157 protein-coding genes and 2 tRNA genes are annotated in these 180,996 nt (G+C 54.5%); 44 read left to right on the top strand and 115 right to left on the bottom strand.

Annotated features, from left to right (window positions below; all coding sequences use genetic code 11):
* Window positions 1-174 precede the first annotated feature (174 nt).
* The gene (locus Q3Y58_RS04760) at window positions 175-798 is read right to left on the bottom strand and encodes an invasion associated locus B family protein (protein ID WP_274216882.1); all 624 of its coding nucleotides are present in this window, start codon (window positions 796-798) and stop codon (window positions 175-177) included.
* A gap of 371 nt (window positions 799-1,169) precedes the next feature.
* On the opposite strand from Q3Y58_RS04760, the gene Q3Y58_RS04755 reads away from it, so the two are divergent.
* Genes Q3Y58_RS04755 through Q3Y58_RS04735 form a run of 5 tightly spaced genes read left to right on the top strand, consistent with a single transcriptional unit; the run spans window position 1,170 to window position 6,912 of the window.
* Window positions 1,170-2,999: an extracellular solute-binding protein gene (locus Q3Y58_RS04755; RefSeq protein WP_319621244.1), complete on the top strand. Its 1,830-nt coding sequence runs from the start codon at window positions 1,170-1,172 to the stop codon at window positions 2,997-2,999.
* 20 nt (window positions 3,000-3,019) lie between these two features.
* On the top strand, window positions 3,020-4,642 hold the full coding sequence (locus tag Q3Y58_RS04750; RefSeq protein WP_274216880.1) for an AMP-binding protein: 1,623 nt from the start codon (window positions 3,020-3,022) through the stop codon (window positions 4,640-4,642).
* Between the two features lie 8 nt (window positions 4,643-4,650).
* Window positions 4,651-5,889, top strand: a complete 1,239-nt coding sequence (locus Q3Y58_RS04745) for a DNA-binding response regulator (protein WP_319621243.1) — start codon at window positions 4,651-4,653, stop codon at window positions 5,887-5,889.
* A 37-nt stretch (window positions 5,890-5,926) separates the two neighbouring features.
* Window positions 5,927-6,583 (top strand): DsbA family oxidoreductase, encoded by a 657-nt coding sequence (locus tag Q3Y58_RS04740; protein ID WP_319621242.1) that lies wholly within the window; start codon window positions 5,927-5,929, stop codon window positions 6,581-6,583.
* 17 nt (window positions 6,584-6,600) lie between these two features.
* The gene (locus tag Q3Y58_RS04735) at window positions 6,601-6,912 is read left to right on the top strand and encodes a hypothetical protein (RefSeq protein WP_319621241.1); all 312 of its coding nucleotides are present in this window, start codon (window positions 6,601-6,603) and stop codon (window positions 6,910-6,912) included.
* Window positions 6,913-6,995: 83 nt separating this feature from the next.
* On the opposite strand, the gene eno is transcribed toward Q3Y58_RS04735, so the two are convergent.
* From eno to cysQ, 5 genes are all read right to left on the bottom strand, one after another.
* Window positions 6,996-8,270, bottom strand: coding sequence for a phosphopyruvate hydratase (eno, locus tag Q3Y58_RS04730; protein ID WP_274216874.1), 1,275 nt, complete (start codon window positions 8,268-8,270; stop codon window positions 6,996-6,998).
* 186 nt (window positions 8,271-8,456) lie between these two features.
* Complete coding sequence (kdsA, locus tag Q3Y58_RS04725) at window positions 8,457-9,305, bottom strand: 3-deoxy-8-phosphooctulonate synthase (protein WP_274216873.1); 849 nt, start codon at window positions 9,303-9,305, stop codon at window positions 8,457-8,459.
* 117 nt (window positions 9,306-9,422) lie between these two features.
* Entirely contained in the window at window positions 9,423-11,345 is a 1,923-nt protein-coding gene (cysN, locus tag Q3Y58_RS04720; RefSeq protein ID WP_319621239.1) for a sulfate adenylyltransferase subunit CysN, read from the bottom strand.
* Window positions 11,345-12,253 (bottom strand): sulfate adenylyltransferase subunit CysD, encoded by a 909-nt coding sequence (gene cysD, locus Q3Y58_RS04715; RefSeq protein WP_319621238.1) that lies wholly within the window; start codon window positions 12,251-12,253, stop codon window positions 11,345-11,347. Before cysD ends, cysN begins: the two co-directional genes overlap by 1 nt.
* Before the next feature lie 75 nt (window positions 12,254-12,328).
* Window positions 12,329-13,141: a 3'(2'),5'-bisphosphate nucleotidase CysQ gene (gene cysQ / locus Q3Y58_RS04710; RefSeq protein ID WP_319621236.1), complete on the bottom strand. Its 813-nt coding sequence runs from the start codon at window positions 13,139-13,141 to the stop codon at window positions 12,329-12,331.
* 197 nt (window positions 13,142-13,338) lie between these two features.
* On the opposite strand from cysQ, the gene galU reads away from it, so the two are divergent.
* The 4 genes from galU (at window position 13,339) to Q3Y58_RS04690 (ending at window position 17,092) form a co-directional block, all read left to right on the top strand.
* The gene (gene galU, locus Q3Y58_RS04705) at window positions 13,339-14,217 is read left to right on the top strand and encodes a UTP--glucose-1-phosphate uridylyltransferase GalU (RefSeq protein ID WP_274216867.1); all 879 of its coding nucleotides are present in this window, start codon (window positions 13,339-13,341) and stop codon (window positions 14,215-14,217) included.
* A gap of 29 nt (window positions 14,218-14,246) precedes the next feature.
* Window positions 14,247-15,257, top strand: coding sequence for an NAD-dependent epimerase (locus tag Q3Y58_RS04700; RefSeq protein ID WP_319621234.1), 1,011 nt, complete (start codon window positions 14,247-14,249; stop codon window positions 15,255-15,257).
* Window positions 15,258-15,276: 19 nt separating this feature from the next.
* Window positions 15,277-16,563, top strand: coding sequence for a nucleotide sugar dehydrogenase (locus tag Q3Y58_RS04695; protein WP_319621233.1), 1,287 nt, complete (start codon window positions 15,277-15,279; stop codon window positions 16,561-16,563).
* Between the two features lie 100 nt (window positions 16,564-16,663).
* Complete coding sequence (locus tag Q3Y58_RS04690; RefSeq protein WP_274216864.1) at window positions 16,664-17,092, top strand: DUF4864 domain-containing protein; 429 nt, start codon at window positions 16,664-16,666, stop codon at window positions 17,090-17,092.
* A 15-nt stretch (window positions 17,093-17,107) separates the two neighbouring features.
* Here the strand turns inward: Q3Y58_RS04690 and tgt are convergent, their stop codons facing one another.
* From tgt to coaD, 5 genes are all read right to left on the bottom strand, one after another.
* A complete protein-coding gene (gene tgt / locus Q3Y58_RS04685) occupies window positions 17,108-18,271 on the bottom strand; it encodes a tRNA guanosine(34) transglycosylase Tgt (RefSeq protein ID WP_319621232.1) in 1,164 nt (387 codons plus the stop codon).
* A complete protein-coding gene (gene queA, locus Q3Y58_RS04680; RefSeq protein ID WP_319621231.1) occupies window positions 18,271-19,353 on the bottom strand; it encodes a tRNA preQ1(34) S-adenosylmethionine ribosyltransferase-isomerase QueA in 1,083 nt (360 codons plus the stop codon). The genes tgt and queA overlap by 1 nt, the downstream gene beginning before the upstream one ends.
* Before the next feature lie 247 nt (window positions 19,354-19,600).
* Complete coding sequence (locus Q3Y58_RS04675; protein WP_319621249.1) at window positions 19,601-20,062, bottom strand: peptidylprolyl isomerase; 462 nt, start codon at window positions 20,060-20,062, stop codon at window positions 19,601-19,603.
* A 58-nt stretch (window positions 20,063-20,120) separates the two neighbouring features.
* Window positions 20,121-20,624, bottom strand: coding sequence for a peptidylprolyl isomerase (locus Q3Y58_RS04670; RefSeq protein WP_274217412.1), 504 nt, complete (start codon window positions 20,622-20,624; stop codon window positions 20,121-20,123).
* Between the two features lie 74 nt (window positions 20,625-20,698).
* On the bottom strand, window positions 20,699-21,196 hold the full coding sequence (gene coaD / locus Q3Y58_RS04665; RefSeq protein WP_319621230.1) for a pantetheine-phosphate adenylyltransferase: 498 nt from the start codon (window positions 21,194-21,196) through the stop codon (window positions 20,699-20,701).
* Between the two features lie 753 nt (window positions 21,197-21,949).
* On the opposite strand from coaD, the gene Q3Y58_RS04660 reads away from it, so the two are divergent.
* Window positions 21,950-22,249, top strand: coding sequence for a hypothetical protein (locus Q3Y58_RS04660; protein WP_319621229.1), 300 nt, complete (start codon window positions 21,950-21,952; stop codon window positions 22,247-22,249).
* 62 nt (window positions 22,250-22,311) lie between these two features.
* Here the strand turns inward: Q3Y58_RS04660 and gyrA are convergent, their stop codons facing one another.
* Window positions 22,312-25,026, bottom strand: a complete 2,715-nt coding sequence (gene gyrA, locus Q3Y58_RS04655; protein ID WP_413697783.1) for a DNA gyrase subunit A — start codon at window positions 25,024-25,026, stop codon at window positions 22,312-22,314.
* A gap of 342 nt (window positions 25,027-25,368) precedes the next feature.
* On the opposite strand from gyrA, the gene Q3Y58_RS04650 reads away from it, so the two are divergent.
* Both Q3Y58_RS04650 and galE read left to right on the top strand, forming a co-directional pair.
* Entirely contained in the window at window positions 25,369-26,001 is a 633-nt protein-coding gene (locus tag Q3Y58_RS04650) for a MarC family protein (RefSeq protein WP_274216858.1), read from the top strand.
* A gap of 80 nt (window positions 26,002-26,081) precedes the next feature.
* Window positions 26,082-27,074: a UDP-glucose 4-epimerase GalE gene (gene galE, locus Q3Y58_RS04645; RefSeq protein WP_319621228.1), complete on the top strand. Its 993-nt coding sequence runs from the start codon at window positions 26,082-26,084 to the stop codon at window positions 27,072-27,074.
* A 74-nt stretch (window positions 27,075-27,148) separates the two neighbouring features.
* Here the strand turns inward: galE and Q3Y58_RS04640 are convergent, their stop codons facing one another.
* Together Q3Y58_RS04640 and Q3Y58_RS04635 are read right to left on the bottom strand one after the other, a co-directional pair.
* Window positions 27,149-27,622 carry a DUF192 domain-containing protein gene (locus Q3Y58_RS04640; RefSeq protein ID WP_319621227.1) on the bottom strand — a complete coding sequence of 158 codons (474 nt, stop codon included), beginning with the start codon at window positions 27,620-27,622 and terminating at the stop codon, window positions 27,149-27,151.
* 123 nt (window positions 27,623-27,745) lie between these two features.
* A complete protein-coding gene (locus Q3Y58_RS04635; RefSeq protein ID WP_274216854.1) occupies window positions 27,746-28,327 on the bottom strand; it encodes a cold-shock protein in 582 nt (193 codons plus the stop codon).
* Between the two features lie 436 nt (window positions 28,328-28,763).
* Here Q3Y58_RS04635 and gloA point away from each other — a divergent pair, with 436 nt between their 5' ends.
* Both gloA and Q3Y58_RS04625 read left to right on the top strand, forming a co-directional pair.
* Window positions 28,764-29,204, top strand: coding sequence for a lactoylglutathione lyase (gene gloA / locus Q3Y58_RS04630; RefSeq protein WP_319621226.1), 441 nt, complete (start codon window positions 28,764-28,766; stop codon window positions 29,202-29,204).
* 218 nt (window positions 29,205-29,422) lie between these two features.
* A tRNA-Glu gene (locus tag Q3Y58_RS04625) sits at window positions 29,423-29,497 on the top strand.
* Between the two features lie 153 nt (window positions 29,498-29,650).
* Here the strand turns inward: Q3Y58_RS04625 and ssb are convergent.
* The gene (gene ssb, locus Q3Y58_RS04620; RefSeq protein WP_319621225.1) at window positions 29,651-30,214 is read right to left on the bottom strand and encodes a single-stranded DNA-binding protein; all 564 of its coding nucleotides are present in this window, start codon (window positions 30,212-30,214) and stop codon (window positions 29,651-29,653) included.
* 414 nt (window positions 30,215-30,628) lie between these two features.
* Between ssb and uvrA the strand changes: the two genes are divergently transcribed.
* Window positions 30,629-33,565, top strand: coding sequence for an excinuclease ABC subunit UvrA (gene uvrA, locus Q3Y58_RS04615; RefSeq protein WP_413697781.1), 2,937 nt, complete (start codon window positions 30,629-30,631; stop codon window positions 33,563-33,565).
* 544 nt (window positions 33,566-34,109) lie between these two features.
* Here uvrA and Q3Y58_RS04610 read toward each other — a convergent pair.
* Window positions 34,110-34,763 (bottom strand): hypothetical protein, encoded by a 654-nt coding sequence (locus Q3Y58_RS04610; RefSeq protein ID WP_274216851.1) that lies wholly within the window; start codon window positions 34,761-34,763, stop codon window positions 34,110-34,112.
* A 207-nt stretch (window positions 34,764-34,970) separates the two neighbouring features.
* On the opposite strand from Q3Y58_RS04610, the gene trmFO reads away from it, so the two are divergent.
* Window positions 34,971-36,374 carry a methylenetetrahydrofolate--tRNA-(uracil(54)-C(5))-methyltransferase (FADH(2)-oxidizing) TrmFO gene (gene trmFO / locus Q3Y58_RS04605; protein WP_319621224.1) on the top strand — a complete coding sequence of 468 codons (1,404 nt, stop codon included), beginning with the start codon at window positions 34,971-34,973 and terminating at the stop codon, window positions 36,372-36,374.
* 83 nt (window positions 36,375-36,457) lie between these two features.
* Here trmFO and Q3Y58_RS04600 read toward each other — a convergent pair whose 3' ends face one another.
* The 6 genes from Q3Y58_RS04600 to yajC form a co-directional block, all read right to left on the bottom strand.
* Window positions 36,458-37,402, bottom strand: coding sequence for a GNAT family N-acetyltransferase (locus Q3Y58_RS04600; protein WP_319621223.1), 945 nt, complete (start codon window positions 37,400-37,402; stop codon window positions 36,458-36,460).
* A 24-nt stretch (window positions 37,403-37,426) separates the two neighbouring features.
* Window positions 37,427-38,281, bottom strand: coding sequence for a phytoene/squalene synthase family protein (locus Q3Y58_RS04595; protein WP_319621222.1), 855 nt, complete (start codon window positions 38,279-38,281; stop codon window positions 37,427-37,429).
* 32 nt (window positions 38,282-38,313) lie between these two features.
* Complete coding sequence (locus Q3Y58_RS04590; protein ID WP_274216847.1) at window positions 38,314-38,712, bottom strand: Mth938-like domain-containing protein; 399 nt, start codon at window positions 38,710-38,712, stop codon at window positions 38,314-38,316.
* 12 nt (window positions 38,713-38,724) lie between these two features.
* Window positions 38,725-39,663, bottom strand: coding sequence for a protein translocase subunit SecF (gene secF, locus Q3Y58_RS04585; RefSeq protein WP_319621221.1), 939 nt, complete (start codon window positions 39,661-39,663; stop codon window positions 38,725-38,727).
* Window positions 39,664-39,677: 14 nt separating this feature from the next.
* The gene (gene secD, locus Q3Y58_RS04580; protein WP_319621220.1) at window positions 39,678-41,285 is read right to left on the bottom strand and encodes a protein translocase subunit SecD; all 1,608 of its coding nucleotides are present in this window, start codon (window positions 41,283-41,285) and stop codon (window positions 39,678-39,680) included.
* A 91-nt stretch (window positions 41,286-41,376) separates the two neighbouring features.
* On the bottom strand, window positions 41,377-41,706 hold the full coding sequence (gene yajC, locus Q3Y58_RS04575) for a preprotein translocase subunit YajC (RefSeq protein WP_274216844.1): 330 nt from the start codon (window positions 41,704-41,706) through the stop codon (window positions 41,377-41,379).
* Between the two features lie 284 nt (window positions 41,707-41,990).
* Here yajC and Q3Y58_RS04570 point away from each other — a divergent pair, with 284 nt between their 5' ends.
* Window positions 41,991-42,872: an ATP-binding protein gene (locus Q3Y58_RS04570; protein WP_319621219.1), complete on the top strand. Its 882-nt coding sequence runs from the start codon at window positions 41,991-41,993 to the stop codon at window positions 42,870-42,872.
* Window positions 42,873-42,966: 94 nt separating this feature from the next.
* Here the strand turns inward: Q3Y58_RS04570 and Q3Y58_RS04565 are convergent, their stop codons facing one another.
* From Q3Y58_RS04565 to Q3Y58_RS04500, 14 genes are all read right to left on the bottom strand, one after another.
* A complete protein-coding gene (locus Q3Y58_RS04565; protein WP_319621218.1) occupies window positions 42,967-44,718 on the bottom strand; it encodes a peptidoglycan DD-metalloendopeptidase family protein in 1,752 nt (583 codons plus the stop codon).
* Window positions 44,719-44,808: 90 nt separating this feature from the next.
* Window positions 44,809-45,507, bottom strand: a complete 699-nt coding sequence (locus Q3Y58_RS04560) for a protein-L-isoaspartate O-methyltransferase family protein (RefSeq protein WP_274216841.1) — start codon at window positions 45,505-45,507, stop codon at window positions 44,809-44,811.
* Window positions 45,508-45,547: 40 nt separating this feature from the next.
* Window positions 45,548-46,315: a 5'/3'-nucleotidase SurE gene (gene surE, locus Q3Y58_RS04555; RefSeq protein ID WP_319621217.1), complete on the bottom strand. Its 768-nt coding sequence runs from the start codon at window positions 46,313-46,315 to the stop codon at window positions 45,548-45,550.
* 18 nt (window positions 46,316-46,333) lie between these two features.
* On the bottom strand, window positions 46,334-47,608 hold the full coding sequence (serS, locus tag Q3Y58_RS04550; protein ID WP_319621216.1) for a serine--tRNA ligase: 1,275 nt from the start codon (window positions 47,606-47,608) through the stop codon (window positions 46,334-46,336).
* Between the two features lie 61 nt (window positions 47,609-47,669).
* Window positions 47,670-48,461 carry a twin-arginine translocase subunit TatC gene (gene tatC / locus Q3Y58_RS04545; protein WP_274216838.1) on the bottom strand — a complete coding sequence of 264 codons (792 nt, stop codon included), beginning with the start codon at window positions 48,459-48,461 and terminating at the stop codon, window positions 47,670-47,672.
* A complete protein-coding gene (gene tatB, locus Q3Y58_RS04540; RefSeq protein ID WP_319621215.1) occupies window positions 48,454-48,948 on the bottom strand; it encodes a Sec-independent protein translocase protein TatB in 495 nt (164 codons plus the stop codon). Before tatB ends, tatC begins: the two co-directional genes overlap by 8 nt.
* An 84-nt stretch (window positions 48,949-49,032) precedes the next feature.
* Complete coding sequence (locus tag Q3Y58_RS04535) at window positions 49,033-49,287, bottom strand: twin-arginine translocase TatA/TatE family subunit (RefSeq protein ID WP_274216836.1); 255 nt, start codon at window positions 49,285-49,287, stop codon at window positions 49,033-49,035.
* Between the two features lie 110 nt (window positions 49,288-49,397).
* On the bottom strand, window positions 49,398-50,438 hold the full coding sequence (locus tag Q3Y58_RS04530) for an ABC transporter ATP-binding protein (protein ID WP_319621214.1): 1,041 nt from the start codon (window positions 50,436-50,438) through the stop codon (window positions 49,398-49,400).
* Window positions 50,439-50,513: 75 nt separating this feature from the next.
* Window positions 50,514-51,272 carry an SMC-Scp complex subunit ScpB gene (gene scpB / locus Q3Y58_RS04525; protein ID WP_319621212.1) on the bottom strand — a complete coding sequence of 253 codons (759 nt, stop codon included), beginning with the start codon at window positions 51,270-51,272 and terminating at the stop codon, window positions 50,514-50,516.
* Complete coding sequence (locus Q3Y58_RS04520) at window positions 51,269-52,132, bottom strand: segregation and condensation protein A (protein ID WP_319621210.1); 864 nt, start codon at window positions 52,130-52,132, stop codon at window positions 51,269-51,271. Before Q3Y58_RS04520 ends, scpB begins: the two co-directional genes overlap by 4 nt.
* Before the next feature lie 3 nt (window positions 52,133-52,135).
* Entirely contained in the window at window positions 52,136-53,164 is a 1,029-nt protein-coding gene (gene nagZ / locus Q3Y58_RS04515) for a beta-N-acetylhexosaminidase (protein ID WP_319621209.1), read from the bottom strand.
* Window positions 53,165-53,215: 51 nt separating this feature from the next.
* Window positions 53,216-56,098, bottom strand: a complete 2,883-nt coding sequence (locus tag Q3Y58_RS04510) for an SPOR domain-containing protein (RefSeq protein ID WP_319621208.1) — start codon at window positions 56,096-56,098, stop codon at window positions 53,216-53,218.
* Between the two features lie 84 nt (window positions 56,099-56,182).
* Entirely contained in the window at window positions 56,183-57,937 is a 1,755-nt protein-coding gene (argS, locus tag Q3Y58_RS04505) for an arginine--tRNA ligase (protein ID WP_319621207.1), read from the bottom strand.
* 96 nt (window positions 57,938-58,033) lie between these two features.
* Entirely contained in the window at window positions 58,034-59,251 is a 1,218-nt protein-coding gene (locus Q3Y58_RS04500) for a deoxyguanosinetriphosphate triphosphohydrolase (RefSeq protein WP_319621206.1), read from the bottom strand.
* A 199-nt stretch (window positions 59,252-59,450) separates the two neighbouring features.
* Here Q3Y58_RS04500 and erpA point away from each other — a divergent pair, with 199 nt between their 5' ends.
* The 5 genes from erpA (at window position 59,451) to pflA (ending at window position 65,532) form a co-directional block, all read left to right on the top strand.
* On the top strand, window positions 59,451-59,783 hold the full coding sequence (gene erpA / locus Q3Y58_RS04495; RefSeq protein WP_319621205.1) for an iron-sulfur cluster insertion protein ErpA: 333 nt from the start codon (window positions 59,451-59,453) through the stop codon (window positions 59,781-59,783).
* Between the two features lie 119 nt (window positions 59,784-59,902).
* Window positions 59,903-60,685 carry an exodeoxyribonuclease III gene (xth, locus tag Q3Y58_RS04490; RefSeq protein ID WP_319621204.1) on the top strand — a complete coding sequence of 261 codons (783 nt, stop codon included), beginning with the start codon at window positions 59,903-59,905 and terminating at the stop codon, window positions 60,683-60,685.
* Between the two features lie 34 nt (window positions 60,686-60,719).
* Window positions 60,720-61,766 (top strand): L-glyceraldehyde 3-phosphate reductase, encoded by a 1,047-nt coding sequence (mgrA, locus tag Q3Y58_RS04485; protein WP_319621203.1) that lies wholly within the window; start codon window positions 60,720-60,722, stop codon window positions 61,764-61,766.
* A gap of 641 nt (window positions 61,767-62,407) precedes the next feature.
* The gene (gene pflB / locus Q3Y58_RS04480; RefSeq protein WP_319621201.1) at window positions 62,408-64,699 is read left to right on the top strand and encodes a formate C-acetyltransferase; all 2,292 of its coding nucleotides are present in this window, start codon (window positions 62,408-62,410) and stop codon (window positions 64,697-64,699) included.
* A gap of 98 nt (window positions 64,700-64,797) precedes the next feature.
* Window positions 64,798-65,532, top strand: coding sequence for a pyruvate formate-lyase-activating protein (gene pflA, locus Q3Y58_RS04475; RefSeq protein WP_319621199.1), 735 nt, complete (start codon window positions 64,798-64,800; stop codon window positions 65,530-65,532).
* A 73-nt stretch (window positions 65,533-65,605) separates the two neighbouring features.
* Here pflA and Q3Y58_RS04470 read toward each other — a convergent pair whose 3' ends face one another.
* From Q3Y58_RS04470 to Q3Y58_RS04460, 3 genes are all read right to left on the bottom strand, one after another.
* On the bottom strand, window positions 65,606-66,433 hold the full coding sequence (locus tag Q3Y58_RS04470; protein WP_319621198.1) for a beta-keto acid cleavage family enzyme: 828 nt from the start codon (window positions 66,431-66,433) through the stop codon (window positions 65,606-65,608).
* The gene (locus Q3Y58_RS04465) at window positions 66,430-67,767 is read right to left on the bottom strand and encodes an aspartate aminotransferase family protein (protein WP_319621197.1); all 1,338 of its coding nucleotides are present in this window, start codon (window positions 67,765-67,767) and stop codon (window positions 66,430-66,432) included. The genes Q3Y58_RS04470 and Q3Y58_RS04465 overlap by 4 nt, the downstream gene beginning before the upstream one ends.
* Before the next feature lie 168 nt (window positions 67,768-67,935).
* Window positions 67,936-69,294, bottom strand: a complete 1,359-nt coding sequence (locus tag Q3Y58_RS04460) for an MATE family efflux transporter (protein WP_319621196.1) — start codon at window positions 69,292-69,294, stop codon at window positions 67,936-67,938.
* 149 nt (window positions 69,295-69,443) lie between these two features.
* Between Q3Y58_RS04460 and Q3Y58_RS04455 the strand changes: the two genes are divergently transcribed.
* Together Q3Y58_RS04455 and aroQ are read left to right on the top strand one after the other, a co-directional pair.
* Window positions 69,444-70,037, top strand: a complete 594-nt coding sequence (locus Q3Y58_RS04455) for a TetR family transcriptional regulator (protein WP_319621194.1) — start codon at window positions 69,444-69,446, stop codon at window positions 70,035-70,037.
* 105 nt (window positions 70,038-70,142) lie between these two features.
* A complete protein-coding gene (gene aroQ, locus Q3Y58_RS04450; RefSeq protein WP_274216819.1) occupies window positions 70,143-70,583 on the top strand; it encodes a type II 3-dehydroquinate dehydratase in 441 nt (146 codons plus the stop codon).
* A 113-nt stretch (window positions 70,584-70,696) separates the two neighbouring features.
* Here the strand turns inward: aroQ and Q3Y58_RS04445 are convergent, their stop codons facing one another.
* The 3 genes from Q3Y58_RS04445 to Q3Y58_RS04435 form a co-directional block, all read right to left on the bottom strand.
* Entirely contained in the window at window positions 70,697-71,329 is a 633-nt protein-coding gene (locus Q3Y58_RS04445; RefSeq protein ID WP_319621193.1) for a hypothetical protein, read from the bottom strand.
* Window positions 71,330-71,450: 121 nt separating this feature from the next.
* The gene (gene arfB / locus Q3Y58_RS04440; RefSeq protein WP_274216817.1) at window positions 71,451-71,888 is read right to left on the bottom strand and encodes an alternative ribosome rescue aminoacyl-tRNA hydrolase ArfB; all 438 of its coding nucleotides are present in this window, start codon (window positions 71,886-71,888) and stop codon (window positions 71,451-71,453) included.
* On the bottom strand, window positions 71,885-72,517 hold the full coding sequence (locus tag Q3Y58_RS04435; protein WP_274216816.1) for a TetR family transcriptional regulator C-terminal domain-containing protein: 633 nt from the start codon (window positions 72,515-72,517) through the stop codon (window positions 71,885-71,887). The genes arfB and Q3Y58_RS04435 overlap by 4 nt, the downstream gene beginning before the upstream one ends.
* A gap of 395 nt (window positions 72,518-72,912) precedes the next feature.
* On the opposite strand from Q3Y58_RS04435, the gene mazG reads away from it, so the two are divergent.
* Window positions 72,913-73,734: a nucleoside triphosphate pyrophosphohydrolase gene (mazG, locus tag Q3Y58_RS04430; protein WP_274216815.1), complete on the top strand. Its 822-nt coding sequence runs from the start codon at window positions 72,913-72,915 to the stop codon at window positions 73,732-73,734.
* Between the two features lie 17 nt (window positions 73,735-73,751).
* Here mazG and hflX read toward each other — a convergent pair whose 3' ends face one another.
* The 9 genes from hflX to dusB form a co-directional block, all read right to left on the bottom strand.
* Window positions 73,752-75,212 (bottom strand): GTPase HflX, encoded by a 1,461-nt coding sequence (gene hflX / locus Q3Y58_RS04425; protein ID WP_319621192.1) that lies wholly within the window; start codon window positions 75,210-75,212, stop codon window positions 73,752-73,754.
* Complete coding sequence (gene hfq, locus Q3Y58_RS04420; RefSeq protein WP_274216814.1) at window positions 75,213-75,470, bottom strand: RNA chaperone Hfq; 258 nt, start codon at window positions 75,468-75,470, stop codon at window positions 75,213-75,215.
* 169 nt (window positions 75,471-75,639) lie between these two features.
* Complete coding sequence (locus Q3Y58_RS04415) at window positions 75,640-76,512, bottom strand: D-amino-acid transaminase (protein ID WP_274216813.1); 873 nt, start codon at window positions 76,510-76,512, stop codon at window positions 75,640-75,642.
* Window positions 76,513-76,664: 152 nt separating this feature from the next.
* Window positions 76,665-78,041: a Trk system potassium transporter TrkA gene (gene trkA, locus Q3Y58_RS04410; RefSeq protein ID WP_274216812.1), complete on the bottom strand. Its 1,377-nt coding sequence runs from the start codon at window positions 78,039-78,041 to the stop codon at window positions 76,665-76,667.
* Window positions 78,042-78,082: 41 nt separating this feature from the next.
* Window positions 78,083-79,450 carry a nitrogen assimilation response regulator NtrX gene (gene ntrX, locus Q3Y58_RS04405; RefSeq protein WP_274216811.1) on the bottom strand — a complete coding sequence of 456 codons (1,368 nt, stop codon included), beginning with the start codon at window positions 79,448-79,450 and terminating at the stop codon, window positions 78,083-78,085.
* Window positions 79,440-81,641: a sensor histidine kinase NtrY-like gene (locus Q3Y58_RS04400; protein WP_319621190.1), complete on the bottom strand. Its 2,202-nt coding sequence runs from the start codon at window positions 81,639-81,641 to the stop codon at window positions 79,440-79,442. Before Q3Y58_RS04400 ends, ntrX begins: the two co-directional genes overlap by 11 nt.
* Window positions 81,642-81,889: 248 nt before the next feature.
* A complete protein-coding gene (ntrC, locus tag Q3Y58_RS04395) occupies window positions 81,890-83,329 on the bottom strand; it encodes a nitrogen regulation protein NR(I) (protein WP_319621189.1) in 1,440 nt (479 codons plus the stop codon).
* Between the two features lie 12 nt (window positions 83,330-83,341).
* Entirely contained in the window at window positions 83,342-84,469 is a 1,128-nt protein-coding gene (locus tag Q3Y58_RS04390) for a two-component system sensor histidine kinase NtrB (RefSeq protein WP_319621188.1), read from the bottom strand.
* Complete coding sequence (dusB, locus tag Q3Y58_RS04385) at window positions 84,469-85,467, bottom strand: tRNA dihydrouridine synthase DusB (RefSeq protein ID WP_319621187.1); 999 nt, start codon at window positions 85,465-85,467, stop codon at window positions 84,469-84,471. Before dusB ends, Q3Y58_RS04390 begins: the two co-directional genes overlap by 1 nt.
* Window positions 85,468-85,694: 227 nt before the next feature.
* On the opposite strand from dusB, the gene Q3Y58_RS04380 reads away from it, so the two are divergent.
* The 3 genes from Q3Y58_RS04380 to Q3Y58_RS04370 all read left to right on the top strand — a co-directional run bounded on the left by Q3Y58_RS04380 (window position 85,695) and on the right by Q3Y58_RS04370 (window position 87,976).
* Window positions 85,695-86,915 carry a bifunctional 2-C-methyl-D-erythritol 4-phosphate cytidylyltransferase/2-C-methyl-D-erythritol 2,4-cyclodiphosphate synthase gene (locus Q3Y58_RS04380; protein WP_319621186.1) on the top strand — a complete coding sequence of 407 codons (1,221 nt, stop codon included), beginning with the start codon at window positions 85,695-85,697 and terminating at the stop codon, window positions 86,913-86,915.
* Between the two features lie 7 nt (window positions 86,916-86,922).
* Window positions 86,923-87,423 carry a CinA family protein gene (locus Q3Y58_RS04375; RefSeq protein ID WP_274216806.1) on the top strand — a complete coding sequence of 167 codons (501 nt, stop codon included), beginning with the start codon at window positions 86,923-86,925 and terminating at the stop codon, window positions 87,421-87,423.
* A gap of 70 nt (window positions 87,424-87,493) precedes the next feature.
* Window positions 87,494-87,976 (top strand): hypothetical protein, encoded by a 483-nt coding sequence (locus Q3Y58_RS04370; protein WP_274216805.1) that lies wholly within the window; start codon window positions 87,494-87,496, stop codon window positions 87,974-87,976.
* Between the two features lie 35 nt (window positions 87,977-88,011).
* Here the strand turns inward: Q3Y58_RS04370 and Q3Y58_RS04365 are convergent, their stop codons facing one another.
* The 11 genes from Q3Y58_RS04365 to Q3Y58_RS04315 all read right to left on the bottom strand — a co-directional run bounded on the left by Q3Y58_RS04365 (window position 88,012) and on the right by Q3Y58_RS04315 (window position 101,019).
* Window positions 88,012-88,470 carry a type II toxin-antitoxin system RatA family toxin gene (locus tag Q3Y58_RS04365; protein ID WP_274216804.1) on the bottom strand — a complete coding sequence of 153 codons (459 nt, stop codon included), beginning with the start codon at window positions 88,468-88,470 and terminating at the stop codon, window positions 88,012-88,014.
* A gap of 191 nt (window positions 88,471-88,661) precedes the next feature.
* A complete protein-coding gene (lipA, locus tag Q3Y58_RS04360) occupies window positions 88,662-89,678 on the bottom strand; it encodes a lipoyl synthase (RefSeq protein ID WP_274216803.1) in 1,017 nt (338 codons plus the stop codon).
* A 90-nt stretch (window positions 89,679-89,768) separates the two neighbouring features.
* Window positions 89,769-90,005, bottom strand: coding sequence for a GlsB/YeaQ/YmgE family stress response membrane protein (locus tag Q3Y58_RS04355; protein ID WP_319621185.1), 237 nt, complete (start codon window positions 90,003-90,005; stop codon window positions 89,769-89,771).
* Between the two features lie 246 nt (window positions 90,006-90,251).
* Entirely contained in the window at window positions 90,252-91,694 is a 1,443-nt protein-coding gene (lpdA, locus tag Q3Y58_RS04350) for a dihydrolipoyl dehydrogenase (protein WP_274216801.1), read from the bottom strand.
* The gene (locus Q3Y58_RS04345) at window positions 91,691-92,581 is read right to left on the bottom strand and encodes a glycosyltransferase family 17 protein (protein WP_319621184.1); all 891 of its coding nucleotides are present in this window, start codon (window positions 92,579-92,581) and stop codon (window positions 91,691-91,693) included. Before Q3Y58_RS04345 ends, lpdA begins: the two co-directional genes overlap by 4 nt.
* 111 nt (window positions 92,582-92,692) lie before the next feature.
* The gene (locus Q3Y58_RS04340) at window positions 92,693-94,036 is read right to left on the bottom strand and encodes a pyruvate dehydrogenase complex dihydrolipoamide acetyltransferase (RefSeq protein WP_319621183.1); all 1,344 of its coding nucleotides are present in this window, start codon (window positions 94,034-94,036) and stop codon (window positions 92,693-92,695) included.
* A gap of 16 nt (window positions 94,037-94,052) precedes the next feature.
* Complete coding sequence (locus Q3Y58_RS04335; RefSeq protein ID WP_319621182.1) at window positions 94,053-95,474, bottom strand: pyruvate dehydrogenase complex E1 component subunit beta; 1,422 nt, start codon at window positions 95,472-95,474, stop codon at window positions 94,053-94,055.
* An 18-nt stretch (window positions 95,475-95,492) separates the two neighbouring features.
* Window positions 95,493-96,542 (bottom strand): pyruvate dehydrogenase (acetyl-transferring) E1 component subunit alpha, encoded by a 1,050-nt coding sequence (pdhA, locus tag Q3Y58_RS04330; protein ID WP_413697780.1) that lies wholly within the window; start codon window positions 96,540-96,542, stop codon window positions 95,493-95,495.
* 192 nt (window positions 96,543-96,734) lie between these two features.
* Window positions 96,735-97,007: an FtsB family cell division protein gene (locus Q3Y58_RS04325; RefSeq protein ID WP_274216797.1), complete on the bottom strand. Its 273-nt coding sequence runs from the start codon at window positions 97,005-97,007 to the stop codon at window positions 96,735-96,737.
* Between the two features lie 186 nt (window positions 97,008-97,193).
* Window positions 97,194-100,679, bottom strand: coding sequence for a transcription-repair coupling factor (mfd, locus tag Q3Y58_RS04320; RefSeq protein WP_319621181.1), 3,486 nt, complete (start codon window positions 100,677-100,679; stop codon window positions 97,194-97,196).
* Between the two features lie 46 nt (window positions 100,680-100,725).
* Complete coding sequence (locus Q3Y58_RS04315) at window positions 100,726-101,019, bottom strand: FAD assembly factor SdhE (protein ID WP_274216795.1); 294 nt, start codon at window positions 101,017-101,019, stop codon at window positions 100,726-100,728.
* A gap of 171 nt (window positions 101,020-101,190) precedes the next feature.
* Here Q3Y58_RS04315 and recG point away from each other — a divergent pair, with 171 nt between their 5' ends.
* Window positions 101,191-103,293, top strand: coding sequence for an ATP-dependent DNA helicase RecG (gene recG / locus Q3Y58_RS04310; protein WP_319621180.1), 2,103 nt, complete (start codon window positions 101,191-101,193; stop codon window positions 103,291-103,293).
* Here the strand turns inward: recG and Q3Y58_RS04305 are convergent, their stop codons facing one another.
* Window positions 103,294-104,061: a DUF502 domain-containing protein gene (locus tag Q3Y58_RS04305; RefSeq protein ID WP_319621179.1), complete on the bottom strand. Its 768-nt coding sequence runs from the start codon at window positions 104,059-104,061 to the stop codon at window positions 103,294-103,296.
* Between the two features lie 152 nt (window positions 104,062-104,213).
* Between Q3Y58_RS04305 and Q3Y58_RS04300 the strand changes: the two genes are divergently transcribed.
* A complete protein-coding gene (locus tag Q3Y58_RS04300; protein WP_274216792.1) occupies window positions 104,214-104,594 on the top strand; it encodes a YbaN family protein in 381 nt (126 codons plus the stop codon).
* On the opposite strand, the gene Q3Y58_RS04295 is transcribed toward Q3Y58_RS04300, so the two are convergent.
* The 3 genes from Q3Y58_RS04295 to glmU all read right to left on the bottom strand — a co-directional run bounded on the left by Q3Y58_RS04295 (window position 104,572) and on the right by glmU (window position 108,328).
* On the bottom strand, window positions 104,572-104,910 hold the full coding sequence (locus Q3Y58_RS04295; protein WP_274216791.1) for a gamma-glutamylcyclotransferase family protein: 339 nt from the start codon (window positions 104,908-104,910) through the stop codon (window positions 104,572-104,574). The genes Q3Y58_RS04300 and Q3Y58_RS04295 overlap by 23 nt on opposite strands.
* Window positions 104,911-104,975: 65 nt before the next feature.
* On the bottom strand, window positions 104,976-106,802 hold the full coding sequence (gene glmS / locus Q3Y58_RS04290; protein ID WP_319621178.1) for a glutamine--fructose-6-phosphate transaminase (isomerizing): 1,827 nt from the start codon (window positions 106,800-106,802) through the stop codon (window positions 104,976-104,978).
* Between the two features lie 152 nt (window positions 106,803-106,954).
* On the bottom strand, window positions 106,955-108,328 hold the full coding sequence (glmU, locus tag Q3Y58_RS04285) for a bifunctional UDP-N-acetylglucosamine diphosphorylase/glucosamine-1-phosphate N-acetyltransferase GlmU (RefSeq protein ID WP_319621177.1): 1,374 nt from the start codon (window positions 108,326-108,328) through the stop codon (window positions 106,955-106,957).
* 228 nt (window positions 108,329-108,556) lie between these two features.
* On the opposite strand from glmU, the gene Q3Y58_RS04280 reads away from it, so the two are divergent.
* Together Q3Y58_RS04280 and Q3Y58_RS04275 are read left to right on the top strand one after the other, a co-directional pair.
* Complete coding sequence (locus tag Q3Y58_RS04280; RefSeq protein ID WP_319621176.1) at window positions 108,557-109,693, top strand: SPOR domain-containing protein; 1,137 nt, start codon at window positions 108,557-108,559, stop codon at window positions 109,691-109,693.
* 86 nt (window positions 109,694-109,779) lie between these two features.
* A complete protein-coding gene (locus Q3Y58_RS04275) occupies window positions 109,780-110,712 on the top strand; it encodes a DMT family transporter (RefSeq protein WP_319621175.1) in 933 nt (310 codons plus the stop codon).
* A gap of 12 nt (window positions 110,713-110,724) precedes the next feature.
* On the opposite strand, the gene Q3Y58_RS04270 is transcribed toward Q3Y58_RS04275, so the two are convergent.
* From Q3Y58_RS04270 to Q3Y58_RS04250, 5 genes are all read right to left on the bottom strand, one after another.
* Window positions 110,725-111,462, bottom strand: a complete 738-nt coding sequence (locus Q3Y58_RS04270) for a cytochrome c biogenesis CcdA family protein (protein ID WP_274216786.1) — start codon at window positions 111,460-111,462, stop codon at window positions 110,725-110,727.
* Between the two features lie 145 nt (window positions 111,463-111,607).
* Window positions 111,608-112,045 carry a universal stress protein gene (locus Q3Y58_RS04265; protein WP_274216785.1) on the bottom strand — a complete coding sequence of 146 codons (438 nt, stop codon included), beginning with the start codon at window positions 112,043-112,045 and terminating at the stop codon, window positions 111,608-111,610.
* A 22-nt stretch (window positions 112,046-112,067) separates the two neighbouring features.
* Complete coding sequence (locus Q3Y58_RS04260; protein WP_319621173.1) at window positions 112,068-114,689, bottom strand: TRAP transporter permease; 2,622 nt, start codon at window positions 114,687-114,689, stop codon at window positions 112,068-112,070.
* Between the two features lie 116 nt (window positions 114,690-114,805).
* Window positions 114,806-115,765 (bottom strand): TAXI family TRAP transporter solute-binding subunit, encoded by a 960-nt coding sequence (locus Q3Y58_RS04255; protein WP_319621172.1) that lies wholly within the window; start codon window positions 115,763-115,765, stop codon window positions 114,806-114,808.
* An 825-nt stretch (window positions 115,766-116,590) separates the two neighbouring features.
* Entirely contained in the window at window positions 116,591-117,283 is a 693-nt protein-coding gene (locus tag Q3Y58_RS04250; protein ID WP_319621171.1) for a putative metalloprotease CJM1_0395 family protein, read from the bottom strand.
* Between the two features lie 290 nt (window positions 117,284-117,573).
* Between Q3Y58_RS04250 and Q3Y58_RS04245 the strand changes: the two genes are divergently transcribed.
* Both Q3Y58_RS04245 and lhpI read left to right on the top strand, forming a co-directional pair.
* A tRNA-Lys gene (locus Q3Y58_RS04245) sits at window positions 117,574-117,649 on the top strand.
* Between the two features lie 148 nt (window positions 117,650-117,797).
* A complete protein-coding gene (gene lhpI, locus Q3Y58_RS04240) occupies window positions 117,798-118,748 on the top strand; it encodes a bifunctional Delta(1)-pyrroline-2-carboxylate/Delta(1)-piperideine-2-carboxylate reductase (protein WP_319621170.1) in 951 nt (316 codons plus the stop codon).
* Here lhpI and Q3Y58_RS04235 read toward each other — a convergent pair.
* Complete coding sequence (locus Q3Y58_RS04235) at window positions 118,745-120,061, bottom strand: HlyD family secretion protein (protein WP_319621169.1); 1,317 nt, start codon at window positions 120,059-120,061, stop codon at window positions 118,745-118,747. The genes lhpI and Q3Y58_RS04235 overlap by 4 nt on opposite strands.
* Window positions 120,062-120,191: 130 nt before the next feature.
* Here Q3Y58_RS04235 and Q3Y58_RS04230 point away from each other — a divergent pair, with 130 nt between their 5' ends.
* Window positions 120,192-122,363, top strand: a complete 2,172-nt coding sequence (locus Q3Y58_RS04230) for a peptidase domain-containing ABC transporter (protein WP_319621168.1) — start codon at window positions 120,192-120,194, stop codon at window positions 122,361-122,363.
* A gap of 35 nt (window positions 122,364-122,398) precedes the next feature.
* On the opposite strand, the gene Q3Y58_RS04225 is transcribed toward Q3Y58_RS04230, so the two are convergent.
* Both Q3Y58_RS04225 and Q3Y58_RS04220 read right to left on the bottom strand, forming a co-directional pair.
* Window positions 122,399-122,806: a hypothetical protein gene (locus Q3Y58_RS04225; RefSeq protein WP_319621167.1), complete on the bottom strand. Its 408-nt coding sequence runs from the start codon at window positions 122,804-122,806 to the stop codon at window positions 122,399-122,401.
* A 29-nt stretch (window positions 122,807-122,835) separates the two neighbouring features.
* The gene (locus tag Q3Y58_RS04220) at window positions 122,836-124,185 is read right to left on the bottom strand and encodes a TolC family outer membrane protein (RefSeq protein WP_319621166.1); all 1,350 of its coding nucleotides are present in this window, start codon (window positions 124,183-124,185) and stop codon (window positions 122,836-122,838) included.
* Window positions 124,186-124,503: 318 nt separating this feature from the next.
* Between Q3Y58_RS04220 and Q3Y58_RS04215 the strand changes: the two genes are divergently transcribed.
* Window positions 124,504-124,695, top strand: a complete 192-nt coding sequence (locus Q3Y58_RS04215; RefSeq protein ID WP_319621165.1) for a hypothetical protein — start codon at window positions 124,504-124,506, stop codon at window positions 124,693-124,695.
* 10 nt (window positions 124,696-124,705) lie between these two features.
* Here the strand turns inward: Q3Y58_RS04215 and Q3Y58_RS04210 are convergent, their stop codons facing one another.
* The 4 genes from Q3Y58_RS04210 to secG all read right to left on the bottom strand — a co-directional run bounded on the left by Q3Y58_RS04210 (window position 124,706) and on the right by secG (window position 128,189).
* Window positions 124,706-125,083, bottom strand: a complete 378-nt coding sequence (locus Q3Y58_RS04210; protein ID WP_319621164.1) for an SH3 domain-containing protein — start codon at window positions 125,081-125,083, stop codon at window positions 124,706-124,708.
* Between the two features lie 82 nt (window positions 125,084-125,165).
* Window positions 125,166-126,032 (bottom strand): VOC family protein, encoded by an 867-nt coding sequence (locus Q3Y58_RS04205; RefSeq protein WP_319621163.1) that lies wholly within the window; start codon window positions 126,030-126,032, stop codon window positions 125,166-125,168.
* Between the two features lie 22 nt (window positions 126,033-126,054).
* A complete protein-coding gene (locus Q3Y58_RS04200) occupies window positions 126,055-127,683 on the bottom strand; it encodes a CTP synthase (protein ID WP_319621162.1) in 1,629 nt (542 codons plus the stop codon).
* 134 nt (window positions 127,684-127,817) lie between these two features.
* Window positions 127,818-128,189, bottom strand: a complete 372-nt coding sequence (secG, locus tag Q3Y58_RS04195; RefSeq protein ID WP_274216701.1) for a preprotein translocase subunit SecG — start codon at window positions 128,187-128,189, stop codon at window positions 127,818-127,820.
* Between the two features lie 355 nt (window positions 128,190-128,544).
* Here secG and Q3Y58_RS04190 point away from each other — a divergent pair, with 355 nt between their 5' ends.
* The 6 genes from Q3Y58_RS04190 to lexA all read left to right on the top strand — a co-directional run bounded on the left by Q3Y58_RS04190 (window position 128,545) and on the right by lexA (window position 135,016).
* The gene (locus tag Q3Y58_RS04190; RefSeq protein ID WP_319621161.1) at window positions 128,545-130,431 is read left to right on the top strand and encodes a peptidylprolyl isomerase; all 1,887 of its coding nucleotides are present in this window, start codon (window positions 128,545-128,547) and stop codon (window positions 130,429-130,431) included.
* Between the two features lie 74 nt (window positions 130,432-130,505).
* A complete protein-coding gene (gene trpD / locus Q3Y58_RS04185) occupies window positions 130,506-131,522 on the top strand; it encodes an anthranilate phosphoribosyltransferase (protein ID WP_319621159.1) in 1,017 nt (338 codons plus the stop codon).
* A 23-nt stretch (window positions 131,523-131,545) separates the two neighbouring features.
* Window positions 131,546-132,337, top strand: a complete 792-nt coding sequence (trpC, locus tag Q3Y58_RS04180) for an indole-3-glycerol phosphate synthase TrpC (protein WP_319621157.1) — start codon at window positions 131,546-131,548, stop codon at window positions 132,335-132,337.
* A 54-nt stretch (window positions 132,338-132,391) separates the two neighbouring features.
* Window positions 132,392-132,898: a cyclic pyranopterin monophosphate synthase MoaC gene (gene moaC, locus Q3Y58_RS04175; protein ID WP_319621156.1), complete on the top strand. Its 507-nt coding sequence runs from the start codon at window positions 132,392-132,394 to the stop codon at window positions 132,896-132,898.
* The gene (locus Q3Y58_RS04170) at window positions 132,895-134,103 is read left to right on the top strand and encodes a molybdopterin molybdotransferase MoeA (RefSeq protein WP_319621155.1); all 1,209 of its coding nucleotides are present in this window, start codon (window positions 132,895-132,897) and stop codon (window positions 134,101-134,103) included. Before moaC ends, Q3Y58_RS04170 begins: the two co-directional genes overlap by 4 nt.
* Window positions 134,104-134,266: 163 nt before the next feature.
* Window positions 134,267-135,016, top strand: coding sequence for a transcriptional repressor LexA (gene lexA, locus Q3Y58_RS04165; protein ID WP_319621153.1), 750 nt, complete (start codon window positions 134,267-134,269; stop codon window positions 135,014-135,016).
* On the opposite strand, the gene Q3Y58_RS04160 is transcribed toward lexA, so the two are convergent.
* Window positions 134,999-137,347, bottom strand: coding sequence for a ComEC/Rec2 family competence protein (locus Q3Y58_RS04160; protein ID WP_319621152.1), 2,349 nt, complete (start codon window positions 137,345-137,347; stop codon window positions 134,999-135,001). The two genes, lexA and Q3Y58_RS04160, sit on opposite strands and share 18 nt — an antisense overlap.
* 125 nt (window positions 137,348-137,472) lie before the next feature.
* Here Q3Y58_RS04160 and gltX point away from each other — a divergent pair, with 125 nt between their 5' ends.
* Both gltX and gltA read left to right on the top strand, forming a co-directional pair.
* Complete coding sequence (gene gltX / locus Q3Y58_RS04155; RefSeq protein ID WP_319621151.1) at window positions 137,473-138,897, top strand: glutamate--tRNA ligase; 1,425 nt, start codon at window positions 137,473-137,475, stop codon at window positions 138,895-138,897.
* A 230-nt stretch (window positions 138,898-139,127) separates the two neighbouring features.
* Window positions 139,128-140,420 carry a citrate synthase gene (gene gltA / locus Q3Y58_RS04150; RefSeq protein ID WP_274216692.1) on the top strand — a complete coding sequence of 431 codons (1,293 nt, stop codon included), beginning with the start codon at window positions 139,128-139,130 and terminating at the stop codon, window positions 140,418-140,420.
* Between the two features lie 153 nt (window positions 140,421-140,573).
* On the opposite strand, the gene lpxB is transcribed toward gltA, so the two are convergent.
* The 36 genes from lpxB to Q3Y58_RS03970 form a co-directional block, all read right to left on the bottom strand.
* Complete coding sequence (gene lpxB, locus Q3Y58_RS04145) at window positions 140,574-141,767, bottom strand: lipid-A-disaccharide synthase (RefSeq protein WP_319621150.1); 1,194 nt, start codon at window positions 141,765-141,767, stop codon at window positions 140,574-140,576.
* Window positions 141,764-142,624, bottom strand: coding sequence for an LpxI family protein (locus Q3Y58_RS04140; protein WP_319621148.1), 861 nt, complete (start codon window positions 142,622-142,624; stop codon window positions 141,764-141,766). Before Q3Y58_RS04140 ends, lpxB begins: the two co-directional genes overlap by 4 nt.
* Window positions 142,625-142,633: 9 nt before the next feature.
* Window positions 142,634-143,437, bottom strand: a complete 804-nt coding sequence (gene lpxA, locus Q3Y58_RS04135; RefSeq protein WP_274216689.1) for an acyl-ACP--UDP-N-acetylglucosamine O-acyltransferase — start codon at window positions 143,435-143,437, stop codon at window positions 142,634-142,636.
* Window positions 143,438-143,444: 7 nt separating this feature from the next.
* Window positions 143,445-143,915: a 3-hydroxyacyl-ACP dehydratase FabZ gene (gene fabZ / locus Q3Y58_RS04130; RefSeq protein ID WP_319621147.1), complete on the bottom strand. Its 471-nt coding sequence runs from the start codon at window positions 143,913-143,915 to the stop codon at window positions 143,445-143,447.
* Between the two features lie 124 nt (window positions 143,916-144,039).
* Window positions 144,040-145,080, bottom strand: a complete 1,041-nt coding sequence (gene lpxD / locus Q3Y58_RS04125) for a UDP-3-O-(3-hydroxymyristoyl)glucosamine N-acyltransferase (RefSeq protein WP_319621146.1) — start codon at window positions 145,078-145,080, stop codon at window positions 144,040-144,042.
* 66 nt (window positions 145,081-145,146) lie between these two features.
* Window positions 145,147-147,513 carry an outer membrane protein assembly factor BamA gene (gene bamA, locus Q3Y58_RS04120; RefSeq protein WP_319621145.1) on the bottom strand — a complete coding sequence of 789 codons (2,367 nt, stop codon included), beginning with the start codon at window positions 147,511-147,513 and terminating at the stop codon, window positions 145,147-145,149.
* Between the two features lie 168 nt (window positions 147,514-147,681).
* On the bottom strand, window positions 147,682-148,818 hold the full coding sequence (gene rseP, locus Q3Y58_RS04115) for an RIP metalloprotease RseP (RefSeq protein ID WP_319621143.1): 1,137 nt from the start codon (window positions 148,816-148,818) through the stop codon (window positions 147,682-147,684).
* 59 nt (window positions 148,819-148,877) lie between these two features.
* Complete coding sequence (dxr, locus tag Q3Y58_RS04110; RefSeq protein WP_319621142.1) at window positions 148,878-150,047, bottom strand: 1-deoxy-D-xylulose-5-phosphate reductoisomerase; 1,170 nt, start codon at window positions 150,045-150,047, stop codon at window positions 148,878-148,880.
* Between the two features lie 34 nt (window positions 150,048-150,081).
* Window positions 150,082-150,915 carry a phosphatidate cytidylyltransferase gene (locus Q3Y58_RS04105; RefSeq protein WP_274216683.1) on the bottom strand — a complete coding sequence of 278 codons (834 nt, stop codon included), beginning with the start codon at window positions 150,913-150,915 and terminating at the stop codon, window positions 150,082-150,084.
* Between the two features lie 31 nt (window positions 150,916-150,946).
* Window positions 150,947-151,717 carry an isoprenyl transferase gene (locus Q3Y58_RS04100; protein ID WP_319621247.1) on the bottom strand — a complete coding sequence of 257 codons (771 nt, stop codon included), beginning with the start codon at window positions 151,715-151,717 and terminating at the stop codon, window positions 150,947-150,949.
* Between the two features lie 26 nt (window positions 151,718-151,743).
* Complete coding sequence (frr, locus tag Q3Y58_RS04095; RefSeq protein WP_274216682.1) at window positions 151,744-152,301, bottom strand: ribosome recycling factor; 558 nt, start codon at window positions 152,299-152,301, stop codon at window positions 151,744-151,746.
* A 101-nt stretch (window positions 152,302-152,402) separates the two neighbouring features.
* Window positions 152,403-153,122, bottom strand: coding sequence for a UMP kinase (pyrH, locus tag Q3Y58_RS04090; protein WP_274216681.1), 720 nt, complete (start codon window positions 153,120-153,122; stop codon window positions 152,403-152,405).
* Between the two features lie 67 nt (window positions 153,123-153,189).
* The gene (gene tsf, locus Q3Y58_RS04085) at window positions 153,190-154,113 is read right to left on the bottom strand and encodes a translation elongation factor Ts (RefSeq protein WP_319621141.1); all 924 of its coding nucleotides are present in this window, start codon (window positions 154,111-154,113) and stop codon (window positions 153,190-153,192) included.
* 165 nt (window positions 154,114-154,278) lie between these two features.
* Complete coding sequence (gene rpsB / locus Q3Y58_RS04080) at window positions 154,279-155,085, bottom strand: 30S ribosomal protein S2 (protein ID WP_274216679.1); 807 nt, start codon at window positions 155,083-155,085, stop codon at window positions 154,279-154,281.
* 417 nt (window positions 155,086-155,502) lie between these two features.
* Entirely contained in the window at window positions 155,503-158,934 is a 3,432-nt protein-coding gene (dnaE, locus tag Q3Y58_RS04075; protein WP_319621140.1) for a DNA polymerase III subunit alpha, read from the bottom strand.
* 452 nt (window positions 158,935-159,386) lie between these two features.
* Complete coding sequence (locus tag Q3Y58_RS04070) at window positions 159,387-160,118, bottom strand: ABC transporter ATP-binding protein (RefSeq protein ID WP_319621138.1); 732 nt, start codon at window positions 160,116-160,118, stop codon at window positions 159,387-159,389.
* 11 nt (window positions 160,119-160,129) lie between these two features.
* Complete coding sequence (locus Q3Y58_RS04065) at window positions 160,130-161,419, bottom strand: lipoprotein-releasing ABC transporter permease subunit (RefSeq protein WP_319621137.1); 1,290 nt, start codon at window positions 161,417-161,419, stop codon at window positions 160,130-160,132.
* Window positions 161,420-161,534: 115 nt separating this feature from the next.
* A complete protein-coding gene (gene proS / locus Q3Y58_RS04060) occupies window positions 161,535-162,866 on the bottom strand; it encodes a proline--tRNA ligase (RefSeq protein WP_274216628.1) in 1,332 nt (443 codons plus the stop codon).
* Window positions 162,867-163,315: 449 nt separating this feature from the next.
* Window positions 163,316-163,585: a DUF1467 family protein gene (locus tag Q3Y58_RS04055; RefSeq protein WP_274216627.1), complete on the bottom strand. Its 270-nt coding sequence runs from the start codon at window positions 163,583-163,585 to the stop codon at window positions 163,316-163,318.
* Window positions 163,586-163,613: 28 nt separating this feature from the next.
* Window positions 163,614-164,018: a methylmalonyl-CoA epimerase gene (mce, locus tag Q3Y58_RS04050; protein ID WP_319621136.1), complete on the bottom strand. Its 405-nt coding sequence runs from the start codon at window positions 164,016-164,018 to the stop codon at window positions 163,614-163,616.
* Window positions 164,019-164,115: 97 nt separating this feature from the next.
* On the bottom strand, window positions 164,116-165,783 hold the full coding sequence (locus tag Q3Y58_RS04045) for a ribonuclease J (RefSeq protein WP_319621135.1): 1,668 nt from the start codon (window positions 165,781-165,783) through the stop codon (window positions 164,116-164,118).
* Window positions 165,784-165,876: 93 nt separating this feature from the next.
* Window positions 165,877-166,656 (bottom strand): biotin--[acetyl-CoA-carboxylase] ligase, encoded by a 780-nt coding sequence (locus Q3Y58_RS04040; RefSeq protein ID WP_319621133.1) that lies wholly within the window; start codon window positions 166,654-166,656, stop codon window positions 165,877-165,879.
* Window positions 166,657-168,099 (bottom strand): NADH-quinone oxidoreductase subunit NuoN, encoded by a 1,443-nt coding sequence (gene nuoN / locus Q3Y58_RS04035; RefSeq protein WP_274216623.1) that lies wholly within the window; start codon window positions 168,097-168,099, stop codon window positions 166,657-166,659.
* Window positions 168,100-168,119: 20 nt separating this feature from the next.
* Window positions 168,120-169,643 (bottom strand): NADH-quinone oxidoreductase subunit M, encoded by a 1,524-nt coding sequence (locus Q3Y58_RS04030; RefSeq protein ID WP_274216622.1) that lies wholly within the window; start codon window positions 169,641-169,643, stop codon window positions 168,120-168,122.
* A complete protein-coding gene (nuoL, locus tag Q3Y58_RS04025) occupies window positions 169,643-171,619 on the bottom strand; it encodes an NADH-quinone oxidoreductase subunit L (RefSeq protein ID WP_319621132.1) in 1,977 nt (658 codons plus the stop codon). Before nuoL ends, Q3Y58_RS04030 begins: the two co-directional genes overlap by 1 nt.
* Window positions 171,620-171,626: 7 nt before the next feature.
* Entirely contained in the window at window positions 171,627-171,935 is a 309-nt protein-coding gene (gene nuoK, locus Q3Y58_RS04020; protein ID WP_028480897.1) for an NADH-quinone oxidoreductase subunit NuoK, read from the bottom strand.
* Between the two features lie 110 nt (window positions 171,936-172,045).
* Window positions 172,046-172,660, bottom strand: coding sequence for an NADH-quinone oxidoreductase subunit J (locus Q3Y58_RS04015; protein WP_319621131.1), 615 nt, complete (start codon window positions 172,658-172,660; stop codon window positions 172,046-172,048).
* Window positions 172,661-172,745: 85 nt separating this feature from the next.
* Window positions 172,746-173,234: an NADH-quinone oxidoreductase subunit NuoI gene (gene nuoI / locus Q3Y58_RS04010; protein ID WP_274216619.1), complete on the bottom strand. Its 489-nt coding sequence runs from the start codon at window positions 173,232-173,234 to the stop codon at window positions 172,746-172,748.
* Between the two features lie 30 nt (window positions 173,235-173,264).
* On the bottom strand, window positions 173,265-173,507 hold the full coding sequence (locus Q3Y58_RS04005) for a hypothetical protein (protein ID WP_319621130.1): 243 nt from the start codon (window positions 173,505-173,507) through the stop codon (window positions 173,265-173,267).
* An 11-nt stretch (window positions 173,508-173,518) separates the two neighbouring features.
* The gene (gene nuoH / locus Q3Y58_RS04000; protein WP_274216616.1) at window positions 173,519-174,568 is read right to left on the bottom strand and encodes an NADH-quinone oxidoreductase subunit NuoH; all 1,050 of its coding nucleotides are present in this window, start codon (window positions 174,566-174,568) and stop codon (window positions 173,519-173,521) included.
* An 11-nt stretch (window positions 174,569-174,579) separates the two neighbouring features.
* Window positions 174,580-176,676 carry an NADH-quinone oxidoreductase subunit NuoG gene (nuoG, locus tag Q3Y58_RS03995; protein ID WP_319621129.1) on the bottom strand — a complete coding sequence of 699 codons (2,097 nt, stop codon included), beginning with the start codon at window positions 176,674-176,676 and terminating at the stop codon, window positions 174,580-174,582.
* Window positions 176,673-177,023 (bottom strand): pentapeptide repeat-containing protein, encoded by a 351-nt coding sequence (locus Q3Y58_RS03990; protein WP_319621128.1) that lies wholly within the window; start codon window positions 177,021-177,023, stop codon window positions 176,673-176,675. Before Q3Y58_RS03990 ends, nuoG begins: the two co-directional genes overlap by 4 nt.
* Before the next feature lie 3 nt (window positions 177,024-177,026).
* On the bottom strand, window positions 177,027-178,325 hold the full coding sequence (nuoF, locus tag Q3Y58_RS03985; protein ID WP_274216613.1) for an NADH-quinone oxidoreductase subunit NuoF: 1,299 nt from the start codon (window positions 178,323-178,325) through the stop codon (window positions 177,027-177,029).
* 3 nt (window positions 178,326-178,328) lie between these two features.
* Entirely contained in the window at window positions 178,329-179,135 is an 807-nt protein-coding gene (gene nuoE, locus Q3Y58_RS03980; protein ID WP_319621127.1) for an NADH-quinone oxidoreductase subunit NuoE, read from the bottom strand.
* Window positions 179,135-180,325: an NADH-quinone oxidoreductase subunit D gene (locus Q3Y58_RS03975; protein WP_274216610.1), complete on the bottom strand. Its 1,191-nt coding sequence runs from the start codon at window positions 180,323-180,325 to the stop codon at window positions 179,135-179,137. The genes nuoE and Q3Y58_RS03975 overlap by 1 nt, the downstream gene beginning before the upstream one ends.
* 11 nt (window positions 180,326-180,336) lie before the next feature.
* The gene (locus tag Q3Y58_RS03970) at window positions 180,337-180,939 is read right to left on the bottom strand and encodes an NADH-quinone oxidoreductase subunit C (RefSeq protein ID WP_319621125.1); all 603 of its coding nucleotides are present in this window, start codon (window positions 180,937-180,939) and stop codon (window positions 180,337-180,339) included.
* Window positions 180,940-180,996 lie beyond the last annotated feature (57 nt).

Raw genomic sequence — 180,996 nt, 5'->3', positions numbered from 1 at the left:
CTCTCGAGACTGACCATCTCAAAAGCGGTCTGCTGGGGGGAGGGTTTCTTCAACATACCCCATTGAATCAAAAGTCCCCGCATAAAGCGAGGACTTTCAATCACTTTGTCAGCAGTCTGAAACGCCGCCCCAATCGGAGCGGCGTTTTTTGTTCAACGTTGTCTCAACAACAACTTAGTTGTTTGCTGCTTCGCTCGCCTTGCGCTGCTGTTCGATCAGGCGCTGACGTGCTTCTTCCGCGCGCTTTTGCAGTTCGGACTGAAGCTGCTCTTGCTTGCGCTGCAGTTCTTCCGGCTTGATTGCCTCACCGTCGTAAACGCGGGTGAAACCAGAAAGCGTCATGTCAAACGGACGTGGCTTGCCCTGCTGGTTCAGCGTCGTGATGACCAGCTTGTTGCCGCGCTTCATGGAACCGATGAAAGCGTCGTCAATCACGAGTTCAGCGATACACGCATTCGGGAAACAGATGGTGTATTTGGCTTCGGTCGGGTTTGCAGCATCGATCTGAACACGCAGGCCAGGCTGGATCAGCATTCCTGGAGGAACTGCCAGGTGCAGAAGCTTGCGGCTTTCGCCGGTCACTTCGCGCACAACTGCCTGAGCAAGGAACTGGCCAGTGTCGGTACGCAGTTCCTGAGTGATGAGGCAAAATTCCTTCTTAGAGTTCGGATCAGTGTTACACACCTTTACCCAAGCATCATCAGGCTGAGCCTGTGCGGACGCAGCAGTCGAAAAGCCGAGTGCCGCCACGACAGCCATTGCCCCACCAGCAACAATGCGCTTCAAATGATTGGCCATTCCAAATTCCCTCAATTGTTTGCGGCCGACCATAACTGAAGACAGTGCATGTCGGCGACCTGTAAATCTGTGAGACAAGCTCTCTTCCACCACATAAACACAGCGGCTGATTGCGCCAGTGCACCCGCTTGAAGGGTTCAGAGTAAACACCAAAGCACGAAGAGGAATGCCATTTAGCCCCTGTTTAAACATGTCCACGGCAAATTTCTAGGCATAGAATACCCGTGAATGGGGGCTTTTCCAAAGGTCGGTAGGCTGGCGTTGTGACAGAATCATATTAAACATAATTCCTAAACAGTTCCCTAGGAGAAATCTGAATGGTCTCTTTCTGCAGTTCCCCAAGCGCTGTCTCCACCAAAAGGCTGCGCTTTATGCTTACTGCATTTCTCGGCATGGCCTTGGCCGCCCCCTTGAGCGTGAGCGCCCCCGCCTTCGCCGATGAGACCGTTCCATGGGGTCACGGAATTTCCATGCACGGAAAACCCGCGCTCCCGGAAGGGTTTACACACTTTCCTTATGCCAATCCCGATGCGCCCAAGGGTGGCCGTATCCGGCTTGGTGTTCAGGGTACCTTCGACAGCTTGAACCAGTTCATCCTGAAAGGGGCCTGGACCTCTGCGCGCGGCATGAAAGAGCGCCAGATGGGGCAGAACATTTTTGAAAGCCTTCTCATAAGATCTAACGATGAAGCGTTCACGCTTTATGGCCATCTGGCAGAAGCCGTACGGATGCCAGACGAGAGAAATTGGATAGAATTTCGCCTGAATCCAGCCGCCAAATTCTCCAATGACAAGCCTGTGACTGTGGAAGATGTGGAGTTCTCACTGAAGATCATGAGTGAGAAAGGACGCCCGCCATTCAAAGGCTGGTACAGCCGCATCACGGAGTTTGAACGTACCGGAGAACGCTCCATCAAGTTGCACTTCGCCGACGGCAAGGATCGCGAACTGCCCCTCTTGATTGCTTTGGCTCCGATCTTCTCCAAAAGCGATACGAATCCAGACACCTTTGACCAAAGCACCTTGGTGCCTCCGGTCGGCTCGGGCCCCTATACCTTTAAAGAAGTCGATCCCGGCCGCCGCGTGGTTTATGAGCGTGATCCTGACTACTGGGCTAAAGACCTGCCTGTAAAAGTCGGCTTTGACAATTTCGATGTGATCTCCATCGACTACTTCCGCGACAGCAATGCCTTGTTGGAGGCATTCAAGAAAGGCGATGTGGAAGCTTTGCAGATTGGGAACCCAGCCACCTGGGAGACCGGTTTCGACTTTCCAGCATTCAACGAAGGGCGGGTCGTCAAAGACGTCTTTGAAAAAGGAACCCCAGCCCCAATGCTGGGCCTCGCCTTCAACACCCGTCGTCCGCAGTTTCAAGACAAGCGCGTCCGGCAGGCGCTGGGTATGCTCGTTGATTTCGACTTCATCAATCGCACGCTCTTCCGCGGTCTCTACCAGCGCACGGCGGGCTATTGGGACAATTCCGAGCTGTCTTCCATTGGCCAGCCGGCCAGTGCACAAGAACGCGATCTCCTTGCTGAGTTTGAGGGCGCGGTTGATAGCGATGTAATGGATGGAACTTGGCGTCCCTCTCAGGCGGATGGTTCTGGCCGCGATCGCGCGGTACTTAGAGGCGCGCTTTCTCTGCTGCAAGAAGCCGGATACAAGCTGCAGGACCGCAAACTGGTAAACGCCGAAACAGGAGAGCCTCTTTCCTTCGAAATTCTCGTTCGTACTCAAGATGAAGAACGTGTGGCGCTGACCCTGCAACGCACCATGAAACTGGTTGGTGTGGATATGCAGGTCCGCTCCGTTGACGCCTCTCAGTTCGAGGAGCGCCGCTTCAACTTTGATTTCGACATGCTGTTCAACAGTTGGTCCGCTTCTCTGTCACCCGGCGGTGAACAATATGCCCGGTGGTCGTCTGAAGCTGCAGACATCAAAGGTTCGCGCAATATTGTTGGGGCAAAAGAACCTGCACTGGATGCTTTGATTGACGCCATGGTCGCGGCCCGCAGCCGTGAAGACTTCGTTGCCGCTGTTCGCGCCATGGACCGTGTGCTCATTTCCGGTGCTTATGCTATACCTCTTTACCACGTTCCCAATGAATGGGTGGGCCGCTGGACCACGCTGGAACACCCGGAAAAGAGCCCGACCTATGGTCATCAATACGACAATTGGTGGTCAGCCACCGCTTCTCAATAAGGGTCACTGACGGGGGCAACATGATCCTTTGTAGCGAAGAGACGATCGCGCAATACACCACCAGCGGTGTCTGGGGCTCGGTAACCTTGGATGCGCTGGTGAAACGCGCCGCGCAGACAAACCCGCACCAATTGGCACTGGTGGACGCGCCGGACCGCGCCCAATGGACCGGCGGCAAGCCGCGCAAATTGACGTTCAAGCAGGCAGAAGAAGAGATCAATCGCATTGCGGCGTTTTTCTCTGCCGTGGGGCTGGAACCCGACAAGGTGATCGGCATTCAAGCGCCCAACACAGTTGACACGGTGCTGACCATGCTGGGCGCCTGGCGGGCCGGTTTGATTGTGTCCCCCTTCCCGCTGCACTGGCGTCACCGGGAAATCCTTCAGGCTTTGAGCACGGTGGGCGCTAAGGCTTTCATCACCGCTGACCGTATTGAAGCGCGTTTCCTGGGCGAAGATGCGCGAGATGCCGCTGCTGATTATTTCTCGCTGAAGTTTGTCTTTGGCCTTGGCAGTTCCGTGCCAGATGGGGTGCTGGAGTTGGCCCCGCTCGTGCAGCAGTACGCGGAGGCTGCGGAAACAGTTGGGCGCAGCGCGGACAAGAACGCGGCCAACCACATCGCCACACTTACCTGGATCCAGACCAAACACGGTCCGGCACCTGTACCTAGAAGCCACAACCACTGGATCTCGGCGGGGTTGATGCCATTTCTGGAGGCGCGGCTGAAGACCAAGGCCAATCTGGTCGTGCCCTTTGTGGCCTGTGGCATGACTGGCATCGGCGCAGGGCTGGTTCCCTGGCTTTTGAGCGAAGGAACCTTGCACCTTCATCACCCGATTGCCCTTCACAGCCTCACCGACCATGCCAGAACGGTGGACGCGGATTATGTTCTGGTGCCAGGGGCGCTGGCCCCGCACATCGATGAAGCCTTGCAAGGCTGGAACACGGCCGTAACCGCTGTCTGGTCGCCGACCTCAACGCGCCCTGCCCGCTACAAATCAAATGGCACCTTCATAGATCTTCATGTGCTGGAGGACTTTGGTTTTGTCGCCAAACTGCGCGGCACCAATGTTCTGCCAAACAAATTGGAACTTGGAAACGTGCATGCGCCTTCCGGCAACATCCATGGCCCGGTGCTTATGTCTTTGGATACGCTGGATAACGGGGATGAAACCCTAATCACTTTGCAGGGGGCAATGGTGCCGAGCGCCAACTGGCCGGACGCGGAAACCTGCCTTGAACTCACCGAAAGTGGTTGTACTCAAACCAATCTTCCCGTTCAGATCGCAAACGGTGCGATTTCCGATTTTGGCCGTACCGGGACGATTGCACCTGATTCCTCTGAATTGCCACACCTTGATATGATCTACAGTGCATTCCCGGGGGTAAGCGAAGCGGCTGCTTTTCTGGTAGAAGATGAGGTACTGGGTGCCCGTTTAATGGTCGCAGTCGTGCCCAGCGAGGGTGCAACGGTAGATGTGGACGCATTCTATGCGTATCTGGATGCAGAACGCGTCAGCTTGGCGATGCTGCCCCACCGCATCTTCTCATTGCGCTCGCTGCCACGCTCGGAAGCGGGTGAAGTCGATAGAACAAGATTGGCACGCCGCTCTCAGCCAAGAGAGAAAACCGCGGTGGCCTGAGAGGACATATGACCCATCTGAGCTCCGTAAATCTGCAAGTAGAAGAGACCAGCAGCTTCGGGAAGATCCTGCTCCTGTCTCCCGTCAAGACGCACGTTCTTGACATGCTGGCACCGCTTGCGGAGCTTTCAGACCGGCTCACCATCATCCGCAGTCTTTCAGCGCTTCAGGATGAACTTGATCATGCTGCGCCGTTGCCCGTCTGCGTCATCCTGCCGTGGTCGGTGGCAAACCCACCAGAGCTGACGGAAATGGCCGCGTATCTGAAGGGATACAGACGCAACCAGCATGTTGAAGTGCCGTTGGTCATCATAACCTCAGGCAACGCGCAGGTGCCGCTCAACATGAAGGCCAGTGCGTGCTTTAGTGATGCCATTCCCCCAAGCGTATTGATCCCCCGCCTTGCCATGGTTCGGCGAATGGCCTTGCGCTCGGAAGAAGCGCGTTTGCGCCGCCGCTTGCTGGGAACACAGATCGCCTCGGAAACCTTCAGTGACATTGATGACAAGCCCACGCTGCTGCTTGCCGGGATGGGCGGGCATTTTGCGCTGGTACAGAGCCTGACTGACCGCAAGGCAGAAGTGATTGCAACCTTTACCGCTGACATGACACTGGAGTTCCTCGGACAGCGGACCTTTGAGGCACTGATGCTGGATGGGCCTCTTTGGGAAAGCTGCGATACAATTTCGCGCCTGAGAGCTGACCCGCGCTTTTACAGCTTGCCCACCCTTGCCTATGCCTCGAACCGAGAGGATGCGGAAACTTTGTACGCAGCAGGCGCTACGGACGTGCTGGTGGGCAACATGGCCGATCCGGCTGTCTATGGGCATCTGATGTCAGCTCTGCGCGCAGGACGGCGCCAGCGCCTCTCCAACGGCATTTTGACGGCCTCCAGCAAGCTGCTCTCACGGGGGCAGTCCAATGGATTGTTGGATGAGCAGATCTATCTCGATTACCTGGAGATGCTTAAGGACTCCACTGGTCGACGCGGCGAGTCCGTATTTGAGCTGGACCTTCTCGATTTGATTGGCCGCTTTACGGCTCACGACGATTCACTGATGTCCCGTAATAGAGACGCTTGGACAGGGACAGTTCTTTCTATCGCAATGGCCGTGTGCCGGGATGAGGACTTTGTCGCCAATGTCGAAAACCGGGGGCCGATCGCGCTTTTGCGCACCAAAAAGGGCATGGACCAGCTTTCCAGTCGCATCATGATGATGGTACGCACAACAGGTCTTGGTACCTGACCATAGGCGTCCCCGGCCACTCAACGAGAGCATAAAGATGTTTGGACCTGTTCCCCTCAAAGTCAGCGTGATTTCAGACGTGATGTGCCCTTGGTGCTACATCGGAAAACGGCGCTTTGAAAAGGCGCTGGCATTGGTGCCGGACATCAAAGTTGAAACCACATGGCTTCCGTTTCAGCTCGACAGTACGCTGCCAGCCGAGGGCAAAGACCGTCAGCTTTACCTTTCAGAAAAATTCGGGGGGGCGGAGCAAGCCAAGGATGTCTATTCCCGGATCGAGGCCGCAGGCCAGCAGGAAGAGATTCCATTTGCCTTCGACAAGATCACCAAGTCCCCCAACACCTTGAACGCACATCGGCTCATCCTGTGGGCTCAAGAAAACGACCGGCAGGAAGAGATGGTGGAAGCTCTGTTTCAGGCCTTCTTCATCGACGGAAAAGATTTGAGCCGTATCGACACGTTATCTGAGATTGCTGGGGATGCAGGCCTTGAGAGTGAGGCGATCCGTCGAAGGCTGGAAAGCGATGAAGACCTTGCCAATGTCAGTGCCGCTGTTGAGCAAGCCTCAGTGATGGGTGTTACTGGGGTGCCGTTCTTCGTGGTTGACAACCGGTTTGGCATTTCCGGGGCCGAGCAACCCGAAACCATCGCTGCAGCGCTGATGCATGCAGACCAGACCCGGTCCTTGAGCTGAAGACGCGGGACAGAGCCATGCGACGCCTTTTTGCTGCTGTTCTGCGCCCAAAGATTCTCCTCATTCTCTATGTGGCATTTCCCTTTGCCATCTGGCTTGGCTGTGTGGCCATTATGATCTTGGTTGGAAATTTCACAGATTGCATGGTGCACGAGGGCTTTCCCAATCCATGCATGATCGCGGGGGTAGACGTGGGCGACACCCTCTACTCTATTGGCGTGATAGCCGCTTGGGGGCTGCTGATGGTGCCTTTGTTCTTTGGCTACACGGCCCTGCCCTTCGCTCTTGTTTGCGGGCTGGTATGGTGGGTTCGCAAAAGCTTTGACTAAGCGGCCATGAGGCTAAATCCAGACAACAAAAAAGCCGGGTCGAAACCCGGCTTTTCGTTTGGTCTGGATACGCTCCGAACCAATTACTTGCGCAGGATTGAACGGCCTGCGTAGATGCCCATTGTGCCGAGCTCTTCTTCGATGCGAATGAGCTGGTTGTACTTTGCCATACGGTCAGAACGGGACATGGAACCGGTCTTGATCTGGCCGCAGTTGAAAGCAACAGCGAGGTCAGCAATGGTGTTGTCTTCGGTTTCACCGGAACGGTGAGACATGACGGAGGTGTAGGATGCGCGGTGCGCCATTTCTACAGCTTCCATGGTCTCGGTCAGGGAACCGATCTGGTTCACTTTCACGAGGATGGAGTTTGCAGTGTCGTTTGCGATACCGCGAGCCAGGCGCTCAGAGTTGGTCACGAACAGATCGTCGCCAACCAGCTGGCACTTGTCGCCGATTGCTGCTGTGAGAGCCTTCCAGCCGTCCCAGTCTTCTTCAGCCATACCATCTTCGATGGAGAATACTGGGTACTTGCTGACGAGGTCTTCGAGGTAACGAACCATTTCGTCGGAACCCAGAACCTTGCCTTCACCCTTCAGGTTGTACTTGCCATCCTTGTAGAACTCGGTGGAAGCAGCGTCGAAAGCGAGCATTACGTCGTCGCCTGGGGTGTAACCAGCAGTTTCGATTGCCTTCAGAACAAAGCTGATGGCTTCGTCGGTGGAACCGATACCTGGAGCAAAGCCACCCTCGTCACCAACGTTGGTGTTGTGACCAGCAGCAGACAGGCCCTTCTTCAGGGTGTGGAAGATCTCTGCGCCCATGCGCACGCCTTCACGAAGGGAAGAAGCGCCAACAGGCATGATCATGAATTCTTGGAAATCGATTGGGTTGTCAGCGTGCTCACCGCCATTGATGATGTTCATCATTGGAACTGGCAGAGTGCGTGCGCCGAAACCACCGATGTAGCGGTATAGTGGCAGGCCGGAAGCTTCGGCCGCAGCCTTGGCAACAGCCAGAGAAACGCCGAGGATCGCGTTTGCGCCCAAGCGGCCTTTGTTGTCGGTGCCGTCGAGTTCGATCATAGCGCGGTCAACTTTGATCTGATCTTCAGCATCCATGCCGCCAACAGCGTCAAACAGTTCGCCGTTTACAGCTTCTACTGCGTCCTCAACACCCTTGCCGAGGTAACGCTCGCCGCCATCGCGGCGTTCTACAGCTTCAAAAGCACCGGTAGAGGCACCAGACGGAACAGCCGCCCGGCCAAAAGAGCCGTCTTCCAGAAGGACGTCGACTTCTACAGTCGGGTTACCACGACTGTCGAGGATTTCGCGGCCGATAATATCGATGATAGCAGTCATCTAAAACTCCAGTGTACTGGTCGAGTGAGGAATTTTGGCTCGCTGCGCTTGTACCCGAGGTCCGACTAAAGTTAAAGAGCCGAACCTCACAACCTGAGAGCAAATGGACATTCACCGCTGATTTTTTTGTTGCACGCGGTGGATATGTCCATGACGGTACGTAATTACCCCGAAACCCTTTCGAAATCAAAGAGTAAAACTACGTGCCTTTGTGATCTTGTCGTACTCCTGAAGCCAGGAAAGAAGCTCTTTCAATCGGTTCAAAGGAATCATGTTCGGTCCGTCAGAGGACTTGGTGTTGTCCGGATCATCATGGGTTTCAATGAAGAGACCACCAATGCCGACGGAGACAGCTGCACGAGCCAAGGTGGCGACAAATTCGCGCTGACCACCTGAGGAACCACCGAGGCCACCAGGCTGCTGCACGGAGTGCGTCGCATCAAAAACCACTGGAGAGCCCATAGCCGCCATGATTGGCAGGGCGCGCATGTCAGAAACCAGTGTGTTGTAGCCAAACGTAGCGCCGCGTTCACACAACAAGACGTTCGAGTTGCCACTCTCCACGAGCTTGGTCTGAACGTTTTTCATGTCCCAAGGGGCAAGAAACTGACCTTTTTTCACGTTGATGGCCCGACCGGTCTGAGCCGCTGCTACAAGCAGATCGGTCTGTCGGCATAGATAAGCTGGAATCTGGAGAATATCGCAGACTTCGGCAGCAGGCGCACAGTGGGTGGATTCATGAACATCGGTGATCACAGGAAGGCCAAAGGTCTCCTTGATTTCCGCAAAGACTTCCAGACCCTTTGCCATGCCAATACCACGAGACGCAGAGAGGCTGGTGCGGTTTGCCTTGTCATAGGAAGCCTTGAACACATACCCAATGCCCAGCTCGTCGGTGATCTCCTTTACCGCCTGAGCCATCTCCATGGCGTGATTACGGCTTTCCAGCTGGCAAGGACCAGCAATCAAGGCAAATGGGGCGGAGTTGGAGAATTTTGCATTTCCAACAATGACTTCAGAATTAGGCTGGGTCACGGCTTCAGGCTCCTAAGCGTAGAATCGTCTGTAGTTCTGGTAGAGGCAGAATATGGAAAAAACAAGGGGCAGCACATGCCGCCCCTTTTGATCCAAGGATAACCGAGTTTTCTGCAGTTAAATGTGCCACTCCAGTGCACGCTCCAGAACGCCATCTTCTTCCAGACGATCAATAATCTCATCAGCAATGTCTTCTGGTGTCCGTCCCACGGTGCTGACGCGAATTTCCGGGTTTTCCGGCGCTTCGTAAGGACTGTCGATTCCTGTAAAGTTCTGGATTTCTCCTGCCTTTGCCTTGGCGTAAAGGCCTTTGGGATCGCGTTTTGCGCAGTCTTCCAGCGGCGTATCTACATGGATCTCGTAGAACTCCCCTGCTTCCACCAAAGACCGCGCCAGCTGGCGTTCCGATCGGAACGGTGAGATAAAGGACACCAGCGTAATCAGCCCAGCATCCACGAAGAGTTTTGCCGTTTCGGCCACCCGGCGGATGTTTTCCACCCGATCAGCCTCTGTAAAGCCGAGGTCCTTGTTCAGCCCATGACGAATGTTGTCCCCGTCAAGAACATACGTGTGCTTCGCGCGCTCGCTCAGTTTCAGTTCAAGCGCATTCGCAATCGTGGATTTGCCAGACCCAGACAGGCCCGTAAACCACAGCAGGGCCGGACGCTGGTTCTTTAACGATGCCCGCTCCGCCTTGTTGATGTCGAGCGCTTGTCGGTGCACGTTGGTTGCGCGCCGAAGGCCGAACCACACCATTCCCGCTGCAACGGTTTCGTTGCTCATGCGGTCAATCAAGATGAAGCTGCCCGTCTCCTTGTTGGCCTCGTAGGGATCAAACGCCACCGGATGAGACAAAGCCACGTTACAAAACGCGATCTCATTGAGTTCCAGCTGCTTGCCAGCAAGGTGTTTGAAGGTGTTGACGTCAATCTTGTGTTTGATCTCGGTGACCTGGGCTGAAACCGTTCGCCCGGCAATCTTGAGCAGGTATGGTCGCCCTGGATACATGGGCTGTTCGGACATCCAGATCACATGGCTTGCAAACTGATCGGACACATCCGGCCGATTATTGACGGGTGCCAGCACATCACCACGTGAAATGTCGATCTCGTCCTTCAAGGTGACCGTTACTGCCTGCCCTGACGGCGCTTCGCTGAGCTCCCCATCCATGGTCACTAGCTTGTCGACGACCGTGGTCTTTCCGGAGTTTGCCACGACGATCTCGTCACCCACCCGCATAGGACCGCCAGTCACTGTTCCTGAAAAGCCTCGAAAATTGAGGTTCGGGCGATTGACCCACTGGACAGGAAGCCGGAAGGGCCCGCCCTCTACTGCCTTTTCAGCCTCAACGGTTTCCAGGTGCTCGAGAAGGGTCGGTCCGTTGAACCATGAAAGCTTGTCACTGCGCTGCGTGACATTGTCGCCAAAACGGGCAGAAAGAGGAATGGCCACCGCGCTGTCAAAGTCAAAGCTCTCCGCAAACTGGTCGAACTCCGCGCGGACTTCCTCAAAACGCTCTTGGCTGTAGTCAACAAGGTCAATCTTGTTGAGGGCCAGAACCACGTGTCGTACCCCGAGAAGAGAAGCAATAAACGCATGGCGTTTGGTCTGTGTGAGAATGCCCTTGCGCGCATCAACCAACAGCACGGCAAGATCGGCGGTAGAGGCGCCCGTTGCCATGTTCCGGGTGTATTGCTCGTGGCCCGGGGTGTCAGCAACGATGAACTTGCGCTTGTCCGTTGCAAAGAACCGATACGCAACATCAATGGTGATGCCCTGCTCTCGCTCTGCTTCCAGACCGTCAACCAGTAGCGCCAGATCCATCTCTTCGCCAACGGTGCCGTGGCGCTTGCTGTCGCGTTCAAGAGCAGAGAGCTGATCCTCAAAAATCAACTTCGTGTCATAAAGTAAGCGCCCGATGAGAGTGGACTTGCCATCATCCACACTGCCGCAGGTCAAAAAACGCAAGAGCCCCTTGTCTTCTTGAGAGGAAATGTACTCCGCAAAGTCTTCCGCTTTGATGTCCGGATTAATGTTCATCAGAAATACCCCTCCCGCTTCTTTTTTTCCATCGAGGCCGCATCGTCATGGTCAATAAGGCGCCCGTGACGCTCGGAGGTCCGAGCAATAAGCATCTCGCGAACCACTTCAGGAAGTGTGGTGGCTTCTGATTCAATTGCCGCGGTGAGCGGATAACAGCCAAGGGTTCTGAACCGAACCATCTTCTCTTCTATCTGTTCACCTGGCTCCAAGCGGAAGCGCTCGTCATCAACCATGATCAGCAATCCGCCTCGGTTCACCACCGGACGTCTTGCCGCCAGATAAAGGGGAACAATGTCGATTTCCTCGGCAAGAATGTACTGCCAGATATCAAGTTCGGTCCAATTGGAGAGCGGAAATGCACGAATGGACTCGCCCGGCTTTACCCGAGCGTTGTAATTGTTCCATAGCTCCGGACGCTGGTTTTTGGGGTCCCACGAATGGGAGGATGTGCGGAAAGAAAAAACGCGCTCCTTGGCGCGAGACTTTTCCTCATCACGCCGGGCCCCACCGAAGGCTGCATCGAACCCATGTTCAGTAAGAGCCGCCTTCAGCGTCTCGGTCTTCATCACATGAGTGTAGTTTGAGGAGCCATGATCAAACGGATTGATGCCCTGCCGCACACCTTCCTCATTGGTGTGCACGATAAGTTCCAAACCGTATTTTTCCGCAATCGTATCGCGGAAGCTTATCATTTCTCGAAACTTCCAGGTGGTGTCTACATGGAGCAAGGGAAACGGCGGTTTGGACGGATAAAACGCCTTGAGCGCCAAATGCAGCATGACGGCGGAATCCTTGCCGATGGAATACAGCATGACAGGATTCCGGCACTCCGCCGCTACCTCGCGAATGATTTGAATACTCTCATTCTCAAGACGCTTTAAATGCGAGGATGGATTAATCGGCATCAAATTCTCCGGATAAAACCGCATAGACCAATGTTTGATCTGAAAGCTATACGGATATTTCAGAGAAGCCTAAGTCTACCAACCTGTCTTCAGGCTGAACCGGGAAATAATTTGCTCATCACCAACAGCAATGAAAAATGGATTTTCGAAGGCTCGCTGATTTGTCTCATCGCGCTTGTTGTAAAGCAAAGGCTCGCCGCCGGAAACGATTGTCGCGCCACCGGCTGCCGTTAGAACCGCCTGCCCAGCAGCGGTATCCCATTCCATTGTGGGACTTAGGCGCGGATAAAAGTCAGCGGCTCCTTCAGCCAATCTGCAAAATTTGAGAGACGAGCCAGCAGCCATCACCTCGACATTGCCAAGGCGGTCGATCAGGGACTGGGTTTCTGGTGTGCGATGTGAACGGCTTGCCAGCACAACAACATTATTCTCATCAAGGCCGCGGGAGCGAATGGGTTTCGTTGAAACGATCTTGTTGTTCTCAACTGTCGCCTTGAATGCCCCGTTGTGGCAGTCGCCCCAATAGAGTTCTCCCAGCGCTGGCGCATATACGACCCCTGCGATGGCGACTCCGTCCTCAATCAAGCCGATGTTGACCGTGAACTCGCCATTCTTCTTGATGAACTCTTTCGTGCCATCAATTGGATCAACGATAACAAAGCGGTTGCAGGTTTCAGGAACCTTGCCCGCAGCGGTGCTTTCTTCGCCAATCACCGTCAGATCTGGAAAGGCCTCTCCAAGAATCTTGATGATGACATCTTCAGCAGCCTGGTCGGCTATGGTAACCGGTGAGCCATCCTCTTTGTCCTCCACCATAAAATCAGTCTCATAAATCTTCATGGCTTCTTGACCAGCGACCAAGGCGGCTTCTTTGAATTTCTCAATCATCTTCGAGATCCAACGGTATGGAAGAGTTATACTTAAGCCGGGCAACACTATTGAGCCCATATGACCTACGCGAGTCATTATTAGACAGGTTTCACAGCTTTCACCGGACGAAATGCCATGAAACAATTCAAAGCATTGACCAAGGGCAGCGGAAGCGCCTATCAAAACCGAGGTACATTAGTAACAATGAGGCCGATATGAGCAAAACAATTCGCAAAGCAGTTCTTCCCGTTGCAGGTCTTGGGACCCGCTTTTTGCCAGCCACCAAAGCTGTGCCGAAGGAGATGCTGACTGTCGTGGATCGGCCAATTGTTCAGTATGTTGTCGACGAAGCGCTTGCAGCGGGTATTGAGCACATCGTCTTCGTGACTGGCCGCAACAAGCACGTCATCGAAGACCACTTTGATATTGCATATGAGCTGGAAGAAACCCTGAGCAGCCGCGGCAAAAAGGCGGCTCTAGGCCTGCTGGAAGACATGCGGCCCGCAGCGGGCAGCACCAGCTTCACCCGTCAGCAGGAGCCTCTGGGTCTAGGACATGCGGTCTGGTGTGCCCGTGAAATCATTGGCAACGAGCCGTTTGCCGTGCTTCTTCCGGATATGGTCATGAAGTCGGAAAAAGGCTGCCTGGCTCAGATGGTCGAAGCCTACGAAAAGAATGGCGGCAACGTGATTTCTGTCGAAGAAGTGCCATGGGATCAAACGCAGAATTACGGCATTATCGAGCGATCAGAACCCATGGCAGACGGCACGTTCAAAGTAACGGGCATGGTTGAAAAGCCCGCGCCAGGAACTGCGCCAAGCAATCTTTACATAAATGGCCGCTACATCTTGCAACCCGAGATCTTTGGCCTTCTGGAAAATCAGGCCACCGGTGCAGGAGGCGAGATCCAGCTGACGGACGCAATGCTCACGTTGATGGGCAAACAGGATTTCTTCGGCGTTGAGTATACCGGTGAGACCTATGACTGCGGCTCGAAAGCGGGCTTCCTCGCGGCGAATATTGCCTATGCAATGGACAATGAGGAGTTGGCCGCTGAAGTGCGCCCTCTCCTGGAAAAGCTGCTGAAAAACTAGGCGAAGCGCCTTCTACGAGATTGAGTTAGATGGAAAAGATCCTTGTGACGGGCACGGCGGGTTTCATTGGCAACGCCGTGGCCCTGAGGTTGCTCGAATTGGGCTATCACGTCATTGGTCTTGACGCGGTAACCGACTACTACGATGTCAATCTGAAAGAGAACCGTCTCAAAAGGCTTCAAGGATCTAACCATTTCGAAGAAAGCCGCGTTTACCTGCAAGACCGCGACGCTGTAATGAAGGTCTTCGCCGAGGCCAAGCCAGACTACGTGATCCATCTGGCAGCTCAGGCGGGTGTAAGATATTCATTAGAAGAACCTCAAAGTTACGTGGACTCAAACGTAACCGGCTTCCTGAATATCCTTGAAGGCGTGCGCGCTCATCCCGTCAAGCATCTCGTTTACGCATCCACGTCGTCCGTGTTTGGACTCGACAAGGACATGCCGTTGTCACCTCACAAAGGTGGCAACCATCCAGTGTCATTTTACGCTGCCACGAAAAAGGCGAATGAAGCGATGGCGCATTCTTATGCGCATCTGTTTTCCATTCCGTGCACGGGCCTGCGCTTCTTCACCGTCTATGGGCCTTGGGGGCGGCCGGACATGGCGCTCTTCAAGTTCACCAAAGCCATCCTGGAAGACAAGCCAGTGCCGCTTTTCAATGGCGGCAACATGGTGCGAGACTTCACATACATCGACGATATCGTAGAGGGCATTGTTCGCGTCAGCTTCGTTCCACCGCAGGCGGATGCGGAGTGGGATGCAGTTGCAGCCGACCCAGCAACAAGCAGTGCGCCCTATCGCATCTGCAACATTGGCAACAACGAACCTGTTGAGCTCCTCACCTATCTTGCGGCCATTGAGAAGGCTCTGGGCAAAACGGCAAAACGCGAACTCTTGCCTTTCCAGCCGGGCGATGTAGCTGCTACTTGGGCAGACGTAACAGATCTTATTGACATCACTGGGTTTAAACCCCAGACCAGTGTTGAAGACGGCGTCGCCGCCTTTGTGAAGTGGTACCGCGAATACTACGGCGTTTAAAAGCCGTCAGAGGAATTCAATGTCTTTGACAGTCTCAGTTGTTGGGCTTGGCTATGTGGGCCTGCCTGTTGCATGCGCATTTGCAAACAAGGGTTTCTCGACCATCGGGTTTGACATCAATGAAGCACGCATAGCTTCCCTGAAAGCAGGTCATGATGTCACCGGATCTGTTGAACCATCCAGCCTTGCAAACAACCGTCTGCAACTGACAGCAAACCCTGAAGACCTGAAGCGCGCGAACATTCACATTGTCGCAGTGCCAACCCCCGTCGATCAGGCAAAGCGGCCAGATCTCAAACCATTGGAAAAAGCAGCTGAAACTGTCGGCAGCCAGATGAAGCGCGGCGACATTGTCGTATTTGAGTCGACCGTTTTTCCCGGCGCGACCGAAGAAATTGCAGTGCCCATTCTTGAGGCGCAAAGCGGGCTCAAGTTTAAAGTTGACTTTGAGGTTGGCTACTCCCCTGAGCGCATTAATCCGGGCGACACTGAGCATACTTTTGAAAGCATTCTCAAGATCGTTTCAGCCTCCTCTGAGGCAGCTCTGAACACCTTGAGTGAGCTGTACGGCACAGTTGTTACCGCTGGCATTCACAGGGCACCGAGCATTCGGGTTGCAGAGGCAGCCAAGGTCATCGAGAACACACAGCGCGACTTGAACATTGCGCTCATGAATGAACTTGCCATGCTTTTCAATAGTATGGGCATTGATACCCGCGATGTGCTCGAAGGCGCTGGGACAAAATGGAATTTCCTGCCTTTCAAGCCAGGCCTTGTGGGTGGCCACTGCATTGGCGTCGATCCCTACTATTTGACGCACAAAGCCTACGAGCTGGGTTTTTCACCCCAGGTGATATTGGCGGGCCGCGGCACCAATGAAGGCATGAGCCGGTTTGTGGCCGGTGAGATCATTCAAGGGTGTGTGCGCCTGGGCCGCCAGATGCCGCCGAGAATTACGGTTCTGGGAATCACCTACAAGGCGGACGTACCCGATACGCGCAACTCAAAGGTGGTCGATCTGGTGCGCGAGCTGCAAAAGTTTGGCGCAGACGTGCAGATCATCGATCCTCTCGCAGATCCAGCAGAAGTTCAGGAGGAGTACGGTTTGGCGCTAACACTGGCATCAGAAGCAGTTCCAGCTGATGCCGTCGTGCTTGCCGTACCGCACAGCCTTCTTCTGAACAAGGAAACCGCTTGGGCGTCTGTTTTGCCCTTCTCGGCAGAAGGGCGCGTGTTTGTTGCAGATCTGCACGACAAACTTTGCCGCAAAGAAAAGCCCGATCAAGTGGAGTTGTGGCGCTTGTGATGACGCACTGCGTTCTCTGACTGCATTCTTCTCTTGGGTCTCTAGCCTCACGCCCTATGTTACGTTAGGGTATATGGCATAAAAAACAGGGACCGAAGAGATGCGCCACACCGTACTTGCGCTTCTGCTTATCCTCGCAGGCATCACCGCGCACCCCATTAAGGCACAGGCCGACGAGTTAACCGCTGGCAAGCAAATCAAGTCAATCATACTTGAGCAGATCGAAGCGCTCAAACGCAGCGATGCAGCCAAGGCCTACAGCTACGCAGCAAGCGCCATCAAGGCACAGTTTCCATCACCCCGCGACTTCATCGAGATGGTACGCGCAGGATATCAGCCACTTTTGACCGCTCAAGATATTGGTTTCGGACGCACTGTCGAAACCGATGGAACTCTGTTTCAAGAGGTTTGGCTGAGCGACACCGACGGAGAGTCCTGGCTCGGCATTTACAAGCTGAACCAGCAGCAAGATGGCATTTGGAAGATCAACGGCGTGATGCTGCAAAAAAGGCAGTCAACCGCAAGCTGACTGCCTCCATGTGGCCTAGGACCAGACATAGGGCTCGATGTCTCCTCGGGCCCAATCTTCCTTGGTTTTCTGACGGAATTCTTCAAAGGTACCTGCATCAATTGCATCGCGAATGCCCTGCATGAGATACTGGTAGTAAGCCAGATTGTTCCAAGTCAGGAGCATTGCAGCAAGGCCCTCATTCACACGGACCAGATGGTGCAGGTAAGCGCGTGAATACTCACGCGTGGCCGGGCAACTTGAAGCCTCGTCCAGCGGGCGCGGATCCTCTGAATGGCGTGCGTTTTTCAGATTCACCTTGCCGAAGCGTGTGTACGCCAGGCCATGCCGACCAGCGCGCGTTGGCATCACACAGTCGAACTGATCAATCCCGCGGGCAACGCTTTCCAAAATGTCCTCTGGTGTGCCGACGCCCATCAGGTAGCGTGGCTTGTCAACCGGCATTACCGGAGTAGTGACCTCCAGCATTTTGAGCATGACTTCCTGAGGTTCACCAACGGCCAGACCACCAACCGAGTAGCCTTCGAACGGCATGTCACCCAGTGCTTTGGCAGACTGAACACGCAGTTCGGGATTGTCGCCGCCTTGAACGATGCCGTAGAGACCCTGCCCCTTTTCAGGTCCACCCATTTTTTCAAACTGAGTGCGAGAGCGCTCTGCCCAACGGAGGGAAAGCTGCATGGCTTCCTCAATCTCGCTGCGCTCGGCAGGCAATGCAATGCACTGGTCAAGCTGCATCTGAATGTCAGCGCCAAGCAGCCCCTGAATTTCGATGGACCTCTCAGGGCTCATCTCATGAACGGAGCCATCATGATGAGATCGGAAGGTAACCCCCTCCTCGCTCATCTTGCGGAGCTGTGCCAATGACATCACCTGAAAGCCACCGGAGTCCGTCAAGATCGTATGCGGCCAGTTCATGAACTTGTGCAGGCCGCCGAGCTTTGCAACACGCTCAGCCGTTGGTCGCAACATCAAGTGATAGGTGTTGCCCAAAATAACATCGGCGCCAAGATCTCGGACCTGTTCCGGGTACATGGCTTTAACCGTTGCTTGCGTTCCAACCGGCATGAAAGCCGGCGTGCGGACAACACCATGTGGCGTGTTGATTTCACCACGGCGGGCACCGCCATCTGTCTTTAGCAGCTTGAAGGAAAACCGCGCTTGGGTTTGTTCACTCATTAATCACCTTTGGGAAACAGGAGAGAGCTGTCGCCATAACTGTAGAACCGATAGCCGTTTTCGATGGCAAAGGTGTATGCGGCGCGCATCTCCTCCAAGCCGGAGAACGCGCTCACCAGCATGAACAGCGTAGACTTCGGCAAATGAAAGTTGGTCATCAGGCCATCAATCGCCTTAAACTTGTAGCCCGGTGTGATGAAGATATCTGTGCTGCCAGAAATCGGCTTGACGACTTTGTCATCGCCCGTTGCGCTCTCAAGAATGCGAAGCGATGTGGTGCCAACGGCAACCACTTTATTTCCGCGAGCACGAATTTCATTGAGCTTCTGGGCGGTCTCTTCAGAGATCTCACCCCATTCATGATGCATTTTGTGATCTTCAGTCTTGTCTACTTTGACAGGAAGAAACGTACCTGCCCCCACATGAAGGGTCACAAAGTGGCTTTCGATGCCGCGTTTTTTCAGAGCATCAAACAGGCGATCGGTGAAATGTAGCCCTGCCGTTGGTGCCGCCACAGCACCTTTGTGCTCAGCATAGACTGTCTGATAATCTTCCCGGTCCTGCGCATCCTCCGCTCGCTTTGAAGCGATGTAAGGTGGTAATGGGATATGGCCAACTTCCGCGATGGCCGCGTCCAACTCACCGGCGCTCTTGTCAAAGCGCAGCAAAAGATCTCCAGCCTCGGATTTCTCGCAGATGAGAGCGGAGAGCTTTAGCTCATCTTCACCATCATCATTGCCATAAAACTTGACCGTATCGTCCAGTCTGAGCTTCTTCGCAGGCTTCACAAAGGCACGCCATTCATTGGCACTCACCTTCTGGTGCAAAGTCACGCCTACCTTGGCCCGAACTCCGTCTCGGTCCCTGAAGCCCAATAGCTGAGCTGGGATTACCTTGGTGTTGTTGAAGACCAGTGCATCGCCAGGTTCCAAAAGGTCTGGCAGTGACAGCACGGCACTGTCCTCAATAAGCTGATCGGCTCCCGGACGCACCACAAGCATGCGGGAAGCATCCCGCGGTTTTACAGGCCGCAGTGCGATGTTTTCCGTGGGAAGGTCAAAATCAAAATCGTCTACGCGCATTAGTCGCCTTGTTCAGGGCTAAACGTCCGGCACACTTTGAAAGATCGCCAGACGCGTGTTGATTTGTTCTCTGTTGGAAATGTTTGAGGTGAGCCGCTGTCACCAGCCCAAACCCCAAGAACGGTGTGGGGTTTAGCGTGGAATAAGCCATATGGTCAACAGGAACCGGAGTGCACCTTCCAAAAACAAAGGCGGCAGCCTTTTGAAGGGCCACCGCCTCTGAAGAAACTAGCTGCAATCCGCCAAATTAGGCGTCAGCAGCAACCTTTACAGAAACCATCTTGTCAGGATTCTGGACTGGTTCGCCGCGCTTGATCTTGTCGACGTTTTCCATGCCTTCGATGACCTGACCCCAAACGGTATACTGGCCATCAAGCCAAGAGGCATCTTCAAAGCAGATGAAGAACTGGCTGTCAGCAGAGTTTGGATCCATTGCGCGTGCCATGGAGCAAGTTCCGCGAACGTGCTTTTCGCTGGAGAATTCAGCAGCCAGCTTCTTGCCGGAACCGCCCGTGCCGGTGCCGTTTGGATCGCCAGTCTGAGCCATGAAGCCATCGATCACACGGTGGAAGACGATGCCGTCGTAAAAGCCGTCACGCACCAGTTCCTTGATGCGAGCCACGTGTGTTGGTGCCAAGTCTGGGCGCATCTCGATGACAACATTACCCTGTGTTGTTTCCATCAGCAGGGTGTTTTCTGGATCTTTAATGTCAGCCACGGGCTATTCCTTGAGTTCCTGTGAAAATTTACGGTGCACCACTTAGCCCTTATTGGGCATCAGCCGCAACCTGCATCTTGATGATTTTATCCGGGTTTTGGACAGGTTCCCCACGCTTGATCTTGTCAACGTGTTCCATGCCGGAGATGACCTCACCAAAAACGGTGTATTGGCCGTTAAGGAAGGCACCATCCGCGAACATGATGAAGAACTGAGAGTTTGCACTGTTCGGATTGGAGGCGCGCGCCATGCCGAGTGTCCCGCGCTTGAATGGCTCTTGAGAAAACTCTGCCTTCAGGTCTGGCAGATCGGAACCACCACGACCGGTGCCGGTCGGGTCGCCAGTCTGAGCCATGAAACCATCAATCACACGGTGAAAGACGATGCCGTCGTAAAAGCCATCGCGGGTCAGCTGCTTAATGCGTTCAACGTGCATTGGAGCAAGATCTGGCCGCAGCTGAATTTCAACGCGTCCGTCCTTCAGGTCCAGATAAAGAGTGTTTTCCAGATCCTGAGAAAATGCTGCCGAAGTTCCAAAGAGCGATGCGAACATCACGGCAATTACAGCAAATAAGCGAGCCACTGTTGGTTCCTTCTTTTGGGTAAAGCTGAATTGATACGCGGTTATTAGGAAAAGCGTGCCTGAAGACGACCAACCACGCATTTCGGGACGAAGGGCGCATAGTCGCCGCCCATTTTCGCGATTTGACGAACCAATGTGGCCGTTATGGGCCGCATTGGCGGTGAACTGGGCAAGAACACGGTTTTAACTTCAGGTGCTAATGTTCCGTTCATGCCTGCCATCTGCATTTCGTAATTGAGATCTGTGGAGTCTCTAAGGCCGCGAACCAGGATCTTGGAGCCGTACTCTTTGGCGGCCTCAATCACCAGGCCGGTGAATGAGATACAGCGGATGCGCTTGGCCTCGACATCGCCAAAGGCCTCATGGCAAGCTTCATCAATCATTGCCACGCGATCTTCAAAGCTGAAAAGCGGCTCTTTTCCGGGATGAATGCCAATTGCCACAATCACTTCATCGGCCAGACTAAGTGACTGCTCCAATATATCCAAATGGCCAAAGGTCATTGGGTCAAATGATCCCGGATAAAGTGCAATTCGCTTCATATCTACCAGCCCTGTTCTTGGATGGTTCGGCCCGAACCCTTGGGCTGGACCTTAACAATCAATGCCTACGGAAAACAACAGGGGAACCAACCGGAAATTGTGCGAAGAACCACTTTCTTAAAAGAAGGCTTTTTGTGACGGCTATCACAGCACTTGATCGGGATTTCAATATTATCACAGTCAAGCGAACTTTAGAGGTGCTGGACAAAAATAGCCCCCCAAAACAACAAGTGTCCGGCAACATCCCCCATCAAAGTGCTGCCAAGACTGCCCCTGTCTTTCAGCACTTCCTCTAAACGGAGCCCAGGAGTTTGCATGTGACCGGCGCCCCCCGGTTTTGCAGATTGCTCCGATCAAAAGACCAATATGTTGATGTCATTGAGCAAATCATTCCTGGCCCGATATCAACATAACGACAAAACCCCTGACACAACGGGGTTGGTAAAGAGATTTCTCTGCTCCCAAGCAGGGTCCTAATCCTCAAAAAACCTCTCTATTTGTCTTGCGGGGCCCTCACGGGCCCCGCTCCCCTTATGTGCATAGGATGTGTGTTGCAAATCGTTTGCGCACCACGGCTTGTGTTTTCTGCGCAACATTGTCCGACTCTCGTTTCCTGTAGAAATAGGTAGCAGAGCAATACTGCGCATAAACCCCTAGTATGAGCGCATGGCCATAAAAAAGGGCCAACAGCCAGCCCCAGTAGAGCTGGAAGACCGCACAGGGGCCGGCACCCGATAAACAACAGGGGGTGACATGGCATACGCGCACGTTCCACACCAAACGATCCCGTGCATCAGGGAGCGAACAACCGCTCTCTTAACTGCTTTGGTTCTTTCAACACTCGTGTTCAGCGCCCTGCCCGGCACAGCTGAAGAGCAGAGCAAGACGACACCGGTCAACAGTGACATAGTCCTTTGCGCAACCAGCAGCACGTTAAAACAGGACCGGTATGTTGAGGCGATAACACAGCCGATACCGGGAAGTTTTGTTGAGGAAACCCGCGTGGAAGCACAGCAGCTTTCCATTCTGGCACAAGCTCAACAGAACGGTTGATCCTACGAAAACGGGGCCCGATAGGCCCCGTAATCTGTCATAAATCAAAGCAGTTCAGGCGCTTACTCGTCAGAGCCGTCCTGTGGAGCTTCAGGTGCCTCGGGCGCATCAGGGCTCTCGGGCCCTTCGCCTTCGGCATCCAGATCAATGGCACTGTCGCCATTGCCTTCAACGTCGCTGATGCGTTCCACGGCGACCACCTTCTCGCCCTTTGAGGTCTTGAAGACGATGACACCCTGAGTAGAGCGGCCCGCGATACGAATGCCGTTGACCGGACAGCGGATCAACTGACCACCGTTGGTGACGAGCATGATTTCATCGCTTTCTTCGCAGTGGAAGGAGCTGACCAGCTGGCCATTGCGCTGGTTCACCGCCATTGCAACAATGCCTTTACCGCCGCGGCCTGTCGTCCGATATTCAAAGGAGGATGTACGTTTGCCATACCCCTCCTCGGAAATCGTAAGGATGATCTGCTCGGCAGCGCTCATCTCGATGTAGCGCTCCTGACTGATGCCAGCCCCATTCGCCACCGCGCCGTTTTCCTCACCCTCATCTGTTTCTCCGCGCATTTGACGGGACAGCTTGAGGAACGCGGCACGCTCATCTGAATCGCTCTCGAAATGACGCAGAATGGTCATGGAGATGACGCGGTCCTGATCAGCAAGCGCAATGCCGCGAACACCAACAGAGTTACGGCCGGTGAAGACACGCACATCTGTCGTTGGGAAGCGAATGCACTGACCGGCTGCAGTCGTGAGCAGAACGTCATCTTGCTCGGTGCAGGTCATGACGTTCACGATGCCATCGCCCTCTTCGAGCTTCATGGCGATCTTGCCGTTCTTGTTGATCTGAGCAAAGTCTGAGAGCTTGTTCCGACGCACTGTACCGCGTGTCGTCGCGAACATTACGTCCAGCTCTGCCCAAGTCTCCTCATCCTCAGGAAGTGGCAAGATGCTGGTGATGTTTTCACCTGGCTCCAGTGGCAGAAGGTTGATCAAGGCCTTGCCGCGCGCCTGCGGGCTGGACAACGGCAGACGCCATACCTTCATCTTGTAGGCGATTCCGCGCGAAGAGAAGAACAGGACCGGCGTGTGCGTATTGGCAACGAATAGACGGGTGACGAAATCCTCATCCTTGGTCTGCATGCCGGAACGACCCTTGCCACCACGACGCTGTGCCCGATAAGTGTCAAGAGGCACACGCTTGATGTAGCCCCCGTGGCTCACAGTCACGACCATGTCTTCACGTTGGATCAGATCTTCATCGTCCAGATCTCCGCCGCCCTCGGTGATTTCCGTACGGCGCGGGGTGGCAAATTCGTTTTTGACCTCTTCAAGCTCGTTGCGAACAATCTCGAAAACCCGCTCACGTGAGCGGAGAATATCCAGATAGTCCTTGATTTCATTACCAAGGCCATCAAGCTCGTCGCCGATCTCGTCCCGGCCAAGAGCAGTCAGGCGTTGCAGGCGCAACTCAAGGATCGCTCGGGCCTGTTCCTCGGAGAGCTTATAGGTTCCGTCCTCCTGAACGCGGTGGCGCGGATCATCAATCAGTTGAATGAGCGGCGTTACATCCTTTGCCGGCCAGTTACGCTCCATCAATTGGGCACGAGCTGTGGCAGGATCTGGCGCAGTACGGATGAGCTGAATGACTTCGTCAATGTTGGCAGTCGCAATAGCAAGACCAACGAGAACGTGGGCGCGGTCGCGCGCCTTGTTCAGAAGGAAACGCGTGCGGCGATTGACCACTTCCTCGCGGAAATGGACAAATGCCCGAAGCATGTCCTGAAGGTTCATCTGCTCTGGACGGCCACCATTCAGAGCCACCATGTTGGCGCCAAATGACTGCTGCAACTGCGAGAAGCGATAGAGCTGGTTCAGGATCACGTCAGCAACGGCGTCCTTCTTCAGCTCAATAACAACGCGCATGCCCTGACGGTCGGATTCGTCGCGAATGTCCGAAATACCCTCAATACGCTTTTCTCGAACAAGCTCAGCGATCTTCTCGATCATGGAAGCCTTGTTCACCTGATACGGAATCTCGGTGATGATAAGGCTTTCACGGCCGCTACGGGTCTCTTCAATGTCGACCTTGCCGCGCATGACAACGGAACCGCGGCCATTTTCATAGGCACTGCGAATGCCTGCGCGACCAAGGATCAAACCACCTGTCGGGAAATCCGGCCCTGGAATGATCTCCATGAGCTCTGGCAGCGTGATGTCGGGACGCTCAATCAGAGCAATCGCACCATCAATCACCTCTCCCAAATTGTGCGGCGGAATGTTGGTTGCCATACCAACCGCAATACCACCCGCACCATTTACAAGAAGGTTGGGATAGCGTGCAGGCAGCACTTCCGGTTCAGTCTCGGACTGATCATAGTTCTCATGAAAATCGACAGTGTCCTTGTCAATATCAGACAGCTGCGTATGCGCCACCTTCTCAAGGCGACATTCGGTGTAACGCATGGCTGCAGCCGGATCACCGTCAACAGAACCAAAGTTACCCTGACCGTCCACGAGTGGCAGACGCATTGAGAAATCCTGCGCCATGCGAACCAGCGCATCGTAAATGGCGCTGTCACCGTGCGGGTGGTATTTACCCATCACGTCACCGACAACACGGGCGGACTTGCGATAAGGCTTGTTCCACTCGTAGCCATTTTCATGCATGGAATACAAGATGCGCCGGTGCACGGGCTTAAGACCGTCTCGCACATCTGGCAGCGCACGACTCACGATAACACTCATGGCGTAATCGAGATAACTGCGCTTCATTTCCTCCGAAATGGAAATAGGCTTGATATCGCTGGGGAGACCACCCTCAGGGGTGCTATTGTCCTGATCTGCCAAGGAATATTCTCATTAATTTCGTTGAGTTAATTTGAGCTAGGTTATAGCCGATTCAATGGCGATCTCCAAATTCCCTAGCCCCCGTAACCTCAAGAGATCACAGGGCATTTTTAATAGGTTGCGTTATCCACCGCAAAGGCACCGCTTAGCCATCAAAGCACAAATGAAAATCACCGGTTTCCGGGGTTCGTGTTGCTAGTTTCATACGGATTTGTTAGCGACAAACCAATACCGATATTGGCTATACTACTGACTCAGGAGAGAGCCTTGCTCGACTTCCTCACCAACTCCTTCGCAATGCTGTTTGTGACCATCGATCCAATCGGCCTGGCCCCCATGTTCTTGGCTGTAACTGCAGGCGCAACCACAGCAGAACGCCGATCAATTGCTATCAAAACCATTATCATTTCTACCGCAACACTGATGGTCTTCTTTGTCGCCGGTCAATCAGTCCTGAGTGTGCTTGGCATTTCACAGCCCGCATTTCAGGTAGCTGGGGGCTTGCTGCTTTTCATCATTGCCGTCGAGATGGTGTTCGAACATCGCACCAAGCGCAAAGCAGAGAGCGCAGAGAAAGCGGTGGAAGAGGATAACGACCTTTCACACGTTGCTGTGTTCCCGCTGGCAATCCCCCTCATTGCCGGTCCAGCTTCCATTTCAGCATTGATCCTGCTGACAGCACAGGCGCCGGGCGCAGCTGGCATCATGGGCCTTCTGGCGGTCATGTTGGTTGTTCTCATCATCACCTTTTTCGTTTTCATTCTTGCAGACAAGATTGAGAAGGTGATGGGCTCCACGGTTCAGTTGATCATCACACGATTGTTCGGTGTACTTCTGGCTGCGCTCTCTGTGCAGTTTGTTGCAGATGGTCTGTTCAATTTGATCGAAGCCCATTTCTAATTCCGCTATCGTCAACCTTTGCGAAACAATTGCGCCAATAACCTGAATGCAAAATAGGTTTAAAACCAAAGGACGTTAAAATGGCCATTCTGGTGACAGGCGGTGCTGGATATATCGGTAGCCACATGACCTGGCTGCTTAAAGATGCAGGAGAAAAGGTTGTTGTCATCGACAACCTCTCGACCGGCTTTGAGTGGGCATTGCCAGGTGACGTTCCCCTGATACGGGGTGACATTGGTGATCGAACGCTGTTGGACAAGGTGTTAACCGAGCATTCCATTGAAGGAGTCATACACTTTGCTGGCTCGATCATCGTTCCAGAATCCGTGTCTGATCCGCTCAAGTACTACAAGAACAACACCGCCAACTCCCGCGAGTTGATCGAAGCATGTGTACATCACGGCGTCGGCAAGTTCATCTTCTCCTCGACTGCCGCTGTGTATGGCGACCCGGAAACGGTTCCAGTGGATGAGGACGCCCCACTGCGCCCTCTTTCCCCCTATGGTACGTCAAAGCTCATGACGGAACTCATGTTGAGCGACGTTGCTGCAGCGCACGACTTCCGCTACACAGCTCTGCGCTACTTCAACGTGGCTGGCGCCGATCCCGAGGGACGAACCGGCCAATCAACAAAGAATGCGACCCATTTGATAAAGGTGGCCTCAGAGGCTGCTCTCGGAAAGCGTAGCGAACTCGGCATCTTTGGAACGGATTTTGACACGCCGGATGGAACGGGCGTGCGCGACTACATCCACGTCAGCGATTTGGTTGGCGCCCACTACCTTGCACTGAACCGGCTGCGTGACGGCGGAAACAGCCTCGTAATGAACTGTGGCTACGGCGAAGGCTACTCCGTGCGACAGGTCATCGAAGCTGTGAAAGCCGTTTCTGGTGTTGACTTTAAGGTTGTTGAACAACCACGCCGTCCTGGTGACAGCCCCAAGGTGGTCGCCAAGAATGATCGCGTGCTTAAGGAACTGAGTTGGAAACCAAAGCACAACGACCTGCCTAAGATCGTGGAGCATGCTTTGAACTGGGAAAAGAAGCTCTCTCAGCGCAATGCTGAGGTCTAAGCCCGCCTGAACCGGATCTAGATACAAAAGGCCGCTCTCAAGCGGCCTTTTAAATTTCTACCCGTCGTTGACTACTATCGGGTTGGCACTTCAAAAACCTCAACGCCCAAGCGGAACTGATCACCACGGCTCAAGCCGGTGCGCGTAGCCATACCTGCCTCGAACTCCACAACGTAGCGAACGGGCCCGCGTGATGAGATTACAGACTCAGAAAAGGGCTCTGCATTCTCATGAACGTGGTGTACACGCCAATCATCCGTCAAAAAGATGATGTCCAAGGGCAGAGGCGTGTTCTTCATCCAAAAAAGCTGATCCCGGGTGCGCTCGAAAATGAAAAGCATGCCGTGGTTTTCAGGCAGGCTCTTGCGATACATGAGCCCCTTCCCGCGAGCCTCAGGTGTTTCCGCAAGTTCGACAGTGAACGCGTGGGTTCCCCGCGCAGTCACCAGATCGAGCTCGCGCACTTTCACCTCAGATGCCCATGAAGAGAACAGCGTCGCCCATAGAGCAACCAAAATCCCAAAGCTACCAAGGATAGAACGGATCAAACTCAACTCTTTTCACTTTACGCTGCCAATCAGTTTCGTGCCGCCAAGCTGAAACGGACTGGCCAGAACGACTGGAGTTCTCTTTCGGCCTCTGAAAGAAAAGTTTCCAGTCGCTACAAAGCATCAATGAGAGGCAGGAATATGAATCCCCAGTCCCATCGGACGTACCTCTGCTGCCATCTTGCCCTTTGGGCCATCGCCAAAACGAACCTGAACCTTTTGCCCAGGACGTAGCTCGGTGATGCCATAGCGCCGCAGTGTTTCCATGTGAATGAAAATGTCTTCAGTGCCTTCACCACGGGTCAGGAAGCCGAAGCCCTTTACCCGGTTAAACCACTTCACCTCAGCCTCTACAAAACCACCTTCCGGAACCACCTGCACGTGTGTACGCGATGGAGGAAGCTGTGACGGATGAACAGCTGTGCTTTCGTCCATGGACAAAATGCGCATTGCCTGCAAGCCGCGTGGTCGATTCAGAACTTCACAGACAACACGGGCCCCTTCGTATGCTGTCTGAAATCCATCCCGACGTAAGCAAGTCACATGCAACAGTACATCCGGCAAATCGTTATCTGGTTTTATGAATCCGAAGCCTTTGCCGACGTCGAACCACTTGATCGTTCCGCCAATCTGCAGAACGTCAACTGCTACGTCGTCGCTCACATCTTCAACGAAACCTGTTTCAGGCGTCGTTTTTATAGCCATTTTAATGCCCCGTAGTCGTTGCCGCATCAAGACCAATCAGTCCGTACAGGGAATGCGATCCTGATTGATTCCTCGCCTTCGAGGATATCATTCGCCAACGGCTGCTCCAGATGAAAAATTAAAAAAGCTTAAATGATCCCCTGCTGTTTTGTTCTTTTTCTCACAGTAGGCACAAGATCCAGTAGGTCTTATGGAGTACTGATTACAAGATTAGCACATCCTACACATCCTGAATTGGTGGATAGATCAGGGTAAGTTTGTGGATCACTTCGTATTAACCAGTTTATTCTGCGAAAGTGACTTTAGCGGAAGGTGCTTTCTCATGGTTTTACCCTAAAGGTCACCTGCTTCACTTTAGCATGCATTGATATCCAGCCGCGCTCTTTTATATTCCCAGAGCGTAACAGTATCTCACTCCAAATAAAGGGCTGACTTAATGCGTTACCTACATACGATGGTTCGGGTCAAAGATCTGGACGAGTCCCTCGATTTCTATTGCAACAAGCTCGGCCTTGAAGAAGTACGTCGATCCGAAAGCGAAAAGGGTCGTTTCACTCTTGTCTTCCTGGCTGCGCCCCAAGACAAGGAGACGGCAAGTGAGACCAAAGCACCCTTGCTCGAGCTGACCTACAACTGGGATCCGGAGGAATACACCGGAGGACGTAACTTTGGTCACCTCGCCTACATGGTGGACGATATTTACAAGACATGTGCTGAACTGCAGGGCAAAGGTGTAACCATCAACCGCCCGCCACGTGACGGCTATATGGCCTTTATCAAGTCACCAGATGGCATCTCCATCGAGTTGATCCAGAAGGGTGGGCCCATTGAGCCTCAAGAACCATGGGCATCCATGGCCAACACCGGCACTTGGTAACAGATCCTGATCTGAACGAGAGGGCGCGGCTGATCAGTCGCGCTTTTTCTATGCGAATTATCAACGCCCCTTCCCTAGCAATATCAATATGTTATCTTTTTTTATTTCAAACTGTGGATTTTTGATGGACTGACTATTGCCAGCCAACGGTAATCTGAATATAACCCGCCCCACACAAACGAACGGGGTGCTCCTAACACCCACGGTTCGAACAGAGTGCGCCCATCGTCTAGCGGTTAGGACGCCGCCCTTTCACGGCGGAAACAGGGGTTCGATTCCCCTTGGGCGTGCCACTCTCCTCCTCCAAATTCCCGATTTTTGCTTATCAGATGAATTTCGTGGCGTCGAGCGCGCAGCTCTTCACTTCGTGCTGTGTTCTGGCGAACGAAATAAAAAAGCCCTGCACCCGAAGGTGCAAGGCTTAAAAAGTACTGTTGTGCGAACCCTTAGAACGGAATCTCGTCGTCCATTCCGCCGCCGGGGCCGCCAAAGCCGCCGCCGCCTTGCTGGCCGCCACCCTGGTTTCCACCGCCAAAGCCGCCGCCCTGACTGCCACCCTGGCCTCCGCCAAAGTCACCGCCATAGCCGCTTCCACCACCGCCACCGAAGTCGCCGCCTTGACCGCCGCCAAAGCCACCACCTTGGCCGCCGCCTTCACCGCGACCGTCCAACATGGTCAGCGTGGAGTTGAAGCCCTGCAGCACGATCTCAGTAGAATAGCGGTCCTGACCGCCCTGATCCTGCCACTTGCGAGTTTGAATTTGGCCTTCGATGTAAACCTTGGAGCCCTTGCGCAAGTACTGCTCAGCCACTTTCGCAAGACCTTCATTAAAGACAACAACCCGGTGCCATTCCGTGCGCTCACGGCGTTCACCGGTGCCACGGTCGCGCCAGCTTTCAGAGGTGGCAATGCGTAGGTTCACCACTGGGCGACCATCCTGCATGCGGCGCACTTCTGGATCAGCTCCCAGATTACCTACGAGAATGACCTTGTTGACGCTTCCCGCCATTTAAAACTCCTGCAAGTCTTGGCGAGCGCAAATGCGCCATCGCCATATTCAAAAATCTTTTGCGCAACCTATCTATTCCGAACCAAGGTAGCAAACGGCGAGCTCTTCATAGCCTGTCTTGTCCACACGAGGGGAGGCTGAACACCTGTTGGAGCGCGCAGGGACCGGAGGTTGTTCACACATTGTTCTAAATATAGCCGGGATTGACGCGGCGCGGCAACACCCTTTTCTTTGGTGGCGGTCAATTATAAAGCCTCCAAGAAATCCCTTGAATGCTGTAGTGTGTTCCGTATATGTTCCAGTTAAATTTTTCACCAACGCATCCCTCTAGCCTGCCCCTCGACAAAAACAGACACAGATTGCTATCTGCATGAACCACCAAACCACGCAGGCCGCCATACCCGGGAAGGGCAAATGACTACGAAACCATCGCAAGATACGGCCCTTTCCAAGGCCGCCCACGGCGAAGCGAAGATGATCTCCGTTCGAGGAGCCCGTGAGCACAATCTGAAGAATGTGGATCTGGACCTTCCACGCGACAGTCTGATTGTGATGACGGGCTTGTCCGGGTCGGGCAAATCTTCCCTCGCCTTCGACACCATCTATGCCGAAGGCCAGCGCCGCTACGTGGAGAGCCTGAGCGCCTACGCGCGCCAGTTTCTTGAGATGATGCAAAAGCCCGATGTGGATCAAATTGATGGCCTATCGCCTGCCATCTCCATCGAGCAGAAAACCACCTCGAAGAACCCACGCTCAACAGTTGGTACAGTGACGGAGATCTACGACTATCTCCGTCTCTTGTTCGCCCGTGTTGGTGTTCCCTACTCGCCCGCGACCGGCCTTCCCATTGAAAGTCAGACCGTCAGCCAAATGGTTGATCGGATCATGGGCCTTGAGGAAGGCACGCGCCTCTACTTGCTGGCGCCCATCGTGCGCGGCAGAAAGGGTGAATACCGCAAGGAACTGGCGGAGTTGATGAAGAAGGGTTTTCAGCGTGTCAAGATCGACGGCACCTTCTATGAAATCAGCGAGGCCCCTGCCCTAGACAAGAAATACAAGCACGACATTGATGTGGTTGTAGACCGGATCGTTGTGCGTGAGGATATCGCCGGACGCTTGGCTGACTCACTGGAAACTGCCTTGCAGCTTGCCGAAGGATTGGCAACAGCCGAGTTCGCGGATCAGACCGATGAGAAAGGCGACCCAAAACAACTTGTCTTCTCAGAAAAGTTCGCCTGCCCGGTCTCCGGTTTCACCATTGCCGAAATCGAACCACGTCTTTTTTCGTTCAACAACCCCTTTGGGGCTTGTCCAAAGTGCGATGGCCTTGGAACTCAGCTTGCATTCGAAGCCGATCTTGTTGTTCCGGACCCCAACCTGAGCCTGCGCGGTGGCGCGGTTCTGCCTTGGGCCAAGACGGGGTCCACCTCTCCATACTACACCCAGACGCTGGAAGCACTGTGCCGGCACTATGGTCAGTCCATGACAACCGGCTGGTCCAAACTGCCAGAAGACTTCCGCGCCAAGGTTCTCCATGGAACGGGCAAAGAAAAGATTGAGTTCGTTTACGACGACGGCACGCGCTCGTACAAGACTGCCAAGCCGTTTGAAGGCGTGATTGGCAACATCGAGCGCCGTTGGCGTGAGACGGATTCCCAGTGGGTCCGCGAAGAACTTTCGCGCTTCCAATCTGACCATGCCTGCGACGCCTGCGGCGGCTATCGCCTGAAACCAGAAGCCCTTGCGGTCAAGATCGACGGCAAACACATTGGCGAAATCACTCAGCTCTCAATCAGGCAGGCCTACCATTGGTTTGATGAAATCGATCAAAGGCTCAGCACGAAACAGAACGAGATTGCCTATCGTATCTTGAAGGAGATTCGCGAGCGCCTGAAGTTCCTTAATGATGTGGGCCTGGAATACCTGTCCATGTCCCGATCTTCAGGCACCCTTTCCGGTGGTGAAAGTCAGCGCATCCGTCTGGCATCACAGATCGGCTCTGGCCTGACGGGCGTTCTCTATGTGTTGGATGAACCGTCTATCGGTCTCCACCAGCGCGATAACGCCCGATTGCTGGAAACGTTGAAGCACCTTCGGGACCTTGGCAATACGGTGGTCGTGGTCGAACACGACGAAGACGCCGTACTGACCGCAGACCATGTTGTTGACGTTGGGCCGGGCGCAGGGATTCATGGCGGCCAGGTTGTCTCTCAAGGCTCACCACAGCACATCATGTCCGATCCCGCATCGTTGACTGGACAGTACCTGAGCGGTGCCATGGAAATTCCAATGCCCGCGAAACCGCGCAAGGTGAACAAGAAACGTTCCTTGAAGGTGTTCGGAGCCCGCGGCAATAACTTGAAGAACGTTGACGCGACACTGCCACTTGGCACCTTTACCTGCGTTACGGGGGTATCAGGTGGCGGAAAGTCAACGTTCCTCATCGACACTGTCTACAAGGCTGCAGCGAGACATCTGAACGGTTCGCGCGAAAATCCCGCTCCTCATGACCGTATTGAAGGTTTTGAGCACCTCGATAAGGTTATCGACATCGATCAGTCCCCAATCGGTCGCACCCCGCGCTCCAACCCCGCCACCTACACGGGGGCGTTTACGCCGATCCGTGAGTGGTTTGCAGGGATGCCGGAAGCAAAAACCCGAGGATACGCCCCGGGTCGGTTTTCCTTTAACGTGAAGGGCGGCCGCTGCGAGGCCTGTCAAGGCGACGGTGTCATCAAGATCGAGATGCACTTCTTGCCAGACGTTTATGTGACCTGTGACGTTTGCAAGGGCAAACGGTACAATCGCGAGACCCTTGAAGTGCAGTTCAAAGGCAAGTCTATTGCCGATGTCTTGGACATGACCGTGGAAGAAGCAGCAGAGTTCTTTAGTGCGGTACCGGCTATTCGAGACAAGATGGAAACTCTGGCCCGTGTGGGGCTGGGCTACATCAAGGTTGGCCAGCAAGCGACCACCCTCTCCGGTGGTGAAGCTCAGCGTGTCAAGCTGGCCAAGGAACTCTCTAAACGCTCAACAGGCCGCACGCTGTACATTCTGGATGAACCGACAACCGGATTGCACTTTCATGACGTAGCAAAGCTTCTCGAAGTGCTTCACGAGCTTGTTGAGCAAGGCAATACTGTCCTTGTGATCGAGCACAATCTGGAGGTCATCAAAACTGCCGACTGGGTGGTCGACCTCGGCCCCGAGGGCGGCGATGGCGGCGGACAGATTGTGGCCAGCGGCCCACCACAGGAAATTGCAAAAACACCCGGCAGCTATACGGGCGTGTTCCTTGCAGAACTGTTTGAGCGCCGCACCAAGGCCAAGCGTAGGGACGCTGCCGAATAGCAACCCGTAGCTGCCCCCCCCTAAAAGTACTTGATTAACACCCCGGAGCGTTTCCGGGGTTTTTCGCATGTGCACAATATAGAGAAATATTCACACGCCGAAAATTCCTGCAAATCCTAGGGATTCATGAGATAAGGCATGCATTTTATTGGTCCGTATTTTGTTGTATTCCAAGAATAAATCCCGGAATTGCACCATTTGTCGCAGTTCATAAAAATACGTCTTTTGGATTGCCATGCTGCTAATGCATATCTGACATGCACAATGATGTGGTGCAATAATCCAAGAACTGTTCTATATCTTTTTTCAGACGCAACGGGGACCTCCTCCCAAACCCCAAGCGTCAAAACATAGCCTGCGGGTAACCTCCTCCCATACCCAAAGGCAAAAGCGTACGGCGATACCTCCTCCCAATTTCGTCGTACAAGAGTTACGCCCGCCGTTTCCTCCCACCGGCGGGCGTTCGCTTTTTCAGGACAAATTTTTGACGTGATTTGTTTGAGGCTTAGCACCCTTGGCACTGGCCAGCGCGCGCCTTTGCGGATCAACTCTCAGGTCGAGGAACCTCCAGCTCACTGGATCGAACACGGAACCATTTTTCCAGGAGCATTACATCCGGCGGCATTGCATTGGCGAGACGCCAGCTGTCCACTGCCCACTGTACCCCTTTCTCTTTTTCAGTGATAACCGCCGTCGCGTGCGGATAGCGTCCATCAAGGAAGAAACCACGCGCTACCGGGCGAGAGACCGTATGGTGTTTCAAGAAACCTTGTTCTTGAGCGTAGATGAGCAAACTGGTCGTGTTAGTTGCCTCATCAATGCAATCCATTTGGCCTCGTACGCCAGAATTGCGCATATCAAGACCACCTATGTCTTTTGAAGAACCAACAATGCGCCCAACGCGCCTCTCCTGCCAGATGATCGCCTTTGAGAGAGCTTCACGCTCTGCTGAGGGAGACGACGCCTTGCCTTTGCTAAAGATCCGCGCCAGCGCTTTTCGGTCCTTTTCAGAGAAAGCTACCACGGTCTTGTAGGTGCAACCAAAACCATGGCAGATATAGATCCGGTTTCCTGAGGGCTCCCGGCCATTCATGGAGCTATACCACGTGCTCGGATTGGTCCCGGCCAAGGTCATGCACCCGGCAAGAACAGCGCACGCGGACAGGGCCGAAATCAGGCCTAAGCGAATCTGCTTCAACTAAGAACTCCAAGACTTGACGAAGAAACCGAGGGACAGCATATCCCGGTTGGCTATTCAAATTATTGCATGCGACAGGTTTGCGCTGTAATCAAGGGCAACAAATCATGGCTGTGTGTAAGCCTTGGACGACTGAGGTCTGAAGTCAGGCCTGCAGAGAGAGCGCACACGCTGCGCCTCCATCTTAATGTACCAACTGGACTCGGAATGACAGAAAAACCAATTCACGTGGTCGGCGGCGGCCTTGCCGGATCAGAGGCCGCATGGCAAATCGCGCAAAAAGGCCATCCCGTCGTACTTCATGAAATGCGCCCACACCGCAAGACTGATGCGCACCAGACAGAAGGACTTGCAGAGCTTGTTTGCTCCAACTCCTTCCGCTCTGACGATGCCGCAAACAACGCCGTGGGCATGCTGCATGCGGAACTGCGCATGGCCAAATCTCTCATCATGAGCTGCGCTGACGCGCACCAGGTCCCGGCAGGTGGCGCACTCGCAGTGGACCGAGATGGTTTCTCTCAAGCGGTTCAGAAAGCGATTGAAGACCATCCCCTAATCGAGGTTCGACGTGAGGAAGTGCCCGGTGTACCACCGCAAGAATGGGGACAAGTCATTCTCGCAACAGGCCCGCTCACTTCGCCGTCGTTGAGCGAAAGCATTCTCAAGCACACCGATACAGATGCACTGGCTTTCTTCGATGCCATTGCACCGATCGTGCATAAAGATAGCATCAACATGGATGTTGCCTGGTTCCAGTCACGCTATGATAAGGTTGGCCCGGGTGGGACCGGCAAGGACTACATCAACTGCCCCATGACCAAGGAGCAATATGAAGCCTTCATTGATGCTTTGATCAGCGGTGAAAAGACCGATTTCAAGGAATGGGAAGCAAACACCCCATACTTTGATGGCTGCTTGCCAATCGAGGTTATGGCGGAACGCGGACGCGAAACACTCCGTCACGGTCCATTAAAACCAATGGGTCTGACAAATGCCCATAACCCGGAGGTGAAGCCCTATGCGGTCGTTCAGCTTCGCCAGGACAACGCGTTGGGCACGCTCTACAACATGGTCGGCTTCCAAACCAAGTTGAAATACGGCATTCAGACCGATGTCTTCCGCATGATTCCTGGTCTGGAGAACGCTCAGTTTGCCCGTCTTGGCGGTCTGCACCGCAACACCTTCCTGAACTCGCCAAAGCTGCTGACAGAGCAACTACAGCTCAAGGCCGCGCCGCATGTGCGCTTTGCAGGGCAGATCACTGGCTGTGAAGGCTATGTAGAGTCCACGGCAGTTGGGTGCCTTGCTGGCCTGTTCGCTGTTCACGAGCGCCTTGGTGAAACCATGGAGCTGCCGCCAGCGACTTCGGCCATGGGAGCGATCCTGAACCATATTACTGGCGGTCATATTTCGCGCACTGATAACGAAGGGCCCCGCTCCTTCCAGCCAATGAACATCAACTTCGGCTTGCTGCCACCATTGGAAGAGTTGCCAAAGACTGAAGATGGCAAGCGCTTGCGTGGCAAAGAAAAAAGCCGCGCCAAGAAGCAGGCCATGTCAAAACGCGGCCTTACTGCTTTTGAAGGGTGGATCGCAAAGACCGGCCACTAAGCTTTGTGTACATGAGAAACAAAAAAGCCTCTCTGCCATGCAGAGGGGCTTTTTTGCCATTTAAACCGGATAATCGAGTTCACCTAACCGGGGTACTCGAAGTAATCCATGGTCGATGTTTCCTTAAAGCCAACAGACCGATACAAATTTAGCGCGTTTTCATTATCAGGAGCCACCTGAAGCATCACATCTTGTATGCCCAACTCATGTAGCTTCTGGACCCCCTTGGTAAGAATTGCCCGGCCATATCCCTTGTTTCGGTGAGGCGGAAGAACGCCAAGGCCAAAAATGCCTGCAGGGTTGGAGCTGCGTTCAAGATTGATCTTCCCGACGACCTGACCGTTCACCTCCGCCAGAAAGATGCTCATGCCGCGCTTGGCCTCCTGCGCCGGATCCACTTTAAACCCAAGCGCCTCCTCAACACGCACCTCCGCAGTGGTTTGAGCAGACTTGGCGGCGCCAAAATAAATCGCATTTTGACGTGCGATCTCGTCAGCATCGTCTGCCGTGGCGATCTGCAAGGTTAGGTCCGAAGCCACCTCTTGCTCTTCAAAACCTGCAGTTCCCAAAAGTACCATTTCATACTCTGAGAAGGAGTAGGTCGCGCCAAACCCTTTCAGAAAGGCCTGACCGCTCTCTGAGTGACGGTCACTGAGCATCAAGAGTTTCGAAGACCCACGCCGACGCCATTCTTGGATGGAAAGGCGCACCAACCTTGAGAACACACCCTTCCTGCGATAGTCAGGATGCACCATGCCGTTCGCTTCAACGGGAGCTGCGGCGCCGCCAAATCCACAAAGGCCAAGGTAGCCGATCAGCTCGCCCTCAAACATATAGAAGAACTCGTTGATGCCAGTGACCATGTCCTCCTCGGGACGTGTGCTGGCAAGGCTTCGCTTGTAGTCCAGCTCCAGCTTTAGCGCAGCCCCATCATGAGCTTCGCAGGCGGCTTCCAAAGCGAGTATTCGATCAAGATCATCCGCATCAAAGAACTGCTTGAGCTCTATATCCCCATCCAAATCAGGCATTCAAAACTCCAGCGTATCGGCCACCTAGGCCATCAGTTTTTTCAAGGCACGCACGCCCTTCCAATAGGTCCAGTGCAGCTTGAGCGGTGACTCACTCTTTCCAGGCTTGAGATAATCCACATCATCTGCTGTCAGGATATTTAGCTGGGCAGGCACGCCCGTGAGCACAAGAAATGCAGGCGAAGCAACGCTGGGTGTTTCTTTCAAGGCAACCTGTGCTTTACCATAGTGAATCTGGGCAATGCCCAGAAACTCCTCCACCGCGCTTGTGAGTTCAGGTGTTGAATTGCCGCGAAACATCTCGGTTGAGGAGACCCCATGCTTTTCCAAAAGGTCTTTAGGGAGGAAACACTGCTGGCGCGCAGCATGCCAAGGCAGCGCACGAACAAGGCCCACCATGGCATAGGCAACACCGCCGTGGCCACAGGCATCAGCAAAGGCGCGGCCTGACAGATCGCGATTCAGAACGAGTGAAGCGAGTTGAAGAAGGACTGAGCTGGTCTCTCCAGCATACCCTTCAAGGTCCTGTTGGCTCGGCATCGGATCGTTATAAAGATCAAAAACCCGAGCATCGATGAGACGCAAAAGTGCCTCTACTGGCAGATCATGTGTATCGATCGCTTGCAGAAGCGCCGCAGCCACAGGATTGTCGCCGACAGATCCGTGCCCTTGTCCTGCCAAGGTGTCACGCCACCATTGCAAACGCATCTCGCCGGGCAATGCTTCACGCACCAGTTCGCGCACGCGCGCGATCTCTGATGAAAACGCATAAAGCGCCATCAGGGCGTCCCGCGCTTCACGCGGGGCATAAAGAACACTCAAGTATCGAGGATAATCGAATTTACGCACCACTTCGGCGCAATAGGTCGCGTGGTCCATGCGGGCTCCTCAAGCCAACAGGTCAGGCCGCCTCAATCGACGGCGAGGAATGCCGCTGCGATGGCCCGCTTTTCGGAAAAAAGAACGTTGAATGTGCGAACGGCAGCTCCGGTCGACATGCTGTCAACCATAATGCCTTGCTCGCGGAAAGGTGCTTTGAAAGCATCGGAAAACGGTACAAGGCTGTTCCCGGTTCCAATCAGGAGCACTTCCAATTGCTCGCTCTCATCCAGCACCCGCTGAAGAGATTTCAATGTAATATCTTCGAAGGTCGACGGCTCCCAGCCATAGGTACCTGAAGGCACACTTAACAGGGAGCCGCGATGAGACATATCGGCGAACCGGAAGCCGCCTTCCCCATAGGCCGACAGTTCGACCTGTTGCGGAAGGTGAGCATCTCGAATGATCAGGGGTTCGCCGCGTTTTGCCAATCTCTTGTCTCCTTAGGCCTGAATGGCCTTGTTGTCGTCCTCTTCCTTGCGGAAAGCCGATGGTCGCAGCTTCAGCATGATAAGGAATGGACATGCCAGGAAGACCGAGGAGTAAGTGCCGATAACGACACCGAAGATCATGGCAAGAACGAAGGATTGAATGACCTCCCCACCAAAGATGTAGAGCGCAAACAACGCCAACAAGGTGGTGAGAGACGTGTTCACCGTACGCGCCAGTGTCTCGTTTATGGAGCGGTCCAGCAGCTCATCAAGGGGCAGTTTCTTGTAGCGGCGCAAGTTCTCACGCACGCGGTCGTAGACAACCACGGTATCGTTCAAGGAGTAACCAAGGATCGTTAGGACGGCAGCAATACTGGACAATGTGAAGTCCAGCTGGAGCAGTGAGAACAAGCCGATGGTCACGATGATATCGTTCAAGGTCGTCAGAATAGCCCCAACCGCAAAGTGCCACTCAAAGCGGATCCAGATATAGAACAGGATCAATACCAAAGCACCGCCAACAGCCATGATGCCCGCCTGAGCCAGCTCGCCGGAAACACGAGGCCCCACAATTTCTGTACGGCGGAACTCTACATTTTCTCCAAGAGCTTGACGCACGTTGGTCAAGACTTCCTGTTGATCGGCATCTGCATCGCCCTGATGCTCAATACGAATGAGCACCTCCTCGGGGCTTCCGAACTCCTGCACCTGAATATCACCGAGATTCAAGTCGCCCAGCTTGCCGCGGATTTCGCCAATATTCGCAGGCCCATCGGTGGTCTTGATCTCAATCAGGGAGCCGCCCTTGAAGTCGATACCATAGTTGAGGCCGACCGTCAGAAACAGCGCGATAGAAGCAATCGCTACAAAAGCCGTAAACGGGTAGCTAATGCGCCGCCAGCTCATGAAACGAAGGTTGGTCTTATCTGGGACCAGTCGTAGCAATTTCATTTTTTGTCTCCAGATCAGATCGGCAATGTAGATGGGCGCTTGCGGCGATACCACGTGGACACCAGGAAGCGCGAGAACGTCACCGCGGAGAACACCGTCGTGAAGATACCAACCATCAAGGTAACGGCGAAGCCCTTCACTGGACCGGAACCGATGAAGAACAGGATCAGTGCGGCCACCAGGGTCGTGATGTTCGCATCAAGAATGGTTCCCATGGCACGCTGATAGCCCGCATCGATGGCACTCACGGCGGAGCGCCCTGCCCGCATTTCCTCGCGAATACGTTCATAGATCAACACGTTCGCATCCACAGCCATACCGACTGTGAGAACGATCCCTGCGATACCGGGTAGCGTAAGCGTGGCCTGAAGTGTTGTCAGAACGCCGAAGATCAATGTCACGTTTGCAATAAGCGCAACGTTCGACATGACCCCGAAGACGCCATAGGTCAGGATCATGAAGATCACGACTGCTGCTGCACCCACATAGGACGCGATTTTACCGCTCTCAATGGAGTCAGCACCAAGACCCGGACCGACGGAACGTTCTTCGATCACATTGAGCTTTGCCGGCAACGCACCAGCGCGCAGCAGTACGGCAAGGTTGTCAGCGCCTTCCACGGTAAAGCTGCCGGAAATCTGTCCAGAGCCGCCTGTGATTGGTTCACGAATTACCGGGGCAGAGATAACCTCGTTATCCAAAACGATTGCGAAAGGACGATTTACGTTCTGACGGGTCACATCCGCGAACTTGCGCGCACCAGCGGTGTTGAAGCGGAAGTTCACTACCGGCTCATTGGTTTGCTGGTCAAAAGCAACCGAGGCGTCCTGAAGCTCTTCGCCAGTCAACAGCGGTGTTTCGTCAAGAAGGTACGGAAGTTGATCCTCCACTCCATAGACGATCATTGTACCTGCCGGAGGCCGGGACTGGAGCGCCTGCGAGGGAGACATGGAATCGTCAACCAAATGGAACGTCAACTGAGCAGTCTGGCCGATGATATCCTTGAGACGCTGCGGATCGCTTTCACCCGGAGCCTCCACGAGAATACGGTCGGTGCCCTGACGCTGAATGCTTGGCTCGGTTGTACCAAGTTCGTCAACGCGGCGGCGAATAACCTCAATGGACTGTTCAACGACCTTCGCGAGGCGCTGCTGCAAACCATCATCAGTGAACGTAAACCGGAAAAGACCATCGCCTTGGTCATCGAGCTGGAACTCATTCACTGTCTGACCGCCAAAAACGCCGGTGTTCAGTGGGTTCAACTGCTCGTTCAGGCGGGCGCGCGCTTCATCGATCTTGGCGGCATCACGAATGCGCACCTGCACCGAATCTCCTTGAATACCCAGCCCGGTGTAGCCAATGCGGGGATTTTCACGAAGCGCTTGGCGAACATTGCCAACCAATTGGCGGAATTGCTGCTGCTTGTAGTCTTCACTATCGACTTCATAGAGCAGATACGCGCCCCCCTGAAGATCGAGACCCAAAACAATCTGCCGCTTTGGCATGAAATCGGGCCAACTCTCAAGCGTGGACTTCGAGAAGAAATTTGGCAGTGTTGCCAAAACGCCGGCTAGGACAACGAGGAGGATCAAGGTGATCTTCCAACGCGCGAAATAAAGCATGTTTCTCTGCCTGGTTTAGGAAACTCCCCGCAAGCGCATCGACAAAGTCCACACGCCTACGGAGAGTTTAAAGTTGCAATCAAGAAGCGGCTTATTCGCCTTCTTTTACCGGCTCAGACTTGGAGCGGACTTCTTGAACCATTGCACGCACAACGCGAATTCGGACGTTCTCAGCAATGTCGACCTGAATTTCGTTATCGTCGACTACTTTGGATACCTTACCAATCAGACCGCCAGAAGTAACGATGGTATCCCCACGGCGCAGATTGTTGACCAACTCCTGATGTGCCTTCATGCGCTGACGCTGTGGTCGGATGATCAAAAACCACATGATCACGAAGATCAGGATGAATGGAAGGATGGACATCAGCATGTCCGGTGCGCCACCAGCACTCTGCGCGTAGGCGGGGGTAATAAACATTCTCTTCTCCTTAGCCCGAAACTGCCAACTGCAGCGGGAGTTCAAACCACCGGTTTATGTAAAGGCTTTGTGGCCCCGTTCAACCGAAATCGGTTAGTTTGCGCCGGACTATACAAGCCATAACAATGTTTTCAAGATTTTGCGGCTCTCAAGAGGACTTTCCCCAGCCACAACCGACATGCTAGTGCTTGTGGCATCGAAATATTGCCGCGATGCTTGTTCTCTGAAAATTTATGTTGTCAGCAACCGCAGCCGGCCAACTCAAATCATAAGACTTCCAGAATATGCCAAATCAGAACGCCGACTTTACTGCTCTGACCGAGCGACTTGACCGACTTCTTTCACTCGTTGAACGCGCTGTCCCGCAAGAAGACAGGCCGCCAGATTTTGAGGCCGCAGATGCTTTCATCTGGCACCCCTTGCCAAAAGGGGTACAACCCGTAGCAAGAGTAAACAAGGTACCACTTGACCTGTTAAAGGCCGTAAATCATTCTAAAACAGCTCTTTTTGAAAATACACAGCGCTTTGCCAGAGACCTTCCTGCGAACAATGCGCTCCTGTGGGGCGCTCGTGGTATGGGAAAATCGTCGCTGGTCAAAGCGATACACGCGAGCATCAATGAAGATCGGCCAGAAAACACCCCTGCCCTTAAACTCATCGAAATTCACCGGGAAGACATAAGCACCCTACCCGACCTCTTGAGTCGGCTTCGCGATAGCGCGTTCCGTTTCATTGTCTTTTGCGATGACCTGTCTTTCGATGGTGATGACGCCACCTACAAAAGCTTGAAAGCTGCACTTGAGGGCGGCATTGAGGGACGGCCTGAAAATGTCTTGTTTTATGCGACGTCTAACAGGCGGCACCTGCTGCCGCGCGACATGATGGAAAACGAGCGCTCCACTGCCATTCACCCTGGGGAAGCCGTGGAAGAAAAGGTCTCCTTGTCAGATCGATTCGGCCTTTGGCTCGGCTTCCACAAGTGCTCGCAGGAGGACTATTTGGAGATGATCTCCGGTTATGTAGCCCAATATGGATTGAAGATCGACGAAAAGGAGTTGCGCACGCAGGCGCTTGAATGGTCCACAACACGGGGCGCACGATCAGGCCGAGTTGCATGGCAGTTCATCCAGGATCTGGCGGGCCGACTGGGCCAGAACTTATCGTAGGTCTCAGGCCTGCCATCAGACACTGTAATCTACCTGGAGATATGAAAAAGGCGGCTCCATAGGGGCCGCCTTTTTCAAATCAAACTTCTCGCAACTAGGAATTTGGCAGGTGCTGCAATGGATCAACGGGCTTGTTGTCCTTGCGCAGCTCAAAGTGAAGCTGAGGCTGAGATACCGATCCCGTCGCGCCTGCCTTGGCGATAACCTGACCACGCCGCACTGAATCTCCCCGGCGGACCAGAAGTTCGCTGTTGTGGGCGTAAGCTGACACCCAGCCATTGGAGTGACGGATCAAAACCAGATTACCGAAGCCTTTCAGCTCATTACCGGAATAGACAATAGTGCCATCTTCCGTCGCCTTGATCTCTGTTCCTTCCGGAACAGCAAGGTTGATCCCGTCATTATGTGCGCCGCCCGGCTTCGGGCCAAAGTCGGAAATGATCCGACCACTTACAGGCCAACGGAAGAAGCGTTTTGGTTCCGTACCTTCCTGCGGGTTCAAAGAGGCGGTTTTCACCTCCTCTGCCTGTTGAGGCTGTGCCTGTTGCACTGGCTCGACACGCTGAACAGCTGGAGCTACCTCCATCTGGGTCGCAGGTGCACTTACACGCTGTACCGGCTGAGAAACCGTTGAGGTGGATACCTGGCGCACACCAGACGAATTCACTGTCGAAGATGCCACAGCGGGCTGAGCGGTAACTGTCGGCTGTGTTTGACGCTGAACCGCTTCAGGTTGAGGTGCACGGGCGACCTGTACTGTCTGTGTAGGTGCTGCAACCGAACCGACACGCTTTGGCTCAGGGACCGCCGAAATGCCCGCCAAAGACACCGGTTGCGTAACGGTCTGTGCGACTTGCATTGCTCCTGGTTTGGACTTTGGCAACGCAGTAATCTTCACAGTCCGTTCTTGGTAGACCGGTTGCTGATTTTGAAACACTGGCGGATTAGCCGCCTGCTGACCACGTTGTGGTTGGTATGTTGGCTGCAATGGCTGCTGCTGAACCGGCTGCCGATAGACAGGCGCAGGCTGTTGGTATTGCGGCTGATAGGTTTGCTGACCCGCACTGGACGGCTGCCCAACATTACCAGGCGGTAAGCGCAACTGCGCCAACTGTGCTCCAAACTCTTGGCGTTCTGCCTGAATCAGGTCCGTATCAGTGGCAACCGCGAGACTGGCCGTCTCGGAGCTGGGTACAATCCCGCTACTAGATACGTTCGATGGACTAGTTGCCACCTGAGGTGAGTTGAAAGCTTGCAGGGTTTGCTCTCGCACCGGGATGATTACACTGTCTCCGGCCTTGAATGCCGAGGGAGAAGTCACCCTGTTTGCGTGCATGATGGCAGCAGCAGGAACGTTGTGTTTACGGGCTAGACTGTCGAGGGTCTCTCCGTGCTGAAGCACGACAATCGACCCGCCTTTCGCCTGCCAACCGAGGTTCTTGTCTGGAGCCTTGGCAAGGCTTGCAGGAACGCGTTGGCTCGCACTGCGCTGAAGCGATGCAGATGGAAACGAACCGCGCTGTGAACCTTCAGCAGCCGCATAGCTAGACGAGAAGTCCGGCTGCCACGCGGAGCTTTGAGGTGCACTTGCAATGGGCTGCAGTGAACTTGTTGTAATTGGTTCCGACGGCTCAGAGACCGGCGGTAAAGACGCCACTTGTGTTGGCGCAGAAGTCAACTCTTGCGCCTTGACCTGCGCTGCAGGTGGAAGCGACTGGTTCTCGTATTCAGAGACCTCGAAGCGATCAATGCGCGAGCTGCAGCCAGCAAGGCCAGTCGCCACGATCAACGCGCAAGCAGCTACGCCGCGCTTTAGCTTTTTAGAAGACTCAGATTTGGAAAGCATAACCGCCCCACACAAAACTAGAAAAGGCAAACTCTAGTTTTTTGTAGTCCAACTACGGTTGATATTTGCTTAATTTAAGAAATTGTTTAGCTAAAGCTTTGCCGCGATACCCGGTGTCAGAGGCAAAAAGCGAAAGGCTCCAAGAGGTTTCTGCTCTGTGGATCTTCCGGCCTTTTCAAATACCGTTAGAATCGGTAAGCGCCCCTCGCCCCGAATTGGGACATATATTTTGCCCCCGGGTAAGAGTTCATCGAGCAAGAAACCCGGCAATCGATCGACACATCCATTGAGAAGGATTCGATCGAACTGCCCACGCTCCTCTTCATCGCTGACCGCAGAAAGGCCATCCGCATGCAACACGGTTACGTTTGTGATCCGTGAGGAGCGAATTCGGTCTTCGGCTAGTTGAGCCAAAGTTCTGTAACGCTCCAACGTCACAACCTCACCTACCAACTTCGAGAGGATTGCGCTCTGATAGCCCGAGCCTGTGCCAATCTCCAAAACGCGGTGATCGCCTTTTAGCTCCATGAGGCCGCAAATTTTTCCGGTCATGGATGGCGGCGTGCTCATCTGGCCGCAATCGATCGGAAACGCCCTGTCTGCATAGGCGAGCGCCTGATGCTTGGCATAGAGGAACATGCGCCGATCAACCGCTTCCAAGGCACCAAGAACAGCATAATCGGAAACGCCGTTTGAACGCAGATCCATAACCCACGCTGCGCGCCGTTCCCGTTCCGCTTCATGAGCTTCTGCCGCCCCTGGAACCTCTGAAAGATCGGTTTGGTCCATTGCCATCCTGTCCAAGACCGCTCCCCGTGCGGGAGAGCGCCTAGAGAGCGCCCCTCAATGTTTCATCGAGGGAGGCCATCAATTCACGAGCCGTTAGATTGAGGTGCAAAGGTGTCACCGAAATGTAGCCCTGTTGAATAGCTTCAATATCGGTGCCCGCGTCGCCTGCAAACCAGCGATTGTTGAATGCAAGCCAATGGTATGGATTGCCGCGCCCGTCTTTGCGGCTCTCAATGTACATGGAGTCAGCTGGACGCTTGCCTTGCGGCACCACACGAACGCCTTCCACCTCTTCCGGACTGCGTTTCGGGAAGTTGATGTTGAGCAGCGTGTCTCTCGGCAAGTCAAATGAAAGCAGCCGCTTTAGCAGGCCTGGGCCGTGCGCTTCAGCTGGATCATAGTTTGGCCCTGCATCTTCCCCGAACCGATAGTGTTGGGAAAGCGCAATAGAAGGAATACCCAGAAGCGTGCCTTCTATCGCACCGGCGACGGTACCGGAATAGGTAATGTCATCGGCAATGTTCACACCGCGATTGATGCCGGAAAGCACCAGATCCGGAGGCGTATCCAGAACCTTCTTTACACCCATGATCACGCAGTCCGTCGGCGTGCCCCGCAGTGCGAACTTCTTGTCTTCAATCTCGCGCAAGCGCAGTGGGTCGTTTAGTGAAAGCGAGTGAGAAACGCCACTTTGGTCCGTTTCCGGTGCTACAACCCAAACATCATCGGATAGCTGATGCGCAATGCGCTCAAGTGCCGCCAAACCATCGGCATGAATTCCATCATCGTTCGTAAGCAAAATCCGCATTGCGCATCAGTCCTCAAATTATCCGATTTTCTCAAGGCCATTCATGTATGGCCGCAGCACTTCCGGCACCACAATAGAGCCGTCAGCCTGTTGATAGTTCTCTAGAACGGCGATCAAGCAGCGCCCTACAGCAACACCAGACCCGTTGAGGGTGTGTGCAAACTGAAGCGCCTTGTCACCGTCAACACGGTAGCGGGCATTCATGCGGCGTGCCTGGAAGTCCCCACAGACAGAGCAAGATGAAATCTCACGATAAGCATCCTGCCCCGGTAGCCAAACTTCAATGTCATAGGTCTTGCGCGCACTGAAGCCCATATCACCCGTACATAGGGTCATGACACGATAATGAAGACCGAGCTTCTGAAGAACTTTCTCCGCGCATTCCCGCATGCGTTCCAGTTCATCCAAAGAACTGTTCGCATCTGTGATGGAAACAAGCTCGCACTTTTCAAACTGGTGTTGACGAAGCATGCCGCGTACATCGCGGCCCGCAGAACCCGCTTCAGAACGGAAACAATAGGTCAGGCCCGTAACGCGGATCGGCAGTGCGGTGGAATCGAGGATCTCACCGGCAACCATATTGGTAAGCGGTACTTCCGCAGTCGGAATCAGCCAACGGCCTTCGGTAGCCCGGAAAAGATCGTCCGCAAACTTCGGCAGCTGACCCGTACCAAACAACGCTTCATCACGAACCAGCAGCGGCGGAGAAACCTCCAAGTAACCGTGCTCTTCCGTATGCAGGTCGATCATGAACTGGCCCAGAGCACGCTCCAGACGTGCAATCTGGCCTTTCAGCACGGTGAACCTTGAGCCGGAGAGTTTCGCGGCGGTCTCAAAGTCCATTCCGCCCTGCGCTTCGCCCAGCTCGTAATGTTCCTTCGGGGTGAAATCGAAAGACGGCTTTTCGCCCCACATGTGAAGCTCAACGTTGTCGTTCTCATCCGCACCCACTGGCACGTCAGAAAGACCGATATTCGGGATTCTGCTGAGAGCTTCCTGAAGCGCTGCGTCGAGCTTGCGTTCTTCTTCTTCACCAGCCTGGATGAACGCCTTGATCTCGGCGACCTCCTTCATGAGCGCCTGCGCACCGTCCTCATCACCAGAAGCCTTGGCCTTGCCAATCTCCTTTGATGCGGAGTTGCGGCGCTGCTGCGCTTCTTGAAGTTTGGTGACATGAGATCGGCGCGCATCATCCAGTTCAAGGAGTTGTGCAGCACGTGGCTCGTGATCGCGAGCCTTCAGACCGGCATCAAAAGCCTCTGGGTTCTCGCGTATCCATCTGATGTCAAACATGGCTATCTTAGTCCCGGCAGGGTTGGTAGTTGTGCCCGCCGGAGCTTAGAAACCAAAATGATCAGGCGTCTTGTTCGTCCTGGTCATCCTGCCGTTCCCGCTTTCGCTCGACGAGCCGAACACAATAGATTGAGACTTCGTAGAGAAGCAAAGTGGGAAGCGCAAGACCGATCTGCGAAATCGGATCAGGAGGTGTTAAAATTGCAGCAGCTGCAAACGCAATCACAATGGCATATTTGCGCTTGGACTTGAGCGTATCAGCACTAACCATTCCTGCCCGCCCCAGAAGTGTCAGCACAACAGGAAGCTGAAAGACCAAACCAAAGGCAAAAATCAGCACCATGATCAGGCTGAGATATTCACTCACGCGCGGCAGCAACTGAATGGCTGCCTTCCCTTCTCCGCCAGCTTGTTCCATGGACAGGAAGAACTGCATGGCCATTGGCATGATCAGGAAGTAAACCAGAGCCGCACCGATGCCGAAAAGGATTGGGGTCGCGAACAGATATGGCAGGAATGCGCGCTTTTCGTGCTTGTAAAGCCCGGGTGCCATGAACATGTAAATCTGCGTTGCAACAACCGGGAATGACACGAACAGCGCTCCGAACAAAGCCAGCTTCATTTGAGTGAAGAAGTACTCCTGTGGCGCTGTATAGATCAGCTCAATGGACCGTGATGCACCTGCAGCCCGCTCGTAAGGCCAGATCAGAATATTGAACACATCCGTTGCAAAGATGAAGCAGATGATGAACGCAATGGATAGTGCAATCACCGACTTCACTAGACGTGAACGCAGCTCAATCAAGTGCTCAATCAAAGGAGCGCGCGAGGCTTCGATCTCGTTTTCACTCATGCGCTTCCCCTCCAGCAGATTTATGAGTTTTCTTGGAAGAGTTTGATCCCTCTACAGAATCAGTCGAGAGCACGGGCTCTGGAGCCTCTTGAACTGTTGGCGCAGCGACCGAAACACTGCTGGCTCCATTCACGCTATCATCAGACGCTTCGCTCTTGGGGGCGTCGGATTTTGTTGATGTGTCAGGCTTGGCTTCAATGCTCTTTTTGAGTTCACGCTCTTCTTCAGAAAGAGACTTCTTCAAATCCCCCAGCGGATCAAAGTTTTGGGCGGCATCCGCTTTGCGGCGCATCTCATCGATACCGGCCTGCTTTTCTGCTTCTTTGATCGCATCATTGAACGTGGACTGAAAATCACCCGCCATGCGTCGCATAGTACCAATTGTCTTGCCGAGTGTTCTCAGCATACCGGGCAATTCCTTGGGCCCCACAACGATGATTGCTACCACACCAACGAGCAGCAATTCTGTCCAGGAGATATCGAACATGTACTCAAGCCGCTTTCAAAATACACGACGCCAGCCGACCCCACATCTGCGGCCGCGATGGCCGCAGACCGACGGAGTACGGTCTTAGCTCGCCTTGGTCTGGTCGCCGGTCTTTTCAGCGCTGGACTGAGGAGAAACGGTCTCTGAGGCCTTGTGGTCCAGAACCTTCGGTTCTTTCTCCTCGGAAGCCGCCTCTTGAGCGTCATCCTTCAGGCCTTTTTTGAAACTATTGATTCCCTTAGCGACGTCACCCATCAGCTCGGAAATCTTACCGCGACCGAACAACAGCACCACAACCACTGCGATGATGACGATCTGCCAAATACCAATAGAGCCCATAGACCAAACTCCTGTTTCTTGGACTATTCATTTCCATGAGTCAGATTAACATACCGCCTCTTGCAAGGGGTAGAGCTAGCCCAAACTCCTAAACACAAGATCTGTCAGGATCACCTTGAAAAAACAAGCACATCCCTCTGATCCACGGCGAAATTTACCAGTTCACCAGCAGAAAACTGCAAAACATCGCTGGTTCGAACCCGAATTGGCTTGTCCAAGCCCTCTACCTTGACTTCTAACAGGTCAACCTCTCCTGCCATATTGCGCTTTAGTACCGTTCCACGCTGCGTCAGAGGCCCTGCTTCTCGCTGGGTGCGAACATGATGAGGCCTTACACAGATAAGAACTGAATCACCCTCTTCAAATTCTGAGGCTTCAAAAGAACCTAATGGTGTGTTCACCGTTTTGTTCTTGACCACCGCTTCAACCTCGTTGAGATCTGAGAAGAATCGAGCACAGAAAAGGTTGACTGGTCGGAAGTAGATTTCTTCAGGTGTTCCCACTTGCACCACTTTACCAGCGCTCATAAGAGCTATGCGGTCCGCAACACGCAAAGCCTCCTCGGGATCGTGGGTGACCACCACAGCGGTCGCTCCCTGCTTGCGGATCATATCGAGCGTGTGCTGACGCACATCATCGCGCAACCGGCTATCAAGACCTGAAAAGGGTTCATCCATAAGCAACGTATGAGGTTTAGGTGCCATGGCACGGGCAAGCGCTGCGCGCTGTTGTTCCCCACCGGACAGACCATGCGGATACTCATTTGCATAGCGGGCCAGGCCGACCATGTTGAGTGCGTCCATTGCCCTGCTCCGCGCTTCATCCGCGGGCAAGCTCTTCAAGCCAAATAGCACGTTATCAAGGATCGTAAGATGTGGGAACAAGGCGTAGTCTTGGAACATGAGCCCCACACCGCGCTGTTCTGGCGGTAGATACCGTGCATCGTCAGCAACGACCTCGCCGTTCAGCAGAACCCGTCCGCCTTCTTGGCGAACGACGCCTGCCGCGATGCGCAGCAAGGTTGTCTTACCGCAGCCCGAATGGCCCAGAAGACAGAGAACTTCGCCAGAAGAAAGACTTAAGGACACATCGTTGACGGCAGGAAGAGTGCCATAGGAGTGGCTTATGTGCTCAAACGCTAACCGCGCCATGGGGTCTCCAAGTTTACCTTAGTTTACGCCCCTCATGCCCCAGCTGGCCGTTTAGGTCAACCGGCCTGACCTGGTTCACTTCAAAGCATCACCCTTGTTCGCCTTGCTTTCCGTAGCGCCGCCTTCCTCTTCGCCCTCTGACAGGGCAAAAAGATCGTCCTCATCCAACGGATCTTCATCCTCGGAGAGTTCCGAATTGTCGTCTGGCACCGGCACCTTGAAGCTGGCCGGAATCGCGCTGTCCAGAAGCCCGGACCCTTTCAGTTCATCCAGTCCCGGCAGGTCACGGATACTTTCAAGGCCAAAGTGATCAAGGAATTCAGTTGTTGTTCCGTAAGTAACTGGCCGCCCTGGTGTCCGCCGGCGTCCGCGCATTCGCACCCACCCCGTTTCCATCAGAACATCCAGCGTACCCTTTGATGTAGAAACGCCCCGAATTTCTTCAATCTCTGCTCGGGTCACAGGCTGGTGAAATGCAATGATAGCAAGTGTCTCCAGCGCTGCACGGGAAAGTCGTTTTTGCTCGACAGCTTCCCTGTGGAGCACGTGCTTAAGATCATCAGCCGTTCTGAAGGCCCAACGTTCCGCAATCTTTCGCAGTACAACGCCGCGCTTGGCGTAGTGCTCAACCAAAACATCCATGGCAGCTTCCACGTCGCGCTTGGCAGCCCGCAGACGCTCAGAAAGCTCGCTTGTGCCTATTGGTTCGGCAGAGGCAAACAGGATCGCTTCGATCTTGCGCTGCAGATCTACTGCCTCAAAAAAAGCTTCATCATTGAGTGGCAATTCGAAAGGATTAGCCGTCTCGCTAACACTACCTGAAGTCTTGCTCATTCAAGTGCCCCCTGCTCTTGTGCTTGCTCGTCGGCCTCGGGTAATTTCGGCCTGGAGCGCATATAGAGCCGTTCAAATGGTCCCGATTGCTGAAGCTCGATTTGCCCCTCCCGAACCAACTCCAGACTGGCAGAAAAGGTGGACGCCAAAATTGTCGAGCGCTCTCGCGGGTCGTCCATATATTGCAGCAGAAAGCGATCAATGGGTGTCCAGTCGGCCGCAGCGCCAATCAGCCGCTGTAACAGTGCCCGCGCTTCTTGAAGCGACCAGACTTGGCGCTTCTCATAGTGCACTGATGTTACCGAGCTCCGTTGGCGCTGCGAAGCATACGCCGTGAGCAAATCATAAAGGCTTGCAGACCAGACGCTGGTTTTTTCGATTGAAACTGTTTCCGGCGTCCCGCGAGGAAAGACGTCACGACGAAGCCGGTCCAGGTTCATTAATTTGGCAGCAGCGTCACGCATTGCCTCAAGACGTTGCAATCTGAAGGCCAGAGCCGCGGCCAGTTCCTCGCCACTCGGTTCGTCGTCAGAGCTTTCGACCGGTAGAAGCAAACGCGATTTCAGATAGGCAAGCCAAGCTGCCATAACCAGATAATCCGCTGCGAGTTCAAGGCGTAAGCGCCGCGCTTCGCGAACAAACGAAAGATACTGCTCAGTCAGCTGCAAAATGGAAACTTTGGTAATGTCCACCTTTTGGGAACGTGCAAGTGTAAGGAGCAGGTCCAACGGCCCCTCAAAGCCCTCCACATCCACGCGAAGGCTCGGCTCGGACAACCCGGCGCTTTCCGGCGCTGAAGGGGTCAGAAAATCATCCTGAACCTCCGCCGCCCCACCTTCTGCGATGGACGTATCAGACATATATTAGGTCAGCTCCCCAGCCTGACGGACCAATTCCTCAAATTCATCTCTAAGCCCTGAAGCATTCGCCGCAGGCTGTGGTGCCAGAGCAGATTGCATTGCTTCATTAGCCCGCAGGAAGCAGCCATCCTTCGTCCATGGCACAGCCCGTGCCACTGCCACCATTTCTTGCATATCGCCGTTGCAATGCAAGACCATGTCACACCCGGCCTCAATGATGAGCTTTACCCGTTGCTCAACATCACCACCAAGTGCCTTCATAGAGATATCATCGCTCAACAGGCATCCCTGAAACCCCAGTTTCCCGCGCAACACTTCAGAAATGGCGCAGGGTGACTGCGTTACCGGATTGTCAGGATCGATCGCCTCAAAAACAATGTGAGCAGTCATGGCCATTGGACAATCCGCGAGCGCCTTGAAGGGAACGAAATCCTTTGTTTCGAGTTCCGCCAAAGCCGCTTTCACTCTCGGGAGTTCAAGGTGGCTGTCAACAAGCGCCCGGCCATGACCCGGCATGTGCTTCATGACCGGAACAACGCCAGCTGCAAGTGTTCCATCGATAGCGGCACGACCCAGCGCGATGACAACATCCGGGCTGGTCCCATAGGACCTGTCACCGACGATATCGCTCGCCCCTTCAGTGCGCACATCAAGAACCGGGAGGCAATTGACTGTAATCCCAAGGGAAATCAGATCAATACCCATCAGATAGCTCTGGAGGTATACGGCTCGCTTGGCCTTCTCCGGGTCTACGCCCCAAAGGCGAGCGAGCTTTCCCATGGCCGGATACTCCGGCCAATGCGGCGGCCGAAGGCGGCGAACACGCCCGCCTTCCTGATCTATGAAAACAGGTGCGTCTTCTCGTTCCACAGCCATGCGAAACTGAGAAGTAAGGTGTAAAATCTGTTCTGGGGTGTCTATGTTGCGCGCAAAAACGATCAAACCCCAAGGCTTTTCAGTCTTGAAGAAATCGATCTCATCCTCGGAAAGTGAGGTGCCCGCGCATCCACTGATAAAGGTTTTGTAGCTCATTACCCATTCGGGGTAGCTTGACGCGTCCGCCGCGTCAAGCAAGAGAGCAGCTTAGTTCCGGCGAACGAAGCAATCCCCACCAGCATTTTTCAGATCTGTGCAGAACTGGTTGGCGCTGCCCTGCCCGTCAAACGGAATTCTCACCCGGTAGAAAATCCCTTTGTCACCAAGATCAGCACGCACCACGACAGGGTTTACGCCCGACATCAGGCTTGGGAAACGGTTCCTAAGGCTACGAATTTCGCCATTGGCCTCTTGCTGCGTGCGCACAGAGGAAACCTGAACGATGTACGCCCCAGCCGGTATTGAGCCTCCAACAGATGGAGCAGCGGCAGCTGGCGCAGGAGGTGCGGCGGTTGGGCTCAGCACAAGTGGTCCTGAGGTGTTACCGCTGAACGAGGCGGAGGCAACCTGAGTTGCCGGAACCTCTGGCTTGATGCGAGGCGTTGCCTCTACAATTGCTTCAGGTGCAACTTCAGTCACCTCTTCGTCGCCATTTTGCGCAGAAACGTCAAACGGATTCGAAGGCGCAGGTGCCGCAGGCTCTTGTGAGGTACTGCGAATACCAAGAGAGGAAGATGGTGCCTGCGTCGTTCCAGAGAAAGCCCCAACGGTTGGCTGGTTGCCAGAACCGGAGGCATCGCTGCCAATGGTACCGAGCGAAGCTGTCTGCTGCTGTGACAACAAGCGCGTGCTGTCCTGCTGGGCGTTTTCCGACAGGCTGTCTGCAGAAACGATTGTCCCGTCCGGGCGCACAACAACGGTGCGAACACGCTTTGGTGTATTGACGATCAGAGCGTTATTTTCTTCCGCCTCTGCATCAGGTGCAGGTGGCAGAGGATCAACCCTCGCGGTGTCCCGAGGCAACATCCGTTCGCCCTCTGGAGCTTCCTGACTGCTGTTTGGAAGAAGGATCTGAGCCTGATTTTTGTCCGAGGGTTGCTCAGCCGGATCCGGGAACTCTTTCATCGGAGTGTTTTCGGCCAGAATGATGCGCGGAGGAGTGCTGTCTGCAACCTCACCGCCGAGGCCGAGCACAAAGTACCCTGCACCGCCGAGGATGAGTACACCGCCAATGGATGCCGCCGCCAACAGGCCGCGTTTCAAACCACCGCTCTTGCGAAGAGCTTCCTCTTCCTCATCATAGGCGCTCTGCGTGGCAGCAGCGGGTGCGACAGCCGGCAAAATGCCTTCTCCATTCAAGGATGGATCCTCGGCGCGCATGGCCTGCGCAACCGCATCCAGATCATATCCTTGCGGAGGTGGTGTTTGATCTTCGTTGTCGTCGTACTCACTGTTTGAAATGTGCTCGGCAGCAGCTGGCCAAGTCATTTCATCAATATCTTCTTCGTCCTTCTTCATTTGCGCGGCGGAGTAACCCGGAGGGGCAAACAGCTCGTCGTCCTGCGCATCTGCAAGAGGTCGTTCAATGGCACTGCGATCCATTGAGGCAATCAACTCATCTTCAAAACTTGCCAGCGGATCAGGTGCACTCTGTTCCTCTGGCGCGCTTTGCTCTACCGAAACCTCAGGTACGTTGTTACCAGTATCGTACCCGTGCCGCGCATTCAGCTCTGCAAGAAGATCGGCTTCAAACTCCGGCACTTCTGGAGCGGCGCGCATTGACTCTGGCTCCAGAGGTATCGGAGAAACGGCAGTCTCATCTTCGCCCTTCGTGTCCAACTCAAACTGACCGAAGTCAGGAGTGAAACCGCTAGAGGGGGCTGGAGTGTCCAACTCGGCTGGATGCTGGTGCGTTTCGTCAAGGGAGGCACGCAGGTCGGCTGCTTGAGGTCTTGTTGGCTCAACGCCCGATCCCAACTCATAAGCACCGGTCACCTCATGAGAACTGGCCGCAACACCAGCACCCGGCGCAGTCGTAACAGGTACGTGTGCCGCGACGGTTGGAGCAGCCGCGCTAGGCGCGCTCACACTTGGATGTTCAGGCAGAGGCGGTTCTACAACCGGCTCGGCAACGTCAGAAGCCTTTTCTCCGCCAAGGCTTGCAGCCAAGCTGCTTTCCAGGTCACGAGAAAGTTCGGCTTCAAAGTCAAAGTTCGGCTCGTTAGGACGAGCCGCTGCATCCCCAACCAAGGCTGGCGCTACAGGCTCTTCCGGCTCGCCAAAATTTGGCTCAGCAGGCATTTCAGGAGAGACTTCAGGCTCTGGAAAGACTTCAGGCTCAAAAGCTGCGTAAGTTGTTGACGAAGCACTAGCCGCCACTGAAACAGGCACCTCTACTTCAGCAGGCTTGGCTGGGGACGGCGGCGAACTGGCAGAACTCGCCGAAAAGTCTTGTGTGGACGGCGGCGACTGAGGCTGCTCGTCTACGCCATACTCATAAAACGTATCACCGGAGCGCGGATCAGCAGACGAAGCTTCGTCCACTTCCAGTTGCGCTTCACGATGGGTTGGGAGCTCAACAGATGGCGCTGGTGATGCGTAAACTTCAGGTGCGCTGTCATTCGGAGCAGGCGGCGCGACGAATGGTTCATTCGCTACAAAACGCTCGGGATCAAACGGTTCACCAGTTTCAACGGGCGGCACGTACGGAGAAGTAGCTCGCGGCGATTCCGAAACGCGCAACGGTGATGGCGCATCAACCCGCTCATCTGAGCTCTGAGCTGCCTGCTCTTCAGGCGTTGCTGCCTGTTCTACTGGAGTCCCCAGATTGCGAAACGCGGCATCCAAAGCGGCGAATGGATCGGAATTTGGAGTCTCGGCCGGTGTACTTGTTGGCGGCGGCGGTAAAATGCTGTCAGGGGTACCATCATCCAAACGAGAGCTTGGGCGGTAACGTGTGGCGCTCTCGCCTACGATGCGGGCCAATTCCACCAACGGATCTTCGTCAGGCACCCAGCCTTGCTGTCCTGTGTTCTTTTCAGGTGCTGGTTGCGCGCCACCCGGAATATCGTAGTCGGTGCGTTTGGACATAGCAGCGAAGTCTTCCCCTAAAGCAGAGGCTCGCGACCAATACCGCGAACCTCTGTACTCTGATACACTAAGTCATTGACTGCACTATCGCATTTCCTCAGGAGCATCCACACCCAGTACATTCAGGCCGGAAGCGATCACTTGGGAAACCGCATATACCAATGCGAGTCGAGCCAAGGTTAATTCTGGCTTTTTATCATTAATAAAGCGTAATTGCGGCTTTTCCTTGCCTTTTGACCAGTGTCCGTGAAGTGCACTTGCCAGCTCGTAAAGATAAAACGCCACCCTGTGAGGTTCGTGAGCTTCAGCTGCGCCGTCAACTATCCGAGGCCATTGAGCAAGTTTAGCAATGATATTTTGCTCACCCTCATCCTCCAGCAAAGCAAAGTCAGCAGCGCTAAGAGATTCACCAGAAACAGAAATCCCGCCTAACTCTTCGGCAGCCTGGCGTAGAACGGACTTACAGCGGGCGTGACCATACTGCACGTAAAAGACGGGATTGTCTTTTGACTGCTCCGTAACTTTCTGGAAGTCAAAGTCCAGATGTGCGTCATTTTTTCTATAAAGCATCATGAAACGCACAGGATCTCTTCCAACTTCTTCCACAACATCGCGAAGAGTTACGAAGTTACCCGAGCGTTTGGACATCTTGACTGGCTCACCAGCACGGAAGAGCTTTACCAACTGGCACAGACGACAAATCACCTCTGCAGAACCACCGGAAACGGCACGGCCCACAGCTTCAAGACGCTTAACATAGCCCGCATGGTCTGCACCAAGGATGAAGATCATTTCCTTGAAACCACGATCGAGTTTGTCCTTGAAGTAGGCAACATCGGCGGCAAAGTAAGTGTAGCTGCCATCAGACTTTACCAGCGGACGGTCGATATCATCGCCATAATTGGAAGAGCGGAACAGCGTCTGTTCGCGATCTTCCCAGTCATCTGGCAACTCGCCTTTAGGGGGCGGCAAGGTGCCTTGATAAACCAGATCACGCGCACGCAAGGAGTCGAGCGTCAGGTCGATGGCCTTCCCCTCACCATGCATCGACTTTTCAGAGTAGAACACATCGTGATGCACATTGAGAAGATCGAGGTCGGCCTTGATCATCTCCATCATCTTGGAGACAGTAAAATCCTTCAAAAAGGCATGGCGCTCTGCTTCAGGCTTGTCTTTAAAAGACGCGCCGAACTCTTCCTTCAAGGATTGCCCAACCGGGATCAGATACTCACCAGGGTACAAGCCCTCTGGTATCTCGCCAATATCTTCGCCAAGGGCTTCCAGATACCTGAGGTATGCAGATTGTGCCAGAACGTCGATCTGAGAGCCCGCATCGTTGATGAGGTATTCACGCGTTACATCGTAACCGGCAAATGAAAGGAGGTTGGCGAGCGCATCACCGACCACGGCCCCACGGGTGTGCCCCACATGCATGGGCCCTGTCGGGTTGGCTGAGACATACTCAACGTTCACCTTGGTGTTTTGCCCGCGAGCTGAGCGGCCAAAATCCTGTCCAGCAGCGACAACAGCGCCCAGCACACGGGACCAGACGCCCGGATTGACGCGGATGTTGATGAAGCCTGGCCCGGCAACATCAACAGCAGCTACGTCGCTGTCAGAGCGCAGACCTTCAGCGATCTTCTCAGCAAGATCGCGCGGCTTCATCTTCAACTGCTTGGAGAGCACCATGGCAGCGTTCGTCGCCAAATCACCATGTGCAGCATCTCGCGGCGGTTCAACCGTTACTCGGGAGAGGTCAAGCGCTCCCGCTTCCGGTTCCAACCCAAGCGCAGCAACAACCGCACTTATCCGCTCAGCAAAATCTGCGAAGATGTTCATTGTTTCTAGCCTAAATGTGTGTCTGCCACCCTGCCCGCGCTGAAGGCTCCCCAGCAGCCACTAAGGCAGGATAGATTTTTTGTTTGCTTGGCGGCACTAGCGCAAATCTGGCGTATCGTCAAATAATCTGCGGTGCTCGTCGATTGCGTAACGGTCTGTCATTCCAGCAATAAAATCGCAAACACGTCGCGCAATGTAGGTGGAATCCATGCCAGCCAACCCTTCAGACCACGGCTCTGGCATTTTTATCGGCTCTTTCATGTAGAGATCAAAAAGATCACGCGTTACCTGCGCAACTTTCTTTCGCACCTCAAGAACATCTGGATGACGATACAAATTCTGGAAAAGGAAAGCCTTTAAAGCCTTTTCCTTCTTGGCCATATCGCTTGAAAACGAGACCACCGCATGATCTGCAAAGCGAATTTCATCAACGCGACTTGGCGCAAGCAGCTCCAATCGGCGGATGCTCTCAGAGATGACATCTTCGACCATACGTGTAATGCAGCGGCGCACCATCTCATGGATCCGGCGTCCATCCTCAAGCCCTGGATGAAGCGTATCTACTTCCGTCAGGATTTCATCGAGCAATGGAACCTCATGCATCGCATCAAAGCTCAAAAGGCCCGCGCGCAGACCATCGTCAAGATCATGCGCATCATAGGCAATGTCATCGGCAATTGCCGCCACCTGTGCTTCCGCACTCGGCCAGGACCACAACATCAAATCCTGACGCTTCGCATATTCTTGAATCGCGAATGGAATTCCGTTTTTTGCCAGCTTGCCAACGGCATTCCCTGCCCTGTCCGTAATAGGCCCGTTGTGCTTCACAAGACCCTCTAACGTCTCCCACGAGAGGTTCAGGCCATCAAACTGCGCATAACGACGCTCAAGATCCGTCACAATCCGCAATGACTGAGCATTGTGATCAAATCCACCATGGCCTTGCATGCACTCGTGCATCACATCCTCACCCTCATGACCAAACGGCGTATGGCCGAGGTCGTGGGCAAGCGCCAGGCATTCTGCCAAGTCCTCATCAAGACGCAGCGCTCTTGCGAGCGAACGAGCGATCTGCGAAACCTCAATGGTATGCGTCAGCCTCGTACGGAAGTGATCCCCCTCATGATAAACAAAGACCTGGGTCTTGTGCTTGAGGCGGCGGAATGCAGTGGAATGGATGATCCGATCACGATCGCGCTGGAATGGAGTACGCGTCGGGCTTGAAGCCTCGGGAAAAAGCCGATCGCGTGTGAGGTTGGGGTCGACAGCATAGGCAGCACGGGGCTGCGCGCCATATCCAAGTGTAACGGTCATTTGTTCATTTCCCCCAATGCAACACCTTTTAAGGGCATTGACGCTTTGCTCTGAGACACATACCTATTGAGGTAGTTCATCAATGAAACCGACAGGTGACAGCCTCCCCAGAATCCTGAGGTGATTTGCCTCAGGTAAAACAGATACAGGCTGAAACTACAAGAGATTGGGCACTATAGCCTCGACGGGAACTAAGAGAATGAGCGAAACACCAGTGGCTATCACAGATGCAGCGATCAAACGCGTAGCCAAGATTCTCTCTAATGAGCCGGATGGCACCGTCCTGCGTGTAAGCGTTGAAGGTGGCGGCTGTTCCGGCTTCCAATACAAATACGACCTCGTGACTTCTCGCGAGGAGGATGACCTTGTCTTGCAGCAAGACGGCGCAACGGTATTGATCGACCCGATCTCCGTGCAGTACATGGACGGCTCCACCATCGACTTCGTAAATGACATCATGGGACAGTCTTTCCAGATCAAAAACCCTCAGGCAACTGCGGGCTGTGGCTGCGGAACAAGCTTTTCCATCTGACAATTCGGCTGCCCGACCAAATTGGTTGGGCAGTGCCCTCTCACTCCACTTCCACCCTCTTTCGTTTACGTGGTAGAAACCCTGTACAAATCACAGGTTCGAAAACGACGAGGGCTCCCATGAAAATTGCAAGCTGGAACATCAACGGCGTCAAAGCGCGCCTTGAGACTGTTCTGACGTGGCTAAAAGAAGAAAGCCCGGACATTGCATGTTTTCAGGAAATCAAATCAGTGGACGAGAACTTTCCACGACAGCCCTTTGAAGAGCTTGGCTATAATCTTGAGACCCATGGCCAGAAAGGCTTCAATGGCGTCGCCCTGCTCTCCAAACGCCCGTTTGAGGAAGTCAATCGACGCTTGCCGGGTGACGACAGCGACGAACAGGCCCGGTACATAGAGGGTGTGGTCGCTGGCGACACGCAGCCGGTCCGTTTTGGTTGCCTTTACCTGCCAAACGGCAATCCGATTGAGACCGAAAAGTTCCCATACAAATTGAACTGGATGGATCGCCTTCACGCCCATGCCATGGAGACACTGAAGAAGGAAGAGGCTTTCATATTGTTGGGTGACTACAATGTGATCCCTCAGCCTGAAGACGCCGCCAAACCGGAAGCTTGGGTCGGCGACGCCCTCTTCCAACCGGAAAGCCGCGCAAAGTTCCGCGCGCTCCTAAATTTGGGCTTCACCGAGGCAATCCGCGCAACCAACAAGGATGCAGGTGTCTACACCTTCTGGGACTACCAGGCTGGTGCTTGGCAAAAAAATAACGGCATCCGAATTGATCATCTCCTTCTGTCGCCCGAGGCCGCAAGTATTATGACGGGTACCGGCATCGACAAACATGTTCGAGACTGGGAAAAGCCATCCGACCACGTACCGGTCTGGGTGAACCTCGCCGCGTAATCATTTTCTAGCAAGCATTCAGGGAGCAACTGCTATGGGGTATATCCCATCTGACCAGCGCTACGACACCATGAAATACAACCGATGCGGGAAAAGCGGCTTAAAGCTCCCGGCGATCTCGCTTGGTTTCTGGCACAACTTTGGGGAAGACTTCCCACATGCAAACAAGCGCGCGATCTGCCAAACCGCATTTGACGCCGGCATCACTCATTTTGATCTTGCAAACAACTACGGCCCACCGAAAGGATCAGCTGAAGAAGCATTCGGGCAGATCCTGCGCGAGGACTTCCGTGGCTACCGAGATGAGATGATCATTTCCTCAAAGGCCGGATATGACATGTGGCCCGGCCCATATGGTGAGTGGGGCAGCCGCAAGTATCTTGTCTCCAGTCTGGACCAATCACTAAAACGCATGGGGCTGGACTACGTCGACATTTTCTACTCCCACCGCTTTGATCCTGAAACTCCACTTGAAGAAACAATGGGCGCACTGGACCAGATCGTGCGCCAGGGCAAGGCCCTCTATATTGGTATCTCTTCCTACAACGCCCAGCGAACGAAAGAGGCAATTGCCATATTGAAGCAGCTTGGCACCCCGCTTCTTATTCATCAGCCAAGCTATTCCATGTTGAACCGCTGGGTTGAGGAAGATGGGCTGCTTGACACGCTTGATGAGGAAGGTGTCGGTAGCATTGTGTTCTCGCCGCTGGCGCAGGGTATGCTGACCACCAAATACCTTGGCGGTATTCCGGAAGAAAGTCGCGTCGCTCAAGGCAAGTCCCTGCCTCAAGGTTTCTTGAAAGAAGAAACTCTGGCGAGCATTCGGGCACTTAATAACATTGCCGCAAGCCGTGGCCAGACATTGGCTCAGATGGCACTGGCATGGGTTCTTCGCGGTGGCCGTGTCACATCAGCCCTCATTGGTGCCAGCCGACCAGAGCAGGTATCCGATTGCGTCGGTGCAATCCAGAAGCTTGAGTTCTCTGAAGAGGAGCTAACCCTGATTGATAAGTATGCAAAAGATGCGGACATAAACATCTGGGCCCAATCTGCAGAGCGTGAAGGACCATCAAGGAAGTAGGTTCCCGTCTGATCGCCTTTACAAACAAGCCTTCTTTAAAGCTGGCCCGAACGCGGGCTGGCTTTTTTTTGGGTCTCTGAAAGGCTTAGAGATAAGGCATCTGAATCGCGCTGTTTAGGCAAATCCTACGTAGTCATACCTCTTATTTTCCACCCCTGGCGTCCATTTACGGCCCGATTCAAGATATTTCAGTTTTTGCATGGCAGATACGACTCATTTGCATATCTTCCATTTACGCATATTCCCCTAAGCTAAAACCGTTTAAATGTGGCATCGTATACATTAGAATTGGCCAAATTTTAATATATGACAGTTTCAAATCATTCTAACTCCAGTAATTACACTTAGAAAAATCCAAACAACAAAAATAAATTCGGCTGAATTCTGCCATTTTTATTGATTACATACTTTAGAATAAGATTAAACAGCACAGCGTTGGTATACTTTTGCATGAACATGGTCTGCATTTCGCGCATCCCTGCTACCCGGCTTACTGTTGACCTAGATCAAGTTACAGCCCCCGCAGAAGCGTAAATTGGGGTCACCAAGCATTGGAACGCAGCTAAGGCGTTGCACTACAGATCCGAGGATGGGTGTTTTGTGGTCGATCGCGCCGAACTGCAAGAATGAGGGAAAATAAGATGGGCGTCCATCAAGACATCAACAAGGTTACAGACAGCAGCCTTCCATTCCTCGACGACGACACCCCTGCAGCATACAAGGGTTTCGTAAAAGGCGATTGGAACAAGGAAGTTGATGTTCGTAACTTCATCCAGTTGAACTACACCCCTTACGAAGGCGGCAAGGACTTCCTTGCTGGTCCAACCAAGGCAACAACAAAGCTTTGGGACCAGGTTCTCGAACTGATGAAGGAAGAGAACAAAAAGGGCGTTCTCGACGCAGACACCGAAGTAGTGTCCTCGATCACTTCTCACGGCCCTGGCTACCTGAACAAAGACCTTGAAAAGGTAGTTGGCTTCCAGACCGACGCGCCTCTGAAGCGCTCTCTGCAGCCATACGGCGGCTTGAAGATGGCGGTAGCTGCGCTGGAAAGCAACGGCTACAAGATCTCTGAGAAAACTGCTGAGATTTTCGAGAAGCACCGCAAGACACACAACGACGGCGTATTCGACGTTTACACCCCAGAGATCCGCGCAGCTCGCTCTGCAGGTATCGTAACAGGTCTTCCTGATGCATATGGCCGTGGCCGTATCATCGGTGACTACCGCCGCGTTGCGCTTTACGGCATTACACGTCTGCTCGAAGACAAGAAAGCACAGAAGGCTTCTCTGGATGGCAACGTTCTGACCGAAGACGTCATGCGCCTGCGTGAAGAGCTGTCTGAACAGACCCGTGCTCTTCAGGAACTCCTGGAAATGGGCAAGGCATACGGCTTTGACATTTCTCGCCCTGCTGAAAACGCACAGGAAGCTTTCCAGTGGCTGTATCTTGGCTATCTGGCAGCAATCAAGGAACAGAACGGCGCAGCCATGTCTCTCGGCCGCACCTCTACCTTCCTTGACATCTACATCCAGCGCGACCTGGACGCAGGCCTGATCAACGAAGAACAGGCACAGGAGCTGATGGACCACTTCGTCATGAAGCTCCGTATGGTTCGCTTCATGCGTACCCCAGAGTACAACGAACTGTTCTCTGGCGACCCTGTTTGGGTAACCGAAGCTATCGGCGGTATGGGCATCGACGGTCGTACTCTTGTAACCAAGAGCTCCTTCCGCGTTCTGCAGACCCTGGTTAACCTAGGCCCTGCACCAGAGCCAAACCTGACTGTTCTGTGGTCTGAGTTCATGCCGAAGGGCTTCAAGGATTTCTGTTCCGAGATCTCCATTGAAACTTCTTCTGTCCAGTACGAAAACGACGATCTGATGCGTCGCTACTGGGGTGACGACTACGGCATCGCATGTTGTGTATCCGCTATGGCCATCGGCAAGCAGATGCAGTTCTTCGGTGCGCGCGCTAACCTTGCAAAGGCACTTCTCTACGCCATCAACGGTGGTGTTGACGAAAAGACCGGCAAGCAGATCGGTCCTCGCCTGAGAGCCTACACCGGTGACGTTCTCGTATGGGACGAGCTGGAACCACTTTACGACCAGATGATGGACTGGATCGCAAAGGTATACGTGGACGCGCTGAACTGCATCCACTACAGCCACGACAAGTACAACTATGAGCGCATCGAAATGGCGCTTCATGACCGCGACATCCTGCGCACAATGGCGTGCGGTATTGCTGGTCTGTCTGTTGTTGCTGACAGTATCTCTGCGATCAAGAACGCAAAGGTCAAGGTGATCCGCAACGAAGCTGGTCTGGCAGTCGACTACGAAATCGAAGGTGATTTCCCAACCTTTGGTAACAACGACGACAGCGTAGACAGCATTGCAGAAAACCTCGTGAAGAAGTTCATGGGCAAGATCCGCAACCAGACCTTCTATCGCGATGCAATGCCAACTCAGTCTATCCTGACCATCACCTCTAACGTGGTGTACGGCAAGAAGACTGGCTCTACTCCAGACGGTCGTAAGGCTGGCGAGCCATTTGCACCGGGCGCAAACCCAATGCATGGCCGCGACAAGAAGGGCGCAGTAGCTTCCATGAAGTCTCTCTGCAAGCTTCCTTACGAAGACAGCCAGGACGGTATCTCTTACACCTTCTCCATCGTACCGAACGCACTCGGAAACGATGAAGCAGAGCGCATTGAGAACATGTCCAACCTGCTGGACGGCTACATGCACGACATGGGTCACCACATCAACGTAAACGTCTTCAACCGTGAAACTCTTGAAGACGCAATGGAACACCCAGAGCTGTACCCACAGCTGACGGTTCGTGTATCCGGTTACGCTGTAAACTTCATCAAGCTGACCCGTGAACAGCAGCTTGACGTGATCAACCGTACTTTCCACGGTCAGCGTTAATCAAAATAAAGCACCAAGTGCTCTAAAGCGGGGAGCGCGGTGAATTTCATCGCGCTCCCCGTTCTTATTCGGCCCCATTTGTTCTAAGGTGCATCCCCATGGAAGACATCGAAGGCTATGTACACTCAGTAGAAACTGGCGGTAGCGTCGATGGACCGGGTCTCCGGTACATCGTGTTCGTCTCTGGCTGCCCACTTCGCTGCCTGTACTGTCACAACCCCGACACCATGAAAATGAAACGGGGCGAAAAGACCTCTGCCTATAAGCTTCTGAAGGATGTAGCCAGCTATCGCACCTACTTCCAAACCGGCGGCGGCGGATTGACAGTGAGTGGTGGAGAGCCCCTCGCCCAACCTCAGTTCTTGAAGACGTTGTTGTGGGGCGCCAAGCAAATGGGCGTGCACACTGCGGTCGACACCTCTGGCTATCTTGGCAAGAAGGTGGACGAGGAGCTGATGGATCTGATCGATCTGTTCCTTCTGGACATCAAGTCATGGGTACCAGCGACCTATAAACACGTAACAGGTGTCGAGGTCGAGCCGACGCTTGAATTCGCAAAGCGCCTTGCCGCTGAGAAAAAAGAGGTTTGGGTCCGCTTTGTTCTGGTTCCAGGTCTTACAGACGCCCAAGAGAACATTGAGGGCATCGCGAAATTCGTCTCAGAACTTGGTAACGTCACCCGCGTGGACGTACTGCCGTTCCACAAGATGGGTGAAAACAAGTGGGATGAACTCGGCATGAAGTACCAGCTCAATGAGACGGAAGCACCCTCCCATGAGCAAACTGAAGCTGCCCGCGACACCTTCCGCAAATATGGTTTGAACGTTCACTAAGAACGCTCCCACATAGAGTTTCAAGAAGGCCGGACCCAAGATAGACCGGCCTTTTTTTTTTAATTTTAGGTCACTAGTCCTTGCCCAGCATGGACAGCACTTGCTCTCTGTCTTTGGGGTCCGAAAACCCCAGCTTTTGACGGATGTCGGCAACAGCGGCAACGCGCTCCGCATTGTTTTTTGCAATGCGCCCATCCGCATGCCACAAGCTGTTTTCAAACCCCACACGAGCATTTCCGCCCATAGTGAAAGACGCCGCTAAACAAGCTGTTTCCGCTTGACCAAAGGCACAGAGCATAAAGGGTTTTGCCCCCTCAGTCAGACCACCCTCTTTTTTCGCATGAAAGAAAGAAAGCAAGTCTTGAGGCCTGCTTTGCTGCCCGGTTGAATAGCGTCCCAACACGAATAGGCAGGTTCCAAAGCCACTTGGAACGATGTTTTCTTGTTGAAGCCGCAACAAGGACTGAAGATCCGCCGGGCTATAAAGGATGTGTTGAAGCGCGATACCGGCCTCTCGCGCGAAGCCGTAAAACCTCACAGCCACTGCAAGATCTCTGGCCATTTCCGATAGGGCCACCGAAACAGCTTCCGGCATCGCCTGTTCTACGGCCGCAGCTTGTTGCTGCGGCGAAAACACACCAGCCGCTTCCGTTGTGATCTGACAGACGGTGTCTGGCAGTTGCAGTTTGAACTCCTGAAGCAGCTCTGCATAGCGCGCGCCATCAAGGGTGTGCCGCCCTTCCTCATCACGCACGTGCAGATGAATTGCCTGCGCCCCGGCTGCGACGGCTTCTTGAGAAGCAGCAATACTCTCGGCAATATTCATCGGGATTGCAGGATGGTCCTCTTTGGTTCGCTGCGCTCCGTTCGGCGCACACATGATCAGCCGAACATTGCTCATGGCATGCCTGCTTCTTCAAGACTGACCTTCAAAGCAACATCAAGCCGGTTCACGATCTCTTCAATCTGCTGATCTTCAATGATGAACGGAGGCGCTAACAGAATGTGGTCACCGTGCTTGCCATCGATGGTCCCTCCCATGGGATAGCAAACAAGACCATTGGTAAAGGCATGTTTCTTAACCAGCGCATTGAGCTTCAAGGCAGGCACAAACGGCTCTTTGGTTTCCCGGTTCCATACAAGCTCCAGACCAATGAACAAGCCCCGCCCCCGAATATCGCCAATATGTGGGTGGTCACCAAAGCGCGCGCGCAAAGCTGCAAACAGCTTCTGACTGGCTATGTTTACCGCAGGCATGGTTTCGGCTGCACTCAACTGCTTGAAGACTGCCAACGCGGCAGCTGCGGCCGTCGGGTGGCCAACATAGGTATGGCCATGTTGGAAGAACCCTGAACCATTTTCAATGGCACTATAGATCTCAGATGAGCACATCATCGCGCCGATCGGCTGATACCCAGCCCCCAGCCCCTTGGCCATGCACAGGATGTCTGGCGTAACCTTATCCGCCTCACAGGCAAAAAGATAACCTGTACGGCCCATGCCACACATAACCTCATCGAGGATCAGCAGGACGCCATAGGTGTCACAGATTTCGCGGATGCGCCGAAGATATCCCGGCACGGGCGGAACTGCGCCCATGGTTGCGCCAACAACAGGCTCTGCAATGAATGCGGCTACCGTTTCCGGTCCTACCCGCAAAATCTCCTCTTCAAGCGCATTGGCAGCACGCATGCCGTAGTCTTCAATGGATTCCTCTTCGCGCTTGTGACGATACGCATAGCAAGGATCAATATGGGACATGTCGACCAGCAGCGGCTCAAACGGCTCACGCCGCCACATGTTGCCCCCTGCTGCCAACGAGCCGAGAGTATTGCCGTGATAGCTTTGAAGACGAGCAATAATCCGGCTACGCCTCACATCACCCTTTTCAACATGATACTGGCGCGCCAGCTTGATCGCGGCCTCCGTAGCCTCTGACCCACCAGAAACCAAGTATACCCTATCAAGGTTTTCTGGTGCTTTGGAAGCAAGCAGATCTGCCAGTTCTTCTGCAGGCTCACTGGTAAAGAAACCTGTATGAGCAAAGGCGATCCGGTCTACCTGTGCTTTTATGGCGTCGCGAACCGCTTCGTTGGAGTGCCCAAGGCAGGAGACGGCAGCTCCACCCGATGCATCTAGATAACGTTTGCCGTTCTGATCGATGATGTAACACCCGTCACCCTTCACGGCACGTGGCAGTTGCATGGCGGTATGTCGAGGGAAAATGTGGCTCATTTGTCGGTGGTTCCACGACTTCAACTTGTGATCATATTTCACAGCAGATAAGGCCGCATTTTCACTTAGACAACAAGGCAATTATTCTTTTCGGCAATTTTGCCGCCAGAGAAATCATCAAGTGCTTCGGCGTTAAGCTCAACGGTAAGCCACTACCTCTTCTATTCACTAGGCAGCCGCTGGGGCAACAGAGCCGACAAGCCGCTTGGGCAATTTGGACCAAAGCATCAACAAAGCAATTCCCAAGGTCATGGCCTCAGCCAGAGGTAGCGCAACAAACGCACCTGTGGGGCCCCAATAGTACGCTGCAATGAAGATCAGCGGCACAGGTAGCACCAGCGCCCTGAGCGCAGCAACCACAGCAGATTGGCCCGCGCACTGCATACCGGTGAAGTAACCAGAAAGCGCGATGTTTATGCCGTTGAACAAAAAAACCGGCCAGACTACGGCAATGAAGCCGAGTGTCAGGTCAAGTGTCTGCGTGCTGCCATCCCGCAAGAAAACGCCAACCAGGACCTCAGGAACACTCAGAAGAAGCACAATAATGCAAAGACCCGCCAAGACATTGGTGGCAACACCAAAGCCAAGGAATGTCAGAATGCGTTCGGGCAACCGTGCTCCATAATTGATGCTCACCAAGGGACCCAGCGCTTCACTGACCCCGTAGAACACCATGATCCCTAGAAACAGGATGTAGTTTACAATTGTAAAGGCTGCGACCCCCTCTGCACCAAACTCCAACATCAAGATCCAGTTGAACACAAAGGCTACGACCCCAGCAGAACTCTCGTTAACAAATTCGGACAGACCGTTGAACGCCGCCCGCCCGATAACGCGCCAGGAACCCTTCGGTTTGACAAATTTGAGCAAGGACTGTTTGCGCAGCAAATGCGTTGCCAAGATCGCGGTAGCCAAAACCTGCGCGATGCCGGTTGCCAAAGCCGCCCCAACTATTCCCATATCAAGCCAGGCAATCAGAAGAGCATCAAGAACAACGTTGAGCGCAGCGCCGTTCAACATAGCCCCGAGTGCAAACCCGGGACGGCCGTCAACCCGAACAAAGATGCAAAGAGCCATGGAGGCCGCAAACAACGGCAGGAACAGCGCGACAACCCGGATATAGGAAACCACAAGGCTGGAAACGTCTCCATCGGCACCCAGCAGCCCTGCTAACGTGTTCGCGCCAAAAAAGCACAGCACCATAAACAGAAACGCGAATGCCTGAACAGAGATAAACGCTTTTGTAAAAACCTGAGCCGCATCCCCTGTCTTCCGTTCCCCCAAGAACTTGCCACAGATAACAGCTGCCCCCACCACGAGCATGATGGTCACGCCCATGAACAACGCGAAAAAAGGCAACATGAGATTGATGGCAGCCAGTGCGATTGGCCCAACATAGTTCCCGACAAAAATGCCATCAACCATGAAGGCAGATTGGACAGCGATCAGGCCCAGGATGGCTGGAACGGCAAATCGCGCGAACAATCCAAACGGTGCGGCGGTTGTTATTTTTGCATTATTCGACATGTTTTCGCTTTCCAGCTGTGCGGAACTGGGTCACTCGGCTCTTAAGAATTGACCTGACTTGGTTCTATGACCTAGTGTTTTGAACAGATGTTCAAGACAACTTGGACATATGCTCAAATTTGAAATTGGTCAAGTGTTCAGGAAATAAAATGTCCTACATGCCGAAAGAGGAACGCCGCCGCGCAATCCTTGAAGCGACGATAAAACTGGCGGGAGAAAACGGCTTTGCTGGCCTTACAGCTAGGGCCATAGCCAAGGAATTAGGTGCGGCGACCGGTCTCCTGCACCACCACTTCTCATCACTCACTGAACTAAAATGCGCCGCCTTTCAATACTCCAACGAAAAAGGCTTCAATAAGCTGGTGGCAGAGGCAGAGGAATTGACACCAAAGGCTGCCATCAGAAAGCTGTTGGCCAGCTATCCGGAGCACGGTGAAGAACTTGAGATACGCATCTGGATGTCCGCCGCAGATGAGGCACAGCGCTCACCGGAGATGGCAGAGGTCTTTGCGCAGGTGAACAACGACACGCAGAAAGCTGTTGCCTCAGTCATACGTCGGGGCATCGAGACTGGAGAGTTCGAACGACGCATGGACCCGGATAAAGCGGCATGGAAGCTCATCAGTGCGTGCTTCACCATCATGGACGTCTCCTCAATGCCCCAGACAAACCTGACGCGAGAGACCGCTCTTGAAATCGTCGAGGATGAAATTACGACGACACTTGGTGCAAAGTTGGCATAAACCAGCTGCAAAACACTCTTTTAACCAGATGGTCGGCAGTGTAGAACTCTTAGGAGCAAATGCTGTTCTGTCAAAACATCTTAAAACGCAAGCGGTCCATCGAAAATGTCGAAGAAAGTGCTGGTCCTGAACGGCCCAAATCTGAACCTGCTCGGCCTGCGCCAACCTGAAGTGTATGGCAAGACCACGCTGCCGGAACTGGAACAGGCCTGCCACAAGCACGGGGCCTCTTTGGGCCTCGACGTAGAGTGTAAGCAATCAAATCACGAAGGTCAGCTCATCGACTGGATCCACGAGACCCGTGCAACAAACACAGGTATTGTGCTGAATGCGGGTGCCTATACGCATACTTCGATTGCAATAATGGACGCAATTGCCAGCGTTGAACGCCCTGTCATTGAGGTGCATCTCTCAAACATTCACCAGCGTGAAGAGTTTCGGCACACATCCTACGTTTCGAAACAGGCTGTAGGCATGATCTGCGGCTTGGGCCCGCACGGTTACATACTCGCAATCGATGCAGTAGCGCCCTTATTGGCTGATTGATCCCCTGCCTGCCAATGAAGAGACACTGGACAGCAACTGTCATTTTCTTTCTGCACATAGCTGGAGCCGCGACGGCTTGCCTGATGCAAACAATAAGATTTGCTTCGAGACGCTCAAACTCCTTTGAGCTCAGGACCGCTGCACACCGTTGCGAGCAGGCCCTGCTTTGGCGTTGAAGTGTTCCCATTCAAACGCGACAGTGTGCTTGGGTAGATTGGGCCAAGCGTTCCGCAGTGAGCATCCTCCAAAATCTCGCCAAGCAATGCAGGTGTGGGCACTCCGCGCAAGCACGTTAGCGATCTTCCTGCCTTACCACTCCTGAGCACCTGACCAACTCGCGCCAAACCACCCCTGAGGTTCAAACAGCTGGGAATACCAAGCGAAGTGAGATCTTCGTAAAGCTCAAGGCTTCGGTCTAAAGTCCGCTCTGAAACCGGCACAAGAACGGCCAGTGCAGAAGCTCCTGTACGCTTGATATGACGGGCCAGCCTCTTGATAGGAATCCGGCTTCGGCGCTCATCAAACACATGACTTTCAATTGCAACGGACGGACCCAGTATAAAGTCTTTGCGGCATTCGTCCGCTACAGCCTCAAACTGACAAAGCACTGCTGATGCAGGCTGTCTTCCCAGCCATCTGGACAGAGCACCAAGCCGATGTTCTTCTGCCGGCCTGATCAAAATAAGTGAAAAGCGGCTTCGATACAGAACCTCCGCAGCATAGTATGGATCTTCGCGCAAAGGCATGTGGCTGCAACACTCCCCTAACCCGAGCCTTTCTGCCAAAAGCTCCTATGGCCCTTAAAGCCTCATCTTAAGTGCAGTGGGAAATGTGCATCAGCCGTAGAATGAACAGGATTGACTACATCTAGTACTCAATGGTTTTCCGGCTTCTCATTTTTTTCGTGGAAGATCGTTGTTTCTTGCCTTCCAGGCGCCTCTTCTTGGAGGCAAGCGTCGGCCGAGTTGCCTTGCGTACTTTAGGCACGTAACCTGCCTGCCGGATGAGTGCAAACAACCGCTCAAAAGCATCTTCACGGTTTCGCTCCTGTGTCCGAAACCGATCTGCTGTGAGGACAATTTCACCCGAATTTGTGAGACGACTGCCCGCAGCACGCGCCAATCTTGCCTTGTGGCCTTCTTTCAAGCTTGTGTTGCCAGCAAGGTCAAAGCGCAATTGCACTGCCGATGACACCTTGTTGACGTTCTGACCGCCTGGACCTGATGCGCGAATGAAGTCCAGGTGAATGTCGTCCTTATCGATATGATAGCCGTCCCCGACGTCGAGAAGGCGTTGTTCAGTCATCGCACTAAAAGTCCATTTAAAAGCACGGTCTTGAGCGTACGTTTCGCCTCCCGCGCAAAAGAGTTGTTTGCCAGCCCCTTACCGGTAATGGCTTTGATCTGCACATCAAAATCCGAGTAATGCTGGGTTGTGGCCCACACCATAAAGATTACATGATAAGGATCAAGGGTCCGCATCTTGCCGGCTCGCATCCAAGCCCTCAACACGGCAGCTTTCTCATCAACAAGCTTCTTTAGTGATCCCTTGAGAACGTCTCCAACCACTCCCGCGCCCTGCAGAACCTCATTGGCAAACAACCGTGATGCTTCCGGGTGATCGATAGACAGCTGAAGCTTTTCTTCGATGTAACTACCAAGCGCTTCTTCTGGATCATCGTCCTTGTGCAGACGCTCCAATGGCTCCAACCAACCTTCAAGAATATGCTCCATTACCGCTTCATAGAGCTCCTTCTTAGACCGGTAATAGTAAAGCATATTGGACTTGGACATGCCCGCTGCTTCCGCTACTTCATCTAGCGTAGCACCATGAAAACCTGACCGGGAAAAGGTTTGTAGCGCCGCCTCTATGATCCGCGCACGATTGATTTTTTGAATGCGCGTTTTGTCACCGTTGGAACCACCATTTTTCATTTCAAGGTCCCCTCAACTAGAAGCACAGAAAGGATTATCGACTGCCTCAAGTTAAGGAACCATAGCATGCCATTCTTGCATTCCATCCAAGGCCATCCACCGAAGCCACCAAAATCCCAAGAAATCACATGAAGTGCTTAGCCTATATAACTACAATCGCGACGTTAGATATGCAATTTTAAGCTACATGATCGACATCCAAAAGCAAACTCTGAGCGCCACACTCGAATATGCAGGTATCACACTAAATAACCCATACATCCCTTTGAAATTATGTAATAAAGTTGAACTTTATCACCAAAGGTCAACCACTAGGTAATCGACACTGGTCTCGGCCATTTCATGCTGATAGTGTGCCGTGAAATCACTCATTTTCCCGGATCTTAAATCAAATCATGACTCCAAGCCGCGACATCTCCCGCCTCATTGAAATAATGCGCGCTCTCAGAACTCCTGAAACAGGCTGCCCATGGGACCTCGAGCAGACTTTTGAGACCATCGCACCCTACACAATTGAGGAAGCCTATGAGGTGGCGGAGGCAATCCAGAACGGTGACATGGATGAGCTGCGCGAAGAGCTTGGCGACCTTCTTCTGCAAGTCGTCTACCATTCCCGCATGGCGGAGGAAGAGAACAGTTTCGAGTTCTCAGATGTAGTTGAGGCTGTCACCACCAAAATGATCCGCCGACACCCGCATGTATTCGGAGATGAGGAAGCGCGCGCGACCGGCATGGAAAATGGCATGTGGGCACGCATCAAGGCTGAGGAACGCGCGGAAAAAAGTCGGCGCCGCGCCGCAATGGGGCTACCAGAAAAGCAAGAACACTTTCTGGACAGCGTCCCCACTGCTTTTCCCGCCCTTACAGAAGCAGACAAACTGCAACGTAAGGCGTCCACTGTAGGTTTCGATTGGGGAGCAGCCGGCCCGGTACTTGAGAAGATCAAAGAAGAATTCGAGGAACTCTCTGACGAGGTTTACGCAGATACGCCGGATCGCGATAAACTGGAAGACGAACTCGGGGATGTGCTCTTCGCCGTAGCAAACTTGGCTCGGCATCTGGACATTTCACCCGAAGAAGCCCTTAAACGCACCAACAGAAAGTTCAGAGCGCGTTTCGAGCACATTGAACGCGGTGCAAATGAAGAAGGCCGGCAACTTGCCGACCTCTCTCTCGATGAAATGGAAGCTTACTGGCAGGCTGCCAAGAAAAAATAGCCGCCTTCTGAGCCTCGCTAGATGGGTGAGTAGCCTTGGTTGCCACCCGCATTCTCATCGGGCACTTCAAGCTCACCTTCACCATCGAAGTACTTGGCATAGCGCTTACGGACGGGCTCCCGGTGCGCATCGGGAACTCGGACGACCAGATGAATGGCATCCTCACCATCTTCACGCTCCAACACCTCACAATGCTGGTAGAGCCAAGCCAGCTCAGCGCCAGCACTAAGAGGCAGGCTCATGGAGACAGAGTCCAGCTTTTCCGTCAGCCTCGCCTCAATGCGCTCGAGAAGAACAGCCGTCCCGTCCCCTGATATGGCAGAGACGGCAATCGCCCCCTCATCCGCGCTGTTCACTTCCAGAAGACGCTCACGGTAACCTTCATCCAGCAGGTCGATCTTATTCCAAACTTCGATCACGTGATCAGCTTCTGAAACCTTCAGACCCAACAGCTCAAGCGTCTCGTCGACATCCGCGGCTTGCGCCTTGGTATCCTCATGGGCGATGTCGCGCACATGAAGCACAATATCCGCCTCAATGACTTCTTCCAGCGTAGCACGGAACGCCGCCACCAGATTGTGCGGCAACTCTGAAATGAAGCCCACAGTGTCCGAAAGAATAACCTCTTTGCCATGAGGCAGCTTCAGGCGCCGCAGCGTTGGATCAAGGGTCGCAAACAAGAGGTTTTTTGCAAATACCTCCGAGTTCGTTAGCCGATTAAACAGCGTCGATTTGCCAGCATTGGTATAGCCAACAAAGGCAACCACCGGATGCGGCACTTTCTTGCGCTGTTTGCGATGGAGGGCACGAGTGCGCTGAACCTGTTCCAGTTCTTTTTGCAGGCGCGCGATGCGTTCCTGAATGATGCGCCTGTCCGCCTCGATCTGGGTTTCGCCGGGGCCACCAACGAAGCCCAATCCACCGCGCTGTCGCTCCAAGTGGGTCCAGGAGCGCACCAAACGGCTCTTTTGCCATGTGAGATGGGCCAGTTCCACCTGAAGGCGGCCTTCCTTTGTCTGAGCACGCTCACCAAAGATCTCAAGGATCAAGCCTGTCCGGTCGATCACTTTTGCCTTCCACTCGCGCTCCAGATTTCTCTGCTGGATCGGAGAAAGCGGATGATCCACCACTACCAAGGCGATGTCGTCCATCTCCACCTGAAGACGGATTTCTTCAACCTTGCCAGACCCAATCAGAGTACCCGGCTTAATGGTGTTGAGTTTGATAAGACCTGAGGAAACAATATCCAGCTCAATGGCTGCGGCCAAGCCAACGGCCTCTTCAAGGCGCGCTGCATCGCTGCGCCCGGCCCCGAAAGGACGCTCGTTGGATTTTGCGGAGGAGTACGCCCGCGAACTGATAACTGGTACGACAACGAGAGACCGGGTTCCCCGGGTCACCTCGGTTTCACCGGCCTCAACATTCGCATCCAAGTCTTTGCGCGAGAGGCCGGTGTCTTTTTGGGATTGGGGCTTCAATCAGCCTCCTGCTTTTTCGCCTTCTTCGTCCTGAGGATCGAACAATTGTACTGGCGTGTTTGGCATGATTGTGGAGATTGCGTGTTTGTACACGAGCTGGGAGTGTCCGTCCCGACGCAGCAATACGCAGAAATTGTCAAACCAAGTGACGACGCCCTGCAGTTTGACGCCGTTGATCAAGAAAATTGTAAGCGGTGTCTTCTGCTTACGAACATGATTCAAAAATGTGTCTTGAAGATTTTGAGCGCGGTCAGCCATCTCTCTTATTATCCTATTTCTCAGCGGACGCGGCCGCGGCATCCACTGTGTTTAATGTTCCCATCCTCAAACGGCTCCCTCTGACACCAACAAACACAAGAATTGCCCGAGTTAGATTGGAACCGCCGAAATACCTTTAGTTTGTTATTGCCCCCAAGAAGCTTACGCTTCAGGCACCGCCGAGTTTAATCAACTCAGCCGCGTCATGAAACGTTTTTCTCAAGTCCCTTGCAATCGAGCCCGGTGCCCCGTTTGCGATAACTGTATCGTCAATTCTGGTCACCGGCATTACAAGTGCAGACGCAGCCGTGATAAACGCTTCCCGTGCCGACTTGGCCTCTTCTACGGTAAAAGCACGCTCTTGAACAGAAATACCCTTCATTTCCGCCAGTTTCATCACAACAGAGCGTGTAATACCCCTCAAAATGCCGTGGTCCGCCGGACGTGTGACAAGTGTCCCATCATTAAGAACGATCCATGCATTAGTAGAACCACCCTCGGTTACGAACCCGTCTTTATCCACAAACCAGGCTTCTTTTGCCCCAGCTTCCTTAGCCTTTTGTTTAGCAAGTACATTAGGCAAAAGACCTACGGTTTTAATATCAACCCTGGCCCAGCGATTCTCAGGAGTCGTGATTACTGAAACGCCCTGCTCTGCCGCTGCCTCATTCTTCGTGGCAGAGACTGACTTGGCGGTCATCACAATTGAAGGCGGCGTATCCTCGGGCGGGAAGTAATGATCACGACGCGCAACCCCGCGGGTAACCTGAATATAGATCAGACCATCCTTGACGCGATTGCGCTCTATCACTTCTCTCATGACCCTGATGAGCGCGCCTCGTGCCATTGGAGCACGAATAGCCAATTCTCTTAAAGAACGGTCCAGTCGCTCCAAGTGCTCCGTCTGATCAACGATTTGTCCCTTCCAGATTTCGCAGACCTCATAGACGCCATCTGCGAACTGGTATCCCCTGTCTTCAATATGGACCGCTGCCCGTGAGTGGGGCACGTACTGGCCATTGACATATGCAACCCTGCTCATCGGTTTCTCCTGATTGATCTTATTGGAACCGGGTAAAGGCACCAAGGAAGCGCCATGGCATTCCTAGTGAAACATTACCCGATCATCCCAGAGCAGTTGGCATTTTACAGAAGTTCTACATAAAGCAGTGCTGTTATACACTCATCGTTATCCTAGAAAAACTCAAGTGATACACGGAACATCTGCTCAACCTGTCGTACGCGCTCGGCCAGAGCGAAAATAACAACACGGTCATTTGCGCGAACTTTGTCTTCTCCACTTGGTGGCAAGACTTCGCCATTACGGTAGATCGCACCAATGCGAATGCCTTCTGATAGCTCAACTTCGCGGAGAGGCTGTCCTACGAGCGGCGATGTTTCCAGAGCTTCTGCCTCAATAACCTCAGCAACACCATTTTGCAGCGAGTGAACAGAGCGGATACGGCCACGACGCACGTGCTGCAAGATCTTCGAGATCGTCACTTGACGTGGATTAACGAAGGTATCGATGCCCAACGCATGCGCAAATGCCGGATAGCTGGAGTTGTTCAAAAGCGTCAAGTTGCGCTCACAGCCCAGCTTCTTGGCCATAACGCACGACAAGATGTTCACCTCATCTTCGTTGGTCAAGGCAACCATCATGTCCGCATCTTCTACATCCGCCTCCTGAAGCAGCACCTGGTCCAAGGCACTGCCGTGCAGAACAACCGTCCGGCGCAGCTCATCGGCAATACTCATCGCGCGTTCGCGGGACTGCTCAATGATTTTCACCTTGGTTCTGACCTGACGGCTTTCGAGACGGCGGGCTACGTAGGAACCGATATTGCCACCACCAGCAATGATGACGCGGCTGGCCTCTGGCTCTTCGTGACCAAAAATACCAAGCGTTCTGCGCACTTGTTCGCGCTCACAACATACATAGACCAGGTCCCCTTCGCGCATCATATCACTGCTGTGCGGAACAAAAATCTGACCGTCACGGAAAATACCAACCACGGTCGATTTGAGATCTGGGAACAGGTCTGTCAGCTGCCTCAACGGCGTATCAACCACCGGGCAATCTGCTTGACAATCGATGCCGACGACCACAACACGGTCATCGGCAAACCGAACCGTTTCCATGGCACCAGGCAACGACAAACGCCGCAGCACCATCTCTCCCACTTCGATTTCCGGCGAAATGATAACGTCGATCGGCATGTTCTCTCTGGAGAACAGGTCGCTATACCGGCTTTCCAGATAACTTTGAGCGCGCACACGAGAGACTTTGGTCGGCACGTTGAACAAGGAGTGCGCGACCTGACAGGCCACCATGTTGACCTCGTCGTAGAGCGTCACCGCGATGATCATGTCTGCGTCCGCCGCACCTGCCTGCGCAAGCACATCCGGATGCGCACCGTGGCCCACAAAACCCCGCACATCCAGAGTATCGCGAATAACATTCACCAGCTGAGGCGATGTATCGATAACGGATACATCGTTCTGCTCAGAAGCCAATTTTTCGGCGATGCCGTAGCCAACCTGCCCGGCACCGCAAATCACGACTTTCATTGCTTTGTCCTACAATTCGCGAGTCATTGCTCGCGACCCTATCATGAAAGTCCGAGCGATTTCAGCTTTCTGTGTAGCGCTGAACGCTCCATGCCAACATATTCCGCAGTCCGCGAAATATTGCCCCCAAAACGGCTGACCTGCGCCTTGAGATATTCGCGCTCAAACTGCTCTCTGGCCTCTCGCAATGGCAAGGACATCAGCTCTGTGTTGCCACCAGCACCCGGCATACTTGGCAGTGTTGACGCCACCTCAGAGGGCAGAAGGTCGGCCGTGATCACTGCATCCGGTTCTCCGCGAGTCAAGATCATCAGGCGTTCCACGTTGTTCCGCAACTGACGGATGTTGCCAGGCCAGTCATGGGTTTGCAAAACCGCCATAGCGTCTTCCCCAATTCGGCGCATCGGCAAGCCAGTGGAATTAGAGATCTGCTGCATGAAGTAATGGATGAGCTGCGGGATGTCCTCGCGGCGCTCTTCCAGAGCCGGAACACGGATCGGCACAACACCGAGGCGATGATAAAGATCTTCTCGGAACCGTCCTTCCGCGACCTCGCTTTCCAAGTTGCTCGCACTTGAAGACAAGATACGAACATCAACCTTCACTTTGGAAGAACCACCGACACGAGAAAAATTCTGGTCGACCAGAACGCGCAGGATCTTGTTCTGAGTTTCGCGCGGCATATCGCTGATCTCATCGAGATAGAGCGTTCCACCGTGCGCCTCCTCCAGTGCGCCGACTTTTCGAGGCTGGCTGTCGGTCTCCTCAATCCCGAACAGCTCTTCCTCCATGCGCTCTGGCGTGATGTTTGCAGCACTCATCACCACAAACGGTGCCTTGGAGCGCGAAGAGGATTCGTGAATGGTCCGTGCTACCAACTCCTTACCTGCCCCGGACGGGCCGTTGATAAGGACGCGGCTGTTTGTCATCGCAATGCGTTCAATGGTGTTGCGAAGACTGTTCATGGCCGCCGAAGAGCCGACGAGCTGAGCGGCATCCGCACTGCGCTGCTTCAGTTCCTTGATCTCACGCTTCAGGCTCGAAGCCTCAAGGGCGCGTTCAACGATCAGCACCAGTCGATCCGCCTTGAAAGGCTTTTCGATGTAGTCGTAAGCGCCGCGCTTGATTGCCGATACAGCTGTTTCGATGTTGCCATGACCGGAGATGATGACCACCGGCAGATCAGGGTTTTGCTGCTTGATGATATCAAGCAACTCCAATCCGTCCAGGCGGCTACCTTGGAGCCAAATGTCCAGAATGACGAGCGACGGGCGCCTTTCGGCAATGGCCTCCAACGCGCTATCGCTGTCGCCAGCAGTGCGTGCTGAATAGCCGTCATCGTCTAGGATACCCGCGATAAGGTCACGGATATCGGCTTCATCGTCCACAATAAGAATGTCACTTGCCATGGCTTGTATCCACCACTTCTTCTGTCCGATTGGATTCACTGGATGGGTTGAGAGATGCAGCTAGTGTCAATCGGACCATAGCCCCATGCCCCCCTCGGCTAACGGCAGGCGCATCAAGCAGCTCGATCCCCCCACCATGATCTTCCATAATTTTTCGTACAATCGCGAGGCCCAGACCAGTCCCTTTTTCTCGGGTTGTCATGTATGGCTCAAGCAATCTGGTGCGCTGTTCCGAAGGCAGACCGATTCCGTTGTCGATCACCTCAATCACGCGGTTGTCGCCTTGCTCATAAAGGCGGACACGGATCTCGCCCTTCTCCTCGGTGTCAGTCTGTTCAAGAAACGCTTCGACAGCTTCGGTCGCGTTCTTGATCACATTTCCAACGGCCTGCCCGACCAAGCGGCTATCAAACTGAGCGAGCACCGGCTCTTCTGGCAACTCTGTCTTGATCTGCATTTCGGAGTTCGAGACGGAAAGCATGAAGGCTGTTTCGCGCACCATAGCGCGAAGATCGCCCTGCTCTATCTTCGGCTTCGGCATGCGCGCAAAAGAAGAAAACTCATCGACCATCCGGCCAATGTCACCCACCTGACGGACGATAGTGTCCACGCATTGGTCAAAAACCTGCCGGTCGTCTTCACTGATGCGTTTGCCGTAGCGGCGACGAATACGTTCTGCCGAAAGCTGAATCGGTGTCAGCGGGTTCTTGATCTCGTGCGCGATACGACGTGCCACATCTGCCCAAGCCGAATTGCGCTGCGCGGCAACAAGGTCTGTGATGTCATCAAGTGTCACAACAAAACCGTGCTCAGACCGGGTTGCTTCTTCCGTTGTCACGCGAACATTGACAGTTCGCTCTCGGCCATTTCGAACCAGCGAAACCTGAGCGTATTTACGATGATCCCCGCGGCCATTGAGAGCCTCTTCCACGGCATCATTGAGTTCAATCACCGCTTCTGCAATCGGCCTTTCAAGCAACTCGTTCTCATCTTGATCCAAGAGATTCAAGGCTGAACGGTTGATCAGGGTAATGTGGCCTTCATCATCAATACCGATGACGCCAGAAGAAACGCCAGAAAGCACCGCTTCGGTAAACCTGCGGCGTTTGTCAATCTGATCATTTGCGGCCAGCAGTGCTGCACGCTGTCCGCGCAGCTGCGAGGTCATGTTGTTGAACGTGGTGCCAAGGTTTGAAAGATCGCCGGCTGCCTTGTCGGTCTCAACTTCAACAAGGTAATTGCCCTGAGAAACCTGATCCGCCGCACCAATCAGATTTCGGATCGGCTTTACGAGGTTGTTGGCAAAGCCAAAGCCCACCCAGATGGAAGACAAAAGCAAGACAAGCGCCACTCCGACGTAAACCAGAGCAAAAGCAAGCTGCACCCCGAACCGGCGCGCCTCAAGCTCGGCGTACTCGTTGATCCCCGCCTCTGCCAGACGCTGGTATTCAACCACACGCGGGTCGAGCGCTCTTGTCACATATAGATAGAGATCGTCATAGGCGGTGAGTTTCATGACGCCGCCAACAAGGTTCGAAACACCAGGCGCAATCAAAACGGGAGCCCCCGCCTGCGCTTGTTCCATGGCAATTTCTGGAGGCAGCAAGGGCTCGACATCCGGATCGCGCAATACCCGCGTAACCACTGTCCCGTCGCGCTCCAAAATATAGGCGGCGAGCAACCCACGCACCCATGTCTGGGTCTCGAAAAAGCGATCAAAACGGGACGGCTCGTAGTGGTAAGCGTTTCGGTTGAGATCCACATCATTGACCATCGCGATCAACGTACTGCGGAGTACATTGCCATGCTCTTGAACGTATGCCGCGGCAACGGACTGAGCATTGCCGATGATCTGACGCGTCCTCTGCTCGAACCATCGATCCAGACCCTGATCAAGCGTGATTGTCGCAACAACGGCCACGAGAATTGCAGGAATGGCTGCCACGAGAGAAAACATCGTGACGATGCGCACATGAAGCCGAGCTGCAGCGCGCCCACGCCGGCGCGCTTTAAGGAGCTTGAAAAACTCCCACATGATCAGGCCGACAAGCAAAGCCACCAGCACGCTGTTCAACACAAGCGCGGCATAGACAACATTTGCATTGGGCACGATCGGGGTCAGTCCCATAAGGACTGTGAAGGAGATCCCAATCGACAAAAGAGAAACAATGACCACGAGCAACCCAGCCAAGCGTGCTCGGTGCCCCATCAAACCAGATTTACGTTCGGTTTTTTGTTGGTTTGCTTTGAAAATCATGCGCAACGTGTCGTGGGATGCCTAAAAACTACGAAATACAGTTGCATCATTAGCACACATGTTGCCGATGCGCGACACCCGGTTATTCATGCGGATGACATTGGGGAAAAGAAGGCCGCTTCCAAAGCTCAGAAAGCGGCCTCATCAAGAAATTATCTAGCTCTCCCAACGAGATCAGGGCCTTATCTGGATGTCCTGATAACCTGAACATCGAGATCACGAATTTTCTTGCGCAAGGTGTTTCGATTCACGCCCAAGAGTTCTGCGGCCTTGATTTGGTTGCCTCGGGTGGCTGCCAAGGTCGCAGAGATAAGCGGATACTCAACTTCTCGCAGGATACGGTGATAGAGGCCTGGAGGTGGCAGATCATCACCGAAGCTGCCGAAGTATTCTCCCATAAATCTCTCGACCGCGCTGCTCAGGTCATTGTCGGCAGCACCCTCGTCACTGGACTGCGCCATGGCTGGCTGGCTCAACTCCAGATCGATCAGACTGGAGGTGATAACGTCTTGTGGGTACAAGGCGGCCAAACGGCGAACCAGATTCTCCAGCTCACGCACGTTGCCAGGCCAGCGATAGCGGCGCAATTTTTCCAGTGCATTCAACTCGATTTGCTTGGATGGGAGCCCCTCCTTTTGCGCAAAAGAGAAGAAATGGCGCACCAGATCAGGAATATCTTCGGTACGCTCTCTGAGAGGTGGCAAGCGGATTGGAACCACGTTCAAGCGGAAGTACAAGTCCTCGCGAAACAGCCCCTGCGCAATCAAGTGCTGCAAATCCTTGTTGGTGGCGGCAATGATGCGCACATCCGTCTTGATGGGGGTACGCCCCCCAACGGTGGTGTATTCACCTTGCTGAAGCACACGGAGCAAACGCGTTTGCGCTTCCATTGGCATGTCGCCAATTTCGTCCAGAAACAGCGTACCGCCGTCAGCTTGTTCAAACCGCCCGGACGAACGCGCCTGAGCCCCTGTGAACGCGCCTTTCTCGTGCCCAAACAGTTCGGACTCGATCAAATCCCGCGGAATGGCCGCCATATTCACAGCGACAAAGGGTCCATTTCGGCGCTTGCCATAATCATGCAGCGCTCGGGCTACAAGTTCCTTACCCGTACCACTTTCACCATTGATCATCACGGTGAGGTCGGTCTGCATAAGCCGCGCCAGAACGCGGTAAATCTCCTGCATTGCAGGAGAACGCCCCACCAGAGGAATGTTGTCCTGCCCCTCTTCTCCCGCGGGCACCCGGCGGGACTTGGGCTCTGCCAAGGCACGCCCAACGATGTTTGTGAGCTCCTTCAGGTCAAAGGGCTTTGGCAAATATTCGTAGGCACCCTGCTCTGAGGCCTTGATTGCGGTCATGAATGTATTCTGGGCACTCATGATGATCACAGGCAATTCCGGACGCAGCTTTCGAATACGTGGCAACACATCGAACGCGTTTTCGTCCGGCATCACCACATCCGAGATAACCAGATCCCCCTCTCCAGAACTCACCCATCGCCACAAGGTCGTGGCATTGGATGTGAGGCGTACCGTGTAACCGGCACGGGAGAGCGCTTGGTTCAAAACAGTACGGATGGCCGCATCATCATCGGCGACAAGAATAGTCCCGCTGGGCATCGCTGATTATTCCTATTCCTCTGTAACGGCATCTGAAGCTGAGAAGGCTGGCATGAGAATGCGAAACGTTGTTCCCCGCCCGGTACTGTCACACTCGATGACACCACCATGGTCTCCTACAATTTTCGCAACCAGCGCCAAGCCAAGCCCCGATCCGTTTGTTTTTGTCGTAATGAAAGGCTCAAAGAGATGAGGTAAAAGGTCCTGTGGTACGCCCGGTCCGTTGTCCTTGACGCAGAACTCGAGCGGCAGGCTGACACGCTCCCGCGCGCCGGGGACAGACAGGCGAACACCAGGTCTGAAGGCTGTTGTTATTGTAATCTCGGCATCCGAAGAAGCCGATAGCGCCTCACCTGCATTCTTGACCAAGTTCAGGAACACCTGAATGAGTTGATCTTTATTGGCATAAACCGGTGGCAATGAAGGGTCATACTTTTCGACGATTCGAATGTCTTTGGCAAAGCCGTTCTCCGCAACCTGCTTCACCCGATCCAGAACCACGTGGATGTTGACTGGCTCGCGATCAATCGGCCGCTCATCGGAAAACACTTCCATACGATCCACCAGTTTCACGATCCTGTCGGTCTCCTCCATGATGAGGCGGGTAAGAGCCCGGTCATTCTCGTCCGCCGAACTTTCAAGGAGTTGTGCTGCACCACGAATGCCTGAAAGCGGGTTCTTGATTTCATGTGCCAACATGGCCGCCAGGCCAGTAACAGTGCGCGCTGCGCCTCGAGAGGTCAGCTGCTTGTCCAATTTCTCAGCCATCGTGCGCTCCTGAAAGAGCAGCACCACCGACCCCGGCTGATCGCTCAAAGGCGAAGCGTGAATATCGACAAGTTTTTCCGACCCAATGCGAGGCGAGCCGATATCAACCTTGTACTCATTAACCGGCGCTCCGCGCTCGCGTACCTGAGAAATCAAGCTCAAGAGCGGGCTGCCAAACGGCACGAAGTAAGAAAGATCATGACGCTGCAGGACTGCGAGGCTTGCTTGAAAGAACGCCTCCGCGGCGGCATTTGCCCGGCTTATTTTTTCGTCTTCTCCGACAACCACCACCGGGTGAGGCAGTGAATCCAGAACCTGCTGTCCTGTGGTGCCGAGCCCCTTTGCACCAGCTGCCCGAGAAACGTCATTCATTATGCAGCACTCCGCACATAGTTTGTATTGTCGGAAAAAAGTTGGTGAAGAGTCGTGCGAACCCAATCCGGATCTTGCGACGTCATTAGCTGCTTCATGACAGCACCCGCCACCTGTGTTTTTTCAAGATTGGCCTCAATGTACCAGCCAATATGCTTACGCGCTGATCGAAGCCCGATATCGCCCGGATAATGGTCCAGCATGGCGTCGTAGTGCTCTACAACCAGATCTGCCAGATCCTTGCCCTTTGGCGCTTCAAGCCGCTCCCCAGTTTCAAGGAAGTGCCCAACATGCCCGGATAACCATGGCCGCCCATAAGCACCGCGACCCACCATCACCATGTCAGCGCCTGACTTTTGCAGCATCTCGGTCGCATCATCAAAACTGCAGCAATCGCCGTTGGCGACCAGAGGCACATCAACGACCTCGCGCACCATGGCAATCGCTTCCCAGTCCGCTTTGCCCTTGTAGAACTGGCTGCGCGTGCGCCCGTGCACCGTAATCATCTGCACACCGGCATCCACTGCACGGCGCGCCAGTTCAGGCGCATTAATGGAATTCTCATCCCAGCCAAGCCGCATCTTCAAGGTAACGGGCACCTTCACGGCGGCGACTGTGGCCTCGACCAATGTCAAAGCATGGTCCAGATCTTTCATGAGCGCTGAACCAGAGTACCCGCTTGTCACTTTTTTGGCAGGGCATCCCATGTTGATGTCGATGATGTCAGCACCAGCTGCTTCAGCCAATCGCGCGCCCTCACCCATCCAATGCGCCTCTCGGCCTGCAAGCTGAATGACGTGCGGAGAAATCCCTTCCCCTTCAGCGCGCATCAAGGATTCCGGGTGCCCAGTTACCAACGCTTCGCTCGCAACCATCTCGCTTACCACGAGGCCGGCGCCGAAACGCCAGGCAAGCTGGCGAAACGGCAAGTCAGTCACACCTGACATCGGCGCTAGAACGCACCTGTTTCTAAGAGGGATCGTGCCGATGAGTGTCATGGTTGTTTTCTGAGAGCTGAAGGATTCTGCACATTCCGTATGCATTGCATTATTTGCCTATAATGTAACCACTCATAATAATCAAGCAGACGATTTCCACTTCATACTCACTCAGCGTATTGAGCAAGCGCTGCGAATAGGCCAATAAAACACCAAGAACAAGCGGCCACTGGCGCGTGAAGGCCCTACATGGCATGCCTGCAACAGACAAAGGACGAAGACAGCTCTTGACCCAAGAACCGCAGATTGTCGCGCTGGTTGTGGCCGCAGGCCGTGGCTCCCGCATGTTGACCGATACTGACTCCAGTCCCAAGCAATATCGGGATTTGGCCGGGCAGTCGGTTTTGCAACGCACTTGTCAAAAGTTCATCGACAACGAGCACGTTTCCCGGGTTCTCTGCGTCATTCATGCAGATGACTTTGACCTCTATGAAAAGGCCACCCTGTCTCTGGAGAGCGACAAGCTGCTACCCCCGGTTGTGGGCGGGAAAGAGCGCCAAGAGTCCGTCCATCTCGGCCTTGCCGCGCTGGCGGAACATTCCCCTGACTTTGTCCTCATTCATGACGGGGTCCGTCCCTTTATCACCCAGGACGTCATTAACCGGGTAATCAATCAGCTCAAGAACGGCAGTAAAGCCGTCCTGCCCTCAACAAAAGTCAGCGACACTCTCAAAAGCAGAGGCGATGACGGAACCATAGAAGGCACCATTGATCGCACACGCATATGGAGCGCACAGACACCGCAAGGGTTCGACTTTGATGCAATATCAGGGGCTCATCGCCAGGCATACGCTGAAAACCGCAACGACTTTACCGACGACACCGCGCTCATGGAGCATGTCGGCATACCGGTCCTGATCGTTGAGGGTGATAGCGCCAACGTGAAACTCACAACCCCTCGTGATATGGAACTTGCACGTCAGAAGGTGACAATGGAGAACACTCTCATGCTCTCGGATATTCGTGTCGGCTCGGGCTACGACGTTCATGCCTTTGAAGAGGGGGACGCTGTGATCCTTGGCGGCATCTCCATCCCGCACACGATGAAGCTCAAAGGGCATTCGGATGCGGATGTGGCTCTTCATGCCATAACCGACGCCATCTTTGGTGCATTGGCAGATGGCGATATCGGATCTCACTTCCCCCCTTCTGATCCGCAGTGGAAGGGCGCAGCATCAGACCAGTTTCTGAAGTATGCCGTCGACAAGGTTACAGAGCGCGGAGGACGCATCGCGCATCTTGACTGCACGATCATTTGCGAACGCCCCAAGATAGGGCCGTATCGCAACGCAATGCGCGCTCGCATCTCCGAGATCTGCGAGCTGCCAATCGAACGGGTAGCCGTAAAAGCAACCACCTCCGAAAAACTCGGTTTTACTGGGCGAGAAGAAGGCATAGCATCCATGGCGACCGCCACTATCCGCCTCCCAGGCAACGAAGATTGGTAGGGTTCAAATGACAGACCTTGTTTCATTGCGGCCGCAGGCAGAACAGCTCATCGCACTATGCGCCGAAAAGTCTCTGATGATCGCCACAGCAGAATCATGCACGGGCGGCCTCGTGGCCGGACTGCTTACGGAAATCGCGGGCTCTTCAGCCGTGGTCGACAGAGGCTTTGTCACTTATTCCAACGAAGCAAAAAATGAAATGATCGGCGTCCCCCTGCCCCTTCTTGAGGAACACGGCGCTGTAAGCAAACAGGTGGCTCTCGCCATGGCTCATGGCGCCCTCGGCCGTGCCCGTGCCCAGATCGCTGTTTCCATTACTGGCATCGCTGGCCCTGGCGGCGGCTCACCCGACAAGCCAGTCGGTCTTGTGCATTTTGCGGTAAAGGCTAGCAGTGGCTTCGAGCACCATGAAGAAGCTCGCTTCGGCGACCTTGGCCGCGAAGTTATCCGACACAAATCAGTAGCTACGGCCATAAAACTGCTAAAGATCGCCGCAGAGCAATCTTAACCCTTTCAAAACACAGCATGCCTATGCTTCATCCAGTGTAAATACTACCGAATATTTTACTGGATATTTTATGAAGCGTCTTTTCGCCCTTGCTCTGTTCGGCGCACTGTTTTCGACCTCCGGCCTTGCTTCGGAGGTCTATATGATTTCACGAGATAATGAAGGTGAGTTTGTCGGCAGCCACAAGATGTTCAGCGTGGCAAAGGATGGCCACAAGCGTGTCAAGATCTGCGGCTCAAACTTCTGGCTGCGCCCCTACACAGTGGTCTGGTCGAAATGGGAAGAGCAATCTGGTCGGCAGGTCACGTTGGAGGGTCACAAGAATGGACGCTGGGATATCCTGTGCGACAATCCAACTGAGCATGTCAGCCTGCGTCAGGTCGGCGTTTACGTGTCCTTGGAGGACGCCATGCTCAACGCCCGGAACATAACAACCGATCGTAAGAACCGGTTTGAGGCCATTCGAAAAACGTTCAACGATCGCAGCCTTGGCTCAAAGAAGGAAGAAGAAAGCCCCCTTCTGCCAACGCAACCATATGATGCAAGGCCCTGACGCTTTCCGATCTGTATAGAGCGGGAGGGCACACCTCAGGCAGCAGCGCCATAAACCTCATCTGCTCGTGCTTCGAAGGCTTCAGAGAACTTTCGAAAAGCACGATCAAACATCGTTCCCATCAAAGCCCCGAGCGTTCGGCTCTTGAACTCATAATCAATGTAGAACGAGATATCGCAGAGGTGATCTTCTGGAGATAGGAAGTTCCAACGGTTCTCAAGATGCTTGAAGGGCCCGTCAAGGTACTCAACGAGAATCTCCAGATTCGACGGATCAAGAGTCACTCGGCTGGTGAAAGTCTCCTTCACCACCTTGTAAGCCACCGTCATATCAGCGATCAGCACTTCCCGTTCCGCCTCCAAAGGGCGTCGTCCACGGACCACAAGGTTCTGACAAAGCGGAACAAATCGCGGGTACTGTTCAATATCAGCAACGAGATGGAACATATCCTCTGCTGTATGTTGAACACGGTGTACTGTCTTGAATGACGGCATAATCGTCTACCGAAGCCTTCTTCCGTTCGCATTCTGCGCCCTGACATACTTCAGGAAAGCCTGACTGCCAACACGTGGCCGATCATCAGTTCGCACTGTCCACATGCCATGATGCGACTAGTTACATGAAAAAATGTAAATACAAAAAGGCCACGCGCAAGGCGTGGCCGTCTTCAACTCTTGCTGAGGACTCAGTTCCCCAGCTTGGCTGCACGTGCCTTCTTCAGGTCTTCAAAGTCTTCGCCAGCATGGTGCGATGACCTGGTCAGCGGGCTTGCAGAGACTTTCAGGAAGCCCTTTGAGTAAGCGATGCGCTCATACGCCTTGAACTCTTCCGGCGTCACGAATTTCATGACTGGATGGTGCTTCTTGGTTGGCTGCAGATACTGACCAACAGTGAGAAAATCAACATCAGCGCTGCGAAGATCGTCCATGAGCTGCAGAACTTCGTTCCGCTCTTCCCCAAGACCGACCATGATACCCGACTTGGTAAACATGTTCGGATCGATCTCCTTCACCCGTTGCAACAGACGGATGGAGTGGAAGTAGCGCGCGCCCGGACGAACTTTCAAATAGTTGGAAGGCACAGTTTCCAGATTGTGGTTAAACACGTCTGGCTTTGCGTTCACAACGATTTCCAGTGCCCCATCCTTGCGCAGGAAGTCAGGTGTCAGCACTTCGATGGTCGTGTTTGGAGATACCTCGCGGATAGCCTTGATCACATTGGCAAAGTGCGTGGCACCACCATCATCAAGGTCATCGCGGTCCACTGAAGTGATCACAACATGTTCCAGACCCATGGTCTGAACCGCTTCGGCGATATGCTGAGGTTCGGTTTCATCAACAGCGCCCGGCATACCGGTACGCACGTTACAAAACGCACAAGCACGGGTGCACGTATCGCCAAGGATCATGAAACTTGCGTGCTTCTTTGACCAGCACTCACCAATGTTGGGACAGCCAGCCTCTTCACAAACGGTAACGAGCTTTTTTTCGCGAACAAGCTCATGCGTTTCCCGATAGACAGGGGATGTAGGCGCTTTCACACGGATCCACTTGGGCTTGCGCTGCACCGGGTTGTCCGGGCGGTGCGCCTTTTCCGGGTGGCGTGGACGCGCGTCCTTCTCACCTGCGATCTCTGCATTTACTGCAGCTGGTGTCGCTGGCTTTGCGTTTGGCTTATTCAGTGTATCTACGATGGTGACCATGGCACTCACATGCTGCTTTCAGAGCGAAAGGTCAAGGCCCCTTCTCTCCGAACACCCTATGCAATTTACAAACCGGCCGGGAAACAGGGCCTAAAACACCTTGCGCTTCAAAAACAACAAGAGAACAGCCCCGCAGGTAGCTATGATCAGCTGATCAATAAACCCGCCAGTTACATTAAGGTTCAAGATATTTGCCAGATACCCTCCAACAAGGGCTCCAATTAGACCAAGAACCAGGCTACCGATCATACCGCCGCGACTGTCGAAAACCCGATGCGCAATAAACCCAGCAATAAGACCGACAATAATCCAAAGAAAGATACCCATTTACATTCTCCGTAGCTGAACTCGCCCAAACACATAACATTTGATGAGCGGACCCGGCACCACCACTTTATGCGGCCTGTCGATCACAAACCGACCCACCGGAACACGGCAGAACCTCATTTGGCGGTTCAAATCGCCAGATCAATGAGTACCTCGCTTGAGCCATTCACCGACAGTACACGCCATCGATGAGCGTCCAAGCAACGTCATGCCCACCCGCTGCAATCAACAGGTGGGCATCACAACTTACATGTTCAACGCACGTCCGTACGCATCAAGAACACTTTCCTTCATCATTTCAGAGAGTGTTGGATGCGGGAACACGGTGTGCATCAGGTCTTCTTCAGTGGTCTCAAGACCCATGGCGACAACAAAGCCCTGAATGAGCTCGGTTACCTCAGCACCAACCATGTGGGCACCAAGAAGCTGACCGGTCTTTGCGTCGAAGATCGTCTTTACGAGGCCTTCTGGCTCACCAAGAGCAATCGCCTTGCCGTTCCCCATGAATGGGAAGCGACCAACCTTGACCTCGTAACCTGCTTCCTTGGCTTTAGGCTCGGTAAGACCGACCGAAGCCACCTGAGGATTACAGTAGGTACAGCCCGGGATCTGCCCCTTGTCCATTGGATGAACATGCAGACCGGCGATGTTCTCAATGCAGATCACACCTTCGTGCTCTGCCTTGTGCGCCAGCATTGGAGGGCCTGCAACGTCGCCGATCGCATATATGCCCGGCACGTTTGTGCGGCCATAACCGTCGATTACCACACAGCCACGTTCGGTCTTGACGCCAACTTCCTCAAGACCAAGGCTCTCAATATTACCAACAACGCCAACCGCAGAAATAAGCTTTTCAGCTGTGATCTGCTGTGTCTTGCCGTCCTTGGTCTCAACCGTTGCCGTAATCTGACCATTGCCCTTCTCGACCTTGGAAACCTTGGCTTCAAGCACAAACTTGATGCCCTGCTTTTCCATGTTTTTCTTAGCAAGAGCAGAGATTTCCGGGTCTTCCACCGGCATGATCTGGCTCATCATCTCAACTACGGTCACATCCGCACCCATGGTGCGGTAGAACGAAGCGAACTCGATGCCGATTGCGCCAGAACCCATCACAACGAGAGACTTTGGCATCTTAGGCGGAACCATGGCCTCGAAGTAGGTCCAGATGTTCTCCTTGTCAGGCTCAAGACCTGGGATCACGCGAGGACGCGCACCTGTTGCAACAATGATGTGCTTTGCGGTGTAGGTGCCATGCCCCTTCACGCCCTTTGGCGTTGGGTGTTGCGGCTCGTAGGCCGCGCGGCTTGGTGCACCAACGACGATCTCGCCCGGCTTTGAAAGCTTGGCTTCACCCCAGATGATGTCCACCTTGTTCTTCTTCATCAAGAACCCGATACCACCGTTAAGCTGGCCGGAAACGCCGCGTGAGCGCTTGACTACTGCAGTCGGGTCAAAACTGATGTTGTCGGCAGACAGGCCATAGTCCTTGGCATGCTGCATGTAGTGGTAAATCTCTGCGGAACGCAGAAGCGCCTTGGTTGGAATGCAGCCCCAATTCAGGCAGATGCCACCCATGTGCTCGCGCTCAACGATCGCGGTCTTCAGCCCAAGCTGAGCTGCGCGAATAGCCGTGGTGTAGCCACCGGGCCCAGAGCCGATAATGATGACGTCATAGGCAGTGCCACTCATCGATCAATCCTCGTTGTTGCCGCCTCTTTTAGCTGAGGCTCGACATAAAGGTCAGAGAACCGGTCAAAGTTCTCTCGAAAGTATCGGGGAAGCTCCGGACTGTTCTTGTCGACCAGCTTGGAGCCTCCATCTCCCGTATCAAGGCGTTTCAGCGTGCGTTCCGCTCGGCCCAGATACGCGTCGTTCATGTGTTCCGTGTGCGAATAGGCGGCAACTTTGGTCAAAACCTTGTCCATGTTTCCGAGATAGCTGAAGTGCCAACTCGAAGATGGTCGGATGATGCGGTGCATGGGACGTCCGAACTTGCGCAGTGCTGAAGCATGCCACATGAAGCCCTCCAAGAGCCTCGGCGCCGAACGACTTCTAATCACGCGCTCACGTCGAAGGTTCTGAGCCCCGCTGAAATGCCGACGCGCAATCATGCGTGGGCAAGACGTCAGATCATTCACATCATCTTTGTAGTTCAGACGATACCGAAAGATATCCGTTCCAAACCAGGTCAGGCCATGTTGGGACCGCTTGTCGGCCCTGGCAGCTTCCAGGGCTTCAGGCTTCGGGATCTCATCTACATCAGACACAAGGATCAGATCGTCAGGTGCCCCATCCGGCAGCCCTCGACCGATCGCATCCCTTTGATGATACTCACGTGTCCAGGCTGATGGCGCATCCTCAGGCATATCCGAGACGATCACGTGGGTGATTTTGTCGGCAAATGCTGAGAACCGTTCCTTGTTATCGCTGTAAAAAAGAGCCTTGGCCCCTCCGGTAAAAGTTTGAGTAGCCTCAACAAGGATGAACTGATCGACAACATTATAAAGTTCTCCCAGCCTGAGTTCGAGAACATCAAGCTCATTGAAGAACGTAAAACCGTCAATCACTCTTCCCATTCGGCACCCTCACCTGCAACTTCCGGCGCCCCTTGGGAGCAGCCTTCCGTATAACCGTCGCACCAGAACAGGTAAGGCGGCGGCCAGAGCCAACCGCCTTACATGAAGTCGTTAGACCAGCATGCTCATCGGATTTTCGATGAAGCTTTTGAAGGCCTGAAGCAGCTCAGCGCCCAGTGCACCATCAACCGCGCGGTGGTCGGTAGACAACGTGACGGACATGACTGTTGCAGGAACAATCTCATCACCCTTCACCACAGGCTTCTTGATGCCCGCACCAACCGCAAGGATGGTTGCATGAGGTGGGTTGATGACTGCAGAGAAGTCATTCACACCAAACATGCCCAAGTTCGATACGGAAGTCGTACCGCCTTGGAATTCGTTTGGTGCCAACTTGCGATCACGCGCACGCTTTGCAAGGTCCTTCATCTCGATGGAGATGGTGGACAGCGTCTTCTCATCAGCACGGCGAATGATCGGTGTGATCAGACCACCATCGATGGAAACCGCAACGCCGACGTCAGCGTTCTTGTGCAACAGCATGCCACCTTCAGTCCAGGAAGCATTTGCGCCCGGTACAGCGCGCAGCGCCAATGCGTGCGCCTTGATCACCATATCATTTACGGAGATCTTGTAGGCCGGGTTGCCGTCCTTGTCCTTCGGAGCAGAAGCGTTCAGCTGAGCGCGAAGGGCCAGAAGCGCATCCAGTTCAGTTTCTACAGTCAGGTAGAAATGCGGAACGGTTTGCTTGGATTCCGTCAGGCGCTTGGCGATAACCTTGCGCATGTTGTCGTGTGGGACAACCTCGTAGGAACCTTCCTCGAACATCTTGAGGATCTGCTCATCAGACTGACCAGCAGGTGCCGCAGCCTTTGGTGCTTCGGCGGCCTTAGGCGCAGCATCGGCAGCGGCTGGCGCCTCTGCCTTACCAGTGCCAGATGCCAGCGCAGCTTCAATGTCGCGTTTCACAACGCGGCCGCGCGGACCAGAACCAGCGATCTTGGAGATATCCAGACCGTTCTGCTTTGCAAGACGACGTGCCAAAGGAGAAGAGAACACGCGTTCCCCTTCAGGCTTAGCAGGTGCAGCAGCAGGAGTTGGTGCTGGTGCAGCCGGCGCAGCAGGTGCAGCCGCTTCGGCAGCTGGAGCTTCTGGAGCGGCCGGTGCAGCAGCAGGTGCGTCGGTTGCCGCATCTACTGCAGAAGCATCTTCGCCTTCTTCGAGAAGAACAGCGATCAGCTCGTTTACCTTCACACCTTCAGCACCTTCCGGCACCAAGATTTTACCAACAACACCTTCATCGATGCTCTCGACTTCCATTGTTGCCTTGTCAGTTTCGATTTCCGCGATCACATCGCCAGCAGAAACTGAATCGCCTTCCTTAACCAGCCACTTGGCAAGGTTACCCTCTTCCATGGTTGGAGAGAGCGCAGGCATCAGAATTTTGATAGACATCGAGTTGCCCCTCGCCTTATGCGGTGTAGGTCACGGCTTTCACCGCGTCGATTACTTCCTTGGCAGTTGGCAGAGCCAGCTTTTCAAGGTTCGCAGCGTAAGGCATTGGGACATCCTTGCCAGTCACGCGAAGTACTGGGGCGTCAAGGAAGTCGAAAGCCTGTTCCTGGGTCTGGAATGCGATTTCCGAAGAAACGGAAGCAATCGGGAATGCCTCCTCAACCGTAACCAGACGGCCAGTCTTGCGAACTGAAGCAAGGATAGTGTCGATATCCAGTGGGCGGATAGACCGCAGATCGATCACCTCGGCAGAAACACCCTGCTTTGCAAGTTCTTCTGCAGCTGGCAACGCGTAGGTCATGCCGATGCCCCAGGAAACGAGCGTCACATCAGTCCCTTCGCGAACGACTTTCGCACGGCCGATTGGCAGCACGTAGTCATCCATGACAGGCACATCAAAGTGCTGACCGTAAAGGATCTCGTTTTCAAGGAACACAACTGGGTTCGGGTCGCGGATTGCAGCCTTCAACAAGCCCTTGGCATCAGCCGCAGTGTAAGGCTGAACCACCTTCATGCCCGGAATGCTTGCATACCATGCGGCGTAGTCTTGAGAGTGCTGTGCACCAACGCGCGCAGCTGCGCCGTTTGGACCACGGAATACGATCGGAGCACCCATCTGACCGCCGGACATGTAGAGCGTCTTGGCAGCAGAGTTGATGATCTGGTCGATGGCCTGCATGGCGAAGTTGAAGGTCATGAACTCCACGATTGGGTTCAGACCAGACATAGCAGCACCAACGGCAAGGCCGGTAAAGCCATGCTCGGTAATTGGCGTGTCGATGACGCGCTTTTCACCGAACTCATCCAGAAGACCCTGAGAGATCTTGTAGGCGCCCTGATACTCACCAACCTCTTCACCCATCAGGAAGACGTTCTCGTTGCGACGCATTTCTTCTGCCATCGCATCACGAAGCGCTTCACGAACGGTGGTGCTACGCATTTCGGTGCCAGCTGGGATCTCAGGATCCTGACCAACTTCGACCTTGATTGGCGCACATGGGCTGACGTACTCATCACCCGTCGCGGCAGGTACCGGAGAAGTCACAACAGCAGGCGATGCTGGTGCTGCTTCTGCGGCTGGCGCAGCCTCTGCTGCTGGAGCAGCTGCAGCGGTGTTGATGGCCGAAGCATCTTCGCCTTCTTCCAGAAGAACGGCGATTGGTGTGTTCACCTTCACGCCTTCAGCGCCTTCTTCGATCAGGATCTTGCCCAGAACACCCTCATCGACGGCTTCCACTTCCATGGTTGCCTTGTCGGTTTCGATCTCAGCGATAACATCGCCAGCCGAAACGGTATCGCCTTCTTTCTTGACCCACTTGGAGAGGTTACCCTCTTCCATGGTTGGAGAAAGAGCCGGCATCAAAATTTCAATCGGCATAACTTTGTATTCCCACCCTTAGAGGATAATGTCCGTGTAAAGCTCAGATGCATCCGGCTCAGAGTCGCTCTGCGCAAAGTCAGCCGCTGCTGACGCAATTCCGCGAACTTCCTTGTCGATCGCCTTGAGCTCGTCTTCACTCGCCCACTTCTTTTCAAGAAGGCGTGCACGAACCTGCTCGATTGGGTCGTGCTCGGACTTCATCTTCTGAACTTCGTCCTTGGAGCGGTACTTGGCCGGGTCAGACATGGAGTGACCACGGTAGCGGTAAGTGATCATCTCGAGGATGTAAGGACCGTTGCCTTCACGGCACCATTCCATGGCATAGTCGGTCGCAGCTTTCACTGCACGAACATCCATGCCGTCCACCTGAACACCCGGAATACCAAAGGACTGGCCACGCTGGGACAGATCGGTGGTTGAAGAGGCACGCTCAACACTGGTGCCCATGCCGTACTTGTTGTTTTCGATCACATAGATCACAGGCAGGTTCCAGAGCTTCGCCATATTGAAAGCTTCATAGACCTGGCCCTGGTTCACTGCGCCATCACCAAAGAAGGTCAAGGCAACATTGCCATTTTCCTTGTACTTGTTGGTGAACGCCAAACCTGTCCCAAGAGGAACCTGAGCGCCAACGATACCGTGGCCGCCGTAGAATTCCTTTTCCTTGGAGAACATGTGCATGGAGCCGCCCTTACCCTTGGACAGACCACCCTGGCGGCCGGCGAGTTCCGCCATCACACCATTTGGGTCCATACCGCAAGCGAGCATGTGACCGTGATCGCGGTAACTGGTGATCATTTGATCGCCCTGTACCTTGGACATCTCCATGCCAACTACAACGGCTTCCTGACCGATGTAGAGGTGGCAGAAGCCACCGATGACACCCATGCCGTACAGCTGACCCGCCTTCTCTTCGAAGCGGCGGATAAGCAGCATCTCGCGGTATGCCTTCAGCTCTTCTTCCTTGGAGAACTCAGCGATAGCGGGCGTATTTTTCATCGCCCCGCGGGCTTTAGAGGCGCCTCTTGAGCGACCTCCGGTAGACTTGGTTTCTGTTCCAGCCATGACCCTCGTCTTTCGTGACGTGTGCTAATTATGGGAAGGACAGTACTCCGGAGAACCACTCACGCCAAGCCTGACGATTTAGAACAATTCACCGGCTACAGGATTGACATATATGGATTATTTGCAATTAACCAGCATCAGGTTATCTACCTACACATAACCAGATATGAGTTAATATACTTCCAAACGAGGCTATCGACGTAAGATTGCGACTTCATTTGGATGCACCAGGTTCAAGCTGGCGCGTGCGCGCTCATCGACCATATCCGGATCCAGACTGTCCGGCATAAGCAGGAAGACCCTACGTTGCAGGACCAGACGCTCTTCTTTTAGAGCCGCGAGTTCGGTTTCCAGTTCAGCAACCTGATTCTCAATGGCTGCTTTACCGACGAGACCAAGCTCACCGTTGAATGCATGATAGCCGAAGTAGCTGAGCAAGGCCACAGCGACAGCTGGGCCAAGCATCTTTTTGAGAGAGGATTCTCTGCGTTGACGAGTAGTTGCTAGCAAGGGAACGACCTACAAAATACAAATTGGTCACTGGTTGAGACTATGCCGAAATAGCCTTAACCAAGAGTTTCCGCATCCCCTGATTTTCGAGTGAAGCTATAAAAATCAGGCCCGCCTGTGAGAAGCGAGCCTGAATATTCCTCATGCAGCTTTTGCTAGCTTGACCAGCTTGTTCAATATGGTCGCAGTTCCCTTCAGCCTGTCCTCCGGCCCCGGCCAGTCTCTGGTCAACACAACCTTCTGGTCCGGCTTGATTTTTGCCAAAAAGCCCTGCTCGGCAATATAGGAAACAAGCCCGGCTGGGTTTGGGAACTCCGAGTTGCGGAAGGAGATCACAACGCCCTTTGGTCCCGCGTCGATCTTTTCCACGTTCGCCTTGCGGCATAGGCCCTTGATGTAAACAATCTTGAGGAGGTGATTGACCTCGACCGGCATAGAGCCGAAGCGATCAATCATCTCCGCAGCAAAACCTTCGATCTCATCTGCTTCCGTCACATCAGCAAGACGGCGGTAGAGATCAAGCCGCACTTGCAGATCGGGCACATAGGTATCTGGGATGAGAACAGGCGTGCCGACAGTAATCTGCGGCGACCACTTCTCCTCACCAAACTCTTCACCGCCAGATTTTAGCTGGGCAACCGCCTCCTCCAGCATCTGCTGGTAAAGCTCAAACCCCACTTCCTTGATGTGGCCAGATTGCTCTTCGCCAAGCAGGTTACCTGCCCCGCGGATATCCAGATCATGACTGGCAAGCTGGAAACCTGCGCCCAGGTTCTCAAGGGATTGCAGCACGCGCAATCGACGCTCCGCGGTCACTGTGAGCTTCTTGTTGGCTGGAACGGTAAACAACGCATAGGCACGTGTCTTTGAACGCCCTACGCGCCCTCGGATCTGATAGAGCTGGCCAAGGCCGAACATATCCGCCCGATGAACGATCAGCGTGTTGGCGTTCGGAATATCCAATCCGGATTCAACAATTGTCGTTGAAAGCAGCACATCGAACTTACCTTCATAAAAGGCGTTCATGATGTCTTCCAGTGGCCCAGCGCCCATTTGACCATGAGCCACCGCAACTTTCACCTCAGGAACATTCTGCTCCAGAAATTGCTGTATCTCCGCGAGGTCAGCAAGACGTGGACACACATAGAAGCTCTGACCGCCGCGATAGTGCTCCCTCAGCAGAGATTCACGGATCACCATCGGATCAAAAGGCGAGATGAAGGTGCGCACCGCAAGACGATCCACCGGCGGCGTTGCGATCAAGGAAAGCTCACGCACCCCGGTCAGAGCCAGCTGAAGCGTGCGCGGGATTGGAGTGGCCGAGAGGGTCAGGACGTGAACATCCGATTTGAACTCTTTAAGGCGCTCTTTATGTTTTACGCCAAAATGCTGTTCTTCATCGATGATCAACAGGCCTAGATCACGGAAACTCACGCTCTTTCCAAGCAGAGCATGTGTCCCCACGACAATATCGACAGAACCGTCCTTCAAGCCCTTTTTAGTCTCGCTCAGCTCCTTTGAAGAAACCAACCGTGATGCCTGACGCACATTGAGTGGTAGCCCCTGAAAACGCTCAGAGAACGTCTTGTAGTGCTGGCGTGCCAACAAAGTTGTAGGAACCACAATTGCGACCTGACGACCGGACATGGCGGCAAGGAACGCCGCACGCAGCGCGACCTCAGTTTTACCAAAGCCCACATCGCCACAAATCAATCGATCCATGGGGCGGCCCGATGCCAGATCCTCAAACACCGCATCAATTGCGTTCAACTGATCATCGGTCTCATCATAGGCAAATCGGGCTACGAACTCGTCATAGGCTCCATCCGGCACGTTGAGTGCTGGCGCTGATCTCAGCGCGCGCTCTGCTGCGGTCTTGATCAGTCCATCTGCGATCTCGAGAATGCGCTTCTTCATGCGCGCCTTGCGCGCTTGCCATGCTCCCCCACCCAGCTTATCGAGCTGCACTTCCTGATCCTCGGAACCATATCGCGTAAGAAGCTCGATGTTCTCAACGGGCAGATAAAGCTTGTCGCCGCCAGCGTACTGAAGCTCAAGGCAGTCGTGCGGAGCCCCAACAGCCTCAATGGTCTTCAGGCCAATGAAGCGACCAATACCGTGCTCCACATGAACGACCAGATCCCCTTCATGAAGACTGGTCGCTTCCGTCAGCGCGTTGGAAGCTTTCTTGCGGCGGCGCCCCTGACGAACAAGCCGATCCCCGAGAATGTCCTGTTCACCGATAAAGGCGTAGGGGCCGATTTCGAAGCCTTGCTCGATCCCAAGCACAATGAGGCCACTCATGCCTTTTGGCAGCTTCTCCAACTCTTCAATGGAGCCTGCATACCCGGTGCGATCAAGCCCGTGATCCGCCAATACCTGTACAAGACGCTCGCGGGAGCCTTCACTCCAGCAAGAAATAACAACCGTTTTGCCCTCACCGCGCAAAGCCGAAGCGTGCTTGGCAAGCGCTTCGAAGATGTTGACATCTCCGGCCGCACGTTCCGCCGCAAAGCTGCGGCCCTGCCGTCCCTGCAAATCAATTGAAAGCGCAGAACCCGGAGGCGCTGCAAAGGGCGACAAACGCCCCACGCCGCGATCACTAAGCGTCGTGGTCCACTCATCCTGACCAAAGTAAAGCAGTTTTGGCTCAACAGGCTTATAAGGTACGCCGCTGGAAATGGCAGATCCGCCCAGCGCTTCATCGCGGGCGGCATGATGCTCACTAACCTGCTCCAAACGCTCTTTGACTACGTCCTCATCAGAACTGTCGAGAACGATGGGCACATCTCCCACATAATCAAACAGGCTTTCCAGACGTTCATGGAAAAGCGGAAGCCAGTGTTCCATTCCCGGATAGCGGCGCCCCTCACTGATGGTGTGATAAAGCACGTCATCCCTGTCTGCCGCGCCGAATGTGGAGACATAGTTGCGGCGGAAACGGGAAATGGTCTCAGGTTCCAGCACCACTTCGCTCATGGGCACAAGGTTCAGGCTCTTCTTCTGAGCGAGAGTTCGTTGGGTCTCAGTGTCAAAGGAACGGATAGATTCCAACGTGTCACCAAAGAAGTCCAGACGTACCGGCTCCTCAGCGCCTGGTGAGAACAGATCCACAATGCCACCGCGCACCGCATACTCACCTGTCTCGCGCACAGTTGGCGTGCGGGAGAAGCCGTTGATCTCAAGCCACTGGATTATGGAATCAAGCTGCACCCGGTTGCCCGGCACAAGGGTCAGAGCCTGAGTAGCAGCCCACTCGCGGGCAGGAAGGCGTTGCAACGCAGCATTGACGGTGGTCAGCAGCACGGTCTGACCCTTCACCTCCACACCGCGCGCCAGCAGTCCGAGCGTCGTCAACCGCCGGGCAACAATGGAACTGTTTGGCGAAACGCGGTCATAAGGCAAACAGTCCCATGCCGGAAGCTCCAGTGTTTTCACATGAGGGGCAAAGAATGCCAGCGCTTCGGCCACCTGAGACATGCGGGTCGCATCCCGCGCAACATAGGTGAGGACGAGCCCCTCCTCCTTGGTCTCTTCCAGCATCTTTGCGAGCACATAGGCTTCCGCTCCATCTGGGACAGACGACAGCAAGATATTGGCGTGATCGGAGAGCAGGCTTTCAAACACCGTCAAGACTTCCTTGGCTCAAAATGAAATGGGCGACTGATCGCTCTTACTTGTTGTGAAACGCGAGAATGCGGCGGAACAGCTCCGTGTTCCGGTCCTCGGGAACGGGTTTTGACCCAATGAACCACGAGAACAAATCCTGATCATTAAGCTGCAGCAACTCTTCAAGCTCATCGAGTTCTTCATCTGCCATGATCGCCACATGGGTCTGCACATAACCGCCGAGCAACAGGTCCATCTCTTTCATCCCTCGATGCCAGCAACGGAACAAAATCCGCTTGCGGCGAGGATCAAGGTTGGCGGTCTGCGCATCACTTGGGGGCTGATTGTCGTTGATCATGAGAGAGCCTCAACTTTTGACTGCCGGCGGATTAATCCGCCGCAAAGGATCAGAGAGCCGTGTATAACGAGCGGAAACACATCTGTCAGTGTTTTCTCATCTGCGGTTGCACAAATAGCGAAGACATGCGACCAATCAAGCCTCTGTTCACGTTATAGTCCGATTTTTTGAATGCGCCCAACTCGTCTTGATCCTCTCTTCGCTCCTGTAACCAAGTTGCCGGGCATTGGTCCCAAAACGGCAAAGACACTGACATCTTTGCTTGTGGGCCATTCCGAGCGTGAAGCGCGCATTGCCGATCTACTGTTCCACCTTCCAACCTCGATGATCGATCGCGGCCTGCGCCCAGGCATCGCAGGAAGCCCGGAAGGCATGATTGTCACCCTCACCCTTCATGTGGATCAGCACCGAGCCCCGCCAAGGAACAGTCGTGCGCCCTACAAGATTTTCGCCCATGATGAAACCGGTTCTATTGAACTGGTGTTCTTCCACGCCCGCCGGGACTATTTGGAAAGCGTGCTTCCAATAGGGGAACAGCGCCTCGTCTCCGGAAAAGTTGAGTGGTTCAACGACCGCGCCCAAATGGTTCATCCGGACTATATCGTCACAGAGGAAGACGCCGCCAGCCTTCCTGTTATCGAGCCCGTTTACCCGCTCACAGCCGGACTTTCCGGGCGCATGATCACAAAAGCCATGCAGATGGCAGTCAAGGTGATCCCCAGTCTGCCAGAGTGGCAAGACGCCAGCTTCATGGACAAGCAGGGTTTCCCATCTTTTCAAGAAGCGCTTCTTTCCGTCCACCATCCGGAGGAAGCCTCAGACCTTGTTGCGGAAAGCAAAGCAGTCCGCCGCCTCGCCTACGATGAGTATCTGGCCAACCAACTCGCTCTGGCCCTTGTTCGCAATTCCATGCGTCAACAAGGCGGTACAGAGCGCCATGGCAACGGCTCCCTGCGCTCAAAAATCCTCTCAGCACTACCCTTTCAACTTACTGATGGTCAGGTTGAAGCGCTCAAGGAGATCTCGGAGGACCTGGAAGCTCCAGCAAGAATGCTTCGACTTTTGCAAGGGGATGTAGGCTCGGGCAAAACCGTTGTCGGCCTGATGGCCATGGCACAGGTCATCGAAAGCGGTGCACAGGCGGCCATGATGGCACCAACGGATATTCTCGCACGTCAGCATTTCGCCTCCATGGAGCCGCTCTGCAAGGCTGCAGGCATACGTGTTGCTGTCATGAGCGGCAAAGACACAGCAAAGAACAAACGAGAGATCAACGCAGCACTGGAAGCCGGTGAAATCGATCTAATCGTCGGGACCCATGCGCTTTTTCAGAGTTCGGTGAACTTCAAGAACCTTGGCATCGCAGTTGTAGACGAACAACACCGCTTCGGGGTGCATCAGCGCCTCTCTCTGTCTTCCAAGGGAGACCATGTCGAAGTGCTGGTGATGACCGCCACACCAATTCCCCGGACGCTGGTTCTTTCGTATTTCGGCGACATGGAAGTGTCTCGTCTCACCGACAAGCCCAAAGGTCGCCAGCCCATCAAGACGGTCAGTGTTTCACTGGACCGGATCAGTGAGGTGGTGGATCGGCTGCGCGCTGCCATTCATCGCGGTGAAAAGGCTTACTGGGTGTGCCCGTTGGTCGAAGAATCGGAGAAGATTGATCTTGCAGCGGCGCAGGAGCGGTTTGAAGACCTGCAGCGCGCGCTGGGCCCTGTCGTCTCACTCGTTCACGGTCGACAAAGCGCCGATGACAAACAACAGGCCATGGATGATTTCAAGGAAGGTCGCACCCGGCTTCTCGTTGCAACGACTGTCATTGAGGTCGGCGTGGACGTTCCCGACGCCACCATCATCGTCATCGAGCATGCGGAGCGCTTTGGCCTGGCCCAGCTTCATCAGTTACGCGGCCGTGTTGGTCGCGGGTCTGCAGCTTCCACCTGCCTCCTCCTGTACAAGGCGCCCCTTGGAGAAACCTCAGCAGCGCGGCTTAACATCCTGCGCGAAACCAACGATGGCTTCCTAATTGCCGAAGAAGACCTGCGTCTGCGCGGAGAAGGTGAGCTACTCGGCACGCGGCAATCCGGCATGCCAGGTTTCAGGATCGCAAATGTGGAAGCCCATGGTGACCTTATGGAAGTGGCGCGGGACGACGCGAAACTGATTCTTGCGAAGGATCCTGCACTCCAATCTCCCAGAGGCGATGCCCTGCGTCACCTGCTCTATCTCTTCTCGAGAGACGAAGCGGTCAAGCTGCTTCGTGCTGGGTAGTTACTCGGCCGCTTCCGTTGGCTGCGCCTGTTCGCGTCCACCTTTCGCTGCCTTTTGAGCAACTTCCTCGCCGTTCTCTTTGAGAATTTTCGGGTATTCCGGATTCACCAGACCAGCCGAAATCACAAGCTTCGCAGCGTCCTCCACGCTCATGGAAAGTTCAATAACTTCAGAACGCGGTACAAATAGCAGAAAACCGGAAGTCGGATTTGGTGTCGTCGGAAGGAACACCGAAACCGTCTCGGCTTCATCTTCAAGTCGGGCAGCGACCTCGCCCTTGGTGTCCGTCGCCACAAACACGATTGCCCATAGCCCTTTACGCGGATACTCGATCAGAGCTGCCTTCTTGAAGCTTTGACCATTTTCCTGAAACACCGTCTCGAAGATCTGTTTTAATGCGGAATAAATGTTGCGCACCAATGGCATGCGCCCAACGATGTTTTCACCAAGACTAACCAGACTGCGCCCTGCGATATTCGCAGTTAGAAAGCCGATGACAGTCACAGCCAGGAGAGCGGCTATCAGTCCAACACCCGGCACTTCAATGGACAGGTAGGTATCCGGATTATAGACCTCGGGAATAAACGGCTTCACCCAACCATCCACGAGTTGTATGAGAGACCAGCTCAGATACAACGTGATGCCGATGGGCCCGGTCACGACAAGGCCGGTCAAAAAGTAGTTGCGCAGTTTTGTGAAACCACCTGATTTGACCCCGATACCGGTTGCATCTCCCTCCCGGTTCTGATTGAAATCTGAAGGCTTCATGTTCACTTTCTTTCCTTAGGACCTGACAAGCAAGCGTGATTGGCAACCACCATCCTATTGCTTTATATGGTGAAAGTGAGAGTGTTTTATTGCAAGAGCTCTACAAATTGTTGGTGAGGCAGCACTTTTTTATGGCCACAAGGAGATAGGTGGTGCCGCGAACGTTTTACATGATTGCAGGAATTCTCCTGGTCGGCATCGGACTGATCGGCATTGTTTTGCCGCTTCTGCCCTCAACCATCTTTTTCATTCTTGCAACCGGCTGCTTTGCTCGCTCCAACCCACGGTTGGAAAAATGGCTGCTGAACCACCCCAAATTCGGAAAAAGTGTGCGTGACTGGCAAGATCATGGTGCTATTTCTGTCAAAGGGAAACTCATGGCAGTCTTCGGCATGACGGTCGGCTATGCTGTCTTTGTGATCACCACAGCGCCGTCAATGCTGCTTGCCATTATTGTGCTTGCGGTGCTTGTAGCTTGCGCGTCTTACGTTGTGACCCGTCCATCTGGCTCTAGGACTGCTCGAGCGTCCTGAGAACGTAGGCCTGTGCATGAAGCAGTGAACCATCTTCACACTGCACCTCTATGGGCACGCGAACGTACTCTTCGCCCTCCCACTCATCAATATCATCCCAGATTTCATGAAGAGACTGTGAGGAGTAAACATACCCGCGCAACCAGTCCGCCTGCTCATCAGGCACCAGCGCCGGATAGCCCTTGCCTTCGGAGAAACCGCGATCCTGATAGTGTGCCCGAACCGACGCGCGTGTCCAAACACCTGAAACTTGCGTAAGCAAATACTCATGCGAGGCTCCGGGAGCCAGGCTGCCATACACAAACAGATGGTCCATGCAGCAATCTCTCTTACAGCGCTAACGACAAAGAAAAAGAGCGGGTCGAGCCCGCTCCCTCTCCGCTATTCTACTGTAACTGATTTTGCAAGGTTTCTTGGCTGATCCACATCCGTCCCCATGAAGACGGCTGTGTGATACGAGATCAATTGCAACGGCAGGGCGTAAACGATTGGAGACACAATCTCCGGAACATCAGGTAGAGTGATGATGTGATCGGCTTCCAGACCGGCCGCCTCAGCACCCTTTTCGTCGGTCAACAGAACGATCCGGCCGCCACGAGCGGCGACTTCCTGCATGTTGGAAACCGTCTTTTCGTAGATATTGTCAAATGGTGCCACTACAAACACCGGCATGGTTTCGTCAATCAACGCAATGGGGCCGTGTTTCAACTCACCAGCCGCATAACCTTCCGCGTGAATGTACGAGATCTCCTTGAGCTTCAAAGCGCCTTCCAGCGCCATTGGGAAGCTCGTACCGCGTCCAAGAAACAAAGCATCCGATGCCTGAGACAGCCAATGCGCGATCTCTTCCGCATGATCAGAAAGTTTCAGTGCCTTGTTGGTGTAGCTTGGAAGCTCAGAGAGCGCGGTGATCATGTAGCGCGCATCAGCCTCGCTCAGAGTTCCACGCTGAACACCAGCATGGACTGCGAGCGCTGCCAGAACCGTGAGCTGGCAGGTAAAGGCCTTGGTCGAGGCAACGCCTATCTCGGGGCCGGCATATGTTGGGAACACCACATTTGCTTCGCGAGCGATCGTTGATTCCGGCACGTTCACGACCGCGCCAATGACCATGCCTTGGTCTTTGCAATAGCGAAGCGAAGCCAGCGTATCAGCCGTCTCGCCGGACTGCGAGATGAACAAGGCCATATCACCCGCCTTGACTGGCATTTCGCGATATCGGAACTCCGAAGCCACATCGATATCAACGGGAATGCGGGCGTATTTTTCAAACCAATACTTGGCAACAAGGCCCGCATAGTAGGCCGTACCACATGCTGAAACAACGAGGCGGTCAATCTTGGTGAAGTCAACCTCAGCCCCTTCAGGCAACATGGTTTCACCGGTTGCAAGGTCGAGATAGCGCGAGATCGTGTGGCCAATCACCTCTGGTTGCTCGTAGATCTCTTTGGCCATGAAGTGTTTGTAGTTGCCTTTGTCCACGACAGAGGCACTGACCATTGATTTGCTGATCGGGCGAGAAACCGCGTTACCAGTGGAGTCAAAGATTTCAGCGCCTTCGCGGTTCATCACCACCCAGTCGCCTTCTTCCAGGTAACAAATCTTGTCGGTAAACGGCGAAAGTGCGATGGCGTCTGAGCCGAGGAACATCTCGCCTTCGCCATACCCCAATGCCAATGGAGAGCCGCGACGGGCGCCAATCATGAGGTCGTTCTCGCCGTCAAAAAGGATGGCAAGCGCAAACGCGCCCTTCAGCTTCGAAAGCACATCAGACACAGCTTGAACCGGTGTCTTGCCGCTTTTGACGCCAAGAGAAACAAGGTGAGCGACAACTTCTGTGTCAGTATCGCTCTCAAGAGAAATCCCGGCACCGACGATTTCCTCACGCAGTTCCAAAAAGTTCTCGATGATGCCGTTGTGCACCACACAAATGCCGTCAGCGGCATGAGGGTGGGCATTGCGAACAGTTGGCGCACCATGGGTCGCCCAACGGGTGTGGCCAATACCGGAAGTCCCCCGTAGTGGCTCGTCCAGTAACAGCGCCTCTAGGTTGCGCAGCTTTCCCTCAGCTCGCCGGCGCACCAATGCACCCTCTTCCAGTGTTGCAACACCCGCAGAATCATATCCGCGGTATTCGAGCCGCTTCAATGCGTCTACGAGTAGAGGGGCTGCCGGGGTTTGGCCGAGAATGCCTACGATGCCACACATAAATCTTCTCCTGAGATACCCGCTGGCTTTGCGCCACCGGATCGCAATGGTCTTTAGGCTTGTCTAGCCGCACTCCTGTAACTTAGTGAAATCAATAGATGTTTCGGTTCGTTACAGCTCAGCGGTATTATCGTACTAATACCTAAGCAGCTTTAAGAGTTCGCCTTGGCTTTTTGTTGTTTTTTTTCTTTCTCAAGACGGGCACGCATCTCGCTGGCGCGGCCTTCTTTCACAACCTGTTGAGCGCGACCGAAGGCCATGGCCTGAGAAGGCACATCTTCGGTTATCACGGACCCTGCCGCAACCAACGCGCCATCACCAATTGAAACGGGCGCAACCAAAATGCTGTTGGACCCGACGAAAACGCCATTGCCAACATCTGTGTGATACTTGAAGTAGCCATCATAGTTACACGTAATCGTGCCAGCACCCACATTGGTCTTGGCACCCACTCGGGCGTCCCCAATGTAGGACAGATGATTCACCTTGGCGCCTTGTTCGATGGAGGCATTCTTGATCTCTACAAAGTTGCCGATATGGGCGCCCTCACCAATCTTTGCGTTGGGGCGCAGGCGGGCATAGGGGCCAACCGTTGCGTCTTTTGCAACGCTCGCTCTTTCTAGATGGGAAAAGGCTCTGATCCGAACACCGCTTTCCACTGAAACGCCGGGTCCGAAAACCACATTCGGCTCCACAACAACGTCAGGTGCAATGCGGGTATCCTGGGAAAAATAAACCGTCTCGGGAGCTTGCAATGTCACGCCATCAGCCATGGCAGATTGGCGCATGCGTTCCTGAAACACCGCCTCACAGGCGGCGAGCTGTGCTCGGTTGTTGATGCCCTGCACTTCCGCTTCAGCTGCGGTGGTGACGGATATTTTGAGACCATCAGCGTGGGCCACCTCAACAGCGTCCGTCAGATAGTATTCGCCTTTCGCATTGTTGTTCTCGATACGGTTTACGAGCGACGCGAAATGCTCGCGGCGGAACCCCATGATGCCAGCATTGCACAAGGTAACCTTGCGTTCTTCCTCGCTTGCATCTTTTTCTTCACGGATTGCCAGAAGCTTATCGCCATCTGCGATAAGCCGCCCATATCCGTGCGGGTCCGCTGCCTCAAAGCCCAGAACCACAAGGTCCGATCCTGCGCTCAGTTCCGCCCGAATGGCGCGAAAGGTTTGGGGAGTAACAAGAGGTGTGTCACCGAATAGAACAAGAACGTGATCGACCGTGCTCTCCAGATAGGCACCTTCAGCCGCTTTGGCAGCATGAGCCGTGCCCAGCCGGTCCACCTGAACAAAACACTTGGCATCAGGAACAATCTCCCTGCTCGCCTTCTCAAGTGCTTCCATGTCCGGCCCGACAACAACTGCAACCTCGTCCGCACCTGCCGCTTGAACAGCCTTCAGAACATGACCGACCAACGGAAAGTTGCCGATTTCATGCAGAACCTTTGGCAGTGCCGACTTCATCCGCGTACCCAGTCCGGCCGCAAGGACGATTGCTAAACAGCTTTCACCGGTCATTTCTTGTTCCTTAGTTCATCCAGATCTCATGCTGTGACACAGCAGCCATAAGCAAACAAATCAATGCAGTTCAGCATGCTATCACCAACATCTTTCAATGATTTAAGCAGAATACGTAAAAAACTCCGCCTTCATTTAAATTAGCATTTGCATTCTGTTAACCATAAACCCACAAGAGTTATGGGGCATTTTTGCCATAGGAATCATCGTTTGCAATAGACACGCGTTTTGAAAAGCTCTGTCGACTATAACGGCCATACCGTGGCCGACGCATCCGTGCCGAACAACAGCACCATCGTGTTCTGGGGTTTCGTAGCCGTTTGCTTTGCGACAGTCGCCTTGAGCGCCGTTATGTTCACCCCTGGCTCACTCAATGACACGGTGGAGATCGCCATACCCGGTGAACGCAGCTTGCTGATGGAAAGCAAACCACAGTATTTGCGCGTTTACAAAGACAATGAGGTCGCGACCTACCGCCCTCAACTCACAGGCCTACAGCCCGTTTCCGCTCACATGCAGGAAATCAAGCTGCAAATGGCTTCTCTTGAACAAACCGTTGGCGATCTGCGCCAGAGCAATGCAGCTCTCCAAGACACTATTGAACTTCTGAAGTCCCACCCCCCGCGCCCATTACGTGAACGCATTGCGGACTTGGATGACGAACTATTGCCTCCGCCAGCGAAACCCGCAGCCGAGGCAGAGCCTGCTATTGATACCGCAACCTCTGAACCAGCCGCGAAACAACCGGCACCAGATACACCGCAATCGATAATCGCGGAAAGACCGGCCAGAAATGCAGCTCCAAAGCTGGATGCAGCTGAAACCCAAGCTCCATCTCAGCTAGCCGCAAATGAAACCGTCCCCACGCCGCGCCCGAAAGCAGCAATCATTAATCCAGAGATTGCCACCCTGCCCGCACCAGAAATCGCTCCAGAGGTTTACGAGAACCTTCCGGCCTTCGCTGCCCTTGTTCCCAACCAGACATCCGTCACTCTTCCAGACGCAACACCGCCTCAATTGGTCGCGTCCATTCCATCACCGCAAGAACAGCTCGAAGTGACATCAGCAGCGGGCATTGTTTATGGTCGTGCAGGATCAGTGTTCACACGCTCAGCGTTCGCCGTAGATCTTGGAAGCTACGAAGACCGCGAGGAAGCGGAAAACATTTTGCGCCGTGCCGAGGAACTGTCGACCCTCATTGACCAGGTGGGCACACGCATCCGCCCAGGAAAACCAACGGCGGAGCAAGGCATCCTCTATCAGGCCTTGGCGGGTCCGTTTGCAAACGCCCGTGACAGCGTTCTGGCCTGTGCTCAGATCAAGGGGATGGATGCCACATGCAGAACGGTAATTCACCCAAAGTAATCTTTGACTTTAGATAAATAATCTGCAAAATCCACCCCTCAAAAGATCAGCTTTTATTGAGCTGTAGAAGTTTGAGGGATGAGGCAATGTTTAGTCAATCTCAACAAAATAGACTCATATACCCCCTGCTGTTCATCATGCCGGTCTTTATGAGTTCAAACATCATAATTGGCCGGTATGGTATCGAGCAAACAGAACCATGGACGCTCGCTTTCTTGCGATGGTTTCTGGCATTTCTCATTCTGGTACCCATTGCTTACCGCCAACTCCCACCAGCTCTGCCCACCATCAAGGCGAATTTGAAACTGCTTCTTTTCATGGCGTTTCTTGGCATGTGGATTTGCGGCGCTCTCGTATATCTTGCGCTCAAGAACACAAGCGCCACCAATGGAACGCTGATCTATTCCGCTGCACCTGTATTCATCATGTTGATCGAGTGGGTGTTTCGCGGTCGCCGCATGTCCCCCCGTGAACTAATAGGCATAGCGCTCGCACTAATCGGTGTCGCGATCATCGTCACTAAAGGCTCTCTGGCCAATCTTATTTCCCTGGAGCTGAGCTGGGGCGACCTCGTATTCGGCGTCTGCACGCTCAGCTGGGCCACCTATTCTGTCCTGATCCGGCAGCGCTCATTGCAGGAGATCCCGGTTTTCGTCCTGTTTGCAACTCTTGCGGGTTTTGGTGCGCTTCTATTGTTCCCGTTTGCCATCGCAGAGATGATTTGGGTCGCTCCAATACCAACAACCCCCGAAGCGTGGGGTTCAATTGCGGGCGTGACCATTGTGGCGTCAGTATTGGCTTTCTCCACCTACCAATACGGCATCAAGATGGTCGGCGCTTCAATCGCTGGCCTCTTCATGTATTTGCTTCCGCCCTACGGCGTCCTGATGGCTGTGGTGTTTTTAAGCGAAAAACTCGCGCTCTTTCATTTGGCCGGATTCTTGCCAATCATGGCCGGTCTCGTATTGGCAACCCTTCCAGCCGCCGCCTTCCAGATCCTGGGCAGACGCAGGGCCTGAGGCATACGCCGACTAGCCAATCATTCCGAGCGCTGGGAAAGTCTCCAACAACCAGAAAGAAAACGCCTGCATGTAGCCGGTCCAAAACCCGATTCCGGTAAGAACGAGAAGACCGCCCATGACACGCTCGACCGTTTGCATGTGTTGGCGAAACCCCTTCATGAAGTTCATGAAAGGCCCGGCAAACGCCGCTGCAATCAGGAACGGCACGCCAATGCCCAACGCATAGCTGGCAAGCAGCACCATGCCATTGCCAACGGAAGCCTCAGTCCCTGCAATTAGCAGAATAGATGCCAGAACAGGCCCGATGCATGGCGTCCAGCCAAAGCCAAAAGCCAGCCCCATGATGTAAGCTCCAGCAAAGCCTGCAGGCGTTGAGTTCACCTGCACTCTTGCCTCCCGATAGAGGAAAGCAATCTTGAAAACACCAAGAAAGTGCAGTCCCATCAGGATGATCATCCCCCCGGCCACATAGCCAAGAACTTGAGAGTGCTGAAGGAAAAACTGGCCGAGGAACGAAGCGCTTGCACCCAGCAAGACAAACACAGTCGAAAACCCTGCAACAAAGAACATTGCTGCGATGATGACCTTGTTTCGGCGCGCCGCTTCCTGTTCATCCTGAGTCAGTTCATCAAGCGACATGCCTGCAATGTACCCAAGATAAGGAGGCACGAGCGGCAATACGCAAGGAGACACAAAGGACAAAATTCCCGCCAAAAAAGCCCCTAAAATCGTCACCTGTTCCAACATCAAAGAATTCCCGTTTCAAAAAACAAGGCCCGCCCAGAGCACTGAGCGGGCCACCCTGCAAACCTGCAGGAAAGTTCTGGCATGCGCGCCGCTCTCGCTTTCTATTTAGCGACAAACGAGATCGCGCGCACACAAATCCCTGTGATCAATCGTCATCTCTTACAACAAGGACTGACTGATTGGCGTGACGCACAACACGTGCGGCGTTGGGGCCCAAAAGGTAATCTTTCAACTCAGGACGGTGAGAAGCGAGAACGATCAAATCGCAGCCCAGTTTGTCCGCAGCCTTGTTGATTTCCTCATAGATCGTGCCGTGTGCGATATGCCCTTTTACATTCAGCGTATCGTCCGGCAGCTCTCTGTCGAGAAGAGCCTCCAAAGCGTTTTTCGCCGCTTCAAGAGCGTCGTGCTCAAACTCCTTCTTGAAGTAACCACCCACGATGGCTTTTCCGAAATCGGGCATTACCGACACCACATGCAACTCCGCTTTGTAGTGTCGGCACAGATCGATGGCTATCGGAAGCGACTTCTTCCAGGAGCTCTCCTCGTTCAAGTCCACAGGAAGCAAGATATTGGAATACATATTCCCTATCCAATCTTATCAGTTAGAAGGCAGGCTGCGTCTGCCGGCGTCTCTGGGACACCACCACCAGCAACAGAAGCAAGAGAGCCGGAATATAGAAGATTTCCTTCGGCATCCGCTCCGCCTCAACCTGGGCTGAAACCATTGTAACAGGCTCATCCCCGTAGAAGTCAAACTTCTGCAATTGCTGTGCGAATGGCGTTCCAGGGAACGGTTCATCCATCAACAACTTGCCATCTTCTTCAAAGATCGTCAGCCCCTGATCCTCAAGACGCGCCATGCCATCCACCGTTGCCTCCGCAGGAACGGTAAACGGAACGGTGAGCGTGATGATATCATCAGGATTGTCAAAATCCGGCCCTGCGAGGTTCAAGCGTACCTCCGTATCGATTGGGGCTCGGCCAATTTTCTCGATTACCGGAGGTCCAGCTGTCGTGATGTAGCGATCATCAACGATATCCAGCCAGAAACCCGGGCGGAACAACGTGAATGCAACAAGCAGAAGAACAAGGCTCTCCCATACTTTGGAGCGGGCCAGAAGATATCCCTGCATCGCCGCTGCGAACAGCATCATGGCGATGGTTGCAACGATGAATACGAAGATCGCCTGTACCGGCCCGACATCAATCAACAAAAGATCCGTGTTGAAGATGAACAGGAACGGCAACAACGCTGTACGGATGGAATAGAAGAAGCCCTGCACGCCGGTGCGAATTGGGTCTCCCTGACTGATCGCACCCGCAGCAAAGGCCGCCAGCCCAACAGGTGGCGTTACATCCGCCAGAATACCGAAGTAGAACACGAAAAAGTGTACGGCAATCAGCGGCACCAGAAAGCCAGTCTGCGCCCCCAGTTCCACAATAACGGGCGCCATCAGTGACGACACCACCAGATAGTTTGCAGTGGTTGGAAGCCCCATACCAAGTATCAGGCTCATCACCGCAACCAGAAGCAACATGGCCAGAAGATTGCCGCCGGACAAGAACTCCACCAGCTCACCGATCATCTGATGCGCACCAGTCAAAGACACCGTGCCCACGATCACACCGGCCGCCGCAGTTGCAACCGCGATGCCGATCATGTTTCGTGCCCCGCCAATCATGCCATCCACGAAGTCGGCAATGCCCTGTCTCACCTCAGCGCGCCAGTTTGACTGGCGCAGGAGTGCCTTCAAAGGGCGGTGCGTCAACACGATGAAGATCATCGCAACGGTCGCATAAAACGCTGACAGAGACGGAGAAAAACGTTCGATGAGGATACACCAGATCAGAATGACAATCGGCAAAATGAAATAGTATCCCGTTCTGCCCACATCTCCTGCCAGAGGCAGTTCAGTAATTGGAGCGTTCGGGTCATCGACTTCCAGATCAGGCAACTTGGCTGCAACATTGATCAGGAACAGATAGGCCAGCAGGAAAATACCAAGCACAGCTGTGAAGGTGAGCTGTGGGAACGCAACCTTCACCCAACCCAGCCCGTAGTAGACCGCCATACCAAGAACGGAAATTCCAATAAATCCGATCAGTACGCCCATCAAACGGCGCATCATCGTCAGGTGAATTGGCGGCTTTGGCAGACCGCGCAGGTTCATCTTAAGCGCTTCAAGGTGAACGATGTACACCAGGGCGATATAAGAGATAACCGCCGGAATGAACGCGTGCTTGACCACCTCGTGATAGCCTACACCCGTAAACTCGGCGATAAGGAAAGCCGCAGCACCCATCACAGGCGGCATCAGCTGACCATTGACTGAGGACGCCACTTCAACCGCCCCCGCCTTTTCAGCAGGAAAACCCGTGCGCTTCATCAGCGGAATAGTGAAGGTACCGGTCGTCACAACGTTTGCAATGGATGATCCAGAATAAAGACCACTCATGGCAGAGGCAACAACAGCGGCTTTAGCAGGACCGCCGCGCAGGTGACCGAGGAGCGCAAACGCAACCTTAATGAAGTAGTTCCCGGCTCCGGCTTTTTCCAATAGCGAGCCAAACAGAACAAACAGGAAGATCATGGAGGCGGAAACGCCCGCCGCAACACCAAACACCCCTTCAAGCTGCATCCAATAGTGCCACATGGCTTTGCCATAGGAGGCGCCACGCCACTGAATGGCTTCCGGGATAAATGGCTGATTGCCAAAGAAAACGTAGAAAAGGAACACGCTGGCAACGATAACAAGCGCCAAGCCGAGGCTGCGGAACACCGCAATGCCGGTCACCACCATGCCGATTGTCGAAACAACCAAGTCCATCTGCGTGGGCTGCCCTGCGCGCATGGCGATGCCGTCTTTCATCACCACGAGATACAGACAGGCAAAAACGCCGAGTGCGGCCAAAATCCAGTCATACCAGGGAATACGGCTTCTTGGACTGTTGCCGAACAGCGGATAGGCGAATGCAGCCAGCGCCAGACCGAAGGCCACATGGATGAAACGGATCTCCGAATTGTTGAAGATCAGATTGATCCCGAATGTATCCACCAGCCAGAACGGCAAGCTCGACGCCACATAGAGTTGAAACGCCGACCACGTAAACGCAACAATAGCTACAAATCGTCCAACATTGCCGGTCAGCATCCGTGCGCCGGTATCCGTCTGGGCGACGAGCTCCTGCGCATCAACCTGCGCCTTATGCCGCTCTACACTCATACTACACTCCCCACAAACAGAAATTGGGTTTCTTTAACTTGTTGTTTTTAAAGTGTTTAACAAGGAACGGGGCGAACACGTCCGCCCCGTCTCATCATGACAAGTCGTTTGGATGATTACATCCAGCCGCGCTCTTTGTAGTACTTCACTGCACCATCGTGCAGCGGAGCTGTCAGAGAGTCTTTGATCATTTCTTCTTCTTTGAGATTTGCAAAAGCTGGGTGCAGCTTCTTGAAATCATCGAAGTTTTCAAAGACTGATTTCACAACAATGTACACGACATCTTCAGGAACCTGAGCAGAAGTTACGAAGGTCGCACCAACACCAAAAGTGGTTACGTCTTCTTCGTTGTTGTACATGCCTGCTGGGATTGTTGCCTTACGGAAGTAGGAGTACTTGTCGACAAGCTCATCTACCTTTTCGCCGCCAATGTTCACCAGCTGCGCGTCACAGGTTGAGATGGTTTCCTGAGTGGAAGCAGATGGGTGACCAACAAGCCACATGTACGCATCAATCTTGCCATCGCAAAGAGCTGGACCAGCTTCAGCGGACTTCAACTCGGTCGCCAGTGCCAAAGCTGCGGTGTCGACAACGCCCTCTTCATTCATCAGCTGCCAAGTCGCATACTGACCGGAACCAGGGTTGCCGATGTTTACTTTCTTGCCAGCAAAATCATCAAGACCCTGGATCTCTGCGCCTTGGGAAGCCAGAACTGTCAGCGGCTCTGGGTGAACGGAGAACACAGCGCGCAACTCTTCAAATGGCTTGCCATCCCACTGAGCACGGCCTTCGAAGGCATTTGCCTGAACGTCAGACTGGGCAACACCGAACTCCAACTCGCCATTCTGGATGGTGTTCACGTTGTAAACCGAACCACCGGTAGATTCAGCAGAACAGCGAATACCGTGGTCGCGACGGTCCTTGTTTACAAGACGGCAGATCGCGCCGCCCGTTGGATAGTAAACGCCGGTGACACCACCGGTGCCGATGGAGATGAACTGCTGTTGCGCAACTGCTGCGCCGGACATGCTACCCACTACAAGTGCGGCACCAAGTGCAACTGATTTGATCTTCATCGAATCCTCCAAGTTAACTTTTATAGTTGAGCCCCATTCAAGAACTGAACAGGACGCCGGTTTAAACGCAGGTGCGCCCAACCAACAAACCGGTGATTTTGAGGCCACCCTCCAAAACGCTCATTACCCTTCAAAAAGGACGGACGCAATTACCCGTAGTCTGAACGCGTGGTTGTCGTACGTAGGATACAACCCTTACCCCATACAATTAAAGAGAAAAATCCCCACTGAAAAGAATTGGTAATATTTTTTTCCTGAGCCCCACCCCATTCCAAGGGAATCCATGCAGGGCGAAAACATAACTGGGTGCACCGACAACAAAACCGATTGATAACTAGGAGATAGATTATTGAACAGTCGCAGGAACACTAATGCGCCACAAGACTGACAATCTTTCTAAAATCAGTACTTAGTTTTCGATAAAAACAGCTAGATTTCTTGATAAACCATCTGCAGGAGACACGCCTGTGGGGTGGCATAAATCCTCTACGATTCAGGTTTGTTTATGAAAAACCCCGTAGAGGGCAATACGCAACCCTCAGCCATTGATCAAGAGAATCGATCATCAACACTCAACTTCTGTGATGTAATTTTGCGTGCGCCTTTACATCGGCACTAGATGGCGACAATCGGCAACTGGCCTCACCCGCCGTCGGCATGAATTCTCGAAACATCCGCAAGTCCGGGAGCACCCCAAACCAGTGAACTCATCTCAACGATCAAACAAACAAGAATTTGAAGCGCGAAACACCCGTAAGCAGGCATGTATCCGCGCCATTTAAAGAACAAACCTCAGGTAAGGAGCTCTATCGGAAAAGAGCGGCGTTAAGCACCGACGCTTTGATACGCTTGAATAGCAGTGAAGACTTGAGTTGACGCTTCAGAAGCGGCGGAGGCTCCTGCATTTTCCTGAAGCTGAAGCAAGGACTGCAACGCACCGCCCCGTTCTTCCCCACCGTCTCCAAGATTGCCCTTCTGATCACGTTGGTCCGCATAGGCCTGCGCCAGATTCTGCTGCGCCTGATTTGCAACCGCTTGATCCTGAGCGGAAGGCTGCATTGGCGCAAGTGCCGCAGCAATCACAGTCTGCAGTTTTGCAATTGAGGCCTCTGGATCGCCAGATATGGGTGACGCATCAATGGACACCTCACCACCGATGGCATAGCTACGTCCGTCTGGACCACGCTGCTCGGTGTAGGTCGGCGCACTGACATAAGGCCCACCAGCGGCAACGTGCGCTTGTTCATGCGTGCGAACCTCTGCGTCACGTTCTTGCAGCTCTTCTACCTGCTGCTGCTCGCTTTCCGATAAACGCTCTCCCGAGGCATCATTGCTTTCAGAGGACGCAGCAACGGGATTGTTGAATAGGTTGCTGCCAATTTCTACGGAATCCTTAGGAACCGCATAATCGATGTTGAACTTCGCCGTTTCTTCTGTCTGTGGACGCACGGAAGGGCTTGCAGCAACAGCCTGCATTCTTGCGGCGACAGATTGCGACAGGTTCAGAGCCTCGATCATGCAAAATACCTATCACAATCGAAGGGATTCTCTCAATAAAAATGCACGGGGAATGTTTGGTGTATTGGCCGCATGAATGTGACAAATTGAGGGATAACAAGTTTCCCAACTGACCACGCATTGCTGTACGCATCAGCATTGGCCAGCTGCCCCCTTCAAAATCCAGCCCGCCAAACCACCTCACAAAACAGTTTTTTGGCTCAATGTGGAAAATGAAAAAAAGGGGTTGCGGTAAGAAACTGAAATCCTTAGAAGACCCCTCACGGCAGCGGCGCAACGCCAAGCCAAGAGAGCCCGTAGCTCAGCTGGTAGAGCAACTGACTTTTAATCAGTAGGTCCACGGTTCGAACCCGTGCGGGCTCACCATCTTACCTCAGATGGTGATATTGATAGCCTCCGAAAATCTCAAGATCATTTAAAAGCGCAATAAACTTGCGTGTGAGTTCGTCTTTGGCACCCTTCACAGGCGCTCAGATATCACTAAAGTCCTCCTGAGATTCATAGGAGGAACGAAATGCTCTTGCTCGGGCCCGAAGATACAAAAAACCACCTCGCCTTCCCTGCACTCATTGACGCACTCCGGACCATGTTTGCTTCTGGCTGCGAGATGCCTTTGCGCCATCACCACAACATGGAAGTCCCGGGCGAACCGGATGCAACACTGCTTCTCATGCCCGCATGGCAGCCCGGAAAGTACTTTGGAGTGAAGCTCGCCAGTGTTTTCCCCGGAAACAGCACCCGAAACATGCCCGCCATATCAGCGAGTTATGTGCTCTCCAATGGCACCACCGGCGAAACTCTGGCACTGATTGATGGCGGAGAGCTTACCGCGCGCCGCACGGCTGCCGCTTCCGCTCTGGCCGCTGACTATCTGGCAAGAAAAAACGCCCGTCATTTGGTAATGGTTGGTACTGGCCGGCTGTCGCTGAATCTGATTGAAGCTCACGCCGCAGTTCGAGCACTTGAAAAAGTCACCGTCTGGGGCCGCTCAAAAGACAAGGCCGACAAAATCGCAGCAGCTGCTGCCGACCGCCTCGGCATACAATGTGAAGTTTCTGAGGACTTACCGGAGGCCTGTGCCACCGCGGATATTGTTTCCGTTGCTACCCTTTCAGAAACACCCGTGGTCTCCGGGGACTGGTTGCCCAATGGTTGCCATCTCGATCTTGTCGGCGCGTTCAAGCCCTCAATGCGAGAATCCGATGATGCCGCGATTTTGAAGAGCAGCCTTTTTGCCGACACCAGAGAAGGTGCAATGACGGAAGGTGGCGACTTTGCCATTCCGCTTCGTGAGGGCATCCTGACGCCCGTCTCTATTCTTGCAGATCTTTATGATCTTTGTCGCGGTCACCACAAAGGTCGCCGTGACGACAGCGAAATCACACTTTTCAAGTCGGTCGGTGCGGCGCTGGAAGATCTGGCCGGAGCAATTTTGGCCTACGAAACCGCCAAAGCCAGCATCTAGTTCACCGATGCCATCATGAAGGCCGGGGTGATTTCTTGAAGGATCGTCCCCCGGCCCAGGTGCACCTTTACCGGTTGCCACATGGCATCTGATTGCGCCGCCAGCTGATCCGCTTCCGTTTCGTTATCGAGTTTTACAAAAACCCGGCGGGACCGAAACACCTCCGATGACCCGTCGTCAAAGGTCTCATCCGGCAAAACAAGTGTGCCCTCTACAAATCCACCATCTTTGGTGAAGCTGCCTGCGCTCAAGTCCAGCCGCACCGTTTCTCCGTCTTGCAGCGCGTGCTTGGCCAGCGTTGTGGCTGCAATCTCAAGCTCCACCACCAGCTCTTCTTGTTCAGGTAAAATCGCGATGACAGGGGTGCTCGGGATATGCCCGTCTTCCGGGCTGCGCAGCACCTGTATACGTCCGCCAATCGGCGCCGGGAATGCGGGCGCGACAAATGCAGGCTTGACCGTTTCCACCGCCCGCTCCAGATCGGAAATCCGTGCTTCAACGGCACTCAAGGAATTGGCTAAACCGCGCTCATACTTTTCCAAAACCTGTGCGCGCTCCTCGGAACTGGTCGTGATGGCTTGGCTGTGCCGATTAAAGGCCCCGCGCGCCAACTGAATTTGGCTCTGTAATGTCGCGATAGAGCGCGTCAGTGGTGCAACCAGAGTTTTGGGAAGGAGTTGCCGCTGCACGAGCGGCATTTTCTCGTTCCATTCCGCCCGCTTCTCCGCAAGTTGGTCAGAAAGCCGCTTCAGCAAGTTGCGTGCGGCGCGCTGCTCGGCCAGATGATGGGCCCGAGTTTCATCTATCTTGCGCAGCTTGAACACGAGGTCAGAAAGACCCTCTTTAACAAACGGTGCTTGAGACATCTCACGCAGTTCAGCGCCGTTCGGGCTCTGGCCGGACTGAAGCGCGGCGATATAGGCCTGCTGTTTTTTCAGATCATTTGCCTCTTCCACCAAAAGGCTCAGCTTTCCGGGGACCGGATCCTTGGGCAGAGGCACCGGAAAAACACTCGCAAGTTTTCCCAGTAACTCTCCCTTTTCAACAAGCTGGCCATGCTCCACCAGGAGACTCGAAAGGCGCAATCCATCGGGCTCAAACACGATCGCAGGCGCGTTTTTGTGAATCACTCGCGCCTGACCGTGAAACGTCTCGGGCAGATCTGCACCGTTTGCCCACAGAGCGAGGCCAAAACAGGACGCAAACGTCAAAGCAAGCAACAGACTAGCAAAAATCCGGCGAAATACCTTGTCCTTTGCATCCTGCTGGGCAGCTTGAAATCCCATGCGTCTTGAGCGTTTAGCGGTCCCCATCAACACCCCATGCAAAAATTGACCCGCGCGATCCGGAGGCGTCACACCATCGGAATCAAACTAAATTAACCTCAGGGTACATCAGAAAAATAACTGCCGAGGCCCATGGTAACTGACTGCGGAGAACTGCATGCTTGGTGTGCAAGAGCAACAAACTGAAAACGAGCACAAGCTCTTGGATGAATGCAGTGCCGTGCGGACCACCGCACCGCTCCGTGACGCGCTTTATCAAATGCTCGCGCATTTTGACTTGTCTGGCGAAGCGACGGAGCTACTTCAGGCCTTTCCGGCCGTGGGCGATGATACACCCATTCAGCAGGTCATCTGCGCAGTTCTTGATCTGGTTGAACCATTGGGATTGCAGGCTACCCCCATTGACGGGCCTCTGCCGGATCTGGCGGAAGAGGCTTTTCCGCTGCTTGTCCTCCTGCCCGAGGGGCGCGGACTTTTTCTGCCGTTGAAATGGCAATCCGGGCTTTCCACCGCAGGCAACGCGGCCACCGACGAACCGGCCATGGAAAAGCTTGCCGAGCTGAAAATCATCGAAGCCTTTCAAGTTAAACCGAAGCCCGTCGATCAGCCCTCAAAAACCTTTTCATTTCCCAGACCAGCCGCGACGCCATCACGGCCCAAGATCAACCTCGTTCGGCCAAAGGCGGCGGATGCTGCCCTTGTCAGCGGCTTTACGCTGGCCCAAGCTTGCCTCAGCGCCCTGTTCCCCCTTCTCTGCATGCTCGCAGTAGACCGCTACCTGCCAGCGTCCGATCCCCTCAGCCTACAAACCCTCGCGATTGGAGGCGTGGTCGCTGCCCTCTGTCTCATAGGGTTCAAGACGCTGCGCGCGACCTATGTCAACTGGCTGGGGCGCAGGTTTGAAAGTTCGCTGTCCGATCTGTTGTTCGAGCGCATTCTCACTCTCCCGCTGTCAGGCCGCCAGCCCTTCGTCGGGCCGTTGCCCCTACCGCTCAGCACCATAGCGCGCATACGTGAAGCCAGTGGCGCAAGCCTGATGCTGCCACTAGCAGATGCCTTATCCCTTCCCGTTTTTCTGGTCGCGTTAGCACTCCTGCATCCAACCGCAGCGCTGGTCATGGGGGCAGCGGCCCTTTTGTCGCTGCTCACCTTTGCAGTGCTCGCCATGCCTTTTGGGCGTTCCTCCAAGCGCTATTTGCAAACCTCGGGCACCGAAACCAGCCTTTTTGAAGAAACGCTGTATGCACTGGAGACCATCAAGCTCAATCAAAGCGAAGGATTGCTTCGCGAGCTCTGGAAAGAAGCAGGTGCAAAAAGCATCCGGCCAAGACGGACCTTCACGTGGCTCGTTCTTTGGAATCGCGGCACCATTGAGCTGATTACCTACAGCGCGCTGGCTCTGCAGCTCCTGTGGGGGGCCTCTTTCATAATGGCAGGTACGTTGTCTTTGGGCGCGTACTTTGCAACTTTCATGCTTTCCGCATTCTGCGCACTGGCTCTCCAGCGCATGGCAGACGCGTATCCTAGCCTTCACCTTGCCAACGCGGCCTACAAGACACTGTCCCCGCTTCTTGATCTTGAGGTGTCATCCAACCCAACTCCGGCACAGGGGACGGATCTGACTGCTCCGCTGGATCTGAAGCTCGAACAGATCACATTTTCCTATTCGAGTGAAACTTCGCCGGTATTCACCAACCTGGATCTGGAGATCAAACAGGGAGAAAAGGTTGCGATCCTTGGGAAGATCGGCTCTGGCAAGACTTCGCTTGGCCGCCTTCTGGGCGCTGTCTATCAACCTCAGAACGGCACCTACACCATCAGCAATCAAAACGCGCGGGACCTTAACGGGGAAGCCATTCGAACCGCCATCCGTGTCATAGGTCAGGATGCCTGCCTGCTTCAGGGCACGATCCGGAGTAACGTCACCCTAGGCCGGGCTGGATACAGCGATGAGGACGTACAAAAGGCACTCCAAGTTACCGGCGCCCTTGACATCGTCCAGTCCAGCCCGCTCGGCCTGGACATGCTCATAGAAGACCATGGCCGCAACCTTTCAAGCGGCCAGCGCCAATCCATCGTAATGGCACGGGCTTTCCTAGCGCCTCCCCCCGTCCTGTTCCTTGATGAACCAACGGGAAATATGGACAGCCGCTCAGAGCGCGCGTTCGTTCACAACCTGCGTCAGGCCCTGCACCCCGATCAAACCTTGATCCTGACCACCCACCGCACCATGCCGTTGGCCCTGGTGGACCGTCTCATCATCCTCGGGGACGGCAAGGTGGTGGCAGAAGGACCAAAGGATGCGGTTATCGACTTGATTACCGGTTAGATCGGACCGGTCTGGTCTGAGCGAGAAAGCATTAGCTACTTCAGCACCATTTGGTTCTGCTGCGACAGAGGCCTGTTGGCAGACCAAAACGTGCGGAAGCACAGGCAACGGTTGATTGCCTCCACATCCAGATAACCCTCTTTCTCGTAGCCAATGGCCACACCGCACCAATCGCGGGTCTCTTGCGCCCAAAGGAATGTCTGCTCGCCACCTTGACCCCGCTGTCCAGCCAGAACTACTGGGTTGGCCTCATCAAAAAACTGGCGAATGGTGATGGAAATTTGCTCCTGCCCACCAGCTGGCAGCTGCTGCTTGAAGTCAGAGCAAGGGCGATAAGGCGAATGACTTGGCTGCTCACCTGCAATATCAGCCGCCTGCAGCCCGGAAGTCATTGCCGCCCATGACAGCACAAATCCCGATACCAGCATCATTTTTCGCTTCATGGCACTCTCCATAAAATTCGTATGCACGCTTATGGCCGCGCCGTATAAGGCGAGCCACGCCGCCACTGGGCAGAAAGGCCCGGCAGGGCACTGCCCGGCAACGACTCTCCGGTTTCAAGATCGTCGCGTAAAGTCCTGATGCCTGCCGTCGCCTGTGCCGGACTGCTCACGCCAAGCGTGTCGAGAAGCTTTCCCATGGCAGCCAGAATCCTGTACTCAGTGAACAGCTGGGCATAGCGAGCAGAAATCACAGCGACTTCCGACAGGAAGACTGTGTTCTGAGTGTCCAGAACATCAAGCAAGGACCGCTGACCAACGGTGAACTGCTCCTCATAGGAGGTGAGCAACTGTTGGGAGGTATCCAGCTGCCTGGAGAGCAGCGCGATCTGTTTTCCCAGTTCCACCCGGCGCACCCATGATTCCCGCGTCTCCCGGGCCACTTCTCGGTAGGCTTGCTGCGATCGCATGCGCGCTTCACCGGCCCGCTCGATTTCTTCGGCGCGCCTGTTCTTCGTGATGTTTCCGTTAAAGATGTTCCAACGCATCACAACCGCTGCCCGCGCATCACGCTTGGTGCCTATCTCCCCTTCAAGGTTCTCACCAATGCGAGAAGAAACCTCCAGATCCACCTGAGGATAGTATTCAGCCTCGGCGATCTTCACTTGGGCATTTGCTGCATCGATGTCTGCATTGCGCAGGGCAATCAAAGGATTATTTGCCCGCGCCTCAGCAAGAACAGCTGCATAAGCAGAAGGAATACGGCCTGACTGGGAGGGAACGCGCTGGGCCTGGTTGATCTCCCGGCCCACCAACTCAAGGAAAATCGTCTTGGCCAGCTCCTGCGCCTCAACAGCTTCTTCCAAGGCAAGGTTGGCCGCCAGAACGCGCTCGTTGGCTTGCTGAACGTCGGCAACAGACACCGCGCCCCGAGAAAGCCCCTCGCGCATATCCGTCGCCACTTTCACATGATAGGAAATGTTGCGCCGCGCGGCCCCTTGAACTTCCTGCAAGCGGGCCACTTCCAAATAGGCGCGAACGGCAGAAAGTGCGATGAATTCGGACCGCTCCCAAACCCGAAAGGACGTGGCATCAAGGCGTGCCCGCTGGCGCTCGATCTCATAGGTGGTGGCATAGCCATCAAAGATCTTCTGCTGACCCCGAATGCCAATTTCATAAGGTCCATACCAGAACTCAGTGTCCCGCCGCGTAGATGGCTCGTCAAACCATTCCACGCCGCCACGCGCTTCAAGATCAAGCCGTGGCAGCCACTGACCTTTGGCCTGCTTCAGCTCAAAACCAATCGCATTACGATTGAATATGGCCTCGCCTATTTCAGGATTACTGAAAACAGTCAGAGAAACTGCTTCTTTCAAAGACATTGCATTTCCCGGCAAGACGCCAAGAAAAAACAACAGACATGCAAGAACACGCTGATTTAAACACATACCGCATCAAGCCCTTTACGCAAAACAATTGGGCGAATGCGGAAGAATTAAAACAGAATTGAGGTAATTACATCACCTTGATAATTATCCATTACTTGTAGATTGAGCATTGAGACACATGGATACTGATATTGTAAAAATCTGCAAATCCCTTTAGTGCAGGCTAAGTCTTATTTCATAAATTCGCGCTAAACAGGAAGGCAGCCGAGTTGGCGAACTCCCCTAGTATTGCGTAATGAGTTGGAGTTACACATGAGTTTCGATTGGCAGCTGGAAATCAGCGCTGAAAACCAGCCTGCGAGCAAAGATAAAACCCTGCTCGTTGCCCCGGCTCTCACCGTCGACATCGAATCCCTTCAAAAGCGTCTGGCAACCCCAAAAGCTGCTTCAACACCCCCAACTTCTCCATTGGAGAAGTGGTTCCCTTACGCCTACCAGAGCTAGAATCAGCTAACTAGTTTGAAGCGCGTGGAATACCCGCTGGCGGCACTGGCTGCGGAATTGGTTGACGGCGCTTGAAAACAGGCAGCCCCCAATAAGGCGGGCGTGTGATTGGCGGCGCAGTAACAACGGGTGGCGGCCCGCCCTCCAAGGGCGCAATGTAGTTTGAGTTTACCCAGCCGTGCCTTCCGGCGTACTCCACCTGACACCATGAACTGCATCCAACCACTCTGAGATAACCACCGAATGGAATGGTGAGGATGATGTGGTTGTGGATACCCGGCGCCACACGAAGGTTCAATGGACTGGTTGACCGTGCCGGCCACGCATGAGCGGTCCCTGCCATTACGCAAACCGCCATCAGTGTCAGAGCAAAGGCAAGCGCGCGCACGAAAACTCTCTCCCAAATCAAAACCAGGGAGAGTTTAGGATGCCCTTACATCAAAGAGCATCCGCGCGATCTTTTTGAGAACTTATGCTGATCGTGAACCGACAATGGAGAGGCCGGTACCGAGCAACTGATCGGCAGGCAACACAAACGAACCCGCACGCTCATAGCCCCCATCGGTCTTGGCAGCACGCTTGAAGGCATCAAGAGAAGCCACTGAAACCTCTAGGTGAGCAAGACGCATTTCACGTCCCTCAACGGGACAGGCATACCCATGGATGCTCTCGAAAGCACTGGGAGAGAGCACCTTCAAGGTGGCCCCTGAAAGCTCGATTGAAACCCCAAGGCTGCTGATGTTTGCCGTCCCCACACCGGTGAACGCCTTCAGGAAGCCGTGATGATCTCCCGGATCAGCCGCCACCAAAACCACACTGGAAAGTTTCTTCGCAGTGTTGGCATGCTGTTGGTATTCGGGCCGCCAGAAGTTTTCCGGATAGCGATTGAAGCAAGTGAAATAGCCCGTATCAGCGCAAAGCGGGTTCTGCGTGAACGTCAGGTCGAATCCCACCTTTCGCTCTGTTCCGTCGGGCGCCTTGGCGATCCGTTCGAATGAAAACGGTTCAAACACAGGCAGTCCACCTTGCTCGAAGGCAGCGCGGTCTCTCTCCGGCGAGCTGCTGTCTAGAACCAGCATGGACGGCCCTTGCCGCTTGTTCAAAAAGGCTTGATTGAAGGCACCGAAGGAAAACGCCCCTTCATGGGCTTTAGGAATGCTCGCCCCTTGCGCAACACTCAGCAGCTCCAAGAACGCCCCCTCCAGCTGGATCAGGCGGTTTATGGTGCCCCATGGGTGTTGAGCAACAGGGGTCAGCGTAAAGCCAAGCGTTTCCCAAGACGCAGAGAGCGTCTCAATGGACGCTCCCGCAATCACGATGTGATCAATCGCCTTCATGTGCCCTCCCGCACCTGATTGGTTAAACCAGACGCGAGTTGTCCCGCGCCGCTGCAATGAACGAGGCAAACAGCGGGTGCGGCTCAAACGGACGAGACTTCAGCTCTGGGTGATACTGTACGCCGATGTACCAAGGATGCTCAGGGATCTCGACTGTCTCAGGCAGAACACCATCTGGAGATGTGCCTGCAAACTTGAGCCCTGCCCCTTCAAGCTTCTCGCGGTAGTCGATGTTCACCTCATAACGGTGCCGGTGGCGCTCGGAGATTTCGTTGGAACCGTAGATCTCAGCGATACGAGAACCCTCTTCCAGACGGGCCGGATAAGCACCCAGTCGCATGGTCCCGCCAAGGTCACCATCTTCGCTGCGGGTTACCTGTGTGTTGCCGCGCGTCCATTCGGTCATCAGACCGACAACAGGTTCCTCTGCCGGACCAAACTCGGTGGAGTTTGCCTTGGTGATACCGGCAAGGTTACGGGCCGCTTCGATAACAGCCATTTGCATACCGAAACAAATGCCAAAGTAAGGAATCTTGTTCTTGCGCGCATACTCTGCAGCAGCGATCTTGCCTTCTGCGCCGCGCTCACCAAAGCCGCCAGGCACCAAGATGCCGTTCACATTCTCCAGAACCTGCCCCGGATCACGTTCTTCAAAAACTTCAGACTCAACCCACTCAAGATTGACCTTCACGTTGTTCGCCAAACCACCATGAACAAGTGCTTCGATGAGAGACTTGTAAGCGTCCTTCAGAACAGTGTACTTGCCGACAACCGCAATGGTCACCTCGCCTTCAGGACTTTGCAGACCATTGGCGATCTTTTCCCAACGGGTGAAGTCTGGCGCTGGTGCACCCGTAATGCCGAATGCCTGAAGAACCTGCTCGTCCAGACCTTCCTTGTGGTAGGCCAGCGGCACTTCATAGATGCTCTTGGCGTCGTAGGCCGGAATGACGGCTTCCTCACGCACATTACAGAACAGGGAAAGTTTCCGGCGCTCGTTTTCCGGGATCTGGCGGTCGCAGCGGATCAGCAGGATGTCAGGCTGGATACCAATGGAGCGCAGCTCCTTCACGGAGTGCTGGGTCGGCTTGGTCTTCATTTCGCCGGCGCTGGCAATGTAAGGCAGCAGCGTCAGATGAATGTAAACCGCCTGGCCGCGGGGCAATTCATTGCCAAGCTGGCGGATCGCTTCAAAGAACGGCAGACCTTCGATGTCGCCCACAGTGCCGCCGATTTCACAAAGGACGAAGTCGTAGCCCTCATTGCCTTCCAGAACGAAATTCTTAATGGCATCGGTCACATGCGGGATCACCTGAACCGTTCCGCCGAGATAATCGCCGCGCCGCTCCTTGGCAATGATTTCCTGATAGATGCGACCGGTGGTGATGTTGTCCTGCTTGTTGGCTGGACGCCCTGTAAACCGCTCGTAGTGACCGAGGTCGAGATCCGTTTCCGCCCCATCGTCAGTCACATAACACTCACCGTGCTGGTAAGGGCTCATGGTACCGGGGTCGACGTTCAGATAGGGATCCAGTTTTCTAAGACGAACTTTGTAGCCGCGCGCCTGCAAGGCTGCGCCCAGTGCTGCGGAAGCCAAACCCTTACCGAGAGAGGAAACCACACCACCTGTGATGAAGATATACCGCGCCATGGATCACTACCATTTGCTTGAAGAGCGTCTGCAAACACTCTGTTGTTATTAAACGCATAAAGACGGACGCTGCGATCTGATCGCAGCGCCGTACTCAGTAACTTATAGCTCTCACCTGCTGCGTGGCAGGTAGATTACTGTGCTGTTGGCACTTGAGGACCAGATGGCTGCTCGGTTGGAGCGCCATCAAGCTGATCGAGAATGCCGTTGCCTGAAGTACCTTCACTCTGCTCGACAGGAGCAGAAGGCACTTCATCAAGGATAGACGCAGGACGGTCATCCCAACGTGCAATCAAAGACAGGCCAAGAGAGGTTGCGAAGAAGATCACTGCCAGAATGGCAGTTCCGCGGGTCAGTACGTTTGCAGTACCGCGGCTTGACATGAAGCCACCGCCGCCACCGCCGCCCCCGATGCCGAGAGCGCCACCTTCAGACCGCTGCAAGAGGATCATGGCCACAAGAGCAACCACGACCATCAGGTGGATTACAATAATAACGGTATCCATTGGTTTCCGTAGGTTTGAAATTCGTTTTGCGGCCTTCTAGCCTAAATTCATCTTGGTTTCCACCCTTAAACACATGGCATCGAATTGCATCTGCATTTCACCACCTCAAAAACCGCCAGCACTTTGCTGAACTGGGCCCGTTTTGGTGTTTATCAACACCCTCGCCTTAGGCGCGCAAGCAGCGAATGGGGCAACTCCTTGTGAATTCGCAGCTAAATCCCAGAAGAACTCTAGATTTTGGGCCACACAACCTTGCCCACACAATACAGGCTCTTTATGATCCGCCCGCCTTGCATTCAGTAGCGGGTGAACTCACATCACCTCTGCTTCGACAGATGAAAACGGATTTAAAAATATGCTGGACGCGCTGCGAAAAAGCGTTGGGACTTGGTTTGCAAAAGTACTCATCGGCTTGCTTGTCATAAGCTTTGCTATCTGGGGGATTGCCGACGTATTCACCGGTTTTGGAAACACATCGGTTGCAAAAGTCGGCGACACAGAAATCTCCTCTATGGAGTTTGAGGATGCATACCGCCGCCAACTCGACAACCTGTCCCGCCAGCTTGGCCAGCCGATCACACCAGAACAGGGTGCGGCATTTGGCATTCCGACTCAGGTTCTTGGCCAGTTGATTGGCGAAGCCGCGCTTAATGATGTAGCGACCGGCCTGAGCTTGGGCGTCTCTGACGAAGCGGTGATCAAAACCATTCAGGAAAACCCGGCCTTCAGCGGCATCAACGGTGGGTTTGATCGCAGCCGTCTTGCGATGGTGCTGCGGAACGCGGGCATCTCCGAGGACGAGTTCGTTGTGCGCCAGCAAGCGCAGGCTGAACGCCTGCAGCTTATCGACGCTCTGGTTGGCGGCATGGTCGCTCCTGAGGCGCTGGTCAAAGCGTTCAACCACTACAGCACTGAAGAACGTAAGGTTGCTTACCTTCAGCTGACCAATGAAATCCTTGGCGATATCGGCGAACCCACCGAAGAAGAATTGAACGCTTTCTTCTCCGATCGCATCAGCTCATACCGCGCACCTGAATACCGTAAGGTTCGCTTCATCGAAGTCACCGCTGAAAAGATCGCCCAGCCAGAAGCTTTGACGGAAGAACAGGTCCGCGAAGAATATGAGCGTGTAAAGGACCGCTATCAGGTTCAAGAACAGCGCCGCATCTATCAGCTCTCCTTCCCTTCCGTTGAAGAGGCAGAAGCTGCTGCGGCAGAAATCGCTGGAGGCAAGTCCTTTGAGGACATCATGGCCGAGCGCAACGTCGACGTTTCAGATGTTGACCTTGGGTTACTTGGCCGCGCGGGCTTCCTTGATGATACCATCGGCGAAGCCGCCTTTGCACTGGCAGAGGGCGAAGTCAGCCCCGTCATCGAAGGCCGTTTCACCACCGTTTTGCTGAAGGCCGTAGAAATCAACGCAGCCGACGTTCAGCCCCTTGAAGAAGTGGCCGATGAAATCCGCACGGATCTGGCGCAGGACATTGCTGCTGACGAAATCTTCGACATCTACAATGAGGTGGAAGATGCGCGTGCTGGCGGCAGCACCTTTGAAGAAATCGCCGAGCGTTTCAGCCTTGAGCTTGTAGATGCACCGGCCTTTGATCAGTCAGGCCGCGGTCTGGACGAACAGCAGGCTGATCTTCCTGCACGCAACGAGCTTATCGCTGCAGCCTTCAACAGCGACATTGGCGTTGAGAACGATGCTCTCAACATTGGACGTGATGGCTACCTCTGGTTTGAAGTGACCGCAGTAACCCCGGAACGGGACCGCGAGCTCTCTGAGGTCCGTGATCGCGTGATCAAGGACTGGACGGCCTACCGTCAGGCGGAACTTCTGAAACAAACATCCGAGGAAGTCTTGGCGGAAGTAAACTCCGGCAAGTCCCTTGACGACGTCGCCGCAGAACGCTCCCTCACAGTTAAAACTGCAAGCGGTCTTCTTCGTGAGCAAATGACTGAGGTGATGGGCGCGGAAGCACTCGACGCTGTCTTCTCCGGCCCTGTTGGCACCAAGGCCGAAGTTGCGGCTCAGGATGGCTCCCGTCTGGTTCTTGAAGTCACGGACATCACCACTCCCGCAATGTTCGAAGATTCTGCACCGGTCCGTAATCTGGCCAGCCAGCTTTCCGCAGACTTGCAGAACTCACTGATTGGCGGTTTTGTGGATCGGGTGGAACAGGAGGCAGGCGTTCAGGTCAACCAGGCCTTGTTCAACCAAGTCACGGGCGTTTCTCGCTAAGTCGAGTTGAATTTGAAGCGGCCGGATGTTCAACTATCCGGCCGTTATTTTTTGTTCTCATTGGGATCACGGGCATGCGTAATTTGAAAGAACTGATCGCCATTGTGGCCAATGGCACTGCCTTGAACCGCGAGGAAGCCCGCGAGGCTTTTGAAATAATCATGTCCGGCAAGGCAACACCCGCACAAATCGGCGGCTTTCTGATGGCGCTGCGGGTGCGCGGTGAGCAGATCGATGAGCTGTCCGGCGCTGTTGAAACGATGCGCGCCAAGATGATCCCTGTTAAAGGCGTACCAGCAAACGCGATTGATATTGTTGGCACCGGCGGAGACGGTTCAGGCACCTATAACATCTCAACATGCACGGCGCTTGTTGTTGCAGGGTGCGGTGTGCCCGTTGCCAAACACGGCAACCGCTCGCTCTCTTCCAAATCCGGCTCCTCGGAAGCACTGGCCGAGCTTGGAATCAATCTGGACATCGCGCCCGGCAAGATTGCTGAGTGCATCAATGGCGCTGGAATCGGCTTCATGTTTGCCCCGAACCACCACGCCGCCATGAAGCATGTAGGCCCTGCCCGCATGGAGCTTGGAACGCGCACGATTTTCAACCTGCTTGGGCCGCTGGCCAACCCCGCTTCTGTCAAGCGTCAGATGACCGGTGTTTTTGCCAGGAACTGGGTGCGTCCCGTTGCCGAAACCCTGCGTGTCCTCGGCACAGAGAAAGCATGGATCGTTCACGGCTCGGATGGTCTTGATGAGATCACCACCACCGGCGAGACCTTTGTAGCCGAACTTAAAGACGGTGCCATTACCGAGTTCACCATAACCCCAGAGGACGCTGGCCTTCCTTTTGCAAACGCCGCGGACCTTAAGGGCGGTGAGCCGAAGGAAAACGCGGCCGCGCTTCTGGATGTTCTGGACGGCACGAAAAACGCCTACCGGGATATCGTAGTGTTTAATGCAGCAGCTTCACTGATGGTCGCGGACAAGGCCGCCACCTTGAAGGAAGGCGTGGAGTTGGCAGCACAGTCCATCGACACAGGCAGCGCCAAACGCCACCTTGAAAAGCTCGTTGCGATTTCAAACAGCTGATCCAACCCCAAAGGACGCAATTCATGGCCGATATTTTAAAAAAGATCGAAGCCTACAAGCGCGAAGAAATCGCGGCGGCCAAGGCAAAAACCTCGCTTGAGGACCTCAAGGCCATGGCAGCGGACCAGACCGCGCCCCGCGGCTTCCTGAAGGCGCTTGAAGCAAAGAAAGCCGAGGGCAAGTATGGCCTCATTGCCGAGATCAAGAAGGCAAGCCCATCCAAAGGCCTGATCCGCGCAGACTTTGATCCCCCTCTTTTGGCCCAAGCCTATGAGGAAGGTGGCGCAGCCTGCCTTTCGGTCCTAACGGATACGCCCTCTTTCCAGGGCAAACCTGAATACCTGATTGCAGCCCGAAATGTGGTAAGCCTGCCGGTCCTTCGCAAGGACTTCCTCTATGACACCTATCAGGTGCACGAGGCACGGGCATGGGGTGCAGACTGTATCCTGATCATCATGGCCGCTATTGATGATCGTCTTGCCAAGGATCTGGAAGAGACTGCCTTCGACCTCGGCATGGATGTGCTCATCGAGGTTCACAACGAAGAGGAAATGGAACGGGCCCTTGAGCTCAATTCCCGTCTCGTTGGCGTCAATAACCGCAACCTCAAGACCTTCGAGACTGCGCTTGAGACAAGCGAACGTTTGTCCTCCATGGTTCCGGAGGATCGCCTGCTTGTCGGCGAATCTGGCCTGTTCACCCCGGAAGACCTTTCGCGCATGAAACGCAGCGGTATTACCACCTTCCTGATCGGGGAGAGCCTGATGCGTCAAGAAAATGTGACTGCAGCAACGCGTTCTCTCTTGCGCACCTAAGCACAATTACGTTGGAATACCCCTCCTGATTCACCAATGGCTTGAGGGGTATTCATGCCTGAGAAATCCACCACCCTTACTCATCTGAATTCTTCGGGCGAAGCACACATGGTGGACGTCTCCGGAAAGGCCGAGACCTCTCGCACCGCGCGGGCACGGGGGTCTGTGCGCATGAAGCTTGAGACGCTGGAGATGATCCTTTCCGGCAACGCCAAAAAGGGCGATGTGTTGGCCACAGCTCGCATTGCAGGCATCATGGCTGCAAAGCGCACACACGAGCTTATTCCCCTCTGCCACCCCTTGGGCCTGACCAAGATCACCGTAGACATTTCTGAAAACCGCGACCTGCCCGGGCTGGATGTTGAAGTTCTAACCAAGGTCACCGGCCAGACCGGCGTGGAGATGGAAGCTCTCACCGCTGCCTCAATCACCTGCCTCACCATCTATGACATGGCCAAGGCCGCCGATAAGGCCATGGAAATCACAGATATTCGCCTCATCGAAAAAACGGGCGGCAAGTCGGGCGATTACCTGGCAGCAGAGGAGAAAAGCGCATCATGAGCCTCATCGCTGTCGAAGAAGCCCTCGCCCGCCTTTTGCAAGGTATCGACCCCGTTGCGGTTGAAAGCGTTGCCCTTGCAAGCGCAGGGGAACGCATTCTGGCCGAAGACGTGCATGCAACCCGCACCCAGCCGCCATTTTCCGCTTCCGCTATGGATGGGTATGCGGTTGTCAGCAGCGACACAATGAGCCCCGACAAGCCCCTGACTGTGATTGGCGAAGTCGCCGCTGGTTCCTCCTACCAAGGCACCTTGCAGCCGGGCCAAGCATTGCGCATCTTCACCGGTGCGCCGGTGCCTGACGGTGCCACCGCCATTCTCATTCAGGAAAACGCGCGCCGTGAAGGCGATCAGCTGTTTGCCCTGGAACCAACAAGAGAAGGCCAGTTCATTCGCCCAGCAGGCCTTGATTTCAAGCAGGGCGACGCGCTCCTCACCGCCGGAACCAAGCTGGATTTCCGCGCCCTGTCATTAGCCGGAGCCATGAACCACGCCGCCCTTCCCGTCCGCAGCCGCCCACTGGTTGCCATTCTTGCAAACGGCGATGAACTGGTCGAACCTGGCGAGACACCCGGCCCAAACCAGATCATTGCCTCAAACCAAGTGGGCATAGCAGAACTGGTGCGACGATGCGGCGGGCAGCCGCTCATGCTTGGCATTGCCCCGGATGACAGCGCCGACATAGGCAGCCGGGTCGCTCGCGCCATCAAGGAAAAGGCAGATGTGCTGGTCACCCTTGGCGGCGCGTCCGTTGGCGACCATGACCTCATTCAGAGCACTCTTGGGTCAGCGGGTATGGATCTTCAGTTCTGGCGCATTGCCATGCGTCCGGGCAAGCCACTGATGGCCGGCAGCATTGGCCCAATGAGGGTGCTCGGCCTTCCGGGAAACCCAGTTTCCAGCCTTGTGTGCGGCCTCCTGTTCCTGAAGCCGCTCATTGAGGCGCTACTGGCTCAAACCGCCCCAGCTCACAAGGCCGAACAGACACTGCCCCTCGGCGCACCTCTCAAGCCCAATGACATGCGACAGGACTATCTGCGCGCAAGGATCGAGGTCGACAATCAGGGCAACAAGAAGCTGGTGGCCTATGAGCGGCAGGATTCGTTCATGCTCTCTCTTCTTAGCGCATCCGACGCACTCATCGTGCGTCCACCCCATGCACCTGCTGCGGAGATTGGTGAGCAGGTACCTTACTTGCTGTTTTGAGGAATCATGGTTCTTTACGCCTAAATCAGGCCCAAAACCTATTGTTTTTGGGGGTAATAATCCGTCTTTAACGGTTGCAGAACACAATAGGAACAGGTAGTGTAGTGTTCGCGTTTTGTACCGAATTCACACTTATCTGGGCACCACGACGGGGAAGCTGCCAATGCTGACGAAAAAGCAACATGAACTGCTCATGTTCATCCATACGCGATTGCAGGAAGCAGGCGTTCCCCCTTCTTTTGACGAGATGAAGGACGCGCTGGAGCTTCGCTCAAAATCGGGCATCCATCGCCTCATCACCGCACTGGAGGAGCGTGGGTTCATTCGCCGGCTGCCCAACAGGGCGCGAGCGCTTGAAGTGATCAAACTGCCTGAGACCAGCGGCTATGCCTTAGGCGCGCAGCCCCGCTCCAAGGGCTTTGCCCCCGAGGTGATTGAAGGGTCTCTTGGCAAGAACACTGAGGAGAAGGCTCCACAAGCCGCCACACCAGTTCCTGCCGTTTCTTCCCCATCTGCTGCAACTGCGGGCGCCATGGTAGATGTGCCGGTTATGGGCCGCATTGCCGCTGGTGTACCAATTGAAGCGATTCAGACCCACAGTCATACCATCACCATGCCCGCAGACATGCTCGGCCGGGGTGATCACTATGCCCTTGAAGTGCGCGGTGATTCCATGATTGAGGTCGGGATTCTGGACGGTGACACCGTACTCATCAAACGCGGCGATACGGCCGAAACCGGCGATATCGTTGTCGCGCTTGTTGACGATGAAGAAGCCACGTTGAAGCGTCTGCGTAAAAAGGGCGGCACGATTGCACTGGAAGCTGCAAACCCTGCCTATGAGACCCGCATTTTCGGCCCCGACCGTGTGCGCATTCAGGGCAAGCTTGTCTCCCTATTCCGCAGCTACTAAGCCGCGCGCCCAGTTTTCAACGGCGGGCTGGAAGGCCCGTCGGTACGTTCCATAGGCCGCAACAACCCGCGCAATTTTCAAGCCATCTGGAGTGGGTTTCAGCCATATCGCATGGCTTCCTCGCTCAGTCAGCTGAGCTACATCCAGAACCAGCGGGGCGCGGCAATCCTCAGGAGCCTGCAATTGCGTCACCACCACATCTGCAAGGGCACAGTCTCTGGATAGCCCAGAAAGCTCCTTGGTCACTGCAATACGTATGAACTGGCCCTTGCCTGCGCCTTGATCAGGTGGCTTTTCAAGCCCGGCAATATAAACGCACCCAACTGCATCACAGGTACGGTCATCCCGTAGCGCCCGGTGATCTGAAAAGCTCCGTTTTTCGACCCCGAAGGCCTGCAGGAAGGAAGACGCAACAAATCCTTCCCGAGTTGCAGATACCCTAGGTTCTCCATTTACATTGAAGAATGCAATGGTTCGGCCATTGTCCGAGATCAAGAGATGTGGTGGTTCATAGGCGGCAAAAGCGACCGCTGACAAGCTGAGCGGCAGCAAAAAAAGCAGCTTGAACCTTCCCGGCAGCAGAGCAAACACAAGCACGGAACCCACCATCAAAAACGTGCCCAGCCAGCTCACCAAGCCGATAACGCCCATGTCGCCGGAAAGTTCGTGGACCCAATGGGCCACCTGCAAGATGAGATTGAGGCTCATCCCCATGCCCCAGAAAAACGGCGCTTCCGCACCAAGTGGCATAAACATCAAGCCCAAGATACCAAGAGGCATGGCAACGAAGCTGAAGACCGGCATGGCCAGCAAGTTGGCCACAAGCCCATAGGGCGCAATTTTCTGGAAATGGAATGCCGCGATTGGCCCGATGGCGAACTCGGCAATCAGTGAGGTCGCCCCGCAGGCCAGAAGCCACAGAACAGGCCCCCGTACCAAGGCACCCATTCGGGATTGGCGCTTGCCGCGCCGTTGGTTGCGCCCAACCTCTCGCCAAGCGCCATAGACGGCGATCAGCGCAGCAACTGCAGCAAAAGACATCTGAAAGCCCGGCTGCAACAGGTTTCCAGGTGCAATCATCAAGACAATCAGCGCAGCAAATCCGAGCGTTCTTAGGCTCAGCCCTCTCCGCCCCAGCAAGCTGGCCACAATCACGATGAGAACCATGATGTAGGCCCGCTGAGTGGCCACTGAAGCTCCGGAGAGGACAAGATAAAAACTGGCAAACCCCAATGCGCCAAACGCCGCAATGTGTGATATCTGGCCGGACAAGGCAACGCGGGAAAAAAACGCCAATCCATGCCGAATGGCAAAATATACAAGTGCGCTCACCAAGCTCATGTGCAGCCCGGAAATGGCAAGCAAGTGCGCAAGGCCCGCCATTCGCAGCGCCTCGCGATCTTCCTCTGGCAAGAAACCTCTATCGCCAACCAAAAGGGCAACAGCAAGCCCCCCCTCAGCGCTTGGCCCTAAGTGGTGGAGGATGCGATCTGCAACACCCTGCCGCAACACGGGCACACCATTAAAACCCGAAGAAGGCGCATTGGCAGAAACAACCGTGACTTTCGACAGCGCATACCCGGAGGTCTGCAGCCCCTTGAAAAAGGCATTCCACGCGTAATCGTAGCCGCCGGGATACACCGCGCCAGAGAGCGGCATCAGCCGTGCCCGCAACTCAACCACATCCCCATGGGCAAGGTCAGGCACCGCGCCACGCACAGATATCCGTCCCCACCGTGGCATTTCATCTGGGGACAGGTTTGACACCTCCAGGAACTGGAGGGTCAGCCGTGTTCGCCCATCCTCGACTTTCTCGACCTCGCCAACGTGCGCTGTAACCTTTGCTGTGATTTGTCGGTCAAGCTGAGGCCCAACGAGGTACGCGACGTGAAGCTGCGAGGCACTAACACCTGCAAAAAAGATCAATACCATTCCAGAGACAAGCCCCGTCCGCCGGGCCCGGCGTTCATTAACGAATGCCGCTCCTGCCCCCAAACAGCACAGGATGAGCGCCCAGAGCTGGGGATCAAAAGGAATTGAAAAGTAGAACCAGATCCCAGCCGCGAAAAAAGTAGCGGCCCACAACGGTGCAACACCGCGCTGCAAGTCTTCATGAAGCGCCTTGGCAAACGCCGCAGCCCCCCAGTAACGCGGCGCAAAATAGCCCCGCCAGTTCCGCCCCTTCGCCGAGCCTGGTCTCTTTTTTTGTCCAAGCCCTTCCAGTTCAGTGTCTAGCCTGAAAGCCACGGCAAAGCGGCCGGCAGAGGCACTACGCCTCCCGGACTGCTCAGCAACATTTGAGGCGTCGTACACTTCCCTGTCAGTGTTCACCGTCAATCCGCGTCTAACTGGAATACAGCCCTTGGGTGCTCGGACACGGTATGGTACACAGCGCGCAACACTGCGGCTCCCGCCGCATTTGCTTGGCTAAACTCGAGAGACTGAAAAATCACAAAATGACTGAGAGCATCGTCACGCGTTTTGCGCCCTCTCCAACGGGATACCTCCACATTGGCGGCGCCCGCACCGCTTTGTTTAACTGGCTCTATGCGAAGGGCCACGGTGGCAAGATGCTGCTGCGCATCGAAGACACCGACCGCGCACGCTCGACGGATGAAGCCGTCAACGCCCTGCTCGACGGTCTCAGCTGGATGGGCATCGACTGGGAAGGAGATCCGATCTCCCAGTTCGCACGAGCAGACCGCCACCGGGAAGTTGCCGAACAGATGGTAGCAGAAGGCAAGGCTTATTACTGCTATGCCACGCAAGAAGAGCTGACGGAGATGCGCGAAAAAGCGCGCGCAGAAGGCCGCCCGCCGCGGTATGACGGCCGCTGGCGTGACCGTGACCCTTCCGAAGCTCCTGAAGGAGTGGCTCCTGCTGTTCGTCTCAAGGCCCCTCTGGATGGCGAAACCATCATCAACGACAAGGTCCAGGGAACCATTTCCTTCCCAAACAAGGATCTGGATGATCTGGTTCTGCTCCGCTCCGACGGCACACCGACTTATATGCTGGCTGTGGTGGTTGACGATCATGACATGGGCGTCACCCACATCGTGCGCGGCGATGACCATCTCACCAACGCCGCCCGGCAAGCATTGATTTACAGCGCAATGGGCTGGGACGTGCCGGTGATGGCGCATATCCCGCTGATCCATGGCCCAGATGGTGCAAAGCTGTCCAAGCGCCACGGCGCACTGGGCGCTGAGGCCTACCGCGCCATGGGCTACCTTCCTGCGGCCATGCGCAACTATCTGGCCCGCCTTGGGTGGAGTCATGGGGATGAAGAAATCTTCTCCACCGATCAGATGATCGAGTGGTTTGATTTTGATGCCATCGGCAAGTCCCCATCCCGCTTTGACTTCCAGAAGCTGGAAAATCTGAACGGGCACTACATGCGCTCCACAGAAGACGCAGAGCTTCTTGAAGCCTTCAAGATCTATCTGGCTGCAATCGAAGATGGGCAGGAAGTTTTGAACTGGCTCTCCCAGAGCGGCAACGAGGGCAAGTTCCTCGCAGCCCTTCCTGGACTGAAGGAACGCGCCAAAACCTTGGTGGAACTGCACCAGTCTGCGCGCTACCTGTGGGTTCAGCGTCCGCTGGATCTGGATGAGAAGGCAGAAAAGCTCCTGTCTGACGATGCCCGCGCGCTGCTCGGCCGTCTGGCACCGAAGCTTGATGAGCTGGAAACCTTCACCGCAGAAACGACCGATGCTGTGGTTCGCGAATTTGCAGAGGCCGAAGAGCTGAAACTTGGCAAGGTCGCTCAGCCATTGCGCGCAGCACTGACTGGTCGTGGCACCTCTCCCGGAATTTTTGATGTTCTGGAAGTGCTCGGAAAGACAGAATCTGTCGCACGAATTCGTGATGTAGCTCACTAATTGACGGAAAAATGGGGGAACTACTGACGCACTTTTCCCAGAGTCGCTGCGGTAGTTTCCCTATTAGTACAAAAGCCATAGCTACCAGTGCTTGCGGGAAAACCCTAAATGCGATAGCAACTCCACGACAACACTCCTCCGGCGTTGGCATCAGATGCTGAAATGTATCCCTGTGTATACAAGTTCAGGGCATAAGAAGACGGGGGACCTTAACAAAGGGGGTTGCCTATATGAGCGACAAAACTGCAAAGCTGACTATCGGAAGCGATTCCTGGGACCTTAACGTCCGCGAAGGTTCAGTTGGCCCAGACGTCATCGACATTGGCGCGCTATATAAAGAGACTGGCTGCTTTACCTACGACCCCGGTTTCACCTCAACCGCATCTTGTGAATCCAAAATCACATACATCGACGGCGATCAGGGCACGCTGCTATACCGTGGCTATCCTATTGAACAGCTGGCCGAGCATGGCGACTTTTTGGAGAGCTGCTATCTGCTGCTTTACGGAGAGCTGCCAACCCGTGCGCAGAAAGACGACTTTGTTCACCGTGTGACCTACCACACCATGGTGCATGAACAGATGGGCCGCTTCTACTCCGGTTTCCGCCGCGATGCGCACCCAATGGCTGTGATGACAGGTATCGTGGGCGCCATGTCTGCGTTCTACCATGACTCAACCGACATCACCGATCCGCATCAGCGCATGGTTGCATCCCTGCGCATGGTTGCGAAGATGCCGACCATCGCCGCAATGGCGTTCAAGTACCACATTGGTCAGCCATTCGTTTATCCACGCAACGATCTGGACTACGCCTCCAACTTCCTGCACATGTGCTTTGCCGTGCCGTGTGAAGACTACAAGGTGAACCCGGTTCTGGCCCGTGCGATGGACCGCATCTTCATTCTGCATGCTGACCACGAGCAGAACGCGTCCACTTCGACGGTTCGCCTCGCTGGCTCTTCCGGCGCAAACCCATTTGCCTGTATCGCGGCAGGTATCGCCTGTCTTTGGGGCCCTGCCCACGGCGGCGCAAACGAAGCTGCGCTCAACATGCTTTCCGAGATCGGTTCCGTAGACCGCATTCCAGAGTTCATCGCCCGCGCAAAAGACAAGGACGATCCGTTCCGTCTGATGGGCTTCGGTCACCGCGTCTACAAGAACTACGATCCGCGCGCGCGCATCATGCAAAAGACCACACATGAAGTGCTGGCAGAACTGGGGCATCAGGACGATCCGCTTCTGCAGGTCGCAATGGAACTGGAAAAGATCGCTCTGTCCGACGAGTACTTCATCGAGAAGAAGCTCTACCCGAACATCGATTTCTACTCCGGCATCACACTTCGTGCTCTTGGCTTCCCAACCACCATGTTCACTGTGCTGTTCGCTCTTGCCCGTACTGTCGGCTGGATCGCTCAGTGGAAGGAAATGGTGGAGGATCCATCCCAGCGCATCGGTCGCCCACGTCAGCTCTACACTGGCGCAAGCTCCCGCGACTACATGCCAATCGACCAGCGCCGCTAAACGCTTGGTACACGAACAACATCAAAAGAGGGCTCCGGCCCTCTTTTTTATTGGGGAGTGCCCTCGCCTTGCTCAACAAGAACGCGGAGCCAAACAAAAACGCGGGGCCCATAAAGACCCCGCGCGGCGATACCGAGTAAAGCACCTGACACCTTAACGCGCGTGTCGCTTCTCAGCGATTTTCAAGACAATATCCGCCGCAATGCCTGCCTGACTTTCTCCACCCGGAAGACGCATGACGCGGTCGAGCTGACTGAACGCCTCCACTTGAAGGTTTCTCGCAACCCCCTCATCGAGCAGAGAAATCACCTTCTGGGCCAAAGCCTCGCCGTTGGCTTCGTCATCGAGATATTCTGGAACGACTTTGCTCCCCAGCACGAGATTCGGCAGCACCATGCTGTCTACCGAGGCTATGGGAATAAACCGATGAATGTCCTTCAAACGGCGGAAGAACCAATCCAGCTTGTAGGCAACCACCATGGGAACGCCGGAGATCGCCAGCTCAAGGGAGACCGTACCGCTCGCTGCCAAAGCCACATGAGCTTTTCGAAAGGCCGCAAACTTTTCCGCCTCGCCCACAACGATTTCTGGCTTTACGCTCCACCCCTCAACACCTGCTGTAATGCGGTCAAGTTGGTGGGGCACAGCAGGCAAAATGAACTTGGTTGCCGGATGGGCCAGCGCCACCCGCTCGACTGCCTCTCCAAACGGCTCCAGCAGGCGTGAGACCTCGCTGCCGCGGCTTCCGGGCAGAACCAGCACGGTACGCGCGTCCTCGCTCAGCGGCGCTCGCTCGCCCTCAGAAGGCCTGAGATCCTCCAGGCGCTCAATCAGCGGATGCCCTACATAGGTGGTCTCTGGTCCCCCAAGGCGTTTGTGAGCATCAGGCTCAAATGGCAACAGCGCAAGAAGGTGGTCTACATAGGCTGCCATCTTCTTCGCCCGGCCAGGCCGCCACGCCCACACAGAAGGAGAAACATAGTCCACCACCGGAATGTGGGGCGCCTTTTTCCGCACCCGCTTTGCAACATTGTGCGTGAAGTCTGGACTGTCGATGATCAGGAGAATGTCCGGGTTCTTGGCAACCACATCATCCACCGTCTGGTAGACCCGACGTACAATGCTGGGAAGCCGAGCCAGAACGGCCGACAAACCCATCACCGCAATCTCGTGAAGCGGAAACAGTGAGGTCAAACCTTCGCGCTCAAGCCGTTCGCCGCCCACACCGTGTAGCACGACGGGAACGCTTGACAGCCCGCGAAGTGCCTTCACCAGCTCAGCGCCCAATTGATCGCCGGACTCTTCACCAACCACGACATAAAGCGAGAGCGGTTTTTCCTGCTTCATCTGGATGCCTCCCGGCCTCGGTCAATACCGAAAAGAAAGATGCCAAGTTCCTTGCAAAGCGCCAGCGTTTCCTCAAGGTCGGCAATCAGCACATGCTCGGCCTCCACCGCCACGCCCTTGAGCTGCGCCTTGTGCGCGCCGCGAATTGTCTGTGGTCCCACGGTTGGAAGGTCGACCCGTAAATCCTGCTGCGGCTTGGAGCACTTGACCAGCACACCCGCAGCGCCTTTGGCCCGCACGCGTCCATTTTCCCGAAGCTCTGCGCATCGGACAAGCATGGCATCTGTTCCCTCAGCCCCCTCAAGGGCCACGACCCGGCTGCCAACGGCAACAGCCCCCTGGCCGATATCCAACCCGCCAAGTGCGTTTACCGCTTCCAGACAAAGAGAGATGGATGAAAGGTCGCCTTCGTCCGGCGTTGGGCCAGCCATGAGGCCGGGCTTTGCCAGCAGCTCTGGCGCCAACTCATGGGCTCCAACCACTTTAAGACCCTCCCCTTCAAAGATACCCATCACCTTCACCAGAAGGCTGTCATCACCGCCCACAAGAGCGGCAAGGATGCGCGGCAACCGCCGCATGGTTCCAAGATCACCAATGATAGAAGTAAAGTCCGGCCGGCGTGTGACTGATCCAATCAAAATCACTTCTTCCGCACCAGCGCGTTTGATCGTGTCGAACAGCTTGCCAATCTGCCCCCACCCCAGCTCGACCGGTTGGAACGCAGAAAGGGAGGCATCCGCCTCCCCTTTGATGGCAATTGTCACCACTTCCCGTCCGCTGTTTTTTGCAGAGCGAATAACCTGCTCAGGCAGACGCCCGCCACCTGCAACAACAGCAATAGGCCTTTGTGCTGTCATGGCAACAAGTTACCCCTCAGCACCCTTTCGCGGCGTGCAGAAACGGCGTTCGCCTTCCACCAACAGGAACTCGGTCATTTGCTGGACACCTTCGCGGTCCGCATAGGCATCACGGGCCTTTTGTGCCCGCTCTCGAAGCGTGCCTTCACTACCTTCAAAGACTTCCTTGTAGGCATGACGCAGCGCATGGATTTCATCCCGGCTGAAATTGCGGCGTTTCAGACCAATCAGGTTCAGCCCGTGAAGACGAGCACGGTCACCAATCACGGAGCCGAAAGGAATAACGTCGAATTCAACACCAGTCAGACCGCCCACAATGGCGTGGGACCCAATGCGGCACCACTGCCGCACCGCAGAGAGCCCGCCAAAAATCACGAAATCTTCTACTTCCACATGCCCTGCGAGTGTCGCGTTGTTGGCAAGGATAACACTGTTACCCACCATGCAATCATGCCCCACATGCGTGCTCGCCATGAACAGACAGTGGTCACCGATCTTGGTCAAGCCACCACCGCCAGCAGTGCCGGGGTTCATGGTCGCGTGTTCGCGGATCTGATTGTCCGTTCCGATTTCGAGGCGTGTTTCCTCTCCGGCGTACTTCAGATCCTGCGGCTGGTGTCCAATGCTTGCAAAAGGAAAGATGCGCGTGCGGGCACCAACAGATGTGTGACCCGCAACCACCACGTGGGAAATCAGCTCCACGTCATCGCCAAGGGTCACATTGGGTCCCACCATGCAGTACGGGCCGATTTTTACGTTGTCACCAAGGACAGCCCCAGCTTCAATGATCGCAGTGGGATGTATCTGTTGCATCAAAACCTCAAGCTTCGGAGTCTACAAGCATGGCGCTGACTTCAGCTTCAGCGACCTTCTGCCCATCCACCATAGCTGTACAATCAAACTTCCAGATTGTGGCGCGGTTGCGGATTTTCTTCACATGGAAGTGTACCTGGTCCCCAGGAACAACAGGCTTGCGGAACTTACACTTATCAATGGTCATAAAATAGACCAGTGATGGAGAATCCGTGTTCTCACGTGCGTTGATGCACATTGCGCCCGCGGTCTGCGCCATGGCCTCAATCAAGAGCACACCAGGCATGACTGGCTGCTTTGGAAAGTGACCTTGGAAGTGAGGTTCGTTGATTGTCACATTCTTGATGCCAATACCGGAGCAGTCGCCATCAATTTCGATGATCTTGTCAATCATCAGGAACGGATAACGGTGTGGCAGCAGCTCCAGCACCTTCATGATATCTGCGCTATCCAGCGTCTTATTCTCAGCGTCGCTCATACAAAAAGCCTCAGAACTCAAATCGACAATTTTTCGGGATTATTCGAGAGGGTTGTTAGCAAAGGCCACGTGGAAACACCAGCTCCAAACAGCCACAACCACCCCCCAAAATGCCAAAAACCCGTCAGTTTTTACCGTCTTTTTCAGCAAGGCGGCTCAAGGCCGCCATTTCCCGGAACCATTGCCGCACTGGCTTAGCCGGCGTACCGCCATAACGCCCACCGCCCGGCAGGTCATCATTAACCACAGAAACCGCAGCAACCTGCGCCGCCATGCCAATGCGAATGTGGCCTGCAACGCCGGTCTGGCCGCCAATGGCCACATAGTCCTCCAGCGTCGCACTCCCGGAGATGCCAACCTGAGAGACAATCACACAGTGCCGGCCCACATTCACGTTGTGGCCAATCTGAACCTGATTGTCGATTTTCGTGCCCTCACCAATCACCGTGTCGCGGTTCGCGCCGCGGTCAATCGTGGTGTTGGCACCCACTTCCACATCGTTTTGAATGATGACGCGTCCAAGCTGAGGCACCTTCAAGTGACCACCTGGCCCCATGGCAAAGCCGAAACCATCCTGACCAATAGCAACACCCGGATGTAGGATCACCCGGTCACCAATAAGCGCATGTTGCAGGGTCGCGTTTGCACAAATGCGTGTTTCGCGGCCAACCTGACACTGCGCGCCAATTACCACATTGGGGCCAATTACGCTGCCAGCGCCAACATGAACGCCATCCCCAATCACGGCACCGGCTTCAACAACCACATCGCCTTCAAGAACGGCACTGTCACTGATAACCGCCTTCGGATGAATTTCAGCGCCACCCAACACCCGTCGCGGGGTCATCGCCTCGGGGTACATCTTGGCCAGAACTTTCGCCAAGCTGCGATAAGGATCTTTGGACAAAAGTGCTGCAACGCCTTCTGGCACCCGGTCGAGATACTTTTTCGGCGTCAAACACGCGGTGGCAACAACATCCTGTAACTGGGGGGCATACTTAGGGTTATCGATAAAAACCAACATGCCCTCCCCACCTTCATCCAGTGGGGCAACACCGGAAACAGTTGCCTCAGGATCACCACGCACGAGTTCAGCATCAGCCCATTCAGCAATCTGTTTCAGAGAGACCGGGGTGCTGTCGGAGAAGAATTTTGGATCAGTCATAGTGTCCTACAAACGAAAAAGGCCGCCGAGTGTTTCGGCGGCCAATTATAATCACTTTCGTCAAGATCAGAAGCGGGTACCGCCACTCAGCTTGAAGACCTGAGTTTCGTCCACATCGTCCTTGGCAACTGGCCATGCAAAATCTGCACGCAGTGGTCCAAACGGAGACTGCCAAAGGACACCCACACCGACGGAAGCACGAAGATCAAAGTCTTCGGAGTCGATCCGGCTACCGCCGTTCTCAACTGCATCCTTCAGCTCGCTGTCCACGCCCCAAAGGGAGCCAGCATCCGCAAAGGCTGCCATGGAAAGACCAAGCTCATCCGGAATGAATGGCAGCGGCATCTGACCTTCAACAGTCGCAGCGACGTAGTATTTACCGCCGATCGCGTCACCATTGGCATCACGCGGACCGTAACCGTTGCTTTCGAAACCACGGATCAGGTCTGAGCTGCCCTGGAACTGATCGGAAACACGCAGGCGGTTACCGATTGATTCAATCTGGCCCGCGGACCCCTTAACAAAACCTACGAGGCCCCAAGCCGGAACCAGCTCCTTGAACACGCGACCTTCAACAGTGGTCTCGATGTACTGGGAGTCACCGCCGATACCCGCAAAGTCCTGCTGGAACTTGGCGTAGACACCGTCACGTGGGTTGAGGTTGTTGTCGAGGTTGTTCCAAACCAGAGAGTACCCACCCAAAGAGGTCAGGTAGTTACCAAGGGAGTCACACACCGCGAGAGAAACGTCAGCCGTGTTACAGTCGTTGATACCGGTGCTGTCATCACGTGTCAGATCGGTCTCATAGATCTTGTAGAACAGGTTCAGCGTCAGCTCATCTTCGCGAAGCGGAAGACCGAAGTTCAAACCGCCACCAGTGGTCTTTTCTTCGTAGGCACGGGTGTCGTTTTCTTCGAAAACCTTGCGGTAAACGTCAACACCTGCGGAGATACGACGACCGAGGAAGAATGGCTCAACAAACTTGAACTCGTAGCTCTGAGTTTCGCTACCACCACCAACGGCTGCACGTACGAACTGACCACGGCCGAGGAAGTTCTTTTCCGTGATGGACAGATCGCCGATCACGCCGTCGGAAGTGGAGTAACCCACACCGAAGGAAACTTCACCAGTTGGCTGCTCTTCAACATCCACGTTGATGATCACCTTGTCAGGGGCGCTGCCCTGCTGACGGGAAATCCGCACGGACTTGAAGTAGCGTGTATTGTTCAGACGACGCTCTGCCTTGTCGAGAAGGACGCGGTTGTAAGCATCGCCTTCAGCGATATCAAACTCACGGCGGATCACGTACTCACGTGTACGGTCATTGCCGCGAACATTGATGCGCTCAACATAAACGCGAGGACCTTCTTCGATGAGATAGGTCAGAGAGATGGTCTTGTTTTCGTAGTCACGGACACCACGTGGGCGAACCTGAGCAAAAGCGTAACCACCCTTGGACACTTCGATCGTCAGATCTTCAAGTGTCTTTTCAACTTCAAGAGAGTTGTAGGTATTGCCTGGACGCGTGCGCAGATGGCTGCGAAGCGCTTCTGGATCAACCTGTGACAGGGAGGTTTCGATCTCAACGTCGCCAAAGGTGTACTTGTCACCCTCATCAACGGTGAACGTGACATAGAAGATGTTCTGCTCGCGGTCCAGATCAGCTACCGCAGAAACAATGCGGAAGTCCGCATAACCCTGCTGATAGTAGAACTGACGCAGAAGCTCCTGGTCGGCATCAAGACGATCTGGATCATAAGTATCGGTTGTACGCAGCCAGCTCAGCAGACCGCTCTCGCGGGTCTGGATCTGATCGCGCAGACGTCCATCGCTGAATGCCTGATTACCGATAAAGCTGATGCGAGACACACCGGTCTTGTCGCCTTCGTCAATCTCGAACACCAGATCCACGCGGTTGTTACCACGTTCAATGATCTTCGGCTCGACGGAGGCGCGGAAGCGACCTGAGCGACGATAAGCTTCGAGAATGTTCTGAACATCGGACTGAACACGTGCCTTGGTCAGCATGGAGCGCTCGGTAGAGCGAACCACACCCTTCAGGGCATCGTTGTTGATCCGTTTGTTCCCCTCAAAAGAAACGCGGCCAATGACTGGGTTCTCGACGACTTCCACAACAAGGGTACTTCCCCGCTGTGAAATGGAGACGTCAGCAAACAGGCCCGTAGCAAAAAGGGTTGTCAGACTCTCATCAATGTCGATCGCAGTAAATGGCTGACCTGGACGGATCGTCAGGTAGTTCCGCACGGTGTCGCTCTCGATGCGTGTTGCACCTTGAACGTCGATACGGCTCACAACGGCGGCTTCAGCAACAGTTGCACCAAAAGGTGAAACGTCGGCTGGAAGCGCGACCCCTGCCCCAGTAACGGTCAACGCCAGCAGTGAAATTCGTGACAGGCTCTTTAAACGCTGCATAGAAAGCTATGCCTTTATAGTCTGCCCCAGCTCGCGGTACCCCCCGCTCCCTGAGGAAATGGATAGAATCTGAAACACCTCGGAACTTTGTACAAGGTTTTCAGCCTAAAGCAACCGCTGCGCGGCGTATTCCATGTAATTTTACCCAATAACCGCCAAGGGTTAACGCTATGGACTTATTAATAAACGCAGGTCGTTCCATGTTGCGAAAACCATAAGCATCAGCACCAAGGTGATTCCAATCCGGAAGCCATACTCCTGAACCTTAGGTGCCAAAGGTTTTCCACGTGCCGCTTCGGCAGCATAAAACATCAAATGCCCCCCATCGAGCATGGGCACTGGCAGCAAGTTCAAAAGACCAATACTCACTGACAAAACTGCAGTTAGGTTAATTAGGGGTAAAATGCCGAAGCTCGCCACCTGCCCAGAGATCTGCGCCACCCGAATTGGCCCGCCCAGTTGATCAGGATCTTCACGGCCTGCAAACAACCCTGCGATGTAGCCGCCCGTGCGCTCCACAATGAACCAGGTCTCATTCACGCCCTCGGCGAGCGCCTCTATTGGGCCATAACGGACAACCGTCACGTCATCCTGCGTGGCGTTGCGCTGAATGCCGAGAATGCCGATTTTCTGTTTATTTCCAAACCGGTCCGTCACTTCCTGGCGTTCTGGTACAGCGGTCACTTCAACAAGTTCGCCACTGCGATCAAGTCCAATCTGCACGGGCAAATCCGCGCTGGCCGACACAACCCTTTGTAGATCCGTAAAGCTGGAAATCTCGTTGCCATTAATCGACACCACGATGTCACCGGGCTGAATACCGGCAATTTCCGCAGCGCTTCCCACGCGCACCACATCCACCCGCGGGAGTGTTTCGGCCTTGCCATAAAAGAAGAACAGACCGGCAAAAATGAGAATCGCCAGAATGAAATTGGCAATAGGCCCCGCTGCCACCACGGCTGCGCGCTGCCAAACCGGCTTCGTTTGAAACGCGCCTTTGCGGTCCTCCTCGCTCATCCTGGAAAGCGCATCCTGATCCGGAACGCTTGCCTCATTCTCATCGCCGGAAAAGCGGACATAGCCACCAAGAGGAATAGCGCTCAGTTTCCAGCGCGTTCCCTTCTTGTCGTTTCTGCCGAACAGCTCCGGACCGAATCCGATTGAGAATGCCTCAACCTTTACGCCGCACCACCGCGCAACGAGAAAGTGCCCGAGTTCATGGAAGAAGACCACAATCGTCAACACGAACAGGAAAGGGATTATGTATCCCAACGACCCTCCCAATACTGAACTCAAGAGTTCCATTCTTCACCCTTTCCAATCGGCATTCAGCGCAAGTTCTGTCCGTCCATGCGAACCTGCGCTCAAAGTGCCTCAATAAACTCTCTAGCGACCCGTCGGGCCTCGCCATCAATATGCAGAACATCTGCAAGTGTGGAAGGTTGCGCCAGCAAGCCCTGCCCGTTCAGCCGGACCAATGTGTCTTCAACCACACCCACAATATCAAGGAAGCCAATTTCTTCTTTCAAGAACGCGGCCACTGCCACTTCATCCGCACCATTAAACGCTGTGCCTGCACCATCGCCCTGTTCTATAACATCCCATACCAATCGCATGGACGGGAACCGCTCCGGATCAGGGCGTTCAAAAGTAAGCTGCCCGATCGTTGCAAGATCCAGCCTCTGCCCCTCAACAGGCATCCGCTTCGGATAAGCAAGACAATGGGCAATAGGCACCCGCATGTCAGCTGGCCCCATCTGTGCCAGCAATGACCCGTCCGAGTATTGTACCATACCGTGGACGAGACTTTGAGGGTGCACCAGTACTTCTATTTGACGGGTTTCAACCGGAAAGAGATGCAAGCTCTCAATCACTTCGAAGGCTTTGTTCATCATGGTCGCGCTGTCGATGGTGATACGCGACCCCATCTCCCAGTTGGGATGGCGCAATGCCTCCGCCGGACCGGCCTTCTTCATGGTTTCAAAGGATGCGGTTCTAAACGGCCCACCTGACGCGGTAACGATGATTTTCTCAATCTGATCCGCGTTGTCGTGTTCAAAAACCTGAAAAATGGCATTGTGCTCGGAATCCACCGGCAGCAGCGCCGTTCCTGCCTTCTGCACAGCGCCTCGCACCAACCGCCCCGCGCACACAAGAGACTCCTTGTTTGCAAGAGCCACATTGCTGCCCGCATTTATGGCAGAGTAAGTGGGTTCCAGACCGGCAGCGCCAACCATGGCAGATACAAGCATATCGAAAGGTTCACGGCACCAGTCCAGCACCGCTTGCCGTCCAGCCGCAGCGCCAATGCCTGACCCATCAAGCCGGGCCTTCAGCTCGGCAAACTTGCTCTCGTCATTGATGACCACATGCTGTGCGCCTACCGCCAGCGCTGCATCAGCCAACGCCTGCGCATTGCTGTTTGCAACGAGCAGCCCAACCTCATAGCTTTCAGGATTGCGCGAAATCAGATCAAGCGTGCTCTGACCAATGGAACCTGTTGCACCAAGAACAGCAATTTTTTGGCGGCTCATCGCTGACCTATTGTTAGAACTGTCAATTGTGGCCTTACAGGGCAAGGAGGCCCAGACCGGGGTCTGCAACCTGACCGCTTAGCAGCACGCCAAACACATAGGCGGCAATCGCTGCGAACACAAGGCCGTCCACGCGATCCATCAAGCCGCCATGCCCAGGAATGAGCTGGCTGGAATCCTTCACACCAAACCGGCGCTTCAATGCCGACTCGTACAGGTCACCCAGTTGAGAAGCAATTGACAATACGGCGGCAAGCAGCACCGCTGCAATCACACTCATGAACCCGGTAAAGTAGGCAATCGCTGCACCCATGAGGGCCGCAAACAGAAAACCACCAATTGCCCCGCTCCATGTCTTGTTCGGAGAAACCCGCTTCCAGAGCTTTGGGCCACCTATGGCGCGGCCGCAGAAGTAAGCGGCAATATCCGTGCCCCAAACCACAAAATAGAGATAGAGCACCAACTCAAAGCCGACAGATCCGTGGCGAATGGCAATCAAAGAAATCAGCGAAGCTGCGGAATAGGCAAACCCCTTGGCCAGCCAGCCGCCATTCCCCTTGGCCTCAAAGGCCCACAGCGCAGGAACGCTGGCACAGCCGATCAGCAGCGCCGCGCCAACACTGTGAAACTCTGCCAGACCAGCGATAAGAAGCAGCGCCGTCACGCCAAAAAAGAACGGCAGGCTTCGATTGCCACCATTCACGATCAGGTTCCATTCCCAGAACACCAGAACCGTGGCAACAAGCATGAAAATCGAGAAATAGATGCCGCCATACCAGCAGACAAAAAGCGCAAACGGACCAAGGGCCAATGCGGACAGTAAGCGCACCAGCAAATCAGGATTTTTCTGCGTCAGTTTCTCAAACAAGGCCCAGTGCTTTCCAACGTCTCTTCAGCCGTCACGTGGAGACGGCTGTCCCGAGGCCGCCAAAACGGCGCTCCCGGTTCTTATAACAGCTCAGGGCCTGGTCGAACGCATTCCTGTCAAAATCTGGCCAGTGCATCGGCGCGAAGTAGAACTCCGCATAGGCCGCCTGCCAGAGAAGAAAGTTTGAGAGCCGCTGCTCTCCACTGGTTCGAATGATGAGATCAGGGTCGGGCATTCCGGCTGTGTCCAGACACGCCTCAATGTCCTCACCCGTAATGGCATCAGGTTGTTTGCCCCCCGAAGCAACCTGAGCACTTAACTTTCGCACCGCGCGTGTCAACTCATCGCGCGCGCCATAATTGAACGCCAGCACCAGCTCCAACCCGGAGCACTCTGCTGTGGCGTCCTCTGCATCTTCAAGAAGCCGTCTCACGCCCGGATCCAGGTCTTCCCGAGAGCCAATGACACGAATGCGGACATTGTTCTTCTTCAGCTCCTTCAGGTCTGAACGCACGTAAGCGCGCAGCAAACCCATGAGGAACTTCACCTCAGACGGAGGACGGGACCAGTTTTCGGATGAGAAGGCAAAAAGGGTGAGATAGCCAATGCCGAGCTCACCCGCCTGACGCACGATGTCGCGCACGGTCTTAACGCCGTTGCGATGCCCTTCCGTGCGCGGCATTCCACGGGATGCGGCCCACCGGCCATTTCCATCCATAATGATGGCTACGTGTTGCGGCATGCCTCGATCAGCAGACACGTCTAGCTGTTCATCCGGCACATCATCAACCGTAGCCGTCATTCGATATCCACCCCGTTCGAGATCCATTAGACCTGCTTGATTTCCTGCTCTTTCTTGGCAAGAACATCATCAACTTCAGCAATGAACTCGTCGGTCATCTTCTGGACCTTTTCCTGAGCCACATGGCTCTCGTCTTCGCCCATCTCGCCGGCCTTCTCAGCCTTCTTGATGATGTCCATTCCATCGCGGCGAACGTGACGAACGGCAACCTTGGCAGATTCCGCGTACTTATGCGCGACCTTGGCCAGTTCCACACGGCGCTCTTCGTTGAGCTCTGGAATAGGCAGACGCAGCACCTGACCGTCAACAACAGGGTTCAAACCCAGGCTGGACTCACGGATTGCCTTTTCGGTTGCGGCAACCATGGAACGATCCCAAACCTGCACGGAAATCATGCGCGGCTCTGGAATGCTGACGGTGGCCACCTGGTTGATTGGCATTGGAGAGCCGTACGCCTCAACCGTGATTGTGTCGAGCATGCTCGCGGAGGCACGACCGGTCCGAAGCCCGGAAAACTCATGTTTCAAAGCTGTGATGGCACCAGTCATTCGGCGACGTAGGTCGTTATAGTCGAGCTCCGACATACTATCCTCTCTCAAAATACTCAGTCAGCAAAACCCGGATCTCAAGTGTCCGGGTCGCTGGAGGTTCATCTGCTACACTGACTCTTGGCGATTGCGCTTTGTTAGTCGGCTACGACTGTAAACAAGCCCTGCCCTCGCAGCACATTCACCAGTGCGCCTGAAGTGTGGATGGAGAACACCACTACAGGAATAGAGTTGTCGCGGGCAAGTGCAATTGCCGTCGCATCCATGACTTTCAGGTCCTTTTCAAGAACTTCGCCGGGCGTGAGCGTCTCGTAGCGCTGCGCATCCGGGTTCAACTTGGGATCTGAATCGTAAACACCATCTACCTGCGTACCCTTCAGGAACGCGTTGCACTGCATTTCGGCGGCGCGAAGTGCGGCACCAGAATCAGTCGAGAAGAACGGGTTGCCAGTACCACCAGCAAAAACGATCACGTCGCCGTCTTCCATATAACGCTCGGCGCCGCGCTGCGTAAACGTTTCGCAAATGGAAGGAACCGGTACGGCCGACAGCACGCGGGCCTGAACACCAAGACGGTTCAGAGCATCTGCGAGCGAAAGCGAATTCATTACGGTTGCCAGCATACCCATGTGGTCACCGGTTACGCGATTGCCGCCCTTGGCTGCAACAGCAACACCGCGGAAGATGTTACCACCGCCAACAACAATGCCGAACTGCGCGCCAAGCGCCACCGCTTCGGCGATTTCCCGCGCTACCCGTTCAACCACGGCAGGGTCAATACCAAAGTTCTGATCACCCATCAGCGCTTCACCGGACAGCTTCAGAAGAACTCGTTTCCAACGCAGTTTCTCAGACATATTGAAACCCTTCACCTAGGTCTGGATACAATAAGGGCGCCGATCGGAATCGACGCCCCCAGAATTATTAGTTACCGGCTGCTGCTGCAACTTCTGCAGCAAAGTCGGTTTCTTCTTTTTCGATGCCTTCACCCAGTGCGAAGCGAGTAAAGCCAACCAGCTTGATCGGAGAACCGATTTCCTTGGCAGCTTCTTCAACAGCACCTTCAACAGTCAGGTCTGGGTTAATGACAAAGCTCTGCTTAACAAGCGTTACTTCCTCGTAGAACTTGCGCAGGCGGCCTTCAACCATCTTTTCGATGATGTTGTCTGGCTTGCCGGATTCACGAGCCTGTTCAACGAATACTGCACGCTCACGTTCAACAGCTGCAGGATCCAGCTCTTCAACGTTCAGGGACATTGGGTTGGTTGCTGCAACGTGCATTGCAATCTGACGGCCCAGTGCGTTCAGCTTTTCAGCGTCGCCTGCGGATTCCAGTGCAACGAGAACGCCGATCTTGCCCATGCCTTCAACGGTTGCGTTGTGCACGTAGGAAGAAACAACACCTTCAGAAACTTCCAGCTTAGCGAAACGACGGAGCGTCATGTTTTCGCCGATGGTTGCAACAGCTTCCTTGATTTCCTCGTCAACGGACTTGGAGGAACCTGGGTAACCAGCAGCAGCAAGCGCTTCAACGTCACCTTCAACTTCCAGTGCTACAGAAGCAATGTCGCGAACCAGCTTCTGGAAGCCTTCGTTACGTGCCACAAAGTCAGTTTCAGAGTTGACTTCGACTACAGCAGCCTTCTTACCAGCGGCAGCAACGCTCACAAGACCGTCAGCAGCAACACGGCCAGCCTTCTTTGCAGCCTTGGAGAGGCCCTTGGTGCGCAGCCAATCGATAGCGGCTTCCATGTCGCCATCAGTTTCTTTCAGGGCTGCTTTACAGTCCATCATACCAGCGCCGCTTGTTTCGCGGAGCTCTTTTACCATTGCTGCGGTAATGCTCATGAGATCGCCTCTTGGACGGGAGTTAAAAACCAAAAAATCGGAAATCCGACTTCCCTAGCGGTCTAACCGATTTGTTTTGTCTGCAATGTGACGACCGCCGCAGTTTTTGCGGTGGTCGTCCAAAGAGATCAAAGGAATGCCGGCGAAGCCGGCACCTTTAATGGCTTAGGCCTGAGCAGCTTCGCCGCCTTCAACAGCAGCAGCTTCTTCAGAACCTTCTTCTGCCAGTGCTGGCTCTTCCAGAACTTCTTCGGCTTCGCCGAGATCAACGCCCATGGAACCCTGTGCACGTGCAATACCATCAATCGCTGCACGAGCGATCAGGTCGCAGTACAGTGTGATTGCACGGCCAGCGTCATCGTTACCCGGAACTGGGTAGTTGATGCCGTCTGGGTCACAGTTGGAGTCCAGGATAGCAGCAACAGGAATACCAAGGCGGCGTGCTTCCTGAATTGCAATCGCTTCACGGTTGGTGTCGATTACAAAGATCATGTCCGGAATACCGCCCATGTCCTTGATACCACCAAGGTTACGCTCAAGCTTTTCACGCTCACGGTCGAGGAACAGACGTTCCTTCTTGGTCATGCGGTTCGCATCACCTGCCAGCAGTTCTTCAACCTTACGCAGACGCGCGATGGACTGGGAAATGGTCTTCCAGTTGGTCAGCATACCGCCGAGCCAGCGTGCGTTCACGTAATACTGAGCGGAACGACGAGCGGCTTCAGCAACTGGCTCTTGAGCCTGACGCTTGGTACCAACGAGAAGAACACGACCACCAGCTGCTACTGTATCAGAAACAGCCTTGAGTGCCTGGTGAAGAAGTGGAACGGTCTGGCCGAGGTCCAGAATGTGAACGTTGTTGCGAACGCCGAAGATGTAGTTACCCATCTTTGGGTTCCAACGGTGCTTCTGGTGACCAAAATGAACACCTGCTTCAAGAAGCTGGCGCATTGAAAAATCGGGCAATGCCATGGCCCTATAACTCCTGTTTTCCGGTTTATTCCTCCGCAGGGTGCCAGTCGGAACTGTTGTGCACCGGATGGACTTTGCCGAGACGGCAAGCCACAGCCCTGCGTGTGGGATGAGCGCCTTATAGAGAGCCTAAAGCCCAAGATCAAGCCAAGATCCACAGCCTAATGGCAAACTTGGCGGTTTTTGGCCCAGTGAACAAACCTTCGGCCTCAAAGCATAGCCGGCAACCTTTGCCAATCGCACTGCATGAACCGGACCGGCCAAACCCCAGACAGGCCAAAACAAAGACCGCGCGCACGCCCCTCGCCAACTTGTCCTCTAACGCCAACTCGGCTCTTGATGCCTGAACGAGCTCCACCGCCCCGTTCAAGCCCCACTCAGCCGCCCACAAGGCACGGCACGGCATGGGCCGATCAACTAGTTCATCTGAACATCCAAAACGCCGGGCATGGACTTGAGCGCACCTGCCAATTGCGGCGACAGCTGATACCCGCCGGGAAGCTTGACCTCTACCTCCCGCTGCCCCTGGTCCAACAGCATGATGCAACTCACTTCACCGTCCCCACCCGGCTTCAGCTGCCTTTGAAGGCTTGTCACAGGCTGGGACGTATTCATGAAAACGCGCAGGGTTTTATGCACGCGAGAAGCAATCCGCTCCAACGGATCGACTTGGGTAATGCGCACGCTGACCTCTTCCTCGCGCATATCCGCTTGCACCAGAAGCACCACCGAATTGCCCGGCTCCAACAGATCGCGGAACTGGTTCAAACCCTCCGAAAACAGAATGGCTTCGTATTGGCCGGTGGGATCAGAAATCCGCACGATGCCCATTTGCGTGCCCTTGCGGGTCTTGCGCTCCTGACGAGACGTGATCGTACCCACAAGTCGGCCTGCGGACGCCCCTGCTTTCACAGACTGTTCGAAATCCTTCCAGAGCTGCACGCGCAGTTTCTTGAAGAGCTCCTGATACTCATCCAGCGGATGGGCGGAAATGTAAAAGCCGACAGCGCTGTGTTCACGCTGCAACCGTTCTGACGGCGTCCAGGGGTCCACATCTGGCATGATCAGCGGCTCCGGCGCATCAGCGCCGCCGAAGAGCTCATTTTGACCCGACGTGGCGTTGTCTTCGGCGCGGTGAGAGGTGGCAACGATCCGGTCCAATCCCTGAAGCAACTGTGCCCGGTTCTTGTTGAGTTCATCAAACGCACCGGCTGCAATCAGGCTTTCCAGTGTGCGTTTGTTAACGATGCGCGTACTCACCCGCTGCGCGAAATCCGCCATATCCTTGAAAGGTTTGTCACCGCGCACCTCTACAATGTGTTCGATGGCGTGTTCGCCGACGCCCTTGATGGCACCAAGCGCGTAAAGAATTTTGCCGTCTTCTACATCGAAGTGCGGCCCTGAGCGATTAACCGACGGCGGCACCACTTCAATGCCCATGCGAACCGCTTCCTGGCGAAAATCGCTGAGCTTGTCCGTATTGCCAAGATCCAGGGTCATAATGCCTGCAAGAAACTCAACTGGATAGTTCGCCTTGAGCCATGCTGTCTGATAAGCCACCAGCGCATAAGCTGCCGCGTGAGATTTGTTGAAGCCGTAGTTTGCAAACTTGGCCACCAGATCGTAGATCATTCCGGCCTGGTTTTTGTCGATCCCGCGCTCAACAGCCCCTTCCGTAAAGCGGGCTCGTTGGATCTCCATTTCAGCGGCAATTTTCTTACCCATCGCGCGGCGCAACAAGTCCGCCTCACCCAGTGAGTACCCAGAGAGCACCTGCGCGATCTGCATAACCTGCTCCTGATAGACGATAATGCCGTTCGTCTCCTTCAGGATCGGCTCCAGAAGCGGGTGAAGATAATCCGGTTCCTGCTCCCCGTGCTTTACTGCGTTGTAGACCGGAATATTGTCCATTGGACCCGGGCGATAAAGCGCCACAAGCGCAACAATGTCCTCAAACCGGTCAGGCCGCATCCCGGCGATCGCCCGGCGCATGCCCTGACTTTCCAACTGAAACACGCCAACCGTATCGCCAGCAGCCAGCAGCTTGTAGGTCGCCGGATCATCAATCGGGATTGAGGCAATATCCACCTCAACGCCCCTGCGCCGCAGCAAACTGATCGCCGTATCGATCACCGTCAGGGTTTTAAGGCCGAGAAAGTCAAACTTGACCAGCCCTGCCTGTTCCACCCACTTCATGTTGAACTGAGCAACCGGCATATCGGAACGCGGGTCTCGGTAAAGCGGAACCAACTGTTCAAGCGGTCGGTCCCCGATCACGACGCCAGCGGCATGGGTTGACGCGTGCCGATAAAGACCTTCCAGCTTCTGTGCCATGATCAACAGGCGGTCTACGACCTCCTCCTGCCGCGCAGCTTCACGCAGCCTTGGCTCTTCTTCGATCGCCTGTGCAAGTGTAACCGGGTTTGCCGGGTTCCCAGGAACCAGCTTGGAAAGACGGTCCACCTGGCCGTAGGGCATCTGCAACACACGCCCCACGTCACGCAGCACAGCCTTGGCTTGCAGCGTACCAAAGGTGATGATTTGAGCCACCTGTTCGCGGCCATATTTGCGCTGCACATACCGAATGACTTCTTCCCGCCGGTTCTGGCAAAAGTCGATGTCAAAGTCAGGCATAGAAACGCGTTCCGGGTTCAAGAACCGCTCGAACAGCAAAGAGAACCGCATGGGATCAAGGTCAGTGATCGTCAAGGACCACGCCACCAATGAACCCGCACCAGAACCACGACCAGGCCCAACAGGGATGTCTTGCTCCTTGGCCCACTTGATGAAGTCCGCAACGATCAGGAAGTACCCTGGGAACTTCATGCGAGTAATGATGCCGAGCTCGTAGTCGAGCCGCTCCCAGTAATCCTTTTCTTCAAGACCGGGAGCAAGCCCATGCACATCCAGGCGGGCCTGCAATCCCTCTCTTGACTGACGGGCAAGCTCGTCTGCCTCCGCCTTTTCAGCCTCTTCCGGATCGGAATCCGCGCCAGCAAACCGCGGCAGGATCGGCGCGCGCTTCAAAGGGCGATAGTGGCAGCGCTGTGCAATTTTGACGGTGTTGTCCAACGCCTCCGGCAGGTCCGAAAAAACCTCCAGCATCTCGGCGCGGGTCTTGAACCTAAACTCTTCCGTCAACTGACGCCGGTCTGTTTCAATAAGGACACGCCCCTCAGAAATGGCCAGCAGCGCATCATGGGCTTCATAATCATCCGCAGATGGAAAAAACGGCTCGTTCGTGGCTACCAGCGGCACACCTTCCGCATACGCCAGCTCCAAAAGTTCCGGCTCCACCTGATCTTCAGCCGGCAATCCATGCCGTTGCACCTCAACGTAGAGGCGATCACCAAAAATCTCCTTGAGCGTTTTCAAACGTGAACAAGCGAGCTCCGGAAAGCCATTGAAGAGAGCGGTATTGATCGGACCATTAAGAGCACCTGTCAGAGCGATCAGGCCAGAATTCTTTAGCCTCAGCCGCTCGAGATCGATATTGGCCCGATACCCAGGCTCCGTATCCAAGAAAGCGCGGGAGACAATGTCCATGAGGTTTTCGTAGCCTTGCTCACTCGCGGCCAGAAAAACCATATCCGTGAGCGCCTCATCCCCCTTGGCATCCGTGTCTTTGAAATTGATCGCAACCTGGGAGCCGATAATTGGCTGGATACCAGCACCAAAAGCTTTTTCTGAGAACTCCAGCGCACCGAACAGATTGCCCGTGTCGGTCATGGCAAGCGCGGGCTGGTCGTCCTTGGCGGCCAAATCAAGAAGCTTGGCCAATGGCAAGGCACCCTCAAGAAGTGAGTAAGCCGAATGGGTTCTCAAATGCACAAAACCCGGTCCAGACATCACACACACCTCTTTATTTGTTTACCAACCCTGTTGGCTGCGCAGAATGCGGTAACCGCCTGCGAATGTCGACTGCATGGGGAAGCTATTCACACCAATCACCATCACAAGCCTGATGCCAATGCCTGCCCCCATAACCAAAAACTGGAACCAAGAGCGACCATAGAAGCGAAAGCAGCAACATCACGAATGAAATACATCATGTCAAACTCCATCAGAACCCTTTCTGTTCCACTATAGTTCTTTATTTGTTCTTTTTATGCAACTCCTGATTTTTCGGAATGGAAGGCATGGTAAATTGAAGGTAAACAAAAAGGGAACTAACGCATGCAACAAAACACCTGCTCCCGCACTCGCAGGAACAGGTGTGTTCTTTGACAATCTAATAAAACTAGGGAGTTTGGTCGTCCGTTGCACAACGGGTCGTAGCTGGGACCGGGCTCGGTTGGCAGTTATCTCGCCTTTGGAACCCGCTTGAGCTCCACAACCTTCCCGTCCTGAAGAGTAATGCAACGGTCCATCTTCGCTGCAAGGTCCATGTTGTGGGTCGCAAGCAAGGCGGCCACGCCTGAGGCTTTTACCAATGCGCGCAAAGCGTCAAAAACATACGCGGATGTCTTGGGATCCAGATTTCCAGTTGGCTCATCTGCCAAAAGGATGCGCGGCGCGTTGGCCACGGCACGCGCAATGGCAACCCGCTGCTGCTCACCGCCCGACAATTCTGATGGGCGATGGGTTTCCCGATCTTGCAGGCGCATGTACTTCAACAATTGTCTGGATCGCTCTTCGGCATCCTTGCGCGCCAAGCCATTTATCATCTGCGGCATGGCAATGTTTTCAAGCGCCGTGAACTCGGGAAGCAACTGGTGAAACTGATAGACGAAACCGACTTCCGTACGGCGTATGGCCGTTCGGTCATCATCGCCGAGTGATCCACAAGCCCGCCCACCAACATAGACTTCGCCTGAATCTGGCTTCTCCAACAGCCCGGCAATATGCATCAAGGTCGATTTGCCTGAGCCAGAAGGCGCCACAAGCGCAACAAGGTCACCTTCATAAAGATCAAGATCGGCCCCTTTGAGGATCTCTAAAATGCCATGCGCCTCCGAGAAGCTGCGATAGACACTTCTCAAGCTCAAAGCAACGCTGCGGTCTTGCTGTTCCGAGGACAAGCTTTTCTTCATCGGCGCATTCATTATTCGTACCTCAGCGCTTCAACAGGATCGAGGCGCGCTGCGCGCCACGCCGGGTAGATTGTAGCAAGAAAGCTCAAGCCAAGCGCCATTGCTACAACTGCCAATGTCTCTGTGGAGTCCATTTCTGCTGGCAACTTGGATAGAAAGTAAAGCTCTGGTGAAAACAGCTCAGTACGGGTCAGCCAGGATATGCCTTGCCGGATGCTTTCGATGTTCCAACAAACAACAGTACCCAACGCAACACCGGCAATGGTTCCAAAGGTGCCGATACTGGCCCCGGTGATAACAAAGACACGCATCACGGCACCTCGGGTGGCACCCATCGTGCGCAGGACCGCAATGTCCCGCCCCTTGTCTTTCACCAGCATGGTCATTCCGGAGATGATGTTCAAAGCGGCGACCAACACGATCAGCGTCAGGATAAGGAACATCACGTTCCGCTCGACCTCCAGCGCTGAAAAGAATGTCATGTTGCGCTGCCGCCAATCAGTAACAAAAGACGGCCGTCCAGCGCCCTCTTCCACCGCTTTGCGCACCGCGCCCACATTGTCAGGATCATCGGCATAGACTTCTACACCGGTCGCGACACCTTCAAGGTTGAAATAGAGCTGGGCTTCTTCGAAAGGCATGAAGGCAATGGTGCCATCATATTCGCTCATGCCAATTTCGAAGAGCGCGACAACCGGATAGGCCTTTACACGGGGCGTCATCCCCATCGGCGTTATGGCCCCGCGCGGTGTAATCACACGGATCGGATCTCCCACCGAAACGCCAAGGGAACGCGCCAGACGCGTGCCGATGGCAATGCCCTGCCCCTCATCAAAACCTTCAAGCGTGCCCGCCTTTATGTTTTGAGAAACAAGTGGCAGTTTGTCGAGATCACTTTTGCGCACGCCGCGAAACAGAGCACCGAGGTCTGCGGCAGGCCCTGATACCATTGCCTGACCTTCCACAAACGGCATGGCAAAGCGCACGCCATCCAGCCCTTCAAGGCGGCCTGTCACAGCATCAAAGTCATCAAGTCGCGAGTCGATTGGCTGGAGCAGTACATGGCCATTGATCCCAAGGATCTTAGTGAGAAGCTCAGCCCGGAAGCCATTCATGACCGCCATCACAATGATCAGCGTTGCAACGCCCAAGGTGATGCCCAAAAAGGAAAAGCCCGCAATCACGGAGATAAAGGTCTCCTTGCGCCGGGAGCGCAGATATCGGCCCGCCAGCATCCACTCGAACGCCGCAAATGGGCGTGTTGCACGGGTGAGCTGCTCCGTTTGTGTTTGAGCCGTCATCTTGCTTCCGCACTCCCCTGATCAGGCGCTCTGCACGCGGCAGAGCAGGATATGAACGCATACGAACAGAAATCGCGCCAATCACATGGCGCGATTCCTTTAACCTGAAGTTTAATCAGCTTTGTGTCCGAACCGCAGCAATCAACTTTTCTGCTGCCGCTTCTGGGGACAACATCTCACGTTCTCCAGTTGCGCGGTTTTTCACTTCAACTTCGCCAGTCTTGAGGCCGCGCGGTCCAACGATCACCTGATACGGCAGACCAATGAGATCCATCCCAGCAAATTTGGCACCTGCACGGGTGTCACGATCATCATAAAGCACTTCAACGCCTGCAGCCTCAAGCTGCTTGTAAAGGCTTTCGCAGGCTTCATCAGCTTCGCTGCCCGGCTTCATGTTGATGAGACCAACATGGAAAGGTGCCACAGACATCGGCCAGATGATGCCATCATCATCATGATTGGCCTCAATCAACGCAGCCATCAAACGGGACACGCCCACACCGTAGGACCCCATGTGAACAGGCACCTCAACGCCCTCGGAGTTGGTCACCTTGGCACCCATTGGCTCTGAATACTTGGTGCCGAAGTAGAAGATGTGCCCCACTTCGATACCGCGAGCAGATACTTGCTTGTCGTCGCCGACGGCTGCAAATGCCTCTTCGTCATGCATCTCATCGGTTGCAGCATAAGGGGTGGTCCAATCCGTGATGATTGGGCTGAGATCAGAGTCAAAGTCTGTGTCTTCAGCTGGGATAGGCAGATCAAGGATGTCCTTGTTCAGGAACACCTCGCTCTCACCGGTTGAGGCAAGAATGATGAACTCGTGTGACAGATCCCCCCCAATCGGGCCGGTATCCGCCTTCATTGGAATGGCCTTCAAGCCCATTCGGTCAAAGGTGCGCAGGTAGGCAACAAACATGCGGTTGTAGGCATGGCGTGCAGATTCCTGATCAAGATCAAACGAATATGCATCCTTCATCAGGAACTCGCGGCCGCGCATTACACCAAAACGAGGACGTACCTCGTCGCGGAATTTCCACTGGATGTGGTAGAGGTTCAGCGGCAGATCCTTGTAGGACCGGACGTAGCTGCGGAAAATGTCCGTAATCATCTCTTCATTGGTCGGCCCAAACAGCATGTCACGCTCATGGCGATCCGTAATGCGAAGCATTTCCTTGCCATAAGCTTCATAGCGCCCACTTTCGCGCCACAAGTCTGCAGATTGAATGGTCGGCATCAAAAGCTCCACGGCGCCCGCACGGTTCTGCTCTTCTTCCACAATGCGCTGGATCTTCATCAAAACCCGATAGCCCAGAGGCAACCAAGCATAGATCCCGGCGGACTGCTGACGCAGCATACCAGCGCGCAACATGAGACGGTGGGATACAATCTCCGCTTCTTTCGGAGTTTCCTTCAGGATCGGCAGGAAATATCGGGACAAACGCATCGGTTGAACTCTTGAAGTTTGGTTAGCCTTGAACGATAGGCACTCAAAGCAAACCCGCTGAGAAAAGACAAGCCCTGATGTTGAAATGGGCGGTGTTAGCGGCGTTTTACCAGCTGAAAACGTCTGGGCACAGCCCCTTTCCCCGCGCGTTGAGCTTGGTCAACAGTCACTTTTTTGCTTAAAATTTGGGCAGGATTAAAGATTAGGCCACCAGCTACTAAATAATGACAAACTCGTGTCACCTTGTTATATTCCTGTCAATAAAAAGATCTGGGGTTGAAAAACACCCGGATAGCATCGCGGTCTGAGTCTTGGGAGGAAGGCCTTCTGGCGCACGCTTCAAGCGGTTGCAGCCGGCGTCAACAAACGGCGCAAACGAAGGCAAGTAGACGCGGAACTTTTTGATGAGCAAGGCTTTTTAAGCCTTGCTTTTTTTTGTCCTGATGAAGCTAGTTCATGTAGCGGCCAGCGAAATCAAGAATTTGCGTCCCCATTCCTGATTCCAAAACGTAATAAACCGCCACGAACAATGCCGTGGTCACAATTGTGTTAGCGATCACCTTGCGCAGCATCAACGGGTGCGCCGGCGCACTTTCCGCACTTCCCGGCACCACATCCTCGCCCAGCTCATCTGCTGTTCGCACACCAAAGGGCAGGATCGCCAGAAACAGGATCCACCACATCATGAAATAGATCGCAAGGCCCAACGCCAGTGACACGCTTATCCCCTCTTCCTAACTGTTGGCTTCAAGCTTCTTCCAGCTCGGTCAAGGTGCCGAGGAAATCTTTCGGGTGCAGAAACAAAACCGGCTTGCCGTGGGCGCCGATCTTGGGGTTCCCATCCCCCAGAATGCGGTAGCCCTGCGCCACCAGCTTGTCGCGTGCCGACACAATGTCCTCCACCTCATAGCACACGTGGTGGATCCCACCGGCGGGATTGCGCTCCACAAAGGAAGTGATGGGAGAATTCTCGCCAAGCGGTTCCAGAAGCTCAATCTTGGTATTGGGTAATTCAATGAACACCGTGGACACGCCATGCTCCGGCTGCGCCACTTTCTCAGAAGCAACGCCTCCCAGCCCATCGCGATAAACCTTCAGGCCGTCGTCCATATTGGCAACGGCAATGGCCACATGATTCAGCCGCCCTATCATCGTTCTCCTCCCGAAAACCAGTGTTAGATGGACCAGATTTCGGGAGAAATGTCCAGCGCCCCATACGTTCTAGTGCGTATATGTCGCGGATAGAAGCTTACACCTTGCGCACCAGGGCGCGGCAAAGCGGCTTCTTGCCCCAGTGTTCGACAACGGCATAGCGCGCGGCCCGGCGTGCCGCCTCGGTTACAAGATCAACATCCTTGCGCCGTGGTTTGGGAATACTGATCACGGCCCCATAAACGGCTTCATGCACCAGATCCTCAAAAGGATCTCCATCCCGGTTGAACTCCGGAATGCCAAAGAGCACCACATCGATGTCGCCATGCAGCTCCCCCTTGGAGCTAACTGCCAACGACACCACAACGGTGCCCGCAAACGAAAGCTTGCGACGTTCCTGAACGCCAGCCTCTTCCGGCAGCATCAACAGATCACCATCACGCACCATGATGCCGACGGGCGCTTCGTCGATCACCTGCAACGGCCCCGGTGCAAGGCGCACCATGTCGCCGTCCTTGATGATCTTCACATCCTTCACGCCCTTGGAAAGCGCAAAGTCCTTGTGACAGGCCAAATGCAGCGCTTCCCCGTGGACGGGGATCACCTTCCTCGGCTTCAAAAGGTTGTAAAGCTGATCCAGCTCACCGCGGCGTGGGTGACCGGAAACATGCACGAGCGCATCCCGGTCGGTAATCACCTTCAAGCCTTGTGACACCAAAGAGTTGATCACCGTGTTTACGGCCTTCTCATTGCCCGGAATGGTTCGAGACGAGAAAATCACGGTGTCCCCGGAAGTCAGCGCGATTTGGCGGTGATTGTCCGCCGCAATGCGTGCCATCGCCGCCCGGTTTTCCCCTTGCGACCCGGTGCAAATCATCACCACCTTGTCCCGAGGGAAGTGGCCATAGGCCTCCTCATCACGAAACGGCGGCAAGCCATCCAGATAGCCCAGTTCCTTGGCAACCTCGATCACCCGCAGCATGGAGCGCCCCACCACCACGATCTCACGTTCCGCTGCAGCAGCAGCTTCAGCCACCGCGCGGATGCGCGCAACGTTGGAGGCAAAGGTGGTCACCGCCACACGGCCGGTCGCTTCCTTGATAATCCGTGTCAGTTCCGCCTGTACTTCCGCTTCACTGGGGCTCACGCCATCGCGCACGGCATTGGTGCTGTCGCAAATCAGGGCATCAACGCCCTCCTCTCCCAGCTCCCGCAGCCGCTCCATATCCATGGATTTGCCGACACCCGGTGTGGGGTCAATCTTCCAGTCGCCAGAGTGCACCACCATCTGCCCATTGGCGCGAATGGCAAGGCCACACGGCTCGGGGATCGAGTGGGTCATGGTCAAAAGCTCAACGTCGAACGGCCCGATATTGAGGCGCTCGCCTTGATTGACAATGGTGACCGGAATGTCCACCTGCTCGCCGTCAACGCCATATTTTGCCTCCAGCAAACCGGCGGCAAATGGCGTGGCATATACGGGCGCCTCAACAAGGTTCCAGATGTACGGCAGCGCACCATAGTGGTCTTCATGGGCGTGCGTAATCACGATACCGGCAATACGGCTGCGTTCTTCCTGCAAGAAACGAATATCCGGCAGCACAAGATCAACGCCCGGCAGCTCGGGCCCGGCAAAAGAAACGCCAAAGTCAACGACCAACCAAGTGCGGTCATCTTCGGGGCCCATACCATAAAGGCCAAGGTTCATCCCGATTTCGCCAACGCCCCCGAGGGGCAAAAACACGAGCTGATTTTCGCTCGACATATTGAATTACCTTTCCAAACGTCCTGAAACGGTCTCGGGCAGCCCGAATAACGGCGCCGGACGAGACAGCCACATGCTTGATGCAGCCATGCTTCAGGAAAAAAACACGTCTCCTGCGGAAACCAGCCGCGTTTCGCCGCTGTCCATCTTCAGGATCAACCGGCCGAAATGATCGATATCGACAAAGCGTCCGCTGAATTCTTCCCGGGTCAGGCGCACACGTATCTGCTCCCCAACCCCAATGGCGCGTTCCAGCCAAGCCTTTCGCACCACATCAAAGCCATTTGGCTTGGACCAAGTGCCCAGCCAATGCTCGAAACTTTCTGCCAGTTTCAAAAACAACAAGTCTGCATTGCACTGGAAGCCCAAGCTGCGCAAGTCCGTTGTTTTATAAAGGCCAAGGTCCGGGTGGTGAACAACATTCACGCCAAAACCGCAGACCAGATAGAACCCATAGGAGGAATGGCTTTCACTCTCAAGCAAAATTCCTGAAATCTTAGCCCCATTGATGAGAAGATCATTGGGCCATTTCAGCTCTACCAGATGGGTCACGCCGCAGGCTTTTTCCACCGCATCGGCCAGAGAAAGCGCAGCAACGAATGGAAATTGCACCGCCGTCTCATCCAGCTTGTCAAAGCGCAGCAGTACGGAAGCAAACAGGTTGCCGCGGTCAGAGGTCCACGCACGGCCCCTTCGGCCACGTCCTTCGGTCTGCTCTTCAGCTCGCAGCCAAAGGTGGCCGGGATGCCCCTGCCTGGCAAGCTCGATGCCATAGCTATTGGTGGACCCAATGCTATCGTAATGTTCAAAAGTAAAGCCCGGTGCAGATGACACCGGGCCCTTGTCTCGTAAATGCAATTTAGTCTGGCTCATTTAGAACAGCGTATTTGCAGCAGCGCTTGCTGCCTCAACAATTGGTCCGGGTACCAGAATAAATAGACAAATAACGGCGCTGGAGATACCCAAAACAATCTTCATTTCACCGGACATTGGCAGGAACTCATCTGAAGGCTCATCAAAGAACATCACCTTGATGACACGCAGATAGTAGTAACAGCCGACAACACTGGTCAGGATACCGATGATTGCAAGGGGGTAGAGCCCTGCTTCAACCGCTGCGATGAACACGTAAAACTTGGCAAAGAACCCGATGAATGGCGGGATACCAGCCAGGGAGAACATGATGAACGCCAGCAGAATGGCCATTGGCAGGTTGGTGCGCGACAAACCGGAAAGGTCCGCAATCTCCTCCACCATGCCGCCTTTGCGGCGCATGGAAAGGATGCAGGCGAACGCGCCAAGGGTCATTGCCAGATAGGCGGTCATGTAAACAATCACGCCCTCAACGCCAACAGCTGTGCCAGCGGCCAGACCAACCATGGCATAGCCCATGTGACCGATGGAGGAATACGCCATCAGTCGCTTGATGTTCTTCTGGCCAATTGCAGCGAAGGAACCCAGAGCCATGGACATGATCGCCATGAACACGATGATCTGCTGCCAATCCAGCAGAACACCGCCAAGCGCTTCCACCAGCACACGCACCATCATGCCGAACGCCGCAATCTTTGGCGCAGCCGCGAAGAACGCGGTCACAGGCGTTGGCGCGCCCTCGTAAACATCAGGGGTCCACATGTGGAACGGCACGGCCGAGATCTTGAATGCAAGGCCCGCCAGCATGAACACGATACCGAACACCAGCCCCAGAGACGCGCGTTCAGTGGTCAAAGTTTCAGCAATCGCAGAGAACTCGATCTGGCCGGTAAAGCCATAGATGAAGGACATGCCGTAAAGCAGCATACCGGAAGAAAGCGCACCGAGCACAAAGTACTTCAGGCCCGCTTCCGTGGACCGCACGGAGTCCCGGTTGATTGCCGCAACCACATAAAGCGCCAGAGACTGAAGCTCCAGACCCAGATACATGGAAATCAGGTCGCCCGCAGAAAGCATCATCATCATGCCGAGCGTCGCCAGCAGAATGAGGATTGGGTACTCAAAGCGGTCAAAGTTCTGAGAGCGGGCATATGCCACGGACATGGCAATGGCAAAGCCCGAACCGATCAGAACCAGAACCTTCATGTAACGGGAAAAAGCATCCTGTACGAAGGAACCGTTGAACACCTCGCCGTAGTTCGGCGAGACGACCAGCATCAAACCGGCAATGGCCAACAGGGCAACACACATCCCCGTCACCACGGAGGTGGAGCGATTGCCCCCGAAGGCGCCAACCATCAACAAAACCAGCGCACCCACCGCCAGAAGCAGCTCCGGAAAGACCGGGGCGAGATCGCTAAATTGTAAAATCTCAGCTTGCATGGTGTCAGTGTCCTGTCGAATTAATGGCTCAGACCAGCGGTATCAACCACGGCCTTGGTGCCGAGTTCAATCGCTGTCTGGTAGTTCGTAATAAGCGCGTCAACGGAAGCCTGTGTCACGTCGAACACCGGTGCCGGATACACACCAAAGAAGATGGTCAGAATGATCAGCGGGATCAGGATCACCTTCTCACGCGCGTTCAAGTCCAGCATGGCCTTCAGGCTTTCCTTCTCCAGCGCGCCAAACACAACGCGGCGGTAAAGATAAAGCGCATAGGCGGCAGACAAGATCACACCCAAGGTGGCAAACAGGGCAACCCAGGTATTGGCGCGGAACGCACCAACCAGTGTCAGGAACTCACCCACGAAACCGGATGTTCCAGGCAGACCCACATTGGCCATGGTGAAGATCATGAAAGCGACGGCGTATTTCGGCATGATGTTGACGAGACCGCCATAAGCCGAAATCTGACGCGTATGCATGCGGTCGTAGATCACACCAACGCACAGGAAGAGTGCGGCAGAAACGATACCGTGTGACAGCATCTGAAACAGCGCGCCTTGAATGCCCTGCTCGTTCATCGCGAAGATACCCATGGTCACATAGCCCATGTGCGCAACGGATGAGTAAGCGATCAGCTTCTTGATGTCTTCCTGAGCAAGCGCCACCAAAGAGGTGTAGACGATGGCCACCACAGACAAGGTGAACACGAACGGCGCGAACATCTCGCTCGCCAACGGGAACATTGGCAAAGAGAAACGCAGGAAGCCGTAACCACCCATCTTCAGAAGAATACCAGCAAGAATGACGGAACCGGCTGTTGGCGCTTCAACGTGGGCGTCCGGCAACCATGTATGCACCGGCCACATCGGCATCTTCACCGCAAAGCTTGCAAAGAACGCCAGCCACAGCCACGTCTGCATGCTCGCCGGGAAATCGTGCTGCATCAACTGCGGAATATCCAGCGTACCGGCCTGCCAGTACATGGACATGATCGCAATCAGCATCAAGACGGAGCCAAGCAGCGTGTACAGGAAGAACTTGTAACTCGCATACACGCGGCGGGCACCACCCCACACACCGATGATAAGGAACATCGGGATGAGGCCAGCCTCGAAGAAGATGTAGAACAGGACCAGATCCAGCGCACAGAACACACCGATCATCAGTGTTTCCAGCACCAGGAACGCAATCATGTATTCCTTCACGCGGTTCTGAATGCTGTTCCAGCTTGCCAGAATACAAAATGGCATCAGGAACGTGGTCAGAATGACAAACAGCATCGAAATGCCGTCCACACCCATGTGGTAGGAGAAAGCACCGCCCAGCCACTCATACTTCTCGACCATCTGGAAACCAGGGTTCTCATAGGTGAACCCACCCCAGATGAACAGGGAAATGACAAACGTGAAGCAGGTGGTGATCAACGCCACCCGGCGAATGTTTTTCTTGGCCTCTTCATCGTCACCGCGAACCAGCAGGATGAAGAGCACACCAACCAACGGAAGGAAGGTGGTAATGGAGAGAATGGACCAATCGCTCATTATTGGGCTCCCCCGCCCGAGAACATTGAGAGGGTAACGAAGAAGGCAACCCCGATCAGCATCGCAAATGCGTAATGATAGATGTAGCCAGACTGGAGACGGATCACGCGAGCGGTCACATCTTGAACGCGGGCAGCAACCCCGTCAGGGCCCATGCCATCAATCACGGTTCCATCACCACGCTTCCACAGGAAGCGGCCCAGCCACATGGATGAGCGAACGAACAGAATGTCGTAGAGCTCATCGAAGTACCACTTGTTCAACAAGAAGCGGTAGAGCGCGTCGTGGCGAGCAGCCAGTGCCTTTGGCATTTCCGGCTTGCGCAGGTAGAACTGCCAGGCCAGCAGGAAGCCAGAGGCCATCATCACGAATGGAGACAGGCGAACCCATACCGGCACATGGTGCATCTCATGAAGGATGTGGTTTTCGCTTGAGACGAACAACGATCCCTTCCAGAAGGCATCATAGGCGTCGCCGAAGAAGTTGGCCTTGAAAGCCATACCGGCAAACAGCGCACCGACAGAAAGCAGCAGCAGCGGCACAGTCATCACCCATGGGCTTTCATGAACATGGCTCATCACATCGGCAGAAGCCCGAGGCTTGCCGTGGAAAGTCATGAACGTCAGACGCCAGGAGTAGAAGCTGGTCAGGAACGCAGCAGCAACGGTCATCCAGAACGCGTAGCTTGCAAAGGCATTGTGCCCCACATAAGCCGCTTCAATGATCGCATCCTTGGAGATGAACCCAGCAGTCCCGATGTAGGTCAGCGGAATGCCGAACCCGGTAAGTGCCAGCGTGCCGATCATCATGGTCCAATAGGTCACCGGAATGTGCTTGCGCAGCCCCCCCATCTTCCGCATGTCCTGCTCGTCAGACACCGCATGGATCACGGAACCGGCGCAAAGGAACAACAGCGCCTTGAAGAAGGCGTGGGTGAACAGGTGGAACACACCGATGCTGTACGCACCAACGCCCAGAGCCACGAACATGTAACCCAGCTGCGAACAGGTGGAGTAGGCAATCACGCGCTTGATGTCGTTTTGAACACAGCCCACGGTCGCCGCGAAGATTGCCGTTGTTGCACCAAACAGGGTCACAACGGTCAGCGCCACATGAGACAGTTCAAAGATTGGAGACAAACGCGCCACCATGAACACACCTGCGGTCACCATGGTTGCCGCGTGGATCAGCGCCGACACGGGGGTCGGGCCTTCCATCGCATCAGGCAGCCAGGTGTGCAGCAGGAACTGAGCGGACTTACCCATGGCCCCCATGAAGAGCAGCAGGCAGACAACCGTCACGGCCACTTCGCCATTCAGCTGATAGCCAAGGAAGGTCATAACCTCCCCCTCACCTTGGGCAACGCTCTGCGCATTGGCAAAGATCGTGGGCAGGTCCACCGCACCGAAGATCACGAAGCAGCCGAAAATGCCGAGGGAAAAACCGAAGTCACCCACACGGTTCACGACGAATGCCTTCATGGCCGCAGCGTTTGCCGATGGCTTCTTGTACCAGAAGCCGATCAGCAGGTAGGACGCCAGACCCACGCCTTCCCAGCCGAAGAACATCTGCACAAGGTTGTCAGAGGTCACCAGCATGAGCATGGCAAAGGTAAACAGAGACAGGTACGCAAAGAAGCGCGGCCGGTCCGGATCGTGGTGCATGTATCCGATGGAGTAAACATGCACCAAGGCGGAAACGGAGTTCACCACAACCAGCATGACGGCGGTCAGGGTATCAACTCGGATTGACCAGTTGATCTCCAGATCGCCGGAATTGATCCAGCGCAGCAGGTCATACTGCACCATCTCGGAGGAGCCCAGACCGATCTGAGCAAATGCCACCCAAGACAGAATAGCGGATACGATCAGAAGGCCGGACGTGATGTACTCACTGGCCTTGGACCCGATAGCCCGCCCAAACAGGCCGGCGATCAGAAATCCGATCAGTGGCAGGAAAACAATTGCCGAATACATCTGCCCCTCAGCCTTTCATGATGTTGATGTCTTCCACGGCAATGGAGCCGCGGTTACGGAAGTAGACCACAAGGATCGCGAGACCGATGGCCGCTTCAGCCGCTGCGACCGTCAAGACCAGCAGCGCGAAGATCTGACCCATGAGGTCTGACAGGAAAACCGAGAAGGCCACCAGGTTGATGTTGACCGCCAGCAACAGAAGTTCGATCGACATGAGAATGACGATAACGTTCTTCCTGTTGAGGAAGATCCCGAAGACACCGATCGTGAAGAGGATCGCTGCCACCGACAAATAATGCGAAAGTCCAATTTCCATGGGCGCCTCGCAGTGCTCCCCGTAAGTTTTTGAGTGAACCCGGTCTGGATGGAGACCGCTCGACCGGGTATGTACGCGTTTTTTTCAAAGCAACGCAAAATCAGCGCAACTTAAATTCCCTTGCCGCTCTCGACCTGTACCACCTCGATGGAGGTTTCCGGGCCGCGCGCAACCTGTTCAGAAATGTCCTGACGCTTCACGCCTTCCTTGTGGCGCAAGGTCAAAACGATCGCCCCGATCATCGCAACCAGTAGCACCAGACCTGAAGCCTGGAAGAAGTAGATGTAGTGCGTGTACAGCACATCACCGATCGCCCGAATGTTCTGCACATCGCCAGCAGGGGCAATCGGCAGAGCGCCCTCGCCGACAATTTGCGGCGCGATAACCCAACCAGTCACCACCATCAGGAGTTCGGCAAGCAGAATGCAGCCAATTAATCCCCCTACAGGCAGGTATTGCAGGAAGCCCTGGCGCATCTCGACGAAGTCAACATCCAGCATCATCACAACGAACAGGAACAGCACCATCACCGCACCCACGTACACAACCACCAAAAGCATGGCCAGGTACTCGGCGCCGATCAGGATGAACAGCCCTGCTGCGTTGAAGAAACACAAGATCAGGAACAAGACGGAATGCACCGGGTTACGGGAGGCAATGACCATGAAGGCAGACGCCACGGCGATCCCGGCGAACAGATAGAAGAAAAGGGCCTGCAAAACCATTAGGGTTGCCTTTGTCCTTAAGTGTGCCGCCTCAAAGCCACCCGAAAGCGGCACTGAGAGGGCGAAAGTTATCCCCGTCCGCGACTTAGCGGTACGGTGCGTCCATTTCGATATTGCGGGCGATTTCACGCTCCCACTTGTCCCCGTTTTGGAGCAGCTTGTCCTTGTCGTAGAACAGCTCTTCGCGGGTTTCAGTGGCAAACTCGAAGTTCGGCCCCTCAACAATTGCATCAACCGGGCAAGCTTCCTGACAGAAGCCGCAGTAGATGCACTTGGTCATGTCAATGTCGTAGCGTGTTGTGCGGCGGGTGCCATCGTTACGGCGTGGCCCAGCCTCGATCGTGATCGCCTGTGCTGGGCAGATCGCTTCACACAACTTGCAGGCAATGCAGCGTTCTTCCCCATTGGGGTAACGGCGCAGTGCATGCTCTCCGCGGAAACGCGGACTTGTCGGGTTCTTCTCGAACGGATAATTGATCGTCGGCTTCGGCTTGAAGAAGTAACGCATGGCGAGAAAGAACGCCGAGACGAACTCCTTCAAAAGCAACGATTTTGCGGCCTGATCGAGTCTCATAGCTCTAAAGCCTCTCCTTAACGACAGGTCTCATCCGGCAATGGTCTGTCCGGCGAGAAATCCGATGATGGGAAACCCAAACATCGTTATGACAAATATCAGTTTGCGCAGGTGCGGCTCTGCCCGTTCCAGGGAAGCAGCACTTGGTGCACCGGTCTGCTTTCGTTTCGTGACAGCTGCCTGCAATGTCCCCCAAAGGATCTTGCAGTCCAGCCACCCGATGTAGGCTCCAAGCGCCGCACCAATGGCACCAGCCAGTGTCAGTTCAATCACCGCTGAACCCCTTATGGTGCCCAGCCGGTTGCCATCAATACCGCAGCGACTGCGAACACCATGAACAGCGAGAGCGGCAGAAAGACCTTCCAACCCAAGCGCATCAGCTGGTCATAGCGGTACCGTGGAACCATCGCCTTCACCATGGCGAACATGAAGAACACCAGAAGCGACTTGAGCAAGAACCAGACAAACCCCGGCACCCAGGTGAACGGCGCGATGTCCAGTGGTGGCAACCATCCACCCATGAACAGGATGGTCGTCAAAGAACACATCAGCGCAATGGCCACATATTCCCCCAGCATGAACATCATGTATGGGGTGGAGCCGTATTCGACCATGAAACCCGCAACCAGCTCGGATTCAGCTTCAGCCAAATCGAACGGAGGACGATTGGTCTCAGCAAGCGCGGAGATGAAGAACACAACGAACATCGGGAACAACGGCAGCCAGAACCAGTTCAAGATGGTCAGCCACGGCACGCCCAACATGGTGGCAAGGCCGGTCTGTTGCGCTTCGACAATATCGGTGAGGTTCAACGAACCTACGCACAGCAGAACGGTTACAATCACAAAGCCAATCGAGACTTCATAGGAAACCATCTGCGCCGCAGAGCGTAGTGCGGACAGGAATGGATACTTGGAGTTGGATGCCCAACCACCAACGATCACGCCGTAAACACCCAAGGAAGATATTGCAAAGACGTAAAGGATGCCCACATTGATGTCAGCAATCACCCATCCATCAGCCACCGGGATCACGGCCCAGGCGGCCAATGAGAGAATGACTGTAATCAGCGGCGCAAACAAAAACAGGAACTTGTCCGACCCTGCTGGAATAACGGGTTCCTTGAGAGCGAACTTCAAAAGGTCCGCGAAGCTCTGGAACAACCCCCAAGGACCCACAACGTTAGGACCACGGCGGATTTGAACTGCTGCCCAGACCTTACGGTCTGCGTAAAGGATGTAAGCGACGATCAATAGAAGCACCACCATCAGCAGCGCACTTTGCGCCAACATGATGATGAACGGGAAACCGTAGTCGGTCCAAAATTCAGCCATATCCCCCGCCCCTACTCTGCCGCCTCAAGCGACCGTGACTTGGCGAGCTGAGAACACTCCGCCATCACCGCCGATGCGCGTGCAATCGGGTTTGTCATGTAATAATCGGTTACAGCCGACACGAAGGTGGAGCCCTGCATGTCGCCGCCCAGCTCAGCGAGCTTGGCAATGTCAGCGCTTGCGCCCTTCTCGATCTGGTCCACACCCAGAAGATGCGGATGATCCTTGTAAAGCGCACTGCGAAGATCATTAAAGCTATCAAATGGTAGCGCCTGACCTGTGTGGGCGGAAAGCGCTCTCAGAATAGCCCAATCTTCACGTGCATCTCCCGGAGGGAACGCAGCACGTGGATTAAGCTGAACGCGGCCCTCGAGGTTCACATAGGTGCCAGGTTTTTCAGTATATGCAGCTGCAGGAAGGATCACGTCGGCGCGGTGCGCACCACGATCACCATGGGTACCGATGTAAACTACAAAAGCATCACCGAAAGAAGCCATGTCCAGCTCATCAGCACCGAGCAGGAAGACAACGTCCAACTCGCCTTTGCCTGCTGCATTTTGAATGCCGCCGGTCGTCAAGCCACCCTCTTGTGGGACAAAACCAATGTCGAGCCCCCCAACCCGGCTCGCAGCCGTCGCAAGAACGTTGAAACCGTTCCACTCGTCAGCCAAGGCACCAACAGACTGGGCCAACTTGGCAGCCGCAGAAAGAATTGCCTGACCGTCTTCGCGGGCAACAGCGCCCTCACCGACAATGATCATCGGACGGGCTGCTTTCTTCAACGTTTCGAAGAAAGCCCCCTTGCCGGCAACCAGTTCTGCAAGCGTATCTGTTCCAGCACCCAGATAGTCAACCGGGTAGGTCTGGTCCACATTTTGCCCGATGAGTGCAATCGGAATTTGTCCTGCGACATAGCGCTTGCGAATGCGGGCATTCAGAACCGCCGCCTCATGGCGTGGGTTCGCGCCAACCAGCAAAATTGCATCAGCGTCTTCAATACCTTCGACCATAGTATTGAATAGATAGGTTGAACGGCCAAGACGTGGATCAAGCTGCGCACCATCCTGTCGGCAGTCGTAATTTGCCGATCCGATTGAGGTCATAAGGCTCTTGAGCGCATAAAGGTCTTCAACGGATGCAAGATCACCAGCTATCGCACCTACCCGTGCGCCGCCCGCAGCCTTCACTTTATCGCCAACCAGCTCAAAGGCTTCCTGCCAACTTGCAGCCCCAAGCTTCCCATCACGCTTTACATATGGGCGATCAAGGCGCTGTGTCTTCAAACCATCCCAGATGAAGCGGGTCTTGTCCGAGATCCACTCTTCGTTAACCGCTTCGTTGGTCCGCGGCATGATGCGCATGACTTCGCGGCCACGGGTGTCAATGCGAATGGCAGAGCCAAGAGCGTCCATCACGTCAACGCCTTCGGTCTTGGTCAACTCCCAAGGCCGTGCATTGAAAGCGTATGGACGGGAGGTGAGCGCACCAACCGGGCACAGGTCAATCACATTGCCTTGAAGCTCAGAGGAAAGCGCGCTTTCCAGATAGGTTGTGATCTCTGCATCTTCACCGCGGCCCGTTAGCCCCAGCTCCGAAACACCCGCCACCTCAGTCGTAAAGCGAACGCAGCGTGTGCAGTGAATGCAACGCGTCATCACGGTCTTTACAAGTGGGCCGATGTACTTGTTTTCAACCGCACGCTTGTTCTCGTCAAAACGGGAGCTGTCCACGCCATAGGCCATCGCCTGATCCTGCAGGTCACACTCACCGCCCTGGTCACAGATCGGGCAATCAAGAGGGTGGTTGATGAGCAAGAACTCCATCACACCTTCTCGAGCCTTCTTGACCATCGGGCTTTTGGTAAACACCTGCGGAGGCTCACCATTTGGGCCCGGACGCATGTCGCGCACGTTCATGGCGCAGGATGCAACCGGCTTTGGCGGTCCCCCCTTCACCTCAACGAGACACATGCGGCAGTTGCCAGCAATGGACAGCCGGTCATGGTAGCAAAAGCGCGGCACCTCAGCGCCCGCTTCTTCACAAGCCTGCAGCAGCGTATATTCCGCTGGAACTTCAACTTCTTTGCCGTCGACGACAATCTTGGTCATGCGTTGGCGTCCTTACCACTTGCTTGCTGGCGCTCATAGGCTTCCAGAAGCTCAGTCACTTCAATTCCATCAATGGTCATGCCCATCAAGCGGCTATCGGAAATGTCACAGCCTGCCAAATTGGCATTCTTTATCCGCATCCCTGAGAGATTGGCCTGATCAACGGACCAACCCGACATGTTTGCGTTAAACACAGACCATCCGGAGAGGTTCGCATCGTCAATGGCAGCGCCTGAGAGGTTCACGTCGTTGAAACTTAGCCCTGAAAGGTTGCAGTCAACAAACATAGAGCCAGACAGATCGCACCCCGTTGCAGTAAGACGATGCTTTTCTCCTTCGACCTTCATGCCCTACTCCGCTGCAATCGTTGTGGCGGACTTCGAACGCGCCACGTACTGATCAATGCGGTCTTCGATTACAGGACGGAAATTTCGGATCAATCCCTGAATTGGCCAGGCAGCCGCATCACCAAGGGCACAGATCGTGTGACCTTCTACCTGCTTGGTGACCTTGAAGAGCATGTCGATCTCTTCATAGGAGCTCTCGCCCTTAACCATCCGTTCCATCACACGCCACATCCAGCCAGTGCCTTCACGACAAGGCGTACACTGGCCGCAGCTCTCGTGTTTGTAGAAATAGGAAAGTCGGGCGATTGCCTTGATGATGTCGGTGGACTTATCCATGACGATCACCGCAGCTGTACCAAGAGAGGACCCCACATCCTTGAGGCCATCAAAGTCCATGATGGCATCCTTCATGTCTTCGCCCTTAACGCAAGGCACGGAAGAACCACCGGGAATGACCGCAAGCAGGTTGTCCCAGCCACCACGGATGCCACCGCAGTGAGTCTCAATCAGATCCTTGAAGCTGATGCCCATCTCTTCTTCAACGGTACATGGACGTTCCACGTGACCGGAGATACAGAACAGCTTGGTACCCGCATTGTTCTCACGGCCCATGCCGGAGAACCAGGACGCACCACGTTTGAGAATTGAAGGGGCAACAGCAATAGATTCCACGTTGTTCACGGTGGTCGGGCAACCATAGATGCCCATGTTTGCCGGGAACGGTGGCTTCAGGCGCGGTTGGCCCTTCTTGCCTTCAAGGCTCTCAAGCAGCGCAGTTTCTTCGCCGCAGATGTAAGCCCCTGCCCCGTGATGAACGTAGATGTCAAAGTCATAACCATGAACGTTGTTCTTGCCGATAAGGCCAGCGTCATAGGCCTGATCAATTGCCGCCTGAAGGCGCTCACGTTCACGGATGAATTCGCCGCGCACATAGATGTATGCAGCAATCGCACCCATGGCGAAACCTGCGAGCAAACACCCTTCAACCAGATGGTGAGGATCATGACGCATGATTTCACGGTCTTTACAGGTACCGGGCTCGGATTCGTCGGCATTTACAACCAGATATGCCGGACGACCATCGCTCTGCTTCGGCATGAAGGACCACTTGAGACCAGTCGGGAAGCCCGCACCGCCGCGACCACGAAGACCGGAAGCCTTCATTTCCTCGACAATCCACTCGCGCCCTTTGGTCAGAATGTCTTTTGTACCAGACCAGCTACCGCGTTTTTTGGCGCCTTCCAGGCCCCAATCATGCAGTCCATAGAGGTTGGTGAAGATACGATCCTGATCTTGGAGCATCCCTTATCCCTCGCCCTGTTCGGCCAGCTTGGCCTTTTGCTGTGCTTCAAAGGCCTTCTTGGCCACATCCACGCCTTCCTGCGCTGGACGCGGAACGCCAGTGTAGCCCTTGCCACCCTTGTTGATGTGAAGACCAGCATAATCCTCGGTGGCATTCACGGAGCCATCAACGATCTGTGGCTGCGGATCTCCGCCAAGGGTCTCATCTTTGATTTCTGACAGCGTTGTTGGGCCACCTTCCGGCGCTGCAAAACGACGCTCGTTCTGAGGACCTGGCACAACCGGCTTGCCCGCCGCGATGTCATCAATGAGTTGCGTGAAAGTCTCTTCGGTCAGATCTTCGTAAGTATCCTTGAAGATCTGAACCATTGGCGCGTTGGAACATGCGCCCAGACACTCGACCTCTTCCCAAGAGAAGTTACCGTCCTCTGAAAGCTCGTGTGCCTTGCTGGCAATCTTGCTCTTGCAGACCTTGATCAGGCCCTCGGCTCCGCGCAGCTGACATGGCGTGGTGCCACACACCTGAATGTGAGCCTTCTTGCCCACCGGCTGAAGCTGAAACATGGTGTAGAACGTTGCAACTTCCAGAACGCGAATGTTCGGCATATCCAGCAGTTCAGCAACCGCGCGGATTGCCGGCTCGCTGACCCAGCCCTCGTTCTGCTCTTGCGCACGCCACAAGATTGGGATGACAGCAGACGCCTGACGCCCTTCCGGGTAGCGTTCAATCACCTTCTTGGCCCATGCAAGGTTTTCAGGTGTGAACTCGAAGCTCTCTGGCTGCTCATGATGAAGACGACGCACTGACATTATCGGTCAATCTCCCCGAATACGATATCAAGGGACCCCAGCACGGCGGAAACGTCGGCCAGCATGTGCCCGCGGCACATAAAGTCCATGGCCTGCAAGTGCGCATAACCTGGCGCCTTGATCTTGCAGCGGTAAGGCTTGTTGGTGCCGTCAGACACGAGATAGACGCCGAATTCGCCCTTGGGCGCTTCAACAGCGGCATAAATCTCGCCTTCCGGCACATGGTAGCCTTCAGTGTAGAGTTTGAAGTGGTGGATGAGCGCTTCCATCGAGCGTTTCATTTCACCACGCTTCGGCGGCACGATTTTGCCATCCGTAGAGGAAATTGGCCCGCGGCCGCTATCCATGTTCAGGCGCTCAAGGCACTGCTTCATGATGCGGATCGACTGGCGCATTTCGAACATGCGGATCAGATAACGGTCATAACAGTCGCCGTTCTTGCCGATGGCGATGTCAAATTCCATTTCCTCATAGCACTCATAGGGTTGCGCCTTGCGCAGATCCCACTTTGCGCCCGAACCGCGAACCATCACGCCGGAAAAGCCCCAAGCCCAACAGTCTTCCAGCGACACAACGCCAATATCAACGTTACGCTGCTTGAAAATGCGGTTGTCTGTGAGCAGCCCCTCAATGTCATCAAGGGTCTGAAGGAACGGATCGCACCATTCCCAGATGTCATCCACCAGATCCTGCGGAAGGTCCTGATGCACGCCACCCGGACGAACATAAGCTGCGTGCATACGAGCACCACAGGCGCGCTCATAAAACGCCATCAGCTCTTCACGTGGTTCAAAGCCCCAAAGCGGCGGCGTCAGCGCACCAACGTCCATGGCCTGTGTGGTCACGTTCAGAAGGTGAGAGAGCAAACGGCCGATCTCTGAGTAGAGAACACGGATCAGCTGACCACGGCGTGGCACTTCGATGCCCAACATGCGCTCAACGGCAAGAGCAAATGCATGCTCCTGATTCATCGGCGCCACGTAATCAAGGCGGTCGAAATACGGCACAGCCTGAAGGTAAGTCTTGTGCTCGATGAGTTTTTCGGTGCCCCGGTGCAACAATCCGATATGCGGATCAACACGGGTCACCACTTCCCCATCCAGTTCAAGAACGAGACGAAGCACACCGTGAGCCGCAGGGTGCTGCGGACCAAAGTTGATATTAAAATTGCGGACCTGAGCCTCAGCCATCAGTACTCGCCTCAGTTCGATGCTTTTTCATCGCCAGAAAGCACGTAATCGGTGCCCTCCCACGGTGAAAGGAAATCAAAATTGCGGAATTCCTGGTTCAACTGCACAGGCTCATAAACGACGCGCTTGCGCTCATCGTCATAGCGAACTTCCACATAGCCAGTCAGCGGGAAGTCCTTGCGCAGAGGGTGACCATCAAAGCCGTAGTCCGTCAGAAGACGACGAAGATCAGGATGGCCAGAAAACAGAATGCCGTACATGTCGTAGGCTTCGCGCTCGAACCAATCAGCTCCGGGATAGATTGCGGTAGCAGAAGGCACCAACTCGCCCTCGGCAGCAGCAACCTTTACGCGAATGCGCTGGTTCTGGCGCGGAGAAAGAAGGTGATAGACCACATCAAACCGCTTCTCGCGGGCTGGCCAGTCCACACCACAAATGTCGACAAGGGCAATAAAGCCACAGCGGGCGTCATCACGCAGAAAACGCAACACCTTCACGATGCGCTCTGCGGGCACCACAACTGTGAGCTCGCCATAAGTCACTGACCAGCTACTGACTTCATCCAGCAGCTTGGCCTCGATATAGTCACCCAGTTCTGTGAGCGTCTCGTCCATGAACCTTTTCCTGTCCGTTGGACCTTCGGGGGAAAGGCGCGGCTTCCCGCGCCTACT

Origin of the sequence: Nesiotobacter zosterae, from assembly GCF_033843645.1 — a bacterium.
Classification (GTDB): Bacteria; Pseudomonadota; Alphaproteobacteria; order Rhizobiales; family Stappiaceae; genus Pseudovibrio; species Pseudovibrio zosterae.
This window is presented reverse-complemented; position numbering and strand designations above follow the sequence as displayed.

What these genes read in the sequence shown, in the direction of transcription:
- Q3Y58_RS04760 (WP_274216882.1), bottom strand. Translation starts at nt 798, where the DNA reads ATGGCCAATCATTTGAAGCGCATTGTTGCTGGTGGGGCAATGGCTGTC.
- Q3Y58_RS04755 (WP_319621244.1), top strand. Translation starts at nt 1,170, where the DNA reads ATGCTTACTGCATTTCTCGGCATGGCCTTGGCCGCCCCCTTGAGCGTG.
- Q3Y58_RS04750 (WP_274216880.1), top strand. Translation starts at nt 3,020, where the DNA reads ATGATCCTTTGTAGCGAAGAGACGATCGCGCAATACACCACCAGCGGT.
- Q3Y58_RS04745 (WP_319621243.1), top strand. Translation starts at nt 4,651, where the DNA reads ATGACCCATCTGAGCTCCGTAAATCTGCAAGTAGAAGAGACCAGCAGC.
- Q3Y58_RS04740 (WP_319621242.1), top strand. Translation starts at nt 5,927, where the DNA reads ATGTTTGGACCTGTTCCCCTCAAAGTCAGCGTGATTTCAGACGTGATG.
- Q3Y58_RS04735 (WP_319621241.1), top strand. Translation starts at nt 6,601, where the DNA reads ATGCGACGCCTTTTTGCTGCTGTTCTGCGCCCAAAGATTCTCCTCATT.
- eno (WP_274216874.1), bottom strand. Translation starts at nt 8,270, where the DNA reads ATGACTGCTATCATCGATATTATCGGCCGCGAAATCCTCGACAGTCGT.
- cysN (WP_319621239.1), bottom strand. Translation starts at nt 11,345, where the DNA reads ATGAACATTAATCCGGACATCAAAGCGGAAGACTTTGCGGAGTACATT.
- cysD (WP_319621238.1), bottom strand. Translation starts at nt 12,253, where the DNA reads ATGCCGATTAATCCATCCTCGCATTTAAAGCGTCTTGAGAATGAGAGT.
- cysQ (WP_319621236.1), bottom strand. Translation starts at nt 13,141, where the DNA reads ATGATTGAGAAATTCAAAGAAGCCGCCTTGGTCGCTGGTCAAGAAGCC.
- galU (WP_274216867.1), top strand. Translation starts at nt 13,339, where the DNA reads ATGAGCAAAACAATTCGCAAAGCAGTTCTTCCCGTTGCAGGTCTTGGG.
- Q3Y58_RS04700 (WP_319621234.1), top strand. Translation starts at nt 14,247, where the DNA reads ATGGAAAAGATCCTTGTGACGGGCACGGCGGGTTTCATTGGCAACGCC.
- Q3Y58_RS04695 (WP_319621233.1), top strand. Translation starts at nt 15,277, where the DNA reads ATGTCTTTGACAGTCTCAGTTGTTGGGCTTGGCTATGTGGGCCTGCCT.
- Q3Y58_RS04690 (WP_274216864.1), top strand. Translation starts at nt 16,664, where the DNA reads ATGCGCCACACCGTACTTGCGCTTCTGCTTATCCTCGCAGGCATCACC.
- tgt (WP_319621232.1), bottom strand. Translation starts at nt 18,271, where the DNA reads ATGAGTGAACAAACCCAAGCGCGGTTTTCCTTCAAGCTGCTAAAGACA.
- queA (WP_319621231.1), bottom strand. Translation starts at nt 19,353, where the DNA reads ATGCGCGTAGACGATTTTGATTTTGACCTTCCCACGGAAAACATCGCA.
- Q3Y58_RS04670 (WP_274217412.1), bottom strand. Translation starts at nt 20,624, where the DNA reads ATGTTCGCATCGCTCTTTGGAACTTCGGCAGCATTTTCTCAGGATCTG.
- coaD (WP_319621230.1), bottom strand. Translation starts at nt 21,196, where the DNA reads ATGAAGCGAATTGCACTTTATCCGGGATCATTTGACCCAATGACCTTT.
- Q3Y58_RS04660 (WP_319621229.1), top strand. Translation starts at nt 21,950, where the DNA reads ATGGCATACGCGCACGTTCCACACCAAACGATCCCGTGCATCAGGGAG.
- gyrA (WP_413697783.1), bottom strand. Translation starts at nt 25,026, where the DNA reads ATGAAGCGCAGTTATCTCGATTACGCCATGAGTGTTATCGTGAGTCGT.
- galE (WP_319621228.1), top strand. Translation starts at nt 26,082, where the DNA reads ATGGCCATTCTGGTGACAGGCGGTGCTGGATATATCGGTAGCCACATG.
- Q3Y58_RS04635 (WP_274216854.1), bottom strand. Translation starts at nt 28,327, where the DNA reads ATGGCTATAAAAACGACGCCTGAAACAGGTTTCGTTGAAGATGTGAGC.
- gloA (WP_319621226.1), top strand. Translation starts at nt 28,764, where the DNA reads ATGCGTTACCTACATACGATGGTTCGGGTCAAAGATCTGGACGAGTCC.
- ssb (WP_319621225.1), bottom strand. Translation starts at nt 30,214, where the DNA reads ATGGCGGGAAGCGTCAACAAGGTCATTCTCGTAGGTAATCTGGGAGCT.
- uvrA (WP_413697781.1), top strand. Translation starts at nt 30,629, where the DNA reads ATGACTACGAAACCATCGCAAGATACGGCCCTTTCCAAGGCCGCCCAC.
- trmFO (WP_319621224.1), top strand. Translation starts at nt 34,971, where the DNA reads ATGACAGAAAAACCAATTCACGTGGTCGGCGGCGGCCTTGCCGGATCA.
- Q3Y58_RS04600 (WP_319621223.1), bottom strand. Translation starts at nt 37,402, where the DNA reads ATGCCTGATTTGGATGGGGATATAGAGCTCAAGCAGTTCTTTGATGCG.
- Q3Y58_RS04595 (WP_319621222.1), bottom strand. Translation starts at nt 38,281, where the DNA reads ATGGACCACGCGACCTATTGCGCCGAAGTGGTGCGTAAATTCGATTAT.
- secF (WP_319621221.1), bottom strand. Translation starts at nt 39,663, where the DNA reads ATGAAATTGCTACGACTGGTCCCAGATAAGACCAACCTTCGTTTCATG.
- secD (WP_319621220.1), bottom strand. Translation starts at nt 41,285, where the DNA reads ATGCTTTATTTCGCGCGTTGGAAGATCACCTTGATCCTCCTCGTTGTC.
- yajC (WP_274216844.1), bottom strand. Translation starts at nt 41,706, where the DNA reads ATGTTTATTACCCCCGCCTACGCGCAGAGTGCTGGTGGCGCACCGGAC.
- Q3Y58_RS04570 (WP_319621219.1), top strand. Translation starts at nt 41,991, where the DNA reads ATGCCAAATCAGAACGCCGACTTTACTGCTCTGACCGAGCGACTTGAC.
- Q3Y58_RS04565 (WP_319621218.1), bottom strand. Translation starts at nt 44,718, where the DNA reads ATGCTTTCCAAATCTGAGTCTTCTAAAAAGCTAAAGCGCGGCGTAGCT.
- Q3Y58_RS04560 (WP_274216841.1), bottom strand. Translation starts at nt 45,507, where the DNA reads ATGGACCAAACCGATCTTTCAGAGGTTCCAGGGGCGGCAGAAGCTCAT.
- surE (WP_319621217.1), bottom strand. Translation starts at nt 46,315, where the DNA reads ATGCGGATTTTGCTTACGAACGATGATGGAATTCATGCCGATGGTTTG.
- serS (WP_319621216.1), bottom strand. Translation starts at nt 47,608, where the DNA reads ATGTTTGACATCAGATGGATACGCGAGAACCCAGAGGCTTTTGATGCC.
- tatC (WP_274216838.1), bottom strand. Translation starts at nt 48,461, where the DNA reads ATGAGTGAAAACGAGATCGAAGCCTCGCGCGCTCCTTTGATTGAGCAC.
- tatB (WP_319621215.1), bottom strand. Translation starts at nt 48,948, where the DNA reads ATGTTCGATATCTCCTGGACAGAATTGCTGCTCGTTGGTGTGGTAGCA.
- Q3Y58_RS04535 (WP_274216836.1), bottom strand. Translation starts at nt 49,287, where the DNA reads ATGGGCTCTATTGGTATTTGGCAGATCGTCATCATCGCAGTGGTTGTG.
- Q3Y58_RS04530 (WP_319621214.1), bottom strand. Translation starts at nt 50,438, where the DNA reads ATGGCGCGGTTAGCGTTTGAGCACATAAGCCACTCCTATGGCACTCTT.
- scpB (WP_319621212.1), bottom strand. Translation starts at nt 51,272, where the DNA reads ATGAGCAAGACTTCAGGTAGTGTTAGCGAGACGGCTAATCCTTTCGAA.
- Q3Y58_RS04520 (WP_319621210.1), bottom strand. Translation starts at nt 52,132, where the DNA reads ATGTCTGATACGTCCATCGCAGAAGGTGGGGCGGCGGAGGTTCAGGAT.
- nagZ (WP_319621209.1), bottom strand. Translation starts at nt 53,164, where the DNA reads ATGAGCTACAAAACCTTTATCAGTGGATGCGCGGGCACCTCACTTTCC.
- Q3Y58_RS04510 (WP_319621208.1), bottom strand. Translation starts at nt 56,098, where the DNA reads ATGTCCAAACGCACCGACTACGATATTCCGGGTGGCGCGCAACCAGCA.
- argS (WP_319621207.1), bottom strand. Translation starts at nt 57,937, where the DNA reads ATGAACATCTTCGCAGATTTTGCTGAGCGGATAAGTGCGGTTGTTGCT.
- Q3Y58_RS04500 (WP_319621206.1), bottom strand. Translation starts at nt 59,251, where the DNA reads ATGACCGTTACACTTGGATATGGCGCGCAGCCCCGTGCTGCCTATGCT.
- erpA (WP_319621205.1), top strand. Translation starts at nt 59,451, where the DNA reads ATGAGCGAAACACCAGTGGCTATCACAGATGCAGCGATCAAACGCGTA.
- xth (WP_319621204.1), top strand. Translation starts at nt 59,903, where the DNA reads ATGAAAATTGCAAGCTGGAACATCAACGGCGTCAAAGCGCGCCTTGAG.
- mgrA (WP_319621203.1), top strand. Translation starts at nt 60,720, where the DNA reads ATGGGGTATATCCCATCTGACCAGCGCTACGACACCATGAAATACAAC.
- pflB (WP_319621201.1), top strand. Translation starts at nt 62,408, where the DNA reads ATGGGCGTCCATCAAGACATCAACAAGGTTACAGACAGCAGCCTTCCA.
- pflA (WP_319621199.1), top strand. Translation starts at nt 64,798, where the DNA reads ATGGAAGACATCGAAGGCTATGTACACTCAGTAGAAACTGGCGGTAGC.
- Q3Y58_RS04470 (WP_319621198.1), bottom strand. Translation starts at nt 66,433, where the DNA reads ATGAGCAATGTTCGGCTGATCATGTGTGCGCCGAACGGAGCGCAGCGA.
- Q3Y58_RS04465 (WP_319621197.1), bottom strand. Translation starts at nt 67,767, where the DNA reads ATGAGCCACATTTTCCCTCGACATACCGCCATGCAACTGCCACGTGCC.
- Q3Y58_RS04460 (WP_319621196.1), bottom strand. Translation starts at nt 69,294, where the DNA reads ATGTCGAATAATGCAAAAATAACAACCGCCGCACCGTTTGGATTGTTC.
- Q3Y58_RS04455 (WP_319621194.1), top strand. Translation starts at nt 69,444, where the DNA reads ATGTCCTACATGCCGAAAGAGGAACGCCGCCGCGCAATCCTTGAAGCG.
- aroQ (WP_274216819.1), top strand. Translation starts at nt 70,143, where the DNA reads ATGTCGAAGAAAGTGCTGGTCCTGAACGGCCCAAATCTGAACCTGCTC.
- Q3Y58_RS04445 (WP_319621193.1), bottom strand. Translation starts at nt 71,329, where the DNA reads ATGCCTTTGCGCGAAGATCCATACTATGCTGCGGAGGTTCTGTATCGA.
- arfB (WP_274216817.1), bottom strand. Translation starts at nt 71,888, where the DNA reads ATGACTGAACAACGCCTTCTCGACGTCGGGGACGGCTATCATATCGAT.
- Q3Y58_RS04435 (WP_274216816.1), bottom strand. Translation starts at nt 72,517, where the DNA reads ATGAAAAATGGTGGTTCCAACGGTGACAAAACGCGCATTCAAAAAATC.
- mazG (WP_274216815.1), top strand. Translation starts at nt 72,913, where the DNA reads ATGACTCCAAGCCGCGACATCTCCCGCCTCATTGAAATAATGCGCGCT.
- hfq (WP_274216814.1), bottom strand. Translation starts at nt 75,470, where the DNA reads ATGGCTGACCGCGCTCAAAATCTTCAAGACACATTTTTGAATCATGTT.
- Q3Y58_RS04415 (WP_274216813.1), bottom strand. Translation starts at nt 76,512, where the DNA reads ATGAGCAGGGTTGCATATGTCAATGGCCAGTACGTGCCCCACTCACGG.
- trkA (WP_274216812.1), bottom strand. Translation starts at nt 78,041, where the DNA reads ATGAAAGTCGTGATTTGCGGTGCCGGGCAGGTTGGCTACGGCATCGCC.
- ntrX (WP_274216811.1), bottom strand. Translation starts at nt 79,450, where the DNA reads ATGGCAAGTGACATTCTTATTGTGGACGATGAAGCCGATATCCGTGAC.
- ntrC (WP_319621189.1), bottom strand. Translation starts at nt 83,329, where the DNA reads ATGCCCAGCGGGACTATTCTTGTCGCCGATGATGATGCGGCCATCCGT.
- Q3Y58_RS04390 (WP_319621188.1), bottom strand. Translation starts at nt 84,469, where the DNA reads ATGAATGACGTTTCTCGGGCAGCTGGTGCAAAGGGGCTCGGCACCACA.
- dusB (WP_319621187.1), bottom strand. Translation starts at nt 85,467, where the DNA reads ATGACACTCATCGGCACGATCCCTCTTAGAAACAGGTGCGTTCTAGCG.
- Q3Y58_RS04375 (WP_274216806.1), top strand. Translation starts at nt 86,923, where the DNA reads ATGACAGACCTTGTTTCATTGCGGCCGCAGGCAGAACAGCTCATCGCA.
- Q3Y58_RS04370 (WP_274216805.1), top strand. Translation starts at nt 87,494, where the DNA reads ATGAAGCGTCTTTTCGCCCTTGCTCTGTTCGGCGCACTGTTTTCGACC.
- Q3Y58_RS04365 (WP_274216804.1), bottom strand. Translation starts at nt 88,470, where the DNA reads ATGCCGTCATTCAAGACAGTACACCGTGTTCAACATACAGCAGAGGAT.
- lipA (WP_274216803.1), bottom strand. Translation starts at nt 89,678, where the DNA reads ATGGTCACCATCGTAGATACACTGAATAAGCCAAACGCAAAGCCAGCG.
- Q3Y58_RS04355 (WP_319621185.1), bottom strand. Translation starts at nt 90,005, where the DNA reads ATGGGTATCTTTCTTTGGATTATTGTCGGTCTTATTGCTGGGTTTATT.
- lpdA (WP_274216801.1), bottom strand. Translation starts at nt 91,694, where the DNA reads ATGAGTGGCACTGCCTATGACGTCATCATTATCGGCTCTGGGCCCGGT.
- Q3Y58_RS04345 (WP_319621184.1), bottom strand. Translation starts at nt 92,581, where the DNA reads ATGGGAAGAGTGATTGACGGTTTTACGTTCTTCAATGAGCTTGATGTT.
- Q3Y58_RS04340 (WP_319621183.1), bottom strand. Translation starts at nt 94,036, where the DNA reads ATGTCTATCAAAATTCTGATGCCTGCGCTCTCTCCAACCATGGAAGAG.
- Q3Y58_RS04335 (WP_319621182.1), bottom strand. Translation starts at nt 95,474, where the DNA reads ATGCCGATTGAAATTTTGATGCCGGCTCTTTCTCCAACCATGGAAGAG.
- pdhA (WP_413697780.1), bottom strand. Translation starts at nt 96,542, where the DNA reads ATGGCTGGAACAGAAACCAAGTCTACCGGAGGTCGCTCAAGAGGCGCC.
- Q3Y58_RS04325 (WP_274216797.1), bottom strand. Translation starts at nt 97,007, where the DNA reads ATGCTTGGCCCAGCTGTCGCTGTGGCCTTGCTCAGCTACTTCGGCTAT.
- Q3Y58_RS04315 (WP_274216795.1), bottom strand. Translation starts at nt 101,019, where the DNA reads ATGATCAACGACAATCAGCCCCCAAGTGATGCGCAGACCGCCAACCTT.
- recG (WP_319621180.1), top strand. Translation starts at nt 101,191, where the DNA reads ATGCGCCCAACTCGTCTTGATCCTCTCTTCGCTCCTGTAACCAAGTTG.
- Q3Y58_RS04305 (WP_319621179.1), bottom strand. Translation starts at nt 104,061, where the DNA reads ATGAAGCCTTCAGATTTCAATCAGAACCGGGAGGGAGATGCAACCGGT.
- Q3Y58_RS04295 (WP_274216791.1), bottom strand. Translation starts at nt 104,910, where the DNA reads ATGGACCATCTGTTTGTGTATGGCAGCCTGGCTCCCGGAGCCTCGCAT.
- glmS (WP_319621178.1), bottom strand. Translation starts at nt 106,802, where the DNA reads ATGTGTGGCATCGTAGGCATTCTCGGCCAAACCCCGGCAGCCCCTCTA.
- glmU (WP_319621177.1), bottom strand. Translation starts at nt 108,328, where the DNA reads ATGACCGGTGAAAGCTGTTTAGCAATCGTCCTTGCGGCCGGACTGGGT.
- Q3Y58_RS04275 (WP_319621175.1), top strand. Translation starts at nt 109,780, where the DNA reads ATGTTTAGTCAATCTCAACAAAATAGACTCATATACCCCCTGCTGTTC.
- Q3Y58_RS04270 (WP_274216786.1), bottom strand. Translation starts at nt 111,462, where the DNA reads ATGTTGGAACAGGTGACGATTTTAGGGGCTTTTTTGGCGGGAATTTTG.
- Q3Y58_RS04265 (WP_274216785.1), bottom strand. Translation starts at nt 112,045, where the DNA reads ATGTATTCCAATATCTTGCTTCCTGTGGACTTGAACGAGGAGAGCTCC.
- Q3Y58_RS04260 (WP_319621173.1), bottom strand. Translation starts at nt 114,689, where the DNA reads ATGAGTGTAGAGCGGCATAAGGCGCAGGTTGATGCGCAGGAGCTCGTC.
- Q3Y58_RS04255 (WP_319621172.1), bottom strand. Translation starts at nt 115,765, where the DNA reads ATGAAGATCAAATCAGTTGCACTTGGTGCCGCACTTGTAGTGGGTAGC.
- Q3Y58_RS04250 (WP_319621171.1), bottom strand. Translation starts at nt 117,283, where the DNA reads ATGATCGAGGCTCTGAACCTGTCGCAATCTGTCGCCGCAAGAATGCAG.
- lhpI (WP_319621170.1), top strand. Translation starts at nt 117,798, where the DNA reads ATGCTCTTGCTCGGGCCCGAAGATACAAAAAACCACCTCGCCTTCCCT.
- Q3Y58_RS04235 (WP_319621169.1), bottom strand. Translation starts at nt 120,061, where the DNA reads ATGGGGACCGCTAAACGCTCAAGACGCATGGGATTTCAAGCTGCCCAG.
- Q3Y58_RS04230 (WP_319621168.1), top strand. Translation starts at nt 120,192, where the DNA reads ATGCTTGGTGTGCAAGAGCAACAAACTGAAAACGAGCACAAGCTCTTG.
- Q3Y58_RS04225 (WP_319621167.1), bottom strand. Translation starts at nt 122,806, where the DNA reads ATGAAGCGAAAAATGATGCTGGTATCGGGATTTGTGCTGTCATGGGCG.
- Q3Y58_RS04220 (WP_319621166.1), bottom strand. Translation starts at nt 124,185, where the DNA reads ATGTCTTTGAAAGAAGCAGTTTCTCTGACTGTTTTCAGTAATCCTGAA.
- Q3Y58_RS04215 (WP_319621165.1), top strand. Translation starts at nt 124,504, where the DNA reads ATGAGTTTCGATTGGCAGCTGGAAATCAGCGCTGAAAACCAGCCTGCG.
- Q3Y58_RS04205 (WP_319621163.1), bottom strand. Translation starts at nt 126,032, where the DNA reads ATGAAGGCGATTGATCACATCGTGATTGCGGGAGCGTCCATTGAGACG.
- Q3Y58_RS04200 (WP_319621162.1), bottom strand. Translation starts at nt 127,683, where the DNA reads ATGGCGCGGTATATCTTCATCACAGGTGGTGTGGTTTCCTCTCTCGGT.
- secG (WP_274216701.1), bottom strand. Translation starts at nt 128,189, where the DNA reads ATGGATACCGTTATTATTGTAATCCACCTGATGGTCGTGGTTGCTCTT.
- Q3Y58_RS04190 (WP_319621161.1), top strand. Translation starts at nt 128,545, where the DNA reads ATGCTGGACGCGCTGCGAAAAAGCGTTGGGACTTGGTTTGCAAAAGTA.
- trpD (WP_319621159.1), top strand. Translation starts at nt 130,506, where the DNA reads ATGCGTAATTTGAAAGAACTGATCGCCATTGTGGCCAATGGCACTGCC.
- trpC (WP_319621157.1), top strand. Translation starts at nt 131,546, where the DNA reads ATGGCCGATATTTTAAAAAAGATCGAAGCCTACAAGCGCGAAGAAATC.
- moaC (WP_319621156.1), top strand. Translation starts at nt 132,392, where the DNA reads ATGCCTGAGAAATCCACCACCCTTACTCATCTGAATTCTTCGGGCGAA.
- Q3Y58_RS04170 (WP_319621155.1), top strand. Translation starts at nt 132,895, where the DNA reads ATGAGCCTCATCGCTGTCGAAGAAGCCCTCGCCCGCCTTTTGCAAGGT.
- lexA (WP_319621153.1), top strand. Translation starts at nt 134,267, where the DNA reads ATGCTGACGAAAAAGCAACATGAACTGCTCATGTTCATCCATACGCGA.
- gltX (WP_319621151.1), top strand. Translation starts at nt 137,473, where the DNA reads ATGACTGAGAGCATCGTCACGCGTTTTGCGCCCTCTCCAACGGGATAC.
- gltA (WP_274216692.1), top strand. Translation starts at nt 139,128, where the DNA reads ATGAGCGACAAAACTGCAAAGCTGACTATCGGAAGCGATTCCTGGGAC.
- lpxB (WP_319621150.1), bottom strand. Translation starts at nt 141,767, where the DNA reads ATGAAGCAGGAAAAACCGCTCTCGCTTTATGTCGTGGTTGGTGAAGAG.
- Q3Y58_RS04140 (WP_319621148.1), bottom strand. Translation starts at nt 142,624, where the DNA reads ATGACAGCACAAAGGCCTATTGCTGTTGTTGCAGGTGGCGGGCGTCTG.
- lpxA (WP_274216689.1), bottom strand. Translation starts at nt 143,437, where the DNA reads ATGCAACAGATACATCCCACTGCGATCATTGAAGCTGGGGCTGTCCTT.
- fabZ (WP_319621147.1), bottom strand. Translation starts at nt 143,915, where the DNA reads ATGAGCGACGCTGAGAATAAGACGCTGGATAGCGCAGATATCATGAAG.
- lpxD (WP_319621146.1), bottom strand. Translation starts at nt 145,080, where the DNA reads ATGACTGATCCAAAATTCTTCTCCGACAGCACCCCGGTCTCTCTGAAA.
- bamA (WP_319621145.1), bottom strand. Translation starts at nt 147,513, where the DNA reads ATGCAGCGTTTAAAGAGCCTGTCACGAATTTCACTGCTGGCGTTGACC.
- rseP (WP_319621143.1), bottom strand. Translation starts at nt 148,818, where the DNA reads ATGGAACTCTTGAGTTCAGTATTGGGAGGGTCGTTGGGATACATAATC.
- dxr (WP_319621142.1), bottom strand. Translation starts at nt 150,047, where the DNA reads ATGAGCCGCCAAAAAATTGCTGTTCTTGGTGCAACAGGTTCCATTGGT.
- Q3Y58_RS04100 (WP_319621247.1), bottom strand. Translation starts at nt 151,717, where the DNA reads ATGACGGCTACGGTTGATGATGTGCCGGATGAACAGCTAGACGTGTCT.
- frr (WP_274216682.1), bottom strand. Translation starts at nt 152,301, where the DNA reads ATGTCGGAGCTCGACTATAACGACCTACGTCGCCGAATGACTGGTGCC.
- pyrH (WP_274216681.1), bottom strand. Translation starts at nt 153,122, where the DNA reads ATGTCTGAGAAACTGCGTTGGAAACGAGTTCTTCTGAAGCTGTCCGGT.
- tsf (WP_319621141.1), bottom strand. Translation starts at nt 154,113, where the DNA reads ATGAGCATTACCGCAGCAATGGTAAAAGAGCTCCGCGAAACAAGCGGC.
- rpsB (WP_274216679.1), bottom strand. Translation starts at nt 155,085, where the DNA reads ATGGCATTGCCCGATTTTTCAATGCGCCAGCTTCTTGAAGCAGGTGTT.
- dnaE (WP_319621140.1), bottom strand. Translation starts at nt 158,934, where the DNA reads ATGTCTGGACCGGGTTTTGTGCATTTGAGAACCCATTCGGCTTACTCA.
- Q3Y58_RS04070 (WP_319621138.1), bottom strand. Translation starts at nt 160,118, where the DNA reads ATGAAGAAAAGCTTGTCCTCGGAACAGCAAGACCGCAGCGTTGCTTTG.
- Q3Y58_RS04065 (WP_319621137.1), bottom strand. Translation starts at nt 161,419, where the DNA reads ATGACGGCTCAAACACAAACGGAGCAGCTCACCCGTGCAACACGCCCA.
- proS (WP_274216628.1), bottom strand. Translation starts at nt 162,866, where the DNA reads ATGCGTTTGTCCCGATATTTCCTGCCGATCCTGAAGGAAACTCCGAAA.
- mce (WP_319621136.1), bottom strand. Translation starts at nt 164,018, where the DNA reads ATGATAGGGCGGCTGAATCATGTGGCCATTGCCGTTGCCAATATGGAC.
- Q3Y58_RS04045 (WP_319621135.1), bottom strand. Translation starts at nt 165,783, where the DNA reads ATGTCGAGCGAAAATCAGCTCGTGTTTTTGCCCCTCGGGGGCGTTGGC.
- Q3Y58_RS04040 (WP_319621133.1), bottom strand. Translation starts at nt 166,656, where the DNA reads ATGAGCCAGACTAAATTGCATTTACGAGACAAGGGCCCGGTGTCATCT.
- nuoN (WP_274216623.1), bottom strand. Translation starts at nt 168,099, where the DNA reads ATGCAAGCTGAGATTTTACAATTTAGCGATCTCGCCCCGGTCTTTCCG.
- Q3Y58_RS04030 (WP_274216622.1), bottom strand. Translation starts at nt 169,643, where the DNA reads ATGAGCGATTGGTCCATTCTCTCCATTACCACCTTCCTTCCGTTGGTT.
- nuoL (WP_319621132.1), bottom strand. Translation starts at nt 171,619, where the DNA reads ATGTATTCGGCAATTGTTTTCCTGCCACTGATCGGATTTCTGATCGCC.
- nuoK (WP_028480897.1), bottom strand. Translation starts at nt 171,935, where the DNA reads ATGGAAATTGGACTTTCGCATTATTTGTCGGTGGCAGCGATCCTCTTC.
- Q3Y58_RS04015 (WP_319621131.1), bottom strand. Translation starts at nt 172,660, where the DNA reads ATGGTTTTGCAGGCCCTTTTCTTCTATCTGTTCGCCGGGATCGCCGTG.
- nuoI (WP_274216619.1), bottom strand. Translation starts at nt 173,234, where the DNA reads ATGAGACTCGATCAGGCCGCAAAATCGTTGCTTTTGAAGGAGTTCGTC.
- nuoH (WP_274216616.1), bottom strand. Translation starts at nt 174,568, where the DNA reads ATGGCTGAATTTTGGACCGACTACGGTTTCCCGTTCATCATCATGTTG.
- nuoG (WP_319621129.1), bottom strand. Translation starts at nt 176,676, where the DNA reads ATGACCAAGATTGTCGTCGACGGCAAAGAAGTTGAAGTTCCAGCGGAA.
- Q3Y58_RS03990 (WP_319621128.1), bottom strand. Translation starts at nt 177,023, where the DNA reads ATGAAGGTCGAAGGAGAAAAGCATCGTCTTACTGCAACGGGGTGCGAT.
- nuoF (WP_274216613.1), bottom strand. Translation starts at nt 178,325, where the DNA reads ATGCTCCAAGATCAGGATCGTATCTTCACCAACCTCTATGGACTGCAT.
- nuoE (WP_319621127.1), bottom strand. Translation starts at nt 179,135, where the DNA reads ATGTCAGTGCGTCGTCTTCATCATGAGCAGCCAGAGAGCTTCGAGTTC.
- Q3Y58_RS03975 (WP_274216610.1), bottom strand. Translation starts at nt 180,325, where the DNA reads ATGGCTGAGGCTCAGGTCCGCAATTTTAATATCAACTTTGGTCCGCAG.
- Q3Y58_RS03970 (WP_319621125.1), bottom strand. Translation starts at nt 180,939, where the DNA reads ATGGACGAGACGCTCACAGAACTGGGTGACTATATCGAGGCCAAGCTG.